Consider the following 230,686-nt stretch of genomic DNA (forward strand, 5'->3'; position numbering starts at 1 on the left):
CCTCGCCAGGTGCTGACCCTGTTCATCACCGAGCCCAAGCCCACCCCGCAACTGGTGCCCGCACTCGCCGCACTGACCGGCATGATCGGCGAAGAAGTCAAAGGCTATGGCTCGCTCAAGCGCGTGCCGGCCGAGGCCATGGCCAATGTGCGCAACGACATGTACCTGACCAGCGAAGCCATCCGCCTGATCGAGAAAAACCAGCTGGTAACCTTTGATGCCGACACCCGCAGCCATGTGCAACTGTTCAAGACCCAATTGGACGACGCCACGCGCTACATCCCGCTATGGGTCAAGGTGGCCGTGGCCATCGCCCTGGGGCTGGGCACCCTGGTCGGCTGGCGGCGCATCGTGGTGACGGTGGGCGAGAAGATTGGCAAGACCCACCTGAGCTACGCCCAGGGCGCCTCGGCCGAGGTGGTGGCGATGTGCACCATCGGCGCGGCGGACATGTTCGGGCTGCCTGTGTCGACCACCCATGTGCTGAGCTCTGGTGTGGCCGGGACCATGGTCGCCAATGGCTCGGGGATCCAGAAGCGCACGCTGATCAATCTGCTGATGGCGTGGGTGCTGACTTTGCCGGCGGCGATGTTGCTGGCGGGTAGCCTGTACTGGGTGCTGAATCAGATTTTCTAGGCTGCAAGATGAGCCTGTGGGAACAAGCCCCACAGGTTAAGTACGTGGCGATCAGCCCGGGATTATCAAGCCCCGTTGAACGGCAGGGCGCTCGAGGAAGTTGGCCAGCACCCGTTGCACTTCCTTGAACGCATCGAAGCCCACTAGCTCACGGGCGTTGTAGCGCTCCACCAGGTTGCGCACCCAAGGGAAGATGGCGATATCGGCGATGCTGTACGTGTCGACCATCCACTCCCGCCCTTGAAGGTGCCGATCCAGCACGCCCAGCAGGCGCTTCGATTCGTTGACATAGCGATCGCGCGGGCGCTTGTCTTCGTATTCCTTGCCTGCAAAGAAGTGGAAGAACCCGACCTGGCCAAACATCGGGCCGATGCCGCCCATCTGGAACATCAACCACTGCAGGGTCTGGTAACGGACGGCAGGGTCCTGGCTGAGCAACTGGCCACTTTTCTCGGCCAGGTACTGCAGGATCGCGCCCGACTCGAACAGCCCCAGCGGCTGGCCGCCGGGGCCGTTCGGGTCGAGGATGGCGGGGATCTTGTTGTTGGCGCTGAGGGAGATGAACTCAGGGCTCATCTGGTCATCGGTATCGAAGCTAACCTTGTGCGGCTCGTACGCCAGGCCGATCTCTTCCAGCATGATCGACACCTTGACGCCGTTGGGCGTGGGCAGCGAATACAGCTGCAGGCGCTCGGGGTGTTGGGCGGGCCATTTGCGGGTGATGGGGAATGCGCTCAGATCGGTCATGGTCAACCTTGCCTGGGGGATGGGCTTGTCACTCTAGTGACATCCCCGCCCGCTGACCATCACCGACCACTCATCGGCACTGGCCGATCACGCCTGGCCATGGGCCTTGAGCTTGAGCTTTTCGGTGTCGACCCGCACGAATACCGAGTCGGCAGTCACCGTCAGCACATCGTCCGCCCAGACCTCGCAGATGACCCGGCTCTTGCGCCCGACTTCGCCTTCAACGCGCGCCTTGAGCAGCAGCTCGACCCCCATGGGCGTCGGTTTCAGGTAGCTGAGGTTGAGCGTGCCGGTGACGCAATCGATGCGCGGCAGGCTACCCGCTTCGCGGCCTTCGTTGCGGTAGTGGTAGGCCATGGCGGTCCAGTTGGAATGGCAGTCGACCAGCATCGCCAGCAAGCCGCCGTAGACCAGGCCGGGCCAGCCAATGAAGCTGCTGTCGGGCGAGTGTCGGCACAACAGGTGGATGCCATCGGCATCCCAGTGGCTTTGCAGGTGCAGGCCGCTGGGGTGGGCACAGCCACAGCCGTAGCAGCTGCCTTCTGGCGCGGCGAGTTGCTGGAGGGAAAGGATTTGCTCGTTCATACGCTTCCTGTGCTTGTTGGAATGGGAAGGGATGCAAGCGTCGATGGTAGCGCCGCATTTTGTCAGCGCCAATGAGAATGCCGGGGCTGCGTTGCAGCCCATCGCGGCATAAGGCCGCTCCCAGCAGTCTGTACACGACAGCACAGTACCTGTGGGAGCGGCCTTGTGCCGCGAATGGGGCGCAAAGCGCCCCCAAGGATCACGCAGTCTGCGCAACCACCTTGCCGCGCCGCTGGGTCAGCGACACCAGCAGGATGAACAGCGTCACCCCCGCCGTCATCAGCGTCTCGTAACGGTAGGCATCGCTGAACAGCATGTAGCCCAACACCATGACAATGGTGCCGATCACCAGCCAGGTCAGCCAGGGGAACAGCCACATCTTCAGCTCCAACGGTGTGCCTTCACGTTCGGCACGTGCCCGCATGCGCAGCTGGGACACGGCGATCACCAGGTACACCAGCAAGGCGATGGCACCGGTGGTGGACAGCAGGAACCCGAACACCTTGCCAGGGAACACATAGTTGACCAGGCAACCGGCAAAGCCTGCCAGGGTCGAGAAGATGACCGCGACCGTCGGCACGCCTGCACCGGAGATACGCTTGGTCATGCTCAGCGCCTGGCCACGGGCACCCAGGGAGTAGAGCATCCGCGACGCGGTGTAGAGGCCGGAGTTCATGCAACTGGTCACCGCCACCAGCACCACCAGGTCGACCAGCAGCTTGGCGCCCGGCACGTTCAGTACTTCCAGTACCCGCTGGAACGAGCCCACGGCTTTCAGGGCCGGGTCGTTCCAGGCCACCAGCGACACCACCAGGAAGATCGAGGCCAGGTAGAAGATGGCGATGCGGTACACCACCAGGTTGGTGGCGCGGCGGATCTTGTCTTTCGGGTTTGCCGTTTCGTCAGCGGCAATGGTGACGATCTCGGCGCCGAAGAACGAGAAGATGGTGATCAGCACGCCGCCCAGCACGGTGCCGAAGCCATTGGGCATGAAGCCGCCGTTGTCCCACAGCCGGCTCACACCCGACACCTCGGCCAGCGGCCAGAAGCCGAATACGGCCAGGCTGCAGACAACGATGAAAGCAATGATGGCAATCACCTTGACCAGTGCGAACCAGTACTCGAAGGCACCGAAGTTCTTCACGCTGATCAGGTTGGTACCCGACAGCAAGACCATGATCAGGAAGGCGAACAGCCACGATGGCACAGCGGGGAAGTAGGTATGCAGGATGTCTGCGCCAGCGATGGCCTCGACCGGGATGATCAGTACCCAGAACCACCAGTACAACCACCCGATGGTGAAGCCTGCCCATGGGCCGATGGCCTCGGAGGCGTAGGTGGAGAACGACCCGCTGTTGGGGTTGGCGATGGCCATTTCGCCCAGCATGCGCATCACCAGCAGCACCAGCAGGCCGGTCATGGCATAGGAAATGAGAATGGCCGGGCCCGCGGTGGCAATCGCGTTGGAGGAGCCGATGAACAGGCCGGCACCGATGATGCCGGCGATGGAGATCATGGACACCTGACGGGACGTCAGGCCGTGCTGCAAGGAACGCTGTTTCTTGTTGTCTAGCGAAGCCATGGAGAACCCTCGAATGGGTCGCCGCGCGGGGGCGGCTAAAAATTGGAGCAGAATTCTTATCAATTTCTGATGTTGGTTTTTTTGTTGTTCTGAAGATGCCGGTACTGGCTACTTCCCTCCTCTTCGCACGACCGGTTGTAATCGTTGATCCAGGTCAGTATTAATCTATAGGTCTGGGTCAACAAACGACCTTTTCGAAGCATATGATTCCGATTTGGAATGAACTTCATCCTTTTTTTGCTCGGTACGCGCCTGTCATGTCCAAACGCCTGATGCCCTCGACCACCGCCCTCCAGTGCTTCGAAGCGGCTGCCCGCCACCTCAGCTTCACCCGCGCGGCGCAAGAGCTGCACCTGACCCAAAGCGCGGTCAGCAAACAGGTCGCGCAACTTGAAGAGATGCTGTCGCACTCGTTGTTCCAGCGCATTCGCCGGCGCCTGCACCTGACCCCGGCCGGTGCGCTGTACCTGACCGAGGTGAACAAGATTCTCACCCAGATCGACATTTCCAGCCGCTACATCCTCAGCTATGGCGACGAGACCGAAGTGCTGCGCATCGCCACCCAGCCGACCTTCGGCGCCCGCTGGCTGGTGCCCAGGCTCAAGGGTTTTGGCGATCGCTACCCGCGCATCCACCTGGATATTCGCAACGAACTGGAACCCTTCGACCTGGTGCAGGCCAAGGCCGACATCGCCTTTTTCTTCGGCCAGGGCACTTGGCCCGGGGCGACCTGCATCGAACTGTTCAGCGAAGAAGTGCTGCCGGTGTGCGCCCCGGAGCTACTGGCCAGCCACCACTTCAGCAGCGCCGAGGCGCTGACCGAACACCGCCTGCTGCAGTGCGTGTCCCGCCCGGAGGCCTGGCATGAATGGTTTCTGGGGCTGGGGCTGCACAGCCAGAACAGCTACCACGGGCCGCGCTTTGACACGTTCTACCTGTGCATCCGCGCCGCCATCGCCGGTTGCGGCATTGCCCTGATCCCTCGCTACCTGGTGGCCGAAGAGCTGAGCGAAGGCAAGCTGGTGGTGGCCTGGGACCACCCGGTGCCGAGCAACGGCCGGCACTTCATCGCCCATGCCGAGCATGCGGCCGAGGTGCCGAAGATCAGAGCGTTCGTGCAGTGGATTCGCGAGCGGGTGGCCGAGGGCGATTGAGGTTGCCCGTCCAAACCCTAAAAACGGGCCAGATCATGAATCCAGGGAATGACCGCAATCGAATAATTCGTTTGCGGAATAACCCGCCGGCACGCTTGGATAATAAGAAACTCGAACAAGGTCCGCGTGCCCCATGAATCAGGAAAGTATCAGCCAGTCCATTGCCATCGTTCACCCCATCACACTTTCCCATGGCAAGAATGCGGAAGTCTGGGACACCGACGGTAAACGTTATATCGACTTCGTCGGCGGCATCGGCGTACTCAACCTGGGGCATTGCAACCCTGCCGTGGTCGAGGCGATCCAAACCCAGGCCACCCGCCTGACCCACTATGCCTTCAACGCCGCGCCCCATGGCCCGTACCTTGAGCTGATGGAACGCCTCAGCCAGTTCGTCCCCGTCAGCTACCCGCTGGCCGGCATGCTGACCAACAGCGGCGCGGAAGCGGCGGAAAACGCCCTGAAAGTAGCCCGCGGTGCCACCGGCAAGCGCGCCATCATCGCCTTCGACGGGGGTTTCCATGGCCGCACCCTGGCCACCCTGAACCTCAACGGCAAGGTCGCCCCCTACAAACAACGGGTCGGCGAGCTACCCGGCCCGGTCTACCACCTGCCCTACCCCAGCGCCGACACCGGCGTCACCTGCGAGCAGGCGCTCAAGGCCATGGACCGGCTGTTCAGCGTCGAGCTGGCGGTCGAAGACGTGGCAGCGTTCATCCTTGAACCGGTGCAAGGCGAAGGTGGCTTCCTCGCCCTCGACCCGGCATTCGCCCAGGCACTGCGCCGCTTCTGCGACCAACACGGGATTTTGATCATCATCGACGAGATCCAGTCGGGCTTTGGCCGTACCGGCCAGCGTTTCGCCTTCCCTCGCCTGGGTATCGAGCCAGACCTGCTGCTGCTGGCCAAAAGTATCGCTGGCGGCATGCCACTGGGTGCGGTAGTCGGGCGTCAGGCCTTGATGGCGGCGCTGCCCAAGGGCGGCCTGGGCGGCACTTACTCGGGCAACCCGATTGCCTGCGCGGCGGCGCTGGCAAGCTTGGCGCAGATGACCGACGAAAACGTCGCCACCTGGGGCGAGCGCCAGGAGCAGGCCATCGTCAGCCGCGTGGAGCGCTGGAAAAAACAGCACCCCTTCATCGGCCGCCTGACCGGCGTCGGAGCAATGCGCGGCATCGAGTTCGTCAATGCCGACGGCAGCCCAGCCCCCGCGCAACTGGCCAAGGTGATGGAAGCGGCGCGGGCCAAGGGTTTGCTGCTGATGCCCAGCGGCAAGGCGCGGCACATCATTCGCCTGCTGGCGCCACTGACCATCGAAGCCAATGTGCTCGAAGAAGGGCTGGATATCCTCGAGCAATGCCTGGCCGAGCTGAACTGAGGGTTACAGGCCCAGTTCTTCGGGGGTGAGCATGTCGGACTCGAAGGCGATCCAGCCGCCTTCGAGTTCGGCGTGGCCGTTGACGATCGGGCCGTAGTAGGTCAGGCCGTTTTCCAGGGTGACGCAGATGTGCGTGGCGGGCTTTTCGGGGGCCGCGAGCGCGCCGACGAAATGCACCTTTTTCAGGGTTTCAGTCACCGCTTCAAGGCCAACACGGATGTTGGCGTTCTCCGATGCCTCGACATCGCCCCCACGGTCTTCGGTGCTGACGGTCACGGTGGCGATGTACGGGTACTTGCTGCTCAAGCGGGTTACCTCAATAGGATAGGTAGGCGTGTGGGCGCGTAGAGTACGGCAGCCTTTCGTTGTTGTCTCTACTGGCCTGATCGCGGGCAACTCGGATCGCCGCACCGCCGCCAACAGGTGATCTGAATGCCCCGATCTGTTAGGGTGCCCGCCGATGCACGCCACACCACACGAGGATCCCGAGTGAGCGCCGAAGAACCCCTGATCGCCGACCTGTTCGAGGTCGACAAACGCCTGTCCCTCAAGCCCGTCGTGGACTTCAACAACTACCTGCGCAACGCGTTCGCCGAAGGCCCGTGCCAGTGCCACCGCTGCCGTGACGGTGGCGACCAGAATAGCTACAGCCATCAGCACAACTTCACCCTCGAAGGCCGAGCGCTCAACCGCCGCTTCGCCACCACCGCAGGCAGCGACGTGCTGCTGGTGCTGAAAAAAGCCTGGCTGTCGTACCACAAGGAAGACCTGAACCTGGTCGGCGCACTGGACCTGGCCAAGCTCAAGACCTTCACCGACGCCGCCCTGCACGAGCGCCTGCTGGCCCTGCTGCCCGCCAGCGGCCTGGCCCGCGAAGTGGACGGCCAATGGTTGCTGCAAGCCCAGGCCGACTGACGGCCCGGCGGTAAAGCAGGATTCTTCCGGTCTGCTACCTTGGGAGAATCCGCATCCCCGCAGGTAGTCCGCCATGGCCCGTACAACGCCCATCGAGCTGTATCGCAATATCGGCATCGTCGCCCACGTGGATGCCGGCAAGACCACCACCACCGAACGCATCCTGTTCTACACCGGGGTCAACCACAAGATGGGCGAGGTGCACGATGGTGCCGCGACCATGGACTGGATGGCCCAGGAACAGGAGCGCGGCATCACCATCACCTCGGCGGCGACCACAGCCTTCTGGCAAGGCTCGACCAAGCAGTTTGCCGACAAGTACCGCTTCAACATCATCGATACCCCAGGCCACGTCGACTTCACCATTGAAGTGGAGCGCTCGCTGCGCGTGCTCGATGGCGCCGTGGTGGTGTTCAGCGGTGCCGACGGGGTCGAGCCGCAATCGGAAACCGTCTGGCGCCAGGCCAACAAGTACCATGTGCCGCGCCTGGCCTACATCAACAAGATGGACCGCCAGGGCGCCGACTTCCTGCGCGTGGTCAAGCAGATCGACCAGCGCCTGGGGCATCACCCGGTACCGATCCAGCTGGCGATCGGCAGCGAAGAGCACTTTATCGGCCAGATCGACTTGGTGAAGATGAAGGCCATCTACTGGAACGACGCCGACCAGGGCACCACCTATCGGGAAGAAGAGATCCCTGCCGAGCTTCGGCCGCTCGCCGACGAATGGCGCGCACACCTGGTCGAGGCGGCCGCCGATGCCAATGATGAACTGACCCAGAAATATCTCGACGGCGAAGAACTGACCATCGACGAGATCAAGGCCGCCTTGCGTCAACGCACCATCGCCAACCAGATCGTGCCGACCATTCTGGGCTCCTCGTTCAAGAACAAGGGCGTGCCGCTGATGCTCGATGCGGTGATCGACTACCTGCCCGCGCCCTCCGAGATCCCTGCCATCAAGGGCACCGACCCAGACGATGAAGAAAAACACCTGGAACGCCACGCCGACGACAACGAGCCGTTCTCGGCCCTGGCCTTCAAGATTGCCACCGACCCGTTCGTCGGCACCCTGACCTTCGCCCGGGTGTACTCCGGCGTACTCAGTTCTGGCCATGCAGTGCTCAATTCGGTCAAGGGCAAGAAGGAGCGCATCGGCCGCATGGTGCAGATGCATGCCAACCAACGCGCCGAGATCAAGGACGTCTGCGCCGGCGACATCGCCGCGCTGATCGGCATGAAGGACGTGACCACCGGCGACACCTTGTGTGACATGGACAAGCCGATCATCCTCGAACGCATGGACTTCCCCGACCCAGTCATCTCCGTGGCGGTAGAGCCCAAGACCAAGGCCGACCAGGAGAAAATGGGCGTTGCCCTGGGCAAGCTGGCCCAGGAAGACCCGTCATTCCGGGTACGCACCGACGAAGAGACCGGCCAGACGATCATCTCTGGCATGGGTGAGTTGCACCTGGACATCATCGTCGACCGCATGCGCCGCGAGTTCAACGTCGAGGCCAACATCGGCAAGCCGCAGGTGGCGTACCGCGAGAAGATCCGCAACACCTGCGAGATCGAAGGCCGCTTCGTCCGCCAGTCCGGCGGGCGCGGCCAGTATGGCCACTGCTGGATCCGCTTCGCCCCTGGCGACGAAGGCCAGGAGGGCTTGGAGTTTATCAACGAGATCGTCGGCGGCGTGGTGCCACGCGAGTACATCCCGGCCATCCAGAAGGGCATCGAGGAGCAGATGAAGAACGGCGTGCTCGCCGGTTATCCGCTGATCAGCCTGAAGGCGGCGGTGTTCGACGGCTCCTACCACGACGTCGATTCCAATGAGATGGCCTACAAGATCGCCGCCTCCATGGCCACCAAGCAACTCTCGCAAAAAGGCGGGGCGGTGCTGCTGGAGCCGGTCATGAAGGTTGAGGTGGTGACGCCGGAGGAATACCAGGGCGACATCATGGGCGACCTGAGCCGACGCCGTGGGATGATTCAGGATGGCGACGAGACGCCAGCCGGCAAGGTGATTCGTGCCGAGGTGCCGCTGGGTGAGATGTTCGGCTATGCCACGTCGATGCGCTCGATGACCCAGGGGCGGGCCAGCTATTCGATGGAGTTCACCCGCTATGCCGAGGCGCCGGCCAGCATCGCCGATGGCATTGTGAAGAAAAACCGCGGCGAATGATCGTGCGCCCAGTGCCAGCAACTGCCTGGCTCAGATGCCCAAAGCCGGCGTGATCTCAGTGGGAGCGGGCTTGCCCCGCGAAGAGGCCGGCCCAGACACTGCCACTGCCTGGCACCGGCTTCGCCGGTGTTCGCGGGGCGAGCCCGCTCCCACCAGGGATCATGACAACGCTCAGTGCTGTTCGCCGGCCCGTTTCAGCAGCTTCTTGCAGCGCTCGGACAGGTGCACCACCCGCAACTGCTTGCCCGCCTTGGCATAGCGCTCGCGCAAGGTCTTCAACGCCGCAATTGCCGAGTAGTCGACAAAGCTCAGGTGCTGACAATCCAGGGTGACCTTGGCCGGGTCGCCCGCCGCATCGAACTGGTTGAGAAACGGCGTGACCGAGGCAAAGAACAGCGTGCCATGCACCTGGTAGCGCTTGCCCCCCTCGCCGTCCTCATAGCTGTCGGCATACAACTCCCGGGCATGCTGCCAGGCAAAGTTCACCGCCGCGATGACGATACCGAACAGCACGGCCATGGCCAGGTCGGTGAACACCGTGACGACGGTCACCGCAATGATCGCCAACACATCGCTGACCGGCACCTTGTGCAACACGCGCAACGAGGCCCAGGCAAAGGTCTGCTGGGCAACCACGAACATCACCCCTACCAGGGCCGCCAGCGGGATGCGCTCGATCAGCGGCGACAGGAACAGCACGAACAGCAAGATCATCACCCCAGCGACCACCCCAGACAGCCGACCACGGCCGTTGGAGCTGAGGTTGATCACCGTCTGCCCGATCATCGCGCAGCCGCCCATGCCGCCACATAGCCCGGAGACCATGTTGGCCGCCCCCAGGGCCACGCACTCGCGGTCCGGGAAGCCACGGCTCTCGGTGATCTCGTCGGTGAGGTTGAGTGTCAGCAGGGTTTCCAGCAAGCCGACCATGGCCATCAGCACTGCGTACGGGGCAATGATCTGAAGCGTTTCAAGGTTCCATGGCACACTCGGCAGTGCCAGTTCCGGCAAGCCGCCGGCGATATGCGCCATGTCGCCGAGGGTACGGGTCGGTAAACCGAGCAGGTACACCAGCAGGCCTACCCCGAGGATGGCCACCAGCGCGGGCGGCACGGCGCGGGTCAGCTTCGGCAGTACGTAGACCACCAGCATGGTCAACGCCACCAGGCCGATCATCAGGTACAGCGGTGCACCACTGAGCCAGTGATCGCCCTGCTTGAAGTGCTCCAGCTGGGCCAGGGCGATGACGATCGCCAGGCCGTTGACGAAGCCGAGCATCACCGGGTACGGCACCAGGCGCACCAGTTTGCCCAGGCGCAGCACGCCAAACAGAATCATCACCACCCCGCCCAGCAGCACCGTTGCCAGCAAGTACTGCACGCCGTGTTGCACCACCAGCGCGACGATCACCACCGCCATCGAGCCGGCAGCGCCAGAGATCATGCCGGGGCGGCCGCCAAACAGCGCGGTCAGGGTGCAGATGATGAAGGCGCCATACAGGCCCATCAACGGGTTGAGGTGCGCCACCAGGGCAAAGGCGATGCACTCGGGCACCAAGGCGAACGAAGTGGTGAGGCCGGCGAGCACGTCGGCGCGGAGTCGGGCGGGTTTCATGGCGTTCCTGTGAGGCGGTCCAGGCGGACGGGCTGGCAAGCAAGGGGCGCAATGTTACGGAATTTGTCTAACAGCGGCCACCGCTCAACGCACCCGGTCAAGGCTCTGTACCGCCAGGTCCAGCGCACGCTGCATGTCCAGGCGCGCCGAGCGGCCCAGGTCCGGGTGGTTCAGCCGGCCGCCCCGCTCAGACGGCAAAATCGGCGCAGTCAGGTCTTCGGCATCCATGGCTTCGAAGTCCTGCTCGGTACCTAAGGTCAATGCACTGCGCCGCAACAACATGCGGACCTGCTCGGGTGTCAGTGCCGGGTTGATCGACAACATCGCCGCCACCGTCGCGCTCACCAGCGGCGTGGCATACGAGGTGCCGCAGTGTGGCTTCTTGGCACCCGCGGGGCGGATGCAGGCCGCGGCGCTGACATCGACGCGCATGTCGATGTTCGAGCTGCGGCGCTTGCGCACATGCTGCGGGTCCTCGACCGGCACCGCCTTGTCGCTGCGCTGGTGGCCGCCCACCACCAGCAATTGCTCGGTAATGAACGACGATGGCAAACGGTATTCGTCAGTGCCGGACCACGAGGCGCCGTTGCCCGCCGAGTTGATGACCACCACGTCTGGGTGCTCGGCCCGCAACCAGAGGAAGAATTCTTCCAGCAGCTCCTCATACCCGCTCATCGCCAGGCCCGAGCGGACCAACGAATCGACTTCATCACCCGCGACATTCTTCGCGCCCACCCGATGGATGCCCCAGCTCCAGTTCAGAACGCGCACGCCGTCTTCGACAAGGTTGACCGAAGCCGCGATGTTGGCGGTGATACCGGCATCCGAATTGCGTTCGACAATGACCTCGAAGCCCGGGCTGGAATTGCCCAACCCCGGCAGAAACCCGCCTTCCACGCCTTTGCCCTGAGCCGCGAGAATGCCGGCGACATGGCTGCCGTGGCTGTCGGCACGGTTGCCATCCCGGCCATACAGGCAGGTATTGCCCTTCGCACAGGCACCGCGATAGCCGATGAATCCCGGTGCGTCGAAATCCACATCGCGCTCGATCACCCCGACGCGAATGCTCTGTACCGCCACCTTGGAAGCAGGGATGCGCCGCTGGTAGAAATACAGCGCATCCATGAAGCGGTTGGCCGCCCACTCGTCCGCCTGGTCCATGGCCTGGCGGCTGAGACCGTCACCTTCCTCTGCACGTTCGGGGGCGGACTCTTCGACAATCACGGCATCGACGCTGACTTCACTGCCCATGCGCAGGATCATCGCGTCGCGCTGCACCAGGTCGTGCACCGGCAAGCGCAGTTGATAGACATTGAGTGGTGGGATGGCGCCGACCACCTTGGCGCCAAACTTGTCGGCGATACGCTGTGCTTCTTTGCGGCCGTCGTGTTTTTCTTCGATCAACAGGCTTACCAGGTCGAGGTACGTGGTCAGCCCATCCATGTTCTTCGCCACTTCCCCGGGGCCAGCGGCGAGCACATGGCTGCCCTGGCGGCTGAGCCAGACGGGGTTGCTCTTGCGCCCAGCGGCCTCGATCCACAGCGGCGCGCTGCGCTGGGCGGTACTGTGCAAGGTCAGCTTGAGGTTATCGCCTTGCCGCTCGATATCGGCCTGCGGCAATTGCGCGTCGCCGAGCCAGACCGCAGGCATCTGCGGCCCCAGCCCTTCGCTGCGCAAGCACCATTGCGGGCGCCTGGCATCAGGCAGGTCACCGCAACGCTGAAGTTGCTTGATGCGCAGCGTGTCCCCGGCCGCACCGGCAACGCTGGCGAACAGGCACAACAACAACGTGGCACAGTGCTTCATGCGGTCACTCCCGACGGCGTCTGAGGTTGCGACTGCCGGGGCAAATCAAAGGTTCAGCCGCAGCCCGATGTCAGTCGTTGATGCGCAGCCTGCACAACCTGAGCAAATTTGCCATCATGTTGATTCCCCCTGCGGAGATCATGGACATGCCGCTACGCCCCTTTTTCGCCTCGCTGCTGCTGGCGGCGAGCCTGAGCGCTCAAGCCGCCACCGAAGTCATGCCGCTGCAGTACCGCAGCAGTGCCGAGTTGCTGCCCGCCGCGCAATCGTTCATCGGCAAGGACGGCACCGTCAGCGCCTTCGAGAACAAGCTGATCGTCAATGCCAGCCCCGAGCGCATCGACGACCTGCGCAGCCTGCTGCAACAGCTGGACACCGCGCCCAAGCGCCTGCTGATCAGCGTCGACAACAACGACAGCAACTTCCAGGACAACCGCGGCAATGCCCATGTCATCCGCTACGGCACCAGCAACCGTGAAGGCGGCCTGCAACAGGTGCAGGCCAGCGAAGGCCAGGCGGCGCTGATCCAGGTGGGCCAGAGCATACCGGTGACCAGTACCAGCACCGACGGTTACGGGCGCATCCAGAGCAACACCGAATACCGCAATGTGACCCAAGGTTTCTACGTCACCCCAAGCTTGAGCGGCGAGACGGTTCGTCTGCAAATAAGCACCAATAATGACCGTATCAGCCAGGAACGTGCCGATGTAGTGAAAGTACAAAGCACCGACACGACCGTCACCGGCAAGCTCGGCGAGTGGATTACCCTGGCGGGGTTCAATCAGCAGAGCCAAGCCGATCGAAGCGCATCCAGCCACACCTACAGCACACAGCGCGGCGAAAACATGACTTTACGGGTAAAAGTCGACCTTCTGGACTGATCCCAGGCAATTCAAGGCCTCGACCAAAGGCCTTGAAACTGACTGCCGAGTCGTATTAGACCAAAGATGTAGTAACTTAAAAAAGTCACTACAAAACATTTGACAGGCACTTTTTCCCAAGGGCATGATGGCCTCGCTCCCGCTAATCAGGGGCCCTGGCAAGGGCCTTCGAGGCGTGCTCCTCCTACCCTTGGAGGCGCCTCGTGTCTATACGGCCCACAAGGCGGTTCGACGGGATTGCGACTGCAACGAAGAAGTTGTCCCGAGGGACGGAAGCGCATCACCGCAGTTCTGGCAATCGCGTCGCACCGCAGCAAGGCAACCACGAGCCGACCTGCAGGGCACACCTTCGCCTGGCCTGCCCCTCCTTCCCCTTCGAGCCTTCGCGTTCGCCGCCGCACTCCCCCCGGACAGGACAGCCGTCAGGCCTCTGATCTGCACCCGAGCATCAGCACAATTACCCCAAGATCGATGCGACGAGGTTTATTTCCATGGCACTGACACGCGAACAGCAAATTGCAGCCCTCGAGAAAGACTGGGCCGAGAACCCGCGCTGGAAAGGCGTGACCCGTACCTACACCGCCGCTGATGTCGTTCGCCTGCGTGGCTCCCTGCAGCCGGAGCACACCCTGGCTCGCCAGGGCGCAGAAAAACTGTGGAAGCTGGTCACCCAAGGTGCCCACCCGTCCTTCCGCCCAGAAAAAGATTTCGTCAACTGCATGGGCGCCCTGACCGGCGGCCAGGCAGTGCAGCAGGTCAAGGCCGGCATCCAGGCCATCTATCTGTCTGGCTGGCAGGTTGCCGCCGACAACAACTCGGCCGAGTCCATGTACCCCGACCAGTCGCTGTACCCGGTCGACTCGGTACCGACCGTGGTCAAGCGCATCAACAACTCGTTCCGCCGCGCTGACCAGATCCAGTGGAAAGCCGGCAAGAACCCAGGCGACGACGGTTACATCGACTACTTTGCGCCCATCGTGGCTGACGCCGAAGCCGGTTTCGGCGGCGTACTGAACGCCTACGAGCTAATGAAGAACATGATCGAAGCGGGCGCCGCCGGCGTGCACTTCGAAGACCAGCTGGCCTCGGTTAAAAAATGTGGCCACATGGGTGGCAAGGTACTGGTACCGACCCAGGAAGCCGTACAGAAGCTGGTTGCCGCGCGCCTGGCAGCTGACGTCTCGGGCGTGCCGACCATCATTCTGGCCCGTACCGACGCCAACGCCGCCGACCTGCTGACCAGCGACTGCGACCCGTACGACCAACCGTTCGTGATCGGCGAGCGTACCCGTGAAGGCTTCTACAAGGTCCGCGCCGGCCTCGACCAGGCGATCTCCCGCGGCTTGGCCTACGCTCCGTACGCCGACCTGATCTGGTGCGAAACCGCCAAGCCTGACCTGGACGAAGCCCGCCGCTTCGCCGAAGCGATCAAGAAGGAGTACCCGGACCAGATCCTGTCGTACAACTGCTCGCCTTCCTTCAACTGGAAGAAGAACCTGGACGACGCCACCATTGCCAAGTTCCAGCGCGAGCTGTCGGCCATGGGCTACAAGCACCAGTTCATCACCCTGGCCGGCATCCACAACATGTGGCACGGCATGTTCAACCTGGCGCACGACTACGCCCGCAACGACATGACCGCCTATGTGAAGCTGCAGGAGCAGGAATTCGCCGATGCCAGCAAGGGCTACACCTTCGTGGCGCACCAGCAGGAAGTGGGCACTGGCTACTTCGATGACATGACCACCGTGATTCAGGGTGGGGCTTCGTCGGTGACTGCACTGACTGGTTCGACCGAGGAAGAGCAGTTCCACTGATAGCAGTGGGCTGGTGAAGCGAGGCCCGGGGTTCGTGAGGACCCCGGGCTTTTTATTGTAGAAGGGCTTGCCACGACATTTTCAGCGCCTATGAGATCGAGCGCCGCCCGCGCGGCGCTCGATCTCATAGCCACCCCCCCTCAAGCCAAGCACCTGCCAACCCCACCCCCTCGCCAAGGCAGGTAAAAGCAAATCCCAGAATCCGGACTATGCTTGGGGCAGCCCAGTAGCAGCCGCCACCCGCCACCCCCATGCCCTCTCAATCACTTCGTCAGCCCACAATGGCTCAACCGATAAAGTATTGACCCAGAGCGGTGCGCGAGGGTTTGGAAGCTGCTAGAACGAGAGTTTTTCTCATTTGCAAGTAGCGCTGCAGCCCGATGAACTTGCAAGGCTCACTAAAGGAGAATTTCAACGCATCAAATTTAATGCGATTAATTATCATTACGAACTTACAAATTCGTTACGCCGCGCAAGAAACATAATTAACAAAAGCGCACGCAATGCCCGAATTTCAAGGCTTTCAGCCAGTTACGAAAGAGTTTTGTTCTTAATCCTACGAATAAATTTGCCACAGAAATTTTACTTGCACCGGGTTTACCCATAAAATCAGCGCGATTGATTCAGCTGCGACATTTGGTCACTGCATGTGCGACACCAAGTCGCCGCTCTACTTATTTCAGACTGCAGAGCTGGGTCTCTGTATAAGGATCTCTAGCATGTCCGATTCGGCAGGACTCATCGCCCACAACTGGGGCTTTGCCATCTTCCTTTTGGGTGTCGTCGGCCTGTGCGCCTTCATGCTCGGCCTGTCCAGCCTGCTAGGTAGCAAGGCCTGGGGCCGCGCCAAGAACGAACCCTTCGAATCCGGCATGCTGCCCGTCGGCAGCGCCCGCCTGCGCCTGTCCGCCAAATTCTATCTGGTCGCGATGCTGTTCGTGATCTTCGATATCGAAGCCCTCTTTCTCTTTGCATGGTCTGTGTCCGTCCGCGAAAGCGGCTGGACCGGGTTCGTCGAAGCGCTCGTTTTCATAGCAATTCTGTTGGCAGGTCTTGTCTACCTTTGGCGCGTCGGGGCACTTGATTGGGCTCCCGAAGGTCGCCGCAAGCGGCAAGCGAAGCTGAAACAATGAGGCTTTGGCAATGCAATACAATCTCACCAGAATCGATCCGGATGCGCCCAACGAGCAGTACCCGGTCGGTGAACGGGAAACCGTCACCGATCAGCTGCTAGAGGACCAGGTCCACAAGAACATCTACATGGGGAAACTCGAAGATGTGCTGCGTGGCGCGGTCAACTGGGGTCGCAAGAACTCCCTGTGGCCGTACAACTTCGGCCTGTCCTGCTGCTACGTGGAAATGACCACGGCCTTCACGGCGCCCCACGACATCGCCCGCTTCGGCGCCGAAGTCATCCGGGCCTCGCCGCGTCAGGCCGACTTCATGGTCATCGCCGGTACCTGCTTCATCAAGATGGCGCCGATCATTCAGCGCCTGTACGAGCAGATGCTCGAGCCGAAGTGGGTCATCTCCATGGGTTCGTGTGCCAACTCCGGTGGCATGTACGACATCTACTCGGTCGTTCAGGGGGTCGACAAGTTCCTCCCCGTGGATGTCTATGTGCCTGGCTGCCCGCCACGCCCTGAGGCTTTCCTGCAAGGCTTGATGCTGCTGCAGGAGTCGATCGGCCAAGAACGACGCCCGCTTTCCTGGGTTGTTGGTGATCAAGGTATTTACCGTGCCGAGATGCCAGCCCAGAAAGACCTGCGTCGTGAGCAGCGCATTGCAGTAACCAACCTGCGCAGCCCCGACGAAGTCTGATCCAGCGACCTGCCGCCCGCTCCCCAAGGAGCCGGCGGCCTGGCTTCATTCTTAACGTTGACCCAAAGCGACCGAGACCATGACAGCGGACAACGCTATTTTCATTCCGCCCTACAAGGCTGACGACCAGGATGTGGTCGTCGAACTGAACAACCGTTTTGGCGCCGAAGCATTCGTCGCCCAGGAGACCCGCACCGGCATGCCCGTGCTGTGGGTCAAGCGTGCGCAGCTCAAAGAGGTGCTCAGCTTCCTGCGCGGCGTAGCCAAGCCCTACAGCATGCTGTACGACCTGCACGGTGTCGACGAGCGCCTGCGCACCCAGCGCCGTGGCCTGCCCGCCGCCGATTTCAGCGTGTTCTACCACCTGCTGTCGGTCGAACGTAACAGCGATGTGATGATCAAGGTGTCGCTCAGCGAAGGCGACCTGAACCTGCCGACCGTGACCGGCATCTGGCCAAACGCCAACTGGTACGAGCGCGAAGTCTGGGACATGTTCGGCATCGACTTTGCCGGCCACCCACACCTGAGCCGCATCATGATGCCGCCCACCTGGGAAGGTCACCCGCTGCGCAAGGACTACCCAGCCCGTGCCACCGAGTTCGACCCCTACAGCCTGACCCTGGCCAAGCAGCAGCTTGAAGAGGAATCGGCACGTTTCAACCCGGAAGCCTGGGGCATGAAGCGTCAGGGCGCCAACGAGGACTACATGTTCCTCAACCTGGGCCCCAACCACCCGTCTGCCCACGGTGCGTTCCGTATCGTGCTGCAGCTGGACGGTGAAGAGATCGTCGACTGCGTGCCGGACATCGGCTACCACCACCGTGGTGCCGAAAAGATGGCCGAGCGCCAGTCCTGGCACAGCTTCATCCCCTACACCGACCGTATCGACTACCTCGGTGGGGTGATGAACAACCTGCCGTACGTACTGGCAGTGGAAAAACTGGCCGGCATCAAGGTGCCACAGAAGGTCGACGTGATTCGCATCATGCTCGCCGAGTTCTTCCGCATCACCAGCCACCTGCTGTTCCTGGGTACCTACATCCAGGACGTCGGCGCCATGACCCCGGTGTTCTTCACCTTCACCGACCGCCAGCGCGCCTACACCGTGATCGAAGCGATCACCGGTTTCCGCCTGCACCCGGCCTGGTACCGCATCGGTGGCGTCGCCCACGACCTGCCGCGCGGCTGGGACAAGCTGGTCAAGGACTTCGTCGACTGGCTGCCCAAGCGCCTCGACGAGTACACCAAGGCTGCCCTGCAGAACAGTATCCTCAAGGGCCGTACCGTCGGCGTTGCCGCGTACAACACCAAGGAAGCGCTGGAATGGGGCACTACCGGTGCCGGCCTGCGTTCCACCGGTTGCGACTTCGACCTGCGTAAAGCGCGCCCTTACTCCGGCTACGAGAACTTCGAGTTCGAAGTGCCGCTGGCCCACAATGGCGATGCCTACGATCGCTGCATGGTCCGTGTCGAAGAGATGCGCCAGAGTATCCGCATCATCGACCAGTGCCTGCGCAACATGCCGGAAGGCCCGTACAAGGCGGATCACCCGCTGACCACGCCGCCGCCGAAAGAGCGCACCCTGCAGCACATCGAAACCTTGATCACGCACTTCCTGCAAGTCTCGTGGGGCCCGGTCATGCCGGCCAACGAGTCGTTCCAGATGATCGAAGCGACCAAGGGCATCAACAGTTACTACCTGACGAGCGATGGCGGCACCATGAGCTACCGCACCCGGATCCGTACCCCGAGCTACCCGCACCTGCAGCAGATCCCTTCGGTGATCAAAGGCAGCATGGTCGCCGACCTCATTGCGTACCTGGGCAGTATCGACTTCGTTATGGCTGACGTGGACCGCTAAGCATGAACAGCACGCTTATCCAGACAGACCGTTTCGCCCTCAGCGAAACCGAGCGCTCGGCCATCGAGCACGAGATGCATCACTACGAGGACCCGCGCGCGGCGTCCATCGAAGCCTTGAAGATCGTCCAGAAGGAACGTGGTTGGGTGCCGGACGGCGCCATTCACGCGATCGGCGAAGTGCTGGGCATCCCTGCCAGTGACGTCGAAGGCGTGGCCACCTTCTACAGCCAGATCTTCCGCCAGCCGGTCGGCCGCCACATCATCCGCGTGTGCGACAGCATGGTCTGCTACATCGGTGGCCACGAGTCCGTGGTCAGCCAGATCCAGAGCGAACTGGGCATCGGCCTCGGCCAGACCACCGCAGACGGGCGTTTCACCCTGCTGCCGGTGTGCTGCCTGGGCAACTGCGACAAGGCCCCGGCGCTGATGATCGACGACGACACCTTTGGCGACGTGCAGCCGACTGGTGTTTCCAAACTGCTGGAGGGTTACGTATGACCATTACTTCCTTCGGCCCGGCCAACCGCATCGCGCGTTCGGCCGAAACCCACCCACTGACCTGGCGCCTGCGTGACGACGGCGAGCCGGTATGGCTTGCCGAGTACGAATCCAAGAACGGCTACGCCGCTGCCCGCAAGGCACTGGCGCAGATGTCGCAGGACGACATCGTCCAGGCGGTCAAAGACTCCGGCCTCAAGGGCCGTGGCGGTGCGGGCTTCCCCACTGGCGTGAAGTGGGGCCTGATGCCCAAAGACGAATCCATGAACATCCGCTACCTGCTGTGCAACGCGGATGAAATGGAGCCGAACACCTGGAAGGACCGCATGCTGATGGAGCAACAGCCCCATCTGCTGGTCGAGGGCATGCTGATCAGCGCCCGCGCCCTGAAGGCCTACCGCGGCTACATCTTCCTGCGTGGCGAATACACCACCGCAGCGAAGAACCTCAACCGCGCCATCGACGAAGCCAAGGCCGCAGGCCTGTTGGGCAAGAACATCCTCGGTTCGGGCTTCGACTTCGAGCTGTTCGTGCACACCGGCGCCGGTCGCTACATCTGCGGTGAAGAAACCGCACTGATCAACTCGCTCGAAGGCCGCCGCGCCAACCCACGCTCCAAGCCACCCTTCCCTGCCGCCGTTGGCGTGTGGGGCAAGCCGACCTGCGTGAACAACGTCGAGACCCTGTGCAACGTCCCGGCCATCGTCGCCAACGGCAACGACTGGTACAAGTCGCTGGCCCGCGAAGGCAGCGAGGACCACGGCACCAAGCTGATGGGCTTCTCCGGCAAGGTGAAGAACCCGGGCCTGTGGGAACTGCCGTTCGGCGTCACCGCCCGCGAGCTGTTCGAAGACTACGCCGGTGGCATGCGCGACGGCTTCAAGCTCAAGTGCTGGCAGCCAGGCGGCGCCGGTACCGGCTTCCTGCTGCCCGAGCACCTCGACGCCCAGATGTACGCCGGCGGCATCGCCAAGGTCGGCACCCGTATGGGTACGGGCCTGGCCATGGCGGTCGACGACAGCGTCAACATGGTCTCGCTGCTGCGCAACATGGAAGAGTTCTTCGCCCGCGAATCGTGCGGCTGGTGCACCCCTTGCCGTGACGGCCTGCCGTGGAGCGTGAAGATGCTGCGCGCGCTGGAAAACGGCCAGGGCCGCGCCGAAGACATCGAGACCCTGCTGGGTCTGGTCAACTTCCTCGGCCCAGGCCGCACCTTCTGTGCTCACGCACCGGGTGCCGTCGAGCCCTTGGGCAGTGCCATCAAATACTTCCGCTCCGAATTCGAGGCCGGTGTCGCCCCAGCCAGTGCTGCCGACACCCTGCGCCCGAACCTGGCCAAGCCAGTGCCGAGCGGGCCGATCGTGGTCGGCGCATAACAAGATGAGCTGCGGGTGGTCCGTGCCACCCGCCAGCCTGCAGGCCGGCCCGAACGATTCGAGGCGGGCCGCAGGCATACAGATTTCCATTAGCCACGCCCGCTCACGCGGGCCAACGAAGAACTTTGAACAATGGCCACTATCCACGTAGACGGCAAAGCGCTCGAAGTCAACGGTGCAGACAACCTGTTACAGGCGTGTCTGTCGCTCGGCCTCGACATCCCTTATTTCTGCTGGCACCCGGCGCTTGGTAGCGTTGGCGCCTGCCGGCAATGTGCGGTCAAGCAGTACACCGACGAGAACGACACCCGTGGTCGTATCGTCATGTCCTGCATGACCCCTGCCTCCGACGGCACCTGGATCTCCATCGAAGATGACGAGTCCAAGGCGTTTCGCGCCAGCGTCGTCGAGTGGCTGATGACCAACCACCCGCACGACTGCCCCGTGTGCGAGGAGGGCGGTCACTGCCACCTGCAGGACATGACGGTAATGACCGGCCACAACGAGCGCCGTTACCGTTTCACCAAGCGTACCCACCAGAACCAGGACCTCGGCCCGTTCATCGCCCACGAGATGAACCGCTGCATCGCCTGCTACCGCTGCGTGCGTTACTACAAGGACTACGCAGGCGGCACCGACCTGGGTGTCTACGGCGCCCACGACAACGTGTACTTCGGCCGCGTTGAAGACGGCGTGCTGGAGAGCGAATTCTCCGGCAACCTGACCGAGGTCTGCCCGACCGGTGTGTTCACCGACAAGACCCACTCCGAGCGCTACAACCGCAAGTGGGACATGCAGTTTGCCCCAAGCATCTGCCACGGTTGCTCCAGCGGCTGCAACATCAGCCCGGGCGAGCGCTACGGTGAACTGCGTCGGATCGAGAACCGCTTCAACGGCTCGGTCAACCAGTACTTCCTGTGCGACCGTGGCCGCTTCGGCTATGGCTACGTCAACCGCACCGACCGCCCACGCCAGCCACGCCTGGCCGATGGCACCAAGCTGAGCCTGGACGCCGCCCTGGACAAGGCCGCCGACCTGCTGCGCGGCCGCACCATCGTCGGCATCGGCTCGCCGCGCGCCAGCCTCGAAAGCAACTACGGCCTGCGCGAGCTGGTCGGTGCCGAGTACTTCTACTCCGGCATGGAAGCAGGCGAACTGGCCCGCGTGCGCCTGGCCCTGAACGTGCTGAACAACAGCCCGCTGCCCGTGCCGACCCTGCGCGACATCGAAGACCACGACGCGGTGTTCGTGCTCGGTGAAGACCTGACCCAGACCGCCGCCCGCGTTGCCCTGGCCGTACGCCAGGCCACCAAAGGCAAGGCCGAAGCCATGGCCGAGGCGATGAAAGTGCAGCCTTGGCTGGACGCTGCGGTGAAGAACATCGGCCAGCACGCGCTGTACCCGCTTTTCATCGCGTCCCTGGCTGAAACCAAGCTGGACGACGTTGCCGAAGAATGCGTGCACGCAGCCCCGGCCGACCTGGCCCGCATCGGTTTCGCCGTGGCCCACGCCATCGACCCGAGCGCTCCGGCCGTTGCTGGCCTGGACGACGAAGCCAAGGCCCTGGCCCAGCGCATCGCCGACGCCCTGGTCGCGGCCAAGCGCCCGCTGGTGGTTGCCGGTACTTCGCTGGCCGACCCTGCCCTGATCGAAGCCGCCGCCAACATCGCCAAGGCCCTGAAGCTGCGCGACAAGAACGGTTCGCTGAGCCTGGTTGTGCCTGAGGCCAACAGCCTCGGCCTGGCCATGCTTGGCGGTGAGTCCGTCGATGCCGCGCTGGATGCGGTCATCAGCGGCAAGGCCGACGCCATTGTGATCGTGGAAAACGACCTGTACACCCGCGTAGCGGCCGCCAAGGTCGATGCTGCCCTGGCCGCAGCCAAGGTGGTGATCGTCGCCGATCACTCCCACACCGCGACCCTGGAACGTGCCCACCTGGTGCTGCCGGCGGCGTCGTTCGCCGAAGGCGACGGTACCCTGGTCAGCCAGGAAGGCCGTGCCCAGCGCTTCTTCCAGGTGTTCGACCCGCAGTACCTGGACAGCAGCATCCTGGTCCACGAAGGCTGGCGCTGGATGCACGCCCTGCGTGCCACCCTGCTGAACAAGCCGGTCGACTGGACCCAGCTGGACCACGTCACCAGCGCCTGCGCCGAAGCCGCCCCGCAACTGGCCGGCATCGTCAACGCTGCGCCAAGCGCCGCCTTCCGCATCAAGGGCATGAAGCTTGCCCGTGAGCCGCTGCGCTACTCCGGCCGTACCGCCATGCGCGCCAACATCAGCGTGCACGAGCCACGCACCCCGCAAGACAAGGACACCGCGTTCGCCTTCTCGATGGAAGGCTACTCGGGCTCCGCCGAACCGCGCCAGCAAGTGCCGTTCGCCTGGTCGCCGGGCTGGAACTCGCCGCAAGCCTGGAACAAGTTCCAGGACGAGGTCGGTGGCCACCTGCGTGCCGGTGACCCGGGCGTGCGCCTGATCGAATCGCAAGGCGATCGCCTGAACTGGTTCAACGCCATCCCGGGCGCCTTCAACCCGGCCCGTGGCACCTGGACTGCAGTACCGTTCTTCCACCTGTTCGGCAGCGAAGAAAGCTCCTCGCGCGCCGCCCCGGTGCAAACGCGTATTCCGGCCGCCTACGTCGGCCTGGCCAAGTCCGAAGCCGACCGCCTGGGTGTCAACGAAGGAGCGCTGCTGAGCCTGAACGTGGGTGGCGTGGCACTGCGCCTGCCGCTGCGTATCAATGAAGAACTGGGCGCAGGCCTGGTCGCGCTGCCGAAAGGCCTGGCTGGCATTCCGCCTGCCATCTTCGGTGCACCCGTAGAAGGCCTGCAGGAGGCAGCACAATGAGCTGGTTCACCCCCGAAGTGATCGATGTGATCATCCAGGTCGTCAAGGCTATCGTGGTGCTGCTGGCCGTAGTGGTCTGCGGCGCCCTGCTCAGCTTCGTCGAGCGCCGCCTGCTGGGCTGGTGGCAGGATCGCTACGGCCCTAACCGTGTCGGCCCGTTCGGCATGTTCCAGATCGCCGCCGACATGCTGAAGATGTTCTTCAAGGAAGACTGGAACCCGCCCTTCGTCGACAAGATGATTTTCACCCTGGCGCCGGTCGTGGCCATGAGCGCGCTGCTGATCGGCTTCTCGATCATCCCGATCACACCCGGCTGGGGCGTTGCCGACCTGAACATCGGCCTGCTGTTCTTCTTCGCCATGGCTGGCCTGTCGGTATACGCCGTACTGTTCGCCGGTTGGTCGTCGAACAACAAGTACGCCTTGCTGGGCAGCCTGCGGGCGTCGGCACAGACCGTTTCGTACGAGGTGTTCCTGGGCCTGGCGCTGATGGGCGTGGTGGTGCAGGTGGGTTCGTTCAACATGCGCGACATCGTTGAATACCAGGCCCAGAACCTGTGGTTCATCATTCCGCAGTTCTTCGGCTTCTGCACCTTCTTCATCGCTGGCGTCGCCGTGACTCACCGTCACCCGTTCGACCAGCCAGAAGCGGAACAGGAACTGGCCGACGGCTACCACATCGAGTATGCCGGCATGAAATGGGGCATGTTCTTCGTCGGTGAGTACATCGGCATCATCCTCATCTCGGCGCTGCTGGTGACCCTGTTCTTCGGCGGCTGGCACGGCCCGTTCGGCATCCTGCCGCAGGTGCCGTTCCTGTGGTTCGCGCTGAAAACCGCGTTCTTCATCATGCTGTTCATCCTGCTGCGCGCCTCGATCCCGCGCCCACGCTATGACCAGGTGATGGACTTCAGCTGGAAGTTCTGCCTGCCGCTGACCCTGATCAATTTGCTGGTGACCGCTGCGATCGTGCTTTACAACACGCCAGCCGTCGCGGCCCAGTGAGGATTTGACCCATGTTCAAATATATCGGCGACATCGTTAAAGGCACCGGCACTCAGCTGCGCAGCCTGGCAATGGTGTTCTCCCACGGGTTCCGCAAGCGCGACACCCTGCAGTACCCCGAAGAAGCTGTGTACCTGCCGCCGCGCTATCGCGGCCGCATCGTCCTCACCCGCGACCCCGACGGCGAGGAGCGCTGCGTGGCGTGCAACCTCTGCGCGGTGGCCTGCCCGGTCGGCTGCATCTCGCTGCAGAAGGCCGAGACCGAGGACGGCCGTTGGTACCCTGAGTTCTTCCGCATCAACTTCTCGCGTTGCATCTTCTGCGGCCTGTGCGAGGAAGCGTGCCCGACCACCGCGATCCAGCTGACTCCGGATTTCGAAATGGCCGAGTTCAAGCGTCAGGACCTGGTGTACGAGAAAGAAGATCTGCTGATCTCCGGCCCCGGCAAGAACCCTGACTACAACTTCTACCGTGTTGCGGGTATGGCGATCGCTGGCAAGCCGAAGGGCTCTGCGCAGAACGAGGCCGAGCCGATCAACGTGAAGAGCTTGCTCCCATAAGGACAGAAAGATGGAATTCGCTTTCTACTTCGCATCCGGGATCGCCGTGGTCTCCACCCTTCGGGTGGTAACCGGCACCAACCCCGTGCACGCCCTGCTCTACCTGATCATTTCGCTGATTTCCGTGGCAATGATCTTCTTCGCCCTCGGTGCGCCGTTTGCCGGCGCCCTGGAAGTGATCGCCTACGCTGGCGCCATCATGGTGCTGTTCGTGTTCGTGGTGATGATGCTCAACCTGGGGCCGGCCTCGGTCGCCCAGGAACGCGGCTGGCTCAAGCCAGGCATATGGGCGGGGCCGGTAATACTGGGCACCCTGCTGCTGCTGGAACTGCTGTACGTGCTGTTCGTCACCCCGAGCGGTGCCGGCATCAGCGGCACCACCGTGGGCCCGAAAGAAGTGGGCATCAGCCTGTTCGGCCCGTACCTGCTGGTGGTCGAACTGGCTTCGATGCTGCTGCTCGCCGCAGCCGTCACCGCCTTCCACCTGGGCCGCAACGAGGCGAAGGAGTAAATCATGGGTGCTATCCCTCTCGAGCATGGTCTGGCGGTCGCCGGCATCCTGTTCTGCTTAGGTCTGGTTGGCCTGATGGTCCGCCGCAACATCCTCTTCGTGCTCATGAGCCTGGAAGTCATGATGAACGCCTCTGCCCTGGCGTTCGTCGTCGCCGGTGCCCGTTGGGTCCAGCCCGACGGCCAGGTGATGTTCATTCTGGTGATCAGCCTGGCAGCCGCCGAGGCCAGCATTGGCCTGGCCATCCTGCTGCAGCTGTATCGCCGCTTCCACACTCTCGACATCGATGCTGCCAGTGAGATGCGCGGATGAACCTTCTCTTCCTGACTTTCGTCTTCCCCCTGATCGGCTTCCTGCTGCTGTCGTTCTCGCGCGGGCGGTTCTCGGAGAACCTGTCCGCCCTGATCGGCGTCGGCTCGGTCGGCCTCTCGGCCGCGACAGCCGCCTACGTTATCTGGCAATTCAACGTCGCACCGCCTGAAGGCGGCGCGTACAGCCAGCTGCTGTGGCAGTGGATGTCGGTGGACGGCTTCGCGCCGACCTTCACCCTGCACCTGGACGGCCTGTCGGTCACCATGCTCGGCGTGGTCACTGGCGTGGGCTTCCTGATCCACCTGTTCGCGTCCTGGTACATGCGTGGCGAAGCCGGTTACTCGCGCTTCTTCTCGTACACCAACCTGTTCATCGCCAGCATGCTGTTCCTGATCCTGGGCGATAACCTGCTGTTCATCTACTTCGGCTGGGAAGGCGTGGGCCTGTGCTCGTACCTGTTGATCGGTTTCTACTACAGCAACCGCAACAACGGTAACGCGGCACTCAAGGCCTTCATCGTCACCCGTATCGGCGACGTGTTCATGGCCATCGGCCTGTTCATCCTGTTCGCCCAGCTGGGTACCTTGAACGTGCAGGAACTGCTGGTACTGGCACCGCAGAAGTTCCAGGCGGGTGACACCTGGATGGTGCTGGCGACCCTGATGCTGTTGGGTGGCGCGGTCGGTAAATCGGCCCAGTTGCCCTTGCAGACCTGGCTGGCCGACGCGATGGCAGGCCCTACCCCGGTTTCGGCACTGATCCACGCGGCAACCATGGTGACTGCGGGCGTGTACCTGATCGCCCGTACCAACGGCCTGTTCCTGCTGGCCCCGGACATCCTGCACCTGGTGGGTGTGGTCGGTGGTGTGACCCTGGTGCTGGCCGGCTTCGCCGCGCTGGTACAGACCGACATCAAGCGTATCCTCGCCTACTCGACCATGAGCCAGATCGGCTACATGTTCCTGGCCCTGGGCGTGGGTGCCTGGGACGCGGCGATCTTCCACCTGATGACCCACGCCTTCTTCAAGGCCCTGCTGTTCCTTGCGTCCGGTGCGGTGATCGTTGCCTGCCACCACGAGCAGAACATCTTCAAGATGGGCGGCCTGTGGAAGAAGCTGCCGCTGGCCTACGCCAGCTTCGTGGTCGGTGGCGCCGCCCTGGCGGCCCTGCCGATCGTGACCGTGGGCTTCTACTCCAAGGACGAGATCCTCTGGGAAGCCTTCGCCAGCGGCAATACCGGCCTGCTGTACGCCGGCCTGGTCGGTGCGTTCATGACCTCGCTGTACACCTTCCGCCTGATCTTCATCGCCTTCCACGGCGAAGCCAAGACCGAAGCCCACGCCGGCCACGGCATCAGCCACTGGCTGCCACTGGGCGTGCTGATCGTGCTGTCGACCTTCGTCGGCGCCTGGATCACCCCACCGCTGGCAGGCGTGCTGCCTGAAAGCGCCGGCCACGCCGGTGGTGACGCCAAGCACTCGCTGGAGATCGCCTCGGGCGCCATCGCCATCGCCGGTATCCTGCTGTCAGCCCTGCTGTTCCTGGGCAAGCGCCGCTTCGTCAGCGCGATCGCCAACAGCGGCATCGGCCGCGTCCTGTCGGCCTGGTGGTTCGCCGCCTGGGGCTTCGACTGGATCTACGACAAGCTCTTCGTCAAACCCTACCTGCTGATCTGCCACATCCTGCGCAAGGACCCGGTAGACCGCAGCATCGGCCTGATCCCTCGGATGGCGCGTGGCGGCCACGTCGCCATGAGCAAGACCGAGACCGGCCAGCTGCGCTGGTACACCGCCTCGATCGCCGTCGGCGCCGTGCTGGTGCTCGGTGCTGTGGTAGTGGCTGCGGTATGACTATGAATCTTGCGACTTTGCCAAAGGAAACCAACCCGTCATGATTTTGCCTTGGCTGATCCTGATCCCCTTCATCGGCGGCTTCCTGTGCTGGCTGGGTGAGCGCTTCGGCGCCACCCTGCCGCGCTGGATCGCGCTGCTGACCATGTCCCTGTTGCTCGGCATCGGCCTGTACCTGTGGGGCACCGGCGACTACACCCTGGCGCCTGCGCCGGGGGCCGAACCTGCCTGGGCACTCGAATACAAAGTCGAGTGGATCAAGCGCTTCGGCATCAGCATCCACCTGGCCCTCGATGGCCTGTCGCTGCTGATGATCCTGCTCACCGGCCTGCTCGGTGTGCTGTCGGTACTGTGCTCCTGGAAAGAGATCCAGCGCCACGTCGGCTTCTTCCACCTCAACCTGATGTGGATCCTCGGCGGCGTGGTCGGTGTATTCCTGGCCCTGGACCTGTTCCTGTTCTTCTTCTTCTGGGAAATGATGCTGGTGCCGATGTATTTCCTCATCGCGCTCTGGGGTCACAGCTCGGCGGACGGCAAGAAGACCCGGATCTATGCCGCAACCAAGTTCTTCATCTTCACTCAGGCCAGCGGCCTGATCATGCTGGTCGCGATCCTTGGCCTGGTGCTGGTCAACTACAACACCACCGGCGTGCTCACCTTCAACTACAGCGACCTGCTCAAGGCCGAGCTGCCGCCTGGCGTCGAGTACGTGCTGATGCTGGGCTTCTTCATCGCCTTCGCGGTCAAGCTGCCAGTGGTGCCCTTCCACTCCTGGCTGCCTGATGCGCACGCCCAGGCGCCAACCGCAGGTTCCGTGGACCTGGCGGGCATCTTGTTGAAGACTGCGGCCTACGGCCTGCTGCGCTTCGCCCTGCCGCTGTTCCCGAACGCTTCGGCAGAGTTTGCGCCGATCGCCATGACCCTGGGCCTGATCGGTATCTTCTACGGTGCCTTCCTGGCCTTCGCGCAAACCGACATCAAGCGCTTGATCGCCTTCTCCAGCGTCTCGCACATGGGCTTCGTGCTGATCGGTATCTACTCCGGCAGCCAGCAAGCCCTGCAAGGCGCGGTGATCCAGATGCTGGCCCACGGCCTGTCGGCCGCCGCACTGTTCATCCTGTCCGGCCAGCTGTACGAGCGCCTGCACACCCGTGACATGCGTCAAATGGGTGGCCTGTGGCACCGCATCGCCTACCTGCCTGCAATCAGCCTGTTCTTCGCCGCCGCATCGCTGGGCCTACCAGGCACCGGCAACTTCGTCGGCGAGTTCCTGATCCTGATCGGCAGCTTTGCCAGCGTGCCATGGATCACCGTGATCGCCACCACCGGCCTGGTCTTCGGCTCGGTCTACTCGCTGATCATGATCCACCGTGCCTACTTCGGCCCAAGCAAGAGCGACACCGTGCTGGCCGGCATGGACGGCCGCGAGCTGATCATGGTGCTGGGCCTGGCGGTGCTGCTGATCGTGCTTGGTGTGTACCCGCAGCCGTTCCTCGACACTTCTGCCGCCACCATGAGCGGTGTGCAGCAGTGGCTTGGCTCCGCTTTCACTCAACTCGCTTCGGCCCGGTAAGAGCGCTATGGAATTCACCACTCAACACTTCATCGCATTGGCGCCGATGCTGATCACCACCATCACCACGGTGGTGGTGATGCTGGCGATCGCCTGGAAGCGCAACCACTCGCAGACCTTCCTGCTGTCCACCGTGGGCCTTAACCTGGCCCTGCTGTCGATCCTGCCGGCCCTCAAGGTTGCACCGCTGGCGGTCACCTCGCTGATCACCATCGACAAGTTCGCCTGCCTGTACATGGCGATCATCCTGGTGGCCACGCTGGCCTGCGTCACCCTCGCCCACGCCTACCTTGGCGAAGGCTCCAAGGGCTTCCCGGGCAACCGCGAAGAGCTGTACCTGCTGCTGCTGATGTCGGCCCTCGGTGGCCTGGTGCTGGTCAGCGCCAACCACCTGGCCGGCCTGTTCATCGGCCTGGAGCTGCTGTCGGTACCGGTCTACGGCCTGGTGGCGTACGCCTTCTTCAACAAGCGCTCGCTGGAAGCCGGCATCAAGTACATGGTGCTGTCGGCCGCAGGTTCGGCCTTCCTGCTGTTCGGCATGGCACTGCTGTACGCCGATGCAGGCAGCCTGAGCTTCGACCAGATCGGCAAAGCCCTGGCAGCCACCAACATGCCAAGCCTGGTTGCACAACTGGGCCTGGGCATGATGCTGGTCGGCCTGGCCTTCAAGCTGTCGCTGGTCCCCTTCCACCTGTGGACCCCGGACGTGTACGAAGGCGCCCCGGCGCCGGTTGCCGCGTTCCTGGCCACCGCGAGCAAGGTGGCGGTGTTCGCCGTGGTCGTGCGCCTGTTCATGCTCTCCCCTGCTGCCAGCAGCGGCGTGCTGAGCACCGTACTGGCGGTGATCGCGGTTGCCTCGATCCTGGTCGGTAACCTGCTGGCACTGACCCAGAGCAACCTCAAGCGCCTGCTCGGTTACTCGTCCATCGCCCACTTCGGCTACCTGGTCATCGCCCTGGTCGCCAGCAAGGGCCTGGCCCTGGAAGCCATGGGCGTGTACCTGGTCACCTACGTGATCACCAGCCTTGGCGCCTTCGGCGTCATCACGCTGATGTCCTCGCCTTACGGCGGCCGTGACGCCGATGCCCTGTACGAGTACCGCGGCCTGTTCTGGCGCCGCCCGTACCTGACTGCGGTACTGACCGTGATGATGCTGTCGCTGGCCGGTATCCCGCTGACTGCGGGCTTCATCGGCAAGTTCTACATCATCGCCACCGGCGTCGAGTCGCACCTGTGGTGGCTGGTCGGCGCCCTGGTGATCGGTAGCGCCATCGGCGTTTACTACTACCTGCGCGTCATGGTCACCCTGTACCTGGTCGAGCCGAACCTGCGTCGCCACGACGCCCCGCTGAAGTGGGAACAGCGCACGGGCGGCGTCATGCTGCTGGCTATCGCGATCCTGGCCTTCGTGCTCGGTGTGTACCCGCAACCGCTGCTGGAAATGGTTCAGCAGGCGGGCCTGCAACTGATCGGCTGACCTCCGGCGATCCTGAACAACCCCGCCTCGGCGGGGTTGTTCTTTTTCAGGGCTACAGAACGAAAGCTGTGCTTCGTCTGACACTTGCAGCGTCAGATTCCCGCTTATCGATCTGGAAGCCCTTGCCATGCGCCCTACCCTCCCCCTCTCCTTGCTGGCCCTGTTGGCCTCCAGCGCCACCCAGGCCACAGGCCGCGTCGAACTCGACCAAGTGTTGATCGAAGATCAGCAACAGACCGAGCTGGAGGCCGCCGCCGAGCACCTGCGGGAAATCCCTGGCGCCAGCAATCTGGTGGACATGAACCGCGTGGGGCAAGGCCGGGTCGCCAGCAATCAGGATGTGCTGGCCTACCAGCCTGGGGTGTTCGCCCAGTCGGCGGGCAATGATGGCATCAAGCTGTCGATCCGTGGTTCGGGCATCAACCGCGCTCCGGGGGCGCACGGCTCCGGGGTCTACACGATGTTCGACGGCTTGCCGCTGACCGGCCCCGGCGGCACCCCTTATGAACTGTTCGAGCCGCTATGGCTGAGCCGCGCCGAGGTATTGCGCGGGGCCAACGGTTTCGATCAGGGCGCCCTGGCCCTGGGGGGTGCCATCAACTATGTCACCCACACCGGTTACGATGCCGCGCCACTGCAGGCGCGCTACGAGGTTGGTAGCCGCGGCTACCAACATCGGCACATCAGTTCTGGCCAGGTGCTGGGCAACCTCGATTACTACGTGGCGCTGACCGACTCGGAATACGACGGCTATCAGGCGCACAGCAGTGGCAGCGCCAAGGGTATCGCCGCCAATGTCGGCTACCGGTTCAACCCGAACCTTGAAACACGTTTTTACCTGCGTTATCGCGAAACCGAGAACGACCTGGCCGGGCGCCTGACCAAGGACCAGATCAAGCACGACCCGCGTGCCGCCAACGCGGCGTACCTGGCCCGCGACGACAGCCGGCCGCAACCGGGCAGCACCTGGGTGGCCAACAAGACCACCTTCTACCTTGAGGGCGATGCCCGGGTAGAAGCCGGGCTGGTCTATCACGACTTCCCGATGGACCTGCGCGAAGGCCCGATGCGCCTCAAGGTCGCCTACACCGATGTCAGCGGCACCCTGAACTACCTGCGCCGCGATACCCTGCTGGGCCACGAGAGCAAGACCACCGTGGGCTGGCGGACCACCAAACACCTGCCCAACAGCGGTGCCTCGCAATTTGCCCGCACCAGCGGTGACAACTTCGGCGCGCGTAGCCGCGACTTCAGCTACCAGGGCTCGGATACCGTGCTGCATGTCGGCAACGATCTGGAGCTGATCCCTGATTTGTGGCTGACCACGGGCCTGGCGATGATCTATACCCGACGTGAAAGTGACGTCAGCTACCCTGCCACCGGCGGCAAGGTCAGCCAGCACGACTGGGACTACGCGCCGCGCCTGGGCCTGCGCTATGACATCAACCCGCACCTGCAGGTCTATGGCAACCTGAGCCGGTCCGTCGAGCCACCGCACCCGTGGTCGCTGATCTGGAGCGCCACGGCGGCGACACAACCTGTCGAAATGCAGAACCAGACAGCCACCACGCTTGAACTGGGCGCACGCGGCGACTCTGCGCTGGGGCGCTGGGACCTGGCGTGGTATTACTCGCAAGTGCGCCACGAACTGCTGGCCGTGGAAATCGTGCAGGGCCTGCCGGCCAAAGAATACAATGCCAGCGCCACCGTACACCAAGGTGTCGAGGCGGGCCTGGACAGCACCATGTGGGAGCAAGCCGGCAGGGGCAAGCTGAGCCTGCGCCAGGCCTACACCTTCAGTGACTTCCGCTACCGCGACGACGACACCTTCGCTGACAACCGCTTGCCTGGCATCCCCATGCATTACTACCAGGCCGAGTTGCGCTACGACTGGCCGAGCGGGTTCTATGCCGGGGTCAATACGCAGATGGCCTCCAAGGTGCAGGTCGACTATGCCAACAGTTACCACGCCGATGCCTATGCCTTGCTGGGGGCACGCCTGGGTTGGGACTCACCGAAACAGGACTGGCAGACCTGGCTGGACCTGCGCAACCTGACCAACAAGCGCTATGCCGCGACAGTGACGCCGGGCTACAACGATGGCGGGCAGGACATCGCCCGGTCGACGCCGGGCGAAGGGTTTGCGGTCTATGCAGGGGTGTCCTACAGCTTCCGATAAACGGCCGGGGCCGCTGCGCGGCCCATTGCCGTCACCCTCAAACCGCCCTGTTCAACTTCACCCACGAGGCGAACTTGTCGATAAAGGCCTGCAGAAACGGCCGGGTCTTGTCGTTGAGCTTGCCCGAATCCTCGAACAGGTTGGCCGCGCCACCGAGGTACGCCTCAGGCATCTGCATGCAGGGCATGTCGAGAAACACCAGCGACTGGCGCACGGCATGGTTGGCGCCAAAACCGCCAATCGCCCCCGGCGACACACTCACCACCGCAGCCGGTTTGCCGCTCCAGGCGCTTTGACCATAGGGCCGCGAGCCGACGTCGATGGCATTTTTCAAGCAACCCGGCACCGAACGGTTGTACTCCGGCGTGACGAACAGCACCGCATCACTGCCGCGGATCTGCTCGCGAAAGCGCTGCCAGGGCTCAGGTGCGTTGGCCTCGACGTCCTCGTTATACAGGGGCAGGTCACCAATCTCGACGATCTTCAAGGCAAGGCTGGACGGCGCCAGCTCCGAAAGTGCGCGGGCTACCTTGCGGTTGTAGGAATCCTTGCGCAAGCTGCCGACGACGACCGCTACCGAATACACCTGGCTCATGGCGATTTCCAACCTTTGCTGGCTAAGAGACGTTGTAGTTATAGATGACCGTTTCTCGCCGCTTTGGTTTTTTTTCCACGAGGGGAAAACTTCCGGGTATCTTGTACGGTCTATGTTTGCAGATATTTCCTACGTAATTCAGAGGTTTTCACCCAAATGGCAGCAGTAATGGTCGGCCAATTCCACGCCCGTGACGCCGAAGGCCGCATCTACCCCGTCCACGAGTTCCAGGAGTCCACCCTCCAGGTCGACGGCAGCGCGCTGGGCGCACCGATCACCACCTACCGCCTGGCAATCGGCGACCGCGTCAACCACCTGGGCGAAAACCGTTTCGAGCTGGCACAGACCGGCGTCGAGATCATTCGCATTCCTTGATGCAGTCCACGGTGTAGCGACCGCTTTCGTTCTGCAGGCCATGCACGTCGGCAACGAAACCCGGGAAGCCATCGTTGAAAGCTCGGGCAAACGCCAGGTAGTCGAGTATCGAGCGGGTCGCTTCGGTGAACCGCTCTCCCGGCATGATCAATGGAATGCCGGGCGGATAGGGCACCAGCATCACCGCTGCGACACGGCCAAGCAGGGCTTCGATCGGCACCGCCTCCACTTCGCCGCATACCATCTGGTCATAGGCCCGTGCCGGGCTGACGGCAACCTCCGGCAAGCTTGTGAACAACCGTTTGAGCTGCTTGGCCGTGGCATTGGCGCGGTAGCACTCGTGAAGCTGGTCACACAGCTCGCGCAACCCCATGCCTTGATAACGTGAAGTGTCCGCTGCCACCACACTCGGCAGGCAAGCGCTCAACCGGGTATTGCCGTCATAGTGGCGTTTGAACTCCAGTAGCTCTGTCAGCAAGGTGCTCCACTTGCCCTTGGTGATGCCCATGGAGAACAGCACCAGGAAGCTGTACAGGCCGGTTTTTTCCACCACCAGGCCGCGCTCCCATAGAAACTTGCTGACCACCGCCGCCGGAATACCCTGCTCGCCCAACACACCCCCTGCGCTCAAGCCGGGCATGACCAAGGTCACCTTCAGCGGGTCGAGCAACACGTAGTTGCCCGCCACTTCACCAAAACCATGCCACTCAGCCCCCGGCTGAAGCTGCCAGTCCTGCGCGGCAAGGTGCTGTATGCCCTCTGCCGCTGGCGGTTGCCAGATGCTGAACCACCAGTCGGCAGCGGCAATATGCTTGCGCAGGTTGGCCAGCGCCCGGCGAAAGCTCAACGCCTCGTCGAACATTTCCTGCAACAGCGAGCGCCCGGCCGGCCCCTCCATCATGGTCGAGGCCACGTCCAGTGACGCTAGGATGCTGTACTGCGGCGACGTCGAGATGTGCATCATGAACGCTTCGTTGAAGCGGTCACGGTCCAGCTGGCGGCTGGCACCCTCCTGCACATGGATCATCGACGCCTGGCTGAAGGCCGCCAACAGCTTGTGCGTGGAGTGGGTGCTGAACACCAGCGGGCTGTCAGCAGCGCAGGCCGTGCCCATGGCATAGCGCCCTTCGAAGAACTCGTGAAACGCCGCGTAGGCGAACCAGGCCTCGTCAAAGTGCAGCACCTCGACACTGGCCCCCAGCGTCTGCTTGATCATCCCGGCGTGGTAGCACAGGCCGTCGTAGGTGGAATTGGTGACCACTGCCAGCTTGATCCGCTGCCCGCGATCACGCGCCAGGGGGTTGGCCTGGACCTTCGCCTGGATCGATGCAGGGCTGAACTCACTGAGGGGTATCGGGCCGATGATGCCCAGCTCGTTGCGCTCGGGGCACAGGTAAATGGGAATGGCCCCGGTCATGATGATCGCGTGGACCACCGATTTGTGGCAGTTGCGGTCCACCAGCACCAGGTCATCACGGCCGACCATGGCGTGCCAGACGATCTTGTTGGCAGTGGAGGTGCCGTTGATCACGAAAAACGTGTGGTCGGCGCCGAAGTTGCGTGCAGCCCTGGCCTCTGCCTGGGCCAAGGGGCCGGTGTGGTCGAGCAGCGAACCCAGCTCCGGCACTGAAACGGACAAGTCCGAACGCAGGGTGTTTTCGCCAAAAAACTGGTGAAAGGCCTGGCCCACCGGGCTCTTGTGGTAGGCCACACCGCCGCCGTGCCCCGGTGTGTGCCAGGAGTAGTTGGATTGCGCGGTGTGTTGCACCAAGGCTTTGAAAAACGGCGGCAGCAGGCCGTCAAGGTAGCTGTGGGCGGCGCGTGCCACCTGGCGCGCAAGAAACGGCACGGTGTCTTCGAACAGATAGAGAATGCCGCGCAACTGGTTCAGCTCGCTCATGACCTCGGCGGGGGCGTTCTCCAGGGTGACCTGTTCGCCCAACGCAAAAATCGGCAGGTCAGGTGCGCGCAAACGGGCCAGGCGAATCAGCTCGGCCATGTTCTGTAGCAGGTGAGTGCTCTCGCCCACGCCCTCGGCGGCGATCAGCATGCAGGCCAGGCCGTGGTGGGTGGCCGCGACCAGGCGCGCTTCGGCGTGGTCCGCTGCGGCCAGGATGGCAAAGCCGTCCTGGCGCAACTCCTCGGCGATACCCCGGATGCGGTCACCGGCAACACTGTCGGCCTTGATCGCACGGTGGACGATGAGGATGGGGAACTTGAGGTCCTTGTACATCAGGCAGCTACCTCTGCAGGACGGGGTGTCCTTTTCAGGGTAGTTGTAGGAGCGGCCTTGTGTCGCGAAAGGGTCGCGTAGCGGCCCCAGGTTCTGTGTCGCTGCAGAGATTGCCGGGGCCGCTACGCGCCCCTTTCCGACCGGTCCGGCGCCCCGGCAAGGCCGCTCCTACAAAGGGCGCATGGTCAAGGTGCAGGGGCTTCGCTCAACGCCTGCCACATCGCCGGCGCCCCCGCCGATTTGGCGATCGCCGCCAGCCGTTCGGCATGCGCTTCCAGCTCTTCGGCACTGGCCATGATCACCCGCCCAGGTGCACGGCCGGTAATACGGCGGATCTCGCTGCCGCCACCGCCCTGCCCGTCACTGTCGCCGTCAGCACCTTGCCCGGCCAGCGACAGGCTGGTCTGGCCGCCGGTCATTGCCAGGTAAACGTCGGCCAGCAGTTCCGAGTCGAGCAGTGCGCCGTGCAGCTCACGGCCCGAGTTGTCGATGTCGTAGCGTTTGCACAACGCGTCGAGGCTGTTGCGCTGCCCCGGGTGACGGGAACGCGCCAGCAACAGGGTATCGAGGATGGTGCAATGCTGCGCAAGGTCGGCGCGGTCGTGCTGGCCCAGCAGGGCGAACTCGTTGTTGATGAAGCCAACGTCGAACGCCGCGTTGTGGATGACCAGCGTGGCGCCCTGGATGAACTCGAAGAATTCATCCGCAACCTCGGCGAAGCGCGGCTTGCCGATCAGGAAGCTGTCGGTGATGCCGTGAACGCCGATGGCGCCCTCGTCACTCTCGCGATCCGGTTGCAGGTAGACGTGGAAATGCCGCCCGGTCAGGCGACGGCCCATGACCTCGACACAGCCGATCTCGATGATGCGATGGCCTTCGCTGACCGGCATGCCGGTGGTTTCGGTATCGAGAATGACCAGGCGTTTATCTTGCTGCTGCTCCACGCGGGGGCTCCAACTTGCATCAGTTACAAAGGACGCGATTGTACCCCAGCTCAACGCTGGGCGCGCACCTCATCGACCCCGCGGTTGGCCAGCTGGTCGGCCCGTTCGTTGCCCGGGTGGCCGATGTGGCCGCGCACCCACTTCCAGCTCACCTTGTGCCGGTTGACCTGTTCGTCGAGCAACTGCCAGAGGTCGGCGTTTTTCACCGGCTCCTTGGCTGCAGTCTTCCAGCCCCGTTTCTTCCAGTTGACCATCCATTCGTTGATGCCTTTCATCACGTACTGCGAGTCGGTGGTCAGCACTACCTCGCATTCACGCTTGAGCGACATCAGGCCCTGGATCGCGGCCATCAGCTCCATGCGGTTGTTGGTGGTCTCGCGTTCGCCGCCCCACAGTTCCTTCTCGACGCCCTTGTAGATCATCAGCACGCCCCAGCCGCCAGGGCCAGGGTTGCCCTTGCAGGCGCCATCGGTAAACATTTCGACGCTATCGCTCATGTACCACTCTTGTTCAGTGCTTTTCAGTATCAGGATTGGCCACCGTACGGTTGACCTTGGCCAGCGGCAGCGGCAGCAGTTTGCCCATGGGCTCGCGGCGTTCCAGGCGCAACGGCCGCAGGCCGACCACCATCTTGCGCGCCACCAGCAGGTACACGCCGCCGCCGGAAATTTGCCAGCCGCCCGCCACCCGCTCCCAGCCTGCCAGGCGTTGCTGCCAGGCCGGCGAGGCAAGCGGCGGACGATAGCACCCGAAGCGGCGTTTCTCCAGCGCGAAGCCGAGCAGGTTGAGCCAGTCGCCAACCCGCGAAGGCGAGATGCAGCGGGCCTTGCGCAGGGCGCCATGGCTGAACAGGTGGCGCATGCCCCAACTGCTCCAGGGGTTAATGCCGACAATCAGCAGGTGCCCACCCGGGCGAACGGCGCTGGCGGCCTCGCGCAACAAGCCATGGGGGGTGAGGCTGAAGTCCAGGCCATGCTGCAGCACCACCACGTCGGCAGCATGCTCGCTCAATGGCCAGGCCTGCTCTTCACAGACGATTTCCACGCCCGGCAAGGGTGCCCCGAGGCGCACGTTGCGCTGCACCTGGGGCGCGCTGGGCGGCGCTTCGGCACAGGGCCCATAGTGCACCAGGTAACCGCCAAAGAAGCGCCCCAGCTCTTCTTCCAGCAGTTTTTCCTCTTCTTTGAGCATCAACTGGCCGAGCGGGCCATTGAACCACTCACGGGCCAGGCTGATCAGCTCGACCCAATCGGGGTCGGCCTGGGCAAAGGCTTGGTCGGTCATTGCGTTCTCCCTCGAAGGTTCTCGTGCCACGCCATCGCGGCTAAGATGCCCTCATGTCCCACGCTTGGCGATACGGATCCGCACCATGATACAGATCGATGCTCTCCCCGCTTTCTCCGACAACTACATCTGGTTGTTACAGGATACTGCCAAACGCCGTTGCGCGGTGGTCGACCCCGGCGACGCCGGCCCAGTGGAACGTTGGCTGGCGGCCAACCCCGACTGGATATTGAGCGATATCCTCGTGACCCACCATCACAACGACCATGTCGGCGGTGTCGAACGGCTCAAGCAATTGACCGGCGCCAAGGTCTACGGCCCGGCCAACGAGCAGATTCCCGCCCGCGACGCCGCACTGGCAGACGGCGATGAAATCAGCGTGCTGGGCTTGGCGTTCCAGGTCATCGGCGTACCTGGCCATACACTGGGGCATATCGCCTTTTACTCAGCGCAACCAGCCACACCCTTGCTGTTCAGTGGCGACACGCTGTTCGCCGCCGGTTGCGGGCGCATGTTCGAAGGCACTGCCGAACAGATGCACCCTTCCCTGCAGCGCCTGGCCGCCCTGCCGGCGCACACTGAGGTGTATTGCGCCCACGAATACACGCTGAGCAACCTGCGCTTTGCCAAGGCAGTGGAGCCACAAAACCCGCACGTTCTGCAGCGCTTCGACGAGGTTACCCGGCTACGCGCCGACAATCGCATCACATTGCCATCAACGATTGGCCTGGAACGGCTTACCAACCCCTTTATTCGCACGACTGAAACATCCGTTAAACAAAAAGCAGACGAATGGAAGGGACATTCAAACACCACGCATGTCGCTGTTTTTGCTGCCTTGAGGTCTTGGAAGGACACCTTCTGATAACCTCAAGATATATCGCAAGTGAGGGTCAAAGGTTGACCAGGCCGGTAGCGGTTTCTAGAATCGCCGAAATTTTTCGCCCGGATACCTGTCCCAGCCGATGTCTTCCCGTAGCCGCAGAACCTCTCATTCCGTCGCCCTGACGCGTCTGGCCCAAATCAGTGCGCTGGCCCTGGCCGCCACGTTGGTGGGCTGCCAGAGCACCCGTCAGCTCGACGAATCCGATAGCGTTCGCGCGCACAACTATCAGGCGCGGATCAAGCACAAGCCGGCCCCGCTACTGATCAAGCCGGCCGAGCAGGTGCCGCAGGACGTGTGGGAGCGCATGCGCCAGGGCTTCACCCTGCAGGACAGCATCGACGTCAACCCGCGCATCGAGCAGCAGCGCCTGTGGTTCGCCAGCAACCCGCGCTTCATCGAAAGCGCCGGCGAGCGCGGCAGCCTCTACCTGCACTACATCGTCGAGCGCCTCGAAGAACGCGATATGCCGCTGGAGCTGGCGCTGCTGCCAGCCATCGAAAGCGCCTACAACCCGATGGCCTACTCGCGCGCCCATGCGGCAGGCATGTGGCAGTTCATCCCGTCCACCGGCCGCCACTTCAACCTGCGCCAAACCAACTTCTATGACGGCCGTCGCGACGTGACCGCCTCGACCAACGCCGCGCTGGACTACCTGAGCCGCCTGCACGACATGTTCAACGGCGACTGGTTGCTGGCCCTGGCCGCCTACAATGCCGGTGAAGGCACGGTCAGCCGCGCCATCGAACGCAACGAAAAGCTCGGCCTGCCAACCGATTACTGGAACCTGCCCCTGCCGCAGGAAACCCGCGACTACGTGCCTAAACTGCTGGCCCTGTCGCAGGTGGTGTCCACTCCGGATGCCTATGGCGTCAACTTGAACCCGATTGCCAACGAACCCTACTTCGAGGCGGTCGCCATCAATGATCGCCTCGACCTTTCGCGCGTTGCGGCGTTCGCCGACATCGACGAAGACGAGCTGATCCAGCTCAACCCGGCCTTCAAGAAGCGCATGACTGTAGACGGCCCCCAGCAATTGCTGGTGCCCACCGCCAAGGCGCAACTGCTGTCCGCCAGCCTGTCCAACCTCAAGCCTGAGCAGTTGATCAGCCTGCAGCCGAACAAGGCCGTGTTCGCCCGCGCCGTGGCCGAAGCCAAGGCCCCAGTGGCAGCGCGCAGCTACCGGGTCAAGCGTGGCGACAACCTGGGCAGCATTGCCAAGGCGAACCGCGTATCGGTCAGGGACATCAAGCGCTGGAACCGTATGTCCGGCAACAGCCTCCGGGCCGGCCAGGTACTGGCTCTGCGCGGCGGAAATGCGCCGAGTGCCGCCGGTAACCGGGTGGCGGCGTCCTCGAAACGCTCGACCCAGTACAAAGTACGCAAGGGTGACTCGCTGTACCTGGTGGCCAAGCGTTTCAATGTCGAAATGAAACACCTCAAGCGCTGGAACCCGCGCAGCGGGCATGCGCTCAAGCCAGGGCAGACGCTGACCGTTTACCTCTCTCACTGATGTAATGCCAGGGGCCGCTTTGCGGCCCTTTCGCGACGCAAGGCCGCTCCTGCAGGTTTAGCTTTCCTCAAACGATCAACCGCCTTCAAAACCTCTCTTTTTCCAACCCCACCAAGCTGTTACTGTACTCGATCAAAGCCCAACGCCTCTGGATCGGATGCCGACTTGATACGTCCCCTCCTGCTGTCACTCAGCCTGGCCTTGAGCTTTCCCGCCGTCGCGATGGTGAGCGAAAGCCACGGATACGCGCAGTTCGGCATGCTCAAGTACCCAGCCACATTCACCCACTTCGACTGGGTCAACCCGCAAGCGCCCAAAGGCGGCACCTTGCGGGCCATGGCATTCGGTACCTTCGACACGCTCAACCCTTACACCTTCAAGGGTTCGAGCCCGATTACCACGCCGAACTTCCAGCAGTACGGCATCAGCGAACTGAACGAACCGCTGATGATCGGCACCGGGCAGTACGACCCCTCGGGCGACGAACCCACCTCCAGCTACGGCCTGATCGCGCGCTCGGTGGAGTACAGCGAAGACCGCAGCTGGGTGGTGTTCAACCTGCGCCCGCAGGCACGCTTCCATGACGGCCGCCCGATCACCGCGGCGGACGTGGCGTTCTCCTATCGCACGCTGCTCAAGGATGGCCACCCCATCTACCGCACCAACCTGCAAGAAGTGCAGCGGGTGGACATCCTCGGCCCCCTGCGTATTCGCTTTGTCTTCAAGCGTGCCGGCAACCCGCTGCTGATCCTGCGCCTGGGTGAAATGCCGGTGTTGCCCAAGCACTACTGGCAAGGCCGCGACTTCAAGGCCACCACCTTCGAGCCGCCGCTGGGCAGTGGGCCCTATCGCATCACCCAGGTGTTGCCCGGGCGCCGCCTGGTGTTCGAGCGGGTAAAGAACTACTGGGGCAAGGACCTTGCGGTCAACCGCGGCAAGTACAACTTCAACCGGGTCGAGTACGAGTTCTACCGCGACGCCACCGTGGCGTTCGAGGCGTTCAAGGCCGGTGAGTTCGACATCTACATCGAGCACCAGGCAAAGAACTGGGCCAATGGCTACAACTTCCCGGCGGTACGCCGTGGCGATGTGATCAAGGCACAGATCCCGCACCGCATCCCAACCCAGACCCAAGGCCTGTTCATGAACAGCCGCAGGGTTGCCTTCAGCGACCCCCGAGTGCGCCAGGCGCTGGGGCTGATGCTCGACTTCGAGTGGACCAACCGCGCCCTGTTCAGCAGCGCCTACCGCCGCTCGACCAGCTATTACCCCAACAGCGAATTCGCCGCCACCGGCCTGCCCACCGGCAAGGAGTGGCTGTTGCTGGCACCGTTCCGTGACCAGTTGCCGGAAAAACTGTTCAGCGAACCCTACAAGGTCAGCCAGACCGACGGCCGCGGCATCAACCGCCAGACCCTGCGCGAGGCCCTGAGCCTGCTTGGCGAAGCCGGCTGGAAGCTGAACGGCCAGCGCCTGGTGGACAGCAAAGGCCAGCAACTGCGCCTGGAGTTGCTGCTGGTTAACCCCAACCTCGAACGCATCCTGCAACCTTATGTCGAAAATCTGTCCAGCATCGGTATCGACGCACGCTTGCGTACCGTGGACCGCGCCCAGTACAAACAACGCCTGGACCAGTTCGATTTCGACATGATTCTGATGACCCTGAACCAGACCTTGAGCCCCGGCCTCGAACAGTGGCTGTACTTTCACTCAAGCCAGGCCTCGACCAAAGGCAGCAAGAACTATGCTGGGGTCAAGGACCCGGTGGTCGACCACCTGCTCGACACCTTGCTCGCCGCGCGCACCCGCGATGACCAGGTGGCCGCCGCCCGCGCCCTGGACCGCGTGCTTTCATGGCAGTACTACATGATCCCCAACTGGTACCTCGACAATCACCGCCTGGCCTACCGCAACCGGTTCGCCTTTGTCACCACGCCGCCCTATACCCTGGGGCTGAACAGCTGGTGGATCAAGACTTCGGAGAAAGCCCAATGATGCCAACGCACCGCCTGCGCCGGCTGGCCGGCAGCCTGCTGCTGGCCTGCCTGAGCCTTCCGGCCCTGGCCGCGCCGCAACACGCGCTTACGCTCTACGACGAGGCGCCCAAGTACCCGGCCAACTTCCAGCACTTCGACTACGTCAACCCGGATGCCCCCAAGGGCGGCACCTTCCGCCAGTCCAGCTTCGGTGGCTTCGACAGCCTCAACCCGTTCATCAACAAGGGCGTGTCGGCCGAGAACATCAGCGTCATCTACGACACGTTGATGCGCCAGAGCCTGGACGAGCCGTTCACCGAATACGGCCTGGTCGCCGGCAAGATCGAAAAGGCCCAGGACAACAGCTGGGTACGCTTCTACCTGCGCCCCGAAGCGCGCTTCCATGACGGCCACCCGATGCGCGCTGAGGATGTGGTGTTCACCTTCAACGCCCTGATCAAGGACGGCGCACCGCTGTACCGCCAATACTACGGCGACGTCGCCGAAGTGGTCGCCGAAGACCCGCTACGGGTGCTGTTCAAGTTCAAGCACCAGAACAACCGCGAACTGCCGCTGATTCTGGGCCAACTGCCGGTACTGCCCAAGCACTGGTACGAAAGCCGCGAGTTCAACCGCGGCAACCTGGAAATCCCCCTGGGCAGCGGCCCGTACAAGGTCGCCGAGGTCAAGGCCGGGCGCACCATCCGCTACGAGCGGGTCAAGGACTACTGGGCCAAGGACCTGCCGATCAACCGCGGCCAGTTCAACTTCGATGCCATGACCTTCGACTCCTACCGCGACACGGCCGTCGCACTGGAGGCATTGAAGGCCGGGGCGTTCGACTATGCGCTGGAGGTCAGCGCAAAAAACTGGGCCACCGCCTACAACGTCCCGGCGGTCCGCGATGGCCGCCTGATCAAGGAAGAGCTGCCCAACGGCAACCCCACCGGCATGCAGGGCTTCATTTTCAACCTGCGCAAACCGGTGTTCCAGGACATCCGCGTGCGCCAGGCGCTAAGCCTGCTGCTGGACTTCGAGTGGACCAACAAGCAGCTGTTCAACGGTGCCTACACCCGCACCGGCAGCTACTTCGAAAACTCCGACATGGCCGCCCGGGGCGTGCCCACGCCTGACGAGCTGAAAATTCTCGAACCGCTGCGCGGCAAAGTGCCCGAGCAAGTCTTCAGCGAGGCTTTCCACAACCCGGTCACCGACGCCAGCGGCATGATCCGCGAACAGCAGCGCCAGGCCTACAAGCTGCTTCAGGACGCCGGCTGGAAGATCGTCGACGACAAGATGGTCGACAAGGACGGCAAGCCGGTGTCCATCGAGTTTCTGCTGGCCCAGACCGAGTTCGAGCGCATCCTGCTGCCGTTCAAGCGTAACCTCGCCGACCTGGGCATTGACCTGAACATCCGCCGGGTCGACGTTTCGCAGTACATCACCCGCCTGCGCTCTCGCGACTTCGACATGATCGTCGGGGGTTACCCGCAGTCCAATTCGCCGGGCAACGAACAGCGCGAGTTCTGGTCCAGTGCCGCTGCCGACAACCCTGGCAGCCGCAACTTCATCGGCCTGCGCGACCCGGCCATCGACCAGTTGGTAGAGCAGTTGATCAATGCCGAATCACGCCAGAGCCTGATCAACCATGCGCGCGCACTCGACCGGGTACTGCTGTGGGGCTACTACGTGATCCCCAACTGGCACATCAAGACCTGGCGCGTGGCCTACTGGAACCACATCGGCCACCCCAAGGTGTCGCCCAAGTACGACATCGGCATCGACACCTGGTGGATCAAGCCCGGCGTGACCCCGGCTGTCAGCGACGCCACCCCGGCCGAGGCCAACTGAGATGCTGGCCTATATCCTGCGCCGCCTGCTGCTGATCATCCCGACCCTGTTCGGCATCCTGGTCATCAACTTCATCATCGTCCAGGCCGCGCCTGGCGGCCCGGTCGAGCAGATGATCGCCAAGCTCGAAGGCTTCGAAGGCGCCACCAGCCGCATCGCCGGTGGCGGTGCCGAGGTCTCCGTGGCCGGCTCCAGCTACCGCGGCGCCCAGGGCCTGGACCCGGCATTGGTCGCCGAGATCGAGCGCATGTACGGCTTCGACAAATCGCCGCCTGAACGCCTGTGGATCATGGTCAAGAACTACGCCCAGCTGGACTTCGGCGACAGCTTCTTCCGCGATGCCAAGGTCATCGACCTGATCATCGAGAAGATGCCGGTGTCGATCTCACTGGGGTTGTGGAGCACGCTGATCATGTACCTGGTGTCTATCCCGCTAGGCATCGCCAAGGCCGTGCGCCACGGCAGCCACTTCGATGTCTGGACCAGCTCGGCGATCATCGTCGGCTATGCCATCCCGGCGTTCCTGTTCGCCATCCTGCTGATCGTGCTGTTCGCCGGCGGCAGTTACTTCGACTGGTTCCCGCTGCGCGGGCTGACCTCGAACAACTTCGACGAGCTGTCCACCACCGGCAAGGTGCTGGACTACTTCTGGCACCTGGTATTGCCCATCACCGCGCTGGTCATCGGCAACTTCGCCACCATGACCCTGCTGACCAAAAACAGCTTCCTCGACGAGATCAACAAGCAGTACGTGGTCACCGCCAAGGCCAAGGGCCTGAGCCGCTCACGGGTGCTGTACGGGCATGTGTTCCGTAACGCCATGCTGCTGGTGATCGCCGGCTTCCCTTCGGCCTTCATCGGCATCTTCTTCACAGGCTCGCTGCTGATCGAGGTGATCTTCTCGCTCGACGGCCTGGGCCTGATGAGCTTCGAGGCGGCGATCAACCGCGACTACCCGGTGGTCTTCGGCACCCTGTTCATCTTCACCCTGCTCGGGCTGGTGGTGAAACTGATCGGCGACCTGACCTACACCCTGGTCGATCCACGTATCGACTTCGCCAGCCGGGAGCACTGACATGGCCTTGTCCCCTCTCAACCGACGGCGCTTCGAGCGCTTCAAGGCCAACCGCCGAGGTTGGTGGTCGTTGTGGCTGTTCCTCATCCTGTTCGGCCTGAGCCTGGGTGCCGAGCTGATCGCCAACGACAAACCGATTGCCGTGCGCTACGACGGCGAGTGGTACTTCCCCGCCTTCAAGCGCTACCCAGAGACGACCTTCGGCGGCGAGTTCCCGCTGGAAGCCAACTACAAAAGCCCGTACATCCGCGAGCTGCTGGCCAACAAGGACAGCTTCGTGCTGTGGGCGCCGATCCCGTTCAGCTACCAGAGCATCAACTACGACCTCAAGGTGCCGGCGCCGGCCCCACCTTCGGCGGACAACTGGCTGGGCACCGACGACCAGGGCCGCGACGTGATGGCGCGAGTGATCTACGGCTTCCGCGTTTCAGTGCTGTTCGCCCTGACGCTGACCATCCTCAGCTCCATCATCGGCGTCATCGCCGGCGCCCTGCAGGGGTTCTACGGGGGCTGGGTGGACCTTGCCGGCCAGCGCTTCCTGGAAATCTGGTCGGGGTTGCCGGTGCTGTACCTGCTGATCATCCTCGCCAGTTTCGTGCAGCCCAACTTCTGGTGGCTGCTGGGGATCATGCTGCTGTTCTCGTGGATGAGCCTGGTGGACGTGGTGCGCGCCGAGTTCCTGCGTGGCCGCAACCTCGAATACGTGCGCGCCGCCCGCGCCCTGGGCATGCGCAACGGCGCGATCATGTACCGGCACATCCTGCCCAACGCGATGATCTCGACCATGACCTTCATGCCGTTCATCCTCACGGGCGCCATCGGCACGCTGACCGCCCTGGACTTCCTCGGCTTCGGCCTGCCCGCCGGCTCGCCGTCGCTGGGCGAGCTGGTCGCCCAGGGTAAATCCAACCTGCAGGCGCCGTGGCTTGGCATCAGTGCTTTCGCCGTGCTGGCGGTGATGCTGAGCTTGCTGGTGTTCATCGGTGAATCCGCCCGCGATGCCTTCGACCCAAGGAAATGACATGAGCGAACACAACCTGATCGAAGTGCGTGATCTTGCGGTGGAGTTCGTCACCGGCGAGCAGGTCAACCGCGTGGTCGACGGCATCAGCTTCGACATCCGCAAGGGCGAGACCCTGGCCCTGGTCGGCGAGAGCGGCTCGGGCAAGTCGGTGACCGCCCACTCGATCCTGCGCCTGCTGCCCTACCCCCTCGCCCGCCACCCCAGCGGCAGCATCCACTACGAGGGCAAGGACCTGCTGCAGCAGAGCGAGAAGGCCCTGCGGCATATTCGTGGCAACCGCATTGCGATGATCTTCCAGGAGCCGATGACCTCGCTGAACCCCTTGCACTGCATCGAGAAGCAGATCAACGAGATCCTCTTGCTGCACAAGGGCCTGACCGGCAAGCAAGCCACCGCACGGACCCTGGAACTGCTCGAGCTGGTGGGTATTCCCGACCCCCACAAACGCCTCAAGGCACTGCCCCATGAACTGTCGGGCGGCCAGCGCCAGCGGGTGATGATCGCCATGGCGCTGGCCAACGAGCCGGAGTTGCTGATTGCCGATGAACCGACCACGGCGCTGGATGTGACCGTGCAGTTGAAGATTCTCGACCTGCTCAAGGAACTGCAGGCGCGGCTGGGGATGGCGCTGCTGTTGATCAGCCATGACCTCAACCTGGTGCGGCGGATCGCCCACCGCGTGTGCGTGATGCAACGTGGGCAGATTGTCGAGCAGGCCGATTGCGCGACGCTGTTCAGTGCGCCGCAGCATCACTACACGCAGATGCTGATCAATGCCGAACCAAGCGGCCAGCCTGCCCACAACCCGGTCGGTGCGCCGTTGCTTGAAGTGGATGACCTCAAGGTCTGGTTCCCGATCAAGAAAGGCTTCTTGCGGCGCACGGTCGACCATGTGAAGGCGGTGGACGGCATCAACTTCAGCTTGCCCCAGGGGCAGACGCTGGGGATTGTCGGTGAGAGTGGCTCGGGCAAATCGACGCTCGGGCTGGCCATCTTGCGCTTGATTTCAAGCCAGGGCGGCATTCGCTTTCATGGCCAGCACCTCGAAGGGTTGAACCAGAAGGAAGTGCGCCCGCTGCGGCGGCAGATGCAGGTGGTGTTCCAGGACCCGTTCGGCAGCCTGAGCCCACGCATGTGCGTGGCGGACATCGTGGGCGAAGGGCTACGGATTCACCGCATCGGTACGGCTGAAGAGCAAGAGGCGGCGATCATTGCGGCGCTGGAGGAAGTGGGGCTGGACCCGCGCACCCGGCACCGCTACCCGCACGAGTTCTCCGGCGGCCAGCGCCAGCGCATTGCGATTGCACGGGCACTGGTGTTGAAGCCGGCGTTGATTCTGCTGGATGAGCCGACGTCGGCGCTGGACCGGACGGTGCAGCGGCAGGTGGTGGAGTTGCTGCGCAGCCTGCAGCAGAAGTACAACCTGACCTACCTGTTCATCAGCCACGACCTGGCAGTGGTCAAGGCGTTGAGCCATCAGCTGATGGTGATCAAGCAGGGGCAGGTGGTGGAGCAAGGGGATGCGCAGGCCATCTTCCATGCGCCGCAGCATGCGTATACGCGGCAGTTGCTGGAAGCGGCGTTTTTGGAAGTTGATACATCAGGCTGAGGTTTCGAGGCGGCGCAGCTCAAGCCATAGGTGCCGCCAGAGACACTTGAGAATCAGACTTTACCGCTTCCTTGTAGGGCATTTCCAAAACATACCCCTGCCGCCTTTTTGACCTCAAGCAGCAAAATCCCCCAGAACACTCACGCCTGAGGCGGCCCCGCCAACCAATCGTTATACATTTTGGTATATAGCGTTGTAACGACCGGTAAACAACGCTAGGATTCGTCGCGGTTGGCCTTCTGCCATCCCATCATTATTTTCGAGCGCTGGCTGATCACGTCCTGGGGAGGCCGTGATCCGCCAAGACTCGCCTATCGCTATATACAACAATATATAACGTCGCCAGGTACCGCCAACGCCATGGCCGACAAAGGAGCAGTAATGAAGCCGCTATCACCGCGTACCTTGATGGTTGCCGTCGCAGCCCTCGGTGCACAGCCTGTCCTCGCCGAAGAGAAAAACACCTTCACCCTCGGCGAAATCCAGATTTCCGCACCACGGGACGAAACGCTGTCCACGGGTGGTAGCGTCGTCGACTTGAAAGACATTCGGCTGCACGATCGCGAAACCGTCGGCAGCGCACTGACCCTGGCCCCTGGGGTCAACCTCGGGTACATCGGCGGTCGCGCCGAGCAGGTGGTTTTCGTGCGTGGCTTCGATCGCCTGCAGGTGCCGGTGTTCATCGACGGCATCCCCACCTACGTGCCTTATGACGGCAACATCGACCTCGGCCGCTTCACCACCTACGACCTGTCGCGCATCCAGGTGGACAAGGGCTTCGCCTCGCTGCTGTACGGGCCCAACACCCTGGGCGGGGCGATCAACCTGATCACCCGTCGCCCGACGGATGCGTTCGAAGGCGAAGTGGGTGGCGGGCTGGAACTCACCGACCACGGCAACGTGAACGCCTACCGCAGTTACGCCAACGTAGGTTCCAACCAGGGCCTGTGGTGGGTTCAGGGTGGGGTGTCGTATGTCGATTACGACTACACCCTGCTGCCCGATGACTTCAAACCGACCAATAGCCAGCAAGGCCCGGGGCGCCGCGAGAACAGTAAACACCGCGACAGCAAATTCAGCTTCAAAATTGGCTTCACACCCAACGAAACCGATGAGTACGTGCTCGGCTACGTTCAGCAGGAAGGGCGCAAGGGCCAGCCAACCTACGCCGGCGACCTGCCAACGACCGGCCAACGTGCGCGTTGGTGGGAGTGGCCGCGCTCAGACAACACCAGTGTGTTCATCGCCACCAAGACCGGCTTCGGCGAGCACGCCCTGAAAACCCGCGTTTACCACGACACCTTCAAGAACTCGCTGGAGAGTTACACCTATCGCAACGGCGTGGTCGGAGCGTTGCAGCCGGGTTTCCCCAGCAAATACGATGATGAGAGCAGCGGCTTTTCGGTAGAGGGTGACCTGGCCTTGAGCGAGGCCAACCGCCTGGGCATTGCCTACCACTTCAAGGACGATGTGCACCGTTCCCGCGATGGCGCCAACCCCCAGACCTATTTCCGTGACCAGACCCAGTCGATTGCCCTGGAAGACACCCTGCGCCTGAACGAAATATTCAGCGTGGTCGGCGGCATCTCCTATAACTACCGCAAAAGCCTGGACGCACAGAATTACGGCACCAACGCCAGCTCGCCGTCGCGGCCCATGCTCTACGACGAACCCACCGGCAGCAACGACGCCGTCAACGCGCAGCTGGGCCTGTTCGCCAATACCAACCCGCTGCTGGGCACCGACGACAACGGCCAACTGCGCCTGACGGTTGCACGCAAAAGCCGCTTCGCGACCATCAAGGATCGCTACTCGACCCGCTTTGGCACCGTCATCCCCAGCCCGGACCTGAAGTCCGAGCGAGCGACCCACTACGAGCTCGGCTACAGCGGCCAGGTGGCCCCACAATGGAAGCTCGATGCGGCGCTGTTCGTTGCCAACATCGAAGATTCCATCCAGAACGTTACAGTGCCCGCACAGGCGAACTGCGCCGCGCCCTGTGGCCAGTACCAGAACATCGCCAAAGCGCGAAACCAGGGCGTCGAACTTGGCATCAACGGCGACCTGGGGGATTGGGAATTGGCGGCCAACTACACCTGGCTTGACCGGAAGAACCTCAGCAACCGCGATTTGCACCCCACCGACACCCCACGCCACAGTTTCTTCGGCTCGGCCTCCTGGCATCTGGCCGCCTGGCAACACACCGCCAGCGTGGAGGCCGCATCGCGTCGCTACAACACCTCGGACGGCAATCAAACGGCACCAGGCTACGCCGTGTACAACCTCAAGAGCGGGTACCGGTTCAGCAACGACGTGTTGATCGAGGGCGGCGTGCGCAACCTGTTCGACCGGTTGTATGAGTACAGCGAGGGTTACCCTGAAATGGGCCGCCAATACTTCGTGCAATTCAATGCGCCGCTGTAACCGCTGGCTGGCAGGCCTGCTGCTGACCTTCAGCACGCTGCTGAGCGCTGCCCCGCAAACCGTGGTGGTCATGACCAGCTACCCCGAGGAAGTGATGACGCGCATCGAGGATGGGTTTGCCCAAGCCCACCCGCAGTACCGTCTGCAGATCCTTTGGCGGCAGGGCTTCGATGCCCTGCCCTATCTATTGCAAGCCAGGCAGGGCGGTGTCGATGTCTATTGGGCCCCCTCACCCGGCAACTTCGCCCGGTTGGCGAAAGCGGGCAGCTGGCAACCCTTGGGGGTCAACCTGAAGGGCTTGCCCGCACAGATCGGTGGTTTGGCACTGCGTGACCCTCAGCACCTGTACCAGGCTACCGAATTGGCGGGGTATGGCTTCGCCATCAACGCCACGGCGCTGGGCCAATTGGGGGTGCCGTCACCGCGGGACTGGCCCGACTTGCTCGACCCCCGCTTGCGCGGACGCATTGCGCTTCCAGACCCTGGCCGGGTCGGCTTTGCGCCGGTACTGCTGGATATCGTGTTGCGTGCCTATGGCTGGGAGCGCGGCTGGGCCATCTGGAGCGAGCTGGCCGGCCAGGCGCGCCTGGTGACGCGCGGCGGCACCCTGGTCAGTGATGAAGTGACCAGCGGGCGCGCAGCGGTAGGCTTGTCGATTGATTTCTTCGTCGCCTCGGCCAAGGCCAATGGCGAGCCGGTGGACTTCGTCTACCCGGCGCATGGCGGCCTCAACCCGGCGTTCATCGCCATTACCGCCCACAGCCAGGCGTTGGCCGGTGCCAGGGCGTTTGCGCAGTTCGTGCTGTCCGAAACAGGCCAGGGGCTGTTGGCCGATGCGGACATCCGCAAACTGCCCGTGCGCCCCAGTGTCTACCAGCATTTGCCGGCGAACTACCATGACCCGTTCGTTGCCGCGGGCCTCGGCGCCTATGACTATGGCAACGGCAGCTCCCGTGAGCGCCTGGCACTGGTCAGCTCGCTGTTTACCCAATGGCTGGGCATGCCCCACGAAGCATTGAGCGCGCTCTGGGCTCGACTGCACGCGGCCGAAGCGGCTGGGCTGGACGTCAGCGCCATACGCCAACACCTGACCGCGCCGCCACTGGATGCCGAGCAGGCCGAGGCGAAGCCGCTACTGGCACTGTTCGCGGCACGCCAGGACAACGGCATGACGCAAGCGCCGGCAAGCGACCAGGACGAACTCGGCCGCCGGGAAATCACCTGGCAGTTCAATGCCGCGCGTCACCGGGCAGAGGCGTCCCGTCTGCTTGATGGTCTGGGCCAGTGACCGCCCTGCGCGCTGCCGGGTTATCGATCGGTTTGCTGACGAGCCTGCTCGCCAGCGCCGATACCACGCACACGGCGACCCACCGTGAAGCCTTTGCTCAGCCATTCGCCGGGCTGGACGAAGGCCAGCTGGAACGCTTCTTCCGCGGGCGCAGCCTGTTCCGTCAGGCCTGGGTGGTTGCACCGTCCCGAGACGAAGCAGTGGATGGCCTTGGGCCGCTGTACAACCGGGTTTCGTGCATCGCCTGCCACCCCAAGAATGGGCGCGGACAGGCGCCGGCGCAGGGCCAGCCGATGCGCAGCATGCTGCTGCGCTTGTCGCTGCCTGGGCACGATGCCCAGGGTGGGCCAAAGCCGCACCCGGTCTATGGTGACCAGCTCAACGAACTGGGTGTGCCAGGCGTGCCGGGTGAAGGGCGCGCCCATGTCTACTGGCAAGAACATGCGGTGCAACTGGGCGACGGCGAAACCGTGATGCTGCGCAAGCCCAAGGTCGAGCTGCGCGAGCTGGCCTATGGGCCGATGGATGCGGTGTTGACCTCGGCAAGGGTGGGCCCGCCGGTATTCGGCCTGGGTTTGCTGGAGGCCATTGACGAGAGCACCCTGCGTGCCATGGCCTCTGAGGCCAAACCCGACGGCGTGACGGGGCACGTCAACGCGGTGTGGAGCGTCGAGCGACAACGCGCCGAGGCCGGCCGGTTTGGCCTCAAGGCCAACCAGCCAGACCTGCGCCAACAGATCGCCCACGCCATGCTTGGCGACCTTGGCATCACCTCGACGCTGGCCCCGGAGCAAAACTGCACGCCCGCTCAACAGACTTGCGCCCACGCGGCGCAGGGCGGCCGGTTTGGCCTCAAGGCCAACCAGCCAGACCTGCGCCAACAGATCGCCCACGCCATGCTTGGCGACCTTGGCATCACCTCGACGCTGGCCCCGGAGCAAAACTGCACGCCCGCTCAACAGACTTGCGCCCACGCGGCGCAGGGCGGCGACCCCGAGCTGAACGCCCTGCAGCTCGGCGACCTGCACTTCTACCTCGCTCACTTGGCGGCACCTGCCCGTCGACAACAGACCGAGCCAGCAGTCATGCAGGGCGAAAAGCTGTTTTCTGCCATCGGCTGCACCGCCTGCCATCGCCCCGCGCTGGTCACCGGCAAGCACCCGCTCTATCCGGCGCTGACACAGCAACACATTGCGCCGTACACCGACCTGTTGCTGCATGACATGGGGCCAGGCCTGGCCGATGGCCGTGAGGATTATCTCGCCAACGGCCGGCAATGGCGCACTGCTGCGCTGTGGGGGCTTGGCCTCAGCGAACGGATCACGCCCAGCAGCGGTTACTTGCACGATGGCCGAGCGCGCACCTTGGAGGAGGCCATTGTCTGGCATGGCGGCGAGGCGGAAACAGCCCGGCAACGCTACGTAGCGCTAGGTGCCCAGGCGCGCCAGGCGATTCGTGCGTTTCTTCAATCGCTGTAGGGCAGCGACCCGTTCGTGGAGGCAAAGACACATTCGTCAGCAGCGCGGCGCTTGCAAAGCAACCACAGCCGGCACGACAATAAGATTCATTACCACTCGCGAACTATTCCATCACCATGTCCGCCAACGATCTATCCCTGCGTAGCGCCGTCAACGACCTGTACTGCGAGCACCACGGCTGGCTCAATGGTTGGCTGCGCAAGCGCCTGGGCAATGCGTTCGATGCCGCCGACCTGACGCAAGACACCTTCGTGCGGGTGATCAAGGCACGCAGCGCGCTGGACATTCGCGAGCCGCGCCCCTACCTGTCGAGAATCGCCAAAGGCCTGTTGATCGATCTGATCCGCCGGCGTTCACTGGAACAAGCCTACCTGGAGGCCTTGGCTACCCTGCCCGAAGCGCTGCAGCCTTCGCTGGAGGAACAGGCGATTTTGTTGCAGGCACTGGTGGAAATCGACCGTCTGCTGCAAGGGCTTGGCACCAAGGTCAAGCAGGTATTCATGCTGTCGCAGTTCGATGGCCTGACCTACCCGCAGATTGCCGAGCAACTGAACATCAGCGTACGCAGCGTCAACAATTACATGGCCAAGGCCATGGAGCATTGCTGCTTGATGCAGTTGCAACAGGCATGAGCCTTTCGCCTGCCGAGTTGCAAGCCATCAGCGTCGCCGCCCGCTGGTACGCAAGGCTTCATTCGGGCATCGCAACCGATGCCGACCGCCGCGCCTGGAACGACTGGCTGGTTGCCGACCCGGTTCACCGTCAAGCCTGGCAACGCATGGCCGCCGTGGCCGAGCAGATGACAAGCGTGCCCGGCGCCCTGGCGGCACCAGCCCTGCGCGGTGCCGAGCGCTCTCGGCGCCAGTTGCTGCGCAGTGTGGTCGTGGTGGTGCCGGCGACGTCGCTGGGCTGGCTGGGTTGGCGCAGCGACACTGCCCAGCAACAGTTTGCCGACTACCGTACCGCCGTCGGTGAACGCCGCGCATTTCGCCTGGCAGATGGCAGCTCGCTGCTGCTCAACACCGACACATCGGTGAACCTCAAGTACGACGGCCAGCAACGGGTGCTGGAACTGCTGCGCGGTGAGATTCTGGTCACCACTGCTGTCGACCCCGCGCAACGGCCGTTCACGGTGCACACCCGGCATGGCCAGGTACGCGCGCTGGGCACGCGCTTTATCGTGCGCGCCCAAGCGCTGGGCGGTGAAGTGGCGGTCCTCGAAAAAGCGGTGGAAGTCAGGGCGACCAGCGGTGCTCTGGCCGTGCGTGTGGAGGCTGGGCAATCCATTGCCTTTTCTGACCGCTCGGTGGGGGCACTACGGCGCAACGACGCGTCTGTGGGGGCTTGGCAGCAAGGCAGCATCATTGCCCTCGATCGCCCCTTGGCCGAACTGCTTGCCGACCTGTCGCGCTATCGCAGCGGGGTGCTGCGCTGCGATCCGCGCATTGCGCAATTGAAGGTATCGGGCGCATTCCCGATCGATGACACCGACCGGGCGCTGGCGGCGCTGGAAAGTGGCTTTGCGCTGCGCGTCACGCGCTTCAGCCGTTTTTGGGTCAACGTGTCACCGCCTGACAGCCCACTGGCGCTGTGAGTTGAAAAAACTTCCGGCGCTTTTGCACTTTTTGTTCGCATCGTTCGGCTCATCCCCCAATGGGATTCATTGATCGTTTTCTGGGGGAGGATTGGCATGTCTGGAGTGTTCAAGCGTGGTCGTCTGGCGACGACGGTAAAAGTCGGGCTGTTGGCGGCAACCACTGCGGGTGCCTGGCCCATGATGACGTTCGCGGCACAGGTGCCGGTGCAGCAGAACGGCGTCAGGACGTTCGACATTGCCGGGGGCAGCCTGACCGAAGTGCTCAGCCGCTATGCCAGTGCAGCGGGGGCTGCGCTGTCGTTCGATGCCAAGCAGACCGACGGCTTGCACAGCGCAGGGCTCAAAGGGGCATTCGGTGTCAGCGAAGGCTTCACCCAGATTCTGGCAGGCAGCGGCCTGCAGGCCGAGCCGCAGTCAAACGGTACCTATGTGCTGCGGGCCGTGCCGTCTTCGGGTTCGGCGATGGAGCTGGGGGCCACCAACATCACCAGCCAGGTGCTGGGCGCGACCACTGAACACAGCGGCTCGTACACCACCGGCGCGGTGACCATCGGCAAGGGCGAGCACTCGCTGAAGGAGACGCCGCAATCGGTCACGGTGATGACGCGCAAGATGATGGACGACCAGAACCTGTACACCATCGACCAGGTCATGGAGAAGACGCCGGGCATTACCGTGTACGACTCGACCATGGGCGGCAAATACTTCTACTCGCGCGGGTTCCGCATGTCGGGCCAGTACCAGTACGACGGCGTGCCGTTGGACATGGGCAACCTGTATGTCCAGGCCGACAGCTTCAGCAGTGACATGGCGTATTACGACCGGGTCGAAGTGCTGCGCGGCGCTGCAGGCATGATGAAGGGCTCGGGCGGCACTGCAGGCGGGGTGAACTTCGTGCGCAAGCGTGGCCTTGCCGATGCGCATACCGACATCACCTTGTCCGGTGGCAGCTGGGACAACTACCGCGGGCAGATCGACACCGGCGGCCCGCTGAACGCGGCCGGCACCCTGCGTGGCCGGGCGGTGGTGGCCGAGCAGAGCCGGCACTATTTTGTAGACGACGCCAACCGCAAGGACCAGGTGTACTACGGCGCGCTCGACTTCGACCTGAGCCCCGACACGACCCTGGGGCTGGGCGTTGCCTATGAAGATGTCGACGCCAACCCGTGCTGGGGTGGCCTGCCGCGCTACAAGGACCGCAGCGACCTCAACCTCAGCCGCTCGACCTGCCTCGACCCCTCCTGGAACACCTGGCGCAGCAAGCGCACTACCGTGTTCAGCGACCTCACCCATCAGGTCAATGAAGACTGGAAGCTCAAAGTTGCCAGTGTTTATACAAAGAACACCCAGGACATCAAGTACGCCTTCGCTTCGGGCGCGGTAACGCCCGGCATCGACACCACCGGCATGCTGGGCAGCATGTATGACTACGACCAGGTCGACTACGGCCTGGACGCCTACCTGGATGGCAAGTTCGACGCGTTCGGCCAGCAGCATGAACTGGTGCTGGGCATGAACGCCAGCCGCTCGAACAAGGACGACTTTTACTCGGTGGCGTTTCTGCCGCAGCGCCAGAATGTGTTCAACCCCGACAAGTTCATCCCCGAGCCCGATGACAGTTACTTCATCGAAAACTCGTCGCGCGGCGGGCCGGTCAAGAGCAAGACCACGCAAAAGGGCCTCTACTCGACCCTGCGCTTGAAACTGGCCGACCCGTTGACCGTGGTGGTCGGTGGCCGGGTGAGCTGGTACGACTCCAAGACGGATTCCGTCTTCATCAGAAGCGGTGAATCGCAGCCCTCCAACACCCGTGAGACCGGGCAGGTCACACCATTTGCCGGCGTGCTGCTGGACTTGAACGAGAACCTGACGGCCTACGCCAGCTACTCGGACATCTTCACCCCGCAAGGCAACTACCGGGCAGAAGACGGCTCGACGCTCAAACCGCTGGTGGGCCAGAGCTATGAGCTGGGGATCAAGGGTGCCTGGTACGACGGCCGTTTGAACGGCGCCTTCAACCTGTTCCGCACCATTCAGAAAGACCAGGCGCAAACCGACTTCAACTCGTCTTGCCCGTCATCCGATGGTTATTGCTACGTGAACGCCGGCCGGGTGCGCGCCCAAGGGTTCGAGGCCGAGCTCAGCGGTGAAGTGATCGAGCGGCTGCAGTTGCTGGCGGGGTACACCTATACCCAGACCAAGACGCTGGATGATATCGACAGCAGTTTGAATGGCGCGGCGTTCAACAGCTATGTGCCTCGCCATGTGTTGCGCTTGTGGGGTGAGTACACCTTGGGGGGTGCGTTGGAGCGGGTCAGCATTGGCGCCGGGGTGAATGCGCAAAGTGACAACTTCCGGCTTTCGCCGGCCAGTGGCGAGAAGATCAGCCAGGCGGGGTATGCGGTGTGGAACGGGCGGATCGGGTATCGGATCGATGAGACCTGGTCGGTGGCGCTTAACGGCAACAACCTGTTCGACAAGCGCTATTACGCCAGCATCGGGACAGAGACCTTTGGCAACTACTATGGGGAACCGCGTAATTTCATGGTGTCGGTGAAGGCCAGCTTTTGAGGTGAGGTGAAGGCTACAAGGGCATGTCGTTAGATTAGCAGCGCCTATGAGATCGAGCGCCGCCCGCGCGGCGCTTCGCGGGGCCAGTCGGATCGCCGCACCGCCGCTCCCACATCTGTTTCGGGCCAGTTTTGCCTGAAGCATTGGCGCGCGGCGCCTTTGGTGCTCGCCTCGATATCGCGTCGTACAAACAAGGGGTCGCGCGCCTATTTAACAGGACTCATTGGCCCGAAACAGATGTGGGAGCGGGCTTGCCCCGCGAAGCGCAGCGCGGGCGGCGCTCGATCTCATAGGCGCTGCAAATTTTTCGACATGCACCTAATCATCAAAAATTCTGACAACAATCGTCTTCCATCATCAACCAAAACGGGCATAAATTCCCTACCGCCTCCCAGCACCAACGGTAGCCCCCAATGCCCAGCCTAAACCCAGCCACCCCTGCCCTGGCCACCCTGATCCAGCGCTCCGCCCTGCCCAGCCCCTCGCTAAGCGAAGCCCAGGCGCACGCCTTGCTGCAGACGCATTACAACCTGGCTGGCAACCTGACGTCGCTGGGCAGCCAGCAGGACCTGAACTTCCGCCTGGATTCCCCCCAAGGCCGTTTCGTACTCAAGGCCTGCCACGGCAGCTACGCCCAGGTCGAACTGGAAGCCCAGCACGCCGCCTTGGCCTACCTGCGTGAACAGGGCTTGCCCGTACCCGCAGTACGCCCCGCACAAACCGGCCAAGCGCTGCTGGCACTGGACATCGCCGGCCAACCACTGCGCGTACGCCTGCTCGACTACATCGACGGCCAGCCGCTGACCCGCCTCAAACACATGCCGCCACGCCTGATGGCCGAACTGGGCGGGCTCTGCGCACGGCTGGACAAAGCCCTGGCCGACTTTGACCACCCAGGCCTGAGCCGCACCCTGCAGTGGGACCCGCAGCACGCCCAGGCACTGATCCAGCACCTGCTACCAGTGCTACAGGACGCAGGCCACCGCGCCCGTGTCGAGCAAGCCACCCAGCTGGCCGCTGCGCACCTGGCGCCGCTGGCCGACCAACTGCCCTGCCAGGCCGTGCACCTGGACGTGACCGACGACAACGCCGTGTGGGCCCGCGATGGCGAGCGCCAGTGGCAATTGCAGGGCGTGATCGACTTCGGTGACCTGCTGCGCACCTGGCGCATCGCCGACCTGTCGGTGACCTGCGCTGCGCTGCTGCACCATGCCGAAGGCGACCCGCTGCGCATTCTGCCGGCGGTACGTGCCTACCAGGCGCTCAACCCACTGAGCGAGGCCGAACTGCGGGCCCTGTGGCCGTTGGTACTCAACCGCGCCGCGGTACTGGTGTTGAGCAGCGAGCAACAGCTCGCCGTAGCGCCGGGCAACCAGTACATCCGCAACAACATCGCGCATGAATGGGAAATCTTCGACACCGCTACCGCCGTGCCTTTCGCGTTGATGGAGGCGGCTATCCTGCAAGCGGCCAATCTTCAACCCGGCAAGCCCGAGCTGGCCGGTTGTGCACCCCTGTTGCCCGAACTGGTCGGCCAGCCGGTCGCACGCCTCGACCTGGGCGTGCTCAGCCAGCACTGCGAAGCGGGCAACTGGGAGCAGCCAGGCTTCGATCAGCACCTGCTGGCCGCACAACCGACCCCGGCGAGCACGCTGCATGGCCAGTATCGCCTGTCACAAACCCATATCGACCGCCCCGAAGAACCTGCCACCTGCGCGCTGGGTGTGGAGTTGCAGGTGCCGAACGGCACCCTGCTGCAGGCACCCGAGGCCGGCACTTGGCAGCGTCATGGCGATGGCCGCGGCTGCCTGCACACGCCGCATTGGGCCTTGTGGCTCACGGGTCTGGAAGATGCCCCGGTGGATGGCCAAGCCGTAGCAAAAGGTCAACCACTGGGTAGCAGCCATGGCGTGCTCAGCGTTCAGCTGTGCCTGGATAACGCTGCCCGCCCTCCCTTCTTCGCCACGCCCTCCCAGGCCGCAGCCTGGCTGGCGCTATGCCCGTCGCCTGCCGCGCTGCTGGGCGTTGACTGCGACGCCGAAGCGCTGCCCGACCCGCAGGCGCTGCTGGCACGCCGCGACGCAAGCTTCGCCCGCTCGCAGAAGCACTACTACGCGCAACCGCCGCATGTCGAACGCGGCTGGCGCAATTACCTGATCGACATGCAGGGCCGTTCGTACCTGGACATGCTCAACAACGTTGCCGTGCTTGGCCATGGCCACCCACGCATGGTGGCCGAGTCGGCGCGGCAGTGGTCGCTGCTCAACACCAACTCGCGCTTCCATTACGCCGCCATCGCCGAGTTTTCCGAACGCCTGCTCAAACTGGCGCCGGAAGGCTTCGACCGGGTGTTTCTGGTCAACAGCGGCACCGAGGCCAACGACCTGGCCATCCGTCTGGCCTGGGCCTACAGCGGCGGGCGCGACCTGCTCAGCGTGCTGGAGGCCTACCACGGCTGGTCGGTGGCCACCGATGCCATATCAACGTCCATCGCCGATAACCCGCAGGCACTGGAGACCCGGCCAGACTGGGTGCACCCGGTCGAGGCGCCGAACACCTTCCGTGGGCGTTTTCGCGGTGCCGACAGCGCCGCCGACTACCTGCGTGACGTCGATGCCAAGCTGGCCGACCTCGATGGCCGTGGCCGTCAGCTGGCTGGCATCATTTGCGAGCCGGTGTACGGCAATGCCGGCGGCATCTCGCTGCCTGCGGGCTATCTGGCCGACGCCTATGCCAAGGTGCGCGCCCGGGGCGGCGTGTGCATCGCCGACGAAGTGCAGGTCGGTTATGGCCGGCTGGGCGAGTACTTCTGGGGCTTTGAGGAACAAGGCGTGGTGCCCGACATCATCACCATGGCCAAGGGCATGGGCAACGGCCAGCCGCTGGGCGTGGTGATCACCCGGCGTGAGATAGCCGAGGCGCTGGAGGCGCAGGGCTACTTCTTCTCGTCGGCGGGGGGTAGCCCGGTCAGTTGCCGCATCGGCATGGCGGTGCTGGACGTGATGCAGGAGGAAGGGCTGTGGGACAACGCCCGCGACACCGGGCGCTATTTCAAGGCACGCTTGCAGGCATTGGTCGACAAGCACCCGCTCGCCGGCGCAGCGCATGGCTCGGGCTTCTACCTGGGCCTGGAGCTGGTGCGCGACCGGCAGACGCTGGAGCCGGCGACCGAGGAGACCCTGCTGCTGTGCGATCGCCTGCGTGAGCTGGGCATCTTCATGCAACCGACCGGCGACTACCTGAACATCCTCAAGATCAAACCGCCGATGTGTACCACTCAGGCGAGTGTGGACTACTTTGTCGACAGCGTTGACCGTATCCTGTCGGAAGACTTGTAGCCCGCCAAGGAGGGGTCTGACGATGGCCTTTACCAGCGACTCTCTTGCAGTCTTTCTGGCGGTACTGGAGGCAGGGTCGTTTTCTGCAGCCGCACGCAAGCTGGGCCGCGTGCCGTCGGCCGTGAGCATGGCCATCGCCCAGCTGGAAGCAGAACTTGACCTGGCCCTGTTCGACCGTGCCACACGCAAAGCCTTGCCGACCAGCGCAGCACTGGCGCTCGAACCGCAGGCCAGGCAGGTGATCTGCCAGCTCAACTTGTTGGACGCCCAGGCCCTGCAACTGCACAAGGGGCTGGAAAAACGCCTGACCATCGCCATGGCGCCCGAGCTGCAGACCGGCCGCTGGAGCCAGCCCTTGGAAACCCTCGCGCAGGAATTCCCCAGCCTTGAGATCGAAGTACGTTCGGCCACCCAAGCCGAAGCCATACGCTTGCTGCACGACGGCAGCGTGCAGTTGGCCCTGGTATTCGAACGGCCCGGGATCGATGAGCGCGAGTCGTTTCTTGAAGCCGGCAGCCAACTGCTGGTGGCCGTTGCTTCACCGCGCCACCCCGCCGGGCGCAACAACGGCACGCCGCTGCCGGAAGAGGCATTCGCCGAGCAACGGCAAATCATCGTGGCCTCCGGCAAAGCCACCGGCTCCGACCCGCGCATGGTGCTGTCGCGGCGGATCTGGCTGACCGACAGCTACCTGGCGACGCTGGACCTGGTGCAATCCGGCCTGGGTTGGGCCTACCTGCCGCAGCCGCTGGTTGAGCCGTTGATTGCCTCGGGCGCATTGGCCGAGGTGCGCTTCGACAACATGGCCAGCCGGTTACGCTTGTGGGTCGACATCATCTGGGTCAAACCGCGGCCCTTGGGCCTGGGCGCGCGGCGCTATCTGGAGGTCATGCGCCAACTGTTCGAAAAAGAGCCGCCCAGGGCCTGATGCCACCTTGCCCGCTCACGAGCCTGGCGCTACCAGCCTGTAGCCTACCCCCGCCTCGGTGATGATGAACCGCGGCGCCATTGGGTCATCCCCGAGCTTCTGGCGCAGATGCCCGACCACGATGCGCAGGTAGTGGGTATCGTCGACATGAGTCGGCCCCCAGATGTCCTTGAGCAACTGCTGCTGGGTAATCACCCGGCCCGGGTGCCCGGCCAACTGGGCCAGCAGCGCATACTCCTTGCGCGTCAACGCGACCTCCACGCCCTCCAAGGTCACCCGGCGGAAGGCGAAGTCCACGGTCAACGGCCCGAAACTGGCGGCCACCTCACCGCCACCGGCCTGCGGCACCTGGCGCAACAGGGCACGCACCCGCGCCAGAAACTCCTGAATGCCAAACGGTTTGGTCACATAGTCATTGGCCCCGCCGTCCAGTGCATCGACCTTCTGCACCTCGCTGGCACGCACCGACAGCACCAGCACCGGCACCGCGCTCCATTCGCGCAACTCACGCAGCACCTGCTGGCCGTCCATGTCCGGCAGGCCGAGGTCGAGCACCACCAGGTCGGGTTTACCCAATGCGGCTTGCGCCAGGCCCTCGCCGCCGGTGGCAGCCTCGAGCACCTTGTAGCCTTGGGACGTCAGGCTGATACGCAAGAACTTGCGGATCTGCGGCTCGTCGTCGATGACCAAAAGGGTGGCGGGCTGGCTCATGGGGTTTCGCTTTCGGCTTGGGGTTGAGGGGGCAGCGGCAAGCATAGAGTGATGCCGGTGCCCTGGCCATCGATGCCGTCACCCACCAGGATCTGCCCACCATGGGCGCCAATCATGCCCTGGCAGATGGCCAGGCCCAGGCCGGTGCCCTGCCCGCCTCGATCTCCACGGGCGGCGGTGTAGAACATGTCGAAAATCTTCTCCCGCTCCGCCAGGGGGATGCCGGGGCCCTGGTCGCGCACGGCCATGTGCAATTGTGCGTCCACCACCGACACCTGCAGCTCCAGCCGACCGTTGGCCGGGGAGAAGCGTGCGGCGTTCTCCAGCACATTGACCAGCGCCTGCTCGATCAATGCCGCATGGACAAACAGCAACGGCAACTCGGTCGGCACCAAGGTGTGCACGCGCAATGGCGCCAGCACCACACGCAGGCGGTTGAGCGCGCTGCCGACGATGTCTACGGGGGCTACCCAGTCACGGGCAAGCTTGAGGCCGCCGTGGCCCAGGCGGGTCATGTCGAGCAAGTTCTGGATGTAGCGGTCCAGGCGCTCGGCCTCGTCGCGCGTGCCTTCCAGCAGTTCGCGCCGGTCTTGTTCGGGGATCGCCTCGCCCAGCGCCAGCAAGCTGTCGATACTGCCGCGCATGGCGGTCAGCGGCGTGCGCAGGTCGTGGGACACCGACGCAAGCAAGGCGCTGCGCAGCTGTTCGGTTTCGCCGTGCAGGCGCGCGGCCTCCAGCTGTTCGGCCAGCCGCGCGCGGGCCAGCGCCTGGGCCAGCGGCTGGCCCAGGGCCGTGAGCAGGCGCCGGCGCGGGTCGCTGAGCGGGTCGCCAGTGCGCGAGCGCACGCCGAGCAGGGCTAGCGGCTGATCCTCCACCGCCAAGGGCCACCACCACCAGCGGCCATTGGGCAAGGTATCGCTGCCCTGGCCCGCTGCCTGACCGTGTTGCCAGGCCCAGTCGGCAGCGGCCCGTTCGTTGTCGCTCAGTGCGTGGGCTTCGCCACTGGCCACGCGCAACAGGCCCTCGGCATCACGTTCGAGCAAGCACACGTGCAGGTCCTGCCAGCCGTCCAGGTGCTGGCCGGCGGCGTTGAACACTGCCTGGCGGTCGGTGGCGACGGTCAGCCGACGCGACAGGTCGAGCAGCTGGCTGGTTTGTGCCTGGGTTTCGCGCAGTGCCTGCAGTTGGCGGCGCTGACGGGCTGCCAGGTTACCCGTGAGGGCGGCCATGAGCAGAAAGAACACCAGGGTTAGCACGTCTTCTTCGCGCTGGATGCTGAAGGAGAAATTCGGCGGGATGAACAAGAAGTCGTACGTCAGGAACGACAACGCCGCACACGCCAGCGCCGGCCCCAGGCTGCTGCGCACCGCCACCAGCAACACTGCAGCAAGAAACACCAAGGAGATATTAGGCAGCGCCAGCACGCTCGACACCGCCCAAGCCAGGCCGGCCGCCATGACGGTGGCTAGCAGGGCCAGCAGATAATGCCGCCACACCCACACACGCTTGACCGCCGAGCGGGCCGGTTGCGGCTGGGCATCGCGGTCGAGCACGTTGATTTCCAGCCCATGGCTTTCGCGCAATAGCCGCGCCGCAACCCCCGCCCCCAACAGGCGTCGACGCAGGCGATCGCGCGACTGCCCCACCAGCACCAGGCTGGCCCGGCGTTCGAGCGCATGCTGAATCAACGTGCGCGCCACTTCGCCGGCCCGCAACAGCACCACTTCGCCCCCCAGGCGCTCGGCCAGTTGCTGCGCAGCCTGCAAGCGCTGACGCGCCGCCTCGTCACGCAGGCGACCGTTGTCCACGTGCACCAGGCTCCAGGGTAAGTGACGGCGCTGAGCCACCCGGCTGGCATGGCGCACCAGGCGTTCGGCCTGGTCGTCGCCATCGACGCCAACCAACAGCCGCCCGCGCAAGGCAGGGGCTTCCTGGCCGCGCTGGCGATAGCCGTGGGCCAGGTCGGCATCGACCTGGGCGGCGGCCGTCTGCATGGCCAGTTCACGCAGGGCGGTCAGGTTGGTCTGCGAGAAGTACGCATCGATGGCCGCCCGCGCCTGCTCCGGCACGTACACCTTGCCTTCGCGCAGGCGTTCGAGCAGCTCGCGGGGCGGCAGGTCGATCAGTACCAGTTCGAAAGCTTCCTGCAGCACCCAGTCCGGCAGGGTTTCACGCACCTGCACGCCGGTGATGTCGCGGACCTTGTCGTTGAGGCTCTCCAGGTGTTGCACGTTGACGGTGGTGTAGACGTCGATGCCGGCGGCGAGCAGTTCCTGCACGTCCTGCCAGCGCTTGGCATGGCGGCTGCCGGGTGCGTTGGTGTGCGCCAGCTCGTCAACCAGGGCCAGGGCTGGCGCCGCGCTGAGCAGGCCGTCCAGGTCCATTTCTTCAAGCGTGACGCCGCGGTAATCGCTGCGCAGCAGTGGCTGCTGGGGCATGCCGCCGAGCAGCGCTTCGGTTTCGGCGCGGCCGTGGGTCTCGACCACCCCGGCCAGCACCTGCACGCCCTGGCGTTGCTGGGTGTGGGCGGCTTGCAGCATGGCGTAGGTCTTGCCCACCCCGGGTGCGGCGCCGAGAAACACCTTCAGCCTGCCGCGCCCAGCGCGCGGCAGGTTGGCCAACAGCGCGTCTGCGCGGGCGGAATCACTCATGTGTCATCCTTCAATAATGCGGGGATCGTTGGGCCTGCGTTGCAGGCCCCCGTCTCAATGCCCTAACGTCTCCAAGGCCTGGTTCAGTGCCAGGACGTTGACCACAGGCGGCCCGATCAATGGGTGGAGGGTGGCCTCTTCAAGCAAGGCTTGCAAGCGCTCCTCCGGCACCTTGCGGGCCGCAGCCACACGCGGAATCTGGTAGGCCACGGCCTGCGGCGGCAAATGCGGGTCCAGGCCGCTGCCCGAGGTCGTCAGCAAGGCTTGAGGCACCGGGCCTTGTTGCGTTCGATACAGCGCGCCAGCATCACTGGCCACCCGCTCGGCCAAGGCCGGATTGCTCGGCGACAGGTTGCTGGCACTGCTGGCAACCGTGGCATAGGCCCCTGCCGAAGGCCGCGAATGGAACCAGCCATCGCCTTGGAAATCCTGGGCGATCAGGGCCGAACCGCGCACCTGGCCCTGGGCGTCGCGCACCAGGCTGCCGTTGGCCTGTTCAGGGAAGGCGACCTGGGCGATACCGGTCACCGCCAACGGATACAGTGCGCCAGTAAGCAACGTCATCAGCAAGGCCAGGCTCAGGGCCGGGCGTACATAAGTGTTCATGGCGGCCTCCTCAGACCAGGTGCAGGGCATTGAGCAGCATGTCGATCAGCTTGATCCCGGCAAACGGCACGATGATGCCGCCCAAGCCGTAGATGAGCAGGTTGCGCCGCAACAGGTGGGCCGCGCTCGCCGCCTGCACCCGCACACCGCGCAAGGCCAACGGAATCAGCGCGATGATGATCAGCGCGTTGAACACGATCGCCGACAAGATCGCGCTCTGCGGGCTGGCCAGGTGCATCAGGTTGAGCACGCCCAGCTGCGGGTAGATGGCGGCGAACAAGGCCGGCAGGATGGCGAAGTACTTGGCCACGTCGTTGGCAATCGAGAAGGTGGTCAAGGCGCCGCGGGTCACCAGCAGTTCCTTGCCGACCTGAACCACATCCAGCAACTTGGTCGGGTCGCTGTCCAGGTCGACCATGTTGGCTGCCTCGCGGGCCGCCTGGGTGCCATCGTTCATGGCCATGCCGACGTCGGCCTGGGCCAGCGCCGGGGCGTCGTTGGCGCCGTCGCCGCACATGGCGACCAGGCGGCCGTCGTTCTGCTCCTGGCGGATCCGCGCCAGTTTCTTCTCTGGGGTGGCCTCGGCCAGGACGTCGTCGACCCCCGCCTCGGCGGCAATGGCAGCGGCGGTCAGCGGGTTGTCACCGGTCACCATCACGGTGCGGATGCCCAGCTTGCGCAGCTCGGCAAAGCGCTCGCGAATACCCGGTTTGACCACGTCCTTGAGATGGATTACCCCAAGCAGGCGTTTGTCGACACACACCAGCAGCGGTGTGCCGCCACTCTGGGCAATCCGCTCGACCTCGCGGGCCAGCGCGGCGGGCATTTCGAGGCGCTGCATGCCGACAAAGGCCAGCACCGCATCGACCGCGCCCTTGCGGTAGCGATGCTGCTGGAAATCGATGCCTGACAGGCGCGTCTCGGCGCTGAAGGCAATGGCCTCGAACTGCCCGGTGACCGGTTCGACAAAGTCGTGCAACTGACGCAGGTATTCGACGATCGACTTGCCTTCGGCGGTGTCATCGGCCAGCGAAGCGAGCAAGGCGCCCTCGCCCAACTCTTTGGCGGTTACCCCGGTGGCGGCATGCAGGGCACTGCAACGGCGGTTGCCGAAGGTGATGGTGCCGGTCTTGTCGAGCATCAGTGTATGCACGTCGCCAGCGGCTTCCACCGCACGGCCGGAGCGGGCGATGACATTGAGCCGGACCAGGCGGTCCATGCCGGCAATGCCGATGGCCGACAGCAGGCCGCCAATGGTGGTGGGGATCAACGTCACCAGCAGCGCGGCGAGGAAGATCAACGGCAGGCTACCGCCGGCGAAGTGGGCGAACGGCTGCAAGGTCACCACCACGACCAGGAAGATCAGGGTCAGGCCGATCAGCAGGATATCCAGGGCAATCTCGTTAGGCGTCTTCTGCCGCTTGGCCCCCTCGACCAAGGCGATCATGCGGTCCAGGGTCGACTCGCCCGGGTTGCTGGTGATGCGGATCAGCAGCCAGTCGGACACCAGCCGCGTGTTGCCGGTCACCGCCGAGCGGTCGCCGCCGGACTCGCGAATTACCGGGGCAGACTCGCCGGTGATGGCCGCCTCGTTGACGGCGGCGATGCCTTCGAGCACTTCGCCGTCGCCGGGGATCAGCTCACCGGCGACCACCTTGACCACATCGTCCTTGCGCAACGCGTTGGCGGCGACCGTCTGGAATACACCCGCGCTGTCGCGACGCTGGGCGGTGAGCCCCTGGCTCCCCGCCTTGAGGCTGTCGGCGCGGGCCTTGCCTCGGCCTTCGGCCAGGGCTTCGGCGAAGTTGGCGAACAGTACGGTGAACCACAGCCACAGGGCGATCTGCACCGCAACAGCCGTGCTCACGCCACTACCAGGGGCAACGCACAATACGGTAGTGAGCACAGCGGTCAGGGCAACCACCAGCATGACCGGTGAGCGCTTGAGCTGGCGCGGGTCCAACTTGACGAAGGCCTGGATCAGGGCCGGGCGCCAGAGCGCGGCGAAGCGGGTCTGGTCCTTGGCGTTGCGAGGGGCTTTTACATCAGCAATGGGCATGTTCATGGTCGGCTCCTCAGAAGCCCAGGCTCAGGTATTCGGCGATTGGCCCAAGGGCCAAGGTCGGCAGGAAGGTCAGGCCCCCCACCAGCAAGATGGTCACCAGCAACAGGCCGGTGAACAGCGGGCCGTGGGTGGGGAAGCTGTTCAGCCCCTGGGGCGCGCTCTTTTTCGCCGCCAGGCTGCCAGCCAGGGCCAGTATCGGCAGGATGTAACCAAAGCGGCCGATAAGCATGGCCAGGCCGATCATCAGGTTGTGGTACACCGTGTTGGCACCGAAACCGGCAAACGCCGAGCCGTTATTGGCGGTGCCCGAAGTGTAGGCGTACAGCAGTTGGCTGAAGCCATGGGCACCCGGGTTGCTCACCGCAGCCGCCGGCCCCGGCAGGCTGGCGGCGACGGCACCCAGCACCAGCACACCGACCGGCATCACCAGCAAGGTCGCCACCAGCAACTGCACTTCACGCGCCTGCAGCTTCTTGCCCAGGTACTCCGGCGTGCGGCCTATCATCAGGCCGGCCAGGAACACGGCGATCAGCACGAACAACAGCATGCCGTAGAGCCCCGCGCCCACACCGCCGAAGATCACCTCTCCCACCATCATGTTGACCATCGCGACCATGCCGGTCAGCGGGTTGAGGCTGTCGTGCATGGCATTGACCGAGCCATTGGAGGCGGCGGTGGTGGTCACTGTCCACAACACCGAGCCGGTGGTACCGAAGCGGCTTTCCTTGCCCTCCATGGGGGCGCTCTGTTGAACCTGTGGGCTTTCAAGTGCCGGGTTGGGCTGGTGTTCGGACCACAGCGCGGTAGCCCCACCGATGAGGAACAGGCTCAGCATGCAGGCCAGAATCGCACGGCTCTGGCGCAGGTCCTTCACGTAGTGGCCGAAGGTGAACACCAGCGCCACCGGGATGAGGATGATCGAGGCCACCTCGAACAGGTTGCTCCAGGCGCTGGGGTTTTCGAACGGGTGCGCCGAGTTGACGCCGAAGAAGCCACCACCGTTGGTGCCCAGTTGCTTGATCGCAATTTGGCTGGCCGCCGGGCCGAGCGGGATGGTCTGCTCGCTGCTTTGCAAGGTCAGCGCGTGGGCGTAGTCGGCAAAAGTCTGCGGCACGCCCTGCCAGACCAGCAGCAGCGCCAGCACCAGGCACAGCGGTAGCAGGCCGTAGAGGGTGGCGCGGGTCATGTCGACCCAGAAATTGCCCAGGGTGGCGGTCGAACGACGGGCAATACCGCGGCACAGCGCCACGAGTACCGCCAGGCCAGTGGCGGCGCTGACGAAGTTCTGCACGGTCAGGCCGAGCATCTGGCTCAGGTAGCTGACCGACGCCTCGCCGCTGTAGCCCTGCCAGTTGGTGTTGGTAACGAAGCTCACGGCGGTGTTGAACGCCAGCGACCATTCCTGGCCGGGAAGGTGCTGTGGGTTGAGCGGCAGATACCCCTGCAGCAACAGCACGGCAAACAACAGCAGGAACCCGACCAGGTTGAAGGCCAGCAAGGCCAGGGTGTATTGCTTCCAGTTCTGCTCCTGGTCGGCGCGAACGCCCGCCAACCGATAGCAGCCCTGCTCCACCGGGCCCAATACCGGTGACAGCCAGGTGCGCTGGCCTTCCATCACTTTGTAGTAGAACCGCCCGAGCCAAGGTGCCGGTAGTAGCACGATGAGGAAAAACGCCAATAACAAGGCAAAGTCGTAACTGTGCATGGCCACTCCCTAGCTGCGATCGGCGCGCAGCAGCGCCACCAGCAGGTAAATAGCCAATGCCACTGCCAGCAGCAGTGACAGCCCGTCGAGCATGTTCATGTGTGAAGCTCCCCGTGGTGCGGCTTGGGCCGCTTTGAGGGAATTGTCCGAGGGAGGGGCGTAAAGGGGCGAGATCGAGGGGTGAGGTAAGGCATAAAGAATGCGTAAAAACGCGAGGTGACGCGCGAAAAACACCAATCAAAACAATTCTCATTTGTGCTATTTTGCCGCCCTCGTTCACACGCCCGCTAAGGTGGCCCCATGTCCGGTTCAGATCTCAAGGCCCTCTACCTTGCCCATCGCGAGGAGATTCAGGAGTACCTGGACCGCCGCCTGCGTTGCAAGGAAACCGCCGCCGACCTGACCCAGGACGCATTCATCCGGCTTTCCGAGCAGATGGGCCGCAGCCGCATCGAGAACTTTCGCGCTTACCTGTTTTCCAGCGCACGCAACCTGTTCATCGACCACACCCGCCGTCAGCAACACCGCAAGAGCGAGCCGCTCGACTCGCAGGAAGCGCACGCGACGGCCCAGCCGAGCGCAACGCTGGAACAGGCCGCCATTGCCAATCAGCAACTGGCCGCGCTGAACACCGTGATCCAGAACATGCCTGCACCGTGCCGCGAGGTGTTCCTGATGGTACGGGTCGAAGGCATGACCTATGCCGACATCGGTACACGGCTTGGCATCTCCCCCAAGACGGCGTACAGCCGTATGGTGAAGGCACTGGAATTGTTGAAACAGGGCATGTCCCAGTGAAGCCGGAGCCGATGGATCACACCGCTGCCGATGACATCAGCCACCAGGCCAACGCCTGGTTTGCGCTGTTCCACGGCGGTGCGCCCACACCTGAGCAACGGGCGGCATGGTCGGCGTGGATGGCCGCTGATGTGCGCCATGCCCAGGCCTATGCCGAACTTGAAAACCTGTGGGCCGCTTCGGCGCTGCTGCTGCAGCCCTCGCCCGCCGCCGCCCCTGTGGCCCCGGCGCGGCTTTCCCGGCGCCGCTTCGTCGGCCTGGGGCTGGCCGCCAGTGCTGCAGCAGTGACTGCAGGCGCCGGCACGTTGTGGCTGAACGGCGTGGACTCACCGTTCGCCGACCTGCGCACCGCCGTGGGCGAGCGCCGCATCGCGTACCTGCCCGACGGCTCGACGGTCGAAATGGCCGGCCACACGGCGATGAACCTGGACTTTTCAGCGACCCGCCGGGCAGTCGAACTGCTTCACGGCCAAGCGTTTTTCAGGGTTCGGCCGAGTGCTGCGGGTGAGTTCAGTATCAACACCCAAGCTGGGCGACTGCACACCCGTGAAGGCGAGTTTTGCGTGTCGTGCGAAAACGACGCGGGGCTGGTGGCGGTTAGCCAAGGGCGTGTGCAAGTGCTGACGGCCGGGCAGCAGACAGAGCTGGAAGAAGGCCTTTCGCTCAGTTTCAGCGCACGTGCGACGGGTGACATACAGCGTGCGGAGCTGGCGCAGATGCTGGCCTGGCGCAATGGCCGGCTGGTGTTTTTCAATGAGCCGCTGCTGACCGTGGTCGATGCACTGCAGCGTTGGCGCAAGGGCCGGATTTTCATCATGGACAAGCAACTGGCCGCCCGACGCGTGAGCCTGATTCTCAACCTCGACCACCCCGACCAGATGCTCGATGTGCTGTCCCGGGCCCTTGCCGTACGTACCACGCGCTACACCGACCTGGTCACGCTGATCTACCCCGCCTGAAAAATTTCAAAGCGCCATCAGACATTCCGATGCCCCATGCGTCTTAACGGCACTGAGATTTATTCGCATATCTGCACTGCATGGGGCACGCCTGAATGGCCAACCGACACAAACTGCACACCACACTTCATCCTCACTGGCAGCGCAAAGCGCTGGGCGCAGCACTGGCCTGCACGCTGCTGCTCGGTAACCTCCCGGCGCAGGCCGCACCTGGGCAGGCCCCTGCGAGGTCGATGCAGCAACTGTCACTGAACATCCCGGCACAGCCGTTGCGCCAGGCCTTGCTGGTGTTCAGCCAACAATCCGGGCAGAACGTGCTGCTCGACGGCAACGTCGATGCAACGCTGCGCAGCCCCGCCGTGGTAGGCCGTTTCTCGGCCGAAGAGGGCCTGGCCAGGTTGCTGCAAGGCAGTGGCTACAACTTCGCCCGCACCGACGCAGCGACGCTCTACCTGGTGCCCAGCGAGACGCAGGGCCAGGGCAACGAAGTGCTGCTGGCGCCCACCCAGGTCCAGTATCAACTGGCCCAGGCTGATGAGCAGCGCCGTGGCTATCAGGGCAAACCCGCCTCCAGCACCACGCGCCTGGGCTTGAGCAACCGGGAAACCCCACAGGCGGTGTCGACCGTTACCCGCGAGCAGATCGACGATTTCAAGCTCAACAGTGTGAAAGATGCACTGCGCAACGCCCCCACGGTTACCGTCGAACAGTTCGAGACCGACCGCACCGCCTTCACCTCGCGCGGTTTCACCATCGACAACTTCGAGTACGACGGCATGGGCATGCCCTTCTCATCCGGTGTGCTGCTGGGTGACCAGGACTTGGCCGAATTCGAGCAGATCGATGTACTGCATGGCGCCAACGGCCTGATGAGCGGCGCAGGCAACCCGTCTGCCACGGTCAACTTCGTGCGCAAGCGCCCGACCGACAGCTTCCAGGCCAGGCTCAACACCAGTGCCGGGTCATGGGACAACCGCCGGGTGGACGTCGATGTCAGCGGCCCGCTGAGTGACAGCGGCAAGGTGCGCGGGCGCTTCATCTACGCCCATGACAAGGGCAATTCGTACCTTGATCGCTACAGCCACGAAATCAATGTAACAGCAGGCCTACTGGCCTTCGACCTGTCAGACGCCGATACCCTGACCGTCGGTTTTTCCGAACAGAAGAGCGATTCCAACGGCAGCACCTGGGGTGCCCTGCCGATGGCCGACTACGCGGGCAATCCCATCCACTACAGCAGCCGCAGCGCCAGCATCGGCCAACCCTGGACCTACTGGAACATCCACACACAACGGGCGTTTGCCGAGCTGGCACACGATTTTGGCGCGGGGTGGAAAGGCAAGGTCACCGTGACCGGGACCAATCAGCATCAGGACACCCAGATGCTCTATGCCATCCCCGCCACCGCCGACGATGTGTTTGCCTACATCAACCGAACCACCAGCACCGAGCATCAGCTCACCGGCGAAGCACAGTTGTCTGGGCCTTTCGCGCTGCTGGGTCGCCAGCATGAACTGACCTTGGGCGCCAACTATGGCCGCAGCCGCCATGATGAGCGTGGCTACTACCGCAACGCCTCCGGCAATGAAATCGTCAGCCTTGCCGACGCACTTGCCGGGGCAGTCGTAAAACCGCCTTTGACGTACACCGACGAGCTCAATACCCAGCACTTCACCGACCGCCAGAAAAGCCTCTATGCCGGCGCGCGCTTCAGCCTGACCGACGACCTGCACTGGATCACCGGTGCCCGGATGCTCAGCGCCGACGGTGAGGGTATGGGCTATGGTGCGGCGCACGACACCCGGGTGCACGGCAAAGTGACGCCCTATACCGGGCTGGTCTACGACCTGAATGATCAGTGGAGCCTGTATGCAAGCTGGGCCGAGATCTTCAAACCCCAGTACCTGCGCAGCTCGGCCGGGGGCGTGATCGAACCGCTGGAAGGCAAAAGCACTGAAGTAGGCGTGAAGGGCAGCCTGCTCGATCATCGGCTCACCGTCACTGCAGCAGTGTTCAAGACCGAGCAGCAAAACGTGGCGGTGACCACTGGAGAGATCATCAACGGCCAGTACGCTTACCGTGGCGAAGACAACAACAGCCGGGGTGTGGAGCTGGAAGCTTCCGGTGAAGCGATGCCAGGTGTGGAACTGGCCGCAGGCTACACCTACGTGCACATCGAGGATGACGACGGCGAGAAAACCCGTCGATACGTGCCAAGCCATACGCTGCGCGGCAGTGTCACCTACCGCCTGCCCGGCATGCCGCAAGCGCGCGTAGGTAGCCGGGTGCAGTGGCAAAGCGCGACCGAGGCCGATGGTAACAGCCGCGTTCGGCAAAGCGCGTACGCCTTGGTCGATGTGATGGGCAGCTACACGTTTGACGAAAACTGGAGCGCTTCGCTGAACCTGAACAACGTCTTCGACAGGAAGTACCTGTTGTCGCTGTACCAGTCGGCGGGGTCCACCAACTTTGGCGCACCACGCAACCTGACGGCTTCGGTGACGTGGAAGTACTAGCAACTGCTGCAGGCGCGGCCCCTCGCAAGGCCGCGCCTACGGCGTCTGCTGCTCGGCGTTGCGGCTCCAGTCCAGCAGCAGGCTGTATCCTACCGCCAGCAAGGTCGGCCCGATGAACAGGCCAATGAAGCCAAAGGCGATCAACCCGCCGAACACCCCGAGCAGCACGATCACCAGCGGCAGATTGCCCCCTCGGCTGATCAGGTAGGGCTTGAGCACGTTGTCCACGCCGCTGATGACGAAGGTGCCCCAGATGCCCAGGAAGATCGCCATGCCGTAATCCCCCTTCCACACCAGCCAGGCCGTCGCCGGGATCCACGCGAGCGGCGGCCCCATCGGGATCAGGCTGAGCATGAAGGTCACCAGGCCAAGCACGATCGCCCCCGGCACGCCAGCGATCAGGAAGCCGATCAGCGCCAGCAGGGCCTGGGCCGCTGCGGTGCCGATCACACCGTTGACCACCCGCTGCACGGTGCCGGCGACCAGCTCCAGGTAATAATCGGCGCGGTCACCCGTCAAGCGCTGCAGCAGGCGCAGCACGAACGCCGACAAACGCGGGCCGTCACGGTAGAAGAAGAACACGAAGACCAGGCTCAGGGTGAGCTCCAGCACGCCGCTGCCGATCTGCGCGCTACGTGCCAGCAACCAGTTGCCCACCTGGCCCAGGTAGGGCTTGATCGACGCGATCAGTGCCGCGCCTTGCTGGTCGAGCGACTGCCACCAGTTGACCATGCGCTCCCCCACCAAGGGGACGCTGCCGAGCCAGGCCGGTGCATCGGGCAGGCCATCGACTTGCACATCACGGACAAACGCCGTGGCATCACGGATATGGTCGGCCAGGTTGAACCCCAGCCACACCAGCGGCAAGGCCACGATGAGGATCCAGGCCGTGGTCAGCAGGCTCGCCGCCAGGGTTTCGCGCCCACCCAGCACGCGCGTCAGCAAGCGCATCAGCGGCCAGCTGGCAAAGGCCAGAATGGCGCCCCACAGCAGTGCCGAGATAAACGGTGCCATGACCCACAGGGCAGCACCCAGTAGCGCCAGCAGCACGATCTGGACCAGCAGGCGATCATTATTGGCCATGGTGACGCTCATTCAACGGATCAGTTCCAGGTGCAGGCCTTCGGTGGCTGCGGTACCGACTTCAAGGCGGCTGCTGCGCACGCCTGCATTGACCAAGGCCTCGCGCCAGGCCTCGGCGTTGGCGCCACTGAGGCTGGCCCGCAGGGTGCTGTCCAGGTTCAAGCTGCGCCCAAGCAGGGCCACCCAGGCCGGTTGCGGCGTACTCAGGTCAGGGTAGTCGAGTTTGCCGGTGTCGCGCATTTCGCGCAGCACCGTGCCGGCGGTCGGCAGCAACTCGCCAAGCGGACTGGCGGCGACGAACTCCTCGACATGCAGGTAGGCGCGGCGGTTGCCACGGGTGACGCTGTAAAGTGCGACCAGGGTGTCGGCCTGTTCGGCCGAGCGACGCAACAGAATGAACGCTTGCTGCTCGTCACCGCCGTTCAAACGGGCATTGGCGAATACATCGTTGGCCCACAGGCTGGCCTCGCCGCAATCACGGCCCTGGCACCAGAACAGCGGGTAGCCGCCGTCGTGCTGCAGCGCTTCACGAGCACTGGTGAACGCTTCGCGGGCGCTGCGCTCGACCGGCAGTTCATAGGTGACCGAACTGACCTGGCCACGGCTTTCGACCTTGTCATCGACCCGCAGGCGGCCGCTGATCTTGCGCAGGGGCCCCATGGGGTAGACGCGCTCCTGCTCCACTGCAGGGCGTTGATCGACCAGCTTGGCGTCCACGGGGACGGGCAGGTTGTCGGCCCACAGCAACGGGCTGGCGAGCATCAGGCAGGCGGCGAAGGTGGTGCGGAGGGTTACGGGCGCGCTCATCGGCAGCCCAGTCGGTGCTTGGCACCGAAGTTATGGTCCAGCGTGTCTGGCATTTGCATGGTTGTCTCCCTGTTCAACCCGCCAAGCCTCGGCACTTGTCCGGTGCAAGTCAAGCAAAGCCAAAGAAGCGATTGATACAGTCTGCGACAAGGGCCGCGCCCTGTTCATCGTTCAGGTGCAGATGATGGCCACCAGGCAGCGTCACCTGCTCAAAGGGTAGCTGCTGCAGCAACTCGGTGTGGCGCGCCAGCATGCCATCGGCAGCCACCACCAGGCAGGCAGGGCAACTCACCCGCCTGACATAGGCCATGGCCTGGACGTGGCTCAGGCGTGTAGGGGATGGCAAGGTCAGGCGGCTGTCACTGCGCCAGCTGTAACCACCCGGCACGGGCATCAGCCCACGCTGGGCCAACAGCTCGGCCGCTTCGCGACTGACCGCGACCATGCCCTTCATGCGCGCCTGCACGCCCTCCTCCAGCGCCGGGTAGACAGACTTGCGCTTGCCGTCCAGGCGCAACTGCGCCTGCAATGCCATGCCCAGGCGCTCACCTGCGTCCTGCTCGGCGCCCGTGGGAGGGATGACCCCGTCGATCAACGCCAGGTGGCTGATGCGCTCCGGCAAGGCGCCCGCCAGTTGCACCGAAATGATTGCCCCCAGCGAATGGCCCAGCAGGGCAAACCGCTGCCACCCCAACTGCTCGGCAACCCGCAGCACATCGTGGGCATAGTCGGCCAGGGCATAACTCGCCCCAGGCGGGCGATGCTCCGAGTAACCATGCCCGGCCAGGTCCAGGGCGACGATGCGCAGGCCCTGCAGCCGCGGCGCCAGGCGGGCGAAGCTGTTGGCGTTGTCCAGCCAGCCGTGCAGGGCGATCACCGGCAGGCCGTCCTCGGGGCCGAACAGGTGAGCAGCCAGCTCGATATGGCCCAGGCTCAGGCGGATTTCCTGCATGTGCGCGCTCATGCCTGGCTCCAGCGGTCGAACAGACCCTTGATCAAGCTGGCGGTGTCGGTCGGGCGCTCCAGCGGGAACATGTGCCCGCCCGGCACGCTGTGGTACTCACCCTGTGCCATGCCGCGCACCGCCAGCGCGTGATGACGGCGGATCACGTTGCTGCGCTCACCGCAGACCATCGCCAGTGGCACCTGCAATTGCCGGGCAGGCGCAGGGCTTGCGTGGGGGATGCTGCGGTAGATACTGATCTCGGTAGCCGGGTCGAAACGCAGGCGCAAGCCATCCTGGGCAGGCTCCAGGCCGTGCTCCAGATAGGCTTCGAGGCAATCGGGGTCAAAGTGCCGAAACAAGCGCTTGCTGGCGAAGTAGTCCCGTGCGCTGTCGCGATCGGCGAACGCCTCGCGACGCCCCAGGGTGCGGCCTGCCGGGGTGATGCGGTCGATGAAGCCAAAACGCTTGGCGGTGCGCAGCACCCATTGATCGGCGCGGGTCAGCACCGGCGAGTCGAGCATGACCAGCCCGCGGTAGTACTCGGGGCAACGCAAGGCGGCATGCAGGTGCAGCACCCCGCCCAGCGAATGGCCCACCCCCCAAACCGGCGCGTCTTGTTGCGCCAGATGGTGCAGCAGCTCATCGACCAGGTTTTGCCAGTTTTCATTCACCGGGAAGCGCGGGTCGTGGGCATGCTGGGCCAGGTGGCGGACCTGATAGTCCGGCGCCAGGGCGGCGAACAGCTTGCCGTAGGTGGCAGACGGGAAACCATTGGCGTGGGCGAAGAAGATGTGCTGCGACATGGCGCCTGGTCCGGACGGGGGATGATGGCCCATTGTGTGCATCGCAAGGCCGCTCGGCAATGTTTGGAAAGGTCATCGGCGAGGGCTATCAGGTCATCTGCTGCGATCCAGACTGACCAGTGAACGTTGCAGGCAGGCCTGCATGTAGGCCAACTGGCTCTCGAGCACTTCGCGGGCCAGACGCTGGTCATGGTAGTCGAGCTGCAGCCTGCGCAATGCCAGGCAACTGGTCTGCAGCAAGTGGGAAACCCGCAGGCAGGCCTCTTGCAGGGCACGCAGGTCTTCCTCGCCCTGTTGCCTGGCGCTGGCTTCCAGCCCGTGATGGCCACGCACCTTGCCCATCAGATGATAGAGCTTGGCGTCGGCCGAATCGCGCAGCAGGCTGTACTGGGCAAAGTCGAGCAACTCGCCTTCCTCCACCTTGTCCACGGTGGGCTGCAAGTCCGCGGAGCGTAACAACGCCTGCATCTGCCCTTTCATCAATCGCTCCCTGCCATCCACTCGTCGGATAGGGGCAACGCTAGCAAGCTGCCAAGTGCAGCGGCAACTGACAATAATGCCAGTTGCCAGGCATCAGGACGGCGCGTTAAGCGCGCGCAAGCTCATCAGGCCGGCCAGTGGCCAGTCCCCCTCCAGCTCCGCCAGGCTGGCGGTACTCATGGCCGCCGGTTGCTGTAGATGACCATGTTCAAGGGCACCGACCAGCGTCCCCACTAGCGGTTGGTGGCTGACCAGCAGCACGTGTTCCAGGCCCAGCCGTTCGATTTCACCGATCACCTGCTGCACGTCGCTTTCCGGCGTCAGCCAGGGCACGGTGCGCACAGGTTCGGCAAAACCCAAGGTGTCGTGCACCAGGGCAGCCGTCTGCTGAGCACGCACGTAGGGGCTGGCGATGATCGCCTGCAACGGCTGCCCGAGCAGGCGCGCGGCACTGTGCAGGACCTGCTCGCGGCCATGGCTGGTCAGGCGCCGCTCGGCGTCGGTGTTGGCCCGCGGCTCCGCCTCACCGTGGCGCAGCACCCACAGCTTCACAGCTTGGGCTCTTCGTCACGCACCGGGTGCGGCGCCGGTGCCACGGCATGCGGTGCTTCGCCTTCTGGCGCACGGGGCGCTGGCCAGTCGGCGAATGGCCAAGGCTTCTGGTCGCTGTGGAAGCTGCCGAAGCGGCCGATCTGCGCCAGGTACTGGCTAACGCTGTCGCCGAAGTTCATCAGGCTGGCGCTGGGCGCGCCGTACACCAGGCGGTAGATCAACTGCACCAGCACCAGGCCGCCCAGCAGCAGTTCGGCCAATTGCCAGACCACCAGGAACACCAGCATCCACAGTACCCGCAGGATGATCGACTCGCGCTGGGCGCGTTCGGGCGTATCGTTCATGACTCGCTCCTTGCTTTATGAGGGCCGCGGACGGCTCAATTGAAACCGCTGATGGAAATGAAATCGACGTCGGTCTTCGGCTCGGCGCGCATCAGGTGCTCGATCACCTGGTTCAAGGTACGGCCCTCGAACAGGATGGCATGCAGGCCTGCCACCAGCGGCATGTACACCTGAACTTCCTGGGCCTTGGCCTTGAGCACCTTGAGGGTGTTCACCCCTTCGGCGACCTCGCCCAGCCGATTGACGGCCTGCTCCAGGCTCAAGCCTTGCCCCAGCGCGTGACCTACCTGGTAGTTGCGGCTCTTGGGCGATGAACAGGTGACGATCAGGTCACCGACCCCGGCCAGGCCAAGGAAGGTCATCGGGTTGGCCCCCTGGCTCACGGCAAAGCGGGTCATTTCGGCCAGGGCACGGGTGATCAGCATGCTCTTGGTGTTCTCGCCCATGCCCAGCGCCACGGCCATGCCGGCAATGATGGCGTAGACGTTCTTCAGCGCGCCACCCAGCTCGACGCCGAAGCGGTCGGCACTTGCGTAGACGCGGAAGGTGCGCCCATGCAGCACGGCCTGCACCCGCTGGCAGAGCGCTTCGTCTTCGCTCGCGACCACCGTGGCGGTGAGTGCGTGCTCGGCGATCTCGCGGGCCAGGTTTGGCCCCGACAGCACGCCGATGCGGGCCTCGGGGGCGATTTCTTCGAGGATCTGGCTCATCAGCTTGAAGCTTTGCGCCTCGATGCCCTTGGTCAGGCTAACCAGGCACTTGCCACGCAGCAACGCAGCATGCGGCGCCAGCACGCTGCGCAAAGCGCTGGACGGCAAGGCGACGAAGACCAGGTCGCAGGCCTGCAAGGTTGCCAGCAGGTCATTGACCGGCTCGACCCCCTCGTGCACGCGGATGCCTTTGAGGTAGCGTGGATTCTCGCGGTTCACGCGCATGGCCTCGGCCTGCTCCGGGTCGCGCATCCACTGGCGCACCGGCACACCGTTTTCCGCCAGCAGGTTCGCCACGGCGGTGCCGAAGCTGCCGCCGCCCAGAACTGCAACAGGTTGCTGTTCAGTCATATCCAATCCGTTAAAGCCAAAAGTTAAGTGGCGACCAGGGCATTATACGGCTCGCCTGCCATGCGCCAAGGCTAGCAACGCAGATTGCACAGACAGGGCAACCAGATCCCAGCCAGATCACTGGCAAAAGCCCCACGGTCGGTTAACATGCCTGTTTCATCTCTGAAACAAGGTCGTACCGTGTTGCCTGGCACGCCCCCCTACCCGCGTCTTCTACTATTGACCGCCTTGCTCGGCGGCCCGGCCATGGCCGACGATCTGTTCATCGACAACGCCGACCTGCCGCAGGTTCTGACCGCCACCCGGCTCAAACAATCCCCGGCGGCGGTGCCCGGCAGCATGACCGTGCTCGACAGCGAGCTGATCCGCGCCAGCGGTGCCCGCGACATCCCCGAACTGCTGCGCCTGGTACCCGGCATGATGATCGGCTACGGCGCCGGCAACCAGCCGACCGTCAACTACCATGGCAGCAACGTCAATGACGCCCGGCGCATGCAGGTGTTGATCGACGGCCGCTCGGTGTACCGCGCAGGCCTGGCGACGGTGGACTGGAGCGACATCCCGCTGGCCATGGAGGACATCGAGCGCATCGAGGTATTCCGTGGCCCTAACACGGTCAGCTATGGCGCCAACGCGCTGATGGCCGTGGTCAATATTCTCACCCGCAACCCCGCCGACAGCCATGGCACGCGCCTCAAGGTCACCCGTGGCCAGGACGGCATCAACGATTTCTACGCCAGCCACGGCTTCGGCTGGGACGGCGGCGACATGCGCCTGTCGGTGTCGGGTCAGCAGGACGATGGTTTCGACAAGGACCAGTACGGCCAGGACTACCGCGACAGCCGCCGCCTCACCCGCTTCAACCTCAGTGCCAGCCACAGCCTGGCCCCCGACCAGACCCTGGAATGGCAACTGGCGGCCAAGGAAGGCAGCAACCAGCGGCCCTACACCTACCAGCCGGTGTTCCCCTATGTGACCGAGCGGGGCGACAACGCCGACGTCAATGCCAAGGACTACGCAGGCTCGGTACGCTGGAACATCGACTTCAACCCCGATCACAGCCTGTACGTGCAGGGCTCGGCCCAGCACTTCGACCGCCAGCAGGTCTGGCGTGCCTGCGACGCGGCGCTGTCGTTCAGCCCGGAGCTGACCCGGCTGTGGCAGCTCAACCCGAACTTTGCCGAGCTGGTGGCGCGCGGCGCCAACAACCCCCCGCGCAGCAGCAACCCCGAAGAACAGGCCCTGGTCGAAGCCATCCAGGCCCAGTGGAACAGCGAGGGCGGGCGCAACGTGGTCTGCGGCGATGTCGACCAGAGCACCCGCGAAACCCGCTACGACCTGGAAATCCAGGACACCCTGAGCCTGACCGACAGCCTGCGCCTGCTCAGCGGCATGAACTTGCGCTATGACCGCGCCGACTCGCAGACCTATTTCAATGGCAGCCTGGACGACCAGACCTGGCGCCTGTTCGGGCAGTTGGAATGGCGCGCCGATGAGCACTGGATCATCCAGGGCGGCGCGATGTTCGAGGACTCGCGCCTGTCTGGCAGCTCGCTGACCCCACGCGTGGCGGTCAACTACCTGATCACCCCACGCCATGGCCTGCGTGCGGTGTATTCCGAGGCAGTGCGTTCACCCGACATGTTCGAGAACAACGTCAACTGGAGCTACACGGTCAAAAACCTCAGCCCCAATGCGTTTGGCCAGCAACACGGTGAGTATTTCGTCAAGACGCGCGGCCCGGGCGACCTCGACCAGGAGCGCATGCGCTCGCGCGAGCTGGGCTACAACGGCTACTTCAGCGACCTCGACCTGAGCATGGATGTGAAGGTGTTCTACGACGAAATCACCGGCATGATCAGCGAGCCGCTGAAGAACAACCAGTACATCGCCAGCAACGCCAACAAGGCCCGCTTCACCGGCAGCGAGGCGCAACTGGACTGGCGCCCCACCCTGCGCGACCGCCTGCGCGTGACCTACGCCTACGTCGATGCCTGGGCCAGCAACCCCGACGACCGACGCCTCAGCGCCCGCAACAGCGGCTCGGCTGGCTGGATGCGCGAATGGGGCGATGGTTGGTCGAGCGCGGTTTTCTACTACGGTGACGATGCCCTCAACCAGTACCGCTACGAGCGTTTGGACCTGCGCGTGGCCAAGCGTTTCCGGGTACAGGGCAGCAACCTGGAACTGGCAACGCTGTGGCAGCAACGCCTGGACGATGAGCCGACTACCGCACTGCAAAACCGTTACGACAGCCGCCATCGCCTGAGCGTCAGTGCGGAGCTGGAATTCTGATGGCCCGCCTGCTGCGCCTGCTGCTGCTTTGCCTATGGCCCCTGGGGCCGCTGTGGGCCAGTGATATTCTGCTGGTCGGTGGCGAAGACCAGCCCGGCATTCGCAGCTTCGTCGCGGCAGTCGAAAACCATCGCCCGCAGGATCGGGTGCGCTTCCAGACCACGGCCGATTTGCCGCGCCCAGGTCGGCTAAAGGCCGATCAGCGTCTGGTGCTGCTCGACAGTGCCGCACTGGAGTGGCGCCTGAGTGAAAGCGCCGGGCCGCCGGCACTGGCCATGCGGGTAAGCCGGGTACAGGCTGAACAGCGCCTGGGAAAGTCACGCCCCGCCTTCCTTACCCTGCTGTGGAGCGACCCGCCGCTGGCCCGCCAACTGCGCCTGGCGCGCTACCTGCTGCCACAAGCACAACGCATCGGCGTGCTTTACGGTAAGCACAGTGCCTTTCTGCTCGATGAGCTTCGCCATGCCGCCCGCCCCCTGGGCCTGGAGATCATTGCCCAGGACTGGCCCGACCCGCGTGACAGCCGGCCCCTGCAATACCTGCTGGGCAACAGCGACGTGCTGCTAGGCCTGGACGACCCCGCCCTGTACAACCCCAAGACCGCAAAAAACCTGCTGCTCAGCAGCTATGGGCGGCAAATGGCGTTGATCGGCCCGAACGCAGGCTTCGTCCGCGCAGGCGCCCTGGCCAGCACCTACAGCGACCAGGACGACTGGTTGGCGGTGCTCGACCACTTGCTCGACCAGCCGCCGGCACGCTGGCCGCGCAGCCTTTACCCCGCGCGCTACGGCGTCAGTGGCAACCAGCAAGTGGCACGCGCCCTGGGCCTTGAACCCATCGATCCGAACGCCGCCGCCAAGGCCCTGGCCGAAGGAGAATCCACCCCATGAGCAGACGCCTGAGCTGGGACATCCACACCCGCACCCAGATCATCAGCCTCGGCCCCGCCTTGCTGCTGACCTTGCTGCTGATCAGCTTCTTCACTTTCGTGCGAATCCAGGACTTGCGCCAGGAGCTCAACCACACCGGCCAGCTGATCGCCAACCAGTTGGCGCCGGCCTCCGAATACGGGGTGATCTCGGGCAACAACGAAGTGCTCGAAGGGCTCATGCGCGCCACCTTGAGCATTCCGCACGTACGTTTTCTGGAGGTGCAGGACAGCCGTAACCACATCCTGGTCTACGTCGAGCAGTCTGACGAAAGCGCCAACCGGGCGCAGCGAGTGGAAGTGTTCCAGGCCCCGATCCGCCTCCAGCAGATCCGCCTGGACACCGATTTCCTGCAGCCGGGCAAGGTTTCTTCCCCGGCCATCGGTGACGACTACCTGGGGCGGGTGATCGTGGGCATGTCCGACGATGCCTTCAGCCAACGCCAGCAGGAAATCGTCATCAAGGCGGGCATCCTGGCCCTGTTTGCCCTGCTGTTCACCTTCCTGCTGGCGCGGCGGCTGGCCGTCAGCCTGGCCAAGCCCATCAGCGACATGGGCCATGCGGTCAAGGCTATTCAGCAAGGCGAATACAACACCCCGCTGCCGGTGGTCGATGACAGCGAGCTGGGCCATCTGGCGCGCCACATCAACAACCTGGCCAGCGCCCTTGAGCAAGCCAGTGACGAGCAGAAGCAAGCCATCGCCCAGTTGACCCAGGCGCGTGAAGAGGCCGAGCAGGCCAACCGCGCCAAGTCGGACTTCCTGGCGATGATGAGCCATGAGCTGCGCACCCCCATGAATGGCGTGCTGGGCATGCTGCAGCTGCTCGAAACCACCCCACTGACCAGCGAACAGGCCGACTACACCGCCGTTGCCACCGAGTCCACCGGGCATTTGCTCAAGGTCATCAACGACATTCTCGACTTCTCGCGCATCGAGCGCACGGCGCTGGAGCTGGAGCGCATCGACTTCAACCTCGGCGACCTGATCGCCAGCAGCGTCCAGTCGTTCCAGCACAGCGCCCAGCAACGCGGCCTCGGCCTGCATCTGCACATGCCCGAAGGCATCGAACACTTGAGGGTGAACGGCGACCCGACGCGGATCCGGCAGATTTTGCTGAACCTGGTCGGCAATGCCCTGAAGTTCACCGAGCGGGGCCAGGTGCAGGTCGAGGCGCGTTGCCAGGTACTGGACCGACAACTGCTCTGGTTCACCTGCAGCGTGCGCGACACCGGCATCGGCATCGACAGCGAGCGCCTGGAAATGATGTTCGTCGCCTTCCAGCAGGCCGACAGTTCGATTTCCCGGCGCTATGGCGGCACCGGCCTGGGCCTGTCGATCGCACGTACCCTGGCCGAACGCATGGGCGGCAAGCTGCGCGGTGAAAGCCGCGAGGGCCTGGGCTCGACCTTCACCCTGGAAATGCCCTTGGCCCTGGCCGCACCTGCCCCGGTGCAACTGCCCGCAGCGGTGCGCGAGCAGCGGCCGCTGGCCGGTAGCGAGCGGGTGCTGCTGGTGGAGGACAACCTGGTCAATCAGAATGTCATAGAAGCCATGTTGCGCAGCCTGGGGCTTGAAGTCAGCGTGGCGGCAGACGGCCTCCAGGCAGTCGAGCAGGTCAGCCAGCAACGCTTCGACGCCATTTTGATGGACTGCCGCCTGCCGAACCTGGATGGCTATGAAGCCACCCAGCGCATCCGCCTGCTGCCCAACGGCATGCACCTGCCGATCATCGCCTTGACCGCCAACGCCTTGGAGGGTGATCGTGAGCGCTGCATGGCCGCCGGCATGGACGATTACCTGAGCAAACCCTTGCGCCGCACCGAACTGCAACGCGTGCTGCAACGCTGGTTACCCGGTCAGACAACCGCGACTGGCGATAAATGCTAAAGTGCGGCAGTCTTAAGGACTGGACAGGACCTTCTTCGGGCCTGAAAATAGACGTTTCAGTGCACACCTGTACTTCTTTCGTCTGGTGCACTGTGACTTTCACCACAACGCAATAGTCTACCTGTAGGCTGCCGCCCCGGAGTCATCGCTTTTCGGGCCGGCCGGGAAGATTCATCCCCTGCCGCAGGGGGTTATTGAGGAGCTCGCATGACCAAACAACACGCCTTTACTCGGGAAGACCTGCTGCGCTGCAGTCGCGGTGAGCTGTTCGGCCCAGGTAATGCGCAACTGCCCGCGCCGAACATGCTGATGGTCGATCGCATCACCCATATCAGCGAAGAAGGCGGCAAGTACGGCAAAGGTGAATTGGTCGCCGAGCTGGATATCAATCCGGACCTGTGGTTCTTCGCTTGCCACTTCGAAGGCGATCCGGTCATGCCGGGCTGCCTGGGCCTGGACGCCATGTGGCAACTGGTCGGCTTCTTCCTCGGCTGGCAAGGCCTGCCGGGCCGCGGCCGCGCGCTGGGTTCGGGCGAAGTGAAATTCTTCGGCCAGGTATTGCCTACCGCCAAGAAAGTCACCTACAACATTCAAATCAAGCGCGTCCTGAAGGGCAAGCTGAACATGGCCATCGCCGATGGCTCGGTCAGCGTCGACGGCCGCGAGATCTACACCGCCGAAGGCCTGCGGGTCGGCGTGTTCACCTCCACTGACAATTTCTAAGGGTTATTCGCATGCGCCGCGTCGTTATCACTGGTCTGGGCATCGTATCGTGCCTGGGCAATGACAAAGAGACCGTCACCGAAAACCTGCGTAACAGCCGTCCGGGTATCCGTTTCAACCCGGAATACAAGGAAATGGGGCTGCGCAGCCAGGTTTCCGGGTCCATCGACCTCAACCTCGAAGAACTGATCGACCGCAAGGTCTATCGCTTTGTCGGCCACGCCGCGGCCTACGCCTACCTGGCGATGCAGGACGCAATCAAGGACGCCGGCCTGACCGAAGAGCAGGTTTCCAACCCGCGCACCGGCCTGGTTGCCGGTTCCGGCGGCGCCTCGACCTTGAATCAGATGGAAGCGCTGGATACCCTGCGCGAGAAAGGCGTCAAGCGCGTCGGCCCGTACCGCGTCACCCGCACCATGGGCAGCACCGTTTCGGCGTGCCTGGCCACCCCGTTCAAGATCAAGGGCCTGAACTACTCGATCTCGTCGGCCTGCGCCACCTCGGCACACTGCATCGGCACCGCGCTGGAGCAGATCCAGTGGGGCAAGCAAGACATCGTCTTCGCCGGCGGCGGTGAAGAAGAGCACTGGAGCCAATCGTTCCTGTTCGATGCCATGGGCGCCCTGTCGACCAAGCGCAACGAAACCCCTGAACTGGCCTCGCGCGCCTACGACAACGACCGTGATGGCTTCGTCATCGCCGGCGGTGGCGGCATGGTGGTGGTCGAGGAACTGGAGCACGCACTGGCCCGTGGCGCCAAGATCTACGCCGAAATCGTCGGCTACGGCGCGACCTCCGATGGCTACGACATGGTCGCCCCAAGCGGCGAAGGCGCCATCCGCTGCATGCAGCAGGCGCTGGCCACCGTCGACACCCCGATCGACTACCTGAACACCCACGGCACCTCGACCCCGGTCGGTGACGTTGCCGAGATGAAGGGTGTTCGCGCAGTGTTCGGCGACAAGGCACCGAAGATCAGCTCGACCAAGAGCCTGTCGGGCCACTCGCTGGGCGCCGCAGGTGTGCACGAGGCGATCTACTGCCTGCTGATGATGGAAAACAACTTCATCGCCGGCTCCGCCAACATCGACGAGCTGGACCCGGAAGTCGCTGACCTGCCGATCCTGCGCAAGACCGAAGAAAACGCCAAGATCGATACGGTCATGAGCAACAGCTTCGGCTTCGGCGGCACCAACGCCACCCTGGTGCTCAAGCGCTGGGCTGGCAAGTAAGGCCGTGACGCAATAATGAAAACGCCCCGACTGGTTCGGGGCGTTTTTGTTTTTGGGTGCGGTATTGAATGTGTTCAATGCCCCTTGGGCAGCACTGCAAGAAAATTCTCCCGCGCCACCTTGCGCGCCACCTCTTCCGGCAAGGCATCCAGGAATGGATCAAAGCCGCGCATTTCCTCCCCCAAGCTGCCAAATCGCCCGACCACATCCGAGCCCAGCATGAAGCGCTCCGGGTAGCGCTCGACCAACGCGACCCACGCCTTGCGCGGCTTGCCGGCTTCATCCAGCAGATACGGCTCGAGCACGCTCCACGACAGGTCGATGTACAGGTTGGGGTAGTCGCTGAGCAGTCGCTCAAGCACCGGCAGAAGAAAATCCATTTGTGTCTGATGGCGATGGATCTCCTTGCTCGCCCCCGCATGCGCCCAGATGAAGCGGGTATGCGGATGGTTGCGCAGCGGCTCCTCGATCTCGGCCAGGTACAACGGGTTGCGCTCGCGCTTGGAGGTGATGTTGGAGTGAACCAGCACCGGCAGGTCGCGCTCGGCCGCCAGGTGGTAGATGCGCGTCATCGCTTCGTTGTTGGCCCGGGGCGTGTCACCACTGGTCAGGGCGGTCAAGTCATCGTGACGCGTGAACACTTCGCCAATGCCCTGCCACAGCCCGGGATACAGCTCGAGCATGCGCTCGATGTGGCTCAGGGCATTCTTGTCCACCGGATTGAAGCCAGTGAGAAACGGATGGAAACGCTTGCGCTGCTCGGGCGGGAGTTTCTCCAGGGCCGCAGCGACGTAGATATCGGTGGCACTGTACCAATAGGCGTCGGCATCGTCACCGGCGTAATAGCGCGGCCGCTTCGGTTCATCCTCGTGCCATTTCTTGGCCACCGAGACCCCGGAAATCATCGACTGGTCGATACCCGCCTGGTCCATGGCCTTGAGCAGGGCTGGCATGCCCTCGGTTTCCTGAAAGAAGTCGACGTAGTGCAGATGGGCATCGCTGTAGCGGTACTCGCGCGCCTGGGCTGCGTGGCACAGCAGGCCCGAGAGCAACACGCCAGCCAGTGCTCTGGCGATCATGGCAGCATCCTTATCCTGACTCGAACAGAGTAGACCCTCGCCTTAGGGCGGCGGTTCAGCAATGGCGGACAACCCGCTATGCTGGAGGCTCCAGCGCCCTCGAATGGAGCCCCGCATGAGCCGCCCGTTGATCATCCGCCCGCGCGCCGAATCGGTAGAGGGCCAGCCGATCCTGCGCCCGCTACCATCTGCGCAGTGCCGCAGCGTCGGCCCGTTCGTGTTCTTCGACCACATGCTCGAGACCGACTATCCGCCTGGCAGCGGCATGGACATCCGCCAGCATCCGCACATTGGCCTGTCGACCCTGACCTACCTGTTCGAGGGCGCGATACTGCACAAGGACAGCCTCGGCTCGGCGCAGCTGGTGCTGCCCGGGGAGGTCAGCTGGATGACCGCAGGGGCGGGTGTCGCCCACGTCGAGCGCACGCCCGCAGAAAGCGTTGCTCGCGGGTCACGGCTGCATGGCCTGCAGATCTGGCTGGCGTCGCCGCGCGAGCACGAGCAGGGCAACGCCAGCTACAGCCACCATACTGCGGCGAGCCTGCCGGTCAGCGACAGCTTGGGGGTGCGGATCTGCATGATTGCCGGCCAGGGGTTTTGCCTGAAGTCACCGGTGCCGGTGCTCTCCCCCACCCTCTACGCGCACGTTCGAATGCAGCCGGCCACGACCCTGCGGGTGCCGACCGAGCACGCGCAGCGGGCGCTGTACCTGCTGGAGGGTGAGTTGCTGCTGGATGATCAGGAGGTCGAGCCGTGCAGCCTGCTGGTGCTGCCCGAGGGCGAAGAGGTGACGCTGTATGCCGAGGGCGAATGCCAGCTGGTGTTGCTGGGTGGCGCGCCCCTGGATGGGCCGCGGCGGATGAACTGGAACTTCGTCGCGAGTGACCCGGCGTTGATCGAACAGGCTCGGGGGCGCTGGGCCGCAGGCGATTGGCCGGGGGTGCCGGGGGAAAGCGAACGGATCGAATTGCCGCACTAGTGGGGCCGCTGCCACAGTGAAGGGCGAACCGATGCCTGTGGTAGCGGCCATGCCGGACCGGCCGGAAAGGGCTGCGCAGCAGCCCCGGCAATCTCAACCCTTGAACACTTCAGTCAGCAGGTTGTGCATCGCCTTGAACGCCCGTTCAGAGGTCTTGCGGTCGTACTGCATCTTGCCTGGCACGTTGGCCGCCGGATCGGTGAACGAATGCACCGCCCCGCCGTAGCTGAGCAACTGCCAGTCGACGCTGGCCGCATTCATCTCTTCCTCGAACGCCGGCAACTGCTCGCGTGGCACCAACGGATCGGACGCACCATGCAGCACCAGCACAGCACCCTTGATGCGCTTGGCGTCTTCGGCATTCGGCGTATCCAGGGTGCCGTGGAATGACACTGCCGCCTTCAGGTCGGCACCGGCGCGGGCCAGCTCCAGCGCACAGCAACCGCCGAAGCAGAACCCGAAGGTCGCCACCTTGCCGGGCGCCAACAGCGCCTTGGACTGCCCGAGCAACTGATCCAGCGCCTCTTTCATGCGCTTGCGCAGCTCGCCACGGTCATTTTTCAGCGGCATCATCGCCGCCCCCGCTTCGTCAGCGTTGGACGGACGCACCGACTGCCCATACAGGTCGGCGATCAACACCACATAGCCCTGTTCGGCGACTTCCCGGGCGATGCGCTCAGCGCCTTCGCCAATGCCCATCCAGTTCGGCGCCATCACCAGCGCAGGGCGACCGAGCGCCCCTGGCTCGTACACCAGGCGGCTCTCATAGGTCTTGCCGGAAAGGTGATAGACCAGCGATTCAACGATTACCTTGCTCATCAAACTCCTCCTTGCCCCCATGAAAAAAGCCCGCCGAAGCGGGCTTTCCTAACCTCTAACTCAAGCAGACAGCTCGACCAGAAGCTTGTTCAGGCGACGGACGTAAGCCGCCGGGTCCTTCAGGCTGTCGCCCGCCGCCAGGGCAGCCTGATCGAAGAGGATGTGCGACAGCTCGGCGAAGCGGTCTTCGCTCTGTTCGTGGTCCAGCTTCTCGATCAGCGGGTGGCTCGGGTTGAATTCGAAGATCGGCTTGGAATCCGGCACCTTCTGCCCGCTGGCTTCGAGGATCTGGCGCATCTGCAGGCCCAGGTCCTGTTCGCCGATGGCGAGAATCGCCGGCGAGTCGGTCAGGCGGTGGGAAACGCGTACCTCGGCAACGCTGTCACCCAGCGCGCCTTTCAGGCGCTCGACCAGGCCTTCTTTGTCTTTGGCGACTTCTTCCTGGGCCTTCTTGTCTTCCTCGGAATCCAGCTTGCCCAGGTCCAGGTCGCCACGGGCGACGTCGACGAAGCTCTTGCCGTCGAACTCGTTGAGGTAGCTCATCAGCCACTCATCGATACGGTCGGTCAGCAGCAGGACCTCGATGCCCTTCTTGCGGAAGACTTCCAGGTGCGGGCTGTTCTTGACCTGCGCATAGGTTTCGCCGGTGAGGTAGTAGATCTTGTCCTGGCCTTCCTTGGCGCGGGCCAGGTAATCGGCCAGGGCGACGCTCTGCTCACCGCTGTCGTCATGGGTGGAAGCGAAGCGCAGCAGGCCTGCGATCTTCTCTTTGTTGGCGAAGTCCTCGGCCGGGCCCTCCTTCAGCACTTGGCCGAAGTTTTTCCAGAAGCCCTTGTACTGCTCTGGCTCGTTTTTCGCCAGCTTCTCCAGCATGTCCAGCACGCGCTTGGTCAGCGCGGTCTTCATCGAATCGATGATCGGGTCTTTTTGCAGGATTTCGCGAGAAACGTTCAGCGACAGGTCGTTGGAATCGACCACGCCCTTGATGAAGCGCAGGTACAGCGGCAGGAACGACTCGGCCTGGTCCATGATGAACACGCGCTGCACATACAGCTTCAGGCCACGCGGTGCTTCACGCTGGTACAGGTCGAACGGCGCGCGGGCCGGGACGTACAGCAGCGAGTTGTATTCAAGCTTGCCTTCGACCTTGTTGTGGCTCCAGGCCAGCGGGTTTTCGAAGTCATGGCCGATGTGCTTGTAGAACTCCTGGTATTCCTCGTCCTTGATCTCGGTACGCGGACGGGTCCACAGGGCACTGGCACGGTTGACGGTTTCCCACTCAACGGCTGGCTGCTCCTCGCCTTCTGCAGCTTCCTGCTCTTTAGGCAGTTGGATCGGCAGGGCAATGTGATCGGAGTACTTCTTGACCAGGTTGCGCAGGCGCCAGCCATCGGCGAACTCCTGCTCATCCTTCTTCAGGTGCAGCACGATGCGGGTGCCGCGCTCTGGCTTGTCTACGGTAGCGACTTCGAACTCGCCCTCGCCTTTGGACGACCAGTGCACGCCCTCGGCGGCCGGCTGGCCTGCGCGACGGCTGTAGACGTCGACCTTGTCGGCAACGATGAAGGCCGAATAGAAGCCCACGCCGAACTGACCGATCAGGTGCGAGTCCTTCTTCTGGTCACCGGTGAGGTTCTTCATGAAGTCGGCAGTACCGGACTTGGCAATGGTACCCAGGTGGGTGATGACGTCTTCGCGGCTCATGCCAATGCCGTTGTCGTCGAGCGTGATGGTGCCGGCGTCCTTGTCGAAGCTCAGACGAATGCGCAGATCCGCGTCGCCTTCGAGCAGCTCTGGCTTGGCCAGGGCTTCGAAACGCAGCTTGTCAGCCGCGTCAGAGGCGTTGGAAACCAGCTCACGCAGGAAGATTTCCTTGTTCGAGTACAGCGAATGAATCATGAGGTGCAGCAGCTGCTTTACCTCGGTCTGGAAGCCCAGGGTTTCCTTTTGTGTTTCCACACTCATGGTCTTCAAAACTCCGATCTGATGGCAGTGGGCGCCTGCAGCCGATTCGGCCTGCGTTAATGGCGGATGTCATGCAGATGGGGGCTGCCCAGGCGATTTCAAGGGCTTTTCCGGTTCGATCTTGAAATGTGCCCGGGCGGTGGCGATGGGCGACTGCCGATCACCTTGCCAGGCGGTGATGGCGACGTTGGTCACCCGTCGCCCTTGGCGCCACAGCTGGCACTGGGCGTAGGTGTCGCGAAAGTGCCCGGCGCGCAGGTAGTCGATGGAGAAGTCGATGACCTTGGGAATGCTCGCACTCTCGCTGTAGATCAGCAGGTACAACGCCGCAGACAACTCCATGAACCCTGCGATCACGCCACCATGAATCGCTGGCAGCAAAGGGTTACCAATGTTGTCCGGGTTGGCTGGCAGGCGGAAAAGCAGGTCCTCGCCCTGGCGCTCGCATTCGATGCCGATCAGACCGGCATAGGGGATCAATGCCAGCAACGGCCGGTAGTCGCCCACCGCGTGGGCGGCATTGAGTTGCTGGCGTACGTCTGGCGGGATCATGCGCCACCCTCCTTGAGGCTGTTGCCGAAGCGAATACCGCCCTTGATCTGCGGCCCCAGGCGCATGAACGTTCCCACCACCTGGCAGATGGGCTGGCTGGGGTCGTCCTGGTAGGCGCTGCCGCGGGTGAAGATCACATCACGCGTCACCCGGTAGCACTGGGCATGGCCGTAGATGTCCTTGCCGGCCTCGGCTGTGTGCATGTAGTCGATGCGCAGGTCCAGGGTCGGGCACACTTCAAACTGTGGCAGCGCACACAGGGTGGCCATGCCGCAGGTAGTGTCCATCAGCGTGGTCAGCGCCCCACCATGCACCGCGCCGGTTTGCGGGTTGCCAACGATTGCCGGCGACCACGGCAAGATCAACGTCATGCCCTGCGTATCGGCATGCGCCACGCGCATCTGCAACAACTGACAATGCTTCAAGGCCGACAGAAAACGCTCGGCCATGGCCATCAAGGTTGAATCGCTCATCGGCAAGTTCCAGGGCTGCGGACGCAACGGCATAAAACCGTTAAAAAATCTATGTAGAACGGGGCGTTATATATCTGTAACCTGCGCGGAACTTATTCCGCGTAGTTGTACTCGAAGGAACAAGTCACTTATTCCACCAAGGAGATACACCCCCATGCGTAAACCTTTTGCTTTTGCTCTGATGCTGGCTGCTGCCATGGGCCTGGCCGCTTGCGATAAAGCGAGCGAAGACAAAGCCCAAGACGCACAGCAACACGCCGAGCAAGCCCAGGAAAAAATGGGCGAAGCTCAGGATAAGATGAACGAAGCCGCCAAGGAAAACGCTGAAGCTGCCAAAGATCAGGCCGAAGCGCAGCAGAAGGCCGCCGAAGAAGCCGCTCCGGCAACTCCGGCTCCGGAAGCCGCCCCGGCCACTCCAGCGCCAGAAACCGCGCCTGCTACTCCAGCCGAACCTGCCAAGCAGTAATCGGCTTGTACAAAAAAACCCGACACTGTCGGGTTTTTTTATGCCTGAAGTTTAACGATTAAACGTTTCAGTTTCCGGAAGCCGAGCTCTCCTTGGCGACGTCCACCGGCGCACTTTCCGTGGGTGTGAACACCATCACATCCAGCACATCGGAATGGAACTCACGGCGGTAGAGAATCAATACAACCCCGACACTCATCACCATGAACAACCAGGGGCTGATAAACCAGCTCAACATGGCCATGCCAAAGTAATACGCGCGCAACCCCAAGTTGAACTGGTTGGCCGCCAGCGACAACACCCGCGCGGCGCGCGAGGCAAATGCCTTGCGCTCCAGCTCATTGACCAGGCGCTCGCCAATCATCGGCGCCGACCCTACCAGCACCGCCGCGAAGTTGTACTGACGCATGCACCAGCTGAAGGTGAAGAAGGCATAAACGAAGACCGTCGCCAGGCACAGCAACTTGATTTCCGACATGCCTTGGGACGTCTGCTGCACCAAGGGCAGGTCGGCCAGCAGCGACAGCGCCCTGTCCGAGGCACCGAGTACGGTGAGAATACCCGCAAGAATGATCAAGGTACTTGAGGCGAAAAACGAAGCGTTGCGCTCCAGGTTGCCGATCACGCTGGCATCGGCGATGCGGTTGTCGCGCATCAACATGCGCCGCATCCAGTCTTCGCGGTACAGGTGCAGCACGCTGGCCAGGCAAGCGGTGTCGCGGCCCTTCCAGATGGCATAACGGGTGTAGCCGCCCCAGCAGGCTGCGAACCAGCAGATTGCCAGCAGGTTGTTGAAGTTGCTTTGAATGAAGTTCATGCAGGTTTCCCGAAAGCCAGGTGCACAAAGAATAGAGACCGGGTTTCGACGCCCGCAAGCAGCAAAAGGCACACCACCGCAACGAATAATGCCGCTTCGCGCAACCGTCTGCAAAAACGCCCCAGGCAAACAACAAAAAACCCCGCATCCATTCGGAGACGGGGTTTCAGGTGTAAACCGCTGGCTGGCACCCTGTGGCTTGTGGCCAGTGCAGCCCTCAGGCTTCAACCTATCAGGCCAGCGCCTCGCGCGGCTTGCCCAGCATGCGGTCGTAGATCACGGCCGCGGCCAGGGTCACCACCGACGGCACCAGCCAGGCCAGGCCCTGATCACTCAGCGGCAGGTGAGCGACGGCGTCCGGCAGTACATGCGCCAGGCTGCTGCCTTTGATCGCATCGACGACGCCGAACACCAGCGACACCAGCATGACCGGTGCGAGAATGCGCGTTGGCGAGTTCCACAGGTCTTTGACGAAGCTCAAGCCCACCACCACGATGCACGGCGGGTAGATCGCCGTCAGTACCGGGATCGAGAACATGATCAGCTTGGTCAGGCCCAGGTTGGAGATCAGCAACGAGAAGCCCGCCAAGATCACCACCAGTGCGCGATATGACAGCGGCAGGATCTGGCTGAAGTACTCGGCACAGGCGCAGGTCAGGCCGACCGCGGTCACCAGGCACGCCAACGCGATCAGCACGGCCAGGAAGCCACTGCCGAGCGAGCCAAAGGTATGCTGCACATAGGCATGCAATACGGCCGCACCGTTGGTGGCGTCAGCCGCGATATCGTGGCTGCCCGCCCCCAGGCGGAACAGGCTGATGTACACCAGGGCCAGGCCGACACCGGCGATCAAGCCGGCGATGATGGCATAGCGGGTAATCAGCTTCGGCGATTCGACGCCTCGCGAGCGGATGGCATTGACGATGACGATACCGAACACCAGCGCGCCCAGGGTATCCATGGTCAGGTAACCATCGGAGAAGCCCTTGGAGAACGCCGCAGCCGCATAAGCAGGTTGCGCTTCACCGATGGTGCCGGCCGGCAGCGCGAACGCGGCGATACCCAGCACCGCCAAGGCGATGATCTTCAGCGGCGCGAGGAAGCGCCCCACGGTATCGAGCAGCTTGCCCGGATACATGGACACCGCCAGCACCACGATGAAGTACACCAGGCTGTAGAGGAACAGCGCCAACGGGCTTTCGCCGGTCAACGGTGCCACACCGACCTCGAACGACACGGTCGCGGTACGCGGCGTCGCGAACAGCGGGCCGACCGACAAGTAGCACACGGCCGCCAACAGGCCACCGAAGAACTTGCCGATCGGGCTGCTCAGGGCATCCATGCCGCCACCGACCTTGGCCAGCGCGACCACGGTGATGACCGGTAGGCCCACGGCGGTCACCAGGAAGCCCAAGGCAGCCATCCACACGTGCGGGCCAGACTGCAGACCGACGATAGGCGGGAAGATGATATTGCCGGCGCCTACGAAAAGCGCAAACGTCATAAAGCCAAGCGCCAGGATATCCTGGCCTTTTAAAACTTTCATTTGAGGTAGTACCACACTGCTGAAATCGGGATTCGAGAAGGGATTTCCCCATGGATGAGGGAAATGCTGCCCGGCTTGATGAGCCAGACCCGTTTAGCGTGTCGTTCCCTTTTGGGGGACGGGCACAGAGTGAACGCGTAGATTAACTGTTTTGACAGTCAAACGCACTGGCACAGTGCTGCTTGTCCGATGTGCGTATGTGTTTGTCGTCTGTGCGACCGGGGACGGTGCAATTATCTCAGGGATCGGAAAAACGTCTTTGTGAAAATTCCTATCATACCCATCGAAAATTCCTAGTTGTCTGTTCCGGCCTCTTCGCGGGGCAAAAAAACACAATGTTGATAACGACAAAGGCCACCCGAAGGTGGCCTCTGTGCGCGTGGGGGGTAAAGCGTATTACTTCTTGGCTTCCCAGCCAGTCAGCTCGGCCAGGGCCTTGCCGATGTCGGCCAGCGAACGCACGGTTTTAACACCTGCGTCCTGCAGCGCAGCGAACTTCTCGTCCGCAGTGCCTTTGCCGCCAGAGATGATGGCGCCAGCATGGCCCATGCGCTTGCCCGCAGGTGCGGTAACACCGGCGATGTAGGAAACGACAGGCTTGGTGACGTGGGCCTTGATGTAGGCCGCGGCTTCTTCTTCAGCCGAACCGCCGATCTCGCCGATCATGACGATCGCTTCGGTCTTCGGGTCTTCCTGGAACAGCTTCAGGATGTCGATGAAGTTGGAGCCTGGGATCGGGTCACCGCCGATGCCGACGCAGGTCGACTGGCCGAAGCCGGCGTCGGTGGTCTGCTTGACCGCTTCATAGGTCAGGGTGCCGGAACGCGAAACGATACCGACTTTGCCTGGCAGGTGGATGTGGCCTGGCATGATGCCGATCTTGCACTCGCCCGGGGTGATGACACCTGGGCAGTTAGGGCCGATCAGGGTAACGCCCAGTTCGTCGCACTTGACCTTGGCATCCAGCATGTCCAGGGTAGGAATGCCTTCGGTGATGCAGACGATCAGCTTGATGCCGCCGAAGGCAGCTTCCAGGATCGAGTCTTTGCAGAACGGAGCCGGAACGTAGATGACCGAAGCATCAGCGCCGGTCGCTTCCACGGCTTCCTTGACGGTGTTGAACACCGGCAGGCCCAGGTGGGTGGTGCCACCCTTGCCTGGAGTAACGCCGCCGACCATCTTGGTGCCGTAGGCGATGGCTTGTTCGGAGTGGAAAGTACCCTGCGAGCCGGTGAAGCCCTGGCAGATGACTTTGGTGTCTTTATTGATCAGGACGCTCATTACTTGCCCTCCGCAGCTTTGACAACTTGTTGAGCAGCGTCGGTCAGGCTGGTTGCCGCAATGATGTTCAAACCGCTTTCTGCCAGTACTTTAGCGCCCAGTTCGGCGTTGTTGCCTTCGAGGCGAACGACAACCGGAACTTTAACGCCGACTTCTTTCACTGCACCGATGATGCCTTCGGCAATCATGTCGCAGCGAACGATGCCGCCGAAGATGTTGACCAGAACGGCCGCGACATTGCTGTCGGACAGAATGATCTTGAACGCTTCGGTAACGCGCTCTTTGGTAGCACCGCCGCCAACGTCGAGGAAGTTGGCTGGCTTGCCACCATGCAGGTTGACGATGTCCATGGTACCCATGGCCAGGCCAGCACCGTTGACCATGCAGCCGATGTTGCCTTCCAGGGCCACGTAGTTCAGCTCGAAGCTGGCAGCGTGGGCTTCACGAGGATCGTCCTGCGACGGGTCGTGGAAGGTTTTCAGCTTAGGCTGGCGGTACATGGCGTTTGCGTCGATGTTGATCTTCGCATCCAGGCAGTGCAGGTCGCCGTCGGCCTTGATGACCAGCGGGTTGACTTCCAGCAGGGCCAGGTCGTGTTCTTTGAACAGCTTGGCCAGGCCTACGAAAATCTTGGCGAACTGTGCAACTTGCTTGCCTTCCAGACCCAGCTGGAATGCCAGTTCACGACCCTGGAACGGCTGTGCGCCGACCAGTGGATCGATAGTAGCCTTGATGATCTTCTCAGGAGTTTCGTGAGCAACTTTCTCGATGTCCACGCCACCTTCGGTGGAGGCCATGAACACGATGCGGCGGCTCGAGCGATCGACTACAGCGCCCAAGTACAGCTCTTTGGCGATGTCAGTGCAGGACTCGACCAGGATCTTGGTCACTGGCTGACCGTTGGCGTCGGTCTGGTAGGTTACCAGGCGCTTGCCCAACCATTGCGCAGCGAACGCCTTGGCGTCTTCCTTGCTGCGAACCAGCTTGACGCCGCCCGCTTTACCGCGACCACCTGCGTGAACCTGGGCTTTTACAACCCACTCGGAACCGCCGATCTTGTCGCAAGCTTCTGCTGCAGCTTCAGGGGTATCGACAGCGAAACCCTTGGATACTGGCAGGCCGTATTCAGCGAACAGCTGCTTACCCTGATACTCGTGAAGATTCATGCTTTTTACCGTCTTCGTTAGGTACTGCGCTTCGGCGCTGCGCCATTACTGGCGCCGCACCACCTGTGACCGTTGACCCCGGGTTATCCCGTGTAGTCCGATCCGGCGAACTTTCCGCGGTGAGTCATGCACGCAAGACTCACGACGGGCAGCCCGCCGTGGTTTCTTATAATTAACGCTTCTTACGGTTGGCTACGTGAATGGCGCCGCCATTCACTGCCAGCGCTGCTTCATGCAACGCTTCGGACAGGGTTGGATGGCTGAAGACCATCATGCCCAGATCCTCGGCACTGGTGCCGAATTCCATTGCGATTGCGCCCTGCTGTACCAGCTCGGCAGCGGATGGGCCAATCACGTGCACACCCAGTACGCGGTCGGTCTTGGCATCGGCGATGACCTTGACGAAACCACCGGTGTCGTTGGCCGCCATCGCACGGCCGCTGGCCGCGAACGGGAAGGTGCCTACGTTAACCTCAACACCCTCGGCCTTCAAGGACTGTTCGGTCTTGCCGACCCACGCGATTTCCGGATGGGTGTAGATAACCGATGGGATCAGGTCGTAGTTCATCTGGGCCTTGTGGCCTTTGATGCGCTCGACAACCATGATGCCCTCTTCCGAGGCCTTGTGCGCCAGCATCATGCCGCGAACCACGTCACCGATGGCGAACACGCCCGGAACGCTGGTAGCGCAGTGATCGTCAACGAAGATGTAGCCACGCTCGTCGATGGTCACGCCGCTGTCCGAAGCCAGCAGATCAGTGGTCACTGGACGACGGCCGACCGCGACGATCAGCTTGTCGAAGGTGATCTTCTGCTCGCCGTTGGCATCGGTGTAGGTGACTTCGACTTCGTTGCCATTGACTTTCGAGCCAGTGACGCGCGCGCCCAGCTTGATGTCCAGGCCTTGCTTGGTCAGGGTCTTCTGGGCTTCTTTCGACACTGCGGTGTCGGCAGCCATCAGGAAGGTGTCCAGGGCTTCCAGGACGGTGACCTGGGCACCCAGGCGCGACCATACCGAACCCAGCTCCAGACCGATGACGCCGGCGCCGATCACGCCCAGACGCTGTGGCACGGTCTGGAATTCCAGGGCGCCGGTGGAGTCGACGATGACGTTCTGGTCGACCGGAGCCGGCGGAATGTCGATCGGACGCGAACCGGAGGCCAGGATCACGTTCTCGGCTTCGATGATTTCGGTGGTGCCGTCAGCCTTGGTGACTTCGACTTTCTTGCCAGCCAGCAGTTTGCCGTGGCCCTGGATCGAAGTAACGCCATTGGCCTTGAACAGGGTGGCAACGCCGCCGGTCAGGTTCTTGACGATACCCGCCTTGCGGCCGACCATCGCGGCAACGTCCATCTTCACTTCGCCAGTGGAGATACCGTGGACGTTGAAGCTCTCTTTGGCTTCCTTGTACTTCCAGGAGCTGTCCAGCAGCGCCTTGGACGGAATGCAACCTACGTTCAGGCAGGTGCCGCCCAGGGCCAGTTTGCCCTCGGCGTCGGTGTATTTCTCGATACAGGCAGTCTTCAGACCAAGTTGGGCAGCCTTGATGGCAGCCACATAGCCGCCAGGACCTGCACCAATCACCACTACGTCGAATTTCTGGGTCATAAAAGATTCCTTTTTAGCTTCAAGCGGCACGCTGCAAGCCGCAAGACCAGCAGGCTTCGGCTTGAAGCGTGCGGCTTGCAGCTTACAGCTGCGCGATTAGATGTCCAGCAGCAGGCGAGACGGATCTTCCAGCAGGTTCTTGATGGTGACCAGGAAGGTTACCGCTTCCTTGCCGTCGATCAGGCGGTGATCGTACGACAGCGCCAGGTACATCATTGGGCGGATGACCACTTGGCCGTTGATGGCCATCGGGCGCTGGATGATGTTGTGCATGCCGAGAATGGCAGCCTGTGGCGGGTTGACGATCGGGGTCGACATCATCGAACCGAAGGTGCCACCGTTGGTGATGGTGAAGGTGCCGCCGGTCATCTCTTCGATCGACAGCTTGCCGTCACGGGCCTTCTTGCCAAAGGTGGCGATGCCGTTCTCGATTTCAGCCAGGCTCATCGACTCGGCGTTACGCAGTACTGGAACCACCAGGCCACGGTCGCTGGAGACGGCAACGCCGACGTCGGCGAAGCCGTGGTAGACGATGTCGTTGCCGTCGATCGAGGCGTTGACAGCCGGGAAGCGCTTCAGGGCTTCGGTGGCGGCCTTGACGAAGAACGACATGAAGCCCAGGCGTACGCCGTTGTGGGTCTTCTCGAACAGGTCCTTGTACTTCGAACGCAGGGCCATGACTTCGGTCATGTCGACTTCGTTGAAGGTGGTCAGCATCGCCATGTTGGACTGGGCTTCGACCAGACGCTCGGCGATCTTGGCACGCAGACGGGTCATCGGCACGCGCTTCTCGGTGCGATCACCAGCGGCGGTCACAACCGGGGCAGCAGCGGCAGGCTTGGCAGCCGGTGCTGCGGCAGGGGCCGACTTCTTGTTGGCGACTGCAGCAACCACGTCTTCCTTGGTAACGCGACCGCCTTTGCCGGTGCCAGCAACGGTAGCCAGGTCGATACCGTTTTCTTCGGCCAGCTTGCGCGCGGCAGGCGCGGCAACCGGGTCGTCTTCGCCAGCATCGGCGGCAGCGGCAGCCGGGGCAGCAGCGGCTGGGGCAGCGGCAGGCGCGGCAGCAGCGCCACCTTCAACGATCGAACCCAGCACTTCGTCGGACAGGACGGTGTCGCCCTCGCCCTTGACGATGTCACCCATCACGCCATCGGCGGTGGCCAGGACTTCCAGGACGACTTTGTCGGTCTCGATGTCGACGATCAGCTCGTCACGTTTGACGGCTTCGCCCGGCTTCTTGTGCCAGGTGGCAACGGTGCCATCGGCAACCGATTCCGGGAAGGTTGGGGCTTTGATCTCGATAGCCATTATCTGTGTTTCCTTAAATTCGGTTTCAGGTGCGCGAAGGCGTTAGACAGTGAAGGCGTCTTGCAGCAGTTTTTCCTGCTGTTCGGCGTGCTTCGAAGCGTAACCACAGGCTGGCGCGGCAGAAGCGTCGCGGCCGGCGTATTCCAGGACCAGTGCCTTGTTGTGGCGGCCCAGGATACGGCGCATGTGGTGCTGGCTGCTGTACCAGGCGCCCTGGTTCATCGGTTCTTCCTGACACCAGACGGCATGCTTGAGGTTGGTGTATGGCGCCAGGATTTCGACCAGGTCGTCTTCCGGGAACGGATACAACTGCTCGATACGCACGATCGCGATGTCTTCACGGCCTTCGGCACGGCGTTTTTCCAGCAGGTCGTAGTAGACCTTGCCGCTGCACAGGACCAGGCGTTCGACCTTGGCCGGATCGAGGTTGTCGATTTCCGGGATCACGGTCTGGAACGAACCTTCTGCCAGGTCTTCCAGGGTCGAGATGGCCAGCTTGTGGCGCAGCAGCGACTTCGGCGTCAGGACGATCAGCGGCTTGCGCAGCGGACGGATGACCTGGCGACGCAGCAGGTGGTAGATCTGTGCCGGGGTAGTCGGTACGCACACCTGGATGTTGTGCTCGGCGCACAGCTGCAGGTAACGCTCCAGACGCGCGGACGAGTGCTCCGGCCCCTGCCCTTCGTAGCCGTGTGGCAGCAGCATGGTCAGACCGCACAGGCGGCCCCACTTGTGCTCACCGCTGGTGATGAACTGGTCGATCACCACTTGCGCACCGTTGGCGAAGTCGCCGAACTGGGCTTCCCAGATCACCAGCGCGTTCGGCGTGGTGGTCGAGTAGCCGTATTCGAAGGCCAGTACCGCTTCTTCCGAAAGGAAGGAGTCGTACAGGTCGAAGCGCGGCTGGCCCGGGAACAGGTTCTGCAGCGGTACGTAGGTGCTGGCGTCCTTCTGGTTGTGCAACACCGCGTGGCGGTGCGAGAAGGTGCCGCGGCCGATGTCCTGGCCGGTCATGCGGATCGGGTGACCTTCGAATTGCAGGGTGGCGTAAGCCATGGTCTCTGCGTAACCCCAGTTGATCGGCAAGCCACCGGCCTGCATCTTCTGGCGATCTTCGTAGATCTTCGACACCTGACGCTGGACGACGAAGCCTTCCGGCAGCTCGAGCAGCTTGGCCGACAGGTCCTGCAGGGTCTTGAGGTCGAAACGGGTGTCGTGACGCGCGGTCCAGGCGTGGCCCAGGTACGGACGCCAGTCGACGAACAGCTCGCGGTTCGGCTCCTTGACCAGGCTCTTGACCACGTGCAGGCCGTTGTCCAGGGCGTTGCGGTACTCGTCGATCTTGGCCTGAGCACGCTCGGCGTCGATGCGACCGGCCTGGATCAGTGCCTCGGCATACAGCTCACGGGTGGTGCGCTGTTTGCTGATCTGCTGATACATCAGCGGCTGGGTACCGTTCGGCTCGTCGGCCTCGTTGTGGCCGCGACGGCGGTAGCAGACCAGGTCGACGACCACGTCACGCTTGAACTGCATGCGGTAATCAATGGCCAGCTGGGTCACGAACAGCACGGCTTCCGGGTCATCCCCGTTGACGTGCAGGATCGGCGCCTGAATCATCTTGGCAACGTCGGTGGCGTACTCGGTGGAGCGCGCATCCAGCGGGTTGCTGATGGTGAAACCGACCTGGTTGTTGATCACGATGTGCACGGTACCGCCGGTCTTGAAACCGCGGGTCTGCGACATCTGGAAGGTTTCCAGGACCACGCCCTGGCCGGCGAATGCCGCATCACCGTGAATCGAGATCGGCAGTACCTTGTCGCCAACGGTGTCGTTGCGACGGTCCTGACGGGCGCGCACCGAACCCTCGACCACTGGCGAGACGATTTCCAGGTGGGACGGGTTGAACGCCATGGCCAGGTGAACTTCGCCACCGGTGGTCATCACGTTCGAAGAGAAGCCCTGGTGATACTTGACGTCACCGGAGCCCAGCTCGTTCATCTTCTTGCCTTCGAACTCGTCGAACAGCTCGCGCGGGTTCTTGCCGAAGGTGTTGACCAGCACGTTCAGACGGCCACGGTGGGCCATGCCGATCACGACTTCCTTGGTGCCGTAGGAGCCGGAGCGCTGGATCATCTCGTCCAGCATCGGGATCAGGCTTTCGCCACCCTCCAGGCCGAAACGCTTGGTGCCCGGATACTTGGTGCCCAGGTACTTCTCAAGCCCTTCACCGGCGGTCACGCGCTCGAGCAGGTGGGCCTGCACGTCAGCGGAAAACTCCGGACGGCCGCGCACGCTTTCGAGACGCTGCTGGAACCAGCTGCGCTGCTCGGAATCGACGATATGGGTGAACTCGGCGCCAATGGTGCGACAATATGTCTTCTGGAGCGCCTCGAAGATCTCGCGTAGGCTCGCTTCCTCTTTGCCGATGAACAGGTCGCCGGCACGGAAGGTCGTATCAAGATCGGCATTGGTCAAGCCGTAGTGATTGATCGACAGGTCTACGGGCGCAGGGCGCTGCCACAACCCCAACGGGTCGAGCTTGGCAGCCTGATGACCGCGCATACGATAGGCCTGGATCAGTCGCAGAACTTCAACCTGCTTCTTCTCGTGTTCACTGCTCACGCTCCCGGCGGATACCGGTTGGGCGCGGCGCTGGTTCTTTGCCAGCAGTACGAAATGGTCGCGGATTGTAGAGTGCGATACATCGGTAGCGGTGCTGCCGTCGGCTGGCAACTTCTGGAAGTAAGTGCGCCACTCTTCTGGCACAGCGTTAGGGTCGTGCAGGTAGAGTTCGTAGAGCTCTTCCACATATGCAGCGTTACCACCTGAAAGGTGGGCGCTTTCCCACATGCGCTGCATCACGCTTTCTTGCATGCTTGGTCACCCTCGGTTAGGGGACGATCGGCGAGAGCCACAGCAAACCTGGAAAAGTCCGAACACAGCGACTGAACCACGCCACTTGGATCCTGCTGATTTTCCGGGTACCAGCCCGGAAAGCCCCTGCTGGTCTCATATCTTCATAGGTAATGAGCGCGGGCTTTGTGGGCCCTTGCTCGAGTTTTACCTCAGTGCGGGCTCACCACCCGCACCTCGGCTTACTGCAGGTACAACTCGATGAATCAGGTGCCGCTTTGCAGCAGCATGTTACGTACGTGACCGATTGCCTTGGTCGGGTTCAGACCTTTCGGGCAAACGTTTACGCAGTTCATGATCCCGCGGCAGCGGAATACGCTGAACGGGTCATCCAGGGACGCCAGGCGCTCCTGAGTCTTGGTGTCACGGCTGTCGGCCAGGAAGCGATAGGCCTGCAGCAAAGCAGCGGGGCCCAGGAACTTGTCCGGGTTCCACCAGAACGATGGGCAGGAAGTCGAGCAGCAAGCGCACAGAATGCACTCGTACAGACCGTCCAGCTTGTCACGCTCTTCTGGCGACTGCAGACGCTCGATGGCCGGAGGCGGCGTATCGTTCTGCAGGAATGGCTTCACCTTCTCGTACTGCTTGTAGAAGATGCTCATGTCGACGACCAGGTCACGAATGACCGGCAGGCCCGGCAGCGGGCGCAGCACCAGCTTGTTGCCCTTGACCACGCCCGACAGCGGGGTGATGCAGGCCAGGCCATTCTTGCCGTTCATGTTCATGCCATCGGAACCGCACACGCCTTCACGGCACGAGCGACGGTACGAGAAACCCTCGTCCTTTTCCTTGATCAGTGCCAGCACGTCCAGAACCATCAGGTCCTTGCCGCCGGTATCGACGTCGAACGACTCCATCTTGGGCGCCGAGTCGGTGTCGGGGTTGTAACGGTAAACTTCGACTTTCAACATAGCAGCCACCCTTAGTAAGTCCGGATTTTTGGCTCGAAGGCCGGTACGGTCTTCGGCGCAAAGTTGACGCCACGCTTGGCAACGCGCTTCTCACCCGGGTAGTACAGGGTGTGGCACAGCCAGTTCTCGTCGTCACGGTCTTCGAAGTCTTCACGGGCGTGAGCGCCGCGCGACTCTTTACGGGCTTCGGCCGCAATGGCGGTAGCTTCGGCAACTTCCAGCAGGTTCTGCAGCTCCAGCGCTTCGATACGCGCGGTGTTGAAGGCCTGGGACTTGTCGTTGATCTTCACGTTGGCGATGCGGTCACGCAGGCCCGCCAGCTGCTCGATACCCTTCTGCATGTATTCGCCAGTACGGAATACACCGAAGTAGTTCTGCATGCAGCTTTGCAGCTCGCGCTTGAGGCTTGCCACGTCTTCGCCAGTGGTGCGCTCGTTGAGCTTGTTCAGGCGGTTCAGGGCAACGTCGACATCGGTATCGCTGGCATCGCGGTACTCGACGCCTTCGGTCAGCGCCTTCTCCAGGTGCAGGCCGGCAGCACGGCCAAACACTACCAGGTCGAGCAGCGAGTTGCCGCCCAGGCGGTTGGCACCGTGGACCGATACGCACGCCACTTCACCTACGGCGAACAGGCCCGGGATGATGTGGTCCTTGCCTTCGGCGTCCATGGTGATGGCCTGGCCATGAATGTTGGTGGCAACACCACCCATCATGTAGTGGCAGGTCGGTACGACCGGCACCGGCGCGACAACCGGGTCGACGTGGGCGAAGGTCTTGGACAGTTCGCAGATACCTGGCAGACGGCTGTGCAGCACTTCCTCGCCCAGGTGGTCCAGCTTCAGCAGTACGTGGTCCTTGTTCGGGCCCACGCCGTTGCCGGCGATGATCTCTTTGACCATGGAACGGGCAACCACGTCGCGGCCGGCCAGGTCTTTCGCGTTCGGCGCGTAACGCTCCATGAAGCGCTCGCCGTGGGCGTTGATCAGGTAGCCACCTTCACCGCGGCAACCCTCGGTGACCAGTACACCGGCGCCGGCGATGCCGGTTGGGTGGAACTGCCACATTTCGATGTCCTGCACCGGCACGCCGGCACGCAGGGCCATGCCGACACCGTCACCGGTGTTGATCAGGGCGTTGGTGGTCGAGGCGTAGATACGGCCCGCACCGCCAGTAGCCAGAACGGTGGCCTTGGACTTGATGTACAGGGTTTCGCCGGTTTCGATGCAGATCGCGATCACACCGACGAACGCGCCGTCCTGGTTCTTCACCAGGTCAACCGCGTAGTACTCGTTCAGGAAGGTGGTGCCCGCTTTCAGGTTGCCCTGATAGAGGGTGTGCAGCAGTGCGTGACCGGTACGGTCGGACGCTGCACAGGTACGAGCAGCCTGGCCGCCTTTGCCGAAGTCCTTGGACTGGCCACCGAACGGACGCTGGTAGATACGGCCGGTTTCGGTGCGCGAGAACGGCAGGCCCATGTGGTCCAGCTCGAAGACCGCAGCCGGGCCTTCCTGACACATGTATTCGATAGCGTCCTGGTCACCGATGTAGTCGGAACCTTTGACGGTATCGTACATGTGCCAGCGCCAGTCGTCGTTCGGGTCGGCCGAAGCGATGGCGCAGGTGATGCCGCCCTGGGCGGATACAGTGTGCGAACGGGTCGGGAAGACCTTGGTGACCACGGCAGTCTTGTGACCGCCCTGTGCCAGCTGCAGCGCTGCGCGCATGCCGGCGCCGCCGCCACCAATGATGATGGCGTCGAAGGAAATAGTAGGAATGCTAGCCATGGATCAGATACCCCAGAGAATCTGCACACCCCAGACGAAGTAAGCGAACATCGCAACGCCGCATACCGCCTGGAACAGGAAACGAATCGCAGTTGCCGACTTGCCGAACGCCATCGGCGTCAGGTAGTCGGTGGCAATGGTCCACATGCCGACCCAGGCGTGAGCGCCCAGGGCAACGAGGGCCAGCAGACTGAAGATCCGCATCGCGTTGTTGGAGAACAGACCGTGCCACTGGGCATAGTCGATACCTGGGTGGGCTACGACGTAACCGATCAGGAAGAGGAAGTAAGCCGCGAGAACGACCGCAGAGACGCGCTGTGCCATCCAGTCATAGAGGCCCGAACGCGACAGGTTCGTGACATTGGTTACCATACCCAAACTCCCACCAGAACGATCACCACCACGGAGATGACAATCACGATTTTCGAGCCCAGCTTGCCGCCTTCCAGCGTCTCACCGATGCCCATGTCCATGATCAGGTGGCGTACACCTGCCACCAGGTGATACAGCAGGGCGGACAGCAGGGCCCAGGTCACCAGTTTGGCCAGCGGACTGGTCAGACACGCCTTCACCTCACCGAAGCCTTCCTCGGAACCCAGGGACTTGCCCAATGCATAAAGCATGATGGCCAGGCCGAGGAACAGGATGACGCCGGAGATACGGTGCAGAATGGACGTGTACGCGGTGATCGGGAGCTTGATGGTCCTTAGGTCTAGGTTTACAGGTCGTTGGCTTTTCACGGCTTTTTTCACACTGAAGAGCCCCTAGCGAACAGGGCAAAGTTGTTGGTAAGTGTACTGGTCAGGTACCCACCACCCAGGGAACGGCGACCCCCAGCAGTTCGGGCTTGCAAGCCCCTGGCGGTCGGGTGCCGAGTATAGACAGTTAGGCTGCTTATGACAACGTGATGGGGTAGCCCAAATAGCGCATTGCCTTTAGCCAGCAAAAGGCGTAAATGGGCGACAATTTCGAGAAAAATCAGGCCTCGAAGCCCGTTTCAACCAGCCTTTAGGCAAATTGACATCTGAATTTATCCCTCTATAGTGGTGCGGGCCCTGCGTGGGGGGTCTGTCTGATGATTTCAAGCATTAATAGGAGGCCACATGGCTGACAAAAAAGCGCAGTTGGTCATCGAGGGCGCTGCCCCCGTCGAGCTGCCCATTTTAACCGGCACCGTTGGTCCTGATGTAATCGACGTCCGCGGGTTGGGGGCCACAGGTCACTTCACCTTCGACCCTGGTTTCATGGCGACCGCCTCGTGCGAGTCGAAGATCACCTACATCGACGGCGACAAGGGTATTCTGCTGCACCGCGGCTACCCGATCGAACAGCTCGCCGAGCAGTCGGACTACCTCGAAACCTGCTACCTGCTGCTCAACGGCGAATTGCCGAATGCCGAGCAGAAGGCTCAGTTCGTCAGCACCGTGAAGAACCACACCATGGTTCACGAGCAGCTGAAGTCCTTCTTCAACGGTTTCCGCCGCGACGCTCACCCGATGGCGGTGATGTGCGGCGTGGTCGGCGCCCTGTCGGCGTTCTACCACGACTCCCTGGACATCAATAACCCGCAACACCGCGAAATCTCCGCGGTGCGCCTGGTCGCCAAAATGCCGACCCTGGCCGCGATGGTTTACAAGTACTCCATGGGCCAGCCGATGATGTACCCGCGCAACGACCTGTCGTACGCGGAAAACTTCCTGCACATGATGTTCAACACCCCGTGCGAGATCAAACCGATCAGCCCGGTGCTGGCCAAGGCAATGGACCGGATCTTCATCCTCCACGCCGACCACGAGCAGAACGCCTCCACCTCCACCGTGCGCCTGGCCGGCTCGTCGGGCGCCAACCCGTTCGCCTGTATCGCCGCCGGTATCGCTGCACTGTGGGGCCCTGCCCACGGCGGTGCGAACGAAGCCGTACTGACCATGCTCGATGAAATCGGCGATGTCTCGAACATCGACACCTTCATCGCCAAGGCCAAGGACAAGAACGACCCGTTCAAGCTCATGGGCTTCGGTCACCGCGTGTACAAGAACCGCGACCCGCGCGCCACCGTGATGAAGCAGACCTGCGACGAAGTCCTGCGCGAGCTGGGCATCAAGAACGACCCGCAGCTGGAACTGGCCATGCGCCTGGAAGAGATCGCCCTGACCGATCCGTACTTCATCGAGCGCTCGCTGTACCCGAACGTCGACTTCTACTCGGGGATCATCCTCAAGGCGATCGGCATTCCGACCAGCATGTTCACCGTGATCTTCGCCCTGGCACGTACTGTAGGCTGGATCTCGCACTGGAAAGAAATGCTCTCCAGCCCGTACAAGATTGGCCGCCCGCGCCAGCTGTACACCGGCGAGCAGAAGCGCGACATCGCTGCACTGAAAGACCGCAAGTAAGCTCATCGAGCCGAACGCAAAAAGGCTGCCCTCGGGCAGCCTTTTTTATTGCCTAGCAGGCAACTCGACTAATTCAGTTTTTCTCGGCCCGCTCACGCAACCCTTTCAGGGTATTGAACGGCGCATCGACCACGAATTTGTTGGCCACCATCGCCGGCACACTGCCACCCGGCTCGGTGTGCACCTGATAGGTCACTTCCGTGCTGTCCCCCTTGGGTACCAACTTCCAGAAGCCCTCGACCTTCGCCACTCGCACAAAGCCCTTCTCTTCCGGGATATAGGTCGGCTCTTCCTTCAGGCTGCGCGTCAGGCTGCCATCCGCACCCTTGACCGTGGTGACATGCAGCACCGAATCGCGCGGCGTCACCGGCCAGGGCGTATTGAACTGGGTGTAGGTCCAGCTCTGGTCGCCTTCGTGCTTGAGCAGCTTCTGCGACTTGCACTCGTGAATCCAGGCACAAGCCCCGACCACGTCTTCTTGCAGCGCCTGGACCTTGGCCAGTGGCGCCTTGATCACGGTGACACCGCGATAGGCCTTGTACTTGGAGCCCGCCACTTCACTGAGGGAGACCTTGATGCCCTCCTCGTCCTTGGCCACCTGCCAGTTCTCGGCCCAGGCGGCGGGCGCCAGCAACACACCCATGCCACACAGCAGTGCAATACGCTTGAACGATCTCATCATCTTTATCCTTGTTGTCGAAGATCCAGCCTGTCACGCCGCCGTCATCTGCTCCCACCAGCCGAGAATCCTGATTGCCTCATCGCGATCACTGCCGCACACCTCGACATCCGCCTTGAAACCGCCGCACACCGCCGGGCGTTCGGGCTTGCCGAACAGGTCGCAGAGGTTGTCGACAGTCAGGTGCAGGCAGCGCTCACCGGCCGGCTTGCCATGCGGCATGCGCGGCATGGCAGAGCTGATGGACGGGGCGATGCAGCAGGCACCACACCCCTCACGGCAATTCATGGCTATTCATCAAAATCAGGTCTCTGTGGAGCAAAATGGGACGAACGTCCCCGGATAGTAACCGCTCAAACGTGCGTTTGAAATTGCTGGCCCGATGAAATCTGCCGTGACCCGGCAGTCAGTTCACTGGCTACTGGCGGTACTCGAATTCGATCGCTGCCCCTTCAACATCGCGGCGGCTTTCATTGCGCAACTGCAGCTGCATTTCATTGCTGATCAATCGGCCATTGAGCTGGAACGGGCTTTCATCGCCCTGGGGTTTTTCGGTAAACATTGCGGGCAGCAAAGGTTTGCGCCGTGTGGCCGAACTGCCGACATTCGGCTCAAGGTCATTGACCATTTCGACAGGCAGGCTCAGGTCGAGCTTGGGCTGGGGCAGCGGCTTGGCCACCGCCTTGCTGACCGGCTTGCGCGCAGACTTTGGCTTTGGCTTTGGCTTGGGCTTGGGCTTGGCCTTGCTGACAGCCTGCTTCGACACAGGCTTGGCAGGGGCCTTCTGCGCAGGCTTGGCCTGGCGAGCCTGTGCCTCGGCGGCAGGCTGAGCAGCCTGCGCCACTGCGCCAAAGTGGCAGAGCGGCACGAGGCAAAAACTAAGGGCGATACAGCGCAACAGTTTCATGGACATCGACAGTCAGGCTGGAAAAATGCATATGCTCCCTGTTCCGCCTGCGCCTGGCAAGCCTACAAAAGTGAACCCGTAGGCTCTCTGCACAATTGCTGAGCCAAAAGGCCAAGGGTGATCACCGCCCGCTCGGCCTCTTTATTCCACGGAATCCCGCAGTTAAGCCGGATGCAGTGGTTGAACTGCTCAGTGTTACTGAAGATCAACCCGGGCGCGATACTGATACCCTGCTCCAGCGCCCGCACATGCAAGTCCTGGGTATTGACCCGCCCCGGCAGGCTCACCCAAAGGATGAAGCCACCGGTAGGCCGGGTCATCTGGGTGCCTTCAGGGAAGTGCTGTTGCACCGCCAACTGGTAGGCACTGAGGTTCTTGCGGTACTCCTGGCGGATGTAGCGCAGATGGCGGTCATAGCCGCCGTTCTCCAGATAGGCGGCCACCCCCATCTGCGTCACGCTGCACGCCGAATGGGTGGTGAACGTCTGCAGCCGCTGGATTTCATCCTGGTAGCGCCCCGCCACCATCCAGCCGACCCGCACACCCGGTGACAACGTCTTGGAAAAACTCGAGCAGTAGATCACCCGGTCGAGCCGATCGAATGCCTTGAGCGCCTTGGTCTTGCCCTGCTCGAACATCAGCTCGCCATAGATGTCGTCTTCGACGATCTGGATATCGAAGTCCGAGGCCAGGCGTAGCAACTGCTTCTGGCGTTCTTCAGGGATGGTGCCACCCAACGGGTTGCTCAGGCGCGAGGTCAGTACCAGCGCCTTGATCGACCACTGGTTGGCGGCCAACTGCAAGGCCTCGAGGCTGATGCCCGTAGACGGGTCGCTGGGGATCTCGATCACCTTCAGGCCAAGCAAATCGGCCAACTGCAGCAGGCCGTAGTAGGTCGGGGACTCGGCGGCGATCAGGTCGCCTGGACGAGTCAGCACCCGCAGCGACATCTGCAGCGCATCGACACAGCCATGGGTCACGATGACTTCACGCGGGTCTACCAACACGCCGGCATCGCGCATGCGAATGGCAATCTGCCGGCGCAACGGCTCAAAGCCCGGGCTGAACATGTAACTGAACGCGCGCGGGCTGTGAAAGCGAGTCACCTTGGCAATCTGCTGATGCAGGGCGCGCACCGGCAGGTAGTCCACATGGGGCACCGCTGCGCCGAACGGAAATACGCCATCGCGGCGCGCCTCGGTCAATACCTGCTGGATGATACTTGCCCGGGTCACTAGGCCCGGGCGCTCCACCCGGGCGATATCCGGCGTTTGCGCAGTGAGGGCCGGGGTCTGGTGAACGTAATAACCCGACTGCGGGCGCGCGCGGATCAGCCCCTGGTCTTCGAGATTGGCATAGGCCTGCAGCACCGTGGCGTGGCTGACATTGAGCTGGGCGCTCATCTTGCGCACCGACGGCACGCGCTCGCCTGGCTGGTAGACACCGCGACGGATGTCATCGGCCAGTTGCTGGGCGATACGCTGATATAGCAGCAGGTTAGTCATGGCGATATCTCGACGCGCGGACGGGCTCGTTATTCTTGTGCGACACACTGACGGCAGAGAATACCGTAACAGTTGCGAAGTGTACGGGGACAGATTGCAGAATAGCCAACAATACAGTTGCGTGACAGCACCCGGCCAATTTCCCAGGATTGCGTGCTTGGTTGTAGGAGCGGCCTTGCGTCGCGAAAGGGCCGCAGCGCGGCCCCAGCGCTTTATGTGTCAGCGCAAAATCCGGAGCCTGCTTCGCCCCCCCCTTTTCGCGACGCAAGGCCGCGCCTACAACTGTTCGTCGATCGTTGAAGGGATCAACGCGCCGGCGCGAGCTTGCCCTTGTCATCAGAGAAGACGATCTCGACCCGGCGATTCTGCGCCCTGCCCCGCTCCGACGCGTTGGCCTCGATCGGGTACTGGTCACCGTAGCCTTCAACCTGCAGACGCTTCTCGTCGATACCCAGGTCCGCCAGCATGTCGGCCACTGCCTGCGCGCGATCACGCGAAAGCTTCAGGTTGTCTTCCGGCGCACCGGTGCTGTCGGTATACCCCTCGATTCGCACCACCCGGCGCGGATTGAGTTGAAGGAACTGCACCAGCTTGAGCACGGTGCGGCTGGCCGAGTTTTTAAGGTCGGCACGCCCGGTGTCGAACAGCACGTCACCCAGGGTCATCACCAGGCCACGGTCCGTCTGCTCCGAAGCCAGCGCGGCAATCTGCGATTCGACCCACTTGCCTTGCTGCTGGACGCTGGCCAGCTTCGCCTCACGCAGCGCCAGCTGCAGACGCTGACGCTCAAGGTCGAGCTTGGCCAGGCGCTCCTGGTTCAGCGCGAGCTTGGCGTGCTCGCTGGCGATTTCGCTGTAGCGCTGACTCAGGTAGGCGTAATGGCGTACATCGGTGCCGGTGCCGATATAACTGGAAAGGCGCTCGGCCCGCGCCAGTGATTCACCTGCGCGGATCACGTCGCGGGGTGCGCTGCGCAGCACGTCGGAATCGTCCTTGACCTTCTGGAAGGTTGCACTGGCCTCATCCAGTGCCGCCTCGCTGCGCTGGCTGGCGCAACCCTGCAAGCCTGCGGTCAACGCCAGCAACACCAGCGCGGCCATGGGTGTAGAACGCATCATGGCTGCACCTCCAGCTGTTTGCGCAGGCGCTTGACCCGCGACTGCAGCAGTTGCAGCTGCTCTTCACTCTTCTGGTTCAACACCTGCGCCTCGGCAAGGCGCGCATCCAGCTCAGCCTGCTCGGCACGCATGCGCGCATCGCGAAAGTCTTCGGTGAGCATGTTGGTCTTGGCCCGGGCAAGCTTGTCTTCGGCCAGCTTCAGCGCTTCGACCTGGTCGGTGGCGCCGACAGCCTTGGCCTGTTCCAGCGCCTGCTCGGAAATGCGCAGTTGCTCGTTCGGCGCCGGGTCGTTGGCGCAACCCGCCAGGCCGAGCACGGCCAGAGCAAGGATCAGTGGTTGGATTCTCACGCAATCTTCCTAGTGTTTGGGGGCGTCCAGCGGCACCTGCATCTGCGCCTTCCAGCGCTCGACATTACGTTGCAGCACAGCCTCGGACGCACCGGAGATCGGCAATTCTGTCAGTTTTTTCGCCAATTGCCCACGCAGCCAGCTGTCATTGCATGCCGAGTTGTGTGACACGGCCAGGTACAACCCAGGGCGATCTACCGGCAGGCCGCGGGCAATCAGGTCGTTGCTCATGCCCAGGCTCTGGATCATGGCCATGCCGGAGTAGCGCCCGGCAAGCACATAGTCCACCTGCCCCAGCACTAGCTTCTGGAACGCCTGGGTCAGGTTCTGCGCCGGCTGCAACTTCAGGTGCGCTTTGGCAAAGGCTTCAAAGGCGGGGGTCAGACGTGCACGCTCGGACAAGCTGCCCTGGTAGTTGGCCAGATCCGCCGGGCCATTGAAGGCCAGCTCAGCGTCATGACGGGTCCAGACCAGGTATTCGTTCAACTGCAAAGGTGGGTGGATATAGTCCAGCGCCGTCAGTTGCCCGACCTGCAGCGGGGTATCGAGCAGCAGGTCCATACGCCCGCTGCGAACCTCCTCAAGGGCCTGGTCGCGCCGACCGGCACTCAGCACGTCCACCTTGACCCCCAGCTCGCTGGCCACCTGCTGCAACAGCTCGACATTGGCGCCAATCAGGTGCTTTGGGTCCTTCGGGTCCTGCCAGGAGTAGGGAGGCGCATCAGGGCTGCCGGTCGCCACCAGGCGCTCGCACTTGCCTGCTGCCATTGTCGCCGACGACAGCAACGCCGCCATGCACGCCAGCACCCCGCCTGCTTTGCCAAACCTCATGCTCACTCCTGGCTGTGACACTGAAATCCATAAAAAAACCCGGCCCTCAGTACGAGGGCCGGGCTTCTTTATAAGTGAAGCAGGCGGATCAGACCAGCTTTTCCAGCTCCGGAACCGCTTCGAACAGGTCAGCGACCAGGCCGTAATCGGCAACCTGGAAGATCGGCGCTTCTTCGTCCTTGTTGATCGCAACGATCACTTTGGAGTCTTTCATGCCCGCCAGGTGCTGGATCGCGCCGGAGATACCGACGGCGATGTACAGCTGCGGTGCGACGATCTTGCCGGTCTGGCCGACCTGCATGTCGTTGGGCACAAAACCTGCGTCGACCGCAGCGCGCGAGGCGCCCACAGCAGCGCCGAGCTTGTCGGCGAGGCTGTACAGGTGCTTGAAGTTGTCGCCGTTGCCCATGCCACGGCCGCCGGAAACGACGATCTTGGCTGCAGTCAGCTCTGGGCGGTCGGACTTGGCCAGCTCTTCACCCACGAAGGACGACTTGCCAGCGTCATGGGCGGCAGCGACGGTTTCAACCGAGGCAGAACCGCCTTCGGCCGCGACTGCGTCGAAACCGGTGGTACGCACGGTGATGACCTTGACCGCAGCGCTGGATTGCACAGTGGCAATGGCGTTACCGGCGTAGATCGGGCGCTTGAAGGTGTCGGCCGATTCGACCGCGATGATCTCGGAGATCTGGTCGACGTCCAGCAGTGCGGCAACGCGCGGCAGGATGTTCTTGCCGTTGGTGGTGGCCGGGGCCAGCACGTGGCTATAGCCCTTGGCCAGCTCGACGATCAGCGGCGCTGCGTTTTCAGGCAGCAGATGGGCATAGGCGGCGTTGTCAGCCACCAGCACCTTGGCAACACCGGCGATCTTGGCAGCGGCTTCGGCGACACCACCGACGTTCTGGCCTGCGACCAGCACGTGCACATCACCACCGATTTTGGCGGCAGCGGCGACAGTGTTCAGGGTGGCCGGGGCCACGGCGCCGTTTTCGTATTCAGCGATAACCAGGATAGTCATTTAGATTACCTTCGCCTCGTTCTTCAGTTTCTCGACCAGTTCTGCCACCGACTTGACCTTGATACCCGCGCTGCGTGCAGCAGGCGCTTCGACCTTGAGGGTCTTGTTGGTGGAGGCCAGGGAAACGCCCAGCGCGTCTGGCGTGACGGTTTCCAGCGGCTTTTTCTTGGCCTTCATGATGTTCGGCAGCGACGCGTAGCGCGGCTCGTTCAGGCGCAGGTCGGTGGTGACGATCGCTGGCAGGTTCAGCGATACGGTCTGCAGGCCGCCATCGATTTCACGGGTGACGTTCAGTTTGTCGCCAGCGACTTCCACCTTGGAGGCGAAGGTACCCTGGGCGTAACCGGTCAGCGCGGCCAGCATCTGGCCGGTCTGGTTGTTGTCGCTGTCGATGGCCTGCTTGCCGAGGATGACCAGCTGTGGCTGCTCTTTGTCGACGATAGCCTTGAGCGCCTTGGCCACGGCCAGGGAGTTCAGTTCGTCAGCGGCTTCTACCAGGATGGCGCGATCGGCACCCAGGGCCAGGGCGGTACGCAGTTGCTCCTGGGCAGTGGTCGGGCCGACGGAAACCACGACGATCTCGGTCGCAATACCCTTTTCTTTCAGGCGTACGGCTTCCTCAACGGCGATTTCGCAGAAGGGGTTCATGGACATCTTGACGTTTGCAAGGTCGACGCCGGAGTTGTCCGCTTTGACGCGAACCTTGACGTTGTAGTCGACCACTCGTTTGACAGCTACAAGAACCTTCATGGATTCCTCGTTACTCTCCGGTGAATAGAAAGTCGCCTGGGGACATGCCCGGCGATGCGCGTGGGTACAAGGGCACCTCTAAAAACGTACCGGGTAGAGCAAACTTCAAGGTGACCGAGCAGTCTTGTCATGACGCTTGCGGCAAATACCCGCGGGTCATTTTCTGTGGTGGCGTGTAAACTCCACTACAAACCGTGAATTGGCCGCAAAGCCTTACTCCACACCTGGTTTTTAGAGGTGTACCTGCGCCCGGCGACAAGCCTACGGCGAACGTAAAACCGCTCGTATCTTGACCGCAACACCCAATCCGGTCAATACGGCAAATCGGTCACCCTCCAGCCGCACTCCTGTGATTTTACTGGCCTGCGGCAAATTCAAACAAACGTTTGTATTGGACCCGCCAAGTGGTGTAGATATAATGCGCGGCCAAGACAAAACGGTGTAGTCCATCCTCTGCGCTGCTACAGCTCCGCGCCCGTGAAGCGCGGTGCGCATGATCACCCCACACCCATAAGACCAAGCAACAGCACGAGCCTTGATGAGTAGGAGAGAACCAGTGGAACGCGAATACATGGAATTCGACGTGGTCATCGTCGGCGCCGGCCCGGCGGGGCTGTCCGCCGCCTGCCGCCTGAAGCAGAAGGCCGCCGAAGCCGGTAGCGAGATCAGCGTCTGCGTGGTCGAGAAAGGCTCTGAAGTCGGTGCCCACATCCTCTCCGGCGCGGTATTCGAACCGCGCGCACTGAACGAGTTGTTCCCCGACTGGAAAGAACTCGGCGCACCGCTCAACACTGCGGTAAAGCGCGACGACATCTACGTGCTCAAGGATGGCGGCAGCTCGATCAAGGTCCCGGACCTGTTCGTGCCCAAGACCATGCACAACGAGGGCAACTACATCATCTCGCTGGGCAACCTGTGCCGCTGGCTGGCCCAGCAGGCCGAGAACCTGGGCGTGGAGATCTACCCAGGTTTCGCTGCCCAGGAAGCGCTATTCGATGAAAACGGCGTGGTGCGCGGTATCGTCACCGGCGACCTGGGTGTCGACCGCGAAGGCAACCCGAAAGACGGCCTGTACACCCCTGGCATGGAACTGCGCGCCAAGTACACGCTGTTCGCCGAAGGCTGCCGTGGGCACATCGGCAAGCAGCTGATCAAGCGCTTCAACCTCGACAGTGAATCCGACGTCCAGCATTACGGCATCGGCCTCAAGGAAATCTGGGAAATCGACCCGAGCAAGCACGAACAGGGCCTGGTGGTACACACTGCCGGCTGGCCGCTGGACGTGGTGAGCACCGAGAACACCGGTGGCTCGTTCCTGTATCACCTGGAAAACAACCAGGTGGTGGTCGGCCTGATCGTCGACCTGTCCTACGCCAACCCGTACCTGTCGCCGTTCGACGAGTTCCAGCGCCTCAAGCACCACCCGGTGATCAGCCAGTACCTCGAAGGCGGCAAGCGCATCAGCTACGGCGCCCGCGCCCTGGCCAAGGGCGGGATCAACTCGCTGCCGAAGATGGTCTTCAACGGTGGCGCGCTGATCGGTTGCGACTTGGGCACCATGAACGTGGCCAAGATCAAGGGCAGCCACACGGCGATGAAGTCTGGCATGCTCGCCGCCGACGCAGTGGCCGACGCATTGATTGCCGGCAGCGAGGGTGGCGACGCACTCACTACCTATGTCGACGCCTTCAAGGCCAGCTGGCTGCATGAAGAGCTGTTCGCCAGCCGCAACTTCGGCCCGGCCATGCACAAGTTCGGCCCGTTGTTCGGCGCAGCCTTCAACTATGTCGACCAGAACTGGTTCGGCGGCAAGCTGCCGTTCACCTTGCACGACACCAAGCCGGACTACGCCTGCCTCAAGCTCGCGGCCGATTCGAAAAAAATCGACTACCCGAAACCAGACGGCAAGCTCAGCTTCGACAAGCTCAGCTCGGTATTCCTCTCCAGCACCAACCATGAAGAGGAACAACCCTGCCACCTGAAGCTGACCGACCCGAACGTGCCGATCGCCAGCAACCTGCCGCTGTACGACGAACCGGCCCAACGCTACTGCCCGGCCGGCGTGTACGAAGTGGTCAGCCAGGAAGACGGCAGCAAGCGCTTCCAGATCAACGCGCAGAACTGCGTGCACTGCAAGACCTGCGACATCAAGGACCCGGCCCAGAACATCACCTGGGTTACCCCTGAAGGCGCCGGCGGGCCGAACTACCCGAACATGTAAGGCCATGCCCCTGCAGCAACAAAAGCCCCTGCCTCCGTGGAGTCAGGGGCTTTTTGTTGCCTGCTCGCATCAGGCTGTACGCACTTCCTCGAACAGTTCGGGGTGGCGATCCAGTAGCTTCAGCAGCTTTACCAGCGCCACGGGTGGCGTGGTCTTGCCATTTTCATAACGGGAGAACGCATTGACCCCGCCACCAAAAATTTCCCCCGCTTGCCGCTGATCGAGGTCGAACTTCCTGCGTATGGAGGCAATGAAAGAAGGGTCCACTACAGTTGCATTGACTTGGCGCTCGAATGCCGTCATCAGATCGCTGACACGCATGGCTTGATCATGGCTCAGCACGCACTCACCGCATGCGGAACAATAATCGCCACTTACGTCCGGGATCAGGGTCGTCTCTCCCTTGTAGCGATAAGGCATGCCCTGAGTGTCAGGTGCAAGCTCGGCACCCCCGCAAATTGGACATCTCATGATTACAACTCCTTGAAGGACACGATAAGCACGTCGTTGACCACGGACACTTTCAGGTAAACGTAGCCAACCGCTGTAAACGGGCGGTATACGTCCTGCCAAACCCGGTGATCAATATGGCTGGTCATGCTTTTGTAGAAATCAGTGCGCTTCAAGCTAGTGATTACCTCAAGCATTCCCGGAAAATCCATTCCTAGCGCCTTAGCATCTCTTAATGCAGTGCCCGTAGGGCTGACGCGCCTTGCCGCAGTCAGGGCTTTTATCCGCTCCAGCGGGCAATGAGGCGTTCTCTTTTCCATGAGAAATTAACCTTCCAGGTTAAATTTGGCTAATAGGTTATTCCAATAGCCCCCACCTGGAAGTCTGCCCCACCCCCCACCTGCCTCTAATGCCTCATTTGTCACCACACATGATCGGCATCCGCTCCGCCGCAAACGCCAAAGGCTCACGACGCCCGAAATACAGGGCCGTGAGCAGCCCCACCGCGCCCATGATCAGACAAAAGCCGACACACACCCACGGGCTCCACGGCATCAGAGCGATCAGCGCCAAGGGCGTGGTACTCGCCCACAGGGCATAGGCAATGTTGTAGGTGAAGGAGATGCCCGAAACCCGGATCTGCGCCGGGAACAGCCCGACCATCACCGACGGCACCACGCCCACCACGCCGCAGCACAGCCCCGCCAGCGCATAGGCCAGCCAGGTCATGCCCCACTGCCCCACCAGGCTCGCATACAACGCCCCGATACCCAGCGGCAGCAGCAGGCTGTAGATCATCAGCGCACGCCAGGCGCCCAGGCGATCGACCAGCAGCCCGGCCAGCACACAGCCGATATTCAGGAACACGATACCTACACTGCTCAAGGCAAAGGTGTGCGCAGCGGTCATGCCGAAGCGCTGCTGCATCACCGTCGGCGTGATCACCACCAACACCACCACTGCCGACGTCAGCACGCAGGTCAGCAGCGCTGCCGGGAGCAACGCCCCACGATGCTCGCCCAGCACCCGCCGCAGGGGGAACGCCACGGGTTGTTCCTTACGCTCGCGCAAGGCCATGAACACCGGTGTTTCACTTAGCCAGCGGCGCAACCACACGCCGATCACACCAAATACCCCCCCGAGCAGGAAGGGGTAACGCCAGGCGTAATCGAGAATTTCCTGCGCGGTAAACGCCTGGGCCAACAAGGTCGCGGTCAGCGCCCCCAGCAGGTAGCCAAAGGTCAACCCGGCTTGCAGGAAACCCAAGGCATAACCGCGCCGACCTTGCGGCGCGTGCTCGGCAACGAACGTCCAGGCGCTTGGCACCTCCCCGCCGACCGCAGCCCCCTGCAGAATGCGCAGTGCCAGCAAAATCAGTGGCGCCGCGTAGCCGATGTCGGCATAGGTTGGCATCACCCCGATCAGCAGGCACGGCAGGGCCATCATCAGGATGCTCAGGCTGAACACCCGCTTGCGCCCCAAGTGATCGGCGAAATGCGCCATGACGATGCCCCCCAGCGGCCGCGCCAGGTAGCCCGTCACGAAGATTCCGAAGCTTTGCAGCAGGCGCAGCCATTCGGGCATTTCGGGCGGGAAGAACAACTTGCTCAGGGTCAGGGCGAAGAACACGAAGATGATGAAATCGTAGATTTCCAGCGCGCCACCCAGCGCCGCCAGGCCCAGGGTCCGGTGGTCGCCACGGCTGAACCGGGGCGGGCGAGCGGTATCGATGGCAGTCATGGCAGGGTCCGCAGATCGGCAAAGGGCAAGAGGATAGCAAATACCTGCCTTGCCCTGCCCGCCTTGGCGCTAGCGGCTGAACACCGTCTGCGCGAAGTTCACCCGCGGGCGCAGTGTGCTGGCCGGAGCTGCCACAGGCAGTGGCAGCTTGCCGACCAGCAGCGGCGCGTCGATGATCGCCATGAACGACTCGAGCGCCTCGTTATCCGGCGCCTGCGGCAGGCTCAGGCTGACGGACTGGCGTTCGGTCTGCGGCACGGCGGGCACTTTCAACTGCGAGGAGTGATAAAGCAGCGCATGCTGGATCTGCGTGCTGACCCGGCAGAAGCGCGCCAGGTCGACGCCAACATGGCTGGCCAGCTCGATGTTGCCCAACAGCAGGTGAAAGGGCTGCAAGGCACACTGCACCAGGCGCTGCAGCTCCTCGAAGCTGTCCACGGGTGCAATCCGGTAATAGCCAAGGCCATTGAGCAGTTTCTCCAGCTGCAAACGCTGGCAAGGATGCTCGTCGGCGATGAGGATGCGCAGGGTCTTGTTTGCCATTGTCGGACCTGGGCAGTAGGTAAAAAGGGACACTCCCTGACCATACTGCGCCAGTAACGGCAATCGCCAAAGCTATGCCTGGCTGGGGTCTCTCTTGATAGTTGTCGGGAAACCCGCAGAAATCAAGTGACGGGGTGACGGAATTTTCATCCGCCTTTCACCCGTTTTTCAGGATTCCCACTCGCGCATGCGCACACGGCAGTGCTTCATGGCATTGACGATGTGCTTTTCAACCACACTGCGGGACACCCCCAGATGCTCGGCAATCTGCTGATGCGACAGGCCATCGAGCTTGCGCAGCAGGAAGCAGTCGCGACAAACCTTGCCCAGTTCATCCAGGGCGCGCTGCATCAGCGCCAGGCGCTGGTCGAGCTGCATGTCGTGGGTGAGTGCCGGGCTGTGCCAGCGCTCGTCGCTGTCGAGTACCTCCAGCGGTTCGGCCTGACGCACCTGGTGGCGCCGGTGACGATCGACCACCAGGTTGAGCGCTGTGCGGTAGAGAAAGGCACGCGGATGCTCGATCCGTTCGGCATCGGTACGTTCCAGTACCCGCAGATAGGCATCGTGCGCGACGTCTTCGGCAGCCTGACGACTGCCCAGGCGCGCGGAGAGGAAGCCCACCAGTTCGCGATAGTAATGTTCCACGACGTTACCTGAGGTCGTCCTGCCTGCCTTTGCCAGAAAGCCGTTTCGGGCAGCTACGCGGGACTGAGTGATGTCAACGTGCGATAGTACAAACTATAATTATTCTCAGCAACACGGCATCCTCCCCTCCGATCACGCTAAATCCGTACCGTCAGCCTTCGTCTAACTGGGACCTCAGTGCGCGCCGCTTTCTTGGCTGTGCGTGGCCATCACCCCTGGCTGGAAGTCTGCATGAGACGTTTACCCCACACCCGCCGTCGGATACTGCTCGGTGGCTTGGCCCTGCTAAGCCTGGGCAGCTTGCTGGCCTGGAAGACCCTGCCCTTCGGCGCGCAGCCGTTCAGCACGGTCGCCGTCACCCGCACCGACATCGAAAGCAGCGTCACCGCCTTGGGCACCCTGCAGCCGCGGCGCTACGTCGACGTGGGTGCCCAGGCTTCCGGACAGATCCATAAATTGCACGTCGAAGCCGGCGACCCGGTGCGCAAAGGCCAGTTGCTGGTCGAGATCGACCCCTCCACCCAGCAAGCCAGGCTCGACGCCGGGCGCTATTCGATCGAGAACCTCAAGGCCCAGCTGGCCGAGCAGCGCGCACAGTTTCAACTGGCCCAGCAGCAGCTCAAGCGCCAGCGCGACCTGGCCGCCGCCGGGGCAACCCGCGACGAAGACGTCCAGGCCGCCGATGCCCAACTCAAGGTGACCCAGGCACGCATCGAAATGTTCCAGGCGCAGATCCGCCAGGCCCAGGCCAACCTGCGCAGTGACGAGGCGGAGCTGGGCTATACGCGGATCTATGCGCCCATGGACGGCACCGTGGTGGCGGTCGATGCCCGTGAAGGCCAGACCCTCAACGCGCAACAGCAGACGCCGTTGATCCTGCGCATCGCCAAGCTTTCGCCCATGACCGTCTGGGCCCAGGTATCGGAAGCCGACATCGGCAAGGTCAAACCCGGCATGACCGCCTACTTCACCACCCTGGCCGGCGGCAAACGCCGCTGGACCAGCACGGTGCGGCAGATTCTGCCAATCCCGCCCAAGCCGCTGGACCAGACCAGCCAGGGCGGTGGCAGCCCGGCCAGCGCCGTCAATGGCACCACCGGCAGCCAAGTGGTGCAGTACACCGTGCTGCTGGACGTCGACAACCCGGACGGCGCCCTGATGGCCGAGATGACCACCCAGGTGTTCTTTGTCGCAGGCCAGGCCAGCCAGGTGCTGACCGTGCCACTTGCGGCGCTGGACGACAGCGAAGGCCTGCGCCTCGCCCGGGTACTCAACAGCAAAGGCGAAGTGGAACAGCGCCAGGTGCGTACCGGCCTGAGCGACCGCCTGCGAGTGCAGGTGCTCGACGGCCTCAGCGAAGGCGAACGCCTGGTCATCGGCGCCCCCAGCGTCAGCGGAGGTTGAATGACGACGCCCCTGATCGAACTGATCGACATCCGCAAGTCTTACGGCGGCGTCGATACCCCCAAGGTCGACATCCTCCAGGGCATCAGCCTGAGCATTCACCCTGGCGAATTCGTCGCCATCGTCGGCGCATCCGGTTCAGGCAAATCGACGCTGATGAACATCCTCGGCTGCCTCGACCGGCCAACCGCCGGCAGTTATCACTTTGCCGGCAAGGACGTGGCCGAGCTGGACAGCGACGAGCTGGCCTGGTTGCGCCGCGAAGCCTTTGGCTTCGTGTTCCAGGGCTACCACCTGATCCCCTCGGGCTCGGCGCAGGAGAACGTCGAGATGCCGGCCATTTACGCCGGCATCGCCGCCAGCGAGCGCCACGCGCGCGCAACCGCCCTGCTCACCCGCCTTGGCCTGGCCAGCCGCACCGGCAACCGCCCGCACCAGTTGTCCGGCGGCCAGCAACAACGGGTGTCAATTGCCCGGGCGCTGATGAACGGCGGCCACATCATCCTCGCCGACGAACCCACCGGCGCGCTCGACAGCCACAGCGGCACCGAAGTCATGGCGCTGCTCGACGAACTGGCCAGCCAGGGCCATGTAATCATCCTGATCACCCACGACCGCGAAGTGGCGGCGCGGGCGCAACGGGTCATCGAAATCCGTGATGGCCTGATCATCAGCGATTCGGCCGCCGAGCATACCCCCGTCAACACCGACCAAGGGCTGCAGGCCGACGACCTGCGCCAGCGCCTGGACCGCGGCGCGACCCTGCGCGGGGCATGGAAAGGTGAACTGATCGAAGCCCTGCAGGCGGCCTGGCGGGTGATGTGGGTCAACCGCTTTCGCACCGCATTGACGCTGCTCGGCATTGTCATCGGGGTGGCCTCGGTGGTGGTCATGCTGGCCGTCGGCGAAGGCAGCAAGCGTCAGGTCATGGCGCAAATGGCGGCATTCGGCTCGAACATCCTCTACCTCAACGGCAAGCCGGCAACGCTCGGCGAGCAGGCCGGCACCATCACCCTCGACGACGTCGCCGCCATCGGCGAACTGCCCCAGGTCAAACACGTCATGCCTGTGATTGGCGAGAAGATGATGGTGCGTCACGGCAACAACAGCCAGCAGTTCTATGTCGGCGGCAACAACACCTGGTTCCCGGAAATCTTCAACTGGCCAGCGGTCGAGGGCGCCTTCTACACCGAGGCCGACGAAGCCAATGCGGCGGCCGTGGCAGTGATCGGCCAAAAGGTGCGGGAAAAGATGCTCGACCCCGGGCGCGACCCGTTGGGGCAGTACATCCTGATTGGCAACGTGCCGTTCCAGGTCGTCGGCATCCTCGCCGGCAAGGGCGCCAGTTCCGGCGACCAGGACAGCGACGGGCGCATCGCGGTGCCCTACTCCGCCGCGGCGATCCGCCTGTTTGGCCAGCGTGACCCGGACTACATCACCGTTGCCGCCCTCGACTCCACACGGGTCAACGAAGCCGAAGCGGCCATCGATCAGCTGCTGCGCCAGCGCCACCAAGGCCGTCAGGACTTCGAGCTGACCAACGATGCGGCATTGATCCAGGCCGAAGCACGCACGCAGAACAGCCTGTCGCTGATGCTGGGGGCGATCGCCGCAATTTCACTGCTGGTGGGCGGCATCGGGGTGATGAACATCATGCTCATGACCGTGCGCGAACGCACCCGTGAAATTGGCATCCGCATGGCCACCGGCGCGCGTCAGCGCGACATCCTGCGGCAGTTTCTGAGCGAGGCCGTGATGCTGTCGATGGTGGGCGGCATTGCCGGCATCGTCCTGGCCCTGGCCATCGGCGGCGGCCTGATGCTGGCCGAGATCGCCGTGGCCTTTGCCCTGCCTGCCATATTCGGCGCGTTCGCCTGCGCTGTCGTCACCGGCATCGTGTTCGGCTTCATGCCGGCCCGCAAGGCCGCCCGACTCGACCCGGTCAAAGCCCTTACCAGCGAATAACCCATGACTCTGCCAAGCCGTATCAGCCTGTTGACCTTGTGCCTGAGCCTCGCCGCTTGCAGCACGCCCTCTACTCCCGAAAGCGGCATCACTGCACCGCAAGCCTGGCAAGGCGAGGTCGAGCCGTCATCTGCCCAACTGCCGTCAGCACAATGGTGGCGTGCCTTCGCCAGTAGCGAGCTGGACCGCCTGGTCGAGCGCGCCCGGCTCAACGCCCACGACCTGGCGGCTGCCACGGCACGGGTGCGCCAAGCCCAGGCCCAGGCTGTTATCGCTGGCGCGCCGTTGCTGCCCGAACTGAACCTGGGCCTGGATGGCAGCCGCCAACGCCTGTTGCATGGCAAAGGCAACGACCAGCTGGACGTCAGCAGCAACGAGCGCACCAGTACCTCCTTCGACCTGAAACTCAGTGCCAGCTACGAGATCGATTTCTGGGGCGGCCTGCGCGCCACCCGCACCAGCGCGATGCACAGCCTCGACGCCAGCCGCTTCGATCGGCAAACCGTCGAACTGACCCTGGTCAGCGCCGTGGCCGACAGCTATCTGCAAGGCCTTGCCCTGGCAGAACAGTTGAACATCGCCCGGCTCAACCTGCGCAATGCGCGTGACGTACTGGGCCTGGTCGAAGCCCGCCAGCGCACAGGTTCGGCCACGCGCCTGGAGCTGGCCCAGCAGCGCAGCCTGGTGGCCGCCCAGGAGCGACAGGTGCCGTTGTTTGAACAGAAATGGCAAGACAGCCAGGTCACCTTGGCCACGCTGCTGGGCGACCCGGTCCAGGCCCTGCCGCCCAGCCGTGAAGCGATCGATGCCCTGCAGTGGCCAGCCATTGGCAGTGGCATCCCCAGCGAGCTGCTAAGCCGTCGCCCGGACATCGCCGCAGCCGAAGCACGGCTGGCAGCGGCAAGCGCCGACGTACAGGTGGCCAGGGCCGCCATGCTGCCGAAGCTGACCCTGGGGGCCAATCTGGGCAGCGGCGCCAATACCTTTGCGCGTGTCTTCGACAGCTCGTTCTACACCCTCACTGCCGGGCTGGTCGCGCCGGTCTTCAACAACGGCCGGTTAAGGGCCTCGCGCGACCTGGCGGAAGCCGAACAGGTCGAACTGTTGGAGACTTACCGGGGCAGCATCCTGGCGGGTTTCGCCGATGTCGAGAAAGCGCTCAACGCTATTCATGGCGTGGACCGCCAGCGCCAGTGGCAGGACGAGGAGGTGCAGCAGGCGCGCCTGGCTTTTGACCTGGCCCAGCAGCGTTATGGTGCAGGCGCCGAGACCCTGCTCAGCGTGCTGGAAACCCAGCGCACGTTGTACCTGGCGCAAGATCAGCAGGCGCAGTTACGGCTGGCACGGTTGCAAGGGAGTGTGGCGCTTTACAAGGCGTTGGGGGGTGGGTGGAAGGTTGGGCAGTAGCTGGGCGTAGGGCGTTAGATTTTCGGCGCCTCAGTGCCAGGCTTGGCATTTTCAGCGCCTATGAGATCGAGCGCCGCCCGCGCGGCGCATCGCGGCGCAAGGCCGCTCCCACATTTGTTTCGGGCCAGTCATGCCTGCGACATAGGCGCTCGACCCCTTGTTTGTACGACGCGATATCGAGGTGAACACCAAAGGGGCCGCGCACCAATGCTTCAGGAATAATTGGCCCGAAACAAATGTGGGAGCGGCCTTGCGCCGCGATGCGCCGCGCGGGCGGCGCTCGATCTCATAGGCGCTACAAAATCACCGCCCTACGCCCCGAGGCTACCCCCAACCGATATCAACGCCCCCGCACGCCCACCTTCAAATTCCGCGCATACCAAGGCCGCTGTGGCACCTTGGGCCGCAACTTGCCAAACAGGTCCTCATCGCTATAGATAATGCGCAAGGCCAGCTTCATCGTTTCCGGGTCCATCTCCACACTGCGCCCCGGCCGCAACCCCGGCACCGTAGAGCACCCGTGCGTATCAGGCCCCAACCAAGGGTCGGCCACTTCAACCCAGCGCCCTGGCGCAAACCAAGGCACACCATTGATTTCAAGGCGCCGCACCTCACCGGGGTGAACCCGCTCATGGGCCCGAAACCAGTCCTCGATGCGGTCGTCGATCCAGCCATGAAACTGCCAGAACACCGGGTTCACGTGGGATGAAAACGGGTCGCCAAGAAAGTCGTTCTCCGCCGCGAACCAGCGCAAGGCGAAATCGTCAGGCGTGCGCGCCGTCGGCACCGGCATGCCGTTGACAGGGTCACGCGGCACCGAAGCCCAACGCATGTGCAGCCAGTCATGCAGGCCCAGCTCCACTTCCGAACCGAACTGGCCCAAGGTCAACGTGCTCAGGTATTCAGGGTCACTGTAACGCGACTCCCAGACCTGGAAGTTGCCATGGTAGGTATCCGGGCTCTTGATGTCGCGCACCCACTGGGTGTATTCCGCGTCGCCGCTCGCCAGCCAGGTGGGCGGCAAGGCATTGCCGTCGTGGTTGTCGAAATAGCGGGCGAAGCCTGCGCGGTCGCGCTCAAGCTCCGGCTGTGGCTGCGGAAACCGCGCCCATGAAGGCAGGTCCTGCAAGGCTCGCGCGCTGCCGAGCATATGCCGGTGCATGAAAAAGAAGTCTTCGCCCGAGCCGTTGCGGTCCTTGTGCCGGCCACGCGCGTCACGCTCCCGCTCACGCGGCCCCGGCTGCCAGCCCAAGCCGCGCAGGGCGGCATGTTTTTCCTTGTCCAGCTTGTGCCATTTGTCACGCGAGGCATGCCACAACTGGTGAAACAGACGGTGCTCCGGGGTGATCAGCCAGGCCAGCAACTGCGGGCTCAGTGGCGTGCGCTCACGCGCCTCGGGGAAGGTGTGCTTGAGCGCCAGAAAGTGGTTGTCCTGCACCGGCAACGCCAGCGCACGGTCCAGTTGCGCAATGCGCCCATTGAGGGTTGCTGGCCCGGCATTGCCGAAGCGGCCCCAGACCTCGTCGATGACGATATGGCATTCATAGCGCGCCTGCGTTTCGCCTGGCTGGGTCGAGAACAAGCGCCAGCGCAAGGTGCCTGGTTTGTCTGCCAGCAGGTCGCCCACCACCCGGTAGCGCGGCTGTTCATCACTGCGCAGACGCTCGGGGGTGTCCAGATAACCACGCAGCGCCCGCCCACTGGGTGCAACATCCAGGAACAACTCCAGTTCGCCGTCAGGCAAGCCTTGCAGGCCCGCGTCCTTGCCCTGCAAGGTCCAGCGCCAGATCCCGCGCAAGGTGTCACCCAACTGCTGCAACGGTGTATCGGCCAGTTCGACGACCGCCTCGCCGGGGGTTTCCGGGAACGCTTCGGCGGCCCATTGGCGCTGGGCATACCACGCACCGGGCACCACCGCGCCCGTCAATGCCACACCGGCGATGAACCCACGTCGAGAAATCGTCATTGCAACTACCTGTGCATTGATTGCGGCCATGGAGCACGGCCCGTCCAAGGCTAGAACGTTGTACACAGCGCAAAATTTACCGTTGCTGGCGCAGACGAGCCGCCGTGGCTGGCTAAATTTCCACACGGCAGGCTCGTTCACTCCAGGTAGCGGCGGCCTCTGTGCCCATCCCTCGACGGTGAACCTACTGAGACCAAGATGACGACTCCACGCTGGAAGAAAGCCCTGTTTATCAGCCTGGCCGCGGCCGTGACCGCAGGTGCCGGTTTTGCCGCCTGGCACTACTTCAACACGCCGGCAGGCTACTCCAGAGAAGTGGTGCGCCAGGCCAACGACCTGCAGGAACGCATCATCTCGTTCGACAGCCATGTCACCCTGCCGCTGACCTTCGGCACCGAAGGCAGCGAGGCTGATAAAGACGGCAACGGCCGCTTCGACCTCGCCAAGGCCGCCCGCGGGCGGTTGTCCGGCGCCGCACTGACCATCTTCGCCTGGCCCGAATCCTGGACCGGCGACGATGGCCCGCACCGGCCGACCGCAGGCTTCGTCGAAGCCGCGCGCCACACCCAGGAAGTGCGCTACAACGCCATCGACGCCATGGTCCGCGACTTCCCCGAGCAGGTCGGTATCGCCTACACCCCGCAAGACATGCGGCGCCTGCATGGCGAGGGCAAGTTCGCAGTGTTCCTCAGCATGCTCAATGCCTATGCCCTGGGCGACGACATCGATCAGCTGGACCGCTGGGCCGCACGCGGCGTGCGCATGTTCGGCTTCAGCTATGTGGGCAACAACAGCTGGGCCGACTCTTCGCGCCCGCTGCCGTTCTTCAATGACACCGCCGATGCCCTGGACGGCCTTTCGCCGGTCGGCAAACGTGCCGTGCAGCGGCTCAACGACCTGGGCGTGATCATCGATGTGTCGCAGATGTCGAGCAAGGCGCTGGCCCAGGCCATCAGCCTCAGCCGCGCGCCCGTGGTGGCTTCGCATTCGGCCCCGCGGGCCATGGTCGATATCGCCCGTAACCTGTCCGACAAGGAGATGCAACTGATCAAGGACAGCGGTGGCGTGATCCAGCTGGTGGCGTTTTCAACCTATCTCAAGCCGCTGAGCCCCAAGACCCAGGGCAAACTCAACGACCTGCGCGCCCGCTACGACCTGCCGCCACTGGCCAACCTCAACTACGCGTTGATGCCGGGCGACCCGGTCATCGCCGGCTGGCCCGAACAGAAAGTGGGCCAGTACGCCAACGCGCTGTACGGGATCCTCGACGAAGAACCACCGGCCACGCTCAAGGACTTTGGCGACGCCATCGACTACACGGTGCACAAGGTCGGCATCGACCATGTGGGCCTGAGCTCGGACTTCAACGAAGGCGGCGGCATCGACGGCTGGCACGACGCCAGCGAAGCGCGCAACGTGACCGCCGAGCTGATCAGCCGCGGTTATTCCGAGGCCGATATCGCCAAGCTCTGGGGCGGCAACTTCCTGCGCGTGTGGGAACAGGTGCAGCACGCCGCACAACCCGCCACCACCTCGTCCCGATAAGCCTGCGAGTGCCTTCATGAACCATCGCCGTACCTTTCTCAAGCAGGCAGGCCTCCTGGCCGCCGCCCTGCCCTTGGCCAGCCAGTGGCTGCCGGGCGCACACGCCGCCTCGCCAGCTGCAGGTGGCGACGCCTGGGCAGGCTTTCGCAGCCTGTTCGAGCTGGACCCGGAGTACGCGCACTTCGCCAACTTCCTGATCACCTCACACCCAAAGCCCGTGCGCGAGGCCATCGAAGCCCTGCGCGCGAACTTCGACCGGCACCCAGCACGCATGGTCGACTGGGACAGCCAGGCGGAGTGGAAGCACGAAGCCGCCGTGCGCGAGTGGGCGGGCCGCTACCTGGAAGTGAACCCTCGGCAGATCGCCCTGACCGGCAGCACCACAGAAGGCCTGGGCCTGATCTATGGCGGCCTGAAGCTTGCGCCGGGGCAGGAGATCCTCACCACCGTGCACGAGCATTCGGCGGCGCGCCATACCCTGGGCTTTCGCACCGCGCGCGATGGCACGCCGGTGCGCAGGTTGCGCCTTTTCGACAACCCCGCGTTGGTCAGCACTGACCAGGTACTGGGCACCCTCGCTGCGGCCATCAGCCCCAAGACCCGCGTGCTGGGCATGACCTGGGTGCATTCGGGCAGCGGTGTGAAGCTGCCTGTCGGCGAGATCGGCGCACTGGTGCGCGAGGTCAATCGGCAGCGCGACGAGCGCGATCAAATTATCTATGTGATCGACGGCGTGCATGGCTTCGGCGTCGAGGACATGCGCTTTGCCGACCTGAACTGCGACTACTTCATCGCCGGCACACACAAGTGGATGTTCGGGCCACGCGGCACCGGGATCATCTGCGCGGCCTCCACCGAGCTCAAGCACCTGAACCCGACCATCGCCACGTTTTCCGAGAATGAAGACTTCGCCACCGTGATGACCCCCGGCGGCTACCATGCCTTCGAGCACCGCTGGGCGCTGGGCAAGGCGTTCGAACTGCACCTGCAGCAGGGTAAGGCGAAGGTCCAGGCGCGTATTCATGGGCTCAACGACTACCTAAAGCAACGCCTTGAGGCGCTTGAGGCGGTCGAGCTGGTGACGCCCCGCAGTGCTCATTACTCGGCAGGTTTCACCTTCTTCAGGGTCAAGGGTCAGGAGGCAGATGACGTGGCTGGGTACCTGAACAGCCAGCGCATTGTCGTCGATGCCGTGTCGCGTGATGCCGGGCCGGTGGTGCGTACCGCGCCTGGGTTGCTCAATACAGAAGCCGAGATCGACCGGCTGGTCGATGTGCTGGGACGGCGGGTGCGCTGAGCTGCAGGAAGGGGCGCAAAGCGCCCCCGGCAATCTCAAGCCTTATCCCCAACCCCCTCCAGCCAACGCCCCACATCCTGGTAGATATCGCCCACCTGCCCAACAATCCCCGACATGCGCAAAAAGTCATGGGTCAGCCCCTCGACCCGGGCGAACGTCACCTCGGTCCCGCCCGCTACCAACCAATCACGGTAGGCAATCCCTTCGTCATGCAACGGATCGTACTCGGCCACGAACAGATAAGCCGGCGCCAACGGCGCGCGCAGCGTCGACAGCAAGGGCGACACGCGCCAGTCCAGGCGCTGCTCCGGCTGCGGCGCATAGTGCTGGTAGAACCACTCCAGGGTAGGCGTTTCCAGCAGGTAGCCTTCGGCATGTTGCCGATGGGACTCGCGCTGGCAGGAAATATCGGTCACCGGGTAAAACAGCAACTGCGCCAGCGGCTTGAACGCCAACGCCTCGGGCTGTTCGACCGCGGTGATGGCCAGTACCGCAGCCAGGCTGGCGCCGACGCTGTCCCCCGCCAGCACCACTCGGCGATTGTCTAGCCCCAGCGCTGGCGCCTGTTCGGCCAGCCAGTTGGCGGTATCCAGCACATCGTGCAGCGCCACCGGAAACGGCTGTTCCGGTGCCAGTCGGTAGTCCGCCGCCAGCACTGCGAACTCGCCCATGGCTGCGAGACGGCGGCACACCGAATCATGCGAGTCGAGGCTGCCTACAACGTAGCCGCCACCGTGCAGGTAGAAAATCACCGGCTGCAAAGCACCGCCCGCGTCGTCCGCGCGGTACAGCCGTGCTGGCAGGCTGGCGCCATCACGCGCCGGGACGTTCAGCTCGCTCACCTGCAGGCTGCCGGGCGGGCTGGGGTCGAGCACTTGCGAGCTGCCCTCGAACTCCGCCCGGGCCTGGGCCACGTCCATCGCGTGCATGGGCAGGCTTCTGCCCGTCAACCGGCCAAATTCGACCAGCTCCAGAAAACCCGCCAGATCAGGGTGCAATGCCATGTTGGATCCTTGCTTGAACAATGTGACTCGGCTATCCCTACGGAACGTAGGAGGCCCCGCGAAAATTAGCGGCAGGCACGGCTAAATCGACGACGGACACACTCGTTATCCCTGCACAACGAAACCCCGTCAGAGGCTAACCGTGGACCTTCAGAGCATCCTCAGCAAACTGTTCGCCAACGCCCATGCCGTCGGCATCGAAGGCGTGTTCCAGTTCGTCTTCGGCCAGGACCGTGCCTTCTGGTCAGAAGTGCGCGACACCAGCCGCACGGGCGCGGGCCGGCACAGCACCCCGGATGTCACCATCGAAGTGGCCGAGCGCGACTTCCTCGACATCATGGGCGGCACGGCCAATGTCGAGGAACTGTTCGCCAGCGCACGCCTGAAAATCACCGGCAACATGGGCCTGGCTACCTTGCTGCCGCAGATCATCAACAACGCCCGCAAAGGTGCGGCGCCGGCCAAGGTGGCGATGAACCAGCGCTACCCCACGCCGGCACGCCTCAGCGAACGGGTTTCGGCGGCGCTGCCAGTGCAGCGCGAGGTGCTGCGCATAGCCCGGGCCGACATGCCGCTGTCGCGCTTTCAAAGCGAGTTTCTGTCGCATGGCACCCCTGTGGTACTCAGCGACGCCCTGCAGGACTGGCCACTGTTCAGCATGGGCCGCGAGGCTTCGCTCGAGCATTTCGCCGAGCTGCAGGGCATTACCCGGCATGGTGACTACGTCAAGAAAACCTTCTCCACCGACCGCGACTTCCGCTCGACCTCCATGGCCGACTTCATCGCTTCGCTGGACAAACCGGCCAAGCCTGGCGAGACACCGGCCTATATGGGCAACAACATCGTCCCGGAAAAACTCCTGACACTGATCCGCTTTCCGGATTACTTCGAGCGCCAGCGCTTCATCTCGCCCCGTATCTGGATCGGCCCCAAGGGCACCCTGACGCCCCTGCATCGCGACGACACCGACAACCTGTTCGCCCAGGTCTGGGGCCAGAAGTCGTTCATCCTCGCCGCACCTCACCATCGGGCAGCGCTGGGCACCTGGTCGACCAGCCCCAAAGGGGGCCTGGACGGCTGTGACTTCAACCCCGACGCGCCAGACTACCAACGCTTCCCGGCGGCGCGCGAGGTGCCCTTCCTGCGCGTGGTGCTACAGGCCGGTGACCTGTTGTTCCTGCCAGAAGGCTGGTTCCATCAGGTGGAGTCGGTGTCCACCTCGTTGTCGGTGAACTTCTGGGTGAACTCCGGGCGCGGCTGGTAGCCGCCCTTGCGGGGGTTAATTTGCGGCGGCGTCGGCTCGCTTCTAGAGAAACCCGCTTGCAAGAGGACGCCCGCATGGCCACCCCCACCCTCCTGCCCTTTCACGCTGCAGGGTGTCAACGGGCCCACCTTGGCCGGGGCCGCAACGCGGCCCCGGCATGTATCAGACCGCTGCTTTCAGGGCCTCGGCAAACCGCTGCGCCACCTCGTCGATCTGCTCGCCACTGATAATCAGCGGTGGCAGGAAGCGCACCACTGCACCGTGGCGCCCACCCAACTCCAGGATCAGGCCACGCTTGAGGCATTCACGCTGAACCTTGGGCGCCAACTCGCGGTTGGCCACAGGGTGCCCCAGGGCATCGCGTAGGCCGTGCGGGTCGACCAGCTCTACCCCGAGCATCAGCCCACGGCCCCGGATATCGCCCAACTGCGGATAATCCCGCTGCAGGTGCAGCAAGTGCTGGCGCAGGCGCTGGCCCATGGCCTCGGCGTGCTCGGCCAGGCGATGTTCGACCAAGTAATGGATCACCGCCGAGCCTGCGGCCATGGCCATCTGGTTGCCACGGAAGGTGCCGGCATGGGCGCCTGGCTTCCAGGTGTCCAGCCAGTCGCGGTACACCACCACCGCCAGCGGCAGGCTGCCGCCGATGGCCTTGGACAAGGTCACCACGTCCGGCACGATACCGGCATGCTCGAAGGCGAACATCCGCCCGGTGCGGGCGAAGCCACTCTGGATCTCGTCGACAATCAGCGCCACGCCGGCTTGCTCGGTGATCCGTCGCACGCCCTTGAGCCACGCGATATCGGCGGGCACCACGCCACCTTCGCCCTGCACCACTTCGAGGATCACCGCTGCCGGCAGAGGCACGCCGCTTTCTGGGTCGAGCAGCAGGTTCTCCAGGTAATGCAGGTTGGCCTTGACCCCGGCTTCGCCACCCAGGCCGAACGGGCAACGGTAGTCGTAGGGGTACGGCATGAACTGCACACCGTTGCCCAGCAGGGCACCCAGCGGCTGTTTCGGCCCGTGGCTGCCCATCAGGCTCAGCGCGCCCTGGCTCATGCCATGGTAGGCGCCCTGGAAGGCCAGCACGGTGCTGCGCCCGGTGGCGCCACGCACCAATTTGAGCGCCGCTTCAACGGCATCGGTGCCGGTCGGGCCGCAGAACTGCACCTTGGCTTCCCGGCGCAGCGCCTCGGGCAGTACGCCGAACAGGTCCTGGACAAAGCGGTCCTTGACCGGCGTGGTCAGGTCGAGGGTGTGCAGCGGCAGTTCGTCGGCCAGCACTTGCTGGATCGCCTCGATTACCACCGGGTGGTTATGGCCCAGGGCCAAAGTGCCGGCGCCGGCCAGGCAGTCGATGAACTGGCGGCCTTCGACATCCTCGACATGGATGCCACGGGCGCGCTTGAGCGCCAGTGGAATGCGCCGTGGGTAGCTGCGGGCGTTGGATTCCTGTTGCTGCTGGCGTTGCAGCAGCGGCGAATCGGTGAACTCGTACAGGGGTTGCGGCGCACTGGCCGGCAAGACCTGGGCAAGGCGGGTAGCGGTCGACATGGTAGATCCTCGCAAGCAAGCGAAAGTGCCCCGCCACGCCCCTGTAAGCAGATGTGTGCGGGTAGTTGTCGCTTGGGAAACGCTTAAGCGCCGGGAGGATTTAGCGGTTGCTGCGGGATTTTTGTACAGGGTTGTGATGCCTGGGGATTGTATCTGGTTCACCAAGCCAGGAAAATCAACGACCCGAGCGCGCCGGCACCTGCAACAGCACGCGCAAGCCATCGCTGCGGCTGTCGAAACGCAAGGTGCCGGCGCAACGCTGAACAATCGCCTGGACGATCGCCAAGCCCAGCCCACACCCGCCACTCTGGCCATTGCGCCAGAACCGCTCGGTCAGGTGCTGCAAGTCGTCGTCGGCAATCCCCGGCCCGTGGTCACGCACCATGAAGCCCACCTGGCCGTCAGCCATCTGCACTTCCAGCTCCACCGCGCTTTCGCCACCGTGGCGCAAGGCGTTGTCCAGCAGGTTGCGCAAGGCCGCGACCGCCAGCGGCGCGGGCATGCCCAGGTAGATCTGCGTGGCCTGCTCGGGCAGGCGCAGCACGATCCGCCGGTTGTCGCCGCCGCCGGCATCCTGCACCGCCTGCCGGGCGACCTGCTCGGCGCTGCACTGCACGCCATCCTCGAACGACAGGCTGCCCTCGACACGCGCCAGCATCAGCAGTTGCTCCAGCGTGCGGTGCATGCGGTCGGCACCTTGTTCGGCATGCTCCAGCGCCTGCTCGCGCACCGCGCCATCGGTCATGCGCGCCACCTGCAGGTGGGTCTTGATCGCCGTCAGCGGGCTGCGCAATTCATGCGCGGCGTCATCGGTCAGGCGCCGCTCGCGTTCGAGGGTCTGGGCAATGCGCAGGAACAACTGGTTCTGGGTTTCCAGCAGCGGTTGCAGCTCGCTGGGCATACCGGCCACCTGCAACGGCTCGACACTGTCGGCACGCCGCCGACGCAGGGCGTCGCGCATTCTATTGAGCGGCTCCAGGCCCTTGCCCAGGCCGATCCACAACAGGCCGAGGCTGCCGAGCAACGCCATCAGCACCGGGGCCGAGGCTGCCAGCAGGATCGACTGGTTCAGGGCCTCGCGCTCCATGTGGCGGTCGGCGGTGGTGATGCGCACATCACCGTGGTTGTAGGTAAACGTACGCCACAACGCGTCGTCGATGGTCTGGTCACGGAAGCCGCTGCGCTGATCATCCATGGCCCCGTCATGCTTGTGGTTGCTGGCCAGGATCTCGCCCCGCAGTGAACTCACCTGGCAGGCCATGCCGTCCGGCACGCTGAACTGGTCGGCGGAAAAATGCGCATCCTCGCCCTTGGCCGCCAATGGTTGCGGCAACTGGTCGATCAGCCCGGCAACCATGCGCGCCGAAGCCACCAAGCGCTGGTCGAGGGAAAACATCATCTGCTGGCGCAGGTCGCGTAGCATCCATGCGGCAGCCAGTACCCAGATGATCACGAAGGCACTGCCCAGGATCAGGCTCAGGCGTACCCGCAGGCTCATGGCGCGACCTCCTTCGGTGCCTGCGCAGGGCCAAGCCGGTAGCCCAGGCCACGCACGGTTTCGACGATGCTGTTACCGAGCTTGCGGCGCAAATGGTGAATATGCACATTGAGGGCGTTACTCTCGACCTCGTCACTGAAGCCGTACACGCAATCTTTCAACTGTTCGCTGGACAGCACCCGCCCTGGGTTCTGCAGCAGGGCCTGGAGCAGCGCCTGCTCACGGCGGGAAAGGTCGACCGGCTGGCCGGCCAGGGTCGCTTCGCAGCTGCTGGGGTCATAACGCAGCGGGCCGTGCTCGATGGCATTCACCGCCCGCCCGGCCACACGGCGCAGCAAGGTGTGCAGGCGCGCCGCCAGCTCCCGCAGGTCGAACGGCTTGAGCAGGTAGTCGTCGGCGCCGGCCTGCAGGCCATCGACCCGGTCGGTGACCGCATCGCGTGCCGTGAGCACCAGCACCGGCAGGCTCTCGCCCTGCTGACGCAGGCGCCGCAGCAGCTTGAGGCCGTCTTCATCGGGCAGGCCGAGGTCGAGGATCATCACATCGAACTGCGCCGCCTGGAGCATCGCCCGTGCACCCGCAGCATTGGCGACCCGGTCCACGGTCAAGCCCTGGGCGGTGAGGCCGGCGCAGATGCCGCTGGCGATCAGGTCATCGTCCTCGCAGAGCAGAACGTGCATGGTGGAGCTCCGGGTTGGGTGAGGCAGATACTGCACCACGGGTGGATTAAGTGAAGATTATGGACCTGGCGCGTGCGTTTGGGGGGATGTAGGACCGGGTTAACCTTGGGTTAATCGACCCAGGCCAGCATGGCCCACTTCAACGTACTGCCAAGGCGAAGACATGCGTGCCCTCTTTCTGTTCCTGACACTGCTGCTGGCCGGCCCCCTGCAAGCCAATCCGTTCGACGTCAAACCCGACTTCCTGCCGGTCAACCAGGCCTTTGTGCTGAGCCATGACCGCCAGGCCGATGGCCAGATGCGTCTATTCTTCCAGATCAAGCAAGGCTACTACCTCTACCAGAAGCGCCTGAAGTTCGACGGCCTGCCCGCCGAGCAGCAGCCGCAGTTGCCACCGGCGCTCAACCACCATGACGAATTCTTCGGTGACAGTGCGGTGTACCGCGACCAGCTCGAACTGCTGATCCCTGCCAACGCAAAAGGCCAGTTGCGCCTGGGCTGGCAGGGCTGTGCCGACGCCGGCCTGTGCTACCCGCCGCAGACCACCGCCATCGACCTGGGTGGCAGCGTGGCCCCGGCCGCCGATCAGGCCAGCGACCAGGCCCTGGCCAGCAACCTGCAGCAGGGCAACCTGGCGTGGGGCCTGCTGGCCTTCTTCGGCCTTGGCCTGCTGCTGGCCTTCACCCCCTGCTCGCTGCCGATGCTGCCGATTCTCGCCGGGCTGGTGCTCGGCAATGGCGCCAGCGCCCGACGCGGCTGGTTGCTGGCCGGGGTGTACGTGCTGAGCATGGCCTTGGTATATGCCGCCCTGGGCGTGGTGGCGGCGCTGCTCGGCGCCAGCCTGCAGGCCTGGTTGCAGCAACCCTGGCTGCTGGGCAGCCTGGCGGCATTGTTCGTGGTGCTGGCGCTGCCGATGTTCGGCGCCTTCGAGTTGCAGCTACCCGCCGCCCTGCGCGACCGTCTCGACCGCGCCGGGCAAGGTACACGTGGCGGCAACCTGTACGGTGCCGCGCTGCTCGGGGCGCTCTCCGGCCTGCTGCTCGGCCCGTGCATGACCGCACCGCTGGCCGGGGCGCTGCTGTACATCGCCCAGAGCGGCGACGTGCTGCAGGGCGCGCTGGTGCTGTTCAGCCTTGGCCTGGGCATGGGCGTGCCGCTGCTGTTGCTGGTCACGCTGGGCAATCGCTACCTGCCGCGCCCAGGTGCGTGGATGAACCTGGTCAAGGGCGTGTTCGGCTTCGTGTTCCTGGCCATGGCCCTGTATACCCTGCGCAGCCTGCTGCCACAGGCCCTGCTGCTGGCCCTGAGCGGCGCCTGGCTGATCGCCCTGGCCTGGGCCGCGTGGCCGGCCCTGCAGCGTATGCCTGCGCTGCGCGCGCTGCCTTTGCTGGGCGCGCTGTGGGGCGGGCTGTTGCTGGTCGGTGCGGCGGCCGGGGGCGATGACCTCTGGCAACCCTTGCGGCCGTTCGCCGGGGGTAGCGGGCCTGCGGCGGTGCAACCGGCAGAGGATGCATTCGTGACCGTCAGCCGCCCCGAAGACCTGCAACGTGAGCTGGACGCCGCCAAGGCCCGTGGCCAATGGGTGATGCTCGACTACTATGCCGACTGGTGCGTGTCGTGCAAGGTCATGGAAAAGAAGGTGTTCGCCCGCGCCGACGTACACACCAGCCTGGCGGGCGTGCACCTGCTGCGCCTGGACGTCACCGCCAACACCCCGGCCAGCCAGGCACTGCTGCAACGCTACCAGGTACCCGGCCCGCCCAGCATCATCTGGGTCGGCCCGGAAGGCGACGAACGCCGTGCGCGACGCATCACCGGTGAAGTGGATGCTGCCGCGTTCCTGCAACACTGGACCCAGACCAGGAGCCAAGGCTGATGCTGACCGTAACCCTCGGGCCATTGACCATGGCCCTCAACCACCTGCTGATGCTCACTGCCCTGGTGATCGCCAGTGTGGTCGGCTGGTGGGTCGCCCGCCGCGGCGGCGAAAGCCCGGAGTCGGCACTCTTCAACCTGTTTCTGATTGGCGTGCTGTGCGCGCGCCTGGGCTTCGTCGTGGCCTACTGGCCGATGTACCGCGATGACCTGGTGCAAGTCATCGACATCCGCGACGGCGGCTTCCTGTTCTGGTCCGGCCTTGCCGGCATCGTGCTCGGCGCGCTCTGGCAAGGCTGGCGACACCCGGGCCTGCGCCGTCCTCTGGGTTGGGCCTTGTTCAGCGGTGCGCTGTTCTGGGGCCTCAGCAGTCTGGGCGGCCACCTGTACAGCAAAGGCACCGAGCTGCCTGAGCTGAGCCTGCGCAACGCCGGCGGGCAGCCCGTGGCGCTGCACAGCTACCGTGGCAAGCCACTGGTCATCAACATCTGGGCCACCTGGTGCCCGCCCTGCCGGCGCGAAATGCCGGTGCTGCAACAGGCCCAAGGTGACTACCCCCACGTAACCTTCCTCTTCGTCAACCAGGGTGAGACGCCCGAGAACGTCAGCACTTTCCTCGCCACCACCGGCCTGAGCCTGACCCACGTGCTGTTCGACGGCGCCGGCCAACTGGCCCAGCGGGTCGGCTCGATGGCCCTGCCTACCACGCTGTTCTACGACAGTAACGGGCGGCTGATCGGCAGCCACCTAGGCGAGCTGTCACGGGCCAGCCTGCGCCACGCCCTGGAACCTTTCGACCGGGCCGCCGCGCCCACCCCTGCCGCACAAGGAAACTGACATGCGATTGACTGCACTGCTGCCCCTGTCCCTGGCCCTGCTGGCCGCCCCGCTGCTGCACGCCGAAGAAGCGCTGCCCAAAGCGATCCAGCAACTGCAAGCCAAGGGGGCCGTGATCAAGGGCAGCTTCGATGCCCCCGATGGCCTGCGCGGTTATGCCGCCGAGTACCAGAACAACGGCATCGCCCTGTACCTGACACCTGACGGCAAGCATGTGCTGGTCGGCAGCCTGTTCGACGAACAAGGCCAGGACCTCAGCGCCGCTCCGTTGGACAAGCTGGTCTACGGGCCGATGAGCAAGGCCATCTGGGCGAAGATGGAAAAAACCGCCTGGATCGCCGATGGCAAGGCCGATGCGCCGCGCATCGTCTACCTGTTCAGCGACCCCAACTGCCCGTACTGCAATATGTTCTGGCAGCAGGCGCGGCCATGGGTGGAATCGGGCAAGGTGCAATTGCGCCATATCATGGTCGGCATCATTCGCGAGGACAGCCCGGGCAAGTCGGCGGCGTTGCTGGCGGCCAAGGACCCGGCCAAGGCGCTGGCACAGCACGAGAAGGCCGGCAAGGCCAGTTCGCTCAAGGCGCTGGAGAAGGTGCCAGAGGCGGTGCAGAAGCAGCTGGAAGGGAATATGGCGTTGATGGAGGAAATGGGGTTGCAAGCAACCCCGGCGATCTTCTATCAGGATGAGCAGGGCAACCTGCAGAGCCAGCAAGGGGCGCCAAGGCCGGAGATGCTGGGGAAGATACTCGGCAAGCGGTAGTGCATGCCGTGGGTATTAGGTGGCGGCGCAGATCGAGCGCCGCCCGCGCGGCGCTTCGCGGGGCAAGTCGGATCGCCGCACCGCCGCTCCCACATCTGTTTCGGGCCAGTTATTCCTGAGGCATTGGCGCGCGGCCCCTTGGTGCCCGCCTCAATATCGCGTCGGACAAACAAGGCGGTCGCGCGCCAATAGCACAGGCCTCACTGGCCCGAAACAGATGTGGGAGCGGCGGTGCGGCGATCCGACTTGCCCCGCGAAGCGCCGCGCGGGCGGCGCTCGATCTGCGCCGCCCAACAAAACTCACGGCCTACCCAAAACCCCTACAACCCCTCCAGCTCCGCCATCAGGTCACTAAGCCGGTCAACCTTGTCATCATCCAGCGCACTGCCCTGCAGCCCCTGCACGTACACCGCCAATTCCGCCACGGTGCTGCACTCGAACATCGCCCGCAGCGGCACATTGAGCTGCAATTGCTTCTGCACCCGCGAGGCAATCTGCGTCGCCAGCAATGAATGCCCGCCCAGCTCGAAGAAGTTGTCGTGCACCCCCACCCGTTCGGCCTTGAGCACGTCGGCCCAGATGCCTGCCAGCACCGTTTCCAGCTCGTCACGCGGCGCCTCATAGGCCTGGCTGTGCTGGCCACCGATGTCAATGGCCGGCAGCGCCTTGCGGTCGAGCTTGCCGTTTGCGTTGTGCGGCAGGCTGTCGAACCAGCCCCAGTGCAAGGGCACCATGTACTCCGGCAGCGCAGCGCGCAGGCGCTGCTTGACCTGTTCGAGTAACGCCGCATCGGCGCTGACGCCCTGATGCGCCACCAGGTAGCCGACCAGGTGCTTGCCGTTGACGCCCTCCTGCACGCTCACCGCGGCATCGCGCAACTCTGGCTGCTCGTGCAGGCGCGCTTCGATCTCGCCCAGCTCGATGCGGTAGCCACGGATCTTCACCTGATGATCGATGCGGCCCACGTATTCCAGCACACCGTCCGGACGTTGCCGAGCCAGGTCGCCAGTGCGGTACAGGCGCTCGCCCGGTGCACCATGCGGGTGCGGGATGAAGGCCATGGCCGTCCGCACAGGGTCACCGACATAACCACGGCCCACACCGGTGCCGGCGACACACAGCTCGCCGACCGCGCCCAATGGCACCAAGGTCTGGTCCTCGCCGAACAGGTACAGGCGGTTGTTGTCGGTCGGCGTACCAATCGGCAGGTAGCTGCCGCGGGTCGACTCGACATCGACGCGGAAGAACGCCACATCGTCCGAACACTCCGCCGGGCCGTAGGCATTGACCAGGCCGATCGCCGGGTAACGCTGCAGCCATTGCGCGGCCAGCTCCGGCGGCATCGCCTCGCCGGTCGGCAGCATCCAGCGCAGGCCATCGAGGCTTTGATGATCGTTGGCCAGCATGCCCTGGATCAGCGACGGGACGCTCTCCAGCACGGTGATGCCGGTGGCCTGCACATGCGCCAGCAGGCCCTGCGGGTCATGGGCGATGGCATTCGGCACGATCTCCAGCCTGGCGCCGAACAAAGGTGCGGCAAGGAACTGCCAGACCGAAATATCGAAGCTCTGCGACGCGGTCTGGGCAATCACGTCCTGTTCGCTCAGGGCCAGGTAAGGCACCTTGCTCAGCTGGTTGTTGAGCATGCCGCACTGCTCGACCATCACACCTTTGGGCAACCCGGTGGAGCCCGAGGTGTAGATGACGTAGGCGAGGTTGTCGGGCCCGCTGTGAATACCGGGGTTGTGGCTGGCGATGTTGCTGGCCTGGATGTCTTCCCACACCAGCAGCTTCGGCCGTGCCACGCCACCCAGTTCATCCAGCAATTGGCGACCCTGCTCGGCGCAAGCGGCGCTGCACACCAGCACTGGCGTGCGGCTGAGTTCGACGATGCGCTGCAGGCGTGCGGCCGGCAGGCCCGGGTCCAGCGGCAGGTAACCGGCACCGGCCTTGAAGCTGCCGACGATCATGCCCAGCAACGGCAAACTGCGCTCTGCCAGCAGCGCAACCGGCTGATCGACGCTGACGCCCGCGCCGATCAAGGCATGGCCCAGGCGGTTGGCCGCCAGGTTCAGGCCGGCGTAGTCATAGGACGCTTCCAGGCAGCGTGCCACGGTACGCGGCGGGTGGGCGGCGACCTGCGCCTCGAACTGCTCGACATAGCTCTGCTCCAGGGCATAGGCATGCTCGGTGCGGTTACAGTCTTCCAACAGGAAACGCTGCTCTTCGGCACCCAGCAGCGGCAGGTCACTGACCTCCCCTTCAAAACCCTCTACCAGTGCCAGCAACAGGCGCTTGAATTCGGCCAGCAAGCGCTCGACAGTCGGGTAGTCGAAGTAGCGCTGGTCGAATGACAGGTGCAGGCCCAGGTCATCACCCGGATAGCACACCGCCGTCAACGGGAAGTTGGTGTGGGTACGGCCCGAGTCCGAGCTGGCGTTGAGGTGCTGGGCATGGTCGAGCACCGCAGTTTCCACCGGCGCGTTCTCGAACACGAACAGGCTGTTGAACAGCGGCTGGCCCTTGGGCAGCTCGCTGCATTCCTGAATCGCCACCAACGGCAGGTACTCATATTCGCGCACTTGCATGTTGTGCTCGAGCAAGCCTTGCAGCCAGCTGCGTACACTGCGGCGCTCGCCTGCCGCTGGCAGTTGCACGCGCAAGGCGATGCTGTTGATGAACAGCCCGACGGTGCGCTGCATCTGCGGCATGCTCACCGGGCGCCCGGCCACAGTGACCCCAAAGGCCACGTCGCGGTCGCCGCTGTAGCGCGCCAGCACCAGGGCCCAGGCCGCCTGGGCGAAGGTGTTGATGGTCAGCTGATGGGCCTGGGCCAGTTCACGCAAGCGCACCCCGTCACTGACCTGCAGACGGGTGTAGCAGTCGCCGACGACCATCCCGTCACCGGCGTGGTCGTGGCGCAACGGGCGGTCACTGGGGACCGCGGTGGCCCGCTCGAAGCCGGCCAGGTTGGCCTGCCACCACTGGCGTGCCTCGTCCAGGTCCTGGCGTTGCAGCCAGCTGATGTAGTCGCGGTAACGGGGCGGCACCGGCAGCTGGGCCTGGCGGCCTTCGCCAAGGGCCTGGTAGACCTCGAAGAAGTCGTTCATCAGCAACGAGCGGCACCAGGCATCGATCAGGATGTGGTGATTGCTCATCATGAACCAGTAGCGCGCATCGGCAACCCGCACCAGGCGCAGGTGGAAGGGTGCTTCACAGAGCAAGTCAAAACCGGCCTCACGCTCCTGTTTGTGCAGGCTTTGCAGGCGCGCTTCCTGGGCGCTGTCGTCGAGGCCGCGCCAGTCCTGATAATCCACGGCAGTCTTGCCTGGCTTGTGGATGATCTGCAGCATCGCCTCGCCGGCGTTCCAGCTGAACGATGCGCGCAGTGCCTCATGCCGCGCCACCACCGCCTGCCAGGCCTGGGCGAAGCGGTCGGGGTCGAGCGCACTGTTGATGCGGTAACGGTCCTGCATGTAGTAGATGCCGGTGCCCGGCTCCAGCAGGGTGTGCAGCAGCATGCCTTCCTGCATCGGCGTCAGCGGGTAGACGTCGTCGATCTCGGCGGCGGCGACCGGCAAACTGTCGATCTGCTCCTGGGTCAGGTGCGCCAACGGGAAGTCAGACGGCGTGAAGCTGCCGCTGCCGTCGGCCAGGCAATGGCCGACCAGCGCCAGCAGCTCCTGGCGGTAGCCTTCGGCCAGGGTGGCGATGGTCTGCTCATCGTAGCGTTCGCTGCTGTAGGTCCAGCGCAACTGCAGGGCGCCGGCATAGACCTGGCCGTCGACACTCAGCCAGTTGGGCAGCGCTGCATCGAGGTCATGGGCCAGGCCCGCCGCGGCGTCCAGCGGCTGGAACAGCGCGTCGGCGTCAAACTGCTGGTCGAACTGCCCCAGGTAGTTGAAGGTGATGCGTGCCTGCGGCAGCGCGGCCATGCGTTCACGCCCGGCCTCGTCGACCAGGTAGCGCAGCACGCCATAGCCCTGGCCTTTGTGCGGCACCTGGCGCAGTTGCTCCTTGACCCGTTTGATCGAGCTGGCGCGCGCGGCCTCGTCTTCACCCAGCACCGGGCGCAGGCTCAGCGGGTAGGCATTGGTGAACCAGCCCACGCTGCGGGTCAGGTCCATGTCTTCGAACAGCCCGTCGCGGCCGTGGCCTTCAAGCTGCACCAGCACTTCAGCGTCACCACTCCAGCGGCACAAGGTACGGGCCAGGGCCGTCAGCAGCAGGTCGTTGACCTGGGTGTGGTAGGCCGCCGGCGCCTGTTGCAGCAACTGGCGGGTCTGTTCTGCATCGAGGCCGATGGCCAGGGTCCGGGCGTGGCGGTGCAGGTTGCCACCCTGCGGGTGATCACACGGCAGTTCGTGGCGCACAGCGCCAAGCTGGCCGTGCCACCAGTCCAGCTCGTCGCGCAGCGAGTCGCTGCCGGCATAGCTGGCCAGGCGCGCAGCCCAGTCGCTCATGGCATGGGTCTTGGCCGCCAGCGGCTGGCCACGGTACAGCGCCTGCAAGTCTTCGAGCAGCACACGCCAGGACACACCGTCGACCACCAGGTGATGGATGGCCAGCAGCAGGCGTTGGCTGCCCTGCCCGTCCGCCACCAGCAAGGCGCGCAGCAGCGGGCCTTGTTCCAGGTCGAGGCTGCGCTGCAGGTCGGTGTACAACGCCTGGCAGTCATCGAAGTCGGCGACTGTCGCGGCCCACAGCAACTGCTGAGGGGCAGGCTGGGCGTACTCGGCCTGCCAGCGGCCACTGGCCTGGCTGAAACGCAGGCGCAGGCTGTCATGGTGCTGCACCAGCGCGACCAGGGCCTGCTCCAGTGCCGCAGCGTCCAGTGGCTGGCGCGCCTGCAGCAGCACTGCCTGGTTCCAGTGCTGAGGCTGGGCCACCTCGCTGTCGAAGAACCAGTGCTGGATCGGCGTCAGGCCGCTGTGCCCCTGGCGCAGGCCTTGCTCGATGCCAGTTGGCGCGGCGCTCAGGCTGGCCACGGTGGCCAAGGTCTGGATAGTCTGGTGCTGGAACAGATCGCGCGGGGTGAACTGCAGGCCCAACTGGCGGGCACGGCTGACCACCTGGATCGACAGGATCGAGTCGCCACCCAGTTCGAAGAAATTGTCCTGCACACCAACGCGGGGAAGGTTGAGCACATCGCACCACACCTGCGCCAGCTGCGCTTCCACCTCATTGCTCGGCGCCTGGTAATGCTGGCGCGCCTGCTCCAGGTCCGGCAACGGCAGTGCGCGGCGGTCGAGTTTGCCGTTGCCCATCAGCGGCAAGCTGTCGAGCAGGACCAGGTGAGCGGGCACCATGTAGTCCGGCAGGTGCTGGCGGGCATCGGCCTTGACCGCTTCGCGCAGCACGGCCTGAGCCTCACTGCCGGCACCGGCCTGCTTGCACACCAGGTAGCCAACCAGTTGCTTGCCACCCGGCAGGTCGAGGGCCAGCACCACGGCCTCGTCGACCTCTGCATGCGCCTGCAGGCGGCTTTCGATTTCGCCCAGCTCGATACGGAAGCCGCGAATCTTCACCTGCTGGTCGGCACGGCCGACGTACTCGACCAAGCCATCGGTGCCCAGGCGGACCAGGTCACCGGTGCGGTACAGCCGGCCACCCTCGGCACAGAACGGGTCGGCGACGAAGCGCTCGGCGCTCAGCCCCGGGCGGTCGTGATACCCCTGGGCCAGGCCGGCACCGCCGACATACAGCTCGCCGATACCGCCTTGTGGCAACAGGGCCAGGTCTTCGTCGAGGATGTAGGCGCTGCGGGCGCCAATCACCCGGCCGATCGGCACGCTGCCCATGTCGGCCGACAGCGTTTGCGGGGCCAGGCAGGCCAGCGGCATGACCACGGTTTCGGTCGGGCCGTAGGCATTGAAGAACTGCTGCGGCGCGAACGCCTGGCGAATGCGCTGCAGGTGCTCGCCGGTCAACGCTTCACCGCCGGTGATCACCAGGCGCACCGGCAACTGCTCGCCCTGCCCTGCCAGGTACTGGGCCAACTGGCTGCCGTAGCTTGGGGTGAAGCCAAGGATACTCACCTGCTGCTCACGCACCAGTTGGCAGATCTCTTCAGCGCCCCACTGGCCTTGGGCGCGGATCACCACGCGGGCACCGCACAGCAGCGGCGTCAGCAGGCGCTCGCTGGCGGCGTCGAAGTTGATCGAATAGAAGTGCAGCTCGCAGTCGTCGCTGCGCATGCCGAAGGCCTCGATCACAGCCTGGCAATGCATGGCGATTTCACCGTGGCTGACCACCACGCCCTTGGGCTTGCCGGTCGAGCCCGAGGTGTAGATCAGATAGGCCTGATGTTGCGGCAGGTTGAGGTTATCCAGCGCGGCATCGCTGAAGGCCGACAAGCTGGACGCATCGTCTTCCAGGCTCCAGCGGGCCACACCTTCAGGCAGCTCGCCAAGGGTTTCTAGCAGCGCGCGCTGGCCGAGCAGCAGGCCAATACGGCTGTCTTCGATCATGTAGCGCAAGCGGTCGAGCGGGTACTCCGGGTCGAGCGGCACATAGGCACCGCCCGCCTTGAGGATGGCCAGCAAGCCGATGACCATTTCCAGCGAACGTTCCAGGGCCAGGCCGACGCGCACCTGCGGGCCGACCCCGCGCTCGCGCAGGGCGCGGGCCAGGCGGTTGGCCTGCTGGTCCAGCTCGGCGTAGCTCAGGTGCTGGCCGGCGAAGGTCAGCGCCAGCGCGTGCGGCGTGCGTGAAGCTTGGGCGGCGAACAGGCCGTGCAAGGTCTGGTCGAGCGCGCCATGCTGCGCGCCCTGCAACTGGCCAACCAGCACCTGTTGCTCGTCGGGGCTCAGCATCGGCAGCTCGCACAGGCGCTGTTGCGGGTCGTCCAGCAGGCCGGCCAGCAGTTGCTGCCAGTGTTCAGCCATGCGCCCGATGCGCGGCGCGTCGAACAGGTCACGGCTGTAGGTCAGGCAGCAGCCCAGGCGGCCATCGAGGTCAGTGACTTCCAAGTACAGGTCGAACTTGGTGGCGCTGGCGTCGTTGACCAGGTAGTCGACCTGCATGCCGGCCAGCTCCCGGCTTTGCTGGAACGCCCAGCGCTGGACGTTGCACATCACCTGGAACAGCGGGTTGTAGGCGCTGCTGCGCGGCGGTTGCAGGGCTTCGACCAACTGGTCGAACGGCAAGTCCTGGTGCGACTGGCCTTCGATGGCGGCCTGGCGCATCTGCTCCAGCAGTGCGGCGGCGGTCATGTGGCCGTCCAGCTCGCAACGCAGTACCTGGGTGTTGAGGAAGGCGCCGATCAGCCCCTCGCTTTCCGGGCGGATGCGGTTGGCCACCGGGGCACCGATGCGCAGGTCACGCTGGCCGCTGTAGCGGTGCAGCAAGGCCGCCAGGGTGGCCGTCATGGTCATGAACAGGGTCAGCCCACGCTGGCTGTTGAAGGCATGCACACGGGCCACCAGCGCCGGGTCGAGCTCGAAGCGGTACAGCTCGCCACGGTGGCTCTGCACTGCCGGGCGCGGGCGATCGGTGGGCAATGCCAGCACCGGGTGCTCATCGCCCAGGCGGGCTTTCCAGTAGGCCAACTGGCGCGCGCCTTCGCCGCTTTCCAGCCAGTGCCGCTGCCACACGCTGTAATCCAGGTATTGCACCGGCAGCGGCGCCAGGGGCGACTCGCGATCATCGACGAAGGCTTCGTACAGCTCGCCAAGCTCGCGGGCGAAGATGTCCATGGCCCAGCCTTCGGTGACGATGTGGTGCAAGGTCAGCACAAAGTAGTGCTCACGCTCCTGGGCCTTGACCAGGCAGGCGCGCAGCAGTGGCCCGCGCTCCAGGTCGAACGGCTGGTGCGCCTGGTCGTCTGCCAGCTGATGCAGGCGTTGCTCGCGGGCCTCGGCGGGCAAGGTGCTGAAGTCGTGCCAGCCAAGCTGCAAGCCGCTGTCTTCGGCCACGCACTGGTACGCTGCGCCGTCGATGCTGGGGAAGGTGGTGCGCAGGGTTTCGTGGCGCACGATCAGGGCCTGCAGCGCACGCTCGAAGGCGTCCACGTGCAGGGTGCCACGCAGGCGCGCCATGCCGCCGACGTTGTAGGCGGGGCTGTCTGGCTCCATCTGCCAGAGGAACCACATGCGCTGTTGCGAGTACGACAACGGCACGGCCTGGCGGCGGTCGACGCGGGCGATCTCGCCTTGCAGGTTACGCTCGCCGGCATCTCGGATGCGCGTGATCTCGGCGCAGAAGGCGCCCAGCTCGCTGGCTTCGAACAGGACTTTGAGCGGCAGTTCGACATCGCACGCCTGGCGGGTTCGCGAAACGATCTGGGTGGCGAGCAGCGAATGGCCGCCGAGGGCGAAGAAGTCGTCCTGCAGGCCGACACGCGGCAGGTTCAAGACCTCACACCAGATCGCCGCCACCTGTTGCTGCAACGCACTCTGCGGCGCCACATGCTCGCGCTGCTGCCACACAGGGGCTGGCAGCGCCTTGCGATCGACCTTGCCGCTCGGGCCCAAGGGCATGTGCGCCAGCGCGATCAGCTGCGCCGGCACCATGTAGGCCGGCAGTTGCTCGGCCAGAGCGGCCAACAGGGTGGCAGGCTCGGCCGCGCCGCTGTAGTAGCCGACCAGCTGTGCACCCAGCGCATCCTTGTGGATCAGCACCAGCGCCTGCTCGACACCAGGCTGCGCCAGCAGGCACGCCTGAACCTCTTCAGGCTCGACGCGAAAACCGCGAACCTTCACCTGCTGGTCGAGGCGCCCGAGGTATTCCAGCGCCTGGAGCTGGGTTTGCCAGCGGGCACGGTCGCCACTGCGGTACAGGCGCTGGCCGTCACCGTCGGCCTGGGGCACGAAGCGCTCGGCGGTGAGGCCCGGGCGGCCCAGGTAGCCACGGGCCAGGCCCGCGCCGCCCAGGTACAACTCACCCGGCACGCCCGGGGCAGTCAGTTCCAGCTCATCGTCCAGCACGCGGCACAGCACGTTGCCCAGCGGGCGGCCAATCGGCGAACGCTCGCCGTCTTCGGCCTGGCAGTGCCAGTGGGTGACGTTGATGGCGGTTTCGGTCGGGCCGTAGCGGTTGTGCAACTGCACCTGGGGCAGCACTTGCAGCACACGGTCACGCAGGGTCGCGGACAATGCCTCACCCCCGGAGAACAGCCGGCGCAGGCTGGTGCAGGCTGCGGCCTGCGGCTCCTGCACAAACACTTGCAACAACGGCGGCACGAAGTGCAGCGTGGTCACGCCATGCTGCTGCACCAGCGCAGCGATGCGTTGGGGGTCACGGTGTTCGCCGGGGCCAGCCAGCACCAGCTTGCAGCCGGTGATCAGCGGCCAGAAGCACTCCCACACCGAGACGTCGAAGCTGATAGGCGCTTTTTGCATCAGCACATCAGCGTCGTTCAGCGCATAGGTGGTTTGCATCCACTGCAGGCGTTCGGCCAGGGCGGCATGGGTATTACCCACGCCCTTGGGCTGGCCGGTGGAACCCGAGGTGTAGATCACATAGGCCAGGTTGTCGCCGTGCAGGTGCAGGCCTGGGGCTTGGCTGGGCCAGCTGTCCAGGTGCAGCTGGTCCAGGGCGATGGCGCTGACACCTTCGACCTGCGGCAGCTTGCCCAGCAAGGCGCTGTGGCTCAGCAGCAGGCTGGCGTTGCAGTCGCCGAGCATGTAGGCCAGGCGCTCGGCCGGGTAGTCCACGTCCAGCGGCACGTAGGCGCCGCCGGCCTTGAGGATGGCCAGCAGGCCGACCAGCAACTGCGGCGAGCGCTCGACGGCGATGGCCACGCAGGTGTCGGGGCCAACGCCTTTGTCACGCAGGTAATGGGCAAGGCGGTTGGCCTGCTGGTGCAGCTCGGCATAGTCGAGGCTGCCACCCTGCCAGGCCAGCGCAATGCGCTGTGGGGTCAGCCGAGCCTGCTCGTTGAGCTGTTCGACCAGCAGGCGCTCGGGCGCCGCGGCGGCTGCCTGGCCCCAGCCGAGCACCTGCGCGCGGCTGTGCTCATTGAGCAGTTGCACCTCGCCCAGCGCCAAATGCGGCTGGGCGCAGACCTGCTCCAGCAACGCCAGCAGGTGCGCGGCCAGGCGCTTGACGGTACTGGCCTCGAACAGCTCGGCGGCATAGTCGAAGGCCAGCGTCAGGCGGCCTTGATGGTCCTCTTCGCTATGCAGCTGCAGGTCGAACTTGGCTTCGCGGCTGTGCCAGGGCAGCTCTTCGGCAAGCAGGCCAGGCAAGCGGCGCAAGGCCGAAAGGTCGCGTTGCTGATGGTTGAACATGACCTGGAACAGGCCCTGTTCGCGGGCTTCTGGCAGGGCTTCGAGGAGCTGCTCGAAAGGCAGGTCCTGGTTGGCCTGGGCCTCGAGGGTGGCTTGGCGTGCCTGGGCCAGCAGTTGCTCGAAGGGCAAGCGGCCATGCAGCTGCGCACGCAGCACCTGGCTGTTGATGAAGAAGCCGACCAGGCCCTGGGTTTCCAGGCGCGGGCGGTTGGCATTGGGCACGCCGACACGGATGTCTGCCTGGCCGCTGTAGCGGTGCAGCACACCTTGCCAGCCGGCCAGCAGCACCATGAACAGGCTCGCCTGCTGCTCGCGGGCCAGGCCCTTGAGCGCCTCGGTCAGTTTGGCCGGCACTTTCAGGTTGTAACGTGCCGCACGTTTGTCACGCTGGCTGGCGCGGGGCTGGTCGGTGCACAGGTCGAGCACCGGCACCGCATCGCCCAGCTTGGCCTTCCAGTAGTGCAACTGGCGTTCGGCTTCACCGTCGGCCAGCCATTGCCGCTGCCAGGTGCCGTAGTCGGCGTAACCCAGCGGCAGGGGCGCCAGGTCGGCTGCATGGCCTTGGCAGTGCGCAGCGTACAGCCTGGCGAATTCGTCGAGCAGAATGTTCAGCGACCAGCCATCGGCGACGATGTGGTGCAGGGTCACCCACAGCTGATGCTCGTCATCGTCCAGGCGCGCCAGGGTCACGCGCAGCAAGGGGCCTCGGCCAAGGTCGAACGGCTGCTGGGCCTCTTCCTCGCGGCATGCTGCAACCTGCGCGGGCGCCTGGCCTTCGAGGTCCAGCCGATGCAGGCTGAACGGCTGCTGTGCCAGGATCCGCTGCCGGGCCTGGCCGTCCTCTTCGCTGAAGACCGTGCGCAAGGATTCATGGCGCGCGACCAGGGCCTGGAAGGTCGCCTCCAGTGCAACGACGTCCAGCTCACCGCGCAGGTGCAGGCCGGCCGGAATGTTGTAGGCCGCCGATTGCGGCTCGAGTTGCCAGAGCAGCCACAGGCGGTTCTGTGCCAGTGATTGCGGCAGCGACTGGTCACGCTCGAGGGTGGCGATGCCGGCCGATTGTGCCCCTCCTTCGGCAACGATCGCCGCCACAGCGGCGCTGTACTCACCCAGCAGCGGGGCTTCGAACAGGGTGCGCAGGCCCAGGTTGATGCCCAGCTCATCGGCCAGGCGCGCCGTGGCCTGGGTGGCCGCGATGGAGTTGCCGCCCAGCAGCAGGAAGTGATCGTCCGCCGCCACGGCTTCGACCTTGAGCACATCACGCCACACAGCGGCGATGCGCGCCTGCAGGTCGTCGGCCGGCGCGCCGCTTGGGTGCTGCTCGCTGGCCTCCGGGAAGCGCGCGTAACAGTCCAGGCTGCCATCGTCCATGCGCTGGCGGCAGGCCGAGCGCTGGAGCTTGCCGCTGGAGGTCTTGGGCAGTGCGCCCGGGTTGAGTAACAGGACCACGGCCGGCGCCTGGCGGCAGGCGTCGGCGATGACCTGGCGCAAGGTCTTGATCAGCGCCTGAGGCTCGACGGCTTTTTGCACATTGCGGCTGACTTCCACCGCCACGCCGATGCCCTCCTCGCCCTGATGGTCCACGGCAAACACCGCTACGCGGCCTTTGCGCAGCACATCGACTTCGCGCTCCAGGGTTTTTTCCAGGTCTTGCGGGTAGAGGTTCTGGCCGCGGACGATGAGCATGTCTTTCAAGCGCCCGGTAACGAACACTTCGCCATCGCGCATAAAACCCAGGTCGCCGGTGCGCAGCCAGGTCTGGCCGTCCATTTCGACGAAAGTGCGGGCGCTGGCCTCGGGGTTGCGCCAGTAGCCCAAGGCGATGCTCGGGCCGCCCGCCCAGACCTCACCGACCAAGTTGTCGCCCAGCACTTCCAGGCGCTGCGGCTCGACAATGCGCACCGCATGCCCTGGCTGCGGGTAGCCACAGCTCATCAGCACACTGCCGCTACCAGGTTCGGCGCGGTTGGCGGCGAAGGCCTCGGCATCCACCTCCAGCGCGCCGATGCCCTGGCCGCGTCGGCTGCCGCTGACGAACAGGGTCGCCTCGGCAAGGCCGTAACTGGCGAAGAAGCTGTGCGGGTCGAAGCCACAGGCCTGGAACTTGTCGGCGAAGGTCGCCAGGCTGTCCTGGCGGATCGGTTCGGAGCCGGAATAGGCCACGCGCCAGCGGCGCAGGTCAAGCCCCGCCAGGGAGGCCTCGCTGACCCGCTCGCTGCACAGGCGGTAGGCGAAGTCGGGGCCGCCGCTGATGGTGCCGCCGTAATCGCTGATTGCCTGCAGCCAGCGCAGTGGCCGGGCGAGGAAGTAGCCAGGCGACATCAGCACGCAGGGCACGCCGCTGAAGATCGGCTGCAGCAGGCCGCCGATCAGGCCCATGTCGTGGTACAGCGGCAGCCAGCTGACGATGACGTCGTCGGGGTTCACATCGATGCCGAAACCGTGACGGATCAACTGCTCGTTGGCCACCAGGTTGCCATGGCTGACCTGCACGCCCTTGGGCAGCGCGGTGGAGCCTGAGGTGTACTGGAGGAAGGCGATGTCATCGCCGGCCAGGGCAGGCTCTTGCCAGGCATCGGCCAGGGCCGGGTCAAGTCCATCCACCGCCAGCAGCGCGGGGGCATTGGCCGCCGCCAGCGCGTCCAAGCCCTGCAAGCTGTCGTGCAGCGCGGCCACGGTCAGCAGCAGGCGCGGCTCGGCATCGTCGATGATCGACAGCAGGCGTTGCTGGTGATGGTGGCGCGTGGACTCTGGGGGATACGCCGGCACGGCGATGACGCCGGCATACAGGCAGCCAAAGAACGCCGCGACATAGTCCGGGCCGCTGGGGAACAGCAGCACCGCACGGTCGCCGAACCCTGCGCGGGCCTGCAAGGCAGCGGCGATGGTGCGCGCGCGGCGGTCCAGGTCCCGGTAGCTGAGCACGGCCTGCTCGCCGGGCGCATCGGCCAGAAAGCGCAGGGCTATCTTGTCCGGGGTCTGCGCGGCGCGTTGCGCGAGGGCCTGGACCAGCGAGAGCGGGAGTTCGAAGGCGTCCGTCATGGGGTGTTCCTGCCAGTGTCTGGTGAAGTCGGGCCGGCTGCTCCGCGAACGTCGGCGGGCAGCGCACGGCGGCCGGATGTACACAGGGGAACGGATGGGCAGGGGAAGAAATTAACCGGATTGCGCGGTGGCAGGCACGGCGAAAGGTGAACTGTTTCACGCGGGCTGCTTAGAACCGAAACTTACAGATACTAATTACGTTTCGTATTTGACAATCATTATCATTCTGAATAGCTTGTCGCACGTCTCAGGAAGCTTCCCAACGTTGGGTGCCTCCCCCCCTCTCTGTGACAAGGTGATTTCCATGGCGGAACAGCTATCCACAAGTAAGTGCGATTCACCATTACTCCAGGCCTTCGTCGACAATCGCAGCATTCTGGTCAAGATTGCTGCGCGCATCACCGGCTGCCGCTCACGCGCGGAAGACGTGGTGCAGGATGCATTCTTCCGGCTCAGTGCCGCCCCGCAGATCACCTCGTCATTCAAGGCGCAGCTGAGCTACCTGTTCCAGATCGTGCGCAACCTGGCCATCGACCACTACCGCAAACAGGCGATGGAGCTGAAGTACTCCGGCAGCGAAGAGGAAGGCCTGAACGTGGTCATCCAGAACGCCTCGCCCGAAGCCACGCACATCAACCTTGCCGCCCTCGATGACATTGCCGAAGCATTGAACGAGCTGCCACAGCGCACCCGTTACGCGTTCGAGATGTACCGTTTGCACGGCGTGCCGCAGAAGGACATCGCCAAGGAACTCGGCGTGTCGCCGACCTTGGTCAACTTCATGATCCGCGACGCCTTGGTGCATTGCCGCAAGACGGCTAACCGTCAGGTTTGAATTTATGAGTGTTGGGGGCGCATTGCCCCCCAGCACTCTCAGACCAGCGTGCACCGATCAAAAAACCGCTCCCGCCCCAGAATCATCAGCGCCGCGCGTTTGTGCGGGAAATCGAATTCCTTCTCGCAATGGAAGCACTGGTCGTGCATGTAGCCGATCATCTTGCCGTTGTCCGCACGCGGCTCGGCCACCACCCGCTGAGTGCGCGGGTCATCGAGGAACAGGTAGTGCACCAGCGCCGATAACCAGCTGGCCACCTTGTGCGGCCCACGGTGCGCCTCCTCCCCCACCAGCATGTGGATGCCGCGGTCGTAATCATCGGCCGCGTAGAACGGCGCAATGCGATCTTCCTTGGCCCAGTACGCTTCGAAGTAGGCGAACGGCTCGTCGTCGAAACAGCCGATCAAGGTGAGGGTATGCGGGTCGGCTTGCAGCTTTGCCAGGTATTCATGGTGCTGCTGCAAGGTGCCGCCCTCCTGCCAGAACTTGTCGACCCGCGGGGTGTTCTGCCAGCGATTGAAGCGTTCCAGGTCCTGATCGATCTCCAGGGTACGCAGCGATACCCAGCTGCCCAGGCGTGCATCGAAACGTCGGTACACTTCGCCACGCGGCTTGGGCGCCCGGCGCGGGTGGCGCTTGCCGTTGCTGATCTGCATCTGCTGGGGGTACACCCCGGCGATCGACTCGCCAAGCCAGGGTTGGGGCAACTGCCAGAACAACGTACGTTCGCACAGGTACACGCCCGCCTGCTCGCCGGGCACCAACAGGCCGCTGACGAGGGCTTCGGGCAGCACTTCGGGCAAGTGCCAGGCCAGGCGCTGGCGGGCGACATCGCGTGCCAGCAGCCAATAGCAGGCAGCCCACAACGCCTGGTAAGGGCGCTCTGGGCAAAGGCTTTCAAGGTGCACCTCAAGCGCCGCGCCCTGGGCCAGGCGCAGCTGGATCAAAGGGCGACCGGCAAGGGTCAGGCTCAGCCAGCTCTCGCCCTCATCGGCGCTGAGGGTGCGCCAGCGTGGCGCTGACAGTGGCTGCGAAGCGGCATCGAACGGCATGGTCTTGGCTCACGAAAATGAAGAGAAGGCACACTGCTAAAAACGTTGTCGCTGCACGGGAATTTAGTCGCGCGGTGCCTGTACCGTGATCCGGTAGGGCTGAAAGATACGCGTCAGCTCACCATTCTCGCGCAGGGCACGCATCAAGGCCGCGAACGATTGCTCGCCGATGGGCGCGCCAGGGCGCAGCAAAGCGTAGTGGTGATAGACCTGATCGATACGCTGCGAGGCAACCAGTTGCGCCTGGCTGCCCGGGTTACGGTCGAGAAAGTCGCTGAGGTAAGAGCGGGTGACCAGGGCGATGTCGGCGCGGCCGGCCTGCACCATCAGCAGGTTGCTGTCGTGGGAATAGGTCAGCGTCGCATTGAAGGCTTTGCGCAGGTAGTCCGGGTCGGCGTTGAAGCTGGCGAACGCATAGTGGTAACCGTTGAACAGCGCCAGGCGCTTGCCGCGCAGCTCATCGAAGTAATGCGGGTCGCGGCCGTTGGCCTTGGCGGCGACGAACACTTCGGCATCTTCCAGGCCCATGTCCACTGTCTGGTGGGCAATCTGCTGCCAGCCCCACTGTGGGTTCTCGAAGACCGCCATGTCGGTGCGGCCCTGCTGCAAATCACCAAAGCGCCGCTGAATGGAGGTGGGCACCAAGACAAAGTGGTAGCCCTGCTGGGAGCGGTTAAGGGCGTCGATCAATTGTGGCAACAGACCCGTATCGGCCCCCTGTTCGGGGCGAACGGTGTAAGGCGGGAAATGCGCGGCACCAATCTTCACTTCGATCGCGTCGCCAGCCCAGCCTGGTACCGCCAACCAGAAGCCGGCCAGCAACAGCAGAGTGGACAAGGCCTTTGGGCCGGGCGCTGAAGTCAAGACGGACACTCATCACGGTTCGTACCTGGTTGCGCCTAAGCTAGGCGTTTTCCGGGCAGGGCACAACAGCTGGTCGCTGGTCTTTGCGCCAAAGCAGGCGGCAAATTGCCAGGGGGTGCCGTAAGGCCCGACATTGGCTACGCTCTAGCAGGATCTGCAAGGGAGCCTGGTATGGGCCATTGGTTGGTGATCGACCTGGAAGCCACCACCGACGATGGTGGGTGGCCGGTCACAGAGATGGAAATCATAGAAATCGGCGCAAGCCTGGTGACCCGCGAAGGCCGCGAAGTCGACCACTTCCAGCGCTTCGTGCGGCCCAGGCGACGGCCGCAACTGACGCCGTTCTGCCGTGAACTGACGCACATCAGCCAGGCCAGCGTCGACAGCGCTGCGGCCTTCCCGGAGGTGTGGGCACGGTTCGAGCGCTGGCTGGGGCACCACCGCGGGCAGTTGCAGGCGTGGGTCAGCTGGGGTGACTACGACCGCCAGCAACTGCTTCAGGAATGGCAGCAGCACGGGCTCGACAGCCTGCTGCGCAGCGTGCCGCACATCAACCTCAAGCAGCGCTTCGCCAAGGCCCGCCACCTGCAGCGGCCGACGGGCCTCAATGGTGCCTTGCAACTGGCTGGCATGCACTTCTGCGGGCAGCAGCACCGGGCCCTGGAAGATGCGCGCAACACGGCGCGGCTGCTGCCCTTGAGCCTGCCGGCCAAGGGCACCTGAAAGCAGATGACGACGGGGATGGCCTTGGGCATACTGGCCAGCGCTTTTTCATCCCCCTCTTTTCAGGAGTCGCCCATGTTCCAGGTCAACGAGTACTTCAACGGCACCGTCAAGTCGATCGCATTCGCGGGCGAAGAAGGCCCGGCCACCGTGGGTGTGATGGCACCGGGCGAATACGAGTTCGGCACTGCCAAGCGCGAAATCATGCATGTGGTTTCCGGCGCATTGACCGTCAAGCTGCCGGGTAGCGACAACTGGGAAACCTTCAACGCGGGCGACAAATTCAATGTTGCCGCTGACAGCAAGTTCCAGCTGAAGGTAGCGGTGGACACTGCTTACCTGTGCGAGTACCGCGACTAAGCGATAGCCTGCATCGACCTCTTCGCGGGGCGAGCCCGCGCCCACAAGTACCCCACTGTACTCAGGCTCAGTCAGGTATCTGTGGGAGCGGGCTTGCCCCGCGAAGAGGCCAGCACTATTTCAACAAGAATTCCGCCACCTGCTCGGCCGCCGCCTGCATATGCTGGGCATGGCTGAACCCCGAAGCCTTCAACGGCTTCAGGTCATGATCCCCCGCCACCCGCCAGCTCACCTCGATCGCTGGTGACAGCGCATACCCCGCCACCGCCTCACGATTACCCAACGCATCGCGCTCGCCCTGCACGATCAAGGTCGGCGTCTTCAGCCCCGCCAGGTGCTCGACCCTGGGTTTCTCCGGCTTGCCCACCGCATAGAACGGATACCCCAGGCAAACCAGTGCATCCACCCCAAGCTCGTCCGCCACCAGGCTGGCCATGCGCCCGCCCATGGACTTGCCGCCAATGGCCAATGTGCCCGCGACCAAAGGTCGCACCTGCCGGTATACCTCGCGCCAGCACTCCAGCAGAACCTTCTGCGGATTGGGCGGCCGCTTGCCACCGTTCACGCGGCGTTCGGCCATGTACGGGAACTCGAAGCGAATCACCCCCACCCCAAGCGCCGCAAGCCTTTGCGCCATCTCGTTCATGAACCCGCTGTCCATCGGCGCACCGGCGCCGTGGGCCAGGATCAGGCAGCCTTTGTAGCCCTCATCCCCTTGAATTTGCGGAGGATCGCAGCGCAAGCCTGGGACATTTCCGACCTTCGCCCATTGATCCCCGTCAATACCGGCACTTTGCCCATTAATCATGCTTGCCTCGCTCTATAGCCTGCCAATAACCGTGGATGGGAACCCATACATGAACACAACCAGCAGTACCGCCTACAACTACAAGGTGGTCCGCCAATTCGCCATCATGACGGTGGTGTGGGGAATCGTCGGGATGGGGCTCGGCGTCTTCATCGCCGCCCAGCTCGCCTGGCCGTCCCTCAACTTCGACCTCCCCTGGACCAGCTTCGGCCGCCTGCGCCCCCTGCATACCAATGCGGTGATCTTCGCCTTCGGCGGCTGTGCGCTGTTCGCCACCTCGTATTATTCGGTGCAACGCACCTGCCAGACCACCCTGTTCTCACCAAAACTGGCCGCGTTCACCTTCTGGGGCTGGCAACTGGTGATCCTGCTCGCGGCCATCAGTCTGCCGCTGGGCTACACCAGCTCCAAGGAATACGCCGAGCTGGAATGGCCGATCGACATCCTGATCACCATCGTCTGGGTCTGCTACGCCATCGTGTTCTTCGGCACGCTGATGAAGCGCAACACCAAGCATATCTACGTCGGCAACTGGTTCTTCGGGGCATTCATCCTGACCGTGGCGATGCTGCACATCATCAACAACCTCGAGCTGCCGGTCAGCCTGACCAAGTCGTACTCGGTCTATGCCGGCGCCACCGATGCCATGGTCCAGTGGTGGTACGGCCACAACGCGGTGGGCTTCTTCCTGACCGCAGGCTTCCTGGGAATGATGTACTACTACGTGCCCAAGCAAGCCGAGCGCCCGGTGTATTCCTATCGCCTGTCGATCGTGCACTTCTGGGCACTGATCACCCTGTACATCTGGGCCGGCCCGCACCACCTGCACTACACCGCGCTGCCCGACTGGGCGCAGTCGCTGGGCATGGTGATGTCGCTGATCCTCCTGGCACCGAGCTGGGGCGGCATGATCAACGGCATGATGACCCTCTCCGGCGCTTGGCATAAGTTGCGCAGCGACCCGATCCTGCGCTTCCTGGTGGTGTCGCTGGCGTTCTACGGCATGTCCACCTTCGAAGGCCCGATGATGGCCATCAAGACGGTCAACGCCCTGTCGCACTACACCGACTGGACCATCGGCCACGTCCACGCGGGCGCCCTCGGCTGGGTGGCGATGATCTCGATCGGCGCGCTGTACCACACCATCCCGAAAGTGTTCGGCAAAGAGCAGATGCACAGCATCGGCCTGATCAACGCGCACTTCTGGCTGGCGACCATCGGCACCGTGCTGTACATCGCCTCGATGTGGGTCAACGGCATCGCCCAGGGCCTGATGTGGCGCGCGGTCAACAGCGACGGCACGCTCACCTACTCGTTCGTCGAAACCCTGGTGGCCAGCCACCCTGGCTTCATCGTGCGCTTCGTCGGCGGTGCGATCTTCCTCAGTGGCATGTTCCTGATGGCCTGGAACACCTGGCGCACGGTACGCGCGCCGGCCACTGACGCCGCCCCTGCGAACGCCCAGCTGGCCTGAGGAGACACGCCTGATGAAACACGAAGTCATCGAGAAAAACATCGGCCTGATGGCGCTGCTGATGGTGTTTGCCGTCAGCATCGGCGGGCTGACCCAGATCGTCCCGCTGTTCTTCCAGGACGTTACCAACAAGCCGGTCGAAGGCATGAAGCCCTACACCGCGCTGCAATTGGAAGGCCGCGATATCTATATCCGCGAAGGCTGCGTGGGCTGCCACTCGCAGATGATCCGCCCGTTCCGTGCCGAGACCGAACGCTATGGCCACTACTCGGTAGCCGGTGAAAGCGTGTGGGACCACCCGTTCCTGTGGGGCTCCAAGCGCACCGGCCCGGACCTGGCCCGCGTGGGCGGGCGCTACTCCGACGACTGGCACCGCGCGCACTTGTACAACCCGCGCAACGTGGTGCCTGAGTCGAAGATGCCGTCCTACCCGTGGCTGGTCGCCGAACAGGTCGACAACAGCCACACCGAAACCAAGATGCGCACCCTGCGCACCCTCGGCGTGCCGTACACCGACGAGGACATCGCCGGTGCCCGTGACGCAGTCAAGGGCAAGACCGAGATGGACGCGCTGGTCGCCTACCTGCAGGTGCTCGGCACCGCGATCAAGAACAAGAGGTAACTGCGATGGACATGGACATCGGCATGATCCGTGGCCTGGGTACCCTGGTGGTGATGATCGCCTTCATCGGCCTCTCACTCTGGGTATTCAACCGCCGCCGCGACCGTGATTTCGCCGAAGCGCGCCTGCTGCCCTTCGTCGACGACCACCTGCCCCCTGCCGGGCAGGCACCTGCTGCCAAGAGGAGTTCCGGGCAATGACCACGTTCTGGAGTACGTACATCAGCGTACTGACCATCGGCAGCTTGATCGGCCTCACCTGGCTGTTGCTGTCGACCCGCAAGGGCCAGGCCAACGACACCACCGACCAGACCATGGGGCACAGCTTCGATGGCATCGAGGAATACGACAACCCGCTGCCCAAGTGGTGGTTCTGGCTGTTCGTCGGCACCCTGGTGTTCTCGGTGGGCTACCTGATCCTCTATCCGGGCCTGGGCAACTGGAAAGGCATCCTGCCGGGCTATGACAACGGCTGGACCGGGGTCAATGAGTGGCAGAAGGAAATGGACAAGGCCGACGCCAGGTTCGGCCCGATCTTCGCCAAGTACGCGGCCATGCCAGTGGAAGAAGTGGCCAAGGACCCGCAAGCACTGAAAATGGGCAGCCGCCTGTTTGCCTCCAACTGCTCGGTGTGCCACGGCTCGGACGCCAAGGGCGCCTATGGCTTCCCCAACCTGACCGACCAGGACTGGCGCTGGGGTGGCGAGCCGGAGACCATCAAGGCCTCGATCATGAACGGCCGGCACGGCGTGATGCCAGCCTGGGCCGAGGTGATTGGCGAGCAGGGTGTGGCCGATGTGGCCGCGTTCGTGCTGACCAACCTCGATGGCCGCAGCCTGCCGGAAGGGGTCAAGGCCGACGCGGCCAAGGGCAAGGAGATCTTCGCCGGCAACTGCGTAGCCTGCCACGGGCCTGAGGCCAAGGGTACCCCCGCCATGGGCGCGCCTGACCTGACCCATCCGCAGGCGTTCATCTACGGGTCGAGCTTTGCCCAGTTGCAGCAGACCATCCGCTATGGTCGCCAGGGTCAGATGCCAGCGCAGGCAGAGATCCAGGGCAATGACAAGGTGCACCTGCTGGCGGCTTACGTGTATAGCCTGTCGCAGGATAGCGCTGCTGAAACCGTGACCTCCAAGTAGTACCCCCGGGGCTGCTCTGCAGCCCCAACCCTCTTCCGCCGTACGCCCTCCCTTGCACCCCCCCCTAACCGAACTAAGCTTGTTGCCTCAGTGGGCTTCGCTGCCAATCCAGCGAAGCAGACGCGGCGCACAGCCTAGCGCCGTCCGATAAAAAAGCCTGACCGATCGATCAGAAAAAGATGAAAAACGGTACACATTACAAATATTTATTTGTGTACAATCGTTCGAACCCTGACACCGCTGGACACAGGTGAACGGGCTTGGACACGGGTCGGCGTACCAAAGTTGCGTTGCGATAGCCCCGGTGGTTATCGATACTGGCGCCGATTTTTCGACCAACAAGAACATTAAAACCGTGGAACCTTAGAATGAGCACAGCAATCAGTCCGACTGCTTATAACTATAAGGTCGTCCGCCAGTTCGCCATCATGACGGTGGTCTGGGGGATCCTTGGCATGGGCCTCGGCGTCTTCATCGCCTCGCAACTGGTATGGCCGCAACTGAACCTGGACCTGCCCTGGACCAGCTTCGGCCGACTGCGCCCGCTGCACACCAACCTGGTGATCTTCGCCTTCGGCGGCTGTGCGCTGTTCGGCACCAGCTACTACGTGGTGCAGCGCACCTGCCAGACCCGGCTGATCTCCGACAGCATGGCGGCCTTCACCTTCTGGGGCTGGCAAGCGGTAATCGTCGGCGCACTGATCACCTTGCCGATGGGCTACACCACCACCAAGGAATACGCCGAGCTGGAATGGCCGCTGGCGATCCTGCTGGCCATCGTCTGGGTCACCTACGGGCTGGTGTTCTTCGGCACCATCGTCAAGCGCAAGACCAAGCACATCTACGTCGGCAACTGGTTCTACGGTGCATTCATCGTGGTCACCGCGATGCTGCACATCGTCAACCACATCTCGCTGCCGGTCAGCCTGTTCAAGTCGTACTCGGCCTATGCCGGTGCCACCGACGCGATGATCCAGTGGTGGTACGGCCACAACGCGGTAGGCTTCTTCCTGACCACGGGCTTTTTGGGGATGATGTACTACTTCGTGCCCAAGCAGGCCGAGCGGCCGATCTACTCGTATCGCCTGTCGATCGTGCACTTCTGGGCGCTGATCACCCTGTACATCTGGGCCGGCCCACACCACCTGCACTACACCGCACTGCCCGACTGGGCGCAGTCGTTGGGCATGGTGATGTCGATCATCCTCCTGGCGCCAAGCTGGGGCGGCATGATCAACGGCATGATGACCTTGTCCGGTGCCTGGCATAAATTACGTACCGACCCGATCCTGCGCTTTTTGGTCGTCTCGCTGGCGTTCTACGGCATGTCCACCTTCGAAGGCCCGATGATGGCCATCAAGACCGTGAACTCGCTGTCGCACTACACCGACTGGACCATCGGCCACGTCCACGCCGGCGCCCTCGGCTGGGTGGCGATGATCTCGATCGGCGCGGTCTACCACATGATCCCGCGCCTGTATGGTCGCGCGCAGATGCACAGCGTCGGCTTGATCAACGCGCACTTCTGGCTGGCGACCATCGGCACCGTGCTGTACATCGCCTCGATGTGGGTCAACGGCATCACCCAGGGCCTGATGTGGCGCGCCATCAACGATGACGGCACGCTCACCTACTCCTTCGTCGAAGCCTTGCAGGCCAGCCACCCGGGCTACATCGTCCGTGCGCTGGGCGGTGCGTTCTTCGCCTCGGGCATGTTGCTGATGGCCTATAACGTGTTCCGCACCGTACGCGCGGCCAACCCGGTAGAAGCGGATGAAGCCGCCAAGATCGTCGTCGTGGGAGCGCACTGATGAAGCATGAAGCCGTCGAGAAGAACATAGGCCTGCTGGCCTTCTTCATGGTCATCGCCGTCAGCGTCGGTGGCCTGACCCAGATCGTCCCGCTTTTTTTCCAGGACGTCACCAACAAACCCGTTGAAGGCATGAAGCCGCGCACCGCGCTGGAGCTTGAAGGCCGCGACATCTACATCCGCGAAGGCTGCGTGGGCTGCCACTCGCAGATGATCCGCCCGTTCCGCGCTGAAACCGAGCGCTATGGCCACTACTCGGTGGCCGGTGAAAGCGTGTGGGACCACCCGTTCTTGTGGGGCTCCAAACGTACCGGCCCGGACCTGGCCCGCGTCGGTGGCCGCTACTCCGATGACTGGCACCGTGCGCACCTGTACAACCCGCGCAACGTGGTGCCCGAGTCGAAGATGCCGTCCTACCCGTGGCTGGTCGAGAACAAGCTCGACGGCAAGGACACCGCGAAGAAGATGGAGGTCCTGCGGACCCTCGGCACCCCGTACACCGACGCCGACATCGCCGGCGCGCGTGACGCGGTCAAGGGCAAGACCGAAATGGACGCCATCGTCGCGTACCTGCAGGGTCTTGGCACCATCATCAAAAGCAAACGGTGACGCTGATGGATATCGGGATGATTCGCGGCCTGGGCACCGTCGTGGTGATGGTGGCCTTCGTGGGCCTGGCGCTGTGGGTGTTCAACCCGCGGCGCAAGCAGGAGTTCGACGAGGCGACCCGGCTGCCCTTCGCGGATGACCCCGAAGCCACCCGGCACGTCGAGCAAGCGCAAGCAAAAGCTTCTGGGAGCAAAAAACAATGACAACCTTCTGGAGTCTGTACGTCACCGTCCTGACCCTGGGCACCATCTTCTCGCTGACCTGGCTGCTGCTGTCGACCCGCAAGGGCCAGCGCGAAGAGGTCACCGACGAGACCGTCGGGCATGCCTTCGATGGCATCGAGGAATATGACAACCCACTGCCCAAATGGTGGTTCTGGCTTTTCGTCGGCACCATCATCTTCGCCCTCGGCTACCTGGTGCTGTACCCGGGCCTGGGTAACTGGAAAGGCATCCTGCCGGGCTATTCGTACCTGGATACCGACAAGCAGACCGAGTTTGCCAACGGCCAGCCGGGCTGGACCGGCGTGCACGAGTGGGAGAAGGAAATGGCCAAGGCCGATGCCCGCTTCGGGCCGATCTTCGCCAAGTTCGCCGCCATGCCCATCGAGGACGTGGCCAAGGACCCGCAGGCACTGAAAATGGGCGCACGGCTGTTTGCCTCCAACTGCTCGGTGTGCCACGGCTCCGACGCCAAGGGCGCCTACGGCTTCCCCAACCTGACCGACAAGGACTGGCGCTGGGGCGGTGAGCCGGAAACCATCAAGACCACCATCATGGGCGGGCGCCACGGCGTGATGCCGGCCTGGTCCGAGGTGATCGGCGAGCAGGGTGTGGCTGATGTGGCGGCCTTTGTGGTCAGCAAGCTCGATGGCCGTACGCTGCCCGAAGGCGTGAAGGCCGATGCCGAGAACGGGCAGAAGATCTTCGCCGCCAACTGCGTGGCCTGCCATGGGCCTGAAGGCAAGGGCACCCCAGCCATGGGCGCGCCGAACCTGACCCACCCGCAGGCGTTCATCTACGGGTCGAGCTTTGCTCAACTGCAACAGACCATCCGTTATGGTCGCCAGGGGCAGATGCCGGCGCAGGAACAACTGCAAGGTAATGACAAGGTGCATTTGCTGGCCGCTTATGTGTACAGCCTGTCGCATCAGGAGCAGGAGCCGGCCAAGGCCGAGTAAGGCAGGCCTGGCCGCTTCGCGGGGCAAGTGGATCGCCGCACCGCCGCTCCCACAGGTACCCCACCGACTATGGGAGCAATGGGTTACATGTGGCAGCGGCGGTGCGGCGATCCGACTTGCCCCGCGAAAGGGCCGGCGAATGCAACCCCAGATGACCTGGATCAATTGACACCCGCCATAACACGATTCACGCCACGAACCCAACGCGACTAAAGGTCGCAGTACGACCCCAGGCTGCCATCACCGGCGTATCATGGGGCGCAGCGCGCTAGCAGATTGCGCGAGACTGCGGCCGGCATGCACTGGCCGCGGCATTTCTCCACTGCCGTGGGACTTGATGATGAGCAAGCAAATTCCGGTACATGACGTCACCCCGCCTGCCAGCAAAGGGAAGGATTCCGTCGACCTCTACGCCGCCCGCGAGAAAATCTACACCCGCGCCTTCACCGGCGTCTTCCGCCGCCTGCGCATGGTCGGCGGTGCGCTGCTGTTCCTGCTGTACTTCGGCACCGTGTGGCTGAACTGGGGCGGCCACCAGGCCGTCTGGTGGAACCTGCCCGAGCGCAAGTTCTACATCTTCGGCGCCACCATCTGGCCTCAAGACTTCATCCTGCTGTCGGGCATCCTGATCGTCGCCGCCTTCGGCCTGTTCTTCGTCACCGTGTATGCCGGCCGCGTATGGTGCGGCTACACCTGCCCGCAAAGCGTATGGACGTGGATCTTCATGTGGTGCGAAAAGGTCACCGAAGGGGACCGCAACCAGCGCATGAAGCTCGACAGGGCGCCCATGAGCGGCAACAAGTTCTTGCGCAAGTTCGCCAAGCACAGCCTATGGCTGCTGATCGGGTTCGTCACCGGCATGACCTTCGTCGGCTACTTCTCGCCCATCCGCGAACTGGCCATCGAGTTCTTTACCGGCCAAGCCGATGGCTGGGCCTACTTCTGGGTCGGGTTCTTCACCCTTGCCACCTATGGCAACGCCGGCTGGCTGCGCGAGCAGGTGTGCGTGTACATGTGCCCCTATGCGCGCTTCCAGAGCGTGATGTTCGACAAGGACACGCTGATCGTGTCGTACGACCCGCGCCGTGGCGAAACCCGTGGCCCGCGTAAAAAAGACATCGACTACAAGGCCCAGGGCCTCGGCGACTGCATCGACTGCACCATGTGCGTGCAGGTCTGCCCCACCGGCATCGACATCCGCGACGGCCTGCAGATCGAGTGCATCGGCTGCGCCGCGTGCATCGACGCCTGCGACACCATCATGGACAAGATGAACTACCCCAGAGGCTTGATCAGCTACACCACCGAGCACAACCTGTCCGGGCAGAAAACCCACATGCTGCGCCCCCGCCTGATCGGCTACGCGCTGGTGCTGCTGGTGATGATCGGCGCCCTGGCCACCGCCTTCGCTACCCGCTCGCTGGTCGGTTTCGACGTCAGCAAGGACCGCGTGCTGTACCGCGAGAACGCCCAGGGGCGGATCGAGAACGTCTACAGCCTCAAGGTCATGAACAAGGACCAGCGCGACCACGTCTACGTGCTGGACGCCGCCGGCCTACCTGACCTCAAGCTCGAAGGCCAGCGCGAAATCCGCGTGGCGGCCGGCGATATCGTCAGCCTGCCGGTGCAACTGTCGGTGGCGCCCGAGAAACTGCCATCGACCACCAACGAAATCATCTTCACCCTCAAGAGCGCCGATGACAGCGACGCCCAGGTTGAAGCCAAGAGCCGCTTCATCGGCCCACAGATCCGCTGAGAGAGACTATCGACAATGCCTGCCGCCACCGCCGCCAGCCCTTGGTACAAACACCTCTGGCCCTGGATCATCATCGGCATCCTCACCACCTCCGTGTGCCTGAGCCTGACCATGGTCAGCATTGCCGTGCGCAACCCCGACAACCTGGTGAATGACAACTACTACGAGGCCGGCAAGGGCATCAACCGCTCGCTGGACCGCGAGCTGCTGGCCCAGACCCTCAAGCTCAAGGCCAGCGTGCACCTGGACGACCTGACCGGCGAAGTGGACCTGCGCCTGAGCGGCGACAGCGACCCGCAGACACTGGAACTGAACCTGATATCGCCCACCCAGCCGGACAAGGACCGCAAGGTGCTGCTGAGCCGTGCCGAGGCGGGGCGTTATGTCGGCCAGCTGGACGACAAGGTCGACGGGCGGCGCTTCGTCGAGTTGCTGGGCAGCCAGGAAGGGCAGGTATGGCGGCTGTTCGAGGAAGAGAAAGTGGAGCATGGAGTGACCTTGCTACTGGGCGATGAAGCGCTGCTGGGTGCGGAACACAAATAATCGCGACACTTACCCAACCTGTGGGAGCGGGCTTGGCCCGCGAAAGGGCCAGGCCTGCTTATTGATGTTGACCCTACCTGCCCATTCGCGGGGCAAGCCCGCTCCCACAGGCCCCGTCCCCGCTACTCAATTCAATGCGTGCTTGCCTTATGACCCAACCCACCCCCTGCTACCACTGCGCCCTGCCCGTCCCCGGCGGCAACCGCTTCACCGCTGTGGTGCTCGGCGAACCCCGACAGTTCTGCTGCCCGGGCTGCCAGGCGGTGGCCGAGTCGATCGTCGCCGGGGGCCTGGAGCACTACTACCAGCACCGCAGCGACACCAGCGCCAACCCCGAGGCGCTGCCCAGGCAACTGCAGGATGAGCTGGCGCTCTACGACCGCAGCGACGTGCAGCAAACCTTCGTCCGCCATACAGGCGACCTGGCCGAAGCCACCCTGCTGGTCGAGGGCATCAGTTGCGCCGCCTGCGGCTGGCTGATCGAAAAACACCTGCGCAACCTGCCCGGGGTCGCCGAAGCTCGCTTGAACCTGTCCAACCACCGCCTGCTGCTCAGCTGGGACGACAACCAGTTGGCGCTCTCGCGCCTGCTCGCCGAGCTGCGCCAGATCGGCTACGCCGCCCACCCCTACCAACCCGACCAGGCCGCCGAACAACTGGCCCGCGAGAACCGCAGCGCTCTCAGGCGCCTGGGCGTCGCCGGCTTGCTGTGGTTCCAGGCGATGATGGCGACCATGGCCACCTGGCCTGAATTCAACATCGATCTCTCACCCGAGCTGCACACCATCCTGCGCTGGGTCGCGTTGTTCCTCACCATCCCGATCGTGTTCTACAGCTGCGCGCCCTTCTTCAAGGGCGCGGCGCGTGACCTGCGCACCCGCCACCTGACCATGGACGTCTCGGTCTCGCTGGCCATTGCCCTGGCGTTCGGCGCCGGGATCTGGACGGCGATCAGCGGCAGCGGCGAGCTGTATTTCGATACCGTGGGCATGTTTGCCCTTTTCCTGCTGACCGGCCGCTACCTCGAACGGCGCGCCCGCGAGCGCACTGCGGCGGCCACCGCACAACTGGTCAACCTGCTGCCGGCCTCGTGCCTGCGCCTGGACACCCTCGGCCGCGCCGAGCGCATCCTGCTCAGCGAAGTGCAGCGTGGCGACACGGTGCAAGTGCTGCCCGGTGCGGTAATACCCGCCGATGGGCGCATCGTCGAAGGCCGCTCCAGTGTCGACGAGTCACTGCTGACCGGCGAATACCTGCCGCAACCGCGCCGCGTCGGCGAGCGGGTCACCGGCGGCACGCTGAACGTCGAGAGCACCTTGAACATTGAGGTCGAAGCCCTCGGCCACGACTCGCGGCTGTCGGCCATCGTCCGCTTGCTGGAACGCGCGCAGACCGAAAAACCGCGCTTGGCCGAGATCGCCGACCGCGCCTCGCAGTGGTTTTTGCTGTTCACCCTGATCGCCGCCGTGGCCATCGGCCTGTGGTGGTGGCACCTGGACCCGGGCCGGGCCTTCTGGATCGTGCTGGCCATGCTGGTAGCCACCTGCCCGTGTGCACTGTCCCTGGCCACCCCGACGGCCCTGACCGCCGCCACCGGCACCCTGCATAAACTCGGCCTGCTGGTGACCCGCGGCCATGTGCTCGAAGGCCTCAACCAGATCGACACGGTCATCTTCGACAAGACCGGCACGCTCACCGAAGGCCGCTTGACCCTGCGCAGCATCCGCCCACTGGGCGGCTTGGCCGCCGACCGTTGCCTGGCCCTGGCCGCCGCCCTGGAAAACCGCTCCGAACACCCCATCGCCCGCGCGTTCGGCCGCACTGCCGCGCCTGCCGACGATGTGCAGACAATACCCGGCTTGGGCCTTGAGGGGCTGGTCGACGGCCAGCGCCTGCGCATCGGCCAGGCCACCTTCGTCTGCGCCCTGAGTGGCGCCGAGATACCCGGCGTGCCCGAGCCACGTGGGCAATGGCTGCTGCTGGGCGATCGTCAAGGGCCGCTGGCCTGGTTCGGCCTGGACGACCGCCTGCGCGACGACGCCCCCGCCCTGCTCGCCGCCTGCAAGGCGCGTGGCTGGCGGACGCTGCTGCTGTCCGGCGACAGTTCACCCATGGTCGCCGAGGTGGCTGCACAGCTGGGCATCGACCAGGCCATCGGCGGCTTGCGCCCGGACGACAAACTGGACCGGCTCAAGGCGCTGCAGGCGGCAGGGCGCAAGGTGCTGATGCTGGGCGACGGGGTCAACGACGTGCCGGTGCTGGCTGCTGCCGACATCAGCATTGCCATGGGCAGCGCCACCGACCTGGCCAAGACCAGCGCCGATGCGGTGCTGTTGTCCAACCGCCTGCAGGCACTGGTACAGGCCTTCGACCTGGCCCGCCGCACCCGCCGCAACATCCTCGAGAACCTGCTGTGGGCAACCCTGTATAATGGCCTCATGTTGCCGTTTGCCGCGCTCGGCTGGATCACCCCGGTGTGGGCGGCCATCGGCATGTCGGTCAGTTCGCTGATCGTGGTCCTCAACGCCCTGCGCCTGACCCGGCTGCCAGCTGCGCCGGCCACCAGCAGCCACCGGCAACCCGCCACCGCCTGAGCAGGAGCCGCCCGATGCCAGCCCTTTATGTCATGATCCCGGCCGCCCTGTTGCTGGTCGGTGTTGCCGTCTACATCTTCTTTTGGGCGGTGGACAGCGGCCAGTACGACGACCTCGACGGCCCTGCCCACAGCATCCTCTTCGACGACCAGGACCCGCGCCACCAGGCTGCGGTGAAAACGGACGACACCCCGGCCGAAGACGACAAGGAACCCCCTCCCCGTGCCTGACCTGCTTCCCCTGCTCGGCTCGGCGCTGATCCTTGGCCTGCTCGGCGGCGGCCATTGCCTGGGCATGTGCGGTGGCCTGATGGGCGCGCTGACCCTGGCCATCCCGCCCGAGCAACGCGGCCGGCGTTTGCGCCTGCTGCTGGCGTACAACGTCGGGCGTATCCTCAGCTATGCCTGCGCCGGCCTGTTGCTGGGCCTGGCAGGCTGGGCCGTGGCCAGCAGCCCGGCAGCCCTGGCGCTGCGGGTGCTGGCAGCGCTGCTGCTGATTGCCATGGGGCTGTACCTGGCGGGCTGGTGGAGCGGGCTGACGCGAATCGAAGCCTTGGGCAGAGGGCTGTGGCGGCATATTCAGCCAGTAGCCTCGCGCTTGCTGCCGGTGTCCAGCCTGCCCCGCGCCTTGTTGCTGGGCGCCTTGTGGGGCTGGCTGCCGTGCGGGCTGGTGTACAGCACCTTGCTGTGGGCTGCGAGCCAGGGCAATGCGGGGTACAGCGCGGCGTTGATGCTTGCGTTTGGCCTCGGCACCTGGCCGGTGCTGCTGGCGACGGGCTTGGCGGCGGAGCGCGTCAGCAGCCTGCTGCGGCGGCGCAGTGTGCGCATGGCGGGCGGGCTGCTGGTCATCCTGTTTGGCCTGTGGACGCTGCCCGGGCCGCACCAGCATTGGCTGATGGGGCACTGATAGGCCTGCTGTGCAGCCCCAGCAGCTTTTGATACAAATCAACACAGATTCCTACAGACGCCCCTAGACTCCGGACACTGCTCGCTCTATCCGGGGACCGCCCACATGCTCGACGACCTACGTTGGGATACCGACCTGATCCGCCGCTACGACCTGGCCGGACCACGCTACACCTCCTACCCGACCGCCGTGCAACTGCACAGCGAAGTGGGCTCGTTCGACCTGCTGCACGCCCTGCGCGAGAGCCGTCGTGCCGTGCGCCCGCTGTCGTTGTACGTGCACGTGCCGTTCTGCGCCAACATCTGCTACTACTGCGCCTGCAACAAAGTCATCACCAAGGACCGCGGCCGCGCCGCGCCGTACCTGCAACGCCTGGAGCAGGAAATCCAGCTGATCGCCTGCCACCTGGACCCAAAGCAACGGGTTGAACAACTGCACTTCGGCGGCGGCACGCCCACCTTCCTCAGCCCGGTGGAGCTGCGCCAGCTGATGGCGACCCTGCGCCAGCACTTCAACCTGCTGGACGACGACTCCGGTGACTACGGCATTGAAATCGACCCCCGCGAAGCCGACTGGTCGACCATGGGGCTGCTTCGCGAGCTGGGTTTCAACCGTGTCAGCCTGGGCGTGCAGGACCTCGACCCGGCCGTGCAGCGTGCGGTCAACCGCCTGCAAAGCCTGGAGCAGACCCGCACCCTGATCGAGGCGGCGCGTACCCTGCAGTTCCGCTCGGTCAACCTGGACTTGATCTACGGCCTGCCCAAGCAGACGCCAGAAGGCTTCGCGCGTACCGTCGAGGAAGTCATCCGCCTGCAGCCCGATCGCCTGTCGGTGTTCAACTATGCCCATTTGCCGGAGCGCTTCATGCCCCAGCGGCGCATCGACAACAACGACCTGCCGAGCCCGACGGCGAAACTGGAGATGCTGCATGCCACCATCGACCAGCTGACCGCCGCCGGTTACCGCTACATCGGCATGGACCACTTCGCCCTGCCTGACGATGAGCTGGCCATGGCCCAGGAAGAAGGCACCCTGCAACGCAACTTCCAGGGCTACACCACCCACGGCCACTGCGACCTGATCGGCCTGGGGGTCTCCGCCATCAGCCAGATCGGCGACCTCTACTGCCAGAACAGCAGCGACCTCAACACCTACCAGGACTCCCTTTCCAACGCCCAGCTGGCAACCCAGCGTGGCCTGCTGTGCAACCACGACGACCGCCTGCGGCGGGCTGTGATCCAGCAGTTGATCTGCCATTTCGAACTGGACTTCGAGCCAATCGAACAGGCGTTCACCATCGATTTTCGCGGCTACTTCAACGACCTCTGGCCAGAACTGCTGACCTTGCAGCGGGACGGCCTGATCAGCCTGGACGACAAGGGCATCCGCATCCTGCCTGCCGGCCGCCTGTTGGCGCGCTCGGTGTGCATGGTGTTCGATGCCTACCTGGCCATGCACAACCGCCAACGCTTCTCTCGGGTGATCTGAAAAGCGAGGCGTTCGACCGCATGGACAAGCGCCTTTGGCCAGCACACTATGGGCACACACAGGGCCTCGACGCGCACCCGCCGAGGCCTGGCCAGCACGCACCACAATAGCGCCCGCTGGCCTACACCCTACGCCGTGAGTTACCCTTACGTCTTATGTGTGCTTTCCCACAAGGATCGATTGAAAATGTCCGAGCCAGTTAAACTGCGCCCACATGCCCAGGCCCATTGCAAGGATTGCAGCCTGGCCCCCCTGTGCCTGCCTCTTTCGCTCAACCTGGAAGACATGGATGCACTGGATGAAATCGTCAAACGTGGCCGGCCGCTGAAAAAAGGCGAGTTCCTGTTCCGCCAGGGTGACAATTTCGGCTCGGTCTATGCAGTACGTTCCGGCGCCCTCAAGACCTTCAGCCTCAGCGACAGCGGCGAAGAGCAGATCACCGGCTTCCACCTGCCCAGCGAACTGGTCGGCCTGTCCGGCATGGACACCGAGGCCTACCCGGTGTCAGCCCAGGCCCAGGAGACCACGTCGGTGTGCGAGATCCCCTTCGAGCGCCTCGACGAACTCTCGGTGCAACTGCCGCAGTTGCGCCGCCAGTTGATGCGGGTAATGAGCCGCGAGATCCGCGACGACCAGCAGATGATGCTGCTGCTGTCGAAGAAAACCGCCGACGAACGCATTGCCACCTTCCTGGTCAACCTGTCCGCGCGCTTCCGCGCCCGCGGCTATTCGGCCAACCAGTTCCGCCTGAGCATGTCGCGCAACGAAATCGGCAATTACCTGGGCCTGGCGGTGGAAACCGTGTCGCGGGTGTTCACCCGCTTCCAGCAAAACGGCCTGCTGCGCGCCGAAGGCAAGGAAGTGCATATCCTCGACCCGATCCAGCTGTGTGCACTGGCCGGCGGTGCAATGGACGCCTGAGCCTGGGTTAACGGGTATACTGGCGCAATCGTTTTTCCAGGATACCCGCACCAATGCACAGCGAAGCCTTCGACCTCAAAGCCCTGATCCGCCCGGTAGTGGACTTCCCCAAACCGGGCGTGATCTTTCGCGACATCACCCCGTTGTTCCAGTCCCCGCGCGGGCTGCGCTATGTCGCCGACCAGTTCATCGAGCGTTATGTCGAGGCTGAGTTCAGCCACATCGGCGCCATGGACGCGCGCGGCTTCCTGATCGGCTCGATCATCGCCCACCAGTTGAACAAGCCGCTGATCCTGTTCCGCAAACAAGGCAAGCTGCCGGCCGACGTGCTTTGCGAGGGTTACCAGACCGAGTATGGCGAGGCCTTCCTCGAAGTGCATGCCGACAGCCTGTGTGAAGGCGACTCGGTGCTGATTTTCGATGACCTGATTGCCACTGGCGGCACGCTGCTGGCGGCGGCGAACCTGGTGCGTCGTACCGGGGCCCAAGTGTTTGAGGCGGCGGCGATCATTGACCTGCCAGAGCTGGAAGGTTCGCGCCGGCTGCAGGCAGCGGGTGTGCCGACGTTCTGCCTGACCGAGTTTTCGCTTAACGAAAATTGAGTTACATACCGGGGCTGCTTTGCAGCCCATTCGCGGGACAAGCCCGCTCCCACAGGTTTTGTGCAGGCCTTACAGGCACCGCAGCACCTGTGGGAGCGGGCTTGTCCCGCGAATGGACCGCAAAGCGGCCCCAAGATCTGAAATCAGAGTGAAATCGGCCTGCGCCCTGCAAAGGCATGCGCCAGCGTCCCGCCATCCACCAACTCCAGCTCGCCCCCCAGCGGCACGCCATGGGCAATCCGCGACGCCACCAGGCCTTTCTCGTTCAGCAACTGGGCGATGTAATGCGCCGTCGCCTCCCCTTCCACCGTCGGGTTGGTCGCCAGGATCACCTCGGTAAAGGTGCCCTGGGCTTCGATCCGCGCCATCAGTTGCGGCACACCGATTGCCTCAGGCCCCAGGCCATCGAGCGGCGACAGGTGCCCCTTGAGCACGAAATAGCGGCCGCGGTAACCGGTCTGCTCCACCGCATACACATCCACCGGCCCTTCGACCACACACAACTGCGTGTCGTCACGGCGCGGGTCGGCACACTGCGGGCACAGTTCCTGCTCGGTCAGGGTGCGGCATTGGCGGCAATGGCCCACCCCTTCCATGGCCTGGGTCAGCGCCTGAGCCAGGCGCAGGCCGCCGCTGCGGTCGCGTTCGAGCAACTGCAGGGCCATGCGCTGGGCGGTTTTCTGGCCGACACCCGGCAGGGTGCGCAAAGCGTCGATCAGTTGGCGGATCAGTGGGCTGAAGCTCATGTAGACAGGCCTGCAAGTCGGGGGAACAGAATGAACAAGGGAGCAACGACCCTACGGCCGTTACTCCCCATTTGACGCAAAAGGTCGATCAGAACGGCATCTTGAAGCCCGGTGGCAACTGCATGCCAGCGGTCATGCCGCCCATTTTTTCCTGGCTGCTCTGCTCCACCTTGCGTACCGCGTCGTTCAGTGCGGCAGCGATCAGGTCTTCGAGCACTTCCTTGTCGTCTTCATCAGTCGACATCAGGCTTTGGTCGATGCTGACGCGCTTCACATCGTGACGACCGGTCATCACCACACTCACCAAGCCACCACCGGATTGGCCGGTCACTTCGGCGTTGGCCAGTTCTTCCTGCATCTTGGCCATTTTTTCCTGCATCTGCTGAGCCTGCTTCATCAGGCCGGCCATGCCACCTTTCATCATGGGGGTATACCTCGATTGGGTCGTGTGATGCGGCCTGGCACCGGGCCGGCCGCATGGTTATCCGTTACTGGCCCTGATTGGCCAGGGCCTCTACAGGCTCAATAGTATCCTGTCGCACCTTGGCACCGAACTGCTTGATCATCTGCTGGATCAACGGATCCTGCTCGATCGACACCACCGCGTCTTGCTGGCGCTCGGCACGTTTGCGCGAGGCCGCCTGGGCCGGGGTTTCCTGCTCTGGGCGAATCAGCTCGATACGCAGGTTCAGGTTACGCCCAAGGTGCTGATTGAGCGCCTCGTTCAGACGCCGCTGCTGGGTGGCGTTGAACAGCGCGCCCTGGCCAGGGTCCAGGTGCAGCAGCCAGTCGTCGCCGTCGGCGGCCATCAACGTACAGTTTGCCGCGATGTTGCCTGTCATACCGGAGACAGGCAACTGTGGGAATAATTCCAGCCATTGCAGGGCCAGGCCGGTGGCCGGCTTGGCGGCAGGCAGCGGTTCGGCAGCGGGTTTGGCCTGCTCTTCCTGAACATGCTCGGCCAGTTCATCGAGGTAACTGAAGCCGACCGGGTCGCTGTCACCGATGTAATAGTCTTCGTCCGCCGGCGGCTCGTCATCACGGTCCATGCCCGCCGCAGCATAGGCGGACGGGTCGAACGGCGGCTCGTCGTAGGCCGGCTGATCACGCTGTGGCTCGGCCACGGCAGGCTGCGGCGCAACAACGGGCTCGGGGGCGGCAGCAACCGGCTGCACAGGCGCTATAGGCGCTACAGGCTCTTCCCAAGGCAGGTCGATGACCTCGGCGCCGGGCTCCGGCGCCGGTGCTGCGGTCTCTACGGGCGCCTCAACGACAGGCGCGGGCTGAGCAACCGCAGGCGCCTGCTCGACGGCCGGCGCGACCGGGGCCGGCACAGCTTGCGCGACGACCGGCACCACGGGCTCTGCGACTGGCGGCGCAGGGGCCACCAGCGCCGCTGCCACCGGGGTTGCAGGATCAGCTGTGGCTTGGCTGATCCCCACCGGCTTTAGCACCGGCTTCGGTGCATCGTCGGTATCGGCCGGGCGGAAGGCCAGCATCCGCAGCAGGACCATCTCGAAGCCGCCACGCGGGTCGGGCGCCAAGGGCAGGTCGCGACGGCCGATCAGGCCCATCTGGTAATAGAACTGCACGTCCTCGGCCGGTAGCGCCTGGGCCAGCGCCAACACGCGGTCACGGTCGCCCTGGCCGTTGTCCACCGCCTCTGGCAGCGCCTGGGCGATGGCGACACGGTGCAGCACATTGAGCATCTCGGCCAGCACACCGCTCCAGTCCGGCCCTTGCTCGGCAAGGTTGCGCACGGCCTCGAGCAGCGCCCGCGCATCGCCTTCGAGCAGTGCCTGCAACACCCCGTAGACCTGGCCGTGGTCGAGGCTGCCCAGCATGGCGCGCACATCGGCGGCGAGCACCTTGCCTTCACCGAAGGCGATGGCCTGGTCGGTCAGGCTCATGGCATCGCGCATCGAGCCATCGGCGGCGCGGCCAAGCAACCACAGGGCATCGGGCTCGAACGGCACGCTTTCGGCGGTGAGCACATGGCTGAGGTGTTCGACCACCCGCTCCGGGCTCATGTTCTTCAGCGAGAACTGCAGGCAGCGCGAGAGGATGGTCGCCGGCAGCTTCTGCGGGTCAGTGGTGGCGAGGATGAACTTGACGTAGGGCGGCGGCTCTTCCAGCGTCTTGAGCAAGGCGTTGAACGAGTGGGTCGAGAGCATGTGCACTTCGTCGATCAGGTAGACCTTGAAGCGCCCACGGCTCGGGGCATATTGCACGTTATCCAGCAGCTCGCGGGTGTCTTCGACCTTGGTACGGCTGGCGGCGTCGATCTCGATCAGGTCGACGAAGCGGCCTTCGTCGATCTCCCGGCACACCGAACAGGTGCCGCAGGGCGTGGAGGTGATGCCGGTTTCGCAGTTCAGGCATTTGGCGATGATACGGGCAATGGTAGTCTTGCCCACGCCGCGGGTGCCGGTAAACAGGTAGGCATGGTGCAGACGCTGGTTGTCCAAGGCATTGATCAAGGCCTTGAGCACATGGGCCTGGCCGACCATTTCGCGGAACGAGCGCGGACGCCATTTTCGTGCAAGAACCTGATAACTCATCGAAAAACCATCGTAGCCTGATCGAGCGGAAGATCGCTAATGCTAGCGGAGCGGGGCCGAAATTGCACCCTGCGCGACTGGTCTAAGCTATGAAACTGGCGCGCTATCCAGGGAGGATGTGCCTTGCGAAGACTGTTGCCCCTGCTATTGCTCTGGGCCACCCACAGCCTGGCCGAACAACCGGTGCTGCGTTTTTCCGTCGCCGAGAGCTGGAGCATGCCGCTGATGCGCGTCGAAGGCGACAAACCGGTGGAGGGTTTGCTGTTCGACCTGATGCAGGCCATTGCCCGGGAAGCGGGTGTACGCCCGGAGTATCACGTACTGGCACGCCTGCGCCTACAGGAGGCCATGGAGAGCGGCGATATCGACGTGCGCTGCTATGTCAGCCCCCAATGGTTTCATGATCGGCCGGGCAATTATGTCTGGAGCATCCCGTTGATTCATCAGCGCGACGTGCTGGTTGGCGGCGCTGGCGAAGTCAGCCCCACCCGCCCGGAACAACTGGCGCCGCAAGCCATCGGCACCGTGCTGGGTTATGCCTATTCGACTTTGCAGCCGTTGTTCGAACAGGGCCGGCTGCACCGCGAAGACAGCCGCAGCCAACTGCTGGCCCTGCAGAAGCTGCACGCGGGGCGGTACCTGCATGCGGTGAGCAATGAACTGTCGTTGCAGTGGTTCAACCACAGCTTGCCAGCGGGGCAGCAGTTGCAGGTGCTGGCGGTGCTGGAGGAGCAGGAGCTGGGGTGCATGGTGCGCAGCGACCCGGCGGTACCGACGCAAGGGGTGCTCAGGGCGCTGGTGCGCATAAAACAGACGGGGGAGATCGAGCGGATCAGCCAGCGGTATGGGGCTGCGGGGTATGCCGGGAATGCCGCAGCGCCAAGGCCGTGATGATGTGATAGCGGCCTTGCGCCCTGCGCGACAATCGGTCAGTGCTGACGCTCAACTCGGCGGCTGTCGCTGTAGGCGAACATCAGGTAGTGGGAGACATTCATCAGCGCGAAGTGCATTGGCACGATGCCTTCGCTGATGGCGCGGGAAAGGGACTTGCCCGGGGGCAAGTCGAAGGTATGGGGTGGGTCGGGGACGATTTTTTTCATGACAGCTCCGTACTGGTTTGGCTGCATCCTTCCGTTTCCACACATTGGGGTGGCAGCTGTAAGCGGGGTGGAAATCCAGGCGTACGGTAAACCCGGTAGGTACGAATACCTCCCGCTCACAGCCGCCATAACTGACAGCTGTCCCGTACACCTCGGGTTTCCACACCCGATCGCTGAACCGACAGCGACCGCAAAAGCCTATGGGGTGGGGTTCCCCAGGACAATCAGACGCGAGTCGACGGGATGCGTAGGATATTTCTGCGAGCCTTACAGGGCATCGGGAAATCGGCTAGAGAAGCGTAGGAACATTCCTGGTTTTAGAGCGCGTTGGCGCTGACAGGCGTCCGCCGGAAGTGCTATGTCGCCTACAAGATCGAGCGCCGCCCGCGCGGCGCTTCGCGGGGCAAGCCCGCTCCCACATTTGTTTCGGGCCGGTATCGCCTGTAATAGAGGCGCGCGCCCCCTTGTTTGTCCGACGCGATATTGAGGCGGGCACCAAAGGGCCGCGCGCTAATGCTTCAGGAATAATTGGCCCGAAACAAATGGACTGCCCCCAAGAAGTTGGACAAAAAATCCAACCCTTGGGGGGACCGATGGGCAAATACACAGAGCAGTTCAAACTCACAGCCATCTCAGCCTACCTAGATGGTAGCGATGGCTTCCGAAAAGTAGCCCAGCGCTTCGGTATCGACGTCAGTCTGCTGCGCCGGTGGGTCTCCAGCTATCAGAGCAAGTCCAGCCTTAGTCCGCGCTCGCACGGGCAGCGCTATGACGACGACTTCAAGCGCCAAGTGCTGAGCCACATGCACGAGCATCGTCTCTCTCTTCGCCAAACCGCTGCGCATTTTGGCCTCGGCCAGTCCTCGCAGATAGGCAACTGGCAGCGGCAGTACTACAGTGGTAGCCCTGTAGCCCCTGTCATCCGCCAGAAAAAGCCGATTAAAGTGTTGAAGAAGATTAAACCAGCAAAGCCCACAGATACCGACGATTCGCAAAAGCCCAGAGACCAGCTGATGGCTGAGCTTGAGTATCTGCGCATGGAGAACGCTGTCCTAAAGGAGCTCAAGGCTCTGCGCGAGGAAAAGGAACGAATACCGGCGAAAAAGTCCTGATCGTTTCCAAACTCAAACGTAGATTCCCTTTGCCTGACCTGCTGCGGCTGATCGGACTGGCTCGCAGCACTTTTTACTACCAGGTACAGAGCCAACAGAAGCCGGATAAATACGCGGAGCTTAAAGAGAGAATTCGGCAGGTCTATCACAAAGAGAAGGGGCGTTACGGGTATCGGCGCGTTGCACTAGCAATCAGAAAAGAGGGGCCGCTAGTCAACAAGAAGGTCGTTGAGAAACTGATGACTGGGCTGGGTCTGAAGTCACTGGTGCGACCCAAGAAATATCGGTCGTACCGAGGTACTGTCGGCAAGATAGCGATGAATCTGCTGGAGCGTAATTTCGTCGCCCAGCGCCCCAACCAGAAATGGGTGAGTGACGTAACCGAGTTCAAGGTGGCGCAACAGAAACTCTATCTTTCGCCTGTGATGGATTTGTATAACGGGGAAATCATCGCCTACGAGACGGCCAGTCGCCCACAGTACAGCCTGGTTGGGAACATGCTCGACAAGGCACTCAAGACCCTGGGGGAGAAGCCGAAACTCGTGCTCCACACCGATCAGGGGTGGCAGTACCAGCAGGCTCAGTATCGCCAGAAACTGCGCAGTTGTGGAGTGAAGCAGAGCATGTCTCGTAAAGGCAATTGCCTAGATAATGCAGCTATGGAAAGCTTCTTCGGCACGCTCAAGTCAGAATTTTTCTACCTCAAGCGGTTTGAGAATGTTGATGAATTGAAAGCGGGCTTGGATGAGTACATCCACTACTACAACCATGACCGCATCAAGCTGAGGCTCAATGGCCTGAGCCCTGTCGAGTACAGGACCCAGGCGGCAGCATAGAACTGTCCAACTTTTTGGGGGCAGTCCACAAATGTGGGAGCGGGCTTGCCCCGCGAAGCGCCGCGCGGGCGGCGCTCGATCTCAACGGCCACACAAAACTCACGCCCTGCACCCAGCCCCGCCAACATCCAAAGCCCTACCGCTAACGCCCTTTCAATCAATCGCAACCACAACCGCACTCAAAAACAATCCAACCCCAAACACCGAATGCGTCACCAGACTCTTCAGGCAGTTACGCCCAGGCGTCGGCGTTCTGGAGGCAAAGAACCCTGCCCCCATCAACGGCTGCATGAAGCACAGCGGCGCCGCCACTGTCACCACACCCCACGCCAGCGCAGGCCACAGCGTCGGCGCACTCAGCCAGCCCTCCCCGACCATCCCCACCAACATCACCGCAAACAGCACACCGATGCCATAGTGAATCAGCCAACCCCAGGCCACCTCGTTGGCCACAGGCTCCGCCTTGGCAATCGCCTCATGCCGCGCTCGCCCCTTCATCAAATGCCCCGCCCAACGCCCGACCATGGCGAAATTCAAGGTGGGGATGCCCAAGCGCCGCAGCAGTATCCCCCATAGGTCCATGATCACGGTGGCGCCGACCCCGATCAGCAAAGCGGCTTGTAGCATGGCAAGCGTCATTGATTCAGCCCTCTAGGATTGACGTTCAGTTACCTGCCGCGCAGCATAGAAGTTGAAGTCAACTTCAAGTCAAGGACCTCGATGGACATTGCCGATGTCGCCAAACGCACAGGCGTCCCTGCGTCGACCCTGCGTTACTACGAAAAGAAAGGCCTGCTCACGTCGCTCGCCGGGCGTGGCCAGCGGCGCCAGTTCGCCGCCGACATTGCGGATAGGCTGGCACTGATCGCCTTGGGGCAGGCATCCGGGTTTTCCCTGGATGAGGTCGGGGCGATGCTGGTGGACCTTCAGGTCGATCGACAGATGCTGATAGCCAAGGCGGACGAAATCGATACCCGGGTCAAACGCTTGCAGGCCATGAGCAAGGGGCTGCGGCATGCAGCGCAGTGCCCTGAGGTAGATCACCTGGCCTGTCCGAAATTTCAGCGTTTGATGAAGCTGTCAGCAGCAGGCGCCCTTGGGGAAAAACACCTACACCAGAGCAGGCCTGGAAAAGCGCGAAGCCAGCCATCTGGCCGTACTTAGCCCTACGACCAGGAACGCCACGCCTTCAATGCTCAGCATCATCGCGCTGATCCCAAGCTGCGTGATCAATTGGCTGGCGACGTAGGGGAACCCGAACACTCCGATGAAATACGACAAGCTGAACAGCAGCAGCGCTTGTGCCGTAAGCCCTGCCGGTGCCTCGTTGGCAGCCAGCCCGTTGATCACCGAGTAATTCAGGCCGTAACCCACGCCCAGAAGAACGGCCATGGCCAGATAACTTTCCGTACTGTGCACCCACTGGTCGAACCCCAGCACGGCCGTTGCCATGATCAAGGTTAAAACCCAGGAGGTCGCCAGCGGGTGTTGCTTCACGACCCAGCCGGCCAGCAGGAGCCTGCAGGCGATCGCAGCGCCCATGAAGCCAATGAAGAAGGTCGAGTAATCAAGCCCCAGGCGAGCGGCATAACTGGTCTGGAAACTGCCCATGGTGCCGAAGATTGCCCCGCCCAGCCCTACCATCAGGATCGACAGCCCAGAGCGCGAGCTCATCACTTTGAGCGCGGACGCCAACCCGATTTGCACCTTCTCAGCAGGTCGCCGCCCCTGAGAAGTCGAAGCGAGCCAAGCAAAGTACAACCCCGCCAACCCTGCAGCGCACGCCGCCACCCAGAACGCGAGCTGGGTAGGCAGTGCAACGAAAGCGGCGAACTTGCCCAGCAAGGGCCCGGTGCCAATGCCGGTCAGCATGCTGCCAGAGAGCAGTGCAAAACAATGGGTACGGCGTGTGGGCTCGACCATTTGCGTCACCATGATGGGGCCAATGGTGTAGAACACCCCCCAGCCGATGCCAAGCATCAAGCCGCATGCCAACAAAGCGATGCCCAGGCTTGAGACCATGGCAAAGCCCACTGATGACCCGACCAGGCAGAGCGCCCCCACAGCGATGCTGCGAGCAGCGCCAAAGCGCTGCAGCAGGTGCCCCGAGCCGAGCACAGAGAGCAACGTACTTAGCATGGCAACAGCGAATACCTGCCCGGCATCGCTTGCAGTCCCGCCCAGCGTCTGCACCAGCATCGAGAGCAGGAACGTCGTGCCATAGCTGATGGACAGCAGGAAGCACGCGATGCAGAACACCGTGAATGGCTGAAACTTCATGAAAGCAGTCCTTGCGGGTAGGTGCTGTTTTCTATCACGGCAAGGCACAGGCAAAGGCAAGCATTTGCTTACGTTGAGATCGTCACTTCATTACCTAACGGCCGCCACGTCGATGCCACTCATCGCGGCTCAACTCCCAGATCTGCTTGAGCACGGGGCCACAGACGAAATGGCCCTCTTCAGTTCCCACCAGCCGCATGCCTTCGTGCACGGAAACACTGCGCGATCGGTCATTGCACGCAGCCTTGGGCACCTGCATGACGCAACGCCCAAGCGTTTCGAACCAGTAGTGGTTGATGACCCTGCAGGCCTCCCGCATGTAGCCGTTTTTCTGCCATGCCTGTGCAAGCCAAAAGCCACGGTTGTTGCCCGGCTGGTCATAGAGACTGATGCTTCCGATGATCTGCGCAGGCTCCGTCTTCAGGCGAATCATCCAATGCCATTCACACCCGGCGTTCATGGCGGGTAATGCGATGTCTCGGACGTAGAGCAGCGCGCCGTCTTCTGGGTAAGGCCAAGGCACGCGGCTGTCCAGGTAGCGAACAATGTCCCAGTGCGGGAACAGTTGCTGAATGGCATCCACGTCGCCGAGTTGCAGCGGCGTGAGTATCAGGCGCGGAGTTTCGAGGATTGGAAGGCTGTGCATTTTCGCGGAATCCATTCATGCAGGCGATCTGGGATGCAGGCGCACCCCAACCCTTACATAGCGTCCGGATATTCTCAACTGCCCAGCGGCTACAACGTGCATGAGAGCAACCCGAGCGCGGCAACGTGTCCGAAGGTGGCAGTCTTGAATTTCAGCGATTGCAGAAGTTGGCAACAGCAGGAGCGCAGAACAGGCCAGAGGGAAGGCCTTAGCCTGACAGGCTGAGGTTTTAGGACCCCAGAAATGGAGGCGGCCCCACCAGCCACACCCCGGCACTCGATGTTCCCGCTATGGCTGCTCCCTTCCGGGCCTGACCAGGTTAACGGGTAATCAATGCGGGGGGACCGATGGGGCCACCACTAACGCGACTCGCTAAGCAGCGAGCCGCGCCATTGTACCGGTCTGAGGCGAAGTTACAACCTCTGGCCGGAGAAAAAGTCATCATTTCTCAATGACTTGTTTGAATTCGGGGGTACCTTGGCGAACGACGGCCTTTGTAGGAGCGGCCTTGTGTCGCGAAAGGGGCGCGAAGCGGCCCCTGGATTTCAGCTTCGCCGCAGAGATTGCTGGGGCCGCTTCGCGCCCCTTTCGCGACGCAAGGCCGCTCCTACAAGGTCCGCGCAGGGTCAGAGGGTGATGCCTTGCTCGCCGAGGAAGGCAATGAACGCGTCTTCGTCCAGCACCTTCACCCCCAGCTCACTGGCCTTGGCCAGCTTGGAGCCCGCGCCTGGGCCGGCGACCACGCAGTGGGTCTTGCCGGAAACGGAACCGGCAACCTTGGCGCCGAGGCTTTCCAGCTTCTCCTTGGCAATGTCGCGGCTCATGCGCTCCAGGCTGCCGGTCAACACCCAGGTCTGCCCCGCAAGCGGCAGCCCTTCGGCGACTTTCTTCTCGCTGTGCCAGTGCATGCCGAACGCCAGCAACTGGGCCTCGATGGCCCGCGCCAGCTTCTGGTTCGCTTCGTCCTTGAAGAACTCGCGCACCGCCTCGGCCTGCTTGGCCGCCAAGGCCTGGCGCAAGTCGATGCCATCGGCAGCGATGATCTTGTCCAGGCTATCGAGCTTGGCCACCAGCTTTTCAGCGCCGGTCGGGCCGACCGAGGGAATGTCGAGCTTGGCGATCATCCCAGCCAGGGTCGTACTGGCAGCAAACTCGGCGGCCAGGTCGCCTTCGTCCTGCAACTGCATGCCGCAGGCCAGCAACTGCTCGATGACCTTGCAGTTGTGTTCGTCTTCAAAGAAGTTGTGGATCTCGTAAGCCACTTCAAGGCCGATGTCCGGCAGGTAGGTCAGCACCTGCGGCAGGGCCTGCTGCACCCGCTCCAGCGTGCCCAGCGAGCGCGCCAGCACCTTGGCAGTCTCTTCACCCACATCCGGGATACCCAGGGCATAGATGAAACGCGCCAGGCTCGGGCGCTTGCTGGCTTCGATGGCATCCAGCAGCTTCTTGCTGGACACCTCGGCAAACCCTTCCAGGCCGACGATCTGGTCGAATTCCAACTTGTACAGGTCCGCCGGCGAGCCGATCAACCCTTCGTCCACCAACTGCTCGACACTCTTCTCGCCCAGGCCGTCGATGTCCATCGCGCGGCGCGAAACGTAGTGAATGATCGCCTGCTTGAGCTGGGCGCCACAGGCCAGGCGGCCGACGCAACGGTACACCGCGCCTTCGCTGGTGGTTTCCTTGCCCTTGCTGCGCTTGACCAGCTGGGTACGCTCGACCTGCGAGCCACACACCGGGCACTCGCTCGGCACTTCGACCGGGCGGGCATCTTCGGGGCGGCGCTCGAGCACCACTTGCATGACTTGCGGGATGACATCACCGGCCCGGCGAATGATGACCGTATCGCCGATGCGCAGGCCCAGGCGGGCGATTTCGTCCATGTTGTGCAGGGTGGCGTTGGACACGGTCACACCGGCCACCTTGACCGGCTTCAGACGCGCTACAGGGGTTACCGCCCCAGTGCGGCCGACCTGGAATTCGACATCCAGCACTTCGGTCAGCTCTTCCATGGCCGGGAACTTGTGGGCAATCGCCCAGCGCGGCTCGCGGGCGCGGAAGCCCAGCTCACGCTGGGACGCCAGGCTGTTGACCTTGAACACCACACCGTCGATTTCGTAAGGCAGGCTGTTGCGGCGCTCGCCGATGTCGCGGTAGTACGCCAGGCATTCTTCGATGCCGGCGGCATGCCTGAGCTCACGGCTGATCGGCAGGCCCCAGGCCTTGAGCTGTTCGAGGATGCCAATGTGGCTGTCGCCGATGCTTTCGGACACCTGACCTACACCGTAGCAGCAGAACTCCAGCGGGCGACTGGCGGTGATTTTCGAGTCCAGCTGGCGCAGGCTACCGGCCGCGGCGTTACGCGGGTTGGCGAAGGTCTTGCCGCCCGCCTCTGCCTGGGCCGCATTGAGCCGGTCGAAACCGGCCTTGCTCATGTACACCTCGCCACGCACTTCCAGCACCGCCGGCCAGCCTTCGCCCTGGAGCTTTAGCGGGATGTTGCGCACGGTGCGCACGTTGGCACTGATGTCTTCACCGGTCGTGCCGTCGCCGCGGGTAGCGCCCTGCACCAATTGGCCGTCACGGTACAGCAGGCTCACAGCCAGGCCATCGAGCTTGGGTTCGCAGCTGAAGTCGACCGCACCTGGCTGGTCGAGGCCGTCGACCACACGACGGCCGAATTCACGCAGGTCGGCTTCTTCGAAGGCGTTGCCCAGGCTGAGCATGGGCACTTCGTGACGCACCTGGCTGAACGCGGCCAAGGCCTGACCGCCGACGCGCTGGGTTGGCGAGTCGGGCGTCACCAGGTGCGGGTGCTCAGCCTCTAGCGCCTTGAGTTCGTTGAACAGGCGGTCGTATTCGGCATCGGGGACGCTGGGCTCATCGAGCACGTAGTAGCGGTAGTTGTGCTGGTCGAGTTCGGCGCGCAGGGCGTGGATTCGGGATTCGGCGTTCATGGGTCAGGGTCTCTTGCAAAGCAAAAAGCAGCCTTGGGGCACCGTGCCAGAACAGGGTTTGAGGTTGTCAATGCCGACCCTTTCGCGGGTCAAGCCCGCTCCCACAGGTACACCACTGCCTGCAAGGCTTACGGTGTACCTGTGGGAGCGGGCTTGACCCGCGAAAGGGTCGGTACAGGCACACTCAAAACCTGAACCGACCAGCGCGCCCACAGGCTGCTCTTTGTCTGGAACTATCAGCGTTTCTGGGTCAGCGCGCGGCGCTCGAACTCGACGATGCGCTGGCGGTAATGCTCGATGGTCTGGGCGGTCAGCACGCTGCGCTGATCATCCTTGAGTTCACCATTGAGCTCATGGGCCAACTTGCGCGCCGCTGCAACCATCACGTCGAACGCCTGCTTCGGATGACGCGGGCCCGGCAGGCCCAGGAAGAAGCTCACCGCACGGGTGCTGAAGTGGTCGATATCGTCCAGGTCGAAAATACCGGGCTTCACCGCGTTGGCCATGGAGAACAGCACTTCGCCGTGGCCGGCCATGCTCTCGTGACGGTGGAAGATGTCCATCTCGCCAAAACGCAGGCCGCTCTCGAGAATGTTCTGCAGCAACGCCGGCCCTTTGAAGCCACCCTCGTCGCGGGAGATAACGCTGATCACCAGCACTTCTTCAGCGGGGGGCAATTCCTTGACCGTGTTATTGGCGGACGACGCACCGCTGTTGCGGTTGTTGTCGGCAGCAAAGTCATCATCGGTATCGGCAAACAGGTCAGGCTCGCGCGATTCGGCCACCAGGTTCAGGTCACCCTGCGGCACTTCTGCGGCACGCTTGCCACGCTTGCTGGCCTTGACCGGCTTGGGCTCGCGCTCGCGATCACGCGACGACGCACTGAGCGAGGGCAGGTCGCTCTCGTCCAGTTCTGGCTCTTTATGGTTATCCAACACCCGCGACGGGCCGAGCACTTCGGCACCGCCCTCTTCGTCGGGGGCGTTGGTATAACTGCGATCCAGGCGGAATTTCAACTTGCCTTTTCCGCCGCGCATGCGGCGCCAGCCGTCGAAAAGAATACCGGCAATGACAATGATGCCGATGAGGATCAGCCACTCGCGCAGACCGATTTCCATGTAATCCCGTGCCTCTATAAAAATATGCTTGAAAACAAAGGGTTCAAAGCCCTTTAACACGTGGCGCCAACTCTATGTTCTGACAGGCGTTTTACCCACGCAAAAAACGAGTGACATTAAGCTAGCACGACCAAAGAGAACTTTACACCGTCTGTCGCACATGACGGGGCCATTTCACTACAGAATGTGCCCTATCTTCGCTCATCAGGCGTCGACCATTGCCATCGCCTCCTCCACATCCACCGCCACCAGGCGGGAGCAGCCGGGCTCGTGCATGGTCACCCCCATCAATTGATCCGCCATCTCCATGGCAATCTTGTTATGCGTGATGTAGATGAACTGCACGCTCTCACTCATTTCCTTCACCAGCCGCGCGTAACGCCCGACGTTGGCATCGTCCAGCGGCGCATCGACCTCGTCGAGCATGCAGAACGGTGCGGGGTTCAACTTGAAAATGGCAAACACCAGCGCCAGGGCGGTCAGTGCCTTCTCGCCACCGGACAGCAAATGGATGGTGCTGTTCTTCTTGCCCGGTGGTCGCGCCATGATCGTCACCCCTGTATCGAGTAGATCTTCGCCCGTCAGTTCCAGATAAGCGCTGCCACCACCGAAAACTTTTGGAAAAAGTGCCTGTAATCCAGCATTTATCTGATCAAAGGTATCTTTGAAGCGGTTGCGGGTTTCCTTGTCGATCTTGCGGATGACGTTTTCGAGGGTCTCCAGCGCTTCGACCAGGTCGGCGTTCTGCGCGTCCAGGTAGCGCTTGCGCTCGGACTGTTGCTCGTATTCTTCGATCGCTGCCAGGTTGATCGCGCCCAGGCGCTGGATACGCGCCTCGGTCTGTTCCAGCGCCTGCTCGGTGCCCTGTTCGCTGTCGTCGGCTTCGAGCGTGGCAAGCACGCCTTGCAGGTCGTAACCGTCGGCCAGCAATTGCTCTTGCAGGGTCTTGCGCCGCACATCCAGGCCCTGGCACTCCAAACGCAGCTGCTCCAGCTGGCCGCGCAGCAGTTGGGCTTGCTGCTCGGCCTGGCTGCGGCGTTTTTCGGCGTCGCGCAGTGCACGGTCGGCCTCGTCCATGTGCAGGCGGGCCTGGCGCATTTCCTCGTCGACGCTCATGCGCCGCTCCAGCAGCTCTTCGAGCTTCAGGCGCAACTCTTCGAGGGGTGCTTCGCCCTCCTCCAGGTTCAGGCTCAGTTGCTCCTGGCGCTCGGTCAGGCGTGCGGCCTGCTGCTCCAAGCGCTCCAGGGCCTGACGGGTGGAGTCATGCTGGGCGCGCAGCGAGCCCAGGCGCACGGCCAGCTGGTGGGCATGGTCCTTGTGCTGGCGCGCCTCCTGGCGAACGCGATCGAGGCCTTCGCGCAGGGTATCGCGACGGGCCATCAACTGCTCGCGCTGTTCGGTGTCCTGGGCCATGAGGTCCAGGGCTTCCTGCAGCACCAGCCGCGCCTCGCCCAGTTGCTCGTGTTCCAGGGCGCGCTGCTCCTGCAGTTCGGTCAGTTCTTCCTGCAGACGGCGGCGGCGCAATTCGACTTGCTCGGCACGGGCACGGCTGGCCGACAGGCTGGCCTTGAACTCGCCATGCTGGCGGCTCTCTTCCTGGGTACGGCGGCGCAACTGCTCGCGCTGCTCTTCAAAGCCCAACTGCTGCTCGCGCAGGCCTTGAAGCTGTTGCTCAAGATGCTCCAGGGCGGCTTGCTGCTCCAACTGCTCCTGGCCCAGGCGTTCGATTTCCTGGCCGCGGGCCAACACCCCGCCTTCGGCTTCGCCACCTCGGCTCACCCGCAAAAAATGCCGGCCCACCCAGTAACCGTCACGGCTGACCAGGCTTTGCCCTTCATTCAGGGTGGCCCGCAGCGCCAGCGCCTGGGCCAGGTCATCGACCGGCTTTACCTGCCCCAGCCAGGGCGTCAGGTCGGTACGCCCTTCGACCTTGTCCAGCAGGCTGCCCGCCAGCCGCGCACCCTCGCCGCCGGCCAGCAGCAAGCGCAACTCGCCTTGCTCCAGGTCGGCGAAATCGAGGTTGTTGAAGTCATCGACCAGCACCGCCTGCAGGTCGGCGCCAAGCACCGTTTCTACTGCCAGCTCCCAGCCCGGCTCGACCCGCAGCCCTTCCGCCAGGCGGGGGCGCTGCGCCAGGCCTTGCTCGCGCAACCAGTCTGCGGCGCCCACGCCAGGCTCCAGCGCAGCCTGCTGCAAGGCCTCCAACGATGCCAGGCGACCACCCAGACGCTGCAGGTCGCCCTGCGCCTGCTGTTGCGCCTGGGTGGCCTGCTGCAATTGCTCGCGCGTGCCTTCGAGGCGCTCGACCACTTGCTCTTCGGCCCCCTGCAACTCGTCCAGCAGCATTTCGCTACTGGCCAACTGTTCGGCCAGTTCGAACAGGGCGGCATCCTGTGGCTCGGCGCCCAACAGGTCGCGCTCTTCAGCCAGCTTGCGCTGGCGCTCCGCCAAGCGCTCCAGGCTGGTTTCCAGCTGCTGCAGGCGCGCCTGCTGCACTTCCGCCTGGCGCCGGGGCTCGGCGGAGCGGGTGTTGAAGGTGTCCCACTGCTCTTGCCAGCCGTGCATGCCCAGCTCGGCTTCTTCGAGGGTGGCGGCGGCCTCTTCGGCGGCCGCCAGGGTCATTTCCTGCTCAGGCACCAGCATGGCCAGCTCTTCGCCAAGGGTAGCCAGCAGGGTGCGGTCATGGCCTAGGTGCGACTCGGTCTCCAGGCGCGTGCGCTCGGCTTCCTTGAAGTCGTCCTGCAATTGGCGCAGGCGCTGTTGGCCGTGCTGGATGCTCTGCTCGACCCGGGCGATGTCGCCTGCCACCGAATAGAAGCGGCCTTGTACCTGGTTGAAGCGTTCGGACAATTCGTGATGGCCATCGCGCAGGCGCTCGATGCTGGCGTCGGCGTTGCGCTGCTCGGCCACCAACGCCTCGTGGGACACATCCTGGTCGCCGATCACCGCTTCGCGCTGGCGTACGCGTTCGTCCAGGTCGCGCCAGCGCAGGGCCGACAGGCGCGCCTTGAGCTGGCGTTCCTGGGCCTTGTACTCGCGGTACTTCTCGGCGGCCTGGGCCTGGCGGTGCAGGCGTTCGAGCTGGCGCTCCAGCTCGTCGCGCAGGTCGGTCAGGCGCGCCAGGTTTTCCTGGGTGCGGCGGATGCGGTTTTCGGTTTCGCGACGACGCTCCTTGTACTTGGAGATGCCCGCCGCCTCCTCGATGAAGTTGCGCAGCTCCTCGGGCTTGGCTTCGATCAGCTTGGAGATCATGCCCTGCTCGATGATCGAGTAGCTGCGCGGCCCAAGGCCGGTGCCGAGGAAGATATCGGTGATATCGCGGCGACGGCATTTGGCGCCGTTGAGGTAGTAGCTGTTCTGCGCGTCGCGGGTCACCTTGCGGCGGATGGAAATCTCAGCGTAGGCCGCGTATTCACCTACCAGGGTGTTGTCGCTGTTGTCGAACACCAGCTCGATGCTGGCCTGGCTGACCGGCTTGCGGCTGGTGGAACCGTTGAAGATGACGTCGGTCATCGACTCGCCGCGCAGGTTTTTCGCCGAGCTCTCGCCCATCACCCAGCGCACCGCGTCGATGATGTTGGACTTGCCGCAACCGTTGGGGCCGACCACGGCCGCCATGTTGCTGGGGAAGTTGACCGTGGTCGGGTCGACGAACGACTTGAACCCGGCCAGGCGAATGCATTTGAGGCGCATGGTCAGGCCCGGGCCAACGCCGCCAGCACCAGTTCACAGCTGCGCTGGCAGTAAGCGGTGAGCACCTCGCGGATGCGCGGCAGGTCGCGCGAGACCACGGCCTCGAGCAGGCAGGCGAACAGCTGCAAGTAGTCGTCGGTGCTGGCCTGGCGCTGGTCCAGGGCCAGGTAGTAGGCGCGGCTCATGGCCGGCTGCAGGTTTTCTACGGTTTCCTGCAGGTAAGGGTTGTCGGCGAACGGATAGGCCGCCCGCATCACCGCGAAGCTTTCGGCAACGAACACCTTGATGTCCCGTTTGTCGCGGGCTAGCTGCAGGCGCTGCTGGATCTCCAGAAACGGGCGCAGGTCGGCCTCAAGGCGCCATTTTTGTGCAACGGCGTTGCCCAGCAGGATGTAGAACTCGCCCATCAAGTTGCACAGGCTGCGCACGCTGCGCTCGTCCAGCTTGGTCACATGAGCGCCACGACGCGGCAAGATCGCGACCAGATGCCGACGTTCGAGGATCAATAGTGCCTCACGCACCGAACCGCGGCTGACATTCAGCGCCTGGGTGACCTTTTGCTCCTGGATGCGCTCGCCTGGCGCCAGCTCGCCGCGGATGATGCGTTCGGCCAGGTAATCGGCAATCTGCTCGGAGAGGCTGTCCGGGGCCTTGAACGTCATGGTTTTCCTTCAAAATCATTGAACTGGGCACAAGGGGCGGATTGTAGCGTACTTGACCGGCACGCGCGCAGAGGGGCCTTGCGCTTTATTTGGCCTGCCAGACAGCCGCCTGCCCGGCGCGATCTATGCTTGTAGTAAAGGCAATGTGTTCGGCCGGGTGTAGAGATGCGTATTTTCCTGACCTTTGAGTCAGAAAAATATTGACCAGTTCGTCAGGTCTGCTTATTGTCCGCCCAACAACAATAAAACCATTGCGAGGCCACCCCCGTGATCCAGTTTCTCGTCAACCAGGAGCTGCGTAATGAGCACGCCCTGGACCCGAACATGACGGTGCTGCAATACCTGCGCGAGCACCTGGGCAAACCCGGCACCAAGGAAGGCTGTGCCAGTGGTGACTGCGGTGCATGCACCGTGGTGGTCGGCGAACTGACCCAGGACGACCAGGGCCAGGACACCCTGCGCTACCGCAGCCTCAATTCGTGCCTGACCTTCGTGTCTTCGCTGCATGGCAAGCAGTTGATCAGCGTCGAAGGCCTCAAGCACCAGGGCGAACTGCACAGCGTGCAAAAAGCCATGGCCGACTGCCATGGTTCGCAATGCGGCTTCTGCACCCCAGGCTTCGTCATGTCGCTGTTCGCCCTGCAGAAAAACAGCCAAGGCCCCGACCTGCACCTGGCCCAGGAAGCCCTGGCCGGCAACCTGTGCCGCTGCACCGGCTACCGGCCGATCCTCGATGCTGCCGAGCAAAGCTGCCGCCAGCCTTGCCGCGACCAGTTCGACGCCCAGCAAGCCCAGACCATCAGCCGCCTCAAGGCCATCGCGCCGACCCAGACCGGCGAGCTCAACAGTGGCGACAAGCGCTGCCTGGTGCCGTTGACCGTGGCTGACCTGGCCGACCTGTACAGCTCGCACCCCGAAGCACGCCTGCTGGCCGGTGGTACCGACCTGGCACTGGAAGTGACCCAGTTCCACAAGACGCTCCCGGTGATGATCTATGTCGGCCACGTGGCCGAGCTCAAGCGCATCGACAAGACCGCCAGCCACCTGGAAATCGGCGCGGCCACCCCGCTCACCGACTGCTATGAAGCGCTCAATGCCGAGTACCCCGACTTCGGCGGCCTGCTGCACCGGTTTGCCTCGTTGCAGATCCGCAACCAAGGCACCTTGGGCGGCAATATCGGCAACGCCTCGCCGATTGGCGACTCGCCGCCCCTGCTGATTGCCTTGGATGCCCAGGTGGTGCTGCGCCAGGGCGAACGCCAGCGCACCCTGGCGCTGGAAGACTACTTCATCGATTACCGCATCACCGCGCGCCAGGACAGCGAGTTCATCGAGAAGATCATCGTACCGCGCGCCAGCGATGACTGGGCCTTCCGCGCCTATAAAGTGTCCAAGCGCCTGGACGACGACATTTCCGCCGTGTGCGCAGCGTTCAACCTGAGCATCGAGAACGGCGTGGTCAGCGGCGTTCGGATCGCCTTCGGCGGCATGGCCGCCATTCCAAAGCGTGCACGTGCCTGCGAAGCAGCCCTGCGCGGCAAAGCGTGGAACCAGGCCAGCATCGAGCGCGCCTGCCAGGCGCTGGCCGAAGACTTCACCCCGCTCAGCGACTTCCGCGCCAGCAAGGAGTACCGCCTGCTGACCGCACAGAACCTGTTGCGCAAGTACTTCATCGAACAGCAAACACCGCACATCGAAACCCGGGTGACCGCTTATGTCTAACCATCACGTAGCCAAGAGCCAGGCCGAGATGGCCGAACTGTTCAGCCAGGACCTGACCACCGGGGTCGGCCGCTGCGTCAAGCACGACAGTGCCGACAAGCACGTGGCCGGCGAAGCGGTGTACATCGATGACCGCCTGGAATTCCCCAACCAGTTGCACGTCTATGCGCGCACCGCCGACCGCGCCCACGCGCGCATCCTGCGTGTCCACACCACGCCGTGCTATGCCTTCGAGGGTGTACGCATCGCCATCACCCACGAAGACATCCCTGGCCTCAAGGACATCGGCCCGGTGGTGGCCGGCGACCCGCTGCTGGCCATCGACAAGGTCGAATTCTTCGGCCAGCCGGTGCTCGCCGTGGCTGCCCGCGACCTGGAAACCGCCCGCCGCGCAGCGATGGCGGCCATCATCGAATACGAAGACCTGGAGCCGGTACTGGATGTGGTCGAAGCGTTTCGCAAGAAGCACTTCGTGCTCGACAGCCACACCCACCAGCGCGGTGACTCCGCCGCCGCCCTGGCCAGCGCCCCGCACCGCCTGCAAGGCACCCTGCATATCGGCGGCCAGGAGCACTTCTACCTGGAAACCAACATTTCCTCGGTGATGCCGACCGAGGACGGCGGCATGATCGTCTACTGCTCCACGCAAAACCCCACCGAAGTGCAGAAGCTGGTCGCCGAAGTGCTGGACGTGCCGATGAACAAGATCGTCCTCGACATGCGCCGCATGGGCGGTGGTTTCGGCGGCAAGGAAACCCAAGCCGCCAGCCCGGCGTGCCTGTGTGCGGTGGTTGCGCACCTGACCGGCCAGCCAACCAAGATGCGCCTGCCGCGCGTCGAAGACATGATGATGACCGGCAAGCGCCACCCGTTCTATGTCGAGTACGACGTGGGCTTCGATGACACTGGCCGCCTGCACGGCATCAATTTCGACCTGGCCGGCAACTGCGGCTACTCGCCCGACCTGTCCGGCTCGATCGTCGACCGCGCCATGTTCCACTCCGACAACGCCTACTACCTGGGCGATGCCACCGTGCATGGCCACCGCTGCAAGACCAACACCGCCTCCAACACCGCCTACCGCGGCTTTGGCGGCCCGCAGGGCATGGTCGCCATCGAGCAGGTGATGGACCATATCGCCCGCCACCTGGGCCGCGACCCGCTGGCGGTGCGCAAGGCCAACTACTACGGCAAGACCGACCGCAACGTCACCCACTACTACCAGACCGTCGAGCACAACATGCTCGAAGAGATGACCGCCGAGCTTGAGGCCAGCAGCGATTACGCCGAGCGGCGCGAGTCGATTCGCCGCTTCAATGCCAACAGCCCGATTCTCAAGAAGGGCCTGGCGCTGACCCCGGTCAAGTTCGGTATCTCGTTCACCGCCACCTTCCTCAACCAGGCCGGTGCGCTGATCCACATCTACACCGACGGCAGTATCCACCTGAACCACGGCGGCACCGAGATGGGCCAGGGCCTGAACACCAAGGTGGCGCAGGTGGTGGCGCAGATTTTCCAGGTCGACTTCGACCGCATCCAGATCACCGCCACCAACACCGACAAGGTCCCCAACACCTCGCCTACCGCGGCTTCCAGCGGCGCCGACCTGAACGGCAAGGCCGCGCAGAACGCCGCCGAAATCCTCAAGAAGCGCCTGACCGAGTTCGCCGCACGGCATTACCAGGTGACCGAGGAAGACGTCGAGTTCCGCAACGGCCATGTGCGCGTGCGTGAGCAGATCGTCAGCTTCGAGCAACTGGTGCAGCAGGCGTACTTTGCCCAAGTGTCGCTGTCGAGCACTGGCTTCTACCGCACGCCGAAGATTTTCTACGACCGCAGCCAGGCTCGCGGCCGGCCGTTCTACTACTTCGCCTTCGGTGCAGCCTGCGTGGAAGTGGTCGTCGACACCCTGACGGGCGAGTACAAGATGCTGCGCGCCGACATCCTGCATGACGTCGGCGCCTCGCTGAACCCGGCCATCGATATCGGCCAGGTGGAAGGCGGTTTCATCCAGGGCATGGGCTGGCTGACCACCGAGGAGCTGGTGTGGAATGCCAAGGGCAAGTTGATGACCAACGGCCCGGCCAGCTACAAAGTGCCGGCGGTAGCCGACATGCCGCTGGACCTGCGCGTGAAGCTGGTGGAAAACCGCAAGAACCCGGAAGACACGGTGTTCCATTCCAAGGCCGTGGGCGAGCCGCCATTCATGCTTGGCATCGCCGCCTGGTGCGCGATCAAGGACGCCGTGGCCAGCATTGCCGACTATCGCCTGCAACCCCAGGTTGATGCCCCGGCAACGCCAGAGCGGGTGTTGTGGGGTTGCGAGCAGATGCGCAAGGCGGTGGCCGCCGCGCAGCCTGCATCGCAGGAACTGGAAACCGTTAGCCACTGACCCTGCGCTCCGTTGTGTGTGTAGGAGCGGCCTTGCGTCGCGAAAGGGGCGCGAAGCGGCCCCAGCCAACTCAGCAGCGAAGCTGAAATCCTGGGGCCGCTGCGCAGCCCTTTCGCGACGCAAGGCCGCTCCTACACAAGGCCCGCGTAGACAGAAGAGAGGTTGGATCATGCACCAATGGATCAACGCCCTCGCCGACCACCAGTCCCGCGGTGAACCCTGCGTGCTGGTGACCATCATCGAGGAACGCGGCTCTACCCCGCGTAACGCCGGCTCGAAAATGGTCGTCAGCGCCACCGCGCTGTTCGATACCATCGGCGGCGGCCACCTGGAATACAAGGCCCTGCATATCGCCCGGCAAATGCTCGAAGACCAGCGCACCACCCCGCACCTGGAGCGCTTCAGCCTGGGTGCAAGCCTCGGCCAGTGCTGCGGCGGCGTGACCGTGCTGCTGTTCGAGCCAATGGCCGCCGTGCAGGCGCAGATCGCGGTGTTCGGCGCGGGCCATGTCGGCCGCGCTCTGGTACCCTTGCTCGCCGCGTTGCCCTGCCGGGTGCGCTGGATCGATTCGCGCGAACAGGAATTTCCCGAGCTCATCCCCAACGGGGTGACCAAGGTGGTCAACGAGGAGCCCGTCGACGAAGTGGCCGACCTGCCAGCCGGCAGCTACTGCATCGTCATGACCCACAACCACCAGCTCGACCTGGAACTGACCGCCGCCATTCTCAAACGCAATGATTTCACCTGGTTCGGCCTGATCGGCTCGAAGACCAAACGGGCCAAGTTCGAGCACCGCCTGCGCGAGCGCGGCTTCGATGATGCCGTCGTGGCGCGCATGCGCTGCCCGATGGGCATTGCCGAGGTCAAGGGCAAGCTGCCGATCGAGATCGCCGTGTCCATCGCCGGCGAAATCATTGCCACCTACAACGCCTGCTTCGGCCAGCATGACGCTGCCGCCAACGCCGGCCCCATTGCCCAGTTGCTGCCGCCCTCCCGGCGCAGCCAAGCCATTTGACGAGCGCTTTATGACCGCAACCCGCAAAGCCTACCGTGCCGCCATCCTGCACAGCATCGCCGACCCGGCCGAAGTCGGCCTTGACGCCTCCCACGCTTACTACGAAGACGGCCTGCTGGTGGTCGACGATGGCCGCATCAGCGCCCTCGGCCACGCCAGCGACCTGCTGCCGACCCTGGATGCCGGCATCGAAGTGGTGCATTACCAGGATGCGTTGATCACCCCAGGCTTCATCGATACCCACATCCACTTCCCACAGACCGGCATGATCGGCTCGTACGGCGAACAGCTGCTGGACTGGCTCAACACCTACACCTTCCCGTGCGAGAAACAGTTCGCCGACAAGGGCCATGCCGACCAGGTCGCGAAAATCTTCCTCAAGGAACTGCTGCGCAACGGCACTACCACCGCCCTGGTGTTTGGCAGCGTGCACCCGGAGTCGGTCAACGCTTTGTTCGAAGAAGCCGAGCGCCTCGACCTGCGGATGATCGCCGGCAAGGTGATGATGGACCGCAATGCCCCTGACTACCTGACTGACACGGCCGAGTCCGGTTACAGCGAAAGCAAGGCTTTGATCGAACGCTGGCACGGCAAGGGCCGCCTGCACTACGCAGTGACCCCACGCTTCGCACCGACCAGCACGCCAGAGCAACTGACACTCGCTGGCCAGTTGCTCAAGGAGCACCCAGGCGTGTACATGCACACGCACCTGTCCGAAAACCTCAAGGAAATCGACTGGGTCAAGTCACTGTTCCCGGAGCAGAAGGGCTACCTGGACGTGTACGACCACTTCGAGCTGCTCGGCGAGCGCTCGGTGTTCGCCCATGGCGTGCACCTGTGCGACGACGAGTGCCAGCGCCTGGCCGAAACCGGTTCGGCCGTGGCCTTCTGCCCGACGTCCAACCTGTTCCTCGGTAGCGGCCTGTTCAACCTGCCCCAGGCCGAGCGCTTCAAGGTCAACGTAGGCCTGGGCACCGACGTGGGCGCTGGCACCAGCTTCTCGCTGCTCAACACCCTCAACGAGGCGTACAAGGTCATGCAGTTGCAGGGCGCGCGCCTGCACCCCTACAAGTCGCTGTACCTGGCCACCCTCGGCGGCGCCCGCGCACTGCGCCTGGACGATCGCATCGGCAGCCTGCGCCCCGGCAACGATGCCGACTTCGTCGTGCTCGACTACAAGGCCACGCCGCTGCTGGACTACCGTATCCAGCAGTCCAACAGCATCGAAGAGACCCTGTTCGTGCTCACCACCCTGGGCGATGACCGCACCGTGCGGGAAACCTACGCCGCCGGGCGTTGCGTGCACCAGCGCTAAGGTTCTTTCGCCAGGCCCCGGTACAACGCGCCGCCGATCGCAGCCCCGATCAGCGGCGCCAGCCAGAACAGCCACAGCTGCTGCAGGGCCCAGCCACCGACGAACAGTGCCGGCCCCGTGCTACGCGCGGGGTTGACCGAAGTATTGGTCACCGGAATGGAGATCAGGTGGATCAGGGTCAGGGCCAGGCCGATGGCAATCGGCGCGAAACCTGCTGGGGCGCGGGAGTCGGTGGCGCCCATGATTACCACCAGGAACATCGCCGTCATCACCACTTCACTGATGAAACCCGCACCCAGTGTGTAGCCGCCGGGCGAGTGGTCGGCGTAGCCGTTTGAAGCCAATCCCGAAGACAACTCGAAACCGGCCTTGCCGCTGGCGATGAGGTAGATCACACCCGCAGCCAGGATGGCGCCGATCACCTGAGCGATCACGTAGGGCAGCAGCTCTTTGGCCGGGAAACGCCCGCCCACCACCAGCCCGAACGATACGGCAGGGTTTAGATGACAGCCGGAAATGTGGCCGATGGCGAAGGCCATGGTCAGCACTGTAAGGCCGAAGGCGAAAGCAACACCGAGAACGCCGATACCGAGGGGGAAACTGGCTGCGAGTACCGCACTGCCGCAGCCACCAAGGACCAGCCAGAAGGTGCCGATCAATTCGGCACCCATGCGTTTACCGAGGGACATGCTCATGAATCCATTCCTCAAGAAGTTGAACGCAACGAATGCGCAAGCCCAACTGCCTGATGAAGGTTTGCTCACAAGAATTTAGCAGACCTTTGGCTGATGTGTAGGAGCGGGCAAGCCCGCGCCTGCAAAACCCCACATCTACCGAGGCAAACGATCAACCCTTGGCCGAAACCTTTGGCTTTTTCAGCAGGTGCGAGAACACCGCATGCAGATCGTCCGAAGCACTCTCCTCGTCCAGGTTCAGCTTGCTGTCGATGTGCTCCATGTGGTGCATCATCAAGCTCACCGCCTGCTCGGCGTCACGCGCTTCGATGGCATCGATCAGCTGCATGTGCTCGTCATAGGAGCAATGCGAGCGGTTGCCGCTTTCATACTGGGCAATGATCAGCGAGGTCTGCGACACCAGGCTGCGCTGGAAGCTGACCAGGGGCGCATTGCCCGCCGCTTCGGCCAGCTTGAGGTGGAATTCGCCAGAAAGACGGATACCCGCACCCCGATCGCCGCGGGAGAAGCTGTCGCGCTCCTCGCGCACCATCTGCCGCAGCTCGTTGAGCTGGTCGAGGGTGGCGTGCTGCACGGCCAGTTCGGTGATGGCGCGTTCGACCATGCGCCGCGAGAAGAACACCTGGCGCGCCTCTTCAACCGTCGGGCTGGCCACCACCGCACCGCGGTTGGGCCGCAACAGCACCACGCTTTCGTGGGCCAGGCGCGACAGGGCGCGGCGGATGATGGTGCGGCTGACGCCGAAGATCTCGCCCAGCGCTTCCTCGCTCAACTTGGTGCCCGGAGCCAGACGCTGTTCGAGGATCGCCTCGAAAATATGCGCGTAGACGATGTCGTCCTGGGTACCACTGCGCCCGGCCTTGCCAGTGCGCACAGGTTTTTTCAGAGGTTGCAGCTGTTCGTTCATGGGCACTCGAGCACGTGGATCCACCAGTCGGACCTTGACTGTAACGCGTGTCAGAGGGTGGCTGGCAAGTCCTGAAAAGGGATGAAGGACCAAGGTATGGCGCCATTGTACACAGGCTGACCCGTTTCTGCAGGTGGCCTTTCACATATATAGCCGTTGTACGCGCATTTGTGCGCACAAAAGATAAAACATTATTTGCATTCTTTGTACACAAAAGCATAATCCACCGTGCGACTTCCTGACCCATAAGTCAACAAAATGGTCAGGTGTCTGCCTTCCCCTCGCGGAGCCGCCAAGTGCATGCGCAGGACAATGGCTCCGACACAACAAGAAAGACTTGAGGAGTACCCGCTGTGGAAAGCCGCAAATCCGAAGCCCCTACGCTGGATCTCGCCCCACCGCTCGAAACGAGCTGGCTGGAACGGATTTTCAAACTCAAGCAACACGGCAGCACCGTCAAAACCGAAATGATCGCCGGGGTGACCACCTTCATCACCATGGCCTACATCATCTTCGTCAACCCCAACATCATGGCCGACGCCGGCATCGACCACGGCGCGGCCTTCGTCGCCACCTGCATCGCCGCAGCGCTGGGCTGCCTGCTGATGGGCCTGTACGCCAACTGGCCGGTGGGCCTGGCGCCCGGCATGGGCCTGAACGCCTTCTTCACCTATACCGTGGTCGGCACCATGGGCTACAACTGGGAAACGGCACTGGGCGCGGTATTCGTCTCGGGCGTGCTGTTCATGTTCCTGACCTTGTCGAAGGTGCGCGAGTGGCTGCTCAACAGCATCCCGTTGAGCCTGCGCCATGCGATGGGGGCCGGCGTCGGATTGTTTCTCGGACTGATCGGCCTGAAGACCGCAGGTATCATCGTCGACAGCCCGGCCACGCTGATCAAGCTGGGCTCGCTGCATGAACCCGGCCCACTGCTGGCGGCGGTGTGCTTCCTGTCGATTGCCATCCTCAGCTACAAACGGGTATTCGGCGCGATCCTGATCAGCATCATCGGCGTCACCCTCGCCGGCTGGGGGCTTGGCCTGGTGAAGTTTGGCGGGGTGGTATCGATGCCACCGAGCCTGGCGCCGACCTGGATGGCCATGGATGTCGCCGGCGTGTTCAACGTCAGCATGATCAGCGTGGTGCTGGCATTCCTCTTCGTGCACATGTTCGACACCGCCGGCACCCTGATGGGCGTGGCACAACGGGCCAACCTGGTGGCGCCTGATGGGCGTATCGAAAACCTGTCACGGGCGTTGAAAGCAGACAGTGCGTCCAGCGTATTCGGCGCGGTGGTCGGCGTGCCGCCGGTAACCAGCTATGTAGAAAGTGCCGCAGGCGTGGCCGCCGGTGGCCGGACTGGCCTGACAGCTGTGGTGGTGGGGCTGCTGTTCATTGCGGCGATGTTCTTCGCGCCGCTGGCCGGGATGATTCCGGCTTATGCCACTGCGGGTGCATTGATCTACGTGGCCATGCTGATGATGGGCAGCATGGCGCATATCCACTGGGACGAAGCCACCGACAGCATTCCGGCGATCGTCACGGTGATCATGATGCCGCTGACCTTCTCGGTCGCCGACGGTATTGCCCTGGGCTTCATCACCTATGTGGCATTGAAGGCGGGCACTGGCAAGTACAAGGAAATCTCGGCCAGCCTCTGGGTGCTGTGCGCGATCTTCATTGCCAAGTTCGTGTTCCTTTAAGTCATTGATTACCCGGCTTTAGAGTTTCAGTGCATTCAAGATCAAGCGCCGCCCCCGCGGCGCTCGATCTCATGGCCACTACAACATCCAAGCCGCCCCCCATCACTTTCCGCCAGACGAAAAAAAGCCCGCCAGTGTGAGAGCGGGCCAAAGGACCTACGAAGATTCTTCTAGCGACCAACTAGCTTCCGCGATAGGTCGAATAGCTATACGGCGAGATCAGCAGCGGCACGTGGTAGTGCTCCTGCTGCTCGTCGATGCCAAAACGCAGCACAACAACATCCAGAAACGCCGTGTCCGGCAGCTGTACGCCGCGAGCACGGTAGTAGGCGCCAGCACTGAACTGCAGCTGGTAAACGCCGGTACGGTAATCGTCACCCTGCAGCAGCGGCGCATCGACGCGGCCATCGCTGTTGGTCAGGGCGGTGTTAACCAGCTCCAACTGCTGGCCTTCGACGCGATACAGCTCGACCTTGATCGAGCTGCCCGGGCAGCCATGCGCGGCATCCAGTACGTGTGTGGTCAAACGTCCCATTGCTTGTCGCCTCTTGTTCAATCTGTGGGCAAAAAATACACGGCCATCATCACGCCAAACGGCCTGCGATGTGCGGGAATGGCGTTATTAAGACATTCCATCGCCAAATTGTACACAATTTTTTGAACCCATCCGTCGCCGCCTCCCTAAAGCCGCCATACAGTCGCAAATACAGACGCCATGCCGACACCCACGTCATTAGCTGACCAACCAGGCAGGTTTATTGCAAGGGATTCTCAGGCGACAAAAGGGAAGAAATGCGGAAAAACAGGCTTACAAAAGATTTCAGAAGTTGTATACAATCAGCCCATCCGGTGGTGCGACATCCCGACGCGGCCCGCCCACCCCCGCACTAACGCACAAGAAGGAAGACTGCAGTGAGCGCTGACTATCCTCGCGACCTGATCGGTTACGGCAACAACCCACCTCACCCGCAATGGCCGGGCAACGCCCGCATTGCACTGTCCTTCGTCCTGAACTACGAAGAAGGTGGCGAGCGCAACATCCTGCACGGTGACAAAGAGTCCGAAGCCTTCCTGTCCGAGATGGTGGCTGCCCAGCCGTTGCAGGGCCAGCGCAACATGAGCATGGAATCGCTGTATGAATACGGCAGCCGTGCCGGCGTGTGGCGCCTGCTCAAGCTGTTCAAGGACAGCGGCGTGCCGCTGACCGTGTTCGCCGTGGCCATGGCCGCCCAGCGCCACCCGGACGTGATCCGCGCCATGGCCGAAGCCGGCCACGAGATCTGCAGCCACGGCTACCGCTGGATCGACTACCAGAACATGGATGAAGCGCAGGAGCGCGAGCACATGCTCGAGGCCATCCGCATCCTCACCGAACTGACCGGCGAGCGCCCGGTGGGCTGGTACACCGGCCGCACCGGCCCGAACACCCGCCGCCTGGTGATGGAGGAAGGTGGCTTCCTCTATGACAGCGACACCTACGACGACGACCTGCCCTACTGGGAGCCGAACAACCCGACCGGCAAGCCGCACCTGGTGATCCCCTACACCCTGGACACCAACGACATGCGCTTCACCCAGGTACAGGGCTTCAACTGCGGCGAGCAGTTCTTCCAGTACCTCAAGGACGCCTTCGATGTGCTCTACGCCGAAGGCGCCGAAGCACCGAAGATGCTCTCCATCGGCCTGCACTGCCGCCTGGTCGGCCGCCCGGCGCGCCTGGCCGCGCTGAAGCGCTTCGTCGACTACGCCAAGAGCCATGACCAGGTCTGGTTCGCCCGTCGCGCGGACATCGCCCGCCACTGGCACGCCACCCACCCGTACAAGAAAGAGAACGCCTGATGACCGCCTTCAAGACCCTCAAGCCCTCCACCCTGGGCCGTGACGCATTCGTCGCCGCCTTCGCCGACATCTACGAGCACTCGCCGTGGGTCGCTGAAAAAGCCTATGGCCTGGGCAACCTGATCGAGTTGGACGAGGTCGAGGCGCTGCACCAGCGTATGAGCGACATCCTGCTCAGCGCCAGCCACGCCGACCAGTTGGCGCTGATCAACGCTCACCCGGACCTGGCTGGCAAAGCGGCCATCCAGGGCGAGCTGACCGAATCGAGCACCAACGAGCAGGCCGGCGCCGGTATCCACCAGTGCACCGCCGAAGAGTTCGCCCGTTTCACCGAGCTCAACGACGCCTACAAGGCCAAGTTCCAGTTCCCGTTCATCATGGCGGTCAAGGGCAGCAACCGGCACCAGATCCTCGCCGCTTTCGAAAAACGCATCCACAACGACAGCGATGCCGAATTCAAGGAAGCCCTGGCGCAGATCAACCTGATCGCCCTGTTCCGTCTGCTGCAGCTGTAATTACCGCTGCAACGAACGTTAGAGCCCTTTCAAGAATAACGAACATAGAAGAGATAACCGCATGCGCACCCTGATGATCGAGCCCCTGACCAAAGAAGCCTTCGCCCCGTTCGGTGACGTGATCGAAACCGATGGCAGTGACCACTTCATGATCAACAACGGCTCGACCATGCGCTTTCACAAGCTCGCCACGGTCGAGACCGCCGAGCCTGAAGACAAAGCGATCATCAGCATCTTCCGCGCCGACGCGCTGGACATGCCGCTGACCGTACGCATGCTGGAACGCCATCCGCTGGGCAGCCAGGCTTTCATCCCGCTGCTCGGCAACCCCTTTCTGATCGTGGTCGCGCCCGTTGGCGATGCACCTGTATCAGGTTTGGTCCGCGCCTTCCGCAGTAACGGCAGGCAGGGCATCAATTACCATCGCGGCGTCTGGCACCACCCGGTGCTGACGATCGAAAAGCGGGATGATTTCCTGGTGGTTGATCGCAGTGGTTCTGGCAACAACTGCGATGAGCATTACTTCACCGAGGAACAGATGCTGATCCTCAATCCCCACCAATAAGAAAAGGTCGATCATCGCAAGGTGATTGGCAGAGGTACATACTGTGGAAGCACACCTTCACGAATGGCTGAACCTGAGCATTCGCTGGGTTCACATGATCACCGGTGTCGCCTGGATCGGTGCATCGTTCTACTTCGTCTGGCTGGAGAACCACCTGAACCGAAGCAACCCGCGCGATGGGTTGTCGGGTGATCTCTGGGCGATTCACGGCGGTGGTATCTACCACCTGGAGAAATACAAACTCGCACCCCCGAAAATGCCCGAGAACCTGCACTGGTTCAAATGGGAAGCCTACTTCACCTGGATGTCCGGTATCGCCCTGCTGTGCGTGGTGTTCTACTGGAACCCGGCCCTGTACCTGCTGGCCCCTGGCAGCACCCTGAGCGGTGCCGAAGGCGTGGCCATCGGTATCGGTTCGCTGATCGCTGGCTGGTTCATCTACGACTTCCTGTGCGACTCGCCCCTGGGCAAGAAGCCAGCGCTGCTCGGTGGTGTGCTGTTCGTGCTGATCATCGCCGCCTGCTGGGGCTTCAGCCTGGTGTTCAGCGGCCGTGGCGCATACCTGCACACCGGCGCGATCATCGGCACCATCATGGTCGGCAACGTGTTCCGCATCATCATGCCGGCCCAGCGCCAGCTGGTGGCCGCGATCGAGAGCAACACCACCCCGGACCCGCGCCTGCCGGCCAAGGGGCTGCTGCGCTCGCGCCACAACAACTACTTCACCCTGCCGGTGCTGTTCATCATGATCAGCAACCATTTCCCGAGCACCTACGGTAGCCAGTACAACTGGCTGATCCTGGCCGGTATCGCAGTAGCCGCGGTTCTGATCCGCCACTATTTCAACACCCGCCACGACAGCAACAAGTACGCCTGGACCCTGCCGGTAGGCGCCCTGGCGATGATCTGCCTGGCCTACGTCACCGGCCCGAAACCGATGGCCGTAAGCCCTGAGCAAGCCGCAGCGAAGATCGAGTACCAGCCGCTGCCTGCAACTGCTGTCGGTGGCAAGACCGCTGCCGAGCAGCGCGCCGAGGACGCCGCCAAGGCTGCGCAAGCGCCAGCCGCACCTGCGCAAGCACCGGCCCAGGCCGCTGCCCAGGCCGGTGGTGGCGACTTCGACAAGATCCACAATGTCATCCAGGAACGCTGCACCGTGTGCCACTCGTCGAAACCGACCAGCCCACTGTTCAGCGCCGCCCCTGCTGGCGTGATGTTCGACACCCCGCAGCAGATCCAGGCCCAGGCCGCGCGCATTCAGGCGCAAGCGGTCGCCAGCCAGATCATGCCGCTGGGCAACATCACCCAGATGACCACCGAAGAGCGCAAGCTCGTTGGTGACTGGATCGCCAAAGGCGCCCAGGTCAACTGATAGAAGCCGCAAGCTTCAAGCCTCAAGCTGTAAGTCGTAGGTAACAAGCAAGCATCGAGCGTCAAGCTCCAACGCGGATCACCAAGCTTCTTCTTGAAGCTTGCCGCTTGGAGCTTGCCGCTTGGATCCGAGAATAAAAACAAAACTCGAGGTGCTGCATGTCCGAGTCACGCAAGGCGTACATCCCTGTTGCGCCGCCGCGTCAGCCTCTGCCCCTGTTCCAACTGATTCTGGTAGGCCTGCAACATGTACTGCTGATGTACGGAGGCGCGATTGCCGTGCCTTTGATCATTGGCCAGGCTGCTGGATTGTCCCGTGAAGAAGTTGCCTTCCTGATCAACGCCGACCTGCTGGTCGCAGGCGTCGCCACCATCATCCAGTCGTTCGGTATCGGCCCGGTAGGGATCCGCATGCCGGTGATGATGGGTGCCAGCTTCGCTGCCGTCGGCAGCATGGTGGCCATGGCCGGCATGCCCGGCGTGGGCTTGCAGGGGATCTTCGGCGCGACCATCGCCGCCGGGTTCTTCGGCATGCTGATCGCGCCCTTCATGTCCAAAGTCGTGCGCTTCTTCCCGCCCCTGGTTACCGGTACCGTGATCACCTCGATCGGCCTGTCGCTATTCCCGGTTGCGGTCAACTGGGCCGGTGGCGGCCATGAGGCAGAAGCCTTCGGTTCGCCCATCTACCTGATGGTCGCGGGCCTGGTGCTGGCCGTGATCCTGTTGATCAACCGCTTCATGCGCGGCTTCTGGGTCAACGTTTCGGTGCTGGTGGGGATGGGCCTGGGTTACATCCTGGCCGGCTCCATCGGCATGGTCGACCTGTCTGGCCTGAGCCAGGCACCGTGGCTGCAAGTGGTGACCCCACTGCACTTCGGCATGCCGACCTTCAGCCTGGCGCCGATCCTGTCGATGTGCCTGGTGGTGGTGATCATCTTCGTCGAGTCCACGGGCATGTTCCTCGCCCTGGGCAAGGTGACCGATCGTGAAGTCACCCCCGGCATGCTGCGTCGCGGCCTGCTGTGCGATGCCGGCGCGTCGTTCATCGCGGGCTTCTTCAACACCTTCACCCACTCCTCGTTCGCCCAGAACATCGGCCTGGTGCAGATGACCGGGGTACGCTGCCGCTACGTTACCGTGGTGGCCGGTGCGCTGTTGATCATGCTCAGCCTGCTGCCCAAGGCGGCCTACCTGATTGCCTCGATCCCGCCTGCGGTACTGGGCGGCGCGTCCATTGCCATGTTCGGCATGGTCACCGCCACCGGGATCAAGATTCTTCAGGAAGCGGACATCGGCGACCGTCGCAACCAGTTGCTGGTGGCGGTGAGCGTCGGTTTCGGGCTGATCCCCGTGGTGCGCCAGGATTTCTTCGCGCAGATGCCGCAGTGGATGGAACCGATCACCCACAGTGGCATCGCCATGGCCACGGTCAGCGCCCTGGTGTTGAACGTGTTGTTCAACATCCTCGGTGGCGCCGACCGCGCAGCGCATAACGACGCCTGTCACCAGCATTGAGCCCGAGGGGCGGCGCATTGGCCGCCCCTCACTCACACCCGCAGTAACCGCTACACCGTCGGCCCGCCGGAATGGGCCGCTCGGGGCGCCCCTGCGCGCTAAAAACACCGCCAACAAAAACAATAAGTCCGGGAATCACAACATGAAGCGCATCACCTCGTCCCTGTTGTTGGGCAGCAGCCTGCTGGCCACCCTCCCCTCGCATGCAGGCGAATGGCTGCAATGGCACGGCGAAAGCCTGACCTACCTGTACGGCAAGGACTTCAAGGTCAACCCTGGTATCCAGCAGACCATCACGTTCGAGCACGCCAACAAATGGAAGTACGGCGACACCTTCATGTTCGTCGACAAGATTTTCTACAACGGCAAGGCCGACCCCGGCAAAGGCGTGACCACCTACTACGGTGAATTCAGCCCGCGCCTGTCGCTTGGCAAGATGACCGGCCACAAATTCGAGTTCGGCCCGATCAAGGACGTGCTGATCGCCATGACCTACGAGCGTGGCGAAGGCGACAACGAGGCCTACCTGATCGGCCCCGGTTTCGATCTGGCCGTCCCCGGCTTCAACTATTTCACCTTGAACTTCTACGTGCGCAACACCGAGGGCAGCCGCCCTGGGGACAACGTCTGGCAGATCACCCCGGCGTGGTCCTACACCATCCCCGTGGGCCGCTCCGACATCCTGATCGACGGTTACATGGACTGGGTGGTGGACAACGACCAGACCCGTCGCGGCACCTACCACGCCAACCTGCAGTTCAACCCACAGGTCAAGTATGACCTGGGCAAGGCCCTGAACCTGGGCGCCAAGCAGTTGTATGTAGGCTTTGAATACAGCTACTGGAAGGACAAGTACGGCATCGACAGCCGTGGCAACGTGGACAGTAATCAGAGCGTCGCCAGCGCCCTGGTCAAAGTCCATTTCTAAGAACCTGACCAAACGCACAAGTTTGTTTCACAGCGCTCCAGGACGGGGCACTTGAGGACCGGCGCGCAAGCCAGTAATCTGCGCGCCCCCTCGCTCAGGGCAGAACGGATTCTGCCTGCGTTTACTGACCGCTCAGTCAATGAATTCGGGCGGTTGGCCAACGTGTTGCCAGCCTGAAAAACCCTTTTCATCCGTTCAGAACGTAGTCGAGCAGGAAGGTTGTGCCAGCCCCGAAAAGTTGGCGCAGCTCTTGCCAAACAGCTGTGGCCTATCGAAAAAAGCTGACTCAAAAGACAAAAAAGCGCCAACAACGAGCGCTGACAACAGATCAATCAAGGGAGCGACACTCGCAATGCGTACCATCAACAGCCTGATCCTCGCCGGCGGCCTGCTGGCCTGCGGCACCACCTTCGGCGGCGACCTGCTGCAGTGGCAGAACAACAGCCTCACCTACCTGTGGGGCAAGAACTTCAAGGTCAACCCCGAGATCCAGCAGACGGTGACGTTCGAGCATGCCGATGGCTGGAAGTACGGCGACAACTTCATCTTCGTCGACAAGATCTTCTACCAGGGCAAGAAAGACGCCGGGAACGGCCCCAACACCTACTACGGTGAAATCAGCCCGCGCCTGTCGTTTGGCAAGATCTTCGACCAGAAGCTGGCGTTCGGCCCGGTCAAGGACGTGCTGTTGGCGATGACCTACGAGTTTGGCGAGGGGGATACCGAGTCTTACCTGATCGGCCCTGGCTTCGACCTGGACATCCCGGGCTTCGACTACTTCCAGCTGAACTTCTACCAGCGCACCACCGACGGCAGCCGTGCGGGTGACAACGTCTGGCAGATTACCCCGGTGTGGTCGTACACCATCCCTGTGGGCTCGTCCGACATCCTCATCGACGGTTTCATGGACTGGGTGGTGGACAACGACGAGAACCGTCGCGGTACCTACCAGGCCAACCTGCACTTCAACCCGCAGGTCAAATATGACCTGGGCAAGGCGTTGCACCTGGGTGAGAAGCAGCTGTACGTAGGTTTTGAGTACGACTACTGGAAGAACAAGTACGGCATCAAGGACAGCGATGCCTTCACGACCGACCAGAATACGGCGAGCTTCCTGGTCAAGGTTCACTTCTGACCTGAAAGACCACAGGGGACGCTTTGCGGCCCCTGTGTCACAGTCACTGAGCCGGGCGCATTACCCGCCACAACTTGCTCAAACCGCTCACTACCGCCAACACGGCAGCGCCCGCAACAATGCCCACACTCCCGTTGAGCAATGCGCCCGTCAGCGCCCCGCCGCGCCCTTCGCTGAACGCCTCGATCGCATGATGCAACGGCCCGATGCCATGCACCAGAATCCCGCCGCCGACCAAGAACATCGCCGCAGTGCCGATCACCGACAGGCTTTTCATCATGTAAGGCGCCGCGCGCAGGATGCCGTTACCCACCACCTGGGCCAGCTTCGATGCCTTCTGCGTCATCCACAGGCCCAGGTCATCGAGCTTGACGATGCCGCCCACCAGCCCGTAAACGCCGATGGTCATGACAATGGCGATACCCGACAGCACGATGATCTGCTGGGTCAACGGCGCATCGGCTACGGTGCCCAGAGTAATGGCGATGATTTCTGCCGAGAGAATGAAGTCGGTGCGCACCGCGCCTTTGATCTTGGTTTTCTCGAAGGCCACCAGGTCGACATTGGCGTCGGCCACGGCTTCCTTGCGCGCCTCATGCTGCGCCTCGTCCTCTTCCTTGCTGTGCAAGAACTTGTGCGCGAGCTTTTCGAAGCCCTCGTAGCACAGGTAAGCGCCGCCGATCATCAACAAGGGCGTTACCGCCCAAGGGATGAACGCACTGATCAGCAACGCCGCCGGCACCAGGATCGCCTTGTTGACGAACGAGCCCTTGGCCACCGCCCACACCACCGGGATCTCGCGCTCGGCGCGTACGCCAGTGACCTGCTGAGCATTGAGCGCCAGGTCGTCGCCCAATACGCCAGCAGTCTTCTTCGCCGCGACTTTGGTCATGAGTGACACGTCGTCGAGCACCGTGGCGATGTCGTCGATCAGTACCAGTAGACTGCTGCCTGCCATGTTTGCCTGTTTCCCGTGAAATGAATGCGCCGGAGTCTAGCCCAAAGTCGCTGCCTTGAGCGCCCGTCGAGCCCGGTGCTACCATGCCCGATCCCTCTTAGAGGTGGCCAGACACGAGGAAGATCCCTGACCATGAGCACCATTCGCGAGCGCAACAAGGAACTGATCCTGCGCGCGGCCAGCGAGGAATTCGCCGACAAGGGCTTCGCCGCCACCAAGACCAGCGATATCGCGGCCAAGGCCGGCCTGCCCAAGCCAAACGTGTACTACTACTTCAAATCCAAGGACAACCTCTACCGCGAGGTCCTGGAGAGCATCATCGCACCGATCATGCAGGCCTCGACGCCGTTCAATGCCGACGGTGACCCCAAGGAAGTGTTGAGTTCGTACATTCGCTCGAAGATCCGCATCTCGCGCGACCTGCCGCATGCATCCAAGGTGTTTGCCAGCGAGATCATGCACGGTGCGCCGCATTTGTCGCCCAACCAGGTCGAGCAGCTCAACGAACAGGCGCGGCACAACATCGAGTGCATCCAGGGCTGGATCGAGCGCGGGCAGATTGCCAATGTGGATGCGCATCACCTGATGTTCAGCATCTGGGCGGCGACCCAGACCTATGCCGATTTCGATTGGCAGATCTCGGCGGTAACGGGCAAGGCCAAGCTGGCCGACAGCGATTATGACGCTGCGGCCGAGACCATCATCCGGCTGGTGCTCAAGGGCTGTGAGCCTGAGGCGGCCTGATCGGGCCAATGGGGCTGCTATGCAGCCCGTTCGCGACACAAGGCCGCTCCTGTAGGAGCGGCCTTGCGTCGCGATGGGCCGCAAAGCGGCCCCAACAATCTAAGTTCTTACGCCGCCACCCCCGCATCCGCCGTCAACCCAACCTCCTCGATCGCACTGATCGCGCACTGCTCGTCGATATCCGACGTATCGCCGCTGATCCCTACCGCACCCAGCACCTTGCCGTCCTGATCACGAATCAGCACGCCACCCGGCGCCGGCACCACAGGCCGCTCCCCTAACCCATTCAGCGCGGCAAAGAACGCCGGCCGTTGCTGCGCATCCAGTGCCAGCAAACGCGAGCCCTTGCCCAAGGCAATCGCACCCCAGGCTTTACCGGTGGCCACTTCCGGGCGAATCAGGCTAGCGCCATCTTCCCGCTGCAGCGCCAGCACGTGCCCGCCCGCATCCAGCACCGCCACGGTCAGTGGCGCCGCATTGATCTTGCGGCCTGCGGCCAGCGCGGCATTCACCAGGCTTACCGCGACTTTCAGGTTCAGAACGTTCATGAAAAGGTCCTCTTCTTGTTGTGAGAAGCCCTGAGGGCAGTTGAAAACCGATGACCTAAATAGAACACAACGAAAGATATTTTTGTATACAATATTTTTAAACGATCGTACCAGATCCGACAGAACCCAGTTTTCACGGGCTCTCCGACGAAAGCCAGCTTCCCCGATGAAAATCCATTGACCTAGCCCGCCAGGCGTGAATACACTCTGTCGCAAAGCAAGTTGTATACAATTACAAAATCGATGAGGCACAACCCATGAGCAAAATGAGAGCAATCGATGCAGCCGTTCTGGTCATGCGCCGTGAAGGTGTAGATACCGCGTTCGGCATCCCAGGGGCTGCCATCAACCCGCTGTACTCAGCCCTGAAGAAAGTCGGTGGCATCGATCACGTCCTCGCTCGTCACGTCGAAGGTGCCTCGCACATGGCCGAGGGCTACACCCGTGCCAACCCGGGCAACATCGGCGTGTGCATCGGTACCTCCGGCCCTGCCGGCACCGACATGGTCACCGGCCTGTACAGCGCGTCGGCCGACTCCATTCCAATCCTCTGCATCACTGGCCAAGCCCCGCGTGCACGTCTGCACAAGGAAGACTTCCAGGCCGTCGACATCACCAGCATCGTCAAGCCGGTCACCAAGTGGGCCATCACCGTACTGGAGCCAGGCCAAGTGCCTTACGCGTTCCAGAAGGCCTTCTATGAAATGCGTACCGGCCGCCCAGGCCCGGTACTGATCGACCTGCCGTTCGATGTGCAGATGGCCGAAATCGAATTCGACATCGACGCCTACGAGCCACTGGCCGTCAACAAGCCATCCGCCACCCGCGTCCAGGCCGAAAAAGCCCTGGCCCTGCTCAACGATGCCGAACGCCCACTGCTGGTTGCAGGTGGCGGCATCATCAACGCCGACGCCAGCGACAAGCTGGTCGAGTTCGCCGAGCTGACCGGCGTACCGGTGATCCCGACCCTGATGGGCTGGGGCACCATCCCGGACGACCACGCCCTGATGGTCGGCATGGTCGGCCTGCAGACTTCGCACCGCTACGGCAACGCCACCCTGCTGAAATCCGACCTGGTGTTCGGTATCGGTAACCGTTGGGCCAACCGCCACACCGGCTCCGTCGATGTTTACACCGAAGGCCGCAAGTTCGTGCACGTGGACATCGAGCCCACCCAGATCGGCCGCGTGTTCACTCCCGACCTGGGCATCGTCTCGGACGCCGGCAAGGCGCTGGACGTGTTCCTCGAAGTGGCCCGCGAGTGGAAAGCCGCCGGCAAGCTCAAGGACCGCAGCGCCTGGCTGGAAGACTGCCAGCAGCGCAAGGCCAGCCTGCAGCGCAAGACCCACTTCGACAACGTGCCGGTCAAGCCGCAGCGCGTGTACGAAGAGATGAACCAGGTATTCGGCAAGGACACCTGCTACGTCAGCACCATCGGCCTGTCGCAGATCGCCGGTGCGCAGTTCCTGCACGTGTACAAGCCACGCAACTGGATCAACTGCGGCCAGGCCGGCCCGCTGGGCTGGACCATCCCTGCCGCCCTGGGCGTGGTCAAGGCCGACCCATCGCGCAAGGTTGTCGCCCTGTCGGGTGACTACGACTTCCAGTTCATGATCGAAGAACTGGCTGTCGGTGCGCAGTTCAACCTGCCGTACGTTCACGTGCTGGTGAACAACGCCTACCTCGGCCTGATCCGCCAGGCGCAGCGTGGCTTCGACATGGATTACTGTGTACAACTGGCGTTCGAGAACATCAACTCGACCGACGCTGCCAGCTACGGTGTCGACCACGTTGCCGTGGTCGAAGGCCTGGGCTGCAAGGCCATCCGCGTATTCGAACCAGGCGAAATCGCCCCTGCCCTGCTCAAGGCGCAGAAGATGGCCGAAGAGTTCCGCGTGCCGGTGGTGGTCGAGGTGATCCTCGAGCGTGTCACCAACATTTCCATGGGTACCGAGATCAACGCCGTCAACGAGTTCGAAGACTTGGCCCTGGTCGGCAACGACGCGCCAACCGCGATCTCGATGCTCGACTGATTGCCTGACGCCCCCGTGCATCCCGCCTATGTGGCGCCGGGGGCTTTAATCTGCAAGGAGACAACCATGCCTCGCTTCGCTGCCAACCTGTCCATGCTGTTCACCGAACAGGACTTCCTGGCCCGCTTCAAGGCCGCCGCCGATGCTGGTTTCAGCGGTGTCGAATACCTCTTCCCGTACGATTTCAGCGCTGCCGAAATCAAGCAACAGCTCGACGCTCACGGCCTGACCCAGGTGCTGTTCAACCTGCCGGCCGGCGATTGGGGCAAGGGCGAACGCGGTATTGCCTGCCACCCGGACCGCGTCGAAGAATTCCGCGCCGGCGTCGACAAGGCCATCGAATACGCCAAGGTACTGGGCAACACCCAGGTCAACGCCTTGGCCGGCATTCGCCCGCAGGGCCTGCAATGCGCCGACGTGCGCAAGACCTTCGTCGACAACCTGCGCTTTGCCGCCGACAAGCTCAAGGCCGCAGGCATTCGCCTGGTCATGGAAATGATCAACACCCGCGACATCCCGGGCTTCTACCTGAACACCACCCAGCAAGCCCTGGACATCCAGGCCGAAGTCGGCAGCGACAACCTGTTCCTGCAGTACGACATCTACCACATGCAGATCATGGAAGGTGACCTGGCCCGCACCATTGAGGGCAACCTGAAACTGATCAACCACATCCAGCTGGCCGACAACCCGGGCCGCAACGAACCAGGCACCGGCGAGATCAACTACCACTTCCTGTTCGAGCACCTGGACCGCATCGGCTACCAGGGCTGGGTGGGCGCGGAATACAAGCCACTGACCACGACCGAAGCAGGTCTGGGCTGGCTGAAGACTCATAACGCAATTTAAGGGCGAATACGCACTTTGTAGGAGCGGCCTTGCGTCGCGATGGGCTGCGCAGCAGCCCCGGCAATCTTTGCTGTGGCCGAAATTCTGGGGGCGCTGCGCCCCCTTTCCGACCGGTCCGGCGCCCCGGCAAGGCCGCTCCTACAATGGGACGCGTCGCCTGCTCCATCGAGATTCAACAACTACAACGAGGTAATCTCTCATGGCTAAAATCGGTTTTATCGGCACCGGCATCATGGGCAAGCCCATGGCTCAGAACCTGCAAAAAGCAGGTCACAGCCTGTTCGTCTCCACCCACCACGATGCTGCCCCGGCCGACCTGATCGCCGCCGGCGCCGTGGCCCTGGCCAACCCGAAAGAAGTTGCCCAGGAAGCTGAGTTCATCATCGTCATGGTCCCGGACACCCCACAGGTCGAAGCCGTCCTGTTCGGTGAAAACGGCGTGGCCGAAGGTGTGGGCCCGAACAAGGTAGTGATCGACATGAGCTCGATCTCCCCTACCGCCACCAAGGCCTTCGCCGAGAAGATCAAGGCCACTGGCGCCGCCTACCTGGACGCCCCGGTGTCCGGCGGTGAAGTCGGTGCCAAGGCTGCGACCCTGAGCATCATGGTCGGCGGTTGCCCGAAAGCCTTCGAGCGCGCACTGCCGCTGTTCGAAGCCATGGGCAAGAACATCACCCGCGTGGGTGGCAACGGCGACGGCCAGACCGCCAAGGTCGCCAACCAGATCATCGTCGCCCTGAACATCCAGGCCGTCAGCGAAGCGCTGCTGTTCGCCGCCAAGAACGGCGCCGACCCTGCCAAGGTGCGTGAAGCACTGATGGGCGGCTTCGCTTCGTCGAAAATCCTCGAAGTGCACGCCGAGCGCATGATCAAAGGCACCTTCGACCCAGGCTTCCGCATCAACCTGCACCAGAAGGACCTGAACCTGGCCCTGCAAGGCGCCAAGGAGCTGGGCATCAACCTGCCCAACACCTCCAACGCCCAGCAAGTGTTCAACACCTGCCAGGCCCTGGGCGGCGGCAACTGGGACCACTCGGCGCTGATCAAAGGCCTGGAGCACATGGCCAACTTCTCGATCCGCGACGAGAAATAAGCTTCAAGCTGTAAGCCTCGAGCGGCAAGCAAAAGCAGGTCTGCTTTTACTTGTGGCTTGTAGCTTGAAGCTTGCAGCTCTGGGGACCGCCCCTGGTTCGGCCTGCACGGAGGCAGTTCCAGGGGCGTTTTCGATTCTGCAGAACAACAATAATTGGGAGCCTGCCATGTCGGTCGATCCGCAAAAAATTCTTCGCGAGCTGTTCGACACAGCCATCGCCGCCGCCCACCCGCGCCAAGTCCTCGAACCCTACCTGCCCGCCGACCGTAGCGGCCGGGTCATCGTCATCGGCGCTGGCAAGGCCGCAGCGGCCATGGCCGAAGTGGTCGAGAAAAGCTGGCAGGGCGAAGTGTCCGGCCTCGTCGTCACCCGCTACGGCCACGGCGCCAACTGCCAGAAGATCGAGGTGGTCGAAGCCGCCCACCCGGTCCCCGATGCCGCCGGCCTGGCCGTGGCCAAACGCGTGCTGGAACTGGTCAGCAACCTGAACGAAGACGACCGCGTCATCTTCCTATTGTCTGGCGGCGGTTCCGCCCTGTTGGCCCTGCCTGCCGAGGGCCTGACCCTGGCCGACAAGCAGCACATCAACAAGGCACTGCTCAAGTCTGGCGCCACCATCGGCGAGATGAACTGCGTACGCAAGCACCTCTCGGCGATCAAGGGCGGCCGCCTGGCCAAAGCCTGCTGGCCGGCCACCGTCTACACCTATGCGATTTCCGATGTGCCTGGCGACCTGGCCACCGTCATCGCCTCCGGCCCCACCGTCGCCGACCCGAGCACCAGCGCCGACGCCCTGGCCATCCTCAAGCGCTACAGCATCGACGCGCCCAAGGCGGTTATCGACTGGCTCAACAACCCGGCTTCGGAAACCGTCAAGGCCGATGACCCGGCCCTGGCTCGCAGCCATTTCCAATTGATCGCCAAGCCCCAGCAGTCGCTGGAAGCCGCTGCGGTCAAAGCCCGCCAGGCCGGTTTCAGCCCGCTGATACTCGGCGACCTGGAAGGCGAATCGCGCGAAGTGGCCAAGGTGCATGCCGGTATTGCCCGGCAGATCGTGCTGCACGGCCAGCCGCTCAAGGCGCCTTGCGTGATCCTCTCTGGCGGCGAAACCACCGTCACCGTGCGCGGCAACGGCCGTGGCGGGCGCAACGCCGAGTTCCTGCTCAGCCTCACCGAGAACCTCAAGGGCCTGCCAGGCGTGTACGCCCTGGCCGGCGACACCGACGGCATCGATGGCTCCGAAGAAAACGCCGGTGCCTTCATGACCCCGGGCAGCTACGCCCGTGCCGAAGCCCTGGGCCTTTCGGCCAGCGACGAGTTGGACAACAACAACGGCTACGGCTACTTCGCCGCGCTCGATGCGTTGATCGTCACCGAGCCGACGCGCACCAACGTCAACGACTTCCGCGCCATCCTGATCCTCGAGACTCCGCAATCATGACGCCTGATAAAAAAGTCAAAATCCTCGCCACCCTCGGCCCTGCGACCCAGGGTATCGACGACATCCGCCAGCTGGTCGAAGCCGGGGTGAACATCTTCCGCCTCAACTTCAGCCACGGCGAGCACGCCGACCACGCCATGCGCTACCAGTGGATCCGCGAAGTCGAGCAGCAACTGAACTACCCGCTGGGCATCCTCATGGACTTGCAGGGGCCGAAGCTGCGCGTTGGCCGCTTTGCCGAAAGCAAGGTGCAACTGCAGCGCGGCCAGGCCCTGCGCCTGGACCTGGACAAAGCCCCGGGCGACAACCGCCGGGTCAACCTGCCACACCCGGAGATCATCACCGCATTAGAGCCAGGCATGGACCTGCTGCTCGACGACGGCAAGCTGCGCCTGCGGGTGACCGCCAAGCACAGCGATGCCATCGACACCGAAGTGCTGGCCGGTGGCGAGCTGTCCGACCGCAAGGGCGTCAACGTGCCGCAAGCAGTGCTGGCGCTCTCCCCGCTGACTGAAAAAGACCGTCTCGACCTGGCCTTTGGCCTTGAACTGGGCGTGGACTGGGTGGCCCTGTCGTTCGTGCAGCGCCCGGAAGACATCACCGAAGCGCGCCAGTTGATCGGTGACCGCGCCTACCTGATGGCCAAGATCGAGAAGCCGTCCGCCGTCGAACAGCTGCAAGCGATCGCCGAGCTGTCCGACGCGATCATGGTGGCCCGTGGCGACCTGGGCGTGGAAGTGCCGGCCGAAAGCGTGCCGCAGATCCAGAAGCGCATCATCGGCACCTGCCGCCAGCTGGGCAAACCGGTGGTGGTGGCCACGCAGATGCTTGAGTCGATGCGCTTCTCGCCAGCCCCGACCCGCGCCGAAGTCACCGACGTGGCCAACGCCGTGGCCGAAGGTGCCGATGCGGTGATGCTGTCGGCCGAGACTGCGTCGGGCGATTACCCGCTGGAAGCCGTGCAGATGATGAGCAAGATCATCCGCCAGGTGGAGAACGGCCCGGACTACCAGGCCCAGCTCGACGTTGGCCGGCCAAAAGCCGAGGCCACCGTGTCGGACGCCATCAGCTGCGCGATCCGCCGTATCAGCGGCATCCTGCCGGTGGCGGTGCTGGTCAACTACAGCGAGTCGGGCGCCTCGACCCTGCGCGCCGCCCGCGAGCGACCACGGGCACCGATCCTCAACCTGACGCCGAACTTGAACACCGCGCGCCGCCTGAGCGTGGCCTGGGGCGTGCACTCGGTGGTCAACGACCGCCTGCGCCAGGTTGACGAGATCTGCTCGACCGCGCTGGAGATTGCCCAGGCCCAAGGCATGGCCAGCCGCGGTGACACGCTGCTGATCACCGCTGGTGTGCCTTTCGGCAAGCCAGGCTCGACTAATACGCTACGGATCGAGACCTTGGTCTGATCCCGGGCCCTTTCGCGGGGCAAGCCCGCTCCCACAGGGACTGCATGGCATTCAATTGCCTTGCGCCTGTGGGAGCGGGCTTGCCCCGCGAATGGAGGGCAAAGCCCTCCCCGAACACCGTTACACCAGACCTGCGGACAACCCGAGGCCCAAAGAGGCCCACCGCTCAACCCTCAACCTTACCGACTGCCCCATGTACACCAAAAATTTCGTCAACCCGTGCCCTGACTGGGCGACGGCGCTGCTCAACGGCTTCAGCCAAGTGCTGCTGCTGCGCAACCCCCTGTGCGGCCTGTGCTGCCTGCTGGCCATCCTGCTGACCGCCCCCAGCCTGGTCGGTGGCGCCCTGCTCGGCGCCCTCGCCGGCCTGCTCACCGCACAACGGCGCGGCTACGACCGCGCCGACCGCCAGGCCGGCTTGTACTGCTACAACGGCGTGCTGATCGGCATCCTGATCAGTGCGGTGCTGCCATGGTCGGCCATCCTGCCGCCGCTGATCATTGCCGCTGGCGGGCTGTCGAGCATCATCACCCACCAGTGGCGCAAGCGCGGCGGCAAGTTGCTGGTCGCCTACACCGCCCCCTTCGTCCTTCTCGGCTGGGGTACCCTGCTGCTGGCCGAGCCCTCGGCCGCACTCCCTGTCGAAGCCGACCCGCTGTCTGCGCTGCTGCGTGGCGTGGGCCAGGTGTTCTTGCTCGACAAGCCAATGGCGGGCCTGCTGATCGTCATCGGCATGTACCTTGCAAATCCTTATGCAGCAACCTGGGCGGTGATCGGCTCTGCCATCGGCGCTGGTGTCGCATTACTGACCGACCAGGCGCAGGTAGCCTGGATGGGTTTGTACGGCTTCAACGCCGCATTGGCAGCGTTGGCGTTCAGCAGGCAGGGCGAGCGCCCAGGGGTGACACTGCTGGCGATTGCACTGGCCCTGCTGCTGCAACCCCTGTTCGCCTTGTTGCCGGTGGCCGGGCTGACCGCCCCCTTCGTCACAGCCTGCTGGCTCATGCACCTGGGCAACTACCTGGCTCAACTCAATCAGCGGCGCAATGCATCCCGCTTGCACAGCTGAAACGCAGCCCCTAGGCTCAGCCCATCGCTTTCTTTATCGCTTTGTGGACGAGCCAATGAACAACCCTGCGAGCCTGCGCGAGCGGCTCTACATCATCGTCTTCCAGACCGACACCGTGGCTGGAAGACGCTTCGACAAAACCCTCCTGCTGATCATCCTCGCCAGCCTGGTCACGGTGATCCTCGACAGCATCGACGCTGTCCATCAGGGCTACGCCGGCCTGCTGGCGGGCATCGAATGGGGTTTCACCGCGATCTTCCTGGCCGAATACCTGACGCGCCTGTACTGCTCGCCCAAACCCTTGCGCTACGCCTTCAGCTTCTACGGCCTGGTCGACCTGCTGGCGATCGTCCCTGGAGTCATCGCCCTCTATTACAGCGACGCGCAATACCTGCTGATCATCCGGGTCATCCGCATGCTGCGGATCTTCCGCGTGCTCAAGCTCGGCCAGTACCTCAAGCAGGCCAACTACTTGATGGCGGCGCTGCGCGGCAGCAAGCAGAAGATCATCGTGTTCCTGGTCACCGTGTCGACCCTGGTGACCGTGTTCGGCACCTTGATGTACGTGATCGAAGGGCCGGAGCATGGCTTTACCAGCATTCCCAAGGGCATCTACTGGGCGATCGTCACCCTGACCACGGTGGGCTTCGGCGACATCGTGCCGAAGACGCCGCTGGGGCAGGTGCTGTCGTCGCTGGTGATGATTACCGGTTATTCGATCATTGCCGTACCCACCGGGATTTTCACCGCCGAGCTGGCCAATGCCATGCGCGGGGAGCAGTTGCAGCATGACTGCCCCACCTGCCGCAAGAACAGCCACGAACACGGCGCCGCATTCTGCTCGCGTTGTGGCAATGCGCTGTTTCCCAAGCGGGAATAACCAAAGCGTTTTTTGTTCTTTAAACAGCAGCAAGGCACCCGCTATAGTCGCTGGCACTCTGCCCAATACTGTTCAAGAACAAGGAATGCGTCGTGAAAAAACTGTTCACTGCTTCGCTGCTGGCCGCGGGCCTTGCCCTGGGCAACTTCGCCCAGGCGGCCCCGACCCTGCTCAACGTCTCCTACGACGTGATGCGTGACTTCTACAAGGACTACAACTCAGCGTTCCAGAAGCACTGGGAGGCCGAGCACAACGAGAAGGTCAACGTGCAGATGTCCTTCGGCGGTTCGAGCAAGCAGGCGCGTGCAGTCATCGATGGCCTGCCGGCCGATGTCATCACCATGAACATGGCCACCGACATCAATGCCTTGGTCGATCACGGCAAACTGGTGCCGGACAACTGGGTGACCCGCCTGCCGAACAACAGCGCGCCGTTCACCTCGGCCACCGTGTTCATCGTGCGCAAGGGCAACCCCAAGGCACTGAAAGACTGGCCCGACCTGCTCAAGGACGGCGTGCAGGTGATAGTGCCCAACCCCAAGACCTCGGGTAACGGCCGCTATACCTACCTGTCGGCGTGGGGCTATGTGCTCAAGCAAGGCGGTGACGAGGCCAAGGCCCGTGACTTCGTCGGCAAGCTGTTCAAGCAGGCGCCAGTCCTTGATACCGGTGGCCGCGCCGCCACCACCACCTTCATGACCAACCAGATCGGCGACGTGCTGGTGACCTTCGAGAACGAAGCCGAAATGATCGCCCGCGAATTCGGCCGCGACCAGTTCGAAGTGGTCTACCCAAGTGTGTCCGCCGAAGCCGAGCCACCGGTAAGCGTGGTCGACAAGGTGGTGGCGAAGAAAGGTACCCAGGCAGTGGCCGAGGAGTACCTGAAGTACCTGTGGTCGCCAGAAGCCCAGGAAATCGCGGCCAACAACTACCTGCGCCCACGCGATGCGACAGTGCTGGCCAAGTACACCGACCGCTTCCCGAAAGTGGACTTCCTGTCGGTGGAGAAGACCTTTGGTGACTGGCGCACCGTGCAAAAAACCCACTTCAACGACGGGGGCGTGTTCGACCAGATCTACACCAATCAGTAATTGACCCAGCCAGTGTCGGCCTCTGTGGCAGCGGGTTTACCCGCGCAGAGGCCGGTGCTGGCAACACACCCCATCGAACTTTCCCCACCCCCACCAATCAGTTCCTTGAGTAACCCTGCCCCGCTCACCCCGGCCGAAGGAGTACTCCAGTGCTGCGTTACCTCTCCACCCTGCTGCTCGGCTGCCTGCTAAGCACCCATCTGCTGGCTGCAGACCCTGCACCTGCCGAAGAACAACCCACCGAACCGGAACCGGTCCTGCAAGGCGGGCTGCTCGGCGCCCTGGCCGACGGCCTGGACAGCGCCGCCCAGGAGCTCGACCTCGATGCCCACCTGGTCGATGCCTGGCGCCTGCGCACCGACCGTGCCGCCAAGGAAATGGAACGCCTGGTCGACCGCCATTCGGCCAGCGATTCGCTGCAGTTGGCGGGCAACTTCATCTTGCTGACCCTCACCTGGGCCGCCAGCTTCGCGGTGCTTACCAGCCTCGGCCGCTGGCTCAGCAAGCGCGCTTCGGCCACCCCATGGCTGAACGAGCGCCAGCGCGCCAGTAGCCTGCTCGGCTACCTGCTGCCCTATACCCTGCCGGCGCTGGCCAGCCTGCCGCTGACCCTCTACATCAGCCGTTTCCTCGACCCCTCGGTAGCCCGTGCCCTAGGCCTGAGCCTGGCCTACGCCACCAGCAGCGGCCTGTTCTCGACCTCGATCATCCTGTGCTTGATTACGTTGTTTGATGCCGGCCACAAGCGCCCTGCCGTGGCCGTGATCAAGCGCCTGGCCCCGCGACCGCTGTTTCTGATCGGCTTCCTGGCGGCCTGGAGCGATGCCTTGACCAGCCCGCAGATCGCCCGCCAGTTGGGCGGTAACATCACCGCCAGCATCGCCGTGTTCACCGGCCTGGCCGCCACGTTCATCTTCGCCAGCCTGGTGATCCGCCTGCGCCGCCCGGTGGCCCATCTGATTCGCAACCGTGCGCTCAAGGACCGCGTGCAACATCGGGCCGTGCAGGAAACCCTGCGGATCTTCTCGGTGCTGTGGTACCTGCCGATCCTGTTGATGATCCTGGTCTCGGCGATTCACCTGATCGGCGCCGGCGAAGAAAGCCAGAAGGCGCTGCAAAAGGCTTTGCTGACTACCGTGCTGCTGGTGTCCACGGTGTTTCTCAGCACCTTGCTGCAGCACCTGCTGGCGCCCCGCGAAGCGGATGCCGGGCAACGGGTTCGGCCTTACAAGGAACTGCTGCGCAGCCTCGCCCACGCGCTGTTGCGCATCGCCATGGCGGTGGCTTTCATCGAGCTGCTCGGGCGCATCTGGGGCGTTTCGGTGATCGGCTTCGCCCTGAGCAACAGCCTGGGCCAGGCTATCAGCAATTCGCTGTCGAGCATCGGCCTGATTCTGCTGGTGACCTGGCTGCTGTGGGTGGTCCTCGACACCGCCATCCAGGAAGCGCTGAAACCCGCGGTCGGGCGCCGCGCGGCGCGCCAGCCGAGTACCCGGGTGCGGACCATCCTGCCGATGCTGCGCAATGCCGTAAAAGTGGTGCTGATCGTCATCTGCACCATCACCACCATGGCCAACCTGGGCATCAACGTCGCACCGCTGCTGGCCGGTGCCGGGGTAATCGGCCTGGCCATCGGCTTCGGCTCGCAGCAACTGGTGCAGGACGTGATCACGGGGCTGTTCATCTTGATCGAAGACACCATCTCGATCGGTGACTGGGTAGTGCTCGACTCAGGCCACGCCGGCACCGTCGAAAGCCTGACCATCCGCACCCTGCGCCTGCGCGACGGCAAGGGGTTCGTGCATTCGGTGCCGTTCGGCCAGATCAAGGCAGTCACCAACCAGTCGCGCCAGTTCGCCTATGCGTTCTTCTCGGTGCAGTTCACTTACGACAGCGACGTCGATGAATCGCTGGCGCTAATCCACGAGGTGGGGCAGTCGATCAGCCACGACCCGCTGCTGCGCATCAACCTGCAGGGGCCGCTGCAAGTGTTCGGGGTGGACCGCATGGACTTGAACGGGTTTGTCCTGACGGCGCAGTTCCGTACCATTTCCGGCGGGCAGTATGCAGTTAGCCGGGCGTTCAATGAACGGCTCAAGAAACGTGTGGACCAGACCGAGAAGGTGAGCTTTGCCCAGGTGTATCCGCTGCCGGTACGCGCCGTTACTGCTTGATGCAGGCACGCCCGGCCCCTTTGCGGGGAAACCGCGAAGGGGCGCTACAGGAAGACTTAGGCCTGGCGGAATACCAAGGCCTTCAAGCCCCCCGCTGGGTCCGCATCAGGAAACTCCGGCGGGTTCTCCAGCCGCTCGACGAAGGCCAACGTTGGCGCCTGCTCGGCCATGCCCTCGATCAGAAATTCCGGGCCGATCGCCGGGTCGTTCACACACGCCAGCACCGTGCCGCCCTCGTTCAGCAACTCGGGCAAGCGCCGCAAGATCTTCGCGTAGTCCTGGGTCAACACAAAGCTGCCCTTCTGGAAGGTCGGTGGGTCGATGATGATCAGGTCATAAGGGCCGTACTTGCGCACCTTGCCCCACGATTTGAACAATTCATGCCCCAGGTACGCCACCCGCGACGCATCGTGGCCATTGAGCCGGTGATTGTCGCGCCCGCGGGACAACGCCGACTTGGCCATGTCCAGGTTCACCACCTGTTCGGCGCCACCGGCGATGGCCGCCAGCGAAAAACCACAGGTATAGGCGAACAGGTTGAGCACCCGCTTGCCCGCCGCCTGCTCGCGCACCCAGCGCCGGCCATAGCGCATGTCCAGGAACAGGCCGTTGTTCTGGCGCACGCCCAGGTCCAGCAGGTAGGTCAAGCCATCCTCGACCACCTCGCGCTGCTGGCAGGGCTCGCCCAGCAACCATTGGCCGGGGCTGTCCGGCAGGTAGCGGTGCTGGATGAGGATGGCCTGACCGGCCCATTGCGGGCGCTGGGCCAGGCTCTGCAGCATGCCCTCCAGCTCGGCCAGTTGGCCCTCCGGCGGCTCGCGAAACAGCGCTACTGACAGCACGCCCTGGAGCCAGTCCACAGTCACTTGCTCAAGGCCCGGCCAGCAGCGGCCGCGGCCGTGGAACAACCGGCGGGTTTCCTGCGGGGCGGGGTCGAGGGCGGTGAGCAGGTGTTGCTCGAGGGTCTGGATCGGCGAGGTCATGGCGGGTCGCAAGCTGGAAAAAGCGGCATTCTACCCTTGTCCGCCTCCTCAATGCTTGACTGCAACCCGCGCAGGGCGGAACCACCAGCCCTGCTGCATCCCCGCCGCCGCCAGCAGAATCAGCGCCACGCCGAGCCATTGCAGGGGTGCCAGCCGATGCCCGAAGGCCACCCAGTCGACCAGGATCGCGGCAATCGGGTAAACGAACGACAGCGCGCCGGTCAGTGCCGTAGGCAAACGCTGGATGGCGCTGTACAGCAGCACATACATCACCCCGGTGTGCACGATACCCAGGGTCACCAGGCTGGCCAATGCCGAAGTTTCGCCAGGCAGACCGCCCAGCTTGACCCACGGCGCCAGCAGCAGCACACCGGTTGCCACCTGGATCAAGGCGATCAGGTGCGGCGGCGTGCCTTTGAGGCGTTTGATGATCAACGCAGCGATTGCATACAAGAACGCCGCGCCCAGCGCCAGGCCGATGCCCAACAAGTAATCCTCGCCACTGCCCTGCCCCGCACCGTGGGCACTGACGATAGCCAACATGCCAAGGAAGGCGACACTCAGCCAGGTGACCTTGGCCAGGGTGATCTTCTCCCCCAGAAACACCGCTGCCAGCCCCACCAGGATGAACGGCTGCACGTTGTACACCGCCGTGCCGATGGCAATCGAAGCGCGCGAATAGGAGGCGAACAACAACACCCAGTTGCCAACGATGGCCACGCCGCTGGCAATCGCCAGCAAAAATGCGGTGCGGCCGATCACCCCCGGCTTGAGGAAGCCCAAGGCTGCACAGATCACCAGCAACGTGCCGGTGCCGAACACACACCGCCAGAACACCACATCGAGCACCGGCTGGCCCGACACCAGCACGAACCAGCCGATGGTCCCGGAAATCAGCATGGCAGCGACCATTTCCAGCGAGCCACGGCGCAATGAACTGTCCATCTCACACCTCCCGTTGACGATGGCAACAGTATGCAAAGGTCGGAGGGTGACCTTCCAGCGGATATAAAAGGCGTATCAGCCAACCTGCCTTTACTATCAAGGCAAATCAATCGAACAGCCTGACGAGGTGAAGCATGACCGATGCAATCGACCAACTGCTGATCAATGCACTGATGGAAGACTCGCGGCGTTCGCTCAAGGCCCTGGCGCAGATCAGCGGGCTGTCCGCCCCCAGCGTCAGCGAACGCTTGCGCCGCCTGGAGGAGCGCGGTGTGTTGCGCGGTTACACGGTGGATGTCGACCCGCGCAGCTTCGGTTATCAACTGCAGGCGATCGTCCGTATCCGCCCGCTGCCGGGGCAGTTGCAGGAAGTGGAGCGGCAAATCATTGCGCTGCCCGAATTCACTGAGTGCGACAAGGTGACCGGCGAGGACTGCTTCATTGCCCGCCTGCATGTGCGCTCGATGGAACAGCTCGACACCCTGCTCGACCGGATCAATGTGCTGGCCGAGACCAATACCGCGATCATCAAGAAAAGCCCGGTGAAGCGACGCCTGCCGCCGATGGATTGAATCTGCGGCCTAAAGAAAGCCACAGTGGAAAGCTGACTATTTTTTGTACACAAGAATGTCACCTTAGGTGCCATTTTTGTGTGCACTTTTCTCAGCCCTGCCCCAATACGTTACAACCTTTTCAGCGCCATTTCTGACCATTTGATCAACTAACAAGTGCACGCAAAAATAATAGCTGTTCAAATGGTCAACTTATATCGACGTTATTTCATTAACTTACCGTTCAACAAGATAGATTCAAAATAGTGGCAACTTCGATGTCGCTATTCGCCTGGCATGGAACTGGCTTTTGTGTGTTCATGTTTTGTATACAAGTTGAGCAAAACATAAATACACAAGAACTCGCGACGCCGACCAGAACCCGGCCGCCGCGCCCAGAACCCAGTGATGCCAATGCTGCACCGACGAGATGGCGAGCCCGTGCGCATTGCCCGCTCATCGCAGTCCACGTGCATCAGGAGCCTGCCGGAATGAGTACCAGCCTCAACCTTGCCCCTGAACTTTCCGTCGCCAGCAGCAACCCCGCGTCCACCCTTGCCGGGCCTGCGCCAGCACTTGACCTGAGCCCGCGCCTGCACAACCGCGACCTTGCCCCGACACGCCTCGAAGGCCGGCGCTGGGGCGGTTACAGCATCTTCGCGTTATGGACCAACGATGTGCACAACATCGCCAACTACTCCTTCGCCATGGGGCTGTTCGCCTTGGGGCTGGGCGGCTGGCAGATCCTCTTGTCGCTGGGCATCGGCGCTGCGCTGGTGTACTTCTTCATGAACCTGTCCGGCTACATGGGGCAGAAGACCGGCGTACCGTTCCCGGTCATCAGCCGCATCGCTTTCGGTATCCACGGCGCGCAGATACCGGCGCTGATCCGCGCAGTCATCGCCATTGCCTGGTTCGGTATCCAGACCTACTTGGCCTCGGTGGTGCTGCGCGTGCTGCTTACGGCCGTGTGGCCGCAACTGGCCGTGTACGACCATGACAGCATCCTTGGCCTGTCGAGCCTGGGCTGGGTGTGCTTCGTGGCGATCTGGCTGGTGCAGCTGGTGATCCTCGCCTACGGCATGGAGATGGTGCGCCGCTACGAGGCCTTTGCCGGCCCGGTGATTCTGCTGACCGTGGCCAGCCTGGCGGTGTTCATGTACTTCAAGGCCGACGCGCGCATCGCCTGGTCGGTGGCAGCGCCCCTGACCGGCTACGAGATGTGGCGCAACATCTTTGCGGGCGGTGCGCTGTGGTTGGCGATCTACGGCACTCTGGTGCTCAACTTCTGCGACTTCGCGCGTTCTTCGCCGTGCCGCAAGACCATCCGCGTCGGTAACTTCTGGGGCCTGCCGGTGAACATCCTGGTGTTCGCGATGATCACCGTGGTGCTGTGCGGCGCGCAGTTCCAGATCAACGGCCAGATCATCGACAGCCCGACCCAGATCGTCGCCAGCATCCCCAGCACACCGTTCCTGGTATTGGGCTGCCTGGCCTTCCTGATCGTCACGGTGGCGGTGAACATCATGGCCAACTTCGTCGCCCCGGCCTTCGTGCTCAGCAACCTGGCACCCCGCCACCTGAACTTCCGCCGTGCCGGCCTGATCAGCGCCACCCTTGCGGTGCTGATCCTGCCCTGGAACCTATACAACAGCCCGCTGGTGATCGTGTACTTCCTGTCGGGCCTCGGTGCCCTGCTCGGCCCGCTGTACGGGGTGATCATGGCCGACTACTGGTTGCTGCGCAAAGGCTGCATCAACGTGCCGCAGCTGTACAGCGAAGACCCGGCTGGCGCCTACCACTACACCAAGGGCATCAACCTGCGCGCCGTGGCCGCCTTCGTGCCGGCCGCACTGCTGGCCATCGTCCTCGCACTGGTGCCCAACTTCCACAGCGTGGCGCCGTTCTCCTGGTTGATCGGTGCCGGTATCGCTGCCGCCGTCTATTTGCTGATCGCGCCACGCAACCGCCATTACCTGGATGTCAGCGGCGAGTGCATCGCCGTCGACCACAGCAGCCACTGATCAGGGAGAACCGTCCATGCGTATTCTGATTGCCAACGTCAACACCACTGAAGCCATCACCGAGGCCATCGCCGAGCAGGCACGCGCCGTTGCCGCGCCGGGTACCGAGATCATCGGGCTGACCCCGTGGTTTGGTGCCGAGTCGGTGGAAGGCAACTTCGAAAGCTACCTGGCCGCCATCGCGGTGATGGACCGGGTGCTGGCCTACGAGGGCCCCTACGACGCCGTGATCCAGGCCGGCTACGGCGAGCACGGCCGCGAAGGCCTGCAGGAGCTGCTGAACGTGCCCGTGGTGGACATCACCGATGCAGCCGCCAGCACTGCCCTGTACCTGGGCCATGCTTACTCGGTGGTGACCACACTGGACCGCACCGTGCCGCTGATCGAGGACCGCTTGAAGCTCTCTGGGCTGTATGACCGCTGCGCCTCGGTGCGCGCCAGTGGCCTGGCGGTGCTTGAGCTTGAAGCCGACCCGCAGCGTGCCGTCGAGGCCATTGTTGAACAGGCCGAACGCGCCGTGCGGGAGGACAAGGCCGAGGTCATCTGCCTGGGTTGCGGTGGCATGGCCGGGCTGGATGAGCAGATTCGCCAGCGTACCGGTGTGCCGGTGGTCGATGGTGTGAGTGCAGCGGTGACCATTGCCGAATCGCTGGTGCGCATGGGCTTGAGTACCTCCAAGGTACGCACCTATGCCACGCCGAGGGTAAAGAAGGTGGTGGGCTGGCCGATGCGCTTCGGGCGGTAAGGGGGCTTCGTCAAGACCAGCCACTTCGCGGGGCAAGCCCGCTCCCACAGGTGCGCTATTCTCCAACGCAGCGCAAATACCTGTGGGAGCGGGCTTGCCCCGCGAAGTGGCCGGTGCAGTCAGCGCAACATCCTGGCCAACCGCTCCCCACTGCCACAGGCCAAGGTAAAGCCTAGAGCCCCATGCCCCAGATTCAGCCACAGGTTTCGGTAAGCCGTAGCACCAATGATCGGCACCCCGGTAGGGGTCGCCGGCCGCATCCCCGCCCACTCTATCGCCTGCCCGTAGTCGGCGGCATCGGGCAACGTATCGAGTGCCAGCCGGCGCATGCTGTGGAGCCTGCGCGCATCCACCGATTCGTCGAAGCCGACGATGTCCACCATCGCTGCAACCCGCAATTGCCGGTCCAGGCGGGCATAGACGATCTTGCGCTCGTAGTCGGTAAGGCTGAGTTCTGGCGCCCGATGTTCCGTGTTGATCGGCGCTGTCAGGCTGTAGCCCTTCAGCGGATAGACCGGCAGCCTCAAGCCCGGTAGCGCCAGCCGTGCACTGCGATGGCCCGCGCACAGCACCAGGCGCTGAACGTCAACCTGCTCGCCCCCCAGGTGCAGCGCAACGACCTGCTCCTGATGGGCGATCAGCCGCGTCACGGGCCTGCCAAGCAGGAACCGGCACTGCCCGGATGCGCGCAAGCGCTCGGCCAGGCGTTCACAAAAACGGTGACAGTCGGCGACTTCCTCTTCAGGCGTCAGAACCCCGCCCACGAACGGCGCCTCGGCCAATGCCGGCTCCAGGGCGCGCAGTTCGGCAGCATCGAGCACCCGTTGGCTGCTCCGATCAAGCAGGCGCTCACGCCCATGGGCGAACGCCCGCTCGCTGCGGAAGGCGACCAGTTTGCCGTTACGCCGCCAGGCGAAATCGGTGAGCCCATCGGCCTCGCGCCAACGCGCCAGGGCGGCCTGGCTTTCCAGCGCCAACGTCAGCAGTTGTGCACCGTTGCGGCGGTTGACGCTGCGCCGGCAGGCCAGCATGAACGCCATCAACCAGCGCCACTGCGCCGGGTCCAG

Annotated in this window: 188 protein-coding genes and 1 other RNA gene (2 of these 189 running past the window's edge); 105 read left to right on the forward strand and 84 right to left on the reverse strand. The window is 63.5% G+C overall.

Annotated features, from left to right (window positions below):
- Positions 1-636 carry the 3' end of an inorganic phosphate transporter gene (locus LJX93_RS17810; protein WP_156310910.1) on the forward strand. It extends 981 nt beyond the left edge of the window, so the window shows 636 of its 1,617 coding nt (coding positions 982-1,617); the start codon falls outside the window, past its left edge; the stop codon is at positions 634-636.
- Positions 637-687: 51 nt separating this feature from the next.
- Here LJX93_RS17810 and LJX93_RS17815 read toward each other — a convergent pair whose 3' ends face one another.
- The 3 genes from LJX93_RS17815 to LJX93_RS17825 all read right to left on the reverse strand — a co-directional run bounded on the left by LJX93_RS17815 (position 688) and on the right by LJX93_RS17825 (position 3,550).
- The gene (locus LJX93_RS17815) at positions 688-1,383 is read right to left on the reverse strand and encodes a glutathione S-transferase N-terminal domain-containing protein (RefSeq protein WP_033699161.1); all 696 of its coding nucleotides are present in this window, start codon (positions 1,381-1,383) and stop codon (positions 688-690) included.
- An 87-nt stretch (positions 1,384-1,470) separates the two neighbouring features.
- Positions 1,471-1,968 carry a PaaI family thioesterase gene (locus LJX93_RS17820; RefSeq protein WP_033699162.1) on the reverse strand — a complete coding sequence of 166 codons (498 nt, stop codon included), beginning with the start codon at positions 1,966-1,968 and terminating at the stop codon, positions 1,471-1,473.
- A gap of 199 nt (positions 1,969-2,167) precedes the next feature.
- Positions 2,168-3,550, reverse strand: a complete 1,383-nt coding sequence (locus tag LJX93_RS17825; RefSeq protein WP_033699163.1) for an amino acid permease — start codon at positions 3,548-3,550, stop codon at positions 2,168-2,170.
- Between the two features lie 257 nt (positions 3,551-3,807).
- Here LJX93_RS17825 and gcvA point away from each other — a divergent pair, with 257 nt between their 5' ends.
- The gene (gene gcvA, locus LJX93_RS17830; protein ID WP_033699165.1) at positions 3,808-4,704 is read left to right on the forward strand and encodes a transcriptional regulator GcvA; all 897 of its coding nucleotides are present in this window, start codon (positions 3,808-3,810) and stop codon (positions 4,702-4,704) included.
- Between the two features lie 133 nt (positions 4,705-4,837).
- On the forward strand, positions 4,838-6,082 hold the full coding sequence (locus tag LJX93_RS17835; RefSeq protein WP_033699167.1) for an aspartate aminotransferase family protein: 1,245 nt from the start codon (positions 4,838-4,840) through the stop codon (positions 6,080-6,082).
- 3 nt (positions 6,083-6,085) lie between these two features.
- Here LJX93_RS17835 and LJX93_RS17840 read toward each other — a convergent pair whose 3' ends face one another.
- Positions 6,086-6,388: a hypothetical protein gene (locus LJX93_RS17840; RefSeq protein WP_033699169.1), complete on the reverse strand. Its 303-nt coding sequence runs from the start codon at positions 6,386-6,388 to the stop codon at positions 6,086-6,088.
- Positions 6,389-6,571: 183 nt separating this feature from the next.
- On the opposite strand from LJX93_RS17840, the gene LJX93_RS17845 reads away from it, so the two are divergent.
- The gene (locus LJX93_RS17845; RefSeq protein WP_033699172.1) at positions 6,572-6,997 is read left to right on the forward strand and encodes a hypothetical protein; all 426 of its coding nucleotides are present in this window, start codon (positions 6,572-6,574) and stop codon (positions 6,995-6,997) included.
- A gap of 73 nt (positions 6,998-7,070) precedes the next feature.
- Positions 7,071-9,182 (forward strand): elongation factor G, encoded by a 2,112-nt coding sequence (fusA, locus tag LJX93_RS17850; RefSeq protein ID WP_033699174.1) that lies wholly within the window; start codon positions 7,071-7,073, stop codon positions 9,180-9,182.
- A 171-nt stretch (positions 9,183-9,353) separates the two neighbouring features.
- Here fusA and LJX93_RS17855 read toward each other — a convergent pair whose 3' ends face one another.
- Together LJX93_RS17855 and LJX93_RS17860 are read right to left on the reverse strand one after the other, a co-directional pair.
- Positions 9,354-10,796, reverse strand: coding sequence for a SulP family inorganic anion transporter (locus LJX93_RS17855; protein WP_033699176.1), 1,443 nt, complete (start codon positions 10,794-10,796; stop codon positions 9,354-9,356).
- A gap of 84 nt (positions 10,797-10,880) precedes the next feature.
- Positions 10,881-12,602, reverse strand: a complete 1,722-nt coding sequence (locus tag LJX93_RS17860) for a S8/S53 family peptidase (protein ID WP_047581221.1) — start codon at positions 12,600-12,602, stop codon at positions 10,881-10,883.
- Positions 12,603-12,748: 146 nt separating this feature from the next.
- Here LJX93_RS17860 and LJX93_RS17865 point away from each other — a divergent pair, with 146 nt between their 5' ends.
- The 16 genes from LJX93_RS17865 to LJX93_RS17940 all read left to right on the forward strand — a co-directional run bounded on the left by LJX93_RS17865 (position 12,749) and on the right by LJX93_RS17940 (position 33,171).
- Positions 12,749-13,483, forward strand: a complete 735-nt coding sequence (locus LJX93_RS17865) for a secretin N-terminal domain-containing protein (RefSeq protein ID WP_033700171.1) — start codon at positions 12,749-12,751, stop codon at positions 13,481-13,483.
- Between the two features lie 491 nt (positions 13,484-13,974).
- Positions 13,975-15,300, forward strand: a complete 1,326-nt coding sequence (aceA, locus tag LJX93_RS17870; RefSeq protein ID WP_033699180.1) for an isocitrate lyase — start codon at positions 13,975-13,977, stop codon at positions 15,298-15,300.
- Between the two features lie 719 nt (positions 15,301-16,019).
- On the forward strand, positions 16,020-16,433 hold the full coding sequence (locus LJX93_RS17875; RefSeq protein ID WP_003251427.1) for an NADH-quinone oxidoreductase subunit A: 414 nt from the start codon (positions 16,020-16,022) through the stop codon (positions 16,431-16,433).
- 10 nt (positions 16,434-16,443) lie between these two features.
- Positions 16,444-17,121 (forward strand): NuoB/complex I 20 kDa subunit family protein, encoded by a 678-nt coding sequence (locus LJX93_RS17880; protein ID WP_012313769.1) that lies wholly within the window; start codon positions 16,444-16,446, stop codon positions 17,119-17,121.
- 79 nt (positions 17,122-17,200) lie between these two features.
- On the forward strand, positions 17,201-18,982 hold the full coding sequence (nuoC, locus tag LJX93_RS17885; protein ID WP_033699182.1) for an NADH-quinone oxidoreductase subunit C/D: 1,782 nt from the start codon (positions 17,201-17,203) through the stop codon (positions 18,980-18,982).
- A gap of 2 nt (positions 18,983-18,984) precedes the next feature.
- Complete coding sequence (gene nuoE, locus LJX93_RS17890; protein WP_027592810.1) at positions 18,985-19,482, forward strand: NADH-quinone oxidoreductase subunit NuoE; 498 nt, start codon at positions 18,985-18,987, stop codon at positions 19,480-19,482.
- Entirely contained in the window at positions 19,479-20,858 is a 1,380-nt protein-coding gene (gene nuoF / locus LJX93_RS17895) for an NADH-quinone oxidoreductase subunit NuoF (RefSeq protein WP_033699184.1), read from the forward strand. Before nuoE ends, nuoF begins: the two co-directional genes overlap by 4 nt.
- Positions 20,859-20,990: 132 nt before the next feature.
- The gene (gene nuoG, locus LJX93_RS17900; protein ID WP_047581224.1) at positions 20,991-23,705 is read left to right on the forward strand and encodes an NADH-quinone oxidoreductase subunit NuoG; all 2,715 of its coding nucleotides are present in this window, start codon (positions 20,991-20,993) and stop codon (positions 23,703-23,705) included.
- Positions 23,702-24,709: an NADH-quinone oxidoreductase subunit NuoH gene (gene nuoH, locus LJX93_RS17905; RefSeq protein WP_012273297.1), complete on the forward strand. Its 1,008-nt coding sequence runs from the start codon at positions 23,702-23,704 to the stop codon at positions 24,707-24,709. The genes nuoG and nuoH overlap by 4 nt, the downstream gene beginning before the upstream one ends.
- An 11-nt stretch (positions 24,710-24,720) precedes the next feature.
- Positions 24,721-25,269, forward strand: a complete 549-nt coding sequence (gene nuoI / locus LJX93_RS17910; protein ID WP_027592814.1) for an NADH-quinone oxidoreductase subunit NuoI — start codon at positions 24,721-24,723, stop codon at positions 25,267-25,269.
- Positions 25,270-25,279: 10 nt separating this feature from the next.
- Positions 25,280-25,780: an NADH-quinone oxidoreductase subunit J gene (gene nuoJ / locus LJX93_RS17915; protein WP_012313764.1), complete on the forward strand. Its 501-nt coding sequence runs from the start codon at positions 25,280-25,282 to the stop codon at positions 25,778-25,780.
- A gap of 3 nt (positions 25,781-25,783) precedes the next feature.
- Positions 25,784-26,092: an NADH-quinone oxidoreductase subunit NuoK gene (nuoK, locus tag LJX93_RS17920; protein WP_003251446.1), complete on the forward strand. Its 309-nt coding sequence runs from the start codon at positions 25,784-25,786 to the stop codon at positions 26,090-26,092.
- Complete coding sequence (gene nuoL, locus LJX93_RS17925) at positions 26,089-27,942, forward strand: NADH-quinone oxidoreductase subunit L (RefSeq protein ID WP_033699189.1); 1,854 nt, start codon at positions 26,089-26,091, stop codon at positions 27,940-27,942. The genes nuoK and nuoL overlap by 4 nt, the downstream gene beginning before the upstream one ends.
- Positions 27,943-27,982: 40 nt before the next feature.
- Entirely contained in the window at positions 27,983-29,515 is a 1,533-nt protein-coding gene (gene nuoM, locus LJX93_RS17930; RefSeq protein ID WP_033699192.1) for an NADH-quinone oxidoreductase subunit M, read from the forward strand.
- Between the two features lie 7 nt (positions 29,516-29,522).
- Entirely contained in the window at positions 29,523-30,992 is a 1,470-nt protein-coding gene (nuoN, locus tag LJX93_RS17935; RefSeq protein WP_033699194.1) for an NADH-quinone oxidoreductase subunit NuoN, read from the forward strand.
- A 127-nt stretch (positions 30,993-31,119) separates the two neighbouring features.
- Complete coding sequence (locus LJX93_RS17940) at positions 31,120-33,171, forward strand: TonB-dependent receptor family protein (protein ID WP_227696255.1); 2,052 nt, start codon at positions 31,120-31,122, stop codon at positions 33,169-33,171.
- A gap of 37 nt (positions 33,172-33,208) precedes the next feature.
- Here the strand turns inward: LJX93_RS17940 and LJX93_RS17945 are convergent, their stop codons facing one another.
- Positions 33,209-33,766, reverse strand: coding sequence for an NADPH-dependent FMN reductase (locus LJX93_RS17945; RefSeq protein ID WP_033699197.1), 558 nt, complete (start codon positions 33,764-33,766; stop codon positions 33,209-33,211).
- A 156-nt stretch (positions 33,767-33,922) separates the two neighbouring features.
- Here LJX93_RS17945 and LJX93_RS17950 point away from each other — a divergent pair, with 156 nt between their 5' ends.
- Positions 33,923-34,141 carry a hypothetical protein gene (locus LJX93_RS17950; RefSeq protein ID WP_033699199.1) on the forward strand — a complete coding sequence of 73 codons (219 nt, stop codon included), beginning with the start codon at positions 33,923-33,925 and terminating at the stop codon, positions 34,139-34,141.
- On the opposite strand, the gene LJX93_RS17955 is transcribed toward LJX93_RS17950, so the two are convergent.
- From LJX93_RS17955 to LJX93_RS17970, 4 genes are all read right to left on the reverse strand, one after another.
- Complete coding sequence (locus LJX93_RS17955; protein WP_047581237.1) at positions 34,125-36,374, reverse strand: Orn/Lys/Arg decarboxylase N-terminal domain-containing protein; 2,250 nt, start codon at positions 36,372-36,374, stop codon at positions 34,125-34,127. The two genes, LJX93_RS17950 and LJX93_RS17955, sit on opposite strands and share 17 nt — an antisense overlap.
- Before the next feature lie 185 nt (positions 36,375-36,559).
- On the reverse strand, positions 36,560-37,318 hold the full coding sequence (gene dnaQ, locus LJX93_RS17960) for a DNA polymerase III subunit epsilon (protein WP_033699203.1): 759 nt from the start codon (positions 37,316-37,318) through the stop codon (positions 36,560-36,562).
- Positions 37,319-37,368: 50 nt separating this feature from the next.
- Positions 37,369-37,815: a ribonuclease HI gene (gene rnhA / locus LJX93_RS17965; RefSeq protein WP_033699205.1), complete on the reverse strand. Its 447-nt coding sequence runs from the start codon at positions 37,813-37,815 to the stop codon at positions 37,369-37,371.
- Between the two features lie 13 nt (positions 37,816-37,828).
- Positions 37,829-38,602: a class I SAM-dependent methyltransferase gene (locus LJX93_RS17970; RefSeq protein WP_033699207.1), complete on the reverse strand. Its 774-nt coding sequence runs from the start codon at positions 38,600-38,602 to the stop codon at positions 37,829-37,831.
- Between the two features lie 85 nt (positions 38,603-38,687).
- Between LJX93_RS17970 and gloB the strand changes: the two genes are divergently transcribed.
- From gloB to LJX93_RS18045, 15 genes are all read left to right on the forward strand, one after another.
- A complete protein-coding gene (gene gloB, locus LJX93_RS17975; protein WP_033699209.1) occupies positions 38,688-39,467 on the forward strand; it encodes a hydroxyacylglutathione hydrolase in 780 nt (259 codons plus the stop codon).
- A 100-nt stretch (positions 39,468-39,567) separates the two neighbouring features.
- The gene (locus tag LJX93_RS17980; protein ID WP_033699211.1) at positions 39,568-40,998 is read left to right on the forward strand and encodes a lytic transglycosylase domain-containing protein; all 1,431 of its coding nucleotides are present in this window, start codon (positions 39,568-39,570) and stop codon (positions 40,996-40,998) included.
- Between the two features lie 165 nt (positions 40,999-41,163).
- Positions 41,164-42,993, forward strand: a complete 1,830-nt coding sequence (locus LJX93_RS17985; RefSeq protein ID WP_033699214.1) for an extracellular solute-binding protein — start codon at positions 41,164-41,166, stop codon at positions 42,991-42,993.
- Complete coding sequence (locus LJX93_RS17990) at positions 42,990-44,825, forward strand: extracellular solute-binding protein (protein ID WP_227696256.1); 1,836 nt, start codon at positions 42,990-42,992, stop codon at positions 44,823-44,825. The genes LJX93_RS17985 and LJX93_RS17990 overlap by 4 nt, the downstream gene beginning before the upstream one ends.
- Position 44,826: 1 nt before the next feature.
- Positions 44,827-45,900 carry a microcin C ABC transporter permease YejB gene (locus LJX93_RS17995; RefSeq protein ID WP_033699217.1) on the forward strand — a complete coding sequence of 358 codons (1,074 nt, stop codon included), beginning with the start codon at positions 44,827-44,829 and terminating at the stop codon, positions 45,898-45,900.
- A gap of 1 nt (position 45,901) precedes the next feature.
- The gene (locus tag LJX93_RS18000) at positions 45,902-46,921 is read left to right on the forward strand and encodes an ABC transporter permease (RefSeq protein ID WP_033699218.1); all 1,020 of its coding nucleotides are present in this window, start codon (positions 45,902-45,904) and stop codon (positions 46,919-46,921) included.
- A 1-nt stretch (position 46,922) separates the two neighbouring features.
- The gene (locus LJX93_RS18005; RefSeq protein WP_033699220.1) at positions 46,923-48,533 is read left to right on the forward strand and encodes an ABC transporter ATP-binding protein; all 1,611 of its coding nucleotides are present in this window, start codon (positions 46,923-46,925) and stop codon (positions 48,531-48,533) included.
- 381 nt (positions 48,534-48,914) lie between these two features.
- Positions 48,915-50,957: a TonB-dependent receptor plug domain-containing protein gene (locus LJX93_RS18010; RefSeq protein WP_033699222.1), complete on the forward strand. Its 2,043-nt coding sequence runs from the start codon at positions 48,915-48,917 to the stop codon at positions 50,955-50,957.
- Positions 50,944-52,245 (forward strand): ABC transporter substrate-binding protein, encoded by a 1,302-nt coding sequence (locus tag LJX93_RS18015; RefSeq protein ID WP_227696257.1) that lies wholly within the window; start codon positions 50,944-50,946, stop codon positions 52,243-52,245. Before LJX93_RS18010 ends, LJX93_RS18015 begins: the two co-directional genes overlap by 14 nt.
- On the forward strand, positions 52,242-53,723 hold the full coding sequence (locus tag LJX93_RS18020) for a di-heme oxidoredictase family protein (RefSeq protein WP_227696258.1): 1,482 nt from the start codon (positions 52,242-52,244) through the stop codon (positions 53,721-53,723). The genes LJX93_RS18015 and LJX93_RS18020 overlap by 4 nt, the downstream gene beginning before the upstream one ends.
- A 116-nt stretch (positions 53,724-53,839) precedes the next feature.
- A complete protein-coding gene (locus tag LJX93_RS18025) occupies positions 53,840-54,355 on the forward strand; it encodes a sigma-70 family RNA polymerase sigma factor (protein ID WP_033699223.1) in 516 nt (171 codons plus the stop codon).
- Positions 54,352-55,317 (forward strand): FecR domain-containing protein, encoded by a 966-nt coding sequence (locus LJX93_RS18030; protein WP_227696259.1) that lies wholly within the window; start codon positions 54,352-54,354, stop codon positions 55,315-55,317. The genes LJX93_RS18025 and LJX93_RS18030 overlap by 4 nt, the downstream gene beginning before the upstream one ends.
- A 96-nt stretch (positions 55,318-55,413) precedes the next feature.
- Entirely contained in the window at positions 55,414-57,891 is a 2,478-nt protein-coding gene (locus tag LJX93_RS18035; RefSeq protein WP_033699226.1) for a TonB-dependent siderophore receptor, read from the forward strand.
- A 413-nt stretch (positions 57,892-58,304) separates the two neighbouring features.
- A complete protein-coding gene (locus tag LJX93_RS18040; RefSeq protein ID WP_227696260.1) occupies positions 58,305-61,229 on the forward strand; it encodes an aminotransferase in 2,925 nt (974 codons plus the stop codon).
- Between the two features lie 22 nt (positions 61,230-61,251).
- Positions 61,252-62,157, forward strand: a complete 906-nt coding sequence (locus LJX93_RS18045) for a LysR family transcriptional regulator (RefSeq protein WP_033699229.1) — start codon at positions 61,252-61,254, stop codon at positions 62,155-62,157.
- Positions 62,158-62,172: 15 nt separating this feature from the next.
- Here the strand turns inward: LJX93_RS18045 and LJX93_RS18050 are convergent, their stop codons facing one another.
- From LJX93_RS18050 to kdpF, 6 genes are read right to left on the reverse strand one after another with little or no spacing between them, the layout of a single operon-like run.
- A complete protein-coding gene (locus LJX93_RS18050; protein WP_047581252.1) occupies positions 62,173-62,868 on the reverse strand; it encodes a response regulator in 696 nt (231 codons plus the stop codon).
- Positions 62,865-65,519: a sensor histidine kinase gene (locus LJX93_RS18055; protein WP_227696261.1), complete on the reverse strand. Its 2,655-nt coding sequence runs from the start codon at positions 65,517-65,519 to the stop codon at positions 62,865-62,867. The genes LJX93_RS18050 and LJX93_RS18055 overlap by 4 nt, the downstream gene beginning before the upstream one ends.
- Before the next feature lie 54 nt (positions 65,520-65,573).
- Complete coding sequence (gene kdpC, locus LJX93_RS18060; RefSeq protein WP_033699234.1) at positions 65,574-66,125, reverse strand: potassium-transporting ATPase subunit KdpC; 552 nt, start codon at positions 66,123-66,125, stop codon at positions 65,574-65,576.
- Positions 66,126-66,135: 10 nt separating this feature from the next.
- Positions 66,136-68,190 carry a potassium-transporting ATPase subunit KdpB gene (kdpB, locus tag LJX93_RS18065; RefSeq protein WP_227696262.1) on the reverse strand — a complete coding sequence of 685 codons (2,055 nt, stop codon included), beginning with the start codon at positions 68,188-68,190 and terminating at the stop codon, positions 66,136-66,138.
- Positions 68,191-68,200: 10 nt separating this feature from the next.
- Entirely contained in the window at positions 68,201-69,895 is a 1,695-nt protein-coding gene (gene kdpA / locus LJX93_RS18070; protein ID WP_227696263.1) for a potassium-transporting ATPase subunit KdpA, read from the reverse strand.
- Between the two features lie 9 nt (positions 69,896-69,904).
- Complete coding sequence (gene kdpF / locus LJX93_RS18075; RefSeq protein WP_033699240.1) at positions 69,905-69,994, reverse strand: K(+)-transporting ATPase subunit F; 90 nt, start codon at positions 69,992-69,994, stop codon at positions 69,905-69,907.
- Between the two features lie 201 nt (positions 69,995-70,195).
- On the opposite strand from kdpF, the gene LJX93_RS18080 reads away from it, so the two are divergent.
- The 3 genes from LJX93_RS18080 to LJX93_RS18090 all read left to right on the forward strand — a co-directional run bounded on the left by LJX93_RS18080 (position 70,196) and on the right by LJX93_RS18090 (position 74,168).
- Positions 70,196-70,693 carry an RNA polymerase sigma factor gene (locus LJX93_RS18080; protein WP_033699241.1) on the forward strand — a complete coding sequence of 166 codons (498 nt, stop codon included), beginning with the start codon at positions 70,196-70,198 and terminating at the stop codon, positions 70,691-70,693.
- A gap of 11 nt (positions 70,694-70,704) precedes the next feature.
- Positions 70,705-71,652 (forward strand): FecR family protein, encoded by a 948-nt coding sequence (locus LJX93_RS18085; protein WP_033699243.1) that lies wholly within the window; start codon positions 70,705-70,707, stop codon positions 71,650-71,652.
- Positions 71,653-71,747: 95 nt separating this feature from the next.
- On the forward strand, positions 71,748-74,168 hold the full coding sequence (locus LJX93_RS18090) for a TonB-dependent siderophore receptor (RefSeq protein WP_227696264.1): 2,421 nt from the start codon (positions 71,748-71,750) through the stop codon (positions 74,166-74,168).
- A gap of 36 nt (positions 74,169-74,204) precedes the next feature.
- On the opposite strand, the gene LJX93_RS18095 is transcribed toward LJX93_RS18090, so the two are convergent.
- The 8 genes from LJX93_RS18095 to LJX93_RS18130 form a co-directional block, all read right to left on the reverse strand.
- Positions 74,205-75,251 carry an AI-2E family transporter gene (locus tag LJX93_RS18095; protein WP_033700174.1) on the reverse strand — a complete coding sequence of 349 codons (1,047 nt, stop codon included), beginning with the start codon at positions 75,249-75,251 and terminating at the stop codon, positions 74,205-74,207.
- A gap of 12 nt (positions 75,252-75,263) precedes the next feature.
- Positions 75,264-76,058, reverse strand: a complete 795-nt coding sequence (locus LJX93_RS18100; RefSeq protein WP_227696265.1) for a DUF4892 domain-containing protein — start codon at positions 76,056-76,058, stop codon at positions 75,264-75,266.
- A 109-nt stretch (positions 76,059-76,167) separates the two neighbouring features.
- Positions 76,168-77,022: an alpha/beta hydrolase gene (locus tag LJX93_RS18105; RefSeq protein ID WP_033699249.1), complete on the reverse strand. Its 855-nt coding sequence runs from the start codon at positions 77,020-77,022 to the stop codon at positions 76,168-76,170.
- Positions 77,019-77,807, reverse strand: a complete 789-nt coding sequence (locus tag LJX93_RS18110; RefSeq protein ID WP_033699250.1) for an alpha/beta fold hydrolase — start codon at positions 77,805-77,807, stop codon at positions 77,019-77,021. The genes LJX93_RS18105 and LJX93_RS18110 overlap by 4 nt, the downstream gene beginning before the upstream one ends.
- Positions 77,808-77,900: 93 nt before the next feature.
- Positions 77,901-78,275: a hypothetical protein gene (locus LJX93_RS18115; protein WP_033700175.1), complete on the reverse strand. Its 375-nt coding sequence runs from the start codon at positions 78,273-78,275 to the stop codon at positions 77,901-77,903.
- A gap of 105 nt (positions 78,276-78,380) precedes the next feature.
- On the reverse strand, positions 78,381-78,839 hold the full coding sequence (sixA, locus tag LJX93_RS18120) for a phosphohistidine phosphatase SixA (RefSeq protein ID WP_033699251.1): 459 nt from the start codon (positions 78,837-78,839) through the stop codon (positions 78,381-78,383).
- Complete coding sequence (locus LJX93_RS18125; RefSeq protein ID WP_033699252.1) at positions 78,836-79,183, reverse strand: DUF4389 domain-containing protein; 348 nt, start codon at positions 79,181-79,183, stop codon at positions 78,836-78,838. Before LJX93_RS18125 ends, sixA begins: the two co-directional genes overlap by 4 nt.
- Before the next feature lie 35 nt (positions 79,184-79,218).
- Positions 79,219-80,244, reverse strand: a complete 1,026-nt coding sequence (locus LJX93_RS18130; RefSeq protein WP_047581264.1) for an NAD(P)H-dependent glycerol-3-phosphate dehydrogenase — start codon at positions 80,242-80,244, stop codon at positions 79,219-79,221.
- A gap of 147 nt (positions 80,245-80,391) precedes the next feature.
- Here LJX93_RS18130 and LJX93_RS18135 point away from each other — a divergent pair, with 147 nt between their 5' ends.
- The 5 genes from LJX93_RS18135 to fabB all read left to right on the forward strand — a co-directional run bounded on the left by LJX93_RS18135 (position 80,392) and on the right by fabB (position 87,312).
- Positions 80,392-82,539 (forward strand): TonB-dependent receptor plug domain-containing protein, encoded by a 2,148-nt coding sequence (locus LJX93_RS18135; RefSeq protein ID WP_156310927.1) that lies wholly within the window; start codon positions 80,392-80,394, stop codon positions 82,537-82,539.
- Entirely contained in the window at positions 82,539-83,429 is an 891-nt protein-coding gene (locus LJX93_RS18140; protein WP_033699255.1) for an ABC transporter substrate-binding protein, read from the forward strand. The genes LJX93_RS18135 and LJX93_RS18140 overlap by 1 nt, the downstream gene beginning before the upstream one ends.
- Positions 83,426-85,357, forward strand: a complete 1,932-nt coding sequence (locus tag LJX93_RS18145; protein WP_033699256.1) for an ATP-binding protein — start codon at positions 83,426-83,428, stop codon at positions 85,355-85,357. The genes LJX93_RS18140 and LJX93_RS18145 overlap by 4 nt, the downstream gene beginning before the upstream one ends.
- 207 nt (positions 85,358-85,564) lie before the next feature.
- Positions 85,565-86,080: a 3-hydroxyacyl-[acyl-carrier-protein] dehydratase FabA gene (gene fabA, locus LJX93_RS18150; RefSeq protein ID WP_033699257.1), complete on the forward strand. Its 516-nt coding sequence runs from the start codon at positions 85,565-85,567 to the stop codon at positions 86,078-86,080.
- An 11-nt stretch (positions 86,081-86,091) separates the two neighbouring features.
- Positions 86,092-87,312: a beta-ketoacyl-ACP synthase I gene (fabB, locus tag LJX93_RS18155; RefSeq protein ID WP_033699258.1), complete on the forward strand. Its 1,221-nt coding sequence runs from the start codon at positions 86,092-86,094 to the stop codon at positions 87,310-87,312.
- A gap of 74 nt (positions 87,313-87,386) precedes the next feature.
- Here fabB and LJX93_RS18160 read toward each other — a convergent pair whose 3' ends face one another.
- A complete protein-coding gene (locus tag LJX93_RS18160) occupies positions 87,387-88,391 on the reverse strand; it encodes an amidohydrolase family protein (RefSeq protein ID WP_033699259.1) in 1,005 nt (334 codons plus the stop codon).
- A 115-nt stretch (positions 88,392-88,506) separates the two neighbouring features.
- Here LJX93_RS18160 and LJX93_RS18165 point away from each other — a divergent pair, with 115 nt between their 5' ends.
- Positions 88,507-89,370: a pirin family protein gene (locus tag LJX93_RS18165; RefSeq protein ID WP_227696266.1), complete on the forward strand. Its 864-nt coding sequence runs from the start codon at positions 88,507-88,509 to the stop codon at positions 89,368-89,370.
- A gap of 93 nt (positions 89,371-89,463) precedes the next feature.
- Here the strand turns inward: LJX93_RS18165 and LJX93_RS18170 are convergent, their stop codons facing one another.
- The 4 genes from LJX93_RS18170 to LJX93_RS18185 all read right to left on the reverse strand — a co-directional run bounded on the left by LJX93_RS18170 (position 89,464) and on the right by LJX93_RS18185 (position 93,179).
- Positions 89,464-90,189: a dienelactone hydrolase family protein gene (locus tag LJX93_RS18170; protein WP_033699261.1), complete on the reverse strand. Its 726-nt coding sequence runs from the start codon at positions 90,187-90,189 to the stop codon at positions 89,464-89,466.
- A 60-nt stretch (positions 90,190-90,249) separates the two neighbouring features.
- Positions 90,250-92,154: a molecular chaperone HtpG gene (htpG, locus tag LJX93_RS18175; RefSeq protein ID WP_033699263.1), complete on the reverse strand. Its 1,905-nt coding sequence runs from the start codon at positions 92,152-92,154 to the stop codon at positions 90,250-90,252.
- Positions 92,155-92,223: 69 nt separating this feature from the next.
- Complete coding sequence (locus tag LJX93_RS18180) at positions 92,224-92,706, reverse strand: PaaI family thioesterase (RefSeq protein ID WP_033699265.1); 483 nt, start codon at positions 92,704-92,706, stop codon at positions 92,224-92,226.
- The gene (locus LJX93_RS18185; RefSeq protein WP_033699266.1) at positions 92,703-93,179 is read right to left on the reverse strand and encodes a PaaI family thioesterase; all 477 of its coding nucleotides are present in this window, start codon (positions 93,177-93,179) and stop codon (positions 92,703-92,705) included. Before LJX93_RS18185 ends, LJX93_RS18180 begins: the two co-directional genes overlap by 4 nt.
- A 154-nt stretch (positions 93,180-93,333) precedes the next feature.
- On the opposite strand from LJX93_RS18185, the gene LJX93_RS18190 reads away from it, so the two are divergent.
- The gene (locus tag LJX93_RS18190; protein WP_047581273.1) at positions 93,334-93,645 is read left to right on the forward strand and encodes a hypothetical protein; all 312 of its coding nucleotides are present in this window, start codon (positions 93,334-93,336) and stop codon (positions 93,643-93,645) included.
- Positions 93,646-93,712: 67 nt separating this feature from the next.
- Here the strand turns inward: LJX93_RS18190 and LJX93_RS18195 are convergent, their stop codons facing one another.
- The 11 genes from LJX93_RS18195 to sdhC form a co-directional block, all read right to left on the reverse strand.
- The gene (locus LJX93_RS18195) at positions 93,713-94,462 is read right to left on the reverse strand and encodes a DUF599 domain-containing protein (RefSeq protein WP_033699268.1); all 750 of its coding nucleotides are present in this window, start codon (positions 94,460-94,462) and stop codon (positions 93,713-93,715) included.
- A 232-nt stretch (positions 94,463-94,694) separates the two neighbouring features.
- Complete coding sequence (gene brnQ, locus LJX93_RS18200) at positions 94,695-96,008, reverse strand: branched-chain amino acid transport system II carrier protein (RefSeq protein ID WP_033699269.1); 1,314 nt, start codon at positions 96,006-96,008, stop codon at positions 94,695-94,697.
- A 396-nt stretch (positions 96,009-96,404) separates the two neighbouring features.
- Positions 96,405-97,289 carry a succinate--CoA ligase subunit alpha gene (gene sucD, locus LJX93_RS18205; protein WP_003254203.1) on the reverse strand — a complete coding sequence of 295 codons (885 nt, stop codon included), beginning with the start codon at positions 97,287-97,289 and terminating at the stop codon, positions 96,405-96,407.
- Complete coding sequence (sucC, locus tag LJX93_RS18210) at positions 97,289-98,455, reverse strand: ADP-forming succinate--CoA ligase subunit beta (protein ID WP_008091914.1); 1,167 nt, start codon at positions 98,453-98,455, stop codon at positions 97,289-97,291. The genes sucD and sucC overlap by 1 nt, the downstream gene beginning before the upstream one ends.
- Positions 98,456-98,627: 172 nt before the next feature.
- Positions 98,628-100,064 carry a dihydrolipoyl dehydrogenase gene (gene lpdA, locus LJX93_RS18215; protein WP_033699271.1) on the reverse strand — a complete coding sequence of 479 codons (1,437 nt, stop codon included), beginning with the start codon at positions 100,062-100,064 and terminating at the stop codon, positions 98,628-98,630.
- Between the two features lie 96 nt (positions 100,065-100,160).
- Positions 100,161-101,375 (reverse strand): 2-oxoglutarate dehydrogenase complex dihydrolipoyllysine-residue succinyltransferase, encoded by a 1,215-nt coding sequence (gene odhB, locus LJX93_RS18220; protein ID WP_033699273.1) that lies wholly within the window; start codon positions 101,373-101,375, stop codon positions 100,161-100,163.
- Between the two features lie 42 nt (positions 101,376-101,417).
- On the reverse strand, positions 101,418-104,249 hold the full coding sequence (locus LJX93_RS18225) for a 2-oxoglutarate dehydrogenase E1 component (RefSeq protein WP_033699274.1): 2,832 nt from the start codon (positions 104,247-104,249) through the stop codon (positions 101,418-101,420).
- A 245-nt stretch (positions 104,250-104,494) separates the two neighbouring features.
- Positions 104,495-105,199 (reverse strand): succinate dehydrogenase iron-sulfur subunit, encoded by a 705-nt coding sequence (locus LJX93_RS18230; protein WP_033699275.1) that lies wholly within the window; start codon positions 105,197-105,199, stop codon positions 104,495-104,497.
- Positions 105,200-105,210: 11 nt separating this feature from the next.
- A complete protein-coding gene (gene sdhA / locus LJX93_RS18235) occupies positions 105,211-106,983 on the reverse strand; it encodes a succinate dehydrogenase flavoprotein subunit (protein ID WP_027592875.1) in 1,773 nt (590 codons plus the stop codon).
- Between the two features lie 3 nt (positions 106,984-106,986).
- Positions 106,987-107,355 carry a succinate dehydrogenase, hydrophobic membrane anchor protein gene (sdhD, locus tag LJX93_RS18240; protein WP_027592876.1) on the reverse strand — a complete coding sequence of 123 codons (369 nt, stop codon included), beginning with the start codon at positions 107,353-107,355 and terminating at the stop codon, positions 106,987-106,989.
- On the reverse strand, positions 107,349-107,735 hold the full coding sequence (gene sdhC, locus LJX93_RS18245) for a succinate dehydrogenase, cytochrome b556 subunit (RefSeq protein ID WP_077068487.1): 387 nt from the start codon (positions 107,733-107,735) through the stop codon (positions 107,349-107,351). Before sdhC ends, sdhD begins: the two co-directional genes overlap by 7 nt.
- 351 nt (positions 107,736-108,086) lie before the next feature.
- Between sdhC and gltA the strand changes: the two genes are divergently transcribed.
- The gene (gltA, locus tag LJX93_RS18250; RefSeq protein WP_019472041.1) at positions 108,087-109,376 is read left to right on the forward strand and encodes a citrate synthase; all 1,290 of its coding nucleotides are present in this window, start codon (positions 108,087-108,089) and stop codon (positions 109,374-109,376) included.
- Positions 109,377-109,449: 73 nt separating this feature from the next.
- Here the strand turns inward: gltA and LJX93_RS18255 are convergent, their stop codons facing one another.
- The 9 genes from LJX93_RS18255 to LJX93_RS18295 all read right to left on the reverse strand — a co-directional run bounded on the left by LJX93_RS18255 (position 109,450) and on the right by LJX93_RS18295 (position 116,534).
- Positions 109,450-110,055 carry an START domain-containing protein gene (locus tag LJX93_RS18255; RefSeq protein ID WP_227696267.1) on the reverse strand — a complete coding sequence of 202 codons (606 nt, stop codon included), beginning with the start codon at positions 110,053-110,055 and terminating at the stop codon, positions 109,450-109,452.
- Between the two features lie 33 nt (positions 110,056-110,088).
- Positions 110,089-110,343, reverse strand: a complete 255-nt coding sequence (locus LJX93_RS18260; protein ID WP_033699278.1) for a YkgJ family cysteine cluster protein — start codon at positions 110,341-110,343, stop codon at positions 110,089-110,091.
- A 130-nt stretch (positions 110,344-110,473) separates the two neighbouring features.
- Positions 110,474-110,962, reverse strand: coding sequence for a hypothetical protein (locus LJX93_RS18265; protein ID WP_033699280.1), 489 nt, complete (start codon positions 110,960-110,962; stop codon positions 110,474-110,476).
- Positions 110,963-111,024: 62 nt separating this feature from the next.
- Positions 111,025-112,467: a PLP-dependent aminotransferase family protein gene (locus tag LJX93_RS18270; protein ID WP_033699281.1), complete on the reverse strand. Its 1,443-nt coding sequence runs from the start codon at positions 112,465-112,467 to the stop codon at positions 111,025-111,027.
- A gap of 305 nt (positions 112,468-112,772) precedes the next feature.
- Positions 112,773-113,585 carry an OmpA family protein gene (locus LJX93_RS18275; protein WP_033699283.1) on the reverse strand — a complete coding sequence of 271 codons (813 nt, stop codon included), beginning with the start codon at positions 113,583-113,585 and terminating at the stop codon, positions 112,773-112,775.
- A complete protein-coding gene (locus LJX93_RS18280) occupies positions 113,582-113,935 on the reverse strand; it encodes a DUF4398 domain-containing protein (protein ID WP_033699285.1) in 354 nt (117 codons plus the stop codon). The genes LJX93_RS18275 and LJX93_RS18280 overlap by 4 nt, the downstream gene beginning before the upstream one ends.
- Positions 113,936-113,944: 9 nt before the next feature.
- Entirely contained in the window at positions 113,945-114,766 is an 822-nt protein-coding gene (locus LJX93_RS18285) for a substrate-binding periplasmic protein (protein WP_033699287.1), read from the reverse strand.
- A gap of 88 nt (positions 114,767-114,854) precedes the next feature.
- Complete coding sequence (locus LJX93_RS18290; protein WP_033699289.1) at positions 114,855-115,784, reverse strand: electron transfer flavoprotein subunit alpha/FixB family protein; 930 nt, start codon at positions 115,782-115,784, stop codon at positions 114,855-114,857.
- Complete coding sequence (locus tag LJX93_RS18295; RefSeq protein ID WP_033699291.1) at positions 115,785-116,534, reverse strand: electron transfer flavoprotein subunit beta/FixA family protein; 750 nt, start codon at positions 116,532-116,534, stop codon at positions 115,785-115,787.
- Between the two features lie 556 nt (positions 116,535-117,090).
- Here LJX93_RS18295 and LJX93_RS18300 point away from each other — a divergent pair.
- The gene (locus LJX93_RS18300; RefSeq protein WP_033699293.1) at positions 117,091-118,755 is read left to right on the forward strand and encodes an electron transfer flavoprotein-ubiquinone oxidoreductase; all 1,665 of its coding nucleotides are present in this window, start codon (positions 117,091-117,093) and stop codon (positions 118,753-118,755) included.
- A 69-nt stretch (positions 118,756-118,824) separates the two neighbouring features.
- On the opposite strand, the gene LJX93_RS18305 is transcribed toward LJX93_RS18300, so the two are convergent.
- From LJX93_RS18305 to LJX93_RS18325, 5 genes are all read right to left on the reverse strand, one after another.
- Positions 118,825-119,226: a type II TA system antitoxin MqsA family protein gene (locus tag LJX93_RS18305; protein ID WP_033699296.1), complete on the reverse strand. Its 402-nt coding sequence runs from the start codon at positions 119,224-119,226 to the stop codon at positions 118,825-118,827.
- A gap of 2 nt (positions 119,227-119,228) precedes the next feature.
- On the reverse strand, positions 119,229-119,525 hold the full coding sequence (locus LJX93_RS18310; protein WP_227696268.1) for a type II toxin-antitoxin system MqsR family toxin: 297 nt from the start codon (positions 119,523-119,525) through the stop codon (positions 119,229-119,231).
- 94 nt (positions 119,526-119,619) lie between these two features.
- Entirely contained in the window at positions 119,620-120,945 is a 1,326-nt protein-coding gene (locus tag LJX93_RS18315; protein WP_047581286.1) for an MFS transporter, read from the reverse strand.
- A 69-nt stretch (positions 120,946-121,014) separates the two neighbouring features.
- The gene (locus LJX93_RS18320) at positions 121,015-121,488 is read right to left on the reverse strand and encodes a response regulator (protein ID WP_033699301.1); all 474 of its coding nucleotides are present in this window, start codon (positions 121,486-121,488) and stop codon (positions 121,015-121,017) included.
- A 168-nt stretch (positions 121,489-121,656) separates the two neighbouring features.
- Positions 121,657-122,133, reverse strand: a complete 477-nt coding sequence (locus LJX93_RS18325; protein ID WP_033699303.1) for a sigma-70 family RNA polymerase sigma factor — start codon at positions 122,131-122,133, stop codon at positions 121,657-121,659.
- Between the two features lie 231 nt (positions 122,134-122,364).
- Between LJX93_RS18325 and LJX93_RS18330 the strand changes: the two genes are divergently transcribed.
- The 3 genes from LJX93_RS18330 to LJX93_RS18340 are packed head-to-tail and all read left to right on the forward strand — an operon-like array spanning position 122,365 to position 126,909.
- On the forward strand, positions 122,365-123,537 hold the full coding sequence (locus LJX93_RS18330) for an efflux RND transporter periplasmic adaptor subunit (protein ID WP_227696269.1): 1,173 nt from the start codon (positions 122,365-122,367) through the stop codon (positions 123,535-123,537).
- Positions 123,538-125,502: a MacB family efflux pump subunit gene (locus LJX93_RS18335; RefSeq protein WP_033699307.1), complete on the forward strand. Its 1,965-nt coding sequence runs from the start codon at positions 123,538-123,540 to the stop codon at positions 125,500-125,502.
- Between the two features lie 3 nt (positions 125,503-125,505).
- Entirely contained in the window at positions 125,506-126,909 is a 1,404-nt protein-coding gene (locus LJX93_RS18340) for an efflux transporter outer membrane subunit (RefSeq protein WP_227696270.1), read from the forward strand.
- 340 nt (positions 126,910-127,249) lie between these two features.
- Here LJX93_RS18340 and LJX93_RS18345 read toward each other — a convergent pair whose 3' ends face one another.
- Positions 127,250-128,875, reverse strand: coding sequence for a PvdJ/PvdD/PvdP-like protein (locus LJX93_RS18345; protein ID WP_095063695.1), 1,626 nt, complete (start codon positions 128,873-128,875; stop codon positions 127,250-127,252).
- 198 nt (positions 128,876-129,073) lie between these two features.
- Between LJX93_RS18345 and LJX93_RS18350 the strand changes: the two genes are divergently transcribed.
- Positions 129,074-130,420, forward strand: coding sequence for a dipeptidase (locus LJX93_RS18350; protein WP_156311457.1), 1,347 nt, complete (start codon positions 129,074-129,076; stop codon positions 130,418-130,420).
- 16 nt (positions 130,421-130,436) lie between these two features.
- Entirely contained in the window at positions 130,437-131,717 is a 1,281-nt protein-coding gene (locus LJX93_RS18355) for an aminotransferase class V-fold PLP-dependent enzyme (RefSeq protein ID WP_033699315.1), read from the forward strand.
- Between the two features lie 35 nt (positions 131,718-131,752).
- Here LJX93_RS18355 and LJX93_RS18360 read toward each other — a convergent pair whose 3' ends face one another.
- Positions 131,753-132,721 (reverse strand): alpha/beta hydrolase, encoded by a 969-nt coding sequence (locus tag LJX93_RS18360; protein WP_033699317.1) that lies wholly within the window; start codon positions 132,719-132,721, stop codon positions 131,753-131,755.
- 142 nt (positions 132,722-132,863) lie between these two features.
- Here LJX93_RS18360 and LJX93_RS18365 point away from each other — a divergent pair, with 142 nt between their 5' ends.
- Positions 132,864-133,985, forward strand: coding sequence for a cupin-like domain-containing protein (locus LJX93_RS18365; RefSeq protein WP_047581297.1), 1,122 nt, complete (start codon positions 132,864-132,866; stop codon positions 133,983-133,985).
- A 162-nt stretch (positions 133,986-134,147) separates the two neighbouring features.
- Here the strand turns inward: LJX93_RS18365 and LJX93_RS18370 are convergent, their stop codons facing one another.
- From LJX93_RS18370 to LJX93_RS18380, 3 genes are all read right to left on the reverse strand, one after another.
- The gene (locus LJX93_RS18370; RefSeq protein ID WP_033699319.1) at positions 134,148-135,539 is read right to left on the reverse strand and encodes an aspartate aminotransferase family protein; all 1,392 of its coding nucleotides are present in this window, start codon (positions 135,537-135,539) and stop codon (positions 134,148-134,150) included.
- A gap of 175 nt (positions 135,540-135,714) precedes the next feature.
- Entirely contained in the window at positions 135,715-137,037 is a 1,323-nt protein-coding gene (locus LJX93_RS18375) for an ATP-binding protein (protein ID WP_033699320.1), read from the reverse strand.
- Positions 137,034-137,717 (reverse strand): response regulator transcription factor, encoded by a 684-nt coding sequence (locus LJX93_RS18380; RefSeq protein WP_033699321.1) that lies wholly within the window; start codon positions 137,715-137,717, stop codon positions 137,034-137,036. Before LJX93_RS18380 ends, LJX93_RS18375 begins: the two co-directional genes overlap by 4 nt.
- Positions 137,718-137,880: 163 nt before the next feature.
- Here LJX93_RS18380 and dsbD point away from each other — a divergent pair, with 163 nt between their 5' ends.
- Genes dsbD through dsbG form a run of 3 tightly spaced genes read left to right on the forward strand, consistent with a single transcriptional unit; the run spans position 137,881 to position 141,192 of the window.
- Positions 137,881-139,593: a protein-disulfide reductase DsbD gene (dsbD, locus tag LJX93_RS18385; protein WP_047581299.1), complete on the forward strand. Its 1,713-nt coding sequence runs from the start codon at positions 137,881-137,883 to the stop codon at positions 139,591-139,593.
- Positions 139,593-140,429: a TlpA family protein disulfide reductase gene (locus LJX93_RS18390; protein WP_033699325.1), complete on the forward strand. Its 837-nt coding sequence runs from the start codon at positions 139,593-139,595 to the stop codon at positions 140,427-140,429. The genes dsbD and LJX93_RS18390 overlap by 1 nt, the downstream gene beginning before the upstream one ends.
- Before the next feature lies 1 nt (position 140,430).
- Positions 140,431-141,192, forward strand: a complete 762-nt coding sequence (gene dsbG / locus LJX93_RS18395; RefSeq protein ID WP_033699327.1) for a thiol:disulfide interchange protein DsbG — start codon at positions 140,431-140,433, stop codon at positions 141,190-141,192.
- Positions 141,193-141,512: 320 nt separating this feature from the next.
- Here the strand turns inward: dsbG and LJX93_RS18400 are convergent, their stop codons facing one another.
- Entirely contained in the window at positions 141,513-154,466 is a 12,954-nt protein-coding gene (locus tag LJX93_RS18400) for a non-ribosomal peptide synthetase (protein WP_227696271.1), read from the reverse strand.
- 304 nt (positions 154,467-154,770) lie between these two features.
- Between LJX93_RS18400 and LJX93_RS18405 the strand changes: the two genes are divergently transcribed.
- The gene (locus tag LJX93_RS18405) at positions 154,771-155,301 is read left to right on the forward strand and encodes an RNA polymerase factor sigma-70 (protein WP_033699331.1); all 531 of its coding nucleotides are present in this window, start codon (positions 154,771-154,773) and stop codon (positions 155,299-155,301) included.
- A gap of 38 nt (positions 155,302-155,339) precedes the next feature.
- Here LJX93_RS18405 and LJX93_RS18410 read toward each other — a convergent pair whose 3' ends face one another.
- Both LJX93_RS18410 and LJX93_RS18415 read right to left on the reverse strand, forming a co-directional pair.
- Positions 155,340-156,353, reverse strand: a complete 1,014-nt coding sequence (locus LJX93_RS18410; protein ID WP_033699332.1) for a GNAT family N-acetyltransferase — start codon at positions 156,351-156,353, stop codon at positions 155,340-155,342.
- A 63-nt stretch (positions 156,354-156,416) separates the two neighbouring features.
- The gene (locus LJX93_RS18415) at positions 156,417-157,217 is read right to left on the reverse strand and encodes a substrate-binding periplasmic protein (RefSeq protein ID WP_047581306.1); all 801 of its coding nucleotides are present in this window, start codon (positions 157,215-157,217) and stop codon (positions 156,417-156,419) included.
- A 171-nt stretch (positions 157,218-157,388) separates the two neighbouring features.
- On the opposite strand from LJX93_RS18415, the gene LJX93_RS18420 reads away from it, so the two are divergent.
- Positions 157,389-157,940 (forward strand): exonuclease domain-containing protein, encoded by a 552-nt coding sequence (locus tag LJX93_RS18420; RefSeq protein ID WP_033699335.1) that lies wholly within the window; start codon positions 157,389-157,391, stop codon positions 157,938-157,940.
- A gap of 75 nt (positions 157,941-158,015) precedes the next feature.
- On the forward strand, positions 158,016-158,300 hold the full coding sequence (locus LJX93_RS18425; protein WP_033699336.1) for a pyrimidine/purine nucleoside phosphorylase: 285 nt from the start codon (positions 158,016-158,018) through the stop codon (positions 158,298-158,300).
- Positions 158,301-158,415: 115 nt separating this feature from the next.
- On the opposite strand, the gene LJX93_RS18430 is transcribed toward LJX93_RS18425, so the two are convergent.
- Positions 158,416-159,108, reverse strand: coding sequence for an alpha/beta family hydrolase (locus LJX93_RS18430; protein ID WP_047581308.1), 693 nt, complete (start codon positions 159,106-159,108; stop codon positions 158,416-158,418).
- A gap of 49 nt (positions 159,109-159,157) precedes the next feature.
- Between LJX93_RS18430 and ccoN (LJX93_RS18435) the strand changes: the two genes are divergently transcribed.
- From ccoN (LJX93_RS18435) to LJX93_RS18510, 16 genes are all read left to right on the forward strand, one after another.
- A complete protein-coding gene (gene ccoN, locus LJX93_RS18435) occupies positions 159,158-160,582 on the forward strand; it encodes a cytochrome-c oxidase, cbb3-type subunit I (protein ID WP_027592920.1) in 1,425 nt (474 codons plus the stop codon).
- 13 nt (positions 160,583-160,595) lie between these two features.
- Complete coding sequence (ccoO, locus tag LJX93_RS18440; protein WP_033699340.1) at positions 160,596-161,204, forward strand: cytochrome-c oxidase, cbb3-type subunit II; 609 nt, start codon at positions 160,596-160,598, stop codon at positions 161,202-161,204.
- 5 nt (positions 161,205-161,209) lie between these two features.
- Positions 161,210-161,404 (forward strand): cbb3-type cytochrome oxidase subunit 3, encoded by a 195-nt coding sequence (locus tag LJX93_RS18445; RefSeq protein WP_033699341.1) that lies wholly within the window; start codon positions 161,210-161,212, stop codon positions 161,402-161,404.
- Positions 161,401-162,342 carry a cytochrome-c oxidase, cbb3-type subunit III gene (gene ccoP, locus LJX93_RS18450; protein WP_033699343.1) on the forward strand — a complete coding sequence of 314 codons (942 nt, stop codon included), beginning with the start codon at positions 161,401-161,403 and terminating at the stop codon, positions 162,340-162,342. Before LJX93_RS18445 ends, ccoP (LJX93_RS18450) begins: the two co-directional genes overlap by 4 nt.
- A 368-nt stretch (positions 162,343-162,710) precedes the next feature.
- Positions 162,711-164,153 carry a cytochrome-c oxidase, cbb3-type subunit I gene (gene ccoN, locus LJX93_RS18455; protein WP_047581310.1) on the forward strand — a complete coding sequence of 481 codons (1,443 nt, stop codon included), beginning with the start codon at positions 162,711-162,713 and terminating at the stop codon, positions 164,151-164,153.
- Entirely contained in the window at positions 164,153-164,761 is a 609-nt protein-coding gene (gene ccoO / locus LJX93_RS18460) for a cytochrome-c oxidase, cbb3-type subunit II (protein ID WP_003254286.1), read from the forward strand. The genes ccoN (LJX93_RS18455) and ccoO (LJX93_RS18460) overlap by 1 nt, the downstream gene beginning before the upstream one ends.
- 5 nt (positions 164,762-164,766) lie before the next feature.
- Positions 164,767-164,964 carry a CcoQ/FixQ family Cbb3-type cytochrome c oxidase assembly chaperone gene (locus tag LJX93_RS18465; RefSeq protein WP_033699345.1) on the forward strand — a complete coding sequence of 66 codons (198 nt, stop codon included), beginning with the start codon at positions 164,767-164,769 and terminating at the stop codon, positions 164,962-164,964.
- Positions 164,961-165,941 (forward strand): cytochrome-c oxidase, cbb3-type subunit III, encoded by a 981-nt coding sequence (gene ccoP, locus LJX93_RS18470; protein WP_047581313.1) that lies wholly within the window; start codon positions 164,961-164,963, stop codon positions 165,939-165,941. The genes LJX93_RS18465 and ccoP (LJX93_RS18470) overlap by 4 nt, the downstream gene beginning before the upstream one ends.
- A 340-nt stretch (positions 165,942-166,281) precedes the next feature.
- A complete protein-coding gene (gene ccoG / locus LJX93_RS18475; RefSeq protein WP_033699348.1) occupies positions 166,282-167,697 on the forward strand; it encodes a cytochrome c oxidase accessory protein CcoG in 1,416 nt (471 codons plus the stop codon).
- A 15-nt stretch (positions 167,698-167,712) separates the two neighbouring features.
- Entirely contained in the window at positions 167,713-168,240 is a 528-nt protein-coding gene (locus LJX93_RS18480) for a FixH family protein (protein WP_033699350.1), read from the forward strand.
- A 149-nt stretch (positions 168,241-168,389) separates the two neighbouring features.
- On the forward strand, positions 168,390-170,834 hold the full coding sequence (locus LJX93_RS18485) for a heavy metal translocating P-type ATPase (RefSeq protein ID WP_033699352.1): 2,445 nt from the start codon (positions 168,390-168,392) through the stop codon (positions 170,832-170,834).
- 14 nt (positions 170,835-170,848) lie between these two features.
- Entirely contained in the window at positions 170,849-171,064 is a 216-nt protein-coding gene (ccoS, locus tag LJX93_RS18490) for a cbb3-type cytochrome oxidase assembly protein CcoS (RefSeq protein WP_033699353.1), read from the forward strand.
- Positions 171,057-171,740, forward strand: a complete 684-nt coding sequence (locus LJX93_RS18495; protein ID WP_095063701.1) for a sulfite exporter TauE/SafE family protein — start codon at positions 171,057-171,059, stop codon at positions 171,738-171,740. The genes ccoS and LJX93_RS18495 overlap by 8 nt, the downstream gene beginning before the upstream one ends.
- 105 nt (positions 171,741-171,845) lie before the next feature.
- A complete protein-coding gene (gene hemN / locus LJX93_RS18500) occupies positions 171,846-173,228 on the forward strand; it encodes an oxygen-independent coproporphyrinogen III oxidase (protein ID WP_033699355.1) in 1,383 nt (460 codons plus the stop codon).
- A gap of 186 nt (positions 173,229-173,414) precedes the next feature.
- Positions 173,415-174,149, forward strand: a complete 735-nt coding sequence (fnrA, locus tag LJX93_RS18505) for a Crp/Fnr family transcriptional regulator FnrA (RefSeq protein WP_033699356.1) — start codon at positions 173,415-173,417, stop codon at positions 174,147-174,149.
- Between the two features lie 53 nt (positions 174,150-174,202).
- Positions 174,203-174,751, forward strand: a complete 549-nt coding sequence (locus LJX93_RS18510; RefSeq protein WP_156311360.1) for an adenine phosphoribosyltransferase — start codon at positions 174,203-174,205, stop codon at positions 174,749-174,751.
- 143 nt (positions 174,752-174,894) lie between these two features.
- On the opposite strand, the gene recR is transcribed toward LJX93_RS18510, so the two are convergent.
- The 3 genes from recR to dnaX form a co-directional block, all read right to left on the reverse strand.
- Positions 174,895-175,497, reverse strand: a complete 603-nt coding sequence (gene recR / locus LJX93_RS18515; protein WP_033699359.1) for a recombination mediator RecR — start codon at positions 175,495-175,497, stop codon at positions 174,895-174,897.
- 88 nt (positions 175,498-175,585) lie between these two features.
- On the reverse strand, positions 175,586-175,921 hold the full coding sequence (locus tag LJX93_RS18520) for a YbaB/EbfC family nucleoid-associated protein (RefSeq protein ID WP_008093501.1): 336 nt from the start codon (positions 175,919-175,921) through the stop codon (positions 175,586-175,588).
- Between the two features lie 64 nt (positions 175,922-175,985).
- On the reverse strand, positions 175,986-178,058 hold the full coding sequence (dnaX, locus tag LJX93_RS18525; protein ID WP_227696272.1) for a DNA polymerase III subunit gamma/tau: 2,073 nt from the start codon (positions 178,056-178,058) through the stop codon (positions 175,986-175,988).
- 123 nt (positions 178,059-178,181) lie between these two features.
- Here dnaX and LJX93_RS18530 point away from each other — a divergent pair, with 123 nt between their 5' ends.
- Entirely contained in the window at positions 178,182-178,949 is a 768-nt protein-coding gene (locus tag LJX93_RS18530; RefSeq protein WP_047581327.1) for a substrate-binding periplasmic protein, read from the forward strand.
- A 38-nt stretch (positions 178,950-178,987) separates the two neighbouring features.
- Here LJX93_RS18530 and LJX93_RS18535 read toward each other — a convergent pair whose 3' ends face one another.
- Entirely contained in the window at positions 178,988-179,158 is a 171-nt protein-coding gene (locus LJX93_RS18535; protein WP_186665954.1) for a hypothetical protein, read from the reverse strand.
- A gap of 593 nt (positions 179,159-179,751) precedes the next feature.
- Here LJX93_RS18535 and LJX93_RS18540 point away from each other — a divergent pair.
- Positions 179,752-181,106 (forward strand): IS3 family transposase gene (locus LJX93_RS18540; RefSeq protein WP_156056779.1). Its coding sequence is split into 2 segments (ribosomal slippage): positions 179,752-180,222 and positions 180,225-181,106, totalling 1,353 coding nucleotides; the frame shifts between segments, so codons are not numbered across the junction.
- A 153-nt stretch (positions 181,107-181,259) separates the two neighbouring features.
- Here LJX93_RS18540 and LJX93_RS18545 read toward each other — a convergent pair.
- Positions 181,260-181,733, reverse strand: coding sequence for a DUF2938 domain-containing protein (locus tag LJX93_RS18545; RefSeq protein ID WP_414004128.1), 474 nt, complete (start codon positions 181,731-181,733; stop codon positions 181,260-181,262).
- Positions 181,734-181,826: 93 nt separating this feature from the next.
- Between LJX93_RS18545 and LJX93_RS18550 the strand changes: the two genes are divergently transcribed.
- The gene (locus tag LJX93_RS18550) at positions 181,827-182,270 is read left to right on the forward strand and encodes a helix-turn-helix domain-containing protein (protein ID WP_033699365.1); all 444 of its coding nucleotides are present in this window, start codon (positions 181,827-181,829) and stop codon (positions 182,268-182,270) included.
- Here LJX93_RS18550 and LJX93_RS18555 read toward each other — a convergent pair.
- The 7 genes from LJX93_RS18555 to LJX93_RS18585 form a co-directional block, all read right to left on the reverse strand.
- Positions 182,217-183,386, reverse strand: coding sequence for an MFS transporter (locus tag LJX93_RS18555; protein ID WP_047581331.1), 1,170 nt, complete (start codon positions 183,384-183,386; stop codon positions 182,217-182,219). The genes LJX93_RS18550 and LJX93_RS18555 overlap by 54 nt on opposite strands.
- A 94-nt stretch (positions 183,387-183,480) precedes the next feature.
- Positions 183,481-184,032 carry a GNAT family N-acetyltransferase gene (locus LJX93_RS18560; protein WP_033699367.1) on the reverse strand — a complete coding sequence of 184 codons (552 nt, stop codon included), beginning with the start codon at positions 184,030-184,032 and terminating at the stop codon, positions 183,481-183,483.
- Between the two features lie 253 nt (positions 184,033-184,285).
- Positions 184,286-184,382, reverse strand: an RNA gene (ffs, locus tag LJX93_RS18565) — signal recognition particle sRNA small type.
- Between the two features lie 276 nt (positions 184,383-184,658).
- Positions 184,659-186,989, reverse strand: a complete 2,331-nt coding sequence (gene ligA / locus LJX93_RS18570) for an NAD-dependent DNA ligase LigA (RefSeq protein ID WP_227696274.1) — start codon at positions 186,987-186,989, stop codon at positions 184,659-184,661.
- Positions 186,990-187,225: 236 nt separating this feature from the next.
- The gene (gene zipA, locus LJX93_RS18575; RefSeq protein WP_033699369.1) at positions 187,226-188,107 is read right to left on the reverse strand and encodes a cell division protein ZipA; all 882 of its coding nucleotides are present in this window, start codon (positions 188,105-188,107) and stop codon (positions 187,226-187,228) included.
- 204 nt (positions 188,108-188,311) lie between these two features.
- Positions 188,312-191,800, reverse strand: coding sequence for a chromosome segregation protein SMC (smc, locus tag LJX93_RS18580; protein WP_227696275.1), 3,489 nt, complete (start codon positions 191,798-191,800; stop codon positions 188,312-188,314).
- A 2-nt stretch (positions 191,801-191,802) separates the two neighbouring features.
- Positions 191,803-192,462 (reverse strand): GntR family transcriptional regulator, encoded by a 660-nt coding sequence (locus LJX93_RS18585; RefSeq protein WP_033699372.1) that lies wholly within the window; start codon positions 192,460-192,462, stop codon positions 191,803-191,805.
- Between the two features lie 267 nt (positions 192,463-192,729).
- On the opposite strand from LJX93_RS18585, the gene xdhA reads away from it, so the two are divergent.
- The 4 genes from xdhA to guaD all read left to right on the forward strand — a co-directional run bounded on the left by xdhA (position 192,730) and on the right by guaD (position 198,906).
- The gene (xdhA, locus tag LJX93_RS18590; protein WP_033699373.1) at positions 192,730-194,184 is read left to right on the forward strand and encodes a xanthine dehydrogenase small subunit; all 1,455 of its coding nucleotides are present in this window, start codon (positions 192,730-192,732) and stop codon (positions 194,182-194,184) included.
- Positions 194,177-196,576: a xanthine dehydrogenase molybdopterin binding subunit gene (gene xdhB, locus LJX93_RS18595; protein ID WP_227696276.1), complete on the forward strand. Its 2,400-nt coding sequence runs from the start codon at positions 194,177-194,179 to the stop codon at positions 196,574-196,576. Before xdhA ends, xdhB begins: the two co-directional genes overlap by 8 nt.
- A 169-nt stretch (positions 196,577-196,745) precedes the next feature.
- Positions 196,746-197,591, forward strand: coding sequence for a xanthine dehydrogenase accessory protein XdhC (xdhC, locus tag LJX93_RS18600; RefSeq protein WP_047583645.1), 846 nt, complete (start codon positions 196,746-196,748; stop codon positions 197,589-197,591).
- A gap of 10 nt (positions 197,592-197,601) precedes the next feature.
- A complete protein-coding gene (gene guaD, locus LJX93_RS18605; protein WP_033699377.1) occupies positions 197,602-198,906 on the forward strand; it encodes a guanine deaminase in 1,305 nt (434 codons plus the stop codon).
- Here the strand turns inward: guaD and aqpZ are convergent.
- A complete protein-coding gene (gene aqpZ, locus LJX93_RS18610) occupies positions 198,903-199,601 on the reverse strand; it encodes an aquaporin Z (RefSeq protein WP_227696277.1) in 699 nt (232 codons plus the stop codon). The two genes, guaD and aqpZ, sit on opposite strands and share 4 nt — an antisense overlap.
- A 151-nt stretch (positions 199,602-199,752) precedes the next feature.
- Positions 199,753-200,508 carry a GntR family transcriptional regulator gene (locus tag LJX93_RS18615; RefSeq protein ID WP_227696278.1) on the reverse strand — a complete coding sequence of 252 codons (756 nt, stop codon included), beginning with the start codon at positions 200,506-200,508 and terminating at the stop codon, positions 199,753-199,755.
- Positions 200,509-200,861: 353 nt separating this feature from the next.
- Between LJX93_RS18615 and LJX93_RS18620 the strand changes: the two genes are divergently transcribed.
- Complete coding sequence (locus tag LJX93_RS18620; protein WP_047583647.1) at positions 200,862-202,211, forward strand: NCS2 family permease; 1,350 nt, start codon at positions 200,862-200,864, stop codon at positions 202,209-202,211.
- Between the two features lie 181 nt (positions 202,212-202,392).
- Here LJX93_RS18620 and uraH read toward each other — a convergent pair whose 3' ends face one another.
- Entirely contained in the window at positions 202,393-202,746 is a 354-nt protein-coding gene (gene uraH / locus LJX93_RS18625; RefSeq protein ID WP_008091641.1) for a hydroxyisourate hydrolase, read from the reverse strand.
- A gap of 377 nt (positions 202,747-203,123) precedes the next feature.
- On the opposite strand from uraH, the gene puuE reads away from it, so the two are divergent.
- The 7 genes from puuE (at position 203,124) to LJX93_RS18660 (ending at position 210,079) form a co-directional block, all read left to right on the forward strand.
- Complete coding sequence (gene puuE, locus LJX93_RS18630; RefSeq protein ID WP_019471481.1) at positions 203,124-204,050, forward strand: allantoinase PuuE; 927 nt, start codon at positions 203,124-203,126, stop codon at positions 204,048-204,050.
- Positions 204,050-204,565, forward strand: coding sequence for a 2-oxo-4-hydroxy-4-carboxy-5-ureidoimidazoline decarboxylase (gene uraD, locus LJX93_RS18635; protein ID WP_033699383.1), 516 nt, complete (start codon positions 204,050-204,052; stop codon positions 204,563-204,565). The genes puuE and uraD overlap by 1 nt, the downstream gene beginning before the upstream one ends.
- A 61-nt stretch (positions 204,566-204,626) precedes the next feature.
- Positions 204,627-205,130 (forward strand): ureidoglycolate lyase, encoded by a 504-nt coding sequence (locus tag LJX93_RS18640; RefSeq protein WP_027592958.1) that lies wholly within the window; start codon positions 204,627-204,629, stop codon positions 205,128-205,130.
- A 43-nt stretch (positions 205,131-205,173) separates the two neighbouring features.
- Complete coding sequence (locus LJX93_RS18645) at positions 205,174-206,502, forward strand: urate hydroxylase PuuD (RefSeq protein ID WP_033699385.1); 1,329 nt, start codon at positions 205,174-205,176, stop codon at positions 206,500-206,502.
- Between the two features lie 158 nt (positions 206,503-206,660).
- The gene (locus tag LJX93_RS18650; RefSeq protein ID WP_227696279.1) at positions 206,661-208,016 is read left to right on the forward strand and encodes a nucleobase:cation symporter-2 family protein; all 1,356 of its coding nucleotides are present in this window, start codon (positions 206,661-206,663) and stop codon (positions 208,014-208,016) included.
- 142 nt (positions 208,017-208,158) lie between these two features.
- On the forward strand, positions 208,159-208,944 hold the full coding sequence (locus LJX93_RS18655; RefSeq protein ID WP_033699387.1) for an outer membrane protein OmpK: 786 nt from the start codon (positions 208,159-208,161) through the stop codon (positions 208,942-208,944).
- A gap of 352 nt (positions 208,945-209,296) precedes the next feature.
- Entirely contained in the window at positions 209,297-210,079 is a 783-nt protein-coding gene (locus LJX93_RS18660; RefSeq protein WP_027592962.1) for an outer membrane protein OmpK, read from the forward strand.
- Positions 210,080-210,122: 43 nt separating this feature from the next.
- Here the strand turns inward: LJX93_RS18660 and LJX93_RS18665 are convergent, their stop codons facing one another.
- Complete coding sequence (locus LJX93_RS18665; protein WP_227696280.1) at positions 210,123-211,037, reverse strand: DUF808 domain-containing protein; 915 nt, start codon at positions 211,035-211,037, stop codon at positions 210,123-210,125.
- 132 nt (positions 211,038-211,169) lie between these two features.
- Here LJX93_RS18665 and LJX93_RS18670 point away from each other — a divergent pair, with 132 nt between their 5' ends.
- Complete coding sequence (locus LJX93_RS18670; protein ID WP_033699390.1) at positions 211,170-211,781, forward strand: TetR/AcrR family transcriptional regulator; 612 nt, start codon at positions 211,170-211,172, stop codon at positions 211,779-211,781.
- Positions 211,782-211,888: 107 nt separating this feature from the next.
- On the opposite strand, the gene LJX93_RS18675 is transcribed toward LJX93_RS18670, so the two are convergent.
- Positions 211,889-212,329: a GlcG/HbpS family heme-binding protein gene (locus tag LJX93_RS18675; protein WP_033699392.1), complete on the reverse strand. Its 441-nt coding sequence runs from the start codon at positions 212,327-212,329 to the stop codon at positions 211,889-211,891.
- 257 nt (positions 212,330-212,586) lie between these two features.
- Between LJX93_RS18675 and gcl the strand changes: the two genes are divergently transcribed.
- The 9 genes from gcl (at position 212,587) to LJX93_RS18720 (ending at position 224,371) form a co-directional block, all read left to right on the forward strand.
- Complete coding sequence (gene gcl, locus LJX93_RS18680) at positions 212,587-214,362, forward strand: glyoxylate carboligase (protein WP_227696281.1); 1,776 nt, start codon at positions 212,587-212,589, stop codon at positions 214,360-214,362.
- A gap of 66 nt (positions 214,363-214,428) precedes the next feature.
- On the forward strand, positions 214,429-215,211 hold the full coding sequence (gene hyi, locus LJX93_RS18685; RefSeq protein ID WP_227696282.1) for a hydroxypyruvate isomerase: 783 nt from the start codon (positions 214,429-214,431) through the stop codon (positions 215,209-215,211).
- Positions 215,212-215,410: 199 nt separating this feature from the next.
- Complete coding sequence (locus LJX93_RS18690; RefSeq protein WP_033699398.1) at positions 215,411-216,304, forward strand: 2-hydroxy-3-oxopropionate reductase; 894 nt, start codon at positions 215,411-215,413, stop codon at positions 216,302-216,304.
- Positions 216,305-216,470: 166 nt separating this feature from the next.
- Entirely contained in the window at positions 216,471-217,745 is a 1,275-nt protein-coding gene (locus LJX93_RS18695) for a glycerate kinase (protein ID WP_033699399.1), read from the forward strand.
- Positions 217,742-219,157, forward strand: coding sequence for a pyruvate kinase (pyk, locus tag LJX93_RS18700; RefSeq protein ID WP_227696283.1), 1,416 nt, complete (start codon positions 217,742-217,744; stop codon positions 219,155-219,157). The genes LJX93_RS18695 and pyk overlap by 4 nt, the downstream gene beginning before the upstream one ends.
- A gap of 193 nt (positions 219,158-219,350) precedes the next feature.
- The gene (locus LJX93_RS18705) at positions 219,351-220,226 is read left to right on the forward strand and encodes an urea transporter (protein ID WP_033699402.1); all 876 of its coding nucleotides are present in this window, start codon (positions 219,351-219,353) and stop codon (positions 220,224-220,226) included.
- 55 nt (positions 220,227-220,281) lie between these two features.
- A complete protein-coding gene (locus LJX93_RS18710; RefSeq protein ID WP_033699404.1) occupies positions 220,282-221,106 on the forward strand; it encodes an ion transporter in 825 nt (274 codons plus the stop codon).
- Positions 221,107-221,198: 92 nt separating this feature from the next.
- On the forward strand, positions 221,199-222,197 hold the full coding sequence (locus LJX93_RS18715) for a sulfate ABC transporter substrate-binding protein (RefSeq protein WP_095063713.1): 999 nt from the start codon (positions 221,199-221,201) through the stop codon (positions 222,195-222,197).
- 149 nt (positions 222,198-222,346) lie between these two features.
- Entirely contained in the window at positions 222,347-224,371 is a 2,025-nt protein-coding gene (locus LJX93_RS18720; RefSeq protein ID WP_047583649.1) for a mechanosensitive ion channel family protein, read from the forward strand.
- Positions 224,372-224,427: 56 nt separating this feature from the next.
- Here the strand turns inward: LJX93_RS18720 and LJX93_RS18725 are convergent, their stop codons facing one another.
- Complete coding sequence (locus tag LJX93_RS18725) at positions 224,428-225,354, reverse strand: class I SAM-dependent methyltransferase (RefSeq protein ID WP_033699409.1); 927 nt, start codon at positions 225,352-225,354, stop codon at positions 224,428-224,430.
- A gap of 48 nt (positions 225,355-225,402) precedes the next feature.
- A complete protein-coding gene (locus LJX93_RS18730) occupies positions 225,403-226,299 on the reverse strand; it encodes a DMT family transporter (protein WP_033699411.1) in 897 nt (298 codons plus the stop codon).
- Positions 226,300-226,433: 134 nt separating this feature from the next.
- On the opposite strand from LJX93_RS18730, the gene LJX93_RS18735 reads away from it, so the two are divergent.
- The 3 genes from LJX93_RS18735 to LJX93_RS18745 all read left to right on the forward strand — a co-directional run bounded on the left by LJX93_RS18735 (position 226,434) and on the right by LJX93_RS18745 (position 229,619).
- Complete coding sequence (locus tag LJX93_RS18735; protein ID WP_033699412.1) at positions 226,434-226,871, forward strand: Lrp/AsnC family transcriptional regulator; 438 nt, start codon at positions 226,434-226,436, stop codon at positions 226,869-226,871.
- A gap of 470 nt (positions 226,872-227,341) precedes the next feature.
- Positions 227,342-228,874 (forward strand): NCS1 family nucleobase:cation symporter-1, encoded by a 1,533-nt coding sequence (locus LJX93_RS18740; protein ID WP_047583651.1) that lies wholly within the window; start codon positions 227,342-227,344, stop codon positions 228,872-228,874.
- A 16-nt stretch (positions 228,875-228,890) separates the two neighbouring features.
- Entirely contained in the window at positions 228,891-229,619 is a 729-nt protein-coding gene (locus LJX93_RS18745; protein WP_033699415.1) for an aspartate/glutamate racemase family protein, read from the forward strand.
- Between the two features lie 119 nt (positions 229,620-229,738).
- Here LJX93_RS18745 and LJX93_RS18750 read toward each other — a convergent pair whose 3' ends face one another.
- Positions 229,739-230,686 carry the 3' portion of a D-amino acid dehydrogenase gene (locus LJX93_RS18750; RefSeq protein ID WP_095063715.1) on the reverse strand. The gene runs 243 nt beyond the window's last position, so the window shows 948 of its 1,191 coding nt (coding positions 244-1,191); its start codon lies off the right edge, out of view; it ends in the stop codon at positions 229,739-229,741.

This window comes from Pseudomonas sp. HN2-3 (assembly GCF_020691745.1).
In the GTDB taxonomy this organism is placed as follows: Bacteria; Pseudomonadota; Gammaproteobacteria; order Pseudomonadales; family Pseudomonadaceae; genus Aquipseudomonas; species Aquipseudomonas capeferrum.

Bases quoted from the DNA above. Each gene is read 5' to 3' on its own strand.
- nuoM (WP_033699192.1), top strand. From the start codon at position 27,983: ATGATTTTGCCTTGGCTGATCCTGATCCCCTTCATCGGCGGCTTCCTG.
- LJX93_RS18255 (WP_227696267.1), bottom strand. From the start codon at position 110,055: ATGAGATCGTTCAAGCGTATTGCACTGCTGTGTGGCATGGGTGTGTTG.
- LJX93_RS18360 (WP_033699317.1), bottom strand. From the start codon at position 132,721: ATGGCATTGCACCCTGATCTGGCGGGTTTTCTGGAGCTGGTCGAATTT.
- hyi (WP_227696282.1), top strand. From the start codon at position 214,429: ATGCCTCGCTTCGCTGCCAACCTGTCCATGCTGTTCACCGAACAGGAC.
- LJX93_RS18000 (WP_033699218.1), top strand. From the start codon at position 45,902: ATGGCCTTGTCCCCTCTCAACCGACGGCGCTTCGAGCGCTTCAAGGCC.
- LJX93_RS18095 (WP_033700174.1), bottom strand. From the start codon at position 75,251: ATGGCCAATAATGATCGCCTGCTGGTCCAGATCGTGCTGCTGGCGCTA.
- kdpC (WP_033699234.1), bottom strand. From the start codon at position 66,125: ATGAACACTTATGTACGCCCGGCCCTGAGCCTGGCCTTGCTGATGACG.
- recR (WP_033699359.1), bottom strand. From the start codon at position 175,497: ATGAGCTTCAGCCCACTGATCCGCCAACTGATCGACGCTTTGCGCACC.
- LJX93_RS18260 (WP_033699278.1), bottom strand. From the start codon at position 110,343: ATGAATTGCCGTGAGGGGTGTGGTGCCTGCTGCATCGCCCCGTCCATC.
- nuoJ (WP_012313764.1), top strand. From the start codon at position 25,280: ATGGAATTCGCTTTCTACTTCGCATCCGGGATCGCCGTGGTCTCCACC.
- sucD (WP_003254203.1), bottom strand. From the start codon at position 97,289: ATGAGCGTCCTGATCAATAAAGACACCAAAGTCATCTGCCAGGGCTTC.
- LJX93_RS18390 (WP_033699325.1), top strand. From the start codon at position 139,593: ATGCTGACCGTAACCCTCGGGCCATTGACCATGGCCCTCAACCACCTG.
- LJX93_RS18675 (WP_033699392.1), bottom strand. From the start codon at position 212,329: ATGAACGTTCTGAACCTGAAAGTCGCGGTAAGCCTGGTGAATGCCGCG.
- nuoI (WP_027592814.1), top strand. From the start codon at position 24,721: ATGTTCAAATATATCGGCGACATCGTTAAAGGCACCGGCACTCAGCTG.
- kdpF (WP_033699240.1), bottom strand. From the start codon at position 69,994: ATGAACATGCTCGACGGGCTGTCACTGCTGCTGGCAGTGGCATTGGCT.
- LJX93_RS18370 (WP_033699319.1), bottom strand. From the start codon at position 135,539: ATGTCGACCGCTACCCGCCTTGCCCAGGTCTTGCCGGCCAGTGCGCCG.
- LJX93_RS17940 (WP_227696255.1), top strand. From the start codon at position 31,120: ATGCGCCCTACCCTCCCCCTCTCCTTGCTGGCCCTGTTGGCCTCCAGC.
- LJX93_RS18135 (WP_156310927.1), top strand. From the start codon at position 80,392: ATGCCTGTTTCATCTCTGAAACAAGGTCGTACCGTGTTGCCTGGCACG.
- LJX93_RS18110 (WP_033699250.1), bottom strand. From the start codon at position 77,807: ATGTCGCAGCACATCTTCTTCGCCCACGCCAATGGTTTCCCGTCTGCC.
- LJX93_RS17990 (WP_227696256.1), top strand. From the start codon at position 42,990: ATGATGCCAACGCACCGCCTGCGCCGGCTGGCCGGCAGCCTGCTGCTG.
- LJX93_RS18410 (WP_033699332.1), bottom strand. From the start codon at position 156,353: ATGCCGTTCGATGCCGCTTCGCAGCCACTGTCAGCGCCACGCTGGCGC.
- xdhC (WP_047583645.1), top strand. From the start codon at position 196,746: ATGCACCAATGGATCAACGCCCTCGCCGACCACCAGTCCCGCGGTGAA.
- LJX93_RS17860 (WP_047581221.1), bottom strand. From the start codon at position 12,602: ATGAAGCACTGTGCCACGTTGTTGTTGTGCCTGTTCGCCAGCGTTGCC.
- LJX93_RS18225 (WP_033699274.1), bottom strand. From the start codon at position 104,249: ATGCAAGAAAGCGTGATGCAGCGCATGTGGGAAAGCGCCCACCTTTCA.
- smc (WP_227696275.1), bottom strand. From the start codon at position 191,800: ATGCGCCTCAAATGCATTCGCCTGGCCGGGTTCAAGTCGTTCGTCGAC.
- LJX93_RS18085 (WP_033699243.1), top strand. From the start codon at position 70,705: ATGGATCACACCGCTGCCGATGACATCAGCCACCAGGCCAACGCCTGG.
- LJX93_RS18015 (WP_227696257.1), top strand. From the start codon at position 50,944: ATGCGCCGCTGTAACCGCTGGCTGGCAGGCCTGCTGCTGACCTTCAGC.
- aqpZ (WP_227696277.1), bottom strand. From the start codon at position 199,601: ATGAGCATGTCCCTCGGTAAACGCATGGGTGCCGAATTGATCGGCACC.
- pyk (WP_227696283.1), top strand. From the start codon at position 217,742: ATGACGCCTGATAAAAAAGTCAAAATCCTCGCCACCCTCGGCCCTGCG.
- LJX93_RS18665 (WP_227696280.1), bottom strand. From the start codon at position 211,037: ATGGCAGGCAGCAGTCTACTGGTACTGATCGACGACATCGCCACGGTG.
- LJX93_RS18105 (WP_033699249.1), bottom strand. From the start codon at position 77,022: ATGAGCGCGCACATGCAGGAAATCCGCCTGAGCCTGGGCCATATCGAG.
- LJX93_RS18040 (WP_227696260.1), top strand. From the start codon at position 58,305: ATGCCCAGCCTAAACCCAGCCACCCCTGCCCTGGCCACCCTGATCCAG.
- LJX93_RS17835 (WP_033699167.1), top strand. From the start codon at position 4,838: ATGAATCAGGAAAGTATCAGCCAGTCCATTGCCATCGTTCACCCCATC.
- LJX93_RS18170 (WP_033699261.1), bottom strand. From the start codon at position 90,189: ATGAGCAAGGTAATCGTTGAATCGCTGGTCTATCACCTTTCCGGCAAG.
- LJX93_RS18115 (WP_033700175.1), bottom strand. From the start codon at position 78,275: ATGCAGGCGTTGTTACGCTCCGCGGACTTGCAGCCCACCGTGGACAAG.
- LJX93_RS18350 (WP_156311457.1), top strand. From the start codon at position 129,074: ATGACGACTCCACGCTGGAAGAAAGCCCTGTTTATCAGCCTGGCCGCG.
- LJX93_RS18125 (WP_033699252.1), bottom strand. From the start codon at position 79,183: ATGAACGATACGCCCGAACGCGCCCAGCGCGAGTCGATCATCCTGCGG.
- LJX93_RS18010 (WP_033699222.1), top strand. From the start codon at position 48,915: ATGAAGCCGCTATCACCGCGTACCTTGATGGTTGCCGTCGCAGCCCTC.
- htpG (WP_033699263.1), bottom strand. From the start codon at position 92,154: ATGAGTGTGGAAACACAAAAGGAAACCCTGGGCTTCCAGACCGAGGTA.
- LJX93_RS18030 (WP_227696259.1), top strand. From the start codon at position 54,352: ATGAGCCTTTCGCCTGCCGAGTTGCAAGCCATCAGCGTCGCCGCCCGC.
- LJX93_RS18710 (WP_033699404.1), top strand. From the start codon at position 220,282: ATGAACAACCCTGCGAGCCTGCGCGAGCGGCTCTACATCATCGTCTTC.
- LJX93_RS18725 (WP_033699409.1), bottom strand. From the start codon at position 225,354: ATGACCTCGCCGATCCAGACCCTCGAGCAACACCTGCTCACCGCCCTC.
- dsbG (WP_033699327.1), top strand. From the start codon at position 140,431: ATGCGATTGACTGCACTGCTGCCCCTGTCCCTGGCCCTGCTGGCCGCC.
- ccoG (WP_033699348.1), top strand. From the start codon at position 166,282: ATGAGCAAGCAAATTCCGGTACATGACGTCACCCCGCCTGCCAGCAAA.
- aceA (WP_033699180.1), top strand. From the start codon at position 13,975: ATGGCACTGACACGCGAACAGCAAATTGCAGCCCTCGAGAAAGACTGG.
- brnQ (WP_033699269.1), bottom strand. From the start codon at position 96,008: ATGAAAGTTTTAAAAGGCCAGGATATCCTGGCGCTTGGCTTTATGACG.
- LJX93_RS17955 (WP_047581237.1), bottom strand. From the start codon at position 36,374: ATGTACAAGGACCTCAAGTTCCCCATCCTCATCGTCCACCGTGCGATC.
- odhB (WP_033699273.1), bottom strand. From the start codon at position 101,375: ATGGCTATCGAGATCAAAGCCCCAACCTTCCCGGAATCGGTTGCCGAT.
- nuoC (WP_033699182.1), top strand. From the start codon at position 17,201: ATGACAGCGGACAACGCTATTTTCATTCCGCCCTACAAGGCTGACGAC.
- LJX93_RS17815 (WP_033699161.1), bottom strand. From the start codon at position 1,383: ATGACCGATCTGAGCGCATTCCCCATCACCCGCAAATGGCCCGCCCAA.
- gcvA (WP_033699165.1), top strand. From the start codon at position 3,808: ATGTCCAAACGCCTGATGCCCTCGACCACCGCCCTCCAGTGCTTCGAA.
- gloB (WP_033699209.1), top strand. From the start codon at position 38,688: ATGATACAGATCGATGCTCTCCCCGCTTTCTCCGACAACTACATCTGG.
- LJX93_RS18275 (WP_033699283.1), bottom strand. From the start codon at position 113,585: ATGATGCGTTCTACACCCATGGCCGCGCTGGTGTTGCTGGCGTTGACC.
- LJX93_RS18080 (WP_033699241.1), top strand. From the start codon at position 70,196: ATGTCCGGTTCAGATCTCAAGGCCCTCTACCTTGCCCATCGCGAGGAG.
- LJX93_RS18230 (WP_033699275.1), bottom strand. From the start codon at position 105,199: ATGTTGAAAGTCGAAGTTTACCGTTACAACCCCGACACCGACTCGGCG.
- LJX93_RS18330 (WP_227696269.1), top strand. From the start codon at position 122,365: ATGAGACGTTTACCCCACACCCGCCGTCGGATACTGCTCGGTGGCTTG.
- LJX93_RS18740 (WP_047583651.1), top strand. From the start codon at position 227,342: ATGAGTACCAGCCTCAACCTTGCCCCTGAACTTTCCGTCGCCAGCAGC.
- LJX93_RS18310 (WP_227696268.1), bottom strand. From the start codon at position 119,525: ATGGAAAAGAGAACGCCTCATTGCCCGCTGGAGCGGATAAAAGCCCTG.
- LJX93_RS18660 (WP_027592962.1), top strand. From the start codon at position 209,297: ATGCGTACCATCAACAGCCTGATCCTCGCCGGCGGCCTGCTGGCCTGC.
- LJX93_RS18430 (WP_047581308.1), bottom strand. From the start codon at position 159,108: ATGATTAATGGGCAAAGTGCCGGTATTGACGGGGATCAATGGGCGAAG.
- LJX93_RS18265 (WP_033699280.1), bottom strand. From the start codon at position 110,962: ATGAAACTGTTGCGCTGTATCGCCCTTAGTTTTTGCCTCGTGCCGCTC.
- ccoP (WP_033699343.1), top strand. From the start codon at position 161,401: ATGACCACGTTCTGGAGTACGTACATCAGCGTACTGACCATCGGCAGC.
- LJX93_RS18420 (WP_033699335.1), top strand. From the start codon at position 157,389: ATGGGCCATTGGTTGGTGATCGACCTGGAAGCCACCACCGACGATGGT.
- LJX93_RS18735 (WP_033699412.1), top strand. From the start codon at position 226,434: ATGACCGATGCAATCGACCAACTGCTGATCAATGCACTGATGGAAGAC.
- xdhB (WP_227696276.1), top strand. From the start codon at position 194,177: ATGTCTAACCATCACGTAGCCAAGAGCCAGGCCGAGATGGCCGAACTG.
- LJX93_RS18380 (WP_033699321.1), bottom strand. From the start codon at position 137,717: ATGCACGTTCTGCTCTGCGAGGACGATGACCTGATCGCCAGCGGCATC.
- LJX93_RS18355 (WP_033699315.1), top strand. From the start codon at position 130,437: ATGAACCATCGCCGTACCTTTCTCAAGCAGGCAGGCCTCCTGGCCGCC.
- LJX93_RS18190 (WP_047581273.1), top strand. From the start codon at position 93,334: ATGCGTAAACCTTTTGCTTTTGCTCTGATGCTGGCTGCTGCCATGGGC.
- LJX93_RS18005 (WP_033699220.1), top strand. From the start codon at position 46,923: ATGAGCGAACACAACCTGATCGAAGTGCGTGATCTTGCGGTGGAGTTC.
- nuoN (WP_033699194.1), top strand. From the start codon at position 29,523: ATGGAATTCACCACTCAACACTTCATCGCATTGGCGCCGATGCTGATC.
- LJX93_RS17855 (WP_033699176.1), bottom strand. From the start codon at position 10,796: ATGAAACCCGCCCGACTCCGCGCCGACGTGCTCGCCGGCCTCACCACT.
- LJX93_RS18695 (WP_033699399.1), top strand. From the start codon at position 216,471: ATGTCGGTCGATCCGCAAAAAATTCTTCGCGAGCTGTTCGACACAGCC.
- LJX93_RS18655 (WP_033699387.1), top strand. From the start codon at position 208,159: ATGAAGCGCATCACCTCGTCCCTGTTGTTGGGCAGCAGCCTGCTGGCC.
- LJX93_RS18650 (WP_227696279.1), top strand. From the start codon at position 206,661: ATGTCCGAGTCACGCAAGGCGTACATCCCTGTTGCGCCGCCGCGTCAG.
- sdhA (WP_027592875.1), bottom strand. From the start codon at position 106,983: ATGGCTAGCATTCCTACTATTTCCTTCGACGCCATCATCATTGGTGGC.
- LJX93_RS18480 (WP_033699350.1), top strand. From the start codon at position 167,713: ATGCCTGCCGCCACCGCCGCCAGCCCTTGGTACAAACACCTCTGGCCC.
- dnaX (WP_227696272.1), bottom strand. From the start codon at position 178,058: ATGAGTTATCAGGTTCTTGCACGAAAATGGCGTCCGCGCTCGTTCCGC.
- guaD (WP_033699377.1), top strand. From the start codon at position 197,602: ATGACCGCAACCCGCAAAGCCTACCGTGCCGCCATCCTGCACAGCATC.
- LJX93_RS18270 (WP_033699281.1), bottom strand. From the start codon at position 112,467: ATGACTAACCTGCTGCTATATCAGCGTATCGCCCAGCAACTGGCCGAT.
- LJX93_RS18730 (WP_033699411.1), bottom strand. From the start codon at position 226,299: ATGGACAGTTCATTGCGCCGTGGCTCGCTGGAAATGGTCGCTGCCATG.
- lpdA (WP_033699271.1), bottom strand. From the start codon at position 100,064: ATGACCCAGAAATTCGACGTAGTGGTGATTGGTGCAGGTCCTGGCGGC.
- LJX93_RS18195 (WP_033699268.1), bottom strand. From the start codon at position 94,462: ATGAACTTCATTCAAAGCAACTTCAACAACCTGCTGGCAATCTGCTGG.
- LJX93_RS18100 (WP_227696265.1), bottom strand. From the start codon at position 76,058: ATGAGCGCGCCCGTAACCCTCCGCACCACCTTCGCCGCCTGCCTGATG.
- gltA (WP_019472041.1), top strand. From the start codon at position 108,087: ATGGCTGACAAAAAAGCGCAGTTGGTCATCGAGGGCGCTGCCCCCGTC.
- LJX93_RS17825 (WP_033699163.1), bottom strand. From the start codon at position 3,550: ATGGCTTCGCTAGACAACAAGAAACAGCGTTCCTTGCAGCACGGCCTG.
- LJX93_RS18745 (WP_033699415.1), top strand. From the start codon at position 228,891: ATGCGTATTCTGATTGCCAACGTCAACACCACTGAAGCCATCACCGAG.
- sdhD (WP_027592876.1), bottom strand. From the start codon at position 107,355: ATGGTAACCAATGTCACGAACCTGTCGCGTTCGGGCCTCTATGACTGG.
- uraH (WP_008091641.1), bottom strand. From the start codon at position 202,746: ATGGGACGTTTGACCACACACGTACTGGATGCCGCGCATGGCTGCCCG.
- nuoE (WP_027592810.1), top strand. From the start codon at position 18,985: ATGAACAGCACGCTTATCCAGACAGACCGTTTCGCCCTCAGCGAAACC.
- nuoH (WP_012273297.1), top strand. From the start codon at position 23,702: ATGAGCTGGTTCACCCCCGAAGTGATCGATGTGATCATCCAGGTCGTC.
- LJX93_RS18160 (WP_033699259.1), bottom strand. From the start codon at position 88,391: ATGATCGCCAGAGCACTGGCTGGCGTGTTGCTCTCGGGCCTGCTGTGC.
- LJX93_RS18305 (WP_033699296.1), bottom strand. From the start codon at position 119,226: ATGAGATGTCCAATTTGCGGGGGTGCCGAGCTTGCACCTGACACTCAG.
- LJX93_RS17945 (WP_033699197.1), bottom strand. From the start codon at position 33,766: ATGAGCCAGGTGTATTCGGTAGCGGTCGTCGTCGGCAGCTTGCGCAAG.
- ccoO (WP_003254286.1), top strand. From the start codon at position 164,153: ATGAAGCATGAAGCCGTCGAGAAGAACATAGGCCTGCTGGCCTTCTTC.
- fabB (WP_033699258.1), top strand. From the start codon at position 86,092: ATGCGCCGCGTCGTTATCACTGGTCTGGGCATCGTATCGTGCCTGGGC.
- ccoO (WP_033699340.1), top strand. From the start codon at position 160,596: ATGAAACACGAAGTCATCGAGAAAAACATCGGCCTGATGGCGCTGCTG.
- LJX93_RS18375 (WP_033699320.1), bottom strand. From the start codon at position 137,037: ATGAGCCTGCGGGTACGCCTGAGCCTGATCCTGGGCAGTGCCTTCGTG.
- LJX93_RS18165 (WP_227696266.1), top strand. From the start codon at position 88,507: ATGAGCCGCCCGTTGATCATCCGCCCGCGCGCCGAATCGGTAGAGGGC.
- ccoP (WP_047581313.1), top strand. From the start codon at position 164,961: ATGACAACCTTCTGGAGTCTGTACGTCACCGTCCTGACCCTGGGCACC.
- LJX93_RS18445 (WP_033699341.1), top strand. From the start codon at position 161,210: ATGGACATGGACATCGGCATGATCCGTGGCCTGGGTACCCTGGTGGTG.
- LJX93_RS18345 (WP_095063695.1), bottom strand. From the start codon at position 128,875: ATGACGATTTCTCGACGTGGGTTCATCGCCGGTGTGGCATTGACGGGC.
- LJX93_RS18705 (WP_033699402.1), top strand. From the start codon at position 219,351: ATGTACACCAAAAATTTCGTCAACCCGTGCCCTGACTGGGCGACGGCG.
- LJX93_RS18090 (WP_227696264.1), top strand. From the start codon at position 71,748: ATGGCCAACCGACACAAACTGCACACCACACTTCATCCTCACTGGCAG.
- LJX93_RS18285 (WP_033699287.1), bottom strand. From the start codon at position 114,766: ATGAGGTTTGGCAAAGCAGGCGGGGTGCTGGCGTGCATGGCGGCGTTG.
- LJX93_RS18520 (WP_008093501.1), bottom strand. From the start codon at position 175,921: ATGATGAAAGGTGGCATGGCCGGCCTGATGAAGCAGGCTCAGCAGATG.
- LJX93_RS18140 (WP_033699255.1), top strand. From the start codon at position 82,539: ATGGCCCGCCTGCTGCGCCTGCTGCTGCTTTGCCTATGGCCCCTGGGG.
- LJX93_RS18035 (WP_033699226.1), top strand. From the start codon at position 55,414: ATGTCTGGAGTGTTCAAGCGTGGTCGTCTGGCGACGACGGTAAAAGTC.
- LJX93_RS18405 (WP_033699331.1), top strand. From the start codon at position 154,771: ATGGCGGAACAGCTATCCACAAGTAAGTGCGATTCACCATTACTCCAG.
- LJX93_RS18315 (WP_047581286.1), bottom strand. From the start codon at position 120,945: ATGACTGCCATCGATACCGCTCGCCCGCCCCGGTTCAGCCGTGGCGAC.
- LJX93_RS18025 (WP_033699223.1), top strand. From the start codon at position 53,840: ATGTCCGCCAACGATCTATCCCTGCGTAGCGCCGTCAACGACCTGTAC.
- LJX93_RS18335 (WP_033699307.1), top strand. From the start codon at position 123,538: ATGACGACGCCCCTGATCGAACTGATCGACATCCGCAAGTCTTACGGC.
- nuoF (WP_033699184.1), top strand. From the start codon at position 19,479: ATGACCATTACTTCCTTCGGCCCGGCCAACCGCATCGCGCGTTCGGCC.
- LJX93_RS18465 (WP_033699345.1), top strand. From the start codon at position 164,767: ATGGATATCGGGATGATTCGCGGCCTGGGCACCGTCGTGGTGATGGTG.
- nuoK (WP_003251446.1), top strand. From the start codon at position 25,784: ATGGGTGCTATCCCTCTCGAGCATGGTCTGGCGGTCGCCGGCATCCTG.
- rnhA (WP_033699205.1), bottom strand. From the start codon at position 37,815: ATGAGCGATAGCGTCGAAATGTTTACCGATGGCGCCTGCAAGGGCAAC.
- LJX93_RS18045 (WP_033699229.1), top strand. From the start codon at position 61,252: ATGGCCTTTACCAGCGACTCTCTTGCAGTCTTTCTGGCGGTACTGGAG.
- nuoG (WP_047581224.1), top strand. From the start codon at position 20,991: ATGGCCACTATCCACGTAGACGGCAAAGCGCTCGAAGTCAACGGTGCA.
- LJX93_RS17980 (WP_033699211.1), top strand. From the start codon at position 39,568: ATGTCTTCCCGTAGCCGCAGAACCTCTCATTCCGTCGCCCTGACGCGT.
- sucC (WP_008091914.1), bottom strand. From the start codon at position 98,455: ATGAATCTTCACGAGTATCAGGGTAAGCAGCTGTTCGCTGAATACGGC.
- LJX93_RS18340 (WP_227696270.1), top strand. From the start codon at position 125,506: ATGACTCTGCCAAGCCGTATCAGCCTGTTGACCTTGTGCCTGAGCCTC.
- ligA (WP_227696274.1), bottom strand. From the start codon at position 186,989: ATGAACGCCGAATCCCGAATCCACGCCCTGCGCGCCGAACTCGACCAG.
- LJX93_RS18510 (WP_156311360.1), top strand. From the start codon at position 174,203: ATGCACAGCGAAGCCTTCGACCTCAAAGCCCTGATCCGCCCGGTAGTG.
- gcl (WP_227696281.1), top strand. From the start codon at position 212,587: ATGAGCAAAATGAGAGCAATCGATGCAGCCGTTCTGGTCATGCGCCGT.
- LJX93_RS17880 (WP_012313769.1), top strand. From the start codon at position 16,444: ATGCAATACAATCTCACCAGAATCGATCCGGATGCGCCCAACGAGCAG.
- ccoS (WP_033699353.1), top strand. From the start codon at position 170,849: ATGCCAGCCCTTTATGTCATGATCCCGGCCGCCCTGTTGCTGGTCGGT.
- LJX93_RS18550 (WP_033699365.1), top strand. From the start codon at position 181,827: ATGGACATTGCCGATGTCGCCAAACGCACAGGCGTCCCTGCGTCGACC.
- LJX93_RS18535 (WP_186665954.1), bottom strand. From the start codon at position 179,158: ATGAAAAAAATCGTCCCCGACCCACCCCATACCTTCGACTTGCCCCCG.
- LJX93_RS18185 (WP_033699266.1), bottom strand. From the start codon at position 93,179: ATGAGCGATTCAACCTTGATGGCCATGGCCGAGCGTTTTCTGTCGGCC.
- LJX93_RS18050 (WP_047581252.1), bottom strand. From the start codon at position 62,868: ATGAGCCAGCCCGCCACCCTTTTGGTCATCGACGACGAGCCGCAGATC.
- LJX93_RS17995 (WP_033699217.1), top strand. From the start codon at position 44,827: ATGCTGGCCTATATCCTGCGCCGCCTGCTGCTGATCATCCCGACCCTG.
- dsbD (WP_047581299.1), top strand. From the start codon at position 137,881: ATGCGTGCCCTCTTTCTGTTCCTGACACTGCTGCTGGCCGGCCCCCTG.
- LJX93_RS18130 (WP_047581264.1), bottom strand. From the start codon at position 80,244: ATGACTGAACAGCAACCTGTTGCAGTTCTGGGCGGCGGCAGCTTCGGC.
- fabA (WP_033699257.1), top strand. From the start codon at position 85,565: ATGACCAAACAACACGCCTTTACTCGGGAAGACCTGCTGCGCTGCAGT.
- LJX93_RS17820 (WP_033699162.1), bottom strand. From the start codon at position 1,968: ATGAACGAGCAAATCCTTTCCCTCCAGCAACTCGCCGCGCCAGAAGGC.
- LJX93_RS18320 (WP_033699301.1), bottom strand. From the start codon at position 121,488: ATGGCAAACAAGACCCTGCGCATCCTCATCGCCGACGAGCATCCTTGC.
- fnrA (WP_033699356.1), top strand. From the start codon at position 173,415: ATGTCCGAGCCAGTTAAACTGCGCCCACATGCCCAGGCCCATTGCAAG.
- kdpA (WP_227696263.1), bottom strand. From the start codon at position 69,895: ATGCACAGTTACGACTTTGCCTTGTTATTGGCGTTTTTCCTCATCGTG.
- LJX93_RS17970 (WP_033699207.1), bottom strand. From the start codon at position 38,602: ATGACCGACCAAGCCTTTGCCCAGGCCGACCCCGATTGGGTCGAGCTG.
- fusA (WP_033699174.1), top strand. From the start codon at position 7,071: ATGGCCCGTACAACGCCCATCGAGCTGTATCGCAATATCGGCATCGTC.
- LJX93_RS18180 (WP_033699265.1), bottom strand. From the start codon at position 92,706: ATGATCCCGCCAGACGTACGCCAGCAACTCAATGCCGCCCACGCGGTG.
- LJX93_RS17875 (WP_003251427.1), top strand. From the start codon at position 16,020: ATGTCCGATTCGGCAGGACTCATCGCCCACAACTGGGGCTTTGCCATC.
- LJX93_RS18640 (WP_027592958.1), top strand. From the start codon at position 204,627: ATGCGCACCCTGATGATCGAGCCCCTGACCAAAGAAGCCTTCGCCCCG.
- ccoN (WP_027592920.1), top strand. From the start codon at position 159,158: ATGAACACAACCAGCAGTACCGCCTACAACTACAAGGTGGTCCGCCAA.
- LJX93_RS18690 (WP_033699398.1), top strand. From the start codon at position 215,411: ATGGCTAAAATCGGTTTTATCGGCACCGGCATCATGGGCAAGCCCATG.
- LJX93_RS18400 (WP_227696271.1), bottom strand. From the start codon at position 154,466: ATGACGGACGCCTTCGAACTCCCGCTCTCGCTGGTCCAGGCCCTCGCG.
- LJX93_RS18290 (WP_033699289.1), bottom strand. From the start codon at position 115,784: ATGACTATCCTGGTTATCGCTGAATACGAAAACGGCGCCGTGGCCCCG.
- uraD (WP_033699383.1), top strand. From the start codon at position 204,050: ATGACCGCCTTCAAGACCCTCAAGCCCTCCACCCTGGGCCGTGACGCA.
- LJX93_RS18485 (WP_033699352.1), top strand. From the start codon at position 168,390: ATGACCCAACCCACCCCCTGCTACCACTGCGCCCTGCCCGTCCCCGGC.
- LJX93_RS18055 (WP_227696261.1), bottom strand. From the start codon at position 65,519: ATGAGTGATTCCGCCCGCGCAGACGCGCTGTTGGCCAACCTGCCGCGC.
- LJX93_RS18670 (WP_033699390.1), top strand. From the start codon at position 211,170: ATGAGCACCATTCGCGAGCGCAACAAGGAACTGATCCTGCGCGCGGCC.
- LJX93_RS18425 (WP_033699336.1), top strand. From the start codon at position 158,016: ATGTTCCAGGTCAACGAGTACTTCAACGGCACCGTCAAGTCGATCGCA.
- ccoN (WP_047581310.1), top strand. From the start codon at position 162,711: ATGAGCACAGCAATCAGTCCGACTGCTTATAACTATAAGGTCGTCCGC.
- LJX93_RS17950 (WP_033699199.1), top strand. From the start codon at position 33,923: ATGGCAGCAGTAATGGTCGGCCAATTCCACGCCCGTGACGCCGAAGGC.
- LJX93_RS18615 (WP_227696278.1), bottom strand. From the start codon at position 200,508: ATGAACGAACAGCTGCAACCTCTGAAAAAACCTGTGCGCACTGGCAAG.
- zipA (WP_033699369.1), bottom strand. From the start codon at position 188,107: ATGGAAATCGGTCTGCGCGAGTGGCTGATCCTCATCGGCATCATTGTC.
- LJX93_RS18560 (WP_033699367.1), bottom strand. From the start codon at position 184,032: ATGCACAGCCTTCCAATCCTCGAAACTCCGCGCCTGATACTCACGCCG.
- LJX93_RS18555 (WP_047581331.1), bottom strand. From the start codon at position 183,386: ATGAAGTTTCAGCCATTCACGGTGTTCTGCATCGCGTGCTTCCTGCTG.
- LJX93_RS18585 (WP_033699372.1), bottom strand. From the start codon at position 192,462: ATGACGTTCAAGGCCCCGGACAGCCTCTCCGAGCAGATTGCCGATTAC.
- LJX93_RS18545 (WP_414004128.1), bottom strand. From the start codon at position 181,733: ATGCTACAAGCCGCTTTGCTGATCGGGGTCGGCGCCACCGTGATCATG.
- LJX93_RS18145 (WP_033699256.1), top strand. From the start codon at position 83,426: ATGAGCAGACGCCTGAGCTGGGACATCCACACCCGCACCCAGATCATC.
- LJX93_RS17865 (WP_033700171.1), top strand. From the start codon at position 12,749: ATGCCGCTACGCCCCTTTTTCGCCTCGCTGCTGCTGGCGGCGAGCCTG.
- kdpB (WP_227696262.1), bottom strand. From the start codon at position 68,190: ATGAACATGCCCATTGCTGATGTAAAAGCCCCTCGCAACGCCAAGGAC.
- nuoL (WP_033699189.1), top strand. From the start codon at position 26,089: ATGAACCTTCTCTTCCTGACTTTCGTCTTCCCCCTGATCGGCTTCCTG.
- hemN (WP_033699355.1), top strand. From the start codon at position 171,846: ATGCTCGACGACCTACGTTGGGATACCGACCTGATCCGCCGCTACGAC.
- LJX93_RS18295 (WP_033699291.1), bottom strand. From the start codon at position 116,534: ATGAAGGTTCTTGTAGCTGTCAAACGAGTGGTCGACTACAACGTCAAG.